Origin of the sequence: Renibacterium salmoninarum ATCC 33209, assembly GCF_000018885.1 — a bacterium.
GTDB lineage: Bacteria > Actinomycetota > Actinomycetes > Actinomycetales > Micrococcaceae > Renibacterium > Renibacterium salmoninarum.
In genome coordinates, this window is the sequence record NC_010168.1 from 226,062 (window position 1) to 456,747 (window position 230,686).

A 230,686-nucleotide genomic window follows, 5' to 3' on the forward strand; every position below is an offset into this window, starting at 1 on the left:
TTCGCGGCGAACTTTGGCTGGCACGCCGGCCACCAGTGAGCGCGGCGGAATCTCAGTACCTTCAAGCACTACGGCACCGCCAGCGATGAGCGAGCCAGCGCCAATAGTTGCCCCATTCATGATGGTGGCGCCCATACCAATGAGCGAATCATCGCCGACCGAGCAACCGTGCACCACGGCGCCGTGCCCCACGCTCACGCCGTCGCCAATAATGGCGGGGAATCCTGGATCTGCGTGCACCACAACGTTGTCCTGCAAATTGGTACCCGCGCCGATGCTGATTTGGCTGGAGTCACCGCGGACTACGGCTCCGTAGAAGGCGCTCGATGCGGTGCCAATCGTCACTTGACCAATGATGCTTGCACTGGGAGCGATGAATACGTCGTCAGCGATCTGCGGCACGCTGCCAGCAAATTCATATACAGGACTCATGGGCTCAGCGTATCGCCCTCGGATGCATTTTCGGCATAGGGATGCCGTTCCAACGCGTTACTCGACTAACCCAAAGCCGAAAATGCAACCGAAGTTATCCACAGAGCTACGGTTGCCTCTTTTGCTCGCGGCGCTGCTGTCGCAAAGTGAACAGATGGTGCAAAAAAACCGGCCGATGATCTTGAGACCAGATGATGATCCCCTGGATGAAAATTTGGCACGGAAGCTGAAATCTCAGGCGAGTTCGGGTCGTTTGGTAAGAATTCGTCGAGCGCGATACGTCGACAAAAGCGATTGGCTTAACAGCAGCCCCGAGGAGCAGCATCTGCTCAAAATGCATTCGATAGATTCTGCGGCGCACCGGAAGCGCCCGGTATTTAGCCAGGAATCCGCGGCTGTTTTGTGGGGAATCCCAGTTGGTGAGCTACCTGGTCGAGTCAGCGTCAACGTGCCGGCGGACAGTGGCCACCGCAGTCGCGGTGACCCGATAGAGCCAGGGAACTGGTTCCTCGATGGGCTCGCCGTCACCGGAAAGTTGCAGACCGCCGTCGAACTCGCTTTGAATTTGCCCATGGCGTGGGGAGTTGCCGCGATGGATCGCGTGCTGAACCCGCAGCAGTTGTCGGGCGAGGACAGGCCTCGCCTAGTAACCAAGGCTGATGTAGATGCCGTAGCCATGCGACTTGTCACCGAAAGTGCGATCCGGCGGGTTCGACGAGTGCTTGATTTTGCTGACCCCAGAGCGGGGTCGGCGGCAGAATCGATCAGTCGAGTCAATATCTACTTGGCGGGCTTTCCCGCGCCGCAGTTACAAACCAGACATGAGGACCAGCACGGCTTGATTGGGTTTAGCGATTTTGCTTGGCGGGAGTTTGGCTTGATTGGCGAATTCGATGGCATGAGCAAATATCGCAATGAAATCTATTTGAAGGGCCAGAGCAGCGCTGATGTGATTCAAGCTGAAAAGCACCGAGAGGAAAGGTTACGCAAAGCTGGCTGGTCAGTGACTCGGTGGATGTGGGACACCGCCGTCTCACCGGGAGCGCTCCGCGATCATCTGCTTCGCGCAGGGCTGCGCCCACTATAACTCCGTTCTGGGATGCATTTTCGGCAGAGGGATGCCGAACAAACTAGTCGGAACGGCATCCCTCTGCCGAAAATGCATCCCAGAACGGAGGGCTAATGAGCATGCGGTCAAAGCTGCTAGGCGAAGACAACAGTTCTGGTGCCATCCAACAACACTCGATGTTCGGTATGCCATTGCACGGCCTGGGCTAGCGTGCGGGCTTCAACCGCCCGGCCCATTCGAGCCAGCCGCTCTGGGGTATGGGCGTGGTCAACCCTGATTACTTCTTGTTCGATGATTGGTCCCTCGTCCAGATCTGCGGTCACATAGTGCGCCGTGGCGCCAATCAACTTGACGCCGCGCGCATGAGCTTGGGCATACGGCCGGGCACCCTTGAAAGAGGGCAGGAACGAGTGGTGAATGTTGATCGCCCGGCCAGCTAGTTCCCGGCACAGCCCATCGGAGAGGATCTGCATGTACGCGGGCCAGCACCACGAGTTCCACATCGTGTTCAGCAACCAAATCTATCAGCGCGCGTTCCGCTTCGGGCTTGTTCTCGGCAGTGACCGGCAAGTGATGGAAGGGCACGCCATGAAACGCCGCCATTTCAGCCAGGTCGGCATGATTGGAGACAATCGCAGGCACCTCGATGGGCAGTTGCCCCGAGCGCTGTTGAAACAGCAGCTCATTGAGGCAATGTGCGTCTTTCGAAGCCAAAATTAACGTTCGGACGGGAGCGCCCACTCGATGCAATTCCCAAGCCATATCGAATCTTTCAGCCACCGGGCTGAGGCTGGCCTTCAACTCGGCAAAAGAGGACGACGTCGTCGCCTCCACGCGCATGAAAAACCTACCGCCAGACTCACCTCGGGCGGCAGCTTCAGTGGTACTCCCGTACTGCTGTGATTCGGTGATATTGCCACCGGCGGCCACCAAGGCCCCGCTGATTGCGTGCACAATACCGGGTTGATCAGCACAGGACAGCGTGAGTGCGTAGCGCGAGGCGTCAGTCATCTCCTCAGGCTACTGGTTGATCTCGCGGATCTTTGACTTCGGTTTCGTTTTTGACGCTTGCGGATTCGCTACGAGTTGCCGGTTCCTTGAGTAGCCGGATTGCAGCCAAGGCGGCGGCCCGCCCGGCTCGGGTAGCGCCTAAAGTTGAGGCAGAGGCCCCGTAGCCAACGAGAAGCAGTCTCGGTACCTTGGTCACTTTGACGCCGTCCATCGTGATTCCACCGCCTGGCTCGCGGAGTTTCAAGGGCGCCAAATGATCGAGCGAGGCGCGGAACCCGGTGGCCCAGAGCACCACATCAATCGGCTCCGAAGTTCCGTCCGAAAAGACAGCCGAATTCTCGGTCAGCTGCGAAAGCGGGCCGCGAGAAACTAGCACCCCGGCGTCGATGCCGTCCTGGTACATCTTGGTCATCGGCAAGCCGGTCACGCCCACCACGCTGATCGGTGGCAAGCCCGCGCTGGTCCGTTCGTTCACAGCGCGCTCGACGTCGCGGCCCCAGTCCGGGTTCTTGTCTAAGCAGCGGAATTCTGGCGGGCGACGAGTTGACCAAAAAGTCTTTGCGCCGGCGTCGGCCAATTGCAGCAGAAACTGTGCCGCTGAGGTCCCCGCTCCCACTACTAGGACGCGCAGGCCAGTGAAGTCTTCGGCGGCGTGGAAGTCATGAGTGTGTAGCTGTTGGCCTTTGAAATCATCGGTGCCCGGGTAGTAGGGCCAATAGGGTTTATCCCAGGTGCCGGTGCCGGTGATAACGATCGCGGATTCGAAGCTACCCACGTCGGTTTCGACGATTAACGGACGGTCCTGGCCAGCTTCTGATCTGATCGCGGTGACTCGAGTTGGCCGGCGAACTTGAAGCTCGTTTGCGGCCTCAAAGGCGCCGTAATACTCGGAGACGACCTCGGACGCGGGTCTGGAAGTGTCTGGGGCTCCGAGTGGAAAATCTGGTAGGTCGTGAATTCCATGCGCGGCACTAAGGGTTAGCGAGGGCCAGCGGTGCCGCCAGGCACCGCCCGGACCGGAATTTGCATCGAGTACCAGGAAGTCGACTCCGGGACGCAGGCCCCTGCGTTTAAGGTGGAAAGCGGCCGAAAACCCTGCCTGTCCGGCGCCGATCACAATGACTTGGTACATGTTTACTCCAACGGTCGGCACTGACTGGGAATTCCCGGGTTAGCCTAGCTGGATGCAGATCCGCTTTGAGCCCATTGACCTAGCTGCCGCAGCCGAGGACTTGGTCGCCTTTTTGACCGAGAATAGTTGGCCGTTCCATAGCTCGGCTGTTTTGACCGAAGCGACTGTTCGGCAACGGATCGCTGAAGGTTACTACCGCAATGGCGACCGAGAAGTGTTTTGGATTGAGACGCCTCAACGGATCGGGTATTTGGCCTTGGAGGATCTCGAAGACATCGACGACGGCGGCTGTCCAGTGTTTGATCTTCGCCTTGCGGAGGAGTACCGAGGCCAAGGGCTAGCTGAACCAGTGTTGCGGGCATTTACTGAACTGGTTTTCAGCCGCTTTCCTAACCTACGCAGGTTCGAGGGCCAAACTCGCGAAGATAATTTCGCAATGCGAAAAACGTTCATTAAGGCAGGGTTCCTCAAAGAGGCACACTATCGCCAAGGCTGGCCAACAGCTGATGGAGAGTATCTTGCCTCAGTGGGCTACGGAATTCTGCGCAGCGATTTCGAGACCGGCGTGGTAGCCCGCTTCGACTGGGCGGACTAACTGGGCCGACTAATTGAGTGGGCAGGGCGTGCCCGTCATAGTTGCGTGCCGAAGACGGTGTTGAGCTAAGCTGACTAGGTCGCGACTGGCGTAAGGTGGTCAACCACCGGGGAGCGGCGTTGGACGCCTATTTGACGGCGTTCGGCAGAGTGCAGACCATGGATCGAACGCCTGGGACCGGGGTCATGTTCACGGAGGTGTCATAGCTGACATCAACCGGTAGCCTGACCTTGAACCGTCCGTCAATCCTTGCCAGGAGTCGCACATGTCCGTAGACGCTTCCACCACGTCCATCAGTAATCAATCGCTCGCTGAACTTGACCCCGAAATTGCCCAAGTTCTGCAAGACGAGCTAGGCCGCCAGCGTAATACGCTGGAAATGATCGCCTCTGAAAACTTTGCGCCGCTTGCAGTTCTTGAAGCGCAGGGCTCAGTGCTGACCAACAAATACGCTGAAGGCTACCCCGGTCGCCGCTACTATGGCGGCTGCGAATACGTTGACGTCGCGGAAAGCCTCGCCATTGAGCGGGTCAAAAACCTTTTCGGCGCCGAATACGCCAACGTTCAGCCACACTCCGGTGCGCAAGCGAACGCTGCGGCGCTCGCCGCAATGATTAATCCTGGCGACAAGATCCTTGGCCTGTCATTGGCGCACGGTGGCCACCTTACGCACGGGATGAAGCTGAACTTCTCCGGCAGGCTTTACCAAGTCGCTGCTTACCAGGTTGAAGAAGACACCTTTCGTGTCGATATGGACAAGCTGCGCGAGCAAGCCAAAGCGGAAAAACCGCAGGTGATCATCGCTGGTTGGTCAGCGTATCCACGACACCTCGATTTCGAAGCGTTCCGCTCCATTGCGGATGAAGTGGGCGCACTGCTTTGGACTGATATGGCGCACTTTGCCGGCTTGGTTGCAGCTGGCCTGCACCCGTCCCCGGTGCCGTACTCCGACGTCGTCACCTCTACGGTGCACAAGACGCTAGCCGGTCCTCGGTCCGGTGTGATTTTGGCTAAACAAGAATGGGCTAAGAAGCTCAACTCGGCGGTTTTCCCGGGTCAGCAAGGTGGACCGTTGATGCATGTGATCGCGGCGAAAGCCGTGGCTTTCAAGGTTGCGGCCGGAGCCGAATTCCGCGAACGGCAGGAACGGGTCCTCAAAGGGGCCAAGATTCTGGCCGACCGGCTCAACCAAGCCGACGTCGCCGATGCTGGCGTTTCGGTGCTTACTGGCGGCACCGATGTGCACTTGGTTCTGGTGGACCTGCGCAACTCCGAACTCGACGGTCAGCAGGCCGAAGATCTTCTGCACAGTGTGGGAATTACGGTGAATCGCAACGCGGTGCCGTTCGATCCTCGTCCGCCGATGGTTACCTCAGGCCTGCGGATCGGCACCCCGGCGCTAGCAACTCGTGGCTTCGGGGCCGCTGAGTTCACCGAAGTTGCCGAGATCATCGCGGCAGCCTTGAAGGCTGGCGCGTCCGCTAATGTTGAGGCGCTGCGCGCTCGCGTGGACAAGCTGGCCGAAGCATTCCCGTTGTACCCCGGAATTGGAGGCTGAGCATGACTGCGCAAATTTTAGACGGTAAAAAAGCGGCTGCCGAGGTCAAATCCGAGCTAGTTGAGCGAATCGCGGCGCTGGTGGCACGCGGAATCACTCCTGGTCTGGCCACGGTTTTGGTGGGCGACGATGCGCCCAGCCAGTCCTATGTCCGGATGAAACATCAGGACGCTAATGCCTTGGGACTCGCGTCGTTTGAGCGGCATTTGCCCGCCGAGACGAGCCAAGACGAGCTGGATGCGGTTATTGATGAGCTCAACGCGAATCCTGGCGTGCACGGTATTCTGGTGCAAATCCCGCTGCCGAAGCACCTCGATGAACAAGCGGTTTTGGAGCGGATTGACCCAGACAAGGATGCGGATGGCTTGCACCCGGTAAACCTTGGTCGCTTGGTGCTCAATGTCAATGGAGTCATTACTTCACCGCTGCCGTGCACGCCGGTCGGTGCGATCCAACTGATGCTGCGCAACGGCATCGAGCTGGCTGGCAAGCACGTCGTCGTCGTCGGCCGTGGCATCACGGTGGGCCGCGCGCTGGGGCTGTTGCTCACTCGGCGCGAAATCAACGCAACGGTGACCTTGACACACACCGGGACCGTGGATTTGGCTGCGCACTTGCGGCAGGCCGACGTCGTGATCTCAGCGGTGGGGGTGGCTCATATGATCAAGGCTGAGAATCTGAAGCCGGGCGTTGTTGTGCTCGACGTCGGTGTCTCGCGCGAGCGTGACGAGGTCACGGGTAAGTCGAAGCTGCTTGGCGACGTTGCGCCGGACGTGGCCGACGTCGCCAGCTGGATCTCACCAAATCCAGGTGGCGTAGGTCCCATGACCAGGGCGCTTCTGATGAGCAATGTAGTGCAGGCCGCCGAAGCGGTCTCCAGCAGATAACCTGCGTCGAGTGTCGACTTGTGGTCGATTAAAAACCTTATTAACCGACCACAAATCGACACTCGACGAAGTTAAAAGAGCTGTTGCATCTGTCCGTATTCGGCAGCACCTTCTAGCGAGTCGAATTCGCCAGTTTCTAGGATTCGTTTAGCCGCATTTTCGGCAGTTGCGTAGGCAATGCCTGCAATATCGTTGCCCACCGAAACTCGACGCACGCCGGCAGCTTTGAACTCGGCCACGCTGGGGGCGCCCGGGCCGGCAAGCACATTGACCGGGGCATCAATTGCTGCGGTAATCTCAGCTAGTTTTGTCAGATCGTGCAGACCAGGAACAAATAATCCGCTCGCGCCAGCGTCAAGAAATGCCTGCCCGCGCGCAATCACTTGTTCGACGCCGTCCGCGGGCGGGTTGCCGGTGAGGAAAATATCTGTGCGTGCGTTGATGAAAAGCTCGACGCCGGACGCCTCGGCAGCCGCACGTACGACGCCGCTCCGCCGGGCTGCTTCCGCCAGTTCCAAGAGCCCGGATTGAGTGGAATCTTCAAAATTGACTCCGGCTGCGCCAGCATCGATCACGGCGCGAACGTTCTGAGCAAGCTGATCATCTTCGGTTGTGTATCCGGACTCGATGTCCGCGCTCACTGGCACATCAACCGTGTGGACGATGCGAGCGATCGTGGCCAGGGCTAGTTCAAACGGCAGATTATTGCCATCCGGGTAGCCGTGGGACCAGGACACCGCAGAACTGCTCGTCGCCACGGCCTGAGCTCCTGCGCGGACCATAAGTCGTGTAGAGGCTGCGTCCCAGGCATTGGGCAAAATCAGCAGATCGTCGTGGAGAGAACGGAAGGCATGGGTAAGTTCTTGGCTCATGACTCAATTCAGTCAGATTCGCGACGGCAACACAACGCAATTGCGGACACCTTCCGTCGAGTGTCGACTCGTGGCTGCTTTTAGTGGTCAAAAGCCGCCACAAGTCGACACTCGACGGAAGGAACGGGGAAACGGCGAAAGTAGAGAGGTGCCGTAGAACAGACTCAGCCAACTTGCACTTAGTGTATTTGTGTGAGTGAAATTCTCGAAGCACCAATCCAGGAAGTCCCTGTTCAGCAGGAGCAGAACCGCCGTGAGAAAAACAAAACGGCTACTCGCGAAGCGATCGCGCAGGCAGCTGTTGACCTTTTACGGGCAAAAGGTCTGGGTGGATTTACGGTAGAAAATGTTGCCGATGCCGCTGGCATTTCACGAAGGACCTTCTTCAACTATTTCCCTTCGGCAGAAGCGGCCATCGTGTCGAGTACCGAATCGTTTTTGGACCTAGCAATCGAGAAGTTCCGCGAACGTCCACTCGATGAACCCATTCTGGACGCGGCGCAAAATGCGCTCATCGCGCTCGCCGATCCGATGCACTTGGCGACGATCGCTGAAGTTTATAGCCTGACTGGCCAGCACGACGTCGTCGGGCGTCTTCAGCTTGAAATCTGGAATGACTGTACGGATAAGATCATTGACGCCGCCAAGCCAAGGTTTGGCGCGGATACCGACGAGCTCTATGTTCGAGCCCTTGTTGGCTCGGTAATTTCCTGCGGTAAAGCTGCAATGGAAGTTTGGTTTGCCCGGCATGGCGCCACGATCGACGAAACATCACTTCGGGAACTTCGGACCTTGATCATTCAGGCCATCAAACACCTGGGCGAGGGCTTCGCCCGCCCCGAACCGCAACCGCACAACTGACGTTAACACCATCTGAGAAACGGAAAACCTCATGGCACTGCTGCTCTATCGACTCGGAAAATTCTCCGCAAAGCACCGCTGGGCGGTGGTCGCGGTGTGGCTGGTAGTTTTGCTGGGTGCAGGCGGCGCTGCGGCGGCATTCCACGGCCAGATGTCTAATACTTCCAGATTCCTGGTACCGAGACACAGCGGATGCTGGACAAGTTGAAAACCGATTTTCCGTCTTCTGCTGGCGGTAGCGCTGGCATTGTTTTTGAATCAGATAACGGCTTCAACGACGCACAGAAAACCGCGATCAGCGACGCGCTAAAAAACTTGGCCACCAAGAGCTACGTACAAAGTGCAGTGAGCCCGTTCGAGACTCAAGCTAAGTTGGACGGCGCGACCGCCCAGATTGCCGAGGGTCAGAAAAAGCTCGACGACGGCGCGCCACAATTGGCCGCGGGCAAGGCTCAGCTGGCCCAGTTGGAGGCAATTCCACAGAAGCCCGCAGCGCTTGAGACTCAATATCAAGCACTCAAGGCCCAAATTGATGCTGCTGAAGCCGATGCGGCAGCTGGCGAAGCTAAGATCGCTGCGGCAAAACTTCAGGCAGCATCTTCGCAGGGCCTGCGCTTTGTCTCTGAAAATGGCAAAGCAGCTGTTGCCCAGGTTCAGTTCAAAGTCTCGCTGTACAGCCTGGAACCCAGCGACCGGAAAGATGTGCAGAGCATTGTTAACGCGGCTAAGTCCACCGGCGTTCAAATTTACTTCAGCAAGGAAATTACTGAAGATGTGTCGGAACTGTTCGGCCCGGCGGAGATTATCGGCGTCGTGATCGCCTTTATTGTGCTGCTGGTGATGCTGGGTACGTTGATTGCCGCCGGCCTGCCGCTGATTATGGCGGTGATCGGCGTTGGTGTTGGCGGTACCTTTGCGCTGACCGGCGTGATCGAAATGAGTTCGATCTCGCCAATGCTTGCGCTGATGCTCGGCCTGGCGGTAGGCATCGATTATTCGCTCTTCATCGTCAATCGGCACCGGCAACAAATCTTGGCTGGCATGGAAATGCGCGAATCCATCGCCCGAGCCACTGGAACTAGCGGCAAAGCGGTACTTTTCGCTGGCCTAACCGTAGTGATTGCGCTTGCCGCGCTGACGATCTCCGGGCTGCCTTTCCTCGGGGTGCTCGGGTTGGCGGCAGCAGCAACAGTTGCCTTCGCGCTACTCATCGCTTTGACGCTGACGCCAGCAATTCTGTCCCTCCTGGGCCGGCGGATCGTCTCCCGGCGGGCTTGGCGCAAAAACGCCGCACATCCGGGGGAAGCCGATGCTAAGTCGGAGGCCAAATCACACAGTGCTAAAGGTTCTGGCTGGGGCGGATTCGTCACCCGGCACCCCATCGTTACCCTGGCGGCCAGTGTCTTGGCGCTTATTGTGGTGGCTTTACCCGCAGCAAGTCTCCGCTTGGCGTTACCCGACGGCGGCTCCGAACCGGTAGATTCGAGCGCTTTCAAGTCGTACCAGGCAATTGAGAAAAACTTCGGTGCTGGTATGAATGGCCCGATTGTGGTGGTGGGCGAGTTGCCTTCCGGGCTGACCGACGCGCAGGTTCAGCAGGCGCAATATAACGTGGCGGACAAACTCCGTTCCGTGCAAAATGTCGCTGCGGCAGTGCCTGTTGCGCTCAGCAATGATAAGCGAACCGCGGTCTTCCAGGTAATTCCGAAGGATGGCCCAGCTAGCGCCAGCACCGTCCAGGTGGTTCACGATCTGCGTGAAGCTGGTAAGGATATTAAGGCCAGCACTGGCGTGCAGGTTGGTCTAACCGGTCAAACGGCCGCCAACGTTGACGTTTCGGCAAAACTAGGTGGCGCGCTGCCGCTGTACTTGGCCGTCGTCGTCGGCCTTTCACTGATCCTGCTGTTATCGGTGTTTCGCTCGATTGTGGTGCCGTTGCTAGCAACTGGCGGCTTCCTACTCTCGCTGGCGGCAAGCTTCGGCGGCGTGGTGGCGGTTTACCAATGGGGCTGGTTGGGTTCAGTGTTCGATGTACCTCATCCAGCTGCGGTGCTGTCCTTCTTACCGATCATCGTGATCGGGGTACTCTTTGGCCTGGCCATGGACTATCAGGTCTTCATTACCTCTGGCATGCGTGAGGCCTTTGCACACGGTGAAAACGCTAAGCAAGCCGTTCGCACCGGCTTTGGCCACGCAGCCAAGGTAGTAGTGGCCGCGGCAATCATTATGACCAGCGTCTTCGCCGGATTCATCTTCTCGCACCTGACCATGATTCGACCGATGGGCTTTGCGCTCGCCTTCGGCGTGCTGATTGATGCTTTCGTGGTGCGGATGACGATTGTGCCGGCCGCGATGCATTTGCTTGGCAAATCAGCTTGGTGGTTGCCGAAGTGGCTCAACAAGATTCTGCCCGACGTCGATGTAGAAGGCGCGAAAGTTACCGCCCTCCACGAGTCTGCCGAAACAGCCACGGCTGATCCGCGAGATGAGGACCTCGCCGACGCGAAGGTGTAGCCACTTTTCCCAAACGCTGCACCACTGTTGGTCGCTATGAAGCACTCATAGCGACCAAAAGTGGTACAGCGTTTGCTATTAACATCATCGAATATATGTACTACTCTGTTCAGGTGCTCAACGAGGAACTCACACCTGTTTCGATTCAAACCCCCAACGCAAATGCGGTGGTTTCTGCCCATGCCCTGACAAAGACCTACGGAGACTTCACCGCCGTCAACGGCATTTCCTTTGACGTTGCTCCGGGGGAGTCTTTTGGGCTGCTTGGCCCCAACGGTGCTGGAAAATCAACCACAATGCGGATGATCGGTGGCGTCTCGCAGCGGACCTCTGGTGAGCCGACCATCATGGGCTTGGACCCGGAAATGCATGGCCCACAGGTTAGGGTGCATCTAGGCGTGGTGCCGCAGCAAGACAACCTCGATGAAGAGCTTAAGGTCCGCGACAATTTGATTGTTTATGGTCGCTATTTCGGATTGCCGTTGAGCTATTTGAAGCCAAAAGCCGATGAGTTGCTTGAATTCGCGCAGCTCACGGAAAAGGCTTCGGCAAAGGTCGATGACCTTTCTGGCGGCATGAAGCGACGGCTGACGATTGCGCGTTCGCTCATCAACGATCCCAAGATTTTGTTGCTCGATGAGCCGACGACGGGCCTAGACCCGCAGGCAAGACACATCTTGTGGGACCGGCTATTTAGACTCAAAGAGTCCGGCACTACGTTGATCCTAACCACGCACTACATGGACGAAGCCGAACAACTGTGCGACCGACTGATTCTGGTGGACAAGGGTGCCATCATGGCTGAGGGTTCACCGGCGTCCTTGATTCGGGAGTATTCGACGCGTGAGGTGGTTGAACTTCGCTTTGGCTCCGAGCGCAATGCGACCGTTGCCAACGAACTTGCCGGAGTGGGCGAGCGGATTGAAACGCTGCCGGATCGAGTACTGATCTATGCCAACGACGGCGAAAAGGTGATGGAGGCAATCGCTGCCCGTGGCCTGCACCCGCTCACATCGCTGATTCGGCGTTCCTCGCTTGAAGACGTCTTTTTACGCTTGACGGGGAGGAGCCTCATTGACTGAGCCCCAGTTTTCCGAACCTCCCGTGACATCAAAAAGCCGGACCGCTTTGCCTGTTCCGCTGACGCCAGAAGAATCTGCGGCCCGGGGTGAACGATACGGCTCCTGGTACATGGCCGAGCATATGTTCCGGCAGATGCGGAACTGGCGACTTTCGATTGCCGCCTATTCAATTGGCTCGCCGCTGGCTTATTTGTTCGCCATGGGCATTGGCCTGGCGTCGTTGGTCAACTCAAGTACTAACAGTCAGTTTTCCGGGGTGAGTTACCAGACCTTTATTGCGCCAGCTTTGGTTGCTTCCACGGCACTGATTTCCGCCGCCGGCGACTTCATGTTCCCGGTCATGGCTGGGTTCCGATGGCGGCGCACTTACTACGGTCCGCATGCCTCACCACTGGTGCCGGAACAGATTGCGAAGGGTCATATTGTTTCGACCTTTATCCGGATTCTTTTACCCACAGCGGTCTACTACCTGATTGTGGTGCTGTTCCAAGCGGCGCCGAGTCCTTGGGGCTGGTTTTCAGTGCTGACCGCGACGCTGGCATCGATGAGTTTTGGCCTACCGTTGATGGCTTGGGTCGCAACACTCAAGACCGACTCAGGCCAGTTCGCAATGGTACAGCGGTTTATTATCACGCCGTTGTTCTTGTTTTCTGGCACCTTTTCCCGCTCACTCAGTTGCCTTGGTTCTTGCAGTGGATTGGCTGGGTTTCGCCGCTGTGGCACGCGACTGAGCTTGGTCGGGCGCTTAGTTTTGGCTACTCAGAGCCGGCCTGGTTGACTATCGTGCACCTTGCTTATTTGCTGATTTTGGCCAGGCTGGGTTGGGTATTGGCACAGCGAGTTTTCGCCAAGAGGTTGGAATCATGAGCACAGTTTCGGAGACTACTAAGTTGGCTGCGGCTCGGGTGGCCGGTCGCAAGGGCGCCCTAGGCTCCTTGTACTCAGGCAATGCGAGGGCAGTTATTGCTCGCGGTCTATTGGCTACGCGAAGCACCAACTGGCTGGTAATGCTCTCTGGCTTCGTTGAGCCAGTGCTGTTCTTGCTTTCGATGGGTGTTGGTTTGGGCTCGCTCGTGGGCACCGTAACTGGCCCGGCCGGGCAGCCGATCAGTTATGCGGCCTATATTGCGCCCGCACTCTTGGCGACCTCGGCAATGAACGGCGCGGTCTACGATTCCACCTGGAACGTTTTCTTTAAGATGAATTTCGCCAAGCTGTACCAAGGCATGCTGTACACCTCGCTGGGACCGTTGGATGTGGCGCTGGGAGAAATTTTCTTGGCTCTCTTACGCGGCTTTGTCTATGCCACCGGCTTCACTCTCGTGATGGCGGAAATGGGCTTGGTCACCTCGCCGCTGGCACTGCTTATGGTGCCGGCTTCGGTATTTATTGCTTTCGGCTTTGCTAGTTTCGGCATGGGTATTACGAGCTTTATCAAGAGTTTCCAAGGTATGGACTGGATTAACTTTGTCCTGCTGCCAATGTTTTTATTCTCGGCGACGTTTTATCCCTTATCGGTTTATCCGCAGCCGGTTCAGTGGCTTATTCAAGCCATGCCGCTATGGCATGGAGTGGAATTACTCCGCGAGCTCGGTGCTGGCGTGATTGGTTGGGGCACGCTTGGCCATATCACCTACTACCTCGTGATGATTATTTTGGGACTAATCTTGACCACCACCAGGCTGCGCAAACTGTTCCTCAAGTAACTGGTTCCTCAACTAACTGCCGCTTGCTGAGATGATGCGGACAGTAGCTGTCCGCAATGGACTCTGCCGACGTCGTGCGCTAAGGCAAGCTGGATTCATGATTGCTCAATGGGACAACGTGTCGATAGATACTGAAGATTCACACGGTCTGGCGGTTTTTTATGCCGAGATAACTGGCCTACCGATTATTCGCGATGACGATGATTGGGCGGCGATTGGTCATCAGAACGGCATGAAAATCTGTTTCCAAAAAGTGGAGAATCATGTTCCGCCAAACTGGCCCGAAGCGGTGAACGGACAACAGATGCACCTTGAGTTCGAGGTGGCTGATCTCGTCGAGGCAGAGCCGAAAGTCTTGGCTCTTGGTGCGCAACGCGTGGGCGGGTTCGATACCGGTTTCCGGGTCTACCTTGACCCGGCGGGACATCCATTTTGTTTGGTCGATTGAAATGATCGGGCAGTGGAATCTCAGCGCTTTGGATTGCGAAGACCCTCAAGCGCTGGCCAATTTCTACCGTGAGCTGACGGGATTGCCTATCTATGCGGATGATCCGGAATGGGTTGAGCTCGGCATGAAGGGTAGCTATCCGCATTTGGCATTTCAGCGCGTGGAGCGACACGTGCCGCCGAATTGGCCAGCTGCAATCAATGGACAGCAAGCTCATCTGGATATCTTTGTTGCAGATCTGGCTGAAGCGGAGGCTAAAGTGTTGGCCCTGGGCGCAAAGCTTATCGACTGCGACCACCGGATTTACCGGGTCTACCTTGACCCGGCGGGGCATCCACTTTGCTTAGTCGATCAGGGTTAAGCCCAGTTCGTTCAAAAATCTCGTTCAAAAATGCCGTGATATTTGGTCTAAGGTCAAAAGATGGCATCGGTGTGGACTCTGGCAGCACCTGAGGTGGTGGCCAAGCTAGATGAAGGACTCCGGGATTACTTCGATAGTGCTCCCGAGGGCATGATCGGCAAAGGTGTCGGCGTTTTTCGCCGTGTAGGTACGCCGCGGCGTTGGCTTTGGCCTATTTTGTGGTTGCTTAGCAAAGAGGGAATTGTCTTTCCGGTGTGGCAGCAAGATGTCGTCTTCGAGGTGGTCAACCGGCCGAGTGTTGACAGCCATGGCCGGACGGCAATTTTCGCTACTAGAAAATTCAGGTTCGCCAGTGGCGTACGGTAAATGGTGGACGTCATCACGGCTGAACGGGATGGCTCTCTTGTTGACCACTTAGGGAAACACGGCTGGCTTGCTGCCTCGCTGCGGGCCGAGGCTGCCCAGGGTGCGATGCAGTTGAGCAGTGAGCGGATTCGATTTCGCGTTCCTGGTGGTTGGCTGCCAGTGCCGAAAGCTATCGCGCCGTTGGTGCGGATTACCGAGCGATTTGAGCCGGGAACTGGCAAACAGCACGTAAGGATGCGGCTGAGCCAACCGCAGTTAGGCCTCTTGTATGAGTACGACGGCGAGTTCAGTTATTGGCGCGAATCCTTCTAAAGGCGGCTCAAGCTCAGCTGGGCAACGTCAGGATTTCAGCGCCGTCGTCGGTAATCGCAATGGTGTGTTCACTGTGCGCCGTCCGGCAGCCGGTGGCGCTCCGGAGGGTCCAGCCGTCGTCGTCAGTCACCAGCTCAGCGGTATTGGCCATCACCCAGGGTTCCAGTGCGAGCAATAGCCCAGGGCGCAATTTATAACCGCGACCGGGTCGTCCGGAGTTCGAAATGTGCGGGTCTTGATGCATTGTTGAGCCAATGCCGTGCCCGCCGAACTGGATGTTGATGGGGTACCCAGCCTCGGTGAGCACCGAACCGATGGCGTAAGAGAGGTCGCCAATTCGAGCGCCCGGGCCGGCGGCAGCTATCCCGGCGGCTAACGCGCGCTCGGTTGCATCGATCATGGCGATGCTTTCTGCCGGCTGCGTTTTGCCCACAACAAAGCTGATCGCCGAGTCTGCCGCGATGCCATTCAGGACCACGGCAAGGTCAAGCGTCAGCAAATCGCCGTCGGCAAGCGAATAGTCGTAGGGCAAGCCGTGCAAAACAGCATCGTTGACCGCCGTGCAAATGTAATGCCCAAATGGTCCGCGACCGAAAGATGGTGCATAGTCGACGTAGCAGGAGATCGCGCCAGCATCCAGGATCATCTCCTTTGCCCAGCGGTCGATCTCAAGCAAGTTCGTGCCGACTGTGCTGCGTCCCTTGAGCGTATGCAAAATATTGGCCACTAGCTTGCCGGTCGCTTTTGCTCGGATAACTTCGCGGGGGTTGAGGATTTCAATCATTGGGCACCTTTCCTGCGGAACCAATAACTATACCGGCAATATTATCCCGGTACTATAATTGGCGCTATGGTCAGATTGCCGCTCACATCCGAAGAAGTCGAACGCGGCGAACGGCTTGGCGCGCTATTGCGGCGGGCCAAGGGAGCGCGCTCAATGTTAGAGGTCGCTCTCAATGCTGGAGTCTCACCGGAGACGCTTCGAAAAATCGAGACTGGACGGATAGCGACGCCGGCCTTTCCCACCATTGCGGCTCTGGCTAATGTCTTGGGGCTTTCACTCGATATGGTGTGGGCCGAGATCAACCAGCTAGAAGGCGCATTGCGCTAGTCGAGCTGGTGTTCTACGCAGAATATCGCGGCTTGTACTCGCGAAACTAAATCCAGTTTGTTGAATATTCGCGAAACGTGTGTTTTCACGGTGGTCTCGGCAATACCGAGTCGGTTGGCGATTTGCTGATTGGTCCAACCAGCGCCGACGGCGCGCAGCACCTCAAGCTCGCGAGCGGTAAGTTCCGCGAGTCCTGGCGGCGTGCGGATTTCCGCCCGGCTGGATGCCGAGAGCATCTGCTCAATCACAGTCTTGGTCACTTCCGGCGCTAGTACCGAGCCACCTGTTGCCACGGTGATAATTGCCTGCACGATCTCCTCGGCGGAGGCCGATTTGAGCAGGAACCCGGCTGCGCCAGCTCGGAGGCCGCCCAACACATACTCGTCCAAGTCAAAGGTCGTCAAAATTAGGACTCTAGATGTGCCCGCCGTGGCAATCTGCCGGGTGGCGGCGATGCCATCAACACCGGGCATCCTGAATATCCATAAGCACCACGTCCGGGCGTAGCGTCTGACTCATTTGTACGGCACTGGATCCATCTTCGGCCTCACCGACCACGTCGATCGCGCGGTCTTGAGTAAGAATCATCCGAAGTCCCTGCCGAATCGCGGCATGGTCATCAGCGAGTAGCACCGAAAGCACCGAAATAGTGCGGTTCACCGTGGCAACCTAGCCACGAGGTGCCAATTGCCTAACTCGGCACCGGCGGAAAATGATCCGCCTAGCTCATTTGCTCGAACCGCTATGTTTTTCAGACCGTATCCCCTTGGCTCTGCCGCGATGGATTCGGTGTGAGTTACCGGGTTGTCAACCGTCAGCAAGATGCCGTCATTCTTCGAGTAGAGGCTGAGCAGCACAGGTTGGCCAGGAGCATGTTTTCCGGCATGAGTGAGCGCCTCCTGGCTAATCCGATAGAGCGTGCTTGCGGTCGCGGCCGCTAATTCTTGGCTGATTCGGAGGTCTAATTGCGCCGGGTTGCCAGCGGAGGTGCTCGCCACTGCTAACGCTTGAAGTTCAGAATCTAGGTCCATGCCACCAGCGTTGGTTGGTGCATCGAGTTCGTCACCAGCGTGCAAAACGTCGATCATCTGCCGCATATCGGCCAGAGCTTTGAGCGAAGTCTCGCGTGAAGTTCGCAATACAGTGAGCCGGACTTCCGGATCGCTGGTTCTGATGGCAGCTTCGCTTTGTAAGGCGATCGCGGACAGCCTTCCGGCAATGACATCGTGCAGGTCTCTTGCCATCTTCGCTCGCTCGCGACTGACTGAAAGCTGTAAATCAAGCCGGGCAAGGTCCCGCTCTTGTTGCACCATGCGCTCCGCTTGTTGAGCTCTCTGTTGCTCAACTTCTGCGATCTGTTGTTGTTTCCGCACGTTAGCTGCCCACCACATTGGCGTCAGAAATACCACGACGGCTTGAAGCCCGGCAGCTAGCGCGGACTGCCAAGCATTGCCAATCACAGCGGCCGCGGCAACCGAGAGGACGCTCAGCGATATAGCGAAAATTTGGGTGAGTCTGCTCAAAGTCGGCCCGGCGTAGCGAGTTCCGGCGAATATCACCTCGAAAACTAAGAACAATGCCACGATCCCGGCGCCGTCCAAGGCGAGTAGGACTGCACAGGCCAAGCTGATGACAATCATCGAGACGATCTTGGTGCTACGCAGCGCGATGCCACAGCAGTCCAACAACAACAAAAGTGGCCAGAGTTGAACGGCTGGAAAGACATCAATATCACCAACGCCAAACAAATGCAGGCCACTCATTTGAAGCACAACGGCGAGTACCAAGTAAAACAGCGCCATACCGAAATCCTGCCGAGGAATGCCAGCCAAAGTTCCACGCAGCCCTCGTATCATCTTCTGATTCTCCCGTCTGCTGAGGTCCTGGACAAGCGAAAGCCCACCAGTGTCCTCCGAAGGTATGACGGGCTCCTCCTGCAGCTGGCGGATGTGCTTCAGCGCCGGTACCGGAAATCTAGAGATATGAAACATTGGCTCATTCACGCCGCGGTTTTCATACTGGCTCAGGTCGTCTTCATCTTGCTCGGGTTCTCCTGGCCCTGGGAGGTCCTTTCCGGGCGTCAACCAGCTAGCTCGGTCTTTAGCTCGATCGATGGCCAATTGTGGACGGCCAACACTTCTCGGATTTGGACCATCGTTTGGCTCGTGGACACGATCGTGTCACTCGGCAGTCGCGCAGCAGGGCAAAAAGCGACAGCCCAAAAGGAGGTCGAAGAAAAATGAATGCTTTCGACTTCGTCAGGCAAAACCCGATCGTCGCGGTCATTATCGGCTGCGAAATTGGCCTCTGGGTGGTGCTTTTCCTCGGCTTAGCGCTGCGGTATCTCTTGCGACTAAAACGCACCAGCACGGTCATGTTAGCCGCCATCCCGTTGCTCGATGTGGTGCTCTTGATCGCGGTAGCGATCGATATGGCACATGGCGCCCAACTCAGCTGGGTGCATACTGCCGCCGCCTATTATCTGGGCTTCAGCGTTGCTTTTGGACCCGCGCTTGTCCGGTACGTCGATGTTCGATTCGCGCACCGATTTGCGGGCGGGCCTGAGCCAACGCCCAAACCAAAATATGGCAAAGCTAAACAGCAAGCGTTGTGGCAGGAGTGGTATCGGGTGGTGCTGGCCGCCACGATCGCCTCAGCGGTGTCACTAGCGCTCATTGTGTTCTTTGCTGACGCCGAAGCGCAGCAATTGCTCTGGTGGTCGATTGGCCGAATCTGGTTCATCGTTGGCTTGTGGTTCCTCTTCGGACCGATGATCAAGCCAAAACCCGAGCCTAAGCCAGCTTCGGTTTCGCCCGGCGCGGAAGCGGGCTCATCAGCACGGCTTCTTTGAGAGAATGGAGACATGTTCTCCTTGGGATCTCAGCAGACACCTGGTAAACGTCCCGGCCGCTGGGCCGCCGTCGGGCCAATCATCTTGGCCGTAGTTTTCTTGGTTGCCTTAGTGATGGCCGCCAATAACAACACAGTGCTCGGTTGGGTCATTGCGGTCATTGCGCTGGCGTGGCTGATCTTGGCAACTTTGGTGTACGTGGGCGTCTATAAGGCGGCACGCTTTGGTGCGGAGCAAGTCCGTAGAGCGACTTCCAGTATGCAGAAGCAAACTTCCACAGACGACGCCGGCACCCGCCTAGTCGCCGAAAGCGCACCGTCGGACGGTGCCCGGGATATGAAACTGGACCACAGCTTCAAAATCATTCAGGTTCAGGCGCGTGAAATTCAAAAAGTCTTGGCTTTGTCCAATGATGCTGAGACCGGTGCGCAGCGTAAAGAAAAGATCGAACGCGCCTTGGAGACGATCGAAATCACTGCGCACAACGGGCGGGACATGATCAGTGGCGGGCAGGGCAGCAAGCGCGAGGACGGGCCGGAAGAGCCAGTCACTGGCGTCATGCTCTAAGAACTATTGAGCGTACGTCCGGCAAATAGCTCAAACCGGGTAAAGTGGTCCGAGTGAGCAATCCGACATCGAAAAAAGCAGCTGACGCGGTGCGAATCGCCTCGGTAAATGTCAATGGAATTCGCGCCTCTTACCGCAAAGGCATGGCCGATTGGCTTGCCGCCCGGGATGTGGACATCCTCTGTTTACAGGAGGTGCGCGCACCAGATGACGTGGTAGAAGGCTTCCTTGCACAAGACTGGCACCTGCTTCATGCTGAAGCTGCAGACAAAGGCCGAGCCGGGGTCTTGATTGCCTCCCGCAAGGACTCGCTTGAGCCGATTGCTACCAGAACTGGCATCGGCGATGATTACTTTGCTACCACTGGACGCTGGGTTGAAGCCGACTACAAACTCTCCGGCGGCAAACAGCTTACCGTCGTGAGTGCCTACGTGCATTCCGGCGAAGTTAATACGCCCAAACAGGACGATAAATACCGTTTTCTCGACGTGATGTTGACGAGAATGCCGGAGCTGGCCGCACACAGTGACTATGCCCTGATCGTGGGCGACTTGAACGTAGGTCACACCACCTTGGACATTAAGAACTGGAAAGGCAACGTCAAGAACGCTGGCTTCCTACCTGAAGAACGCGCATATTTCGACCGATTTTTCAGCGCAAACGACCTCAAAGACGGTTTGGGTTGGAAAGACGTGCAACGCGAGGTGGCGGGGCAGGTTGAAGGGCCGTATACCTGGTGGTCACAGCGCGGCCAAGCGTTCGACAACAACACCGGCTGGCGGATTGATTACCAGATGGCTACGCCGGAGCTCTTCGCGGCCGCCGGAGACGTCGTGGTAGACCGCGCCGCCAGCTACGACACTCGACGGTCCGATCACGCGCCGCTCGTCGTTGACTACAACATCCGCTAATTCGCGCCCGCGCCTCATTCATTAACAACTGAAAGCCTGACATGCCAGCTACAGCACGTGCCCGTATTCTTTCCGGAATGCAACCATCTGCAGATTCCTTGCACTTGGGAAACTATCTGGGCGCGCTTGTGCAGTGGCGGAAGATGCAGGAAGAATACGACGCGATCTACATGATTGTTGATCTGCACGCAATCACGGTTCCGCAGGATCCGGGTGTGCTTGCCCAGCGGACTAGGGTTACCGCGGCGCAGTATTTGGCTGGTGGCATCGATGTAGAAAAGTGCACGCTTTTTGTGCAGTCTCATGTGCCCGAGCACACCCAATTGGCGTGGGTGCTCAATTGCCTCACTGGGTTTGGCGAGGCCTCCCGGATGACCCAGTTCAAGGACAAGAGCCTTAAGCAGGGCTCTGATACTGCGAGCGTTGGATTGTTCACTTATCCGATCTTGCAAGCTGCCGACATTCTGCTTTACCAGCCAGAAGGCGTGCCAGTTGGTGAAGATCAGCGTCAACACGTAGAGCTCAGCCGAGATTTGGCCAAGCGATTTAACCACCGGTTTGGCGAGACATTCGTGGTCCCGCAAGCTTTCATTCAGAAAGAATCGGCAAAGATCCAAGATTTGCAAAACCCCTCAGCAAAGATGTCCAAATCTGCTGATTCACCCAATGGTTTGATCAATTTGCTCGATGATCCGAAGGTCACCGCGAAGCGAATCAAATCCTCGGTCACCGACGATGGTGCCGAGATTCGTTACGACAAGGAAAATAAGCCGGGCGTTTCGAACTTGCTGTCGATCTATGCCGCGTTGAGCAAGAAGTCGATCGCCCAAGTCGAAGCAGATTTTGACGGCAAAATGTATGGAAATTTGAAAGTCGAACTTGCAGATCTTGTGGTTGCCGAGCTCGGTCCAATACGGGAACGAGCCCAAGAGCTTTTGGCAGACCCGGCCGAATTAGATCGGTTGCTGGCAGTCGGCGCGCAAAAGGCCCGCGAGGTCGCGGCTGTCACGCTAGAGGATGTCTACCGCAAGGTGGGGTTCCTCGCGCCAGTTAGCATCGAAGCGGCGAAATAAGCACCATGGGAATTCGTGAAGTGGCTGCCAGCGAAGACCCCGTGCGGTCGGTTGGTGTAGTGATTGCGCTTCCCGAGCCCTTTGCTGAAGATCTGAAGCGTTGGCGAGCCTCATTCGGCGACCCGTTGGCCGACGTCGTTCCTGCCCACATCACTTTGGTTACCACTACGCCCGCGAGCGATTGGGCTGCTGTGCTGGGGCATGTCCGCGAGGTAGCCGCTGAGCAGCAGGGATTTTTGGTCACCCTGGAAGGCACTGCCGCGTTCCGTCCAGTATCGCCGGTGATCTACCTCAAAGTGGTTCAAGGCTTTGATGAGTGCGTGCAGCTACACGAAGAGCTCCAGGCGGGACCTCTTGCCCGCGAGCTTGAATTCCCTTTCCATCCGCACGTCACTGTGGCCCACGATATTTCCGATCCCGGCATGGACGAGGCCGAGCAACGCCTTAGATCCTATCGGGCAAGTTTTCAGGTCGATAGCATGGGGTTGTATGAACACGACGTCGACGGCGTCTGGCAGCTTCAGGAGGAGTTCAGCTTTGGCGGATCTGAACAGAGTGAAAAGGAAGCCGGTAGCTCAGTCTGAGCAACCGGTACCCACCGATCGGAAAGAACTTGAACGGCGGCTGATCCTGAAACGGATCGATCTGGGCAAGGCAAAACGAAAGGCGCCCGGCGCGCCTGCTCTGCTTCAAGCCAGAGTGCAATTTTGGTTAGCCAAACTGAATTTGCTGCGGCCTATGCGAGCTTTCCAAACATATTCTTTGCGGCATGGTCCACTGCTGGCCGCGGGCTCGGCCTACAACATGTTCTTCTCAGTCGCCGCCATGCTGGTGGCAGGCTTCTCCATTTTGGGCCTGGTGGCGAATGGCAACAAAGCGCTGCAGGACGCCGTGGTTAAGGCGGTGGCGCAGGCAACTCCAGGCCTCATCAAAATCGGCAGCGGCTTGGCCACGCCAGAGGAACTGTTCAAGTCAACTGAGGGGTTCGGCTGGGCACTGGTGATCTCATGAGTTGCTTTGCTGCTCACTTCTTTGGGCTGGATTGGCGGGTTGCGGGAAGGGATTCGTGGCATTTTTGCTACCGGGCCGCTAGAAGCCAACCCCGTCTTACTGAAGCTCAAAGATGCAGCTACCTTACTGGTGCTGGGTATTCTGTTGGTGGCGACCTCAGTAATAAGCGTTGGCGTGGTTACGGCGCTCGACGGCGTGATGGCGGCCTTATCGCTCGATGTTGAGCTGGCGCGTCCAATCACTTACGTTGCGTCTTTTGTGGTGTTGCTACTTTTGGACCTTGCAGTGTGTATGGCGCTTTTCCGATCCGTCTCTGCTATTCAAATGCCCAGAGTGGCGCTTTGGCAGACTGCGCTGATCGCAGCAGTTGGTTCCACTGTGTTGCGGGCGCTTTCGAGCGTTTTACTGGCCAACGTCGCCGGGAAGAATCCGCTGTTAGCCCCGTTTTCGGTAATCTTGGGCTTGTTTGTCTGGTTTTACCTGCTGTCTCAGGTGTATTTGATCGCAGCCGGTTGGGGCACCGTAGCAAAGGCTGACGCCGAGCAACGAGCCAAATAGCCCGTTCCCATCCCCCCCCGTTGAACGCTGCACCACTTTTGGTTGTTATGACGGGCTCATATCGACCAAAAGTGGTGCAGCGTTTCGAGAGGATTTGCTCGAGGGATTTTCCGCCCGGAGGCGTAGGTTAGAGCAGGTTTGAAAGGAAGCTCCATGAACAATGAATTGCCCTACCTGATCAATATTGTGCTCGCGATGGTGCTGTCCTTAGTCATTGGCATCGAACGTGAATACAACCAAAAGCAAGCGGGTGTCCGCACGCATACTTTAGTGGGCCTTGGCTCAGCGTTGTTCATGGTGGTCTCCAAACACGGGTTTTACGACATTCTGGGACAAACAGGTATTGGTCTGGACCCGTCGCGCATTGCGGCGCAAATTGTCTCCGGAGTCGGTTTCCTCGGCGCCGGTCTGATCTTTGTCCGTCGCGATGTGGTGCGAGGGCTGACTACAGCTGCGAGCATTTGGCTGGTGGCCGCCGTCGGAATGGCAGCAGGGGCTGGCATGTTTATCATCGCGCCGGGAGTTGTTTTGGTCTATCTTTTGGTCACCTTGGGGATTAAACCGTTGACCCAGCGGATGCCACATGCCAAAGGAACTAGGCACAGTATTCGCCTGCGGTACCGTGACGGGCACGGCTTGCTGAGGGACATCATTTCTGCGGTGGCCGCGCACGGCATGAAGGTGAGTAATCTTCAGATCCTCAAAAGCGAGCAAATCGAGCTTGACACGGTAGACCGCGTCGAGGATGCTGGCCGCTTTCAAGACATTGTGCTGGAAGTAGACGGGTCACCCAACGCGGTAGACAACTTGTTGATCGCATTGAGTTCGATCGACGGCGTTCGGCAGATTGCCTTGGACCGGGAAGACAGCGAAAGCTAACGAACCTTCCCCGAAACGCTGCACCACTTTTGGGCCTTAAAGCACCCTTGATTAAGGCCCAAAAGTGGTGCAGCGTTTCGAAGGGGGAGCTAGATTTAGTGGGATGGAATACTTCTCGCAACCGCTGAGTCAGATGGAACCTCAAACGCTGTACCGGGTGCTGTGTTTGCGAGTTGCGGTTTTCGTGGTGGAACAGGGTGCTGCCTATCCGGAGTTAGACGGACGCGATGACGAACCTGGTGCGTTGATGTTCTGGGCAATGCATGAGGGCAGTGTGCTGGCGACGCTGAGATTACTTGATGAAGGCTCGCAATTCAGAATTGGTCGAGTCGCCACCGCCCTGACTGCGCGTGGCAAAGGTATTGCCGCAGAACTTATGCAGCGGGCGGTGGCGGTGGAGACGGCGGCCGGCGGAGAAATCGTTTTGGACGCGCAGACTGACAAGCAGGATTGGTATGCAAAATTTGGTTTTGCACCAGCCGGTGAAGTCTTTTACGAGGACAACATTGAACATATCCCGATGGCACGGCCCGGGCGCACTGCCAGTTGACCTACTATCGGATTTCCACCGGTATCAGCGCCAGAATCCCTCGATACTTTTAGCGAGGACCTGCGCCTGCTCGTAACCGGCTTGGGCGGCGGCTGGACGCAGTGACAAATTCATTGCGTTTGTGCCGAACATATGCTCGGATTGACTGTCCGGATATATGGTTTCAACGCCACTGCCACCCACCCGTAACTCTTCGATCTGAGTTGCCAAATGCATGCCCCACTCCACTGGAGTCCGGGACCTGCCGCCAAAGGGCGACAGCACCAGAACTCGTGCGTATCCGGTGGCTAGATCAGCATTCTCAGCATTGGTCCGGTAACCGCCGTCAATAAACCGGGTGTTACCGATTCGGTAGGCGAAACCACCAGCGCAACTTGCCGCGACGGCGTCGGCTAGATCCACGCCACTGTGACTGTCGAACGCTACCGGTTCGCCGGTATCCGCATCAACCGCCGTGATGAGCACCCTTTGTGCCGGCCATTGCTGCTGCGGCAATCGGGCTGCGACCGTAGCGCGCCATCGTGATTGGGTGGGGGCATCGGATGACGCGGCTAATGCAAGCGCAGATGCCCCCATTTGGCGCCGCATATCGGCTACATCGTGCGCAGCCGCTATCACCTCACTAGTCCTGCGCATGTGATCCGGGACCGAGCTGAACACGCCGGGAGGCCCTTGCTCAGGTTTGGCGGCAACTGGCGCGGACTGTTGTGGCGTTGCGGCGGATAAGATACTGGCGAAGAGTTGGCTCGGACTGACGCCGGTAATCTGAGCCGCCGCTGTTGATCCAGCCGAAGTACCGGCAATGAGATCGGCTTCAGTGAGGTCTATTCCGGCGTCAAACAGGCCAGCGATCATACCAATCAGCCACGCATTGCCTGTTGAGCCGCCGCCGAGAACTAATGCTCGCTGACGGTCCGGTTCAGCCGATATTTGCGCTGCTTTGCTGGACGCCGTGGACGTTGATGAGGGAGTAGAAAAAGATGTTGTTTTCATGGGAGTCGCCTTTCGCGATGAGCCTATTCGGCGCTCCCAGTGGCGACTTAGTTCAGCCGCGCGATCGTGGACTGCAGGGGAGCGCCCACTATGGATACTGCGTTCATGGGTCTCACCTCCTGCCGATTGATCACGATCACCGGAAAACTATCACGCGCACACCATAGTGCGCAAGCACAAGGATGTCCCGCCGAGTTCATTGACTCAACGGGACATCCTTGGCGCTAAAAACGAATTAGATCTGACGAGCCAAAATGGCCTGTTTAACCTCTGAGATTGCCTTCGTGACCTGAATGCCGCGTGGGCAAGCCTCCGAGCAGTTGAAGGTGGTTCGGCAGCGCCAAACGCCTTCTTTGTCATTGAGGATCTCTAAACGCATGTCGCCAGCATCATCGCGAGAATCGAAGATGAAGCGGTGCGCGTTGACAATTGCGGCCGGGCCAAAGTACTGACCGTCAGTCCAAAATACGGGGCAGCTCGAGGTGCACGCCGCACACAAGATGCACTTGGTGGTGTCATCGAAGCGCTCGCGGTCCTCAGCAGACTGCAAACGCTCTTTGGTCGGCTCGTGGCCCTTGTTGATCAGGAACGGCATGATCTCGCGGTAAGACTGGAAGAACGGCTCCATGTCCACAATGAGATCTTTTTCCACCGGAAGGCCCTTAATCGGCTCAACCGTAATTGGCTTCTTGGTATCCAGATCTTTCAACAAGGTTTTGCAAGCCAAGCGGTTACGGCCGTTAATGCGCATTGCATCAGAACCGCAGACGCCGTGAGCGCAAGAGCGGCGGAAAGACAGGGTGCCGTCGTGCTCCCATTTGATCTTGTGCAAGGCATCTAGCACGCGGTCGGTGCCGTACATGGTGAGCTTCCACTCGTCCCAGTGCGCTTCTTCGCCGTCGGCGCCGCCAGCTTCCGGATTGTAGCGACGCACCTTGAGCGTAATGTCGAAGGTGGGGATTTTGCCGCCGCCGCCAACACTTGCTGGGAGTTCAATTTTCGACGCCGGCTCCGGTGCGGTTTCAGCGGTTTCAATTGTGCTAGTCATTAGTACTTCCTCACCATTGGCTCATAGCGGGTGAAAATAACCGGCTTAGTATCCAAACGAATGCCGGCGATGTGCTCAGTTTCGGCACCTTCGTCCAGATAAGCCATTGAGTGCTTCATGAATTTCTCGTCGTTGCGATCCGGGAAGTCTTCGCGGGAGTGGCCGCCACGAGATTCTTCGCGGTGTAGTGCCGCGACCGTCATAACTTTGGCCAGTTCGAGCAAGAAGCCCAGTTCAACAGCCTCAAGCAGATCCAGGTTGAATCGCTTGCCTTTGTCTTGAACGGTGATTCGTTGGTATCGCTCTTCGAGCTTTGCAATATCGCTCAATGCCAAGTTCAGCGTGTCTGCTGAACGGAATACCTGCATATTGGCATCCATCGAGTCCTGCAGATCTTTACGGATCAGCGCGACTTTCTCACCGCCGTCGGACGTACGAACGTGATCCAGCATGCCCAAGGTGCAGGCCTCAGGGTCTTCGGGTAGCTCCACAAAATCAGCGCCCTTGGCGTATTCTGCGGCCGAAATACCGGCGCGCTTACCGAAAACGTTGATGTCTAGCAGCGAGTTGGTGCCCAGACGGTTTGATCCGTGCACGGAAACGCAGGCAACCTCACCGGCGGCAAACAGCCCAGGGATCACAGTGTCGTTGTCCTGAAGAACTTCAGCCGAGATGTTGGTGGGAATGCCGCCCATGGCGTAGTGCGCGGTGGGGAAGACAGGCACCGGCTCGGTGAACGGTTCCACACCAAGGTAGGTGCGGGCGAACTCGGTAATGTCGGGGAGCTTGGCTTCGATGTGCGCCGGCTCCAAGTGAGTCAAGTCCAACAACACGTAGTCCTTGTTCGGGCCGCAGCCACGACCCTCGCGGACTTCGTTAGCCATTGATCGGGCAACGATGTCGCGGGGTGCCAAGTCCTTGATGGTTGGCGCATAGCGTTCCATGAACCGCTCGCCCTCGGAGTTACGCAAAATTGCGCCTTCACCACGGGCCGCCTCAGAAAGTAGGATTCCCAGTCCAGCCAAACCGGTCGGATGGAACTGGAAGAACTCCATGTCTTCTAACGGGATGCCGCGGCGGAAAGCGATTGCCATTCCGTCACCGGTCAGAGTGTGTGCGTTCGAGGTGGTCTTGAAGACCTTGCCGGTGCCGCCCGAGGCGAAAACTACGGATTTTGCTTGGAATACGTGTAGCTCGCCACTGGCTAGATCGTAGCTAACCACACCGGAAACACGTTTTTGGCCGGTTTCCTCATCGACTACTGTGAGCAGGTCCAAAACGTAGTACTCGTTGTAGAACTCCACGTTGTGCTTGACGCAGTTTTGATACAACGTCTGCAGAATCATGTGGCCCGTGCGGTCTGCTGCGTAACAGGCGCGGCGGACGGGTGCCTTGCCGTGATCGCGGGTGTGGCCGCCGAAACGGCGTTGGTCGATCCGGCCTTCGGGTGTGCGGTTGAACGGCAGCCCCATTTTTTCCAAGTCGAGCACTGCGTCAATGGCCTCTTTTGCCATGACCTCAGCAGCGTCCTGGTCAACTAGGTAGTCACCGCCTTTGACGGTGTCGAAGGTGTGCCATTCCCAGTTATCCTCTTCGACGTTCGCCAGTGCCGCGCACATACCGCCCTGAGCGGCACCAGTGTGCGAACGCGTCGGATACAACTTGGTCAGCACCGCGGTCCGTGCTCGTTGGCCGGACTCGATAGCTGCACGCATGCCAGCCCCGCCCGCACCGACGATCACTACGTCGTATTTGTGAACCTGCATACTGTGAAACTCCTCTGTGGAACCGTACTTGGTGTGTAAGACCGAGTGAGGCCGAGCGAAAAACTAAGGGCCAAACAGCGAAAGCGATGGCCTACTAAGGTACTGGGCAGAAGCTGCCAGGTAGCGGCAAGCCATCGGAACCAACGACGCAAGGATCAAAGGTGAAAATCACCAGGGTACCCAGGGTAATGATGACGACGGTAGCCACGTAGAGCACGGTCTTCAAGGCAATTCGAGTACCGGTCTTTTCTGCGTAATCGTTGATGATGGTTCGCACGCCGTTAGTGCCGTGCAGCATCGCCAGCCAAAGCATCAGCAGATCCCAGATCTGCCAGAACGGGCTTGCCCATTTACCGGCAACGAAGCCGAAATCAATGGCGTGCACACCTTCGCCGACCATCAGGTTGACGAAGAGGTGACCGAAGATGAGGACGATCAAAATTACGCCGGACAAACGCATGAATAACCAGGCGAACATCTCAAACTTTGAGCCCGAGCCTTTATTCCGGTTGTAATTGATTCCGGACTTTCCCGTGGCCTTTGCGCTACGTGGGGCTTCAATAGCAGTCATATTAGTGACCTCCCCACAGTGGTGGAAGAACAATACTCAATTGGCGAATTAAGAAGGGAACCATGGTGATGACCCAAAGCCCTAAGACGCCCCAAAGCAATTGCCGCTGGTATTTGGGGCCCTTTTTCCAGAAGTCGACCGCGATGATTCGTAAGCCGTTGAAAGCATGGAACACAATGGCGGCGACCAACGCGGCTTCACCCAGGCCCATTAACGGATTCTTGTAGGTGCCGATCACGGCATCGTATGCTTCGGGTGATACCCGTACCAGGGACGTGTCCAACACGTGCACCAGCAGGAAAAAGAAAATCACCACGCCGGTGACTCGGTGCGCCACCCATGACCACATGCCCTCACGGCCGCGGTACAGGGTGCTAGCTGGTTTCGTCGGCACTGAATAAACCTCCTGGTAGTGCAACTGCAGGCAACTATTGCTGAGCGGCGTATCGCGCTCGGACAAGATTCATTCCGCAGCCGCGCTAGTTCAGCTAACTCAAGCCTAAATCTAGGCTTCGCTCACAGCTTACTCAACTTAGGCTTCCCTTCCTTTTTGCAGCAGGTCACAATTACCGTGTCTGAGCCCGTAAAGCAGTGATCTGAGCAACAGAATTACTGCTTTTTCCGGTCAAATTTTTGGATTAGCTGTGCGACTGCCTGGAAATCGAGGGTATTTCCTCCGCGTCCGCTAAAGTGGTCCGCAATGATTTCTTATAATTCGAACCACGACGACGTCGACTTAAACGCGGCGCAACAAGCGGCTTTGGCGTCCTTCCACGCAGTAATACCTGCGGGCGGCGTGGGAACCAGATTGTGGCCGCTCTCGCGCGCTGGCGCGCCCAAGTTTCTGCATGATCTGACTGGTTCTGGCAGTACTTTATTGCGAGCTACTTACGACAGGCTGACCCCGCTTGCGCAGGAGCGAATGATGGTGGTCACCGGTGCGGCGCACAAAGAAGCGGTTTGCGCACAGCTGCCGGAGGTGCCTGACTCCGAGCTAGTGCTTGAAAGCGAACCAAAAGATTCCGCTGCAGCCATTGGCTTAGCGGCAGCGATCTTGCATCGGCGGGATCCGGAAATCATTATGGGATCCTTTGCCGCTGATCATGTGATTAGTCCGGACTCGGTTTTTCAGGCAGCAGTCCAGGAAGCGATTTTGACTGCGGCGACCGGGAAGATCGTCACCATTGGCATAACACCAACGCACGCTTCGACGGGGTTCGGCTATATCCTCACCGGCGAGCCGCTCAACATTCCTGGTGCACCGAACGCGCACGCCGTGGCGGAATTCGTTGAAAAGCCGAATCAGGCGACGGCTGATAAGTACTTGGCCGAAGGCGGATACAACTGGAACGCGGGAATGTTTGTTGCGCCGGTGAAGTTGATGCTCAAGCATTTGGCCGCGAATGAGCCTGAATTACATGCCGGTCTCATTGCAATTGCTGACGCCTGGGACACCCCGGAGCGAGAAGAAGTAACGGGCCGTATTTGGCCCACGTTGCCGAAGATTGCCATTGACTATGCTGTCGCTGAACCTGCCGCAGTCGCAGGCGATGTTGCAGTGGTACCAGCATCCTTTAGATGGGATGACGTGGGTGACTTCGCCGCGATCGGCCGCCTCAACAGCGCTAAAGACGCAGATAACGTCACGGTGCTTGGCGAGGGCGCGCGACGGGTTTTCACTGAAAATGCCTCGGGCGTTGTGGTCACTGACACCAAACGTGTCATCGCACTGATTGGTATTGACGACGTCGTCATCGTGGACACGCCCGACGCACTTTTGGTCACGACGACGGCGCATGCGCAACGTGTTAAAGCTGCGGTCGAGAGCCTCAAGGCTTCCGGCGACGTCGATGTGCTCTGATCAGTCATGCCAGCGAATCAAACTAATCAAGCCAGCATTGAGCAGCTTTGGCTCAGATTCGATGACTTTTCCGAAGCAGAATTCCGCGTTGAGCTAGAAGCGTTGCTGGCGCAGTTGCCGGCTGGCGATCCGCAGATCTCTTTTGCGCGCGGCGGGTTCTTTGATTCGACCGGACATCCGGAGCAAGCGATCCCGCTATATCGTCAAGCGTTAGCTGAAGGGCTCGCTGGAGCACAACGTCGCCAACTGACAGTGCAGTTGGCCAGTTCGTTGCGCAACTTGGGCGAGTTAGACGAGGCTGAAGCGCTGTTACGTGCCGAAGTCGCGAGGCCCCAGAACGAATACACCGCCGCGCTTCAAGGATTCTTAGCGCTGGTACTCAGCTCCCAAGGTAAAGAACGTGAAGCGTTGTCAATATCCCTGTTAGCGCTTGTTCCGCACTTGCCGAGGTATCAACGATCGATGACCAATTATGCGCAGGCGCTGCTCGAAGATTGAGCGCGAATCTCGCCGTATGACGCTCCAGTGAAGGCTAAACGGCGCTAAGTCGTTAGAGTTTCTTTGTGCGTAATTACACTCAAGATGCCGAGCCCACTGAGGCAATCGGGCCGTGGTTGGAGCCGCTACTGGCGGAGCTCACCGAATTTCGTCGCGATTTGCACCAGCATCCTGAACTTTCACGGCAAGAATTTCGCACCACCGACAAGATCGTGGAACGACTAAGCGCTGCCGGGCTGCAGCCGCGTCGGTTGGCTGGTACTGGGGTTATTGTCGACGTCGGCGCTGGACCGGTAGCTACCGCGTTACGCGGCGATATTGACGCGCTTCCGGTGATCGAAGAAACCGGGCTACCTTTTGCCTCGGTCAATCACGGCGTGACTCATGCCTGCGGGCACGACGTGCACACCACCACGATGCTTGGTATCGCCTTGGTGTTGCAAGCCATCCACAGCCAGAAGCCGCTGGGCGGCACCATTCGAATCATTTTCCAGCCGGCCGAAGAAATCATGCCCGGTGGGGCTCTGGACTGTATAGCGCAAGAGGCTCTCACCGGCGTGCCGAGGATCATGGCGCTGCACTGTGACCCGCGCATCGAAGTGGGTAAAATTGGCACCCGAATCGGTGCGATAACTTCGGCCTCAGATACGATTCGGATCGAACTCAGCGGTCGTGGCGGCCATACTTCCCGGCCGCACCTGACCGAGGATCTGGTCTTCGCGTTAGCGCAGATTGCGATCAACGTCCCCGCGGTACTTTCGCGCAGAGTTGATGTGCGTAGTGGGGTTTCAGTGGTCTGGGGACAGATTCAGGCTGGCGCTGCACCGAACGCCATTCCGGCCAACGGGTTCATGTCCGGAACTATGCGCTGCCTTGATCGGGACGCTTGGCATTCCGCTGGCGAGTTGCTCGACGACGTCGTTCAGCAAGTCGCCGCGCCATACGGCGTTGATGTGCACCTGGAACACACGCGTGGCGTGCCGCCGGTAGCCAACTCGGAACATGAAACGGTAATTATCGAAGCCGCAGCCCGCGCTGAACTGGGCGAAGACGCGGTGGTACTCACACCACAATCCATGGGTGGTGAGGATTTCGCCTGGTTCCTCCAGGACATCCCTGGCGCGATGATGAGGTTAGGCACGCACACGCCGGGTGGCGAGGTTTACGATTTGCACCGTGGTGACTACGCCCTCAACGAAGCTGCACTAGCAAATGGCATCCGGGTGCTCGCCGCTACCGCATTGCGCACTATCCGTGACCTGCCCTAACTGGGCTGTCGAATGGGCAGTTAGCTCAGTCAGTGATGACGACTAACTTGCCAGCGGCACTACCAGATTCCATCGCGGTGTGCGCTTCAACGATTTGATCGAATGCGTAAATCTTTCCGATGGGCACCGTTGCAGTTCCGCTGGCAACCGCATCAAGAAATCCCTGCAATACCGCCGGGGAAAGATCCTCAGAGCCGCCACCATATGCGCTGAGTCGCACACCGCGCGGTAGGTACTCAATCGGATAGAAGTCTTTGACTGTCCACTCGTTGGAGAGCATCCCAGTAAAGCAAGCGGTACCCAAAACCTTGACCGAGGCCAGGGTGCCCGGCAGGGTATGCGTGCCAATGAGCTCAAGGGCTGCATCGACGCCGTCGGGCAGTATCTGCCGAACCTGCGCGGCGATCTGGCCATCGTCGATCAATACATGATCTACGCCTAGCGCTCGCAGAGCTTAGGTTTTTGCTTCACTGCGAGTGGTAGACAGTAGGGTCATGTTTTTAAGCTTGGCCAACACTGCGGTCGCCATGCCAATTGAGGAGGTGCCGCCACGAATCAGGATCGATTGCCCAGCTTGGGCGTTCAGGCCAATCGAAAGTGAACCGTTGGCGGTTTGCAGCATTTCGGGAACCGCACCTAATACCGACCAGTCGAGCTCGCTGCGAAAGGCAATCACCTGGCCGGCCGGTACGCAGGTGTATTCGGCGTATCCGCCGTCGAAAGTTCTACCCATTCCGCCCATCATGGTGACAACCTGCTGACCAGGCTCAAATTCTCCGCCAGGGCATTCGGCAACAACGCCAGTCGCTTCGATGCCGAGGACCCTGGGGAACGTGACCCCTTCGGCTAGACCCAATCTGGTATGCAGTTCGGATCGATTAAGCCCAAAGGCTTTTACTCGAATCAATACCTGCCCGGTGGCGGGAACGGGAATCGGCAGGGAACGGATGGTGAGAGCCCCGGGTGCTCCCGGGCCATCGAGGAAAATAGCTTGCATAGTTCCGGTCATTGCATCGACTCGTTTCCAAGGGGGATTCGTTACTGCAACGATCATATGACTGCCAGAGATTCTGGAAAAGGTATCGGATTTTGCAATTAGGTTGTGCACAATCTAATTGTGTACAACAGTAAAAGTATGGGTGAACGGCAAGCCCTCAAATCGCAAGTTTGTTTTGCGCTGTATTCCACTTCCCGATCGTTTACCGCGGCCTACCGCCCCATGTTGGAATCGGTTGGACTGACCTAGCCCGCAATACTTGGTGTTGTTGCTGTTATGGGAACAAGACGGCGCTACCGTGCACGAATTAGGCGAGGCATTGCAGCTGGATTCTGGCACGCTCTCGCCGCTGTTGAAGCGGATGGAGGTGGCAGGACTGATTCGCCGCCGGCGCGCCGTCGATGACGAGCGTCGGGTGGAGGTCGAGCTAACTGACGAAGGCGTCGCGCTCCGCGAACGTGCTGGTGCAGTGCCACACGACCTGGCCGAAAAGGCCGGTATTAGCGCGGAAGAAGTTCAACAACTGTGCTCAATTCTAGCAAAACTCAACACTTCACTCCGCCAGACTGTTTAGCTTTCCCACAGATTTTGACCACTAAATTTCACAAATTAGAAGGAGCATCATGAACATCGTTTACACCGCAGAAGCCCTTGCTACCGGCGATGGCCGCAATGGCCACGGCCGCAGCTCAGACGGCCAGTTGGACGTTACGCTAGCTAGCCCGGTTGAAATGGGTGGCAGCGGCGAAGGTACCAATCCGGAGCAACTCTTTGCTGTTGGATATGCGGGATGTTTCCACTCGGCCCTGCGCGTGGTGGCTCGTCGGTAAAAGGCCGATGTTACTGATTCCACCGTCACGGCAAAGGTTGGCATGGGCGCCAACGGTGAAGGTGGTTACGGCCTGGCAGTGGAGCTCGAAGTGAGCCTGCCCGCAGTAGATGCCGCCACCGCGCAAGCCCTTGTTGAAGCAGCACATCAGGTTTGCCCGTATTCCAACGCCACTCGCGGCAACATCGAGGTCAAGCTCTCACCCGCAGGAGTCGCAGCATGAGCTTGCCGGTCTCAACACGTCAATTTGAACTGGCGTCGCGCCCGAACGGGGTACCGACGCTGGAGAACTTCCGCTTCACCGAGGCAGATTTGCCCGAACTGGCTGACGGCCAGATTCTGGTCAAAAACGTCGCCGTCTCGGTGGACCTCTATATGCGTGGCCGGATGAACGACGTCAAGTCGTATGTGCCGCCATTTCAACTTGATAAGCCGCTGGACGGCGGCGCGGTGGGCGAAGTTATCGCCAGCCGTAGTGACAGCGTTCAGGTGGGCGACGCCGTCGTCCATGACCGGGGCTGGCGCGATTACTTGATTGCCGACGCTGCTCGAGTGCAGAAGATTGACCTTTCCCTTGCGCCGGCGAGCGCGTACTTGGGCGTGCTAGGCATGACCGGTCTGACCGCTTATATTGGCCTGACTAAGATCGCTGAGTCCAAAGCTGGCGACGTGGTTTTCGTCTCCGGTGCGGCCGGAGCTGTTGGCTCGTTGGTGGGGAAAATTGCCAAGCAACTCGGCGCCGCTCGGGTCATTGGTAGCGCAGGCTCTGCCGAGAAGGTTGCCCAGCTGCTTGAGTTGGGCTTTGACGCAGCATTCAACTACAACGACGGTCCGGTCAAGGATCAGCTCAAAGCTGCTTTGGGTGATTTTGACGGCATCGACGTGTATTTCGACAACGTTGGCGGCGAGCATCTTGAAGCGGCAATTTGGCATTTGAACAAGTTTGGTCGAGTTGCCCTTTGCGGTGCGATCAGCCAGTACAACTCCACAGAAGCTCCGGTCGGGCCGCGCAACTTTGCGTTAGCAATCGGCAAAGAGCTCAATTTCCATGGCTTCATTGTGAGCTCGTATGCGAAGTTTGCCGGTGAATACGCCCAGCTTGTTGGCCCTTTGGTTGCGAGCGGGAAGATTCAGTACAAGGAAACCGTTGTCCGAGGTATAGAGAACACGGCACAAGCTTTCATCGACATGCTGGGCGGTGCCAATACTGGAAAGATGGTCATCACCGTTGACTGATGTAACTGCGCCCCAATCCCACGCTGATCAGAGTGCGGATCAAAAGATTCAACTGTCCGTTCTGGATCTAGCCAGTGTGGGGGTGGGGCGTAGCTCTACGCAAGCGCTAGCGGACTCCACCACTTTGGTGCAGGCGGCAGACCGGCTTGGCTACGCACGCTACTGGGTGGCGGAGCACCACAATATGCCGGCGGTCGCTTCGACGAACCCGCCAGTTTTGATGGCGCATCTGGCTGGGGCAAGCGAACGGATCAAACTCGGATCCGGTGGGGTGATGTTGCCTAATCACGCACCGCTGGTGGTAGCCGAGCAATTCGCCTTACTGGAAGCTCTGCACCCGGGGCGGATTGACCTCGGCATCGGCCGGGCACCCGGAACCGACGGAGCCACTGCGCAGGCATTGCGTCGGCATACTGATGCAATGTCGGTGGAGGACTTTCCGCTGCATGTCTTGGAGACGATGGCGATGCTGGGCGATGTGCGGCCAGAACTGATCGAGGCATTGGGCACTCGGAAGCCGCTCGCGGCGACGCCAAACGCGCAGTCGTACCCGGAGGTCTGGCTATTAGGCTCCTCGGGCTACAGCGCCCAGATGGCTGGCATGCTTGGACTCCGGTACAGCTATGCGCATCATTTCGCGCCCGACGCGCTTGCCGCCGTCGAACTTTACCGAAGCTCTTTCAAGCCCTCACCCGCGCTGGAAAAGCCGCACGTGATGATTGCGACGTCTGCTTTGATTGCAGAGTCTGCTGAAAGGGCTGAGTTCCTCGCTGGCCCGAGCCGAGTGCAGGCGCTCGCCTTGCGGACCGGAATGCTGGGGCCGATTGTGACTCCTGAGCAAGCTGCCGAGCGCGTTTTCAGCGAAGCTGAGCTTGCTGCGATGAAACACCTGCCGGCGATTAAAACCGTGGGCACGGTGGAAACGGTGCTTCCAGAGTTGCGCGCCTTGGTTGAGGCAACTGGGGCAGATGAGCTGATGGTCACGGGCTACACGTATAACGTGCAGCACCGAATCGACACCTTGGAAGCGCTCGCCGCCAACTGGTGACGCCCACTACGGATGCATTTTCGGCATAGGGATTCCCTATCAAGGCGTTGTTGGTGCATCCCTATGCCGAAAATGCATCCGTAGAGTGTTAGGGGGGCGAGGCGATTTTGCGACAGTCGATTGATAACAACTTCCCAACGATGCGGCAAGAGTGACGCTGTGGATTTCTTCAGTGATCTATGTCGCACTACGATAAGGTGATGATTGCGCTGGCGGGCTCTTAACTCGATGAGGAGCCTACGGCGCAGCACCACGACGATATCAGTGAAAACAGAGTTGAGGGACATGGTGTGTCACACCATGACGGACGGACACTCATTGAAGCATCCAGTGGAACTCGCATCGTTATCTGCCCTGTGAAAATCAGGATTGTCTGGAGGAACGCTGAACCGTTACCGGTTTCTTGCCGCTTTTATGCGAGCCCCTGCACCGGTTGGGCCGGGATGGTTTCTTTAGCGTAATACACTACTTCGTGTTCTGTCGGTGGGATGTCTCCGATGCTGGTGTGTAGGCGGTCGTTGTTGTACCAATCGATCCAGGCCAAGCTGGCCCATTCAACCTCATCGATGGTTTTCAACGGCCCGTTGCGGAAGGGAGAATCTTCTCGGACGGCTTCAGTCTTGAACAGGCCGATGGTGGACTCGGCCAAGGCGTTATCGTAGGCGTCCCCGACAGAGCCGATTGATGCTGCGATGCCCTCCAGAGTCAGGGTTTCCCCGAAATGCAAGGAAGTGTACTGGGACCCGGCGGCGGAATGATGGATCAGCCCTTCTGCGACCGGATGCCTGGTGCGTGTCCGCTGCCATAAGCCCATCCTGAGTGCTGTGCTCACCAGGGCGGTGTCCTTGATCGTGGAGATGTTCCAGCCCACGATGTACTTGGAGAAACAATCAATGATGAACGCGACATAGACGAAACCTGCCCAGGTGCGCACATAGGTGAAGTCCGCAACCCAGCGCTGATTTGGGCCAGCTGCGGTGAAGCACCGATCCAATAAATCCGGGGCACGGTCATGGTTTCGGTCCGGCACCGTGGTGCGCACACCTTTGCCCCGTACCCGGCCTTTCAAACTCAACAAGCTCATGAGCCGGTTCACCTGCCGGTAAGAGACCTCGAATCCTTTCCGACGCAGCCAAGCCGTCATTTTCCTCCTCCCGTACATTCCCTCCGGTGTCCCTACCGTTCCTAGCAACGCATCCATAACCGAAGCCTCTGCCATGTCCCGGACCGAAGCGGTGGAGACCTTCCAACTACGGTAGGTCCGGGCAGTGACCGTTAAGCCCTGGCCACGCAGGACCTTGCAGATCACCTCGACTGCCCAGCCAAGGAAGCGTTGTTCATCGATGAATCCCCTGATCAATGCTTCGCGGGGGTCGAGTTCCCCCGCGAAGAAAACCGACGCAGCCTTCACAATCTCTAACGACTCACGCAGCTCACGATTCTCACGTTTGAGCGCACGTACCTGCTCCGATTCCGTCGTGGACATCCCTACCCTGGTCCCGGCATCAATTTAGGCCTGCCTCACCCAACGACGTAGGGATTCCTTCCCAACCCCGACTTTGCCGCCCACAGCAGCACAAGCAGCCATCAACGATGGATACTCCTGGAGATGATCCAAAACCAGCCGCACCGACCTGTCCCGAACCTCCCGCGAAAACTTCCGATTCATAACCATCAATACTTCCTTCCAAACTCAAAAGGAAGCGGCATAAAACCGGTAACGGTTCAGTCGAAATCGGCACCGCTGAATGGGCCGATTGGTACAACCACCGAAGGCTCTACCAGTACTGCGGAGACATCCCACCAGTAGAGCTAGAAAACCACTACTACAATCACTACCAGAGCACGGCAGCCGCCGACAGGCTCATCGTCTGAGAAACCCTCCGGACACACCGGGGCGATTCAGACCGCAAGATAGACGGCCTGGTCGGCAGTTTCAGCATCGCGGAAAACATGATTTTGGATCTTTATGACCAAGCGCCCTTCGCAAAGGGGTTGGGCATGACGCCCGCAGTGATTTCGAAGAATGCCGAAGCGAAAGTCACCGAGTTTGACGTGCGCACCCCGTCGGTGACGACGTCGGTCGGCACCCTTTCCGGCGGTAACCAGAAGAAGGTAGTTCTGGCCCGCGAGCTTTCCCGGCCACTGCAACTTTTTATTGCTTCGCAGCCAACTCGCGGCCTCGACGTTGGCTCAATTTAGTTTGTGCATAAAAGGGTCATCGCCGAACGTGATCACGGTACGCCCGTAATGATCGTTTCCACCGAGCTTGACGAGGTTGTGGAACTAGCGGATCGGATTGCGGTGCTCTACCGCGGCAAACTGATCGGCATTGTGCCGGCAAACACCCCACGAGACGTGCTTGGCCTGATGATGGCTGGCGTCTCTGCCGAAGAAGCTCAGCAGCAGGCAACCGAGACTTCAGATGCTCACCATGCCAACGGAGGCGAAGCCGATGTCTGAGACCACAACCGTGCAGACGGAGCCGCAAAAAGACTCCGTTCTGCGCCAAATATTCGCTGGAAATGCCCTGGTATCGGTGCTGTCGATTCTGTTGGCCGTGGTGATCGGCGGCATCTTGATGGCGGTCACCAACCCTAAAGTCAGCGCCGCAGCAGGCTATTTCTTCTCGCGGCCCGGCGACTTGATCTCTGAAGTACTCAAGCCCTATAGCACGCTGATCCAGGGCAGTATTTTCAATTGGGCTGGCGTCGACTTCAACGCAAAAATTTACCCGCTCACCGAAACACTGACGGTAGCAACGCCGCTGATCTGTGCTGGCCTGGGTGTGGCGCTCGCGTTCCGTGCGGGTCTGTTCAACATCGGTGCGCAGGGTCAGATTATCTTGGGTGCCCTCTTCGGCGCTTACGTTGGTTTTAGCTGGCATTTGCCGTGGGGCTTGCACTTGCTCTTGGTGATCGCGGCTGGCCTGGTCGGCGGCGCGGTGTGGGGCGGCGTCGTCGGGCTTTTGAAAGCTAGGACTGGCGCACATGAGGTCATTGTGACCATCATGCTCAACTACATTGCAAACTTCTTGCTGATGTATTTGCTCACGCTGCCAGCGTTCCAACGGCCAGGGTCAACCAACCCGATTTCGCCGTTTTTGGACGAAACCGCATTGTTCCCGTTGTTGCTTGGCCCGCAATTCCGATTGCATGCAGGCTTCATTCTGGCGATTATCGTCACGATTTTCGTTTGGTGGCTGCTCAATCGCTCCACCATCGGTTTCGAGTTTCGCGCCGTCGGTGCCAATCCGAAGGCAGCTAGCACAGCTGGCATTAGTGTCTCGCGTCGCGTCATCCTGGTGATGGCGATTGCCGGTGCGCTTTCCGGACTCGCCGGTATTTCGCAGGTATCTGGTACCGAGAAATACATCTCAGGCGGGGTGGCAGCGTCGATTGGCTTTGATGCGATCACAGTAGCCTTGCTGGGCCGCTCGACGCCGGGGGCACTTTCTTCGCTGGCTTGTTATTTTGGGCTTTCCGGGCCGGTGGTGTGGTGATGCAGGCGCAGACCGGCACACCTATCGACATCGTTTTGGTCATTCAGTCACTCATCGTGCTATTCATCGCGGCCCCGCCGTTAGTTCGTGCGGTATTTGGGATGAACGCTAGAAAGAAGCAACGTAAGAAGCCAGACGAGACTACCTCTGATACCTCGTTGACGAGCGGAGCAAACGTATGAGCGCCGTGACGCAATCACCTCGCAATGACAACCCGGCTAACCCAGATAATTCGGTCAATGCGGGCAAGGATTCGAAGAAGACCATCGATCCAGAGTTGGTGAGCTGGAAGGCCGGAGTTGGCCTTGGCTTGCTGGCATTGGTGGGGCTTGTTCTCTTCGGCTTCATGTCGAATGAGAAGAAGGCCGGCTTCCGCATTACCGAATCGTCCGACGGCGGAGCCTCCGCAGTCGCAGCGGTCACCTTCTTTGCCGCAATAGTTTTGATTCTGGCGCTTGGCGCTTTGGTCTATAGCAAAAGACGAAATAAGTTACCGACCCCGCGTTGGTTCTGGCCGCTTTTCGCCACGTTATTAGTACTTGCCGTCGTCGGCTTGCTTGGCATGGCCAAGGTCGAAGTAATCAGTGTTCCTAGTGGCATCGTTGGTTGGATTGCCGCGATACTTTTGTGTCTGTTGGCGGCGTATGCAATCTGGCTGACTTCGTAAAAACGGCGGACTCCGGCTTGGCTCGGGGCTACTTTTGCCGTCGTCTTCGTCCTGGGGTTCATGGTCTGGATCGTTGGCGGTGGCCGGGATGAGATGCCTTCTATCTCGCTCTCTGGTCTCCTCGGTGGCGCAGTGACACTTGCCGTGCCGCTCGTCTTCGGTTCGCTCTCCGGAGTGTTGAGCGAACGAGTGGGCGTGGTAAATATTGCGATTGAAGGCCAGCTACTGTTCGGTGCTTTCAGCGCAGCGGTGGTCGGCACGATCACCGGCAATCCCTTTGTTGGACTGGTAGCCGCTGCCGTGGCTGGTGCTCTGGTTTCGCTAGTGCTGGCAGTAGTGAGCATCAAATATCTGGTCAATTAGATCATTGTTGGCGTAGTGCTCAACGTGTTGGTCTCTGGGCTGACCAGCTTCCTCTTTTCTACCGTGCTCACGACGGACCCAGATAAATTCAATAAGCCGCCGCGACTTGGGCCAGTGGCCATTCCGTTCCTATCGGATATTCCGGTGATTGGACCGAATTCTTTTCCGCCAGTCGATTGTTGGTTACTTGATGTATATCGCGGTTATCGTGGTCTACGTCGGGCTGTATCACACCAAATGGGGCTTGCGCGTGCGGGCAGTTGATGAGCATCCACAAGCTGCCGATACCGTGGGCATCAACGTCAATCGGACCCGATTTTGGAATGTTTTGCTGGGCGGCGCGGTAGCCGGCGTTGGTGGTTCATTTTTTACCTTGGTGGCCGTTGATTCCTTCAGCAAGGACATGTCTGGCGGTCGCGGTTACATCGCGTTGGCGGCGCTGATCTTTGGCCGCTGGAACCCCATCGGTGCGTTTCTGGCCGCGCTGCTCTTCGGTTTTACCGATAACTTGCAACAGATCATCACCATTATTGGCTCACCCGTTCCGGGCCAGTTCATGGCAATGCTGCCGTACTTGTTGACCATCATTGCGGTGGCTGGTTTGGTGGGCAGATCTAGACCACCGGCAGCCAGCGGCGAACCATACGTGAAAGGCTAGCCGCTGTGAATAGCAGCATCGATTGGCCCGAACTTGCCGCCCAGGCTACTGCCGCGATGCGGCGAGCCTATGTGCCCTATTCGAAGTTCCCGGTGGGTGCGGCAGCACTCACCAAGGACGGTCGAATTGTTGTCGGTTGCAATGTGGAGAACGCCTCCTATGGACTCACCTTGTGCGCCGAGTGCACCTTGGTTGGTGCGCTACAGATGAGCGGTGGCGGCAAGATCGCTGCCTTTTATCGTGTAGACGGCGAGGGCAAAGTGCTGATGCCCTGCGGCCGCTGCCGGCAGCTACTTTACGAACATCGAGGTAGCGATATGCAGCTGATGACGGTGTCCGGAATTAAAACCATGGACCAAGTTTTGCCAGATGCTTTCGGTCCGGAAAATCTATTCAGAATAGCGAGTGAACTCATGACTGAATCCTTTGATGCCGTTGATGTGATCCGCACCAAGCTTGATCACGGAATCTTGAGCCAAGCGCAAATTGCTTGGACTATTGACGCTTACACCCGAGGTGTCATCGCGGAAGAGCAGATGGCCGCTTTGAACATGGCGATCTTGCTCAATGGCATGAACCGGGAAGAAATCGCACAATGGACTGCTGCGATGATCGCCTCCGGCGAGCGAATGGAATTTTCTAGTCTCAGGGCAGTCAACGGCGGCCCGGTTAACGCTCAGGGCAGCAAGCCGACGTCGGACAAGCACTCGACCGGCGGTGTGGGGGACAAGATCACCTTGCCGCTGGCTCCGCTGGTGGCAGTCTTTGGCGTTGCGGTGCCGAAGCTTTCTGGCCGTGGACTTGGTCACACTGGCGGCACTTTGGACAAGCTCGAAGCGATTCCTGGCTGGCGGGCTGCGCTCTCAAATGAGGAGATGATGCAGCAACTTCAAGACGTCGGCGCAGTAATTTGTGCCACAGGTTCTGGCTTGGCGCCGGCTGATAAAAAGATCTATGCCTTGCGTGATGTTACGGGAACCGTTGAGGCTATCCCGCTGATTGCTTCCTCAATCATTGAGTAAGAAGATCGCCGAGGGTACCGGGTCTCTGGTCCTTGACGTCAAAGTCGGTTAGGGTGCATTCATGAAGGATCTGGCTCAGGCGCGCGAATTGGCTAAAACTATGGTGGAGCTGGGCACCGATGCAGGTGTCAAAACAGTGGCGCTGCTCACCGATATGTCGACGCAGCTGGGCCTTACCGCAGGAAATGCAATTGAAGTTGAAGAGTCAGTTGAAGTACTTGCTGGCGGGGGACCGCAGGACGTTATTGAGCTAACAGTTCGGCTTGCCGAAGAGATGTTGAGCGCCGCGGGCCTGCACGGAGCTGACCCAGCGGCAGCGCTAAAAGATGGTCGAGCCATGGACGTTTAGCGGCGGATGATCAAGGCCCAGGGCGGCGATCCGGAGGCAGCCCTTCCGGTAGCCAAAGAGTCTGAGGTGATTTATGCCCCGGCGGACGGCGTCTTGGTTGGCTTGGATGCACTCAGTGTTGGCATTGCGGCCTGGCGGCTTGGTGCTGGCCGGGCGCGAAAAGAATGATGTAGTGCAAGCTGGTGCGGGGGTCCGAATGTATGCCAAGCCGGGGGCTGTGGTTCGCGCTGGTGAACCGCTGATGCCCTTACTGACCGATACTCCAGAGCGATTTGAACGAGCCAAAGAAGCGCTGGCGGACGCTGTGACCATCGCGCCGGAGGGATCGCGGCCGGCAAATCAACTGATCATGGACCGAATCGCCTGAACTCATACCGTGGGGTGACATGCTGCAGCAAGGTTCACCCTTAGGAGCGATAGCTTCTGCAAATGCTGCGTGGGACGATTAATGCAACCTCGCACTAGTACAAGGAGCCGTCCTTCGTGGACTTAATAGAATTGTTCCGCGGTCTCAATGAGATGATCGCGCACTCTGCAAGCCAGTGGTGGATTGTTCCGCTAGTGACGCTGTTCTGTCTGATCGATGGTTTCTTTATCTTTCTGCCTAGCGAGACGGCGATTGTGGCGTTGGCTGCAGTTTCGTTGAGCACGGGGGAGCCGAACGTTTGGCTCTTGATGGCCGGTGGTGCGATCGGTGCGATCATCGGTGACAACATTGCGTATCAGCTGGGCCGAAGAATTGGCACTGCTGGCTTCAAATGGATGCGGCGGCCTAAGGTTGCCAAAGCGTTTGACTGGGCCAGAATGGAGCTGGATAAACGCGGTGCCGTATTGATTCTGACCGCGCGTTACATTCCCGTTGGTCGAGTTGCGGTGAACTTTACCGCTGGAGCCACCCAGTACCCCTGGCGAAAGTTTGCCGCCGTCGACGCTGTTGCTTGTGTGACATGGGCTGCCTACAGCGTAGGTATTGGCACCTTTGCCGGCAGCTGGATCAAGAACAATCACTTGTTGGGTGTTGGAATTGCGATCGTCTTTGCCATCATCATCGGATTCCTCGTCGATCATCTGATGAAGATGTTTCACAAATGGCTTGAAAAGCGTTCGCAAAAACAAGCAGCTAGTGTGGAAAGCGATCTCGTTGCCGAGCCGAGCGAAGCCAACACCAAGGTAAGCAAAACGACGGTCCCCAGCGTCGAACCTGGTTCTAACATTCCATAAGCCAAATTCCAGTAGAGTTGAGCCGTGACTACCGAAGCCCAGATTTCATCAGACGTGCCCTTCGATATCCGTAGCTTGCCGAAAGTCTCGCTACATGATCATTTGGACGGCGGCTTGCGCCCGGCCACGATCATCGAGCTCGCAGCGCAGATCGGCCACACGCTACCTTCAACTGATCCCGCGGCGCTCGGAGCCTGGTTCCGTGAGTCCGCAGATTCCGGATCATTGGTCCGTTACTTAGAGACCTTCGAGCACACGGTTGCCGTGATGCAAACTCGCGAAGGCTTGCAGCGGGTGGCGCGCGAATTCGTCGAGGATCTAGCCGACGACGGCGTGGTCTACGGTGAGGTGCGCTGGGCGCCGGAGCAGCACTTGACTAAGGGGTTGAGCTTGGATGAGGCTGTCGAAGCCGTCCAAGCTGGGATCGAAGAAGGCACCGAAGCGATCGAAGAAGCCGGCGGACACATTCAAGTTGGTCAGCTCATCACCGCAATGCGCCATGCAGACAGAGGTCAAGAAATCGCGGAATTGGCGGTCAAATTCCGCGATCGCGGTGCGGTCGGATTTGATATTGCTGGCGCGGAAGACGGCTTTTTGCCGTCCCGTTTTGCAGACGCTTTCCGCTATCTTGCTGAGCAGAATTTCCCGGCTACGGTGCACGCCGGTGAGGCCGCTGGGCTGGAAAGCATTCAGTCTGCGTTAGTTGATGGCCGTGCTCTTCGGCTTGGGCATGGCGTCCGAATCGCTGAAGACATTGAGGTTGATTTCACCACGGACGAAGCGAACGAAGCCGATCTGGGCATGGTGACGCTCGGGTCGTTGGCCTCCTGGGTTCGGGACCGTGGCATCACGCTGGAACTGTGCCCGTCGTCGAACTTGCAGACCGGTGCTATCGCGGCCTGGGGTAACACTATTGATCAGCACCCCTTTGATTTGCTGTACCAAACCGGCTTCCGGGTCAGCGTGAACACCGATAATCGTTTGATGTCTGGTGTGACCTTGACGAGTGAGCTTGAGCTGCTGGTTGAGACTTTCGACTACGACCTCGACGACTTGCTGGCGATTACTTTGAACGCTGCAGAGGCGGCATTCCTGCCTTTGGAAGAACGCGAAGCTTTAGCCGAATACATCACCGAGGCTTACGCCGGCTTGCGCTAAACCTAGTTATGTCTGCCGATTTCGACCGGCTGGTCTGGACAATTGCTGCCCTACGGGAGCATTGTCCATGGATGCGGCAGCTCAGCCACGAATCCTTGATCGAGTATTTGATCGAGGAGTCCTATGAAGTGGTTGAGGCCATTGAAGCCGGGAAGACGCCAGCGGAGCTGCGTGGCGAACTTGGCGATGTGTTGCTTCAGGTGGTTCTACACGCGCGAATTGCTGAAGAATCAGGCCAGTTTGTCATCGATGATGTGGTGCGCGGCCTCACCGAAAAAATGACGCGGCGTAATGCGCATGTTTTCAAGCCGGATGGGAGTTTGCAGGAGCATTTTCCGGCATCCATCGATGAAATCATCACGAAGTGGAACCAGGCCAAGGCGCTGGAGAATCCGCAGCGAAGTCGCTTTGAAGGCATTCCAGCCTCATTGCCCGCGCTGGCTTTAGCGCAGAAGACGTTGCGTCGGGACAAGGTGGCTAGGTCGCCGTCGCAATTGGCTGAAGAAGAGCTTGGCGAGCAGCTCCTAGAGCTGGTCAGGTCCAATCCGGACGTGGACGCCGAGCGGGCCTTGCGGATGGCGGTTCGCAGATTTCAAGGTGAACACGATGGCTGAACTATTTAGCGCGGCCGACGTGAGCTTCCGGCAAGCTGTTGCGGAGGACGTCGTCGAAATTGTTGCGCTGTTGACTGATGACGCGCTCGGCGTCGGTCGTGAGGGAACGGATCTCGCGCCGTATTACGCGGCATTTGCTGCAATTCAAGCCGACGCTGGGTAACTCTTGCTTGTTGGCGCCCGTGCTGCGGAACTGGTGGCCACTTTTCAGCTGAGTTTTATTCCGGGCATGTCTCGGGGTGGTGCACTCCGGGCGCAGATTGAATCGGTGCGCGTGGCCGAGTCATTGCGCGGTAGTGGTGTCGGCTCTTTGATGATTCAGTGGGCTATCGAAGAGGCCAAGTGTCGCGGTTGTGCGATAGTGCAACTGAGTACGGATAAATCGAGGGTAGACGCGCATCGCTTCTACGAGAAGCTTGGATTTGTCGCTAGCCACGAGGGTATGAAGCTTGTTTTCTAGATTGAGTTCCGCGCGGTTCACCACTTTCTAGTGATTCTGAGTTCTAGTAAAGGCCAGAATCAGCTGAAATGCGGCTAGAAAGTGGTGAACAGTGCTGGTGCGGACGCATCAGTCTGAAAGTAGTTTGTAGATCGTTCGGCGGGCCTCATCGAGCGAGGCAGTTACGGTGCGCAGCTGCTCTTCGGTACCGTCCATCGTAATTTGTTGAACAGCTCCCATGAGCTTGCCAATGCTGAGACGCAAGTCGTGTGCTGCGCCAGTTTCTTCACGAACTTCGGCCCAAACTGCAGCCAGTTCGTCTTTGTGTTCAGCCACGTAGCTGCGGCCTTCTTCGCTGAGCTCAAATTCGGTGCGTCGGCCTTCGCCGATCGATACGATGAGCCCTTCAGCTTGTAGCCCCGAAAGTGCAGGGTATACCGAGCCGGGGCTTGGCCGCCAGGCGCCATCTGAATGCAAGGCGATGGCTTTCATTAGGCCGTAGCCGTTGTAGTTCGAATCGCTCAACCGGGAAAGGATCGCGTTGCGGACGTCGCCTTTTTGTGCGCGTCCGCCGCCAAATGGGCTGGGACCGAATCCTGGACCAAAGCCACGTCCACGACCGCGGTGGGGGCCGCCGCGGTCAGCGCCGCGGTCTTCGCCGAAGCGATCGTCCCGCCGGTTGCGGCGGTCTTCTCGAAAGCCATCCGCACCCATCCGAAGCGGATCGCCATGGTGGCTATGCCGTGTTGAGTCATCGTCATGTTTGAATTCCTTGTTTTTCATGAGTTATATCTTTCTGTAAGTCGCAATGTCGCGATACGTCAAAGATATATCGCTATGTTCGAAACGTCAAGTAATACATACTGGCGAGGCGTTAGGCTTAGTAAGACACCGTCGTCGTCAGTCATTCACTGTGAATTTGAACGCTCAAGGAGCCCCTTCTATGGCCATCATTGACGCCATCCATGCCCGCGAAATTCTGGATTCCCGTGGCAACCCCACGGTCGAGGTCGAGGTAGGGCTCGACGACGGTTCAGTCGGCCGTGCTGCAGTTCCCTCCGGTGCCTCAACCGGTGCATTCGAAGCAGTGGAAAAACGCGATGGTGACAAGGACCGTTACCAAGGCAAAGGCGTCTTGCAGGCCGTTGATGCGGTTATCGACGACCTCGGGCCGGCATTGATCGGAATCGATGCCACCGATCAGCGCCTCAGCGACCAGACCATGATCGATCTAGACGGCACTGCCAACAAGGGCAAGTTGGGCGCTAACGCGATTCTGGGTGTTTCGCTTGCTGTTGCTGCCGCTGCTGCTGATTCAGCGGACTTGCCGCTATACCGCTACTTGGGTGGCCCGAACGCGCACGTGCTGCCGGTGCCGATGATGAACATTGTCAACGGCGGCTCGCACGCCGATTCTGACGTCGACATTCAGGAATTCATGGTGGTGCCGCTTGGTGCCAGCACCTTCTCAGAAGCTCTGTGTTGGGGTGCTGAGGTTTACCACGAGCTCAAAAAAGTGCTCAATGAAAAGGGCCTGTCCACCGGATTGGGTGACGAAGGCGGCTTCGCGCCGAATCTGCCTTCCAACCGTGCGGCACTCGATTTGATCGTCGAAGCCATCAAGCGTGCGGGCTACACCCCGGGGGAAAACATCGCTTTGGCGCTTGATGCTGCCTCCAGCGAGTTCTTTAAGGATGGCGCGTACCAGTTCGAAGGCCAGAGCAAGTCAGCGGCCGAGATGAGCGCTTACTACGCGGAGCTAGTGCGCGATTACCCTTTGGTTTCGCTTGAGGATCCGCTCGATGAAGAGGATTGGGATGGTTGGAAGACCCTCACCGAAGAAATTGGCGACAAGGTTCAGATCGTCGGTGACGACCTTTTCGTAACCAACCCGGAGCGTCTGCAACGCGGTATCGACAGCAAGACCGCCAACTCTCTGCTGGTCAAAGTGAACCAGATCGGCTCACTCACTGAAACGCTCGATGCTGTGTCTCTGGCCCAGCGCAGCGGCTACACCACCGTGATCTCGCACCGTTCAGGCGAAACCGAAGACACCACGATCGCGGATATTGCGGTAGCTACCAACGCTGGTCAGATCAAAACCGGCGCGCCGGCTCGTTCTGACCGGGTGGCCAAGTACAACCAGCTGTTGCGCATCGAGGAAGACTTGGACGACGCAGCGCGCTATGCCGGACGTAGCGCCTTCCCGCGCTTCACAGCCTAATCAACATAGCTTGATCAACGCGAAGTAACACCTGGTTCTGGCTAAGCTGAAGAGAGCTTAGCCAGAACCAGTCAGTTTTAGGAAGGTTTTATCATGGCCACTCGACGGCCCAAAGTGCCGCAGGCATCGCGCCCGAGTAGCAGTGCGCCAGATAGCACCGATTCAGTAGCTAACGGCGAAAGCAACGCCGAACCGCGTCTTTCCAAGGTGACTAAGTCAGCAGCACCCTCAAATAAACCTACGAGCGCCTCGGCCCGTAATGCTGAACGGAATTCGGATGCTGCCAATGCTCCGGTAGCGGCTCGGGCGTTTTCGGGTCGCTTAGTGGCTTTGGTCGCGGTGCTTATTGCCGTTGCGCTTTTGCTGACTCCTTCGCTCAATACTTTTTTGCAGCAGCGAGCAGATATCGCGTCGCTTAAAGCAGATATTGCCGCCAAAGAGAAGCAACAGAAGGACCTTGAGAATCAGCTCACTCGTTGGTCGGACCCGGCCTATGTCAAGCAGCAGGCCCGCGACCGGTTAAATATGATTCAGCCAGGGGAAACTGGATACTGGGTTTATGGCGGCGATCAAGCGCCAGCTACCCCAGACCAACCTGGAACTAGCGCCAATCCGGAGGGTCTGCCCTGGGTGGACGGTCTATGGAAATCGATCATTCGCTCCGCAACCGAGTAGTCTGCACTGAGGCAATCTGCGTCTAGGCAATCTGCACCGAATGAGAAGTTATGAATGACAACACCCCAGTGGGGCGCAACGTGAAGTATGAATCGACTCCAACTCCAGCCGACTTGGACACCCTAAGTTTGCAACTGGGCCGACCGGTGCGAGACGTGGTTTCGATCCCGGCGCGCTGCGTATGTGGCAATCCCTTAGCGGCGGCCACAGCGCCTCGGCTGAGCAACGGAATTCCGTTTCCGACAACGTTTTATCTGACGCACCCAGTGATTACTGCAGCGGTTTCCCGGCTTGAAGCCGACGGTGAAATGAATCGGATGAATGATCGACTGCTTCAGGATGCGAACCTCGCGTTAGCCTACCGTGCTGCGCATGAGGCTTATTTGGTCGCTCGGGACCACATTGGCCAGGCCGCTGAGGTGGGCGAAGTTCCCGAGATCGCCGGTATTTCCGCCGGTGGCATGCCAGAGCGGGTCAAATGTTTACATGTCCTGGTGGGTCATGCGTTGGCTTCCGGTCACGGAGTCAACCCGCTGGGGGATGAAGCGATTGAACTCACCGCGCCCTGGTGGACAGCTGATCGTTGCTATTGTGCTGGCGCTTGGGATGCTGCGGCGGAGATTCCCGAACAAGATCTCAGCCGGCACGTGCGACGGCAAAACCAAGGGTATGCATTGCAGCGAAAACTTGAAGCGGCAGACGAGGAAAAATCATGAGTGTGGTGGCGGCGATTGACTGTGGCACCAACTCCATCCGGCTTCTGATTGCCGAGGTGGTGGACGGCAAACTGCGGGATTTACACCGCGTAATGCGCATCGTCCGACTCGGCGAGGGCGTAGATTCGCGCGGCGAATTTTCCGCGGCTGCGCTGGAGCGGACGTTTGCCGCCGTCGACGAGTATGCCGAACTGATTAGGGCAGCCGGGGTCGATCGAATTCGCTTCGTTGCGACCTCGGCGACTAGGGATGCCCAAAATCGGCAGCTGTTCATCGATGGAGTCCAAGCCCGCTTAGGTGTCCTTCCCGACATCGTACCCGGTACGGAGGAGGCGGCGTTGTCTTTCGCCGGAGCAGCTAGTGTGCTGCCAGAGCTGGGCGAGGAGCCGGTGCTTGTGGTTGATCTTGGCGGCGGAAGTACCGAATTTTTCGTTGGCAATGCTCACGGGGTGCTGGCCGCTCAGAGCGTCGATATGGGTTGCGTCCGATTCACGGAACGTTATTTGCGCTCCGACCCGCCCAGCCCGGTGGAAATTGCCGCGGCACAGCGTGAAGCTGAAAGAATTATCGCTACTGTTGCGGCAGAGGTGCCGCTAGATCAAGTGGTAAAAGTCATTGGCGTGGCCGGCACGGTAACCACCATAATGGCGCATGCGCTGGATCTGCCCAGCTATCAATCGGAAGCAATTGATGGCGCCGAGTTAAGCATCGGCGAAATCCAAGGTGCCGCGGACGCGTTGTTGGCAATGCGCAACGAAGAACGCGCTGCACTTCCCTATATGCATCCGGGTCGAGTCGACGTTATCGGTGCGGGTGCGCTGTTGTGGCGGACGATCTTGGCCGAGATGGCCAGGCTCACAGCTGGGCGAATAAGCCACGCACAAAGCAGCGAACACGATATTCTTGATGGAATTGCGCTGAGCATCCCGTAACAGCGTCCGCCCACAATAGCTCCAGGGAAAGGTTCCCGGACCCGATGGCCAGCATGAAACGAAGGACCGCAGCGCGCGTCGCCTTGGCGATTCTGCTGCCTGTAATCAGTGTGGCCACCATGCTTCCCGCCGCCCTGCCCGCTTCTGCGGATGACATTCGAAATCGCGAATATTGGCTCGATGACTACGGAGTGACTACTGCGTGGCAATCCAGCAAAGGTGCTGGCGTGAAAGTGGCCGTCATAGACAGCGGCGTTGACGGAACTCACCCCGACTTGGCAGGCGCTGTTGTCGGTGGCACTGATGTCTCTGGTGCCGGTTCAGCTGACGGTCTGAAGGGGATCGGTGCCAAACCAGAGCACGGAACATTGGTCGCATCATTGCTTGCTGGTCGCTGGCACGGCGGCAAGCCGGAAGATAGCCCTAAGCCAGACGGAGTTGTTGGCGTAGCGCCGGAAGCGCAATTGTTAGCCGTTTCCACCTGGTTGGGCAGTGCGAACCCGGCGGGGAAGGGCATCGATGAGCAAATTCCGGCGGCGGTGCGCTGGGCTGTTGACGCTGGAGCTCGGGTGATCAATATGTCGCTCAGCAGTAGTTCAGTGGAATGGCCGCAGAGTTGGGATGATGCCTTTCTGTATGCGGAACAACACGACGTCGTGATCGTTGCGGCGGCGGGCAATAATGGCTCTGGTCAAATTCAAGTCGGCGCGCCAGCGACCATCCCAGGTGTACTGACAGTGGCAGGACTAGACCGCACGGGCGCCGTGAGCTTGTCCTCATCCACCGCCGGTATCAGTATTGCGGTTGCCGCTGCGGCCGAGAAGTTAGTCGGCGCACTTCCCGGCAATAATTATGCTGATTGGGACGGCAGCAGTGGCGCGGCCCCGATTGTCTCCGGTATTGCGGCGCTCATTCGGTCCAAGTACCCCGGGATGTCGGCAGCTCAAGTGATCAACCGGATCATCAAGACCGCCAAGCCAAAAGGGGAAGGCCAGCCCAATAACTTGTACGGCTGGGGCGTGGTTGACGCGAATGCTGCGCTGAATGGCGATGTGCCACTTGTGACAGTTAATCCGCTCACGCTCGACGGCGGCACCTTGGAACAATGGATCAAAATCCACCGCCGCGGCGACACTCCGCCGCCGAGTACTAAGCCGCCAGCGCCGCCCACCACAGCCGCGCCGACGCTGCCGGAGGCCGCTACACCAGCCGCCGCACCGCCGTCGCAATTGGACGCTGGATTACCTGCGGCACTGGTGCTTGGATTTGGCGGTTTATTGGTGCTGATAATTATTGGCGCCGTGGTTCATCTGCTGGTTTTGCGACGGAAGTTATTAGCCAAAAGCGGGCCAAGTAATACTTCGTGAATATTTTCACAAAGTGGGTTAGAATGGAACTATGGCTACCACACCAGCACTCCAGGATCGTCCTCGCGTTCTCGTCGTCGGCGGCGGATACGTCGGCCTATACGTCGCATTTAAGCTGCAGAAGAAGATTGCCAATTCCTGTGGCATTGTCACCTTGGTAGATCCACTGCCATACATGACCTACCAGCCGTTCTTGCCTGAAGTGGCTAGCGGCAGCATTGAACCGCGGCATACCGTGGTGTCCTTCCGGAAGCACCTGCCGCAGGCTGAATTCATTCAGGGCAAAGTCACCAAGGTTGATCACGAGAACCGTAAAGCGGTAGTAGAGCCAGCAGATGGTGGCGCAGCCTTCGAAATCCCGTATTTCGACGTCGTGATGGCCGCCGGTGCGATTACTCGGGCCTTCCCGATCAACGGACTTGCTGAGCAGGGTATTGGTCTGAAGACCATCGAAGAAGCTGTTGCGCTGCGTAACCAGTTGGTTGAGCGCATTGAGCTGGCTTCCACCATGACGGATCCGGCTAAGCGCAAGCGTGCCTTGACCTTCGTCGTCGTCGGCGGTGGCTTTGCCGGTGTTGAGACCATTGGTGAACTTGAGGACCTGGCCCGCAACTTGGCCGGCAAAAACTCTAGGATTGACGTCAAGGAACTGCGGTTCGTGCTCGTTGAAGCCATGGGCCGAATCATGCCTGAGGTTACTGAGCAGCAGGCACTTTTGGTTGTTGAGCACTTGCGCTCGCGCAATATCGAGGTGTTGCTGAACACTTCGCTTGCTGATGCAACTGACGGCCACCTGAAGCTGATCAACATGCCAGACAAGTCGGCTGCTGATGAGTTTGAAACCGATACTTTGATCTGGACCGCTGGCGTGCAGGCTAACCCGGCGGCAAAGAACACCGACTTCCCGATTGATGAGCGTGGCCGAGTCAAAGCTGGCGCAGATTTGCGGATCACTGGTGAGTTTGGCGCGATTGAGAACGCCTGGACCGCTGGCGACGTAGCTGCGGTTCCGGATCTGACCGGCGGTGGCGTGGGCGGATTCTGTGTACCTAACGCTCAGCACGCGCTTCGCCAAGCGAAACTCCTGGCGAAGAACCTCTGGGCTTCGCGTTGGGATAAGCCGCTGAAAGATTACAAGCACAAGACGCTGGGCGCAGTCGCCGGTCTGGGTCTTTGGAAGGGTGTTGCCAAGGTTGGTAAAGTCGGCTTCCGCGGACCGATCGCTTGGCTCATGCACCGTGGCTACCACGGTCTCGCAATGCCGACCTTCGAGCGTAAAGTCCGAGTCATCTGGAACTGGATTCTCAGTGTCTTCATGGGCCGTGACATTGCTGAACTGATGGACTTGGAACGGCCACGTGCCGCCTTCCAAGCTTCCGCCACTCCGGCGCCCAGAGCTGCAGCAGCCGCTCCCGCTGCGCCGAAGTCCGAAGAGACTAAGGTCCCTGAACCAGCTAAATAGCCAGTAGCTCCACTAGGTTCGCAACTTATGTCCCCGGCTCAGCGCTAAAGGTGGGACATAAATTTAGAGCGCGCGATCAAGTCGTGGTCCAAAACAAGCAGAGCTTGTTCGGACTCCTGGCTAACTTGAGCTGTGTCAGTGTGTAGTTTTTTGAGTTCGACGGCGTGCTCGGCCTCGCCTATTTGGCCCAAGGCTCGTGCGGCGGCGGCGGCGGCGCGGCCGCGGCACGCACGTGAGGAACTGGGTCGGTCAGAAGCGCCCCGGGAGGGCAGTCAAGAGGATTTCCAGCCCGGGGTGCCACCAAAGCGCTGTAGCCCGATTTCAGGGACCTTGCCCTGCAGCAGGTCTCCCGTGGCATTAATGACAGCTTGATAGCCGTAGCGATGAACGGCTTCCTCGATCAAAATCGCTGGCTGTGTCTTGCGTCCATTTTAGCTAGCCAAATATTGTTAGACTATAGGCTGCGCCCCAGTAGCCCAATCGGCAGAGGCACCAGACTTAAAATCTGTTCAGTGTGGGTTCGAGTCCCACCTGGGGTACCAATTAATGACAATGCAGCGGGTCCATAACCGGACCCGCTGCATTCTCAGACTGGAAGACTAGCTCAAGCTTGACGCTGCTTCGTCAATCAAATCGGAGACTTCTTTCGGCAGTGATGCCAACGATGCGTGACCCGATGCCAGCTCGATGAGTTTGGTGGGGTTCATCCGCTGGGCCATCATCCGCTCGGCGTCCGGGTTGATCATCCGGTCGTCTTCGGAAACCTGGTACCAGGTCGGCTTGTGCTTCCCGGCCGGTTCGGTGACATTGTCACCGAAGGTTGAGGCGAGCGGAGCCTTCTGCGTCACGGCCATAACGCGCGAATCGTCGTCGTTGAGGTCTTGGCAGAAGTTGGTCTGGTACTGATCCTGCGCAATCCCGAGATAACCGTCTGAATCGACGGAGAGACTGCCATCTTCAGCGGTAACCGAAGGCTGTGCTTGGCTGATGCTACCGGGACTTTCGCCGCTGTCCGGCGCGAACGCCGCGATGTAGACCAGGCCGACGACGTTGGGCAGGTTACCGGCTTCCGTAATCACCGCGCCGCCGTAGGAATGGCCAAAAAGTAATACCGGTCCGTCAATTTGCTTCACCATTTGTTGCGTGCGAGCGGCATCATCTGCAAGGGAGGTCAGTGGATTTTCAACGGCATGGATGTTGGTGTAGCCGCGTGCAGTAAGGTCCAAAATGACCTTGCCCCAATGCGCGCCACCGCCCCAGAACCCGTGGACAAGTACGATGGCCGGTTTGCTGATGATGGTCTTCCTCTGTTCAAACGAACTTGAATGCACCCGGGCGATTGCCCTTATTTTCGAGGGTAATCGCCCGGGTGCACTTCAGGGAAGACAAATGTTGTTTACTCCCAGCGCTCTGCCAGCAAACAACTTGCGGGCGCTTAGAGCCCGGTGGTGTCCTTGATCCAAGAGCTGTGCGTGCTTAGCTTAGTTTACCAAGTTTGCGAGTTGATATCGCGGTCTCCGGACGGTCCGCCGGAGCTCGTGCCAACAATCACGCCGTCGACAAACAGCGGGCCACCGGAATCGCCGCTCCAGGAGATTCCCGTGATGGCTTTCAGTAAAATTCCGGGGCCGCCACGCTGATCTTCGTGCGTCCCGACGACCTTGACGTCGGCCGCGTAGAGGTGATCAGCCTTCACGTAATCAGCCCGGCGACCATAGCCGTAAATAGTGCCTTCATCTCCGACTGAGGCCGTGTAGCTGCTGCTAAAGCTGTGGTAAAAGCTCAGTGCGCGTTTTGTCGACAGTTTGACCAAGGCCACGTCGCCCTTTGGCAACTGGTAGAAACTGTCCGAGGTAATAGCTTTGCCTCGGTTCTGCGTGTCGTTGCTGTAGTACACATTCATCGACTCGGCAGAGTCGACGCAGTGCTTTGCGGTCAAGACCCAGGTATCGGAGAGTGCGGTGCCGGTACAGCCGTGGCCGCAGCCGTCGCTGTCTAGGAAAACTAACTGCACAATGCCTTGGTCGTTGGCTTGGGTTCCGCCAATGATGTCTGGAGTCGCGCTACCGGAGCCGACCGGTGCCGCGTTGGCCGGCGCAATCGAGGCACCCAAAAGTAACCCGGCTGCTATTGCCGTCGTGGCAAGAATTTTGAACGGAGTTTTCAAGGAGAGTGAACCGTTACCGGTTTCTTGCCGCTTTTATGCGAGTCCCTGCACCGGTTGGGCCGGGATGGTTTCTTTAGCGTAATACGCTACTTCGTGTTCTGTCGGTGGGATGTCTCCGATGCTGGTGTGTAGGCGGTCGTTGTTGTACCAATCGATCCAGGCCAAGCTGGCCCATTCAACCTCATCGATGGTTTTCAACGGCCCGTTGCGGAAGGGAGAATCTTCTCGGACGGCTTCAGTCTTGAACAGGCCGATGGTGGACTCGGCCAAGGCGTTATCGTAGGCGTCCCCGACAGAGCCGATTGATGCTGCGATGCCCTCCAGAGTCAGGGTTTCCCCGAAATGCAAGGAAGTGTACTGGGACCCGGCGGCGGAATGATGGATCAGCCCTTCTGCGACCGGATGCCTGGTGCGTGTCCGCTGCCATAAGCCCATCCTGAGTGCTGTGCTCACCAGGGCGGTGTCCTTGATCGTGGAGATGTTCCAGCCCACGATGTACTTGGAGAAACAATCAATGATGAACGCGACATAGACGAAACCTGCCCAGGTGCGCACATAGGTGAAGTCCGCAACCCAGCGCTGATTTGGGCCAGCTGCGGTGAAGCACCGATCCAATAAATCCGGGGCACGGTCATGGTTTCGGTCCGGCACCGTGGTGCGCACACCTTTGCCCCGTACCCGGCCTTTCAAACTCAACAAGCTCATGAGCCGGTTCACCTGCCGGTAAGAGACCTCGAATCCTTTCCGACGCAGCCAAGCCGTCATTTTCCTCCTCCCGTACATTCCCTCCGGTGTCCCTACCGTTCCTAGCAACGCATCCATAACCGAAGCCTCTGCCATGTCCCGGACCGAAGCGGTGGAGACCTTCCAACTACGGTAGGTCCGGGCAGTGACCGTTAAGCCCTGGCCACGCAGGACCTTGCAGATCACCTCGACTGCCCAGCCAAGGAAGCGTTGTTCATCGATGAATCCCCTGATCAATGCTTCGCGGGGGTCGAGTTCCCCCGCGAAGAAAACCGACGCAGCCTTCACAATCTCTAACGACTCACGCAGCTCACGATTCTCACGTTTGAGCGCACGTACCTGCTCCGATTCCGTCGTGGACATCCCTACCCTGGTCCCGGCATCAATTTAGGCCTGCCTCACCCAACGACGTAGGGATTCCTTCCCAACCCCGACTTTGCCGCCCACAGCAGCACAAGCAGCCATCAACGATGGATACTCCTGGAGATGATCCAAAACCAGCCGCACCGACCTGTCCCGAACCTCCCGCGAAAACTTCCGATTCATAACCATCAATGCTTCCTTCCAAACTCAAAAGGAAGCGGCATAAAACCGGTAACGGTTCATCGTTTGTGCTTCAAGGGCTGGCGCTGGTCCTTGGCGGAATGTTGCTCAGTAGCATGATGCTAGGCGTAGCAGCACGTGTTCAGCGGGCTGAGCCGCCACAGTTGCAGCTTGCGAATTGGGCCAAGGCGTTGCTGATTTGTTCCGGTGTTGGCGTAGGTCTGGTCGGCATTTTTCCCGAAGACACTATTCCTGGCTTGCATTATCTTGGCGCTGCTTTGTTCTTCGTTGCTGGTTCGGTAGCGCAATTCCTGCTGTGGCAGATTTGGCGTGGTCGAAGCCGTACCGCCTGGCTGTTGCTAGTTTGTGGCATCATCTCAGCGCTAGCGACCGTGATATTTACGGTATTTGATCTCTGGCTTAAAACTTCGGGGTTTGCCGGCGGCTTTTTCGAGCGGCTCATCGTCTACCCGGTGGTGCTGGGTCTATCCGTCATTGGATTTACCGTGGCGAAGGGCATCCGGGCGCAACGGAAGATCCAGTGAGGTCGAGATCAGGTCGAGATCAATTAGCGGCACTCTGAATACGGCGGCGATTCCGGCCAAGCAGTGCAATTGCTGCGCAAATTAATGACAAGACTAAGAGCGTCCAGGAAGCGATGACCGAAGCGCTGGCCCAGGCAACCTGGGCGGCGTCGGGCGCCGAGTTGGCCAACATCGCGTCGATCAAAACATTCGAGACTAACTGCACCACCGCAAACAGTACGGGCGGAGCGCAAAGTGCCCAACGCAGTGAGCGTTTAGCCGTATTGAGGCCGATGAGCAGTAGCCAGCTAAAGCCGAAGATCAGCGGGAATAACGTGCCAGCGGTTTTGTGAACGTATTGGAGCTGGCCAAGCCCGTCAGCGTTCAGTAGCCCTTTGAGCTTCTCCACGTATCCGAGATCAAAACCGAACAGCATCGAATCCGGCATCGCAAGGCCGTCGGTCAGCTGGGTCATTTGATTGAGAGTCAGCAAATGAAAGTACCAAAACATAAATCCCGAAGCGACAACGCCGGCAATAACAATCAGATGACCATTGCTCTTCGCTTTTTGCGGGCTGCGCGGAGCTGAGGGATTTGTTGGCTGGTTGGCTGCCTGCGTAGCGCCGGGGCTCGCTTTGCTGCCGTGTTTCTTCGCGCGCTGTGCAGGTTTTTTGGCCATGCAATACATTCTGGCATCTCTAACTGTGTCAGCTGTGCGCGATGTTAGACCAATCACGAAATATGGGTTCGGCAAGGCCGCTCACCTAGGCTAAATAGTGTTTGGGAATGAGTTGCATAAGGGGACTTACGAATGTTAAAACGAAAAACACTATGTCTAGCTGGGCTGAGCGCAGCCTTGCTGATTGCGTCCGTGGCTTCCTGTGCCAGCCCTGAGGCTGCATCGCCAGACGTAAACACCGGTGCGACTAGTTCAACCGGTATCACTAGCGCGCCTATTGGTCCGAATGCATCGGCTACCGCGTTGCCCTTGGTCAGGGCGGATTCTCGCATCGTCAACAATCCCGCCGAAGCCAAGGCAACGCTAGTCCTGTTCACCGACTACCAATGCCCCTACTGCGCCAAGATGGATACCTTAATCAATAAGGCCAGAGACGAATATTCGGGCCAACTGAAAATAGTGGTGCGCAACTTCCCCTTAGCAATGCACCCGAACGCCCCGATCGCAGCGCGCGCGGTGGAAGCAGCAGCGGAACAGAATGCGTTGACCACGATGGCCGAGGCGGTCTTCAAAGGCCAAACAACTTGGGCCAAGGCCACCGACGGCCAAGCTCAACTACTTGCCAAATACGCACGTGGACTCGGCTTGGACATGACCAAATTCGAGCAAGATTTCACGTCGGCGAAAATTGGCGATCGGGTTGAACGGGACCTACAAGACGCGACTGCGCTGGGGTTGCGCGGTACGCCGTCCGTGGTGCTGAACGGCAAGTTGCTTTCAGTAGATTCGACCGATTACAGCACGCTCAAAACTCCCATAGACCGAGTGCTCGCGGGCTAGGGTGCGGGGTAAATCGAACCGCCGGTTCCCCGACGGGGCGCTTCGAGGAAAGTCTTGCCCCGGGCTAAAGCATCGTTGAATTCGGTGGCGACGTAGCCAAAGCCGACTGCGATAAGTGCTGGCTCAATATCACCATTTCTGGTTAGCCGGTCTTCAAAGCTGAAAGTTGCCCATTAGCCACACTCCAACGGCCTGCCCAGTGCAAAGACTCTCCGTCGCTGGCGCGCAAAACCTCTACCCTAATTCGCAGGTTTGCCGACTCTTGGTGAACGGTCGCGGCTAAGTCCGCAGGCAGATCCAACAAGCTACTAAGCGCCTCTGCGGTGCTCCAATGTGGATGGGCAACGATGGCTGAAGCCAGGGCGGCGTGCAACTGGGACACCGGCGTAATTCGTTCGACGATCGGTAGATAGCTTTCCTTGGTTGCGGTCAGCGCTTCCTCCACTGGTAGCAGCGGCTGTAAGACGTTCCAGAGCAGCTGAGTTTGAAACTGAACAAAGCGGATTTCGCGATCAAAACTCATTGGCTTAGTCGAACCACTTTGGGCCGCTAATGAACCGTCTGCACCATCGAGGCCGAGCTGAATACGACTGCAAGCTTTGCCTTGGTTGCCGCTAATCAGCACTCGTACCGCGGCTGAGGCCGAGCGAAGTATTCCCGTTGCCCAATCTGGATCTAGTTTGCCAAAGATAGATGACATGCCAAGATCTTCGATCTCGGCCCAGGTTGCCTTAATCTCAGCGGGATCTAGCCGGCTGAGCACGGTTTCTACTCTGGCACCAAAACCTTCTAAAGCCTCTTCCGGAGCACTGCTTAACTCGGTGGATGCCGCGGCGGCAACGGCGCAGAGGCGCTCGTCAAAGCTGGACCAGTCTGCCGCGTACCGTCCAAACATCGGAGGCTCATTTCCTTAGTTCAAGATTAAAAAAATAATAACCGGTGGAACTCCCGCAGGGCTATGGGTCAGTTATCTGCTGTTGATAACTAAGCTGGAGTCATGCCACTTCCAGAAAACCTCAGTCCTGACCTTGATGACGCCCAACTAGCCTCCGCCTTGGTTCGAAACGCAGGCCGATTGGCATTGGCAATGCGAGCCGAAGGACTTCAGGGGGAACGGAAGACCTCAGTTTCTGACGTCGTTACCGCGGCGGATAAGGCGGCCGAAAAGTACGTCATGAGTCAGTTGCGGACGGTGCGCCCTGACGATGGCATCTTGGGCGAAGAAGGTGCCAGATATCTCGGTAATAGTGGTCGAACTTGGGTCATTGATCCGGTAGATGGCACCTATAACTTTCTGTCTGGCTCAACCTATTGGTGCTCGGCGATTGCGCTGCAGATCGATGGCGCGGATGCTCTGGATCCTGAGGTTGCGCTCGGGGCGGTTTACCAACCTCAGGAAGAGAAGCTTTGGTTGGGTGGCAAAGACATCCCGGCGACGCTTAACGGTGAACCTTTGCAGCCGCCGTCGCAAGCGGGGTTGGACCAACTCAGCGCCGGAACCTATTTGCACCCAACGTGGCTAGGCCGACCGGAGGCTGCGACGCCGTGGCTCGCTGCGGCAAGCCGGCTAGCGACTTTCCGCCTGCTCGGTTCCGGATCGTGCGATTTATCCCGAGTGGCTCAAGGCGAACTTGGCTGTTGGTTTCAGCATTCGACGGCGTTGTGGGACTGGCTGCCGGGCAAGGCGATTGTGTTGGCGGCTGGCGGCAGTACCGCTGTCGTTCAAGTCAACGGGCTGAATTGGTTTTTGGCCGGTGGCTCAACCGCCGTCGCAGAGCTCGCTGAAGCGCTCGGAGTCCCGGCGAGTTAACGCTCGAATTCTGAGTACCGGTCCAGAATGTCGGTTGGGACACCTAGACTTGAATGATCATGGATATGCTCTTCGACCCGCGTGCGCCGCAAAATTCGTCTGGCCAGGAACCCGCTCGCCCGCAGGCTGATGCGAAAGAGTTGCTGCACGGCCTTAACCCGGAGCAAGAAGCAGCGGTAACACACGCTGGATCGCCGCTGCTGATTGTTGCGGGCGCTGGTTCGGGCAAGACCCGGGTACTCAGTCATCGAATTGCCTATTTGCTGGCAACCGGACGCGCTCATCCCGGGCAAATTCTCGCGATCACTTTTACCAACAAAGCCGCAGCAGAGATGCGGGAGCGAATTGCTGCCCTCATCGGCGATGCCGCAAAGAACATGTGGATCTCCACGTTCCACTCTTCGTGTGTGCGAATTCTGCGTCGTGAAGCTAGCACCGTGGGGCTTAACTCAAGTTTTTCAATCTACGATTCCGCGGACAGCTTGCGCTTAATCACCCTGATCGCTCGCGGACTTGATTTGGATCCGAAGCGGTTTGCCCCAAAGGCGATGCAACACAAGATTTCCGCGCTAAAAAACGAACTTATCGACGATGACGCTTTTGCTGCTACCGCTACTGATCCTTTTGAGCAAGGCGTTGCCGAGGTATACCGGGGCTATACGCAACGGCTACGCCAAGCAAACGCCCTCGATTTTGACGATCTAATCGCCCAGACTGTTTGGCTGTTCCGGGCCTTCCCCGGAGTGGCCGATTATTATCGACGTCGCTTCCGGCACGTCATGGTTGATGAGTATCAGGACACCAACCACGCGCAATATGCATTGGTCAAGGAGATCGTCGGTCCGGCCGAGGGCTCAGGCGACGAACCCGCGGAGCTAACTGTTGTTGGCGACTCCGACCAATCAATTTATGCTTTCCGCGGCGCAGACATTCGAAACATCGTGGAATTCGAAAAAGATTACCCCAATGCGCGAACCATCAAACTTGAGCAGAATTACCGCTCCACGCAAACCATTTTGAGCGCGGCAAATGCCGTGATCGAAAAAAACCCCGATCGCCCGGTGAAGCGGCTTTGGACGGCCGAGGGCGACGGCGAAAAGATCATCGGTTACGTCGCGGAAAATGAGCACGAAGAGGCTCGTTTCATCGCCGAAGAAATTGACAGACTCCAGGATGAAGCAGACTTTCGGCCCGGTGACGTCGCAATTTTTTACCGAACAAACGCGCAGTCTCGCTCCATCGAAGAAATCCTGATGCGGGTTGGTCTGCCGTACCGAGTGGTTGGCGGCACCAGATTCTATGAGCGCAAAGAGATCAAGGATGCGCTGGCGTACTTGCGGGTATTGGTTAATCCGGAGGATGACGTCAATCTGCGCCGCATCTTGAATGAACCCAAACGCGGAATTGGTGATCGAGCCGAGGGAGCGGTTGCGGCGCTCGCAGAGCGGGAGCGTAGCTCGTTTATGGCCGCCCTGCGTCATGCCGAGGACGCGCCAGCAATAGCTACCCGCAGTCTGAATGCGGTGAACGGCTTCGTGAAGCTCATCGATGACCTCACCGAAGTAGCGAGTACCTCGGGTGCGGCAACGGCGCTGGAAGCAGTACTCGAGCAAACTGGCTATTTAGAGACCTTGCGCGCAAGCAGCGACCCGCAAGACGAGTCTCGGGTGGAAAACTTGGCCGAGCTGGTCGCTGTCGTGCGTGAATATGAGCGAGATAAGCCAGAAGGCTCGCTCACCGACTTCCTCGAAGGCGTGGCGCTGGTAGCGGATGCGGATCAGATCCCGGATGCGCCAGGTAGCGACACCGAAGCTGCGGTTGCTGAAGCTCGGCGGCTTGGCGTGGTCACCTTGATGACGTTGCACACCGCGAAGGGCTTGGAATTCCCGGCGGTATTTCTGACCGGTATGGAGCATGGAATCTTCCCACAAGCTCGCTCCGCTACCGATGCAAAGGAACTGGCGGAAGAGCGTCGACTAGCTTATGTGGGGCTAACTCGAGCGCGAAAGCGCCTGTATCTGACGCGCGCCGAAGTGCGAAGCCTCTGGGGTCAGAGCCAATACAACCCGGCAAGCCCGTTCATTGATGAGGTACCCGCGAATCTCATTGAATGGAAGCGCGAGGGGATGTCCAGGGCGATTCCGTCAATCGGCTCCTCCGGCTTTGGTCGTGACCGTTATTCGGGTTCGCACTGGGGTGCTGGCTCAGCGGTCGGTGGCCGCGATGCTGGCCAATTGCCGCCCAGCCTGGCAACTCGCTCGGCAAGGGTTCAGCCGCAAAAGGAAATTCCGCAGCTTTCGGTGGGTGACAAAGTTGAACACACCAGTTTTGGTGCTGGAACAGTTGTGGCGCTGGAAGGATCCGGGGACAAGACCGTGGCTAAAGTCCGTTTTGCTGCCGAAGAGAAGCGGTTGCTCTTGCGCTATGCGCCCTTGACGAAGGCCTAGCCAAGCCGCACAGCATTACTTATGGTGATTGAAATATCCATGTTTCAATCTCTAAAATTCAGTCTTTGCTGACGCGAAATCGAGGTCGCCATGAAATCCGCTTTTCTAGGTACGCTCTGCACGGTCCTTATCGGCGCTAGCTTTCTCGCTGTTGGCGCACCAGCAATTACCGATTCAGTGGCAAAAACTTATTACCTCGACTGCGCGAGCGGCAACGACCAAGCCGATGGGACCGCCGTCGAGAGTCCGTGGAAGTCACTCGCGAAGATTAGTGGGACAACATTCCAGCCCGGCGACGCGATCAAGATCAAAAGTGGCACTTCCTGCGTTGGCACATTGGCGCCGCAAGGCTCAGGAACTGCTGAGGCACCCATCACGATTGACGCATACGGCGCCGGGGCTGCTCCACAGATTCAGGGCGCCGGTGCCTCGCGCGCGATCAAACTTTACAACCAGCAAGGCTGGGAAATTCGCAACCTTGATGTGAGTAATAAGGGCGCCTCGGTGGGCAATCGTCGCGCGGTCTCGGTAGAACTCAAAGACTTTGGCACCGCGAGCCATATTGTGCTGGAGAACCTCAGCATTCACGACGTTAACGGCGACGACACCAAAGACACTGGTGGTAGCGGTGGCATTTACTTCTCGATTACGGGCACCGCGGTGCAGACGGCATTCGAGGACCTTCTGGTCAAGAACAACAGCATCCGTTCGGTAGATCGCGAAGGCATCTTCATGGTGTCTACCTGGAACCGATCCGGGTTTGAAGTGCAAAGCGCGGGCACGTTCTTGCCGTGGGCCAATGTGGTGATCAGTGGCAATCAACTTGCCGATCTTGGCGGCGACGGCATTGTGCCGGGCAACACTACCGGCGCTTTGGTGGAGCACAACAAAGTGGACGGTTTTCAGAAACGATCGGCTGGCTATAACGCCGGTATGTGGACGTATGATTCGGACAATACGGTCTTTCGATACAACGAAGCTACTGGCGGTACGACCACTCGTGACGGAATGGCGTACGACGTAGATCAAGGCACCGACGGCGTGATTTTTCAATACAACTACAGTCATCACAACGCTGGCGGATTCTTGTTACTTTGCAATGCCAACGGAATACTCAAAAATGCAGTAGTTCGCTACAACATCAGCATCGACGATTCCTATCGTGGCGTGGAAAATTGCAGCGGAACCATCGAATCCGCGGCCGTCTATAACAACTCGATCTATATTGGCCCAGGGATCAGCCAGTCGGTGATTCAAGAGAACAACACCACCAAACGTAACGTCAGTTTCCGGAACAACATCGTGGTCAAACGTGGCTCTGGCGCAGCGTCGATCAATCTCGCCAGCGGTGGGTACCAGTTATCAAACAACGACTTTGTCAATGTCAAAAAAGCGCCAGCTGGTGAGGGCATCAGCTCCGAGCCAAAGTTTGTCTCTGAGGCAATGGGCCCTGCTGGCTTCAAGTTGTGTTCTGGTTCGCCGGCGCTTGCCGCGGGCAGCACGATTGCGGATAACGGCGGGCAAGACTACTTCGGCAATTCAATCCCAGAATCCGGCGCACCGAACATCGGTGCTTATGCAGGTGCTGCGGTGAGTTGCCCAGTCGCCAAATAACTCTCATCGGTTGATCAACGCCCTAAGCTTGCGGCAAGCTAAGGGAATGATTCGCAACCAGGCACGCCGCTATGCCGCCGTACTCGGGGTTCTGTCAGTCCTCCTAGCGTGTTCTGGCTGCATCTCAGTCAGCAGCCCGACCCCAGCGCGTCTACCGGGCCGCCGCCGTCGTACCTGGAGCGAATCAAAACAGCGAAGCTCGTCGAACCGACATCGACAGCGGCAAAAACCTTGTCCGACGGCGTGCGAGGCTTCGTGGTCGGCGGCAAAGACATTGCCTGTGTGCTGGCTGGTTCGCGCAATGGCCAGATCAATTCGCCTTTGGAGCCAAATAACTTCACCGACTCGGTCAATCAACCGCAGCCGCTTGTCCCGGTTTTGCAATGCGAGTTGGCAGCGTATCCGGCGCCAAATCCTCAAGATGTTAAAGACAATTGCGGTGGCACCGGGGTGGGCTACTTGGGTGGGGTTGCGTTACTTAAACCCGATCAAGTGAGTTACGGAAGCTGCCGTACCGGGCTAACCGGGATGGAAGCGGGCAGTGACGACAGCAGCAATATCAAGAAAGTCTTAGCCCAATTTCCGGTATTAGATGAGGGGAAAGCGCTGGATTCTCAGGGTTACCGCTGCGTACCGATGGAATCGGGTGTGGCCTGCGCGAACCTCTCGAATGGTGTCGGTTTTTTCATCGCAAAAGACAAATATGAGCTTTTTGGTGCCAAGCAATAAAGAACCGCTCGACTGTGGGGTTACTCACTAAACAGGTACTCTGGAGGCGAGCCACCCGGGTACTGGACTAAAGTTCCCCGTGGGGCATTGGGCTGTTCTCAGTGCCAATGCAGCAATCACCAGATTGAAAAGAAAACTACTTCGACGTAGAAGGACTTAGCCCGTGGACCTGTTTGAATACCAGGCGCGCGACATGTTTGAAGCACACGGCGTTCCCGTGCTTGCAGGCATTGTCGCCAACACCGCAGAAGAAGCCAAGGCCGCAGCCGAGAAAATCGGTGGCGTGACCGTTGTCAAAGCACAGGTAAAGGTGGGCGGCCGCGGTAAGGCCGGTGGTGTTAAAGTCGCCAAGACCGCGGATGAGGCGTTCGAATACGCCGGCAACATCCTCGGGATGGATATCAAGGGCCATACCGTGCACAAAGTCATGATCGCCCAGGGTGCAGATATTGCTGAGGAATACTACTTCTCGGTGCTGCTCGACCGAGCGAACCGCAACTACCTGGCCATGTGCTCGGTTGAAGGCGGCGTGGAGATCGAAGTTCTCGCGGTTGAACGCCCCGAGGCACTTGCACGCATTGCCGTTGACCCCGCTGTGGGCATCGACCAGGCGAAGGCTGAAGAGATCGTCGACGCTGCTGGCTTTGCCGCAGACGTGCTTGATGGCGTGATCGAAACCATCAAGAAGCTTTGGGATGTTTTCCAGAAGGAAGACGCGACTTTGGTCGAGGTCAATCCACTGGTGAAGACCGGCGACGGTCGCATCCTTGCCCTTGACGGCAAGGTCACCCTGGATGCTAACGCTGACTTCCGTCACCCTGATCACGAAGCTCTTGAGGACAAAGACTCGGCCGACCCGCTTGAGGCTAAAGCCAAAGAGAACGACCTCAACTACGTCAAGCTCGACGGCGAAGTTGGCATTATCGGTAATGGTGCAGGTTTGGTGATGTCCACTTTGGACGTCGTCGCTTACGCCGGCGAGAGCCACGGCAACGTGAAGCCAGCCAACTTCCTGGACATCGGTGGTGGAGCTTCCGCCGAGGTGATGGCAGCCGGTCTGGACGTCATTCTCAACGACGCGCAGGTCAAGAGCGTTTTCGTGAACGTCTTCGGCGGCATCACTGCGTGTGACGCAGTCGCAAACGGAATCGTGAAGGCGCTGGAAATCTTGGGCACGTCGGCGAACAAGCCGCTCGTGGTCCGTCTCGACGGTAACAACGTCGAAGAAGGCCGCCGCATTCTGACCGAAGCCAATCACCCGCTGGTGACTCAGGCCGCCACCATGGACGAGGGCGCCGATAAGGCTGCCGAGCTCGCTCACGCTGCGAAGTAAGGACGAGAAAAAATGTCTATTTACCTCAACAAAGACTCCAAGGTCATCGTCCAGGGCATCACCGGCGGCGAAGGCACTAAGCATACGGCCCTGATACTCAAGGCTGGTACCCAGGTAGTTGGCGGCGTGAACGCACGCAAGGCCGGCACCACGGTAAGCCACACGGATGCCGCTGGTAACGCCGTGGAGCTGCCGGTTTTCGGTGGCGTCACCGAGGCAATCGAAAAGACCGGCGCTGATGTGTCAATCATTTTCGTGCCGCCGGCATTCACCAAAGACGCTGTAGTTGAAGCGATTGAAGCTGGCATCGGCCTCGTCGTCATCATTACCGAAGGCGTTCCGGTTCAGGACTCGGCTGAGTTCTGGGCACTGGCTCAGTCTAAGGTCGATGCTGATGGCAAGCAGGTCACCCGGATCATCGGGCCGAACTGCCCTGGCATCATCACCCCTGGCGAGTCCTTGGTTGGCATCACGCCAAACAACATCACCAGCAAGGGCCCGATCGGATTGGTCTCCAAGTCCGGTACCCTGACCTACCAAATGATGTATGAGCTGCGCGACTTGGGCTTCTCTACCGCAATTGGCATTGGTGGTGACCCGGTTATCGGTACCACGCACATCGATGCGCTGGCCGCTTTCGAAGCTGATCCAGAGACCAAAGCGATCGTGATGATCGGTGAAATTGGTGGCGACGCTGAAGAGCGTGCTGCTGACTTCATCAAGGCGAACGTGACCAAGCCGGTTGTTGGCTACGTTGCTGGTTTCACTGCGCCGGAAGGTAAGACCATGGGCCACGCTGGCGCCATCGTCTCCGGCTCAGCCGGTACCGCCCAGGCTAAGAAAGAAGCTCTTGAAGCAGCTGGCGTAAAGGTTGGCAAAACGCCGTCCGAAAGCGCAAAACTGCTGCGCGAGGTTTTCGCAGCGCTCTAAAGTTTGCCGCATTTGCGTTAGGCAGGCTCAAATTCACTAACAGGTTGCACATTGCGCCTGTTAGTGGGTTTGGGCCTGTTTTTTATTTAACTGACAAACTGTCGGTGGGTTCGACTACGATTTTGGTAGAAAAACTTGAGTAAAAACACGCGCCGAGGGGAAACTCAGCATGCTCATCAAGCTTTTACGACAATATGGCAGACCGTATATTCCATACATCATTGCGGTTTTCGTCTTTCAACTCGCTTCGACGATTGCCGCGCTCTACTTGCCCAGCTTGAATGCGCAGATCATTGATCAAGGTGTTGCCAAAGCTGATACTGACTTCATTTGGCGCGTTGGCGGTGTGATGCTGATCGTGGCCTTGGTTCAGGTCATTGCGGCAATAGCTGGCGTCTATTACGGCTCAAAAGCCGCGATGGCGGTCGGTCGAGATTTGCGCCGCGGCGTGTTCCGAAAGGTCACCGCCTTTTCGGCCCAGGAATTAGGTAGCTTTGGTGCCCCGACGTTGATCACTCGCGGCACGAACGATATTCAGCAAGTCCAAATGGTGCTGCTGGTCGGTTTGAACTTCATGGTCACGACGCCGATCATGTGCATTGGCGGCATTATTATGGCGCTTCGTGAAGACCTCAGCTTGTCCTGGTTGGTTTGGGTTTCGGTGCCGTTATTGGTCGTGGTAGTCGGGTATCTTGTCTACTTACTGATGCCGCTGTTCAAATCAATGCAGGCAAAAATCGACAAGATCAACGGGGTACTGCGCGAACAAATCGTGGGTATTCGGGTAGTCCGAGCCTTCGTTCGCGAACCGTACGAGACCAAGCGCTTTGATGCTGCAAACGATGATTTAACGAAGGTCTCGCTGAAGGTTGGCGCAATTTTCGTACTGATGTTCCCACTCATCACCATGATTCTGCACATCGCGACTTCTGCGGTGTTGTGGTTTGGTGGGCAACGTGTTGACGCTGGGCAAATGCAGATCGGTTCCTTGACCGCGTTCCTGCAATACCTTCTGCAGATTCTTACCGCGGTGATGATGGGCACCTTAATGGCGATGATGATTCCGCGTGCCGTGGTCTGTGCCGAGCGCATCGGTGAGGTGCTCGACGTCGAACCGACGATCCATATGGCACCGACGCCTACCGAGCCAGCAGCAAAGCGGGGCGAAGTCGAATACCGCAATGTCAGCTTCAGCTATCCAGGAGCTGAGGCGCCCGTGCTGAAAGACATTTCCTTTACCGCGAGCCCCGGCCAGACAGTGGCGATTATCGGCGCCACCGGGGTAGGGAAGACCACGCTGCTTTCGCTACTGCCCAGGCTTTATAATGTGGCCTCCGGTGAAGTGCTGCTGGACGGCGTTCCTGTTACCGAACTAAGCCGGAAAGCAATTACTTCTCGGGTGTCAATGGTGCCGCAGAAGCCGTACCTGGTCTCAGGCACGATCGAATCGAATCTGCGGTTTGGTAAGCCAAATGCGGACGACGCCGAGCTCTGGGATGCTTTGACCGTTGCGCAGGGTGCGGATTTCGTCCGGGAGAAGAGCAAAGGCTTGGAATCTCGGGTCGCCCAAGGTGGCACGAATGTCTCCGGCGGGCAGCGGCAACGCTTATGCATCGCCCGTACGCTCGTGGCGGAGCCTAAGGTGTACCTTTTCGACGATTCATTCTCTGCGTTGGATGTGGCCACCGATGCACGCCTGCGCAAGGCGCCCAAGGAAAAGACAGCCGATGCCACGGTAATAATTGTGGCGCAGCGCGTCACGACGATCACTGAGGCAGATCAAATCTTGGTTTTGGATGACGGTGCGATCGTTGATCGCGGCACTCATGATGAGCTTTTGGCTTCATCAGAGACTTATCAGGAAATCGTAGCTTCCTACGATCAGCGCGGAGGATGCAGCATGAGCGAGCAACCGAAAGACAAACGAAAGTCGCGACGGCGCGGCAAAGAGGTTGAAGCGCCGCAGGCTTCGGCCGAGACGGCAGTGCTCGAAGACGACGATGATTTTGTCGAAGAAGAATATAAGCCCACCGAGGCTGATGGCGACATGTTTGGTGGCGCTCCGGCCAAAAAAGCCAAAGCATTCTGGCCTTCCGCTAAACGGTTAGTTGGCTTGCTCCGGCACGAGTGGCTTGCGCTGGTGGCAATCTTTGCGGCCGTGGCGATCTCCGTGGTTTTGACCGTAATCGGTCCAAAGATCTTGGGCAAAGCCATGGACGTGATTTTCAATGGCGTGATTGGTACTGGGTTACCGGCCAACCCGACCAAAGAGCAGGTTATTGCCGGGGCCCGAGCGCAAGGCAATAACAATTTCGCGGACATGCTCGCGACTTCGGAGGTGGTGCCCGGGCATGGCATCGACTTCAATGCGTTGTCTTATCTCATTCTGGTTGTACTCTCGATTTATTTCATTGCTTCAGTATTCAACTGGTTCCAGGGCTATCTACTGAACCGGATTGTCATGAAGGCGATTCGGAAACTACGCAGCGATGTTGAAGCGAAGCTCAACAGGCTGCCGCTGAACTACTTTGATACCGGTCAGCGCGGTGACGTGCTTTCCCGGGTGACTAACGACGTCGACAATGTTCAGCAAGGCCTACAGCAAGCATTCTCCCAATTGGTCAGCTCGATTCTGCTGCTGGTTGGATTCACGGTGATGATGTTCTTGGTCTCTTGGCAGCTGGCGTTGATCGCGCTGATTGCCATCCCACTCTCAGGTGTAGTTGCTGGCGTTATTGGTAGCAGAAGCCAGAAACTCTTCGCTGCGCAGTGGAAGACCACTGGAGCGTTTAACGGCCAGATTGAGGAGTCCTTTTCTGGACATACTTTGGTCACGCTCTTCGGTCACGAAGAAGACATGTTGGAACGCTTCGACGAACGCAACGAGGAGCTGTACAAGGCGAGCTTCGGGTAGCCTCAGGCCAGATGACGCTCGGTGATGCAACAGCGTTCATCCAGTACTCGCGTGAGTTCAACCAACCGCTGACCCAAATTGCGGGCATGGCTAACATGCTGCAATCGGGTGTCGCTTCTGCCGAGCGGGTCTTCGAGTTCCTTGATTCGGAAGAGCACGAGCCTGAAGATGCTACGAGCCATCTGCCGGCGAAAACCGACGGGCACGTTGAGTTCCAGGATGTGAGCTTTAGCTACACCGAAGATAAGCCGCTTATTGAGAACCTGTCATTTGCGGCAAAGCCAGGATCTACTGTGGCGATTGTTGGCCCAACCGGCGCGGGCAAGACTACCTTGGTCAATCTCGTGATGCGGTTCTACGAGCTCAATAGTGGCCAAATTACGCTCGACGGCGTGGATATTACCGAACTGAGTCGCGCCGAGTTGCGTTCCAAGGTGGGTATGGTGCTGCAGGATGCTTGGCTGTTTGGCGGCACCATTTATGACAACATCAAGTACGGCAATTTGGATGCTACTGAGGAGCAAGTTATCAGTGCGGCAAAGGCCACTTATGTGGATCGATTTGTTCGGGCGCTTCCTGATGGCTATCAAACGATCTTGGATGATGAGGGAGCGAACGTCAGCACCGGTGAGATGCAGCTCATTACGATTGCCCGGGCATTCGTTACTAACCCGTCGCTGCTGATCCTGGATGAAGCGACCAGCTCCGTTGACACCCGCACCGAAGTTTTGGTGCAAAAAGCGATGGCCGCACTGCGAACTGATCGGACAAGTTTCGTCATTGCGTACCGCCTTTCAACCATCCGGGATGCAGACACGATTCTGTTCATGGAAGCCGGTCGAATCGTAGAACAGGGCAACCATCGAGATTTGCTCGCCGCCCAGGGTGCTTATTACCGGCTCTACCAGTCCCAGTTTGCTGGCGAAACCGATATTGAAGATGAGGAAGCTCAAAGTAAAGCTTCGCTCTAGCTGAGTTTCGCTAGAAATAGCAAGGTGCGCCGAGCGTCAGCTCAGCGCACCTTGCTATTTTTCGTTACGGACTAGCAGCTAAGGTTTCCGCCAGGATCAACGCCAAGAACACCAGCGATGTTCTTGTAGTAATTGATCCGGGCATTACGTGAATCTGCGCCATTTCCGTTGCACTCCAAGCCGCCATTGATTGAACGAATGGTTTCACCGAAGCCGCGATTTTGTACAATCGAGTCGTGGCTGGAGGTACTAGCGCCGCCACTTTGCGTATTCCAGTACCACAGGCCAGTTCCCCAAGCGAGGGTTGGGTTGGTAGCTACCTGATCCGGGTTATTCAACAGATCGAAGCCCAGTGAGTCTCCGGCAGCCTTGTAGTTGTAGTTCCAGCTCAGTTGCAACGATCCGCGACCGTAATACTGATCGCCGCCGGCTGGGCAGCCGTAAGGCTGGCTGCGATCACAGTAGTGCGGGTAGTTAGCGGTGTTCAGTTCGCGGAGGTACTGCAAGCTGCCGGTCTCGTGTTGCACGTTAGCCAGGAACGCAGCGACCTCGCGTTTCTTGGTTGCGTCGTCGCCAGTGGTGGCGAACGCTGGGTACTTCTTTGCGCCGCTCACCAAGCCTTGGTAAGAGTAGGTCGAATTCCGGTTCGGGAAGAGCTGATTGAACTGTGCTTCGGAGATTGGGAACTCAGAGTTCGACGGCGGGTTTCCGCTGGGGTGCACGGTCCACTTTTGGTTGGGGTTTCCGGTGCAATCCCAGATCATCAGCCGGGTACCGTTATCTGATTTCTGACCCTCGGCGTCGAGACAGCGGTTGGCCGCCGGGTTGACGATTTCGCTGGCATTCGAGAAGGCCCATTTTTGGTTGGCGCTATTGGCGCAGTCCCAGAGTTGGACCTTGCCTCCGTTGCTGGTGGACCGATCGACAATGTCTAGGCACTTGCCCAGCATACGAATCGACTGGTCATCTCCGATAGTGATCTGCTGGGCGTTGGTGCCATTGCAGTCATAGATCTGAACAGCAGTACCGTTATCTGATTTGCCAGCGGCTGCATCAATGCATTTGCCGCCGATGCCAGTGATGGTGCCGGTTGTAGCGGCCTGGGCTGCGCCGGGCGCGGCTACCAGGAGAAGGGCTGCGGCCGCGGAAGCCGTCAGCAGGGCGAGAAGTTTTTTCACTGCAGGGTGATCCTTTCGAGCTGTGAACACGAGATCAAATGGGGGGTACCTGAAGTGCGAGCGATTGCAGGAAGAGTCTTTCGCCCGCTGTTATTGATTACAAGGGCTAATGAAAGATTTCCACTGATTACCGCAATTTTTGTGGAAAGTACGTACGTAGCGAATTGCTGCGAAAAATTTGGTTAATGTAAATATGTCCTGACAAAGCTTTGACAGGACATAACTTCTGCGGCAAAGTATGTGATGTGCCACATGAAATCCTGACCATGGGTCGAATCAGCGTTGACATCTACCCCAATGACATCGGGGTAGATCTTGAAGAGGTGTCTAGTTTCGGTAAGTATCTGGGTGGCTCACCCAGCAACGTTGCGGTCGCAGCCGCTAGGCACGGTCGCGCGAGTGCGGTAATCACCGGCACCGGCAATGATCCGTTCGGAAACTATACTGCATCAGCAGCTGAAAAAATTTGGTGTGGCTGACGAATTCGTTTTCACCGATCCCAGCTGGCCTACGCCGGTAACCTTCTGTGCGATCAAACCGCCGGATGATTTCCCGCTCTATTTCTATCGACAACCCACGGCACCAGATCTACAGCTGGAACGTCACAATATTCCGGTAAGCGCAACAAAAGAAGCCCAGATTTTCTGGTTCACCATCACAGGCCTCTGCCAAGAACCCAGCCGAGATTCGCATCTTTACGCGCTCGAAGCACGGCCGAAGTCGGGCCTTGCCGAAGGCCAACACACCATCGTGGACCTAGATTATCGGCCGATGTTTTGGGGTTCAGCGGCCCAAGCGAGGGAGCAAATTGAGCTAATTTTGCCGCAGGTGACCGTGGCTATCGGCAACGCCGAGGAGTGCGCAGTGGCCGTCGGAACGGGCACTCCCGATGAGCAAGCTGACCGGCTGCTCGCCGCGGGCGTGCAGATCGCCGTCGTGAAGCTTGGTGCTAGCGGTGCGTTAGCCAAAACAGCGACCGAAAGAGTTATTTCCGCCCCCCGTTCCGGTGCAGACGCTTAATGGCTTGGGTGCCGGTGACTCTTTTTGTGGCGTGTTTTGTCACGGATTGCTCGCTGGTTGGCCACTGGCGCGAAGCTTAGATTTTGCCAATGCGGCCGGCGCAATTGTCGCCTCCCGGCTCTCTTGTGCGGATGCGATGCCAACGTCAGCAGAAGAGATCGAGCTACTCACTGAGCGCGGTCGTTTCCCGGCGTTAGAAGGGCCCACAAGCAATGACTGATTATCAAGAACTCAGCCGGATTCGTCTAGAAGACCCGGCCGCAGTAGCCCGAGCCGCGGTTAGCCGTCGAAAACATCCTGGCGTCAAAGCCGGGCAACAGAACTTCATTGTGGCGGCAGACCATCCAGCCCGGGGAGCGCTCGCCGTCGGCAGCCAACCCGTCGCAATGGCGGATCGGCGTGAATTATTGGCTCGGTTGCAGACCGCGCTAGCGAATCCCGCGGTGGACGGCGTGTTGGCTTCACCAGATATTTTGGATGACTTGCTGCTACTGGGTGCACTTGAAGGAAAGCTGATCTTTGGCTCGATGAACCGCGGCGGCCTATCCGGTTTGGTCAATGAAATTGACGATCGATTTACCGCACATACCGCGGTCGCGCTGAAGAAGATCGGCGCCAATGGCGGCAAAATGCTCACCCGAATCTGTTTTGATGATCCCAATACCGCCTCGGCGCTGGAAGCTTGCGCGCACGCCGTCGATTCGTTGGCTGAGCAGGAACTCATCGCGATGATCGAGCCGTTTATCTCGGTTCGAAACGCGGACGGAAAGATCAGCAACGATTTGAGTTCGGACGCGGTGATCAAATCGATGGTAATTGCTTCGGGTCTAGGCTCAACCAGCGCCTATAGCTGGCTCAAGATTCCAGTGGTCGCGGAGATGGAACGAGTCGTGGCGGCGACCACGCTGCCAATAGTGTTGCTGGGCGGCGATCCGGATGGCGATCCGGATGATACTTTCGCAAGCTGGCGTGAGGCGCTCGCATTGCCTCAGGTGCAAGGGCTGACAGTTGGCCGAAGTCTGCTCTACCCGCCCGACGGCGACGTCGCGGCCGCCGTCGCAATCGCCGCGTCGCTCTTGCAGCAGACAGGACACTGACCACAGCGCAGGCCCTTGTTGCCTTCCTAGCTAATCAATTCACCGTTGATCGAATCGACGGGCAGGAATATCGGAAACGACTCATTCCGGGCACTTTCGGTATCTTCGGGCACGGCAATGTGGCCGGGGTGGGCCAGGCGTTCAAACAAGCTCAAGTGCATGATCCGACGATGATGCCTTACTACCCGGGACGAAACGAACAAGCCCAAGTGCATCAGGCAGTTGGCTACGCCCGGCACACTCGGCGCCGCGCCACTTTCGCGGTAAGCACTTCGATCGGTCCCGGCTCCACAAATATGGTGACCGGCGCTGCCTTGGCCACCACAAACCGATTGCCAGCCTTGCTGCTACCTTCAGATATTTTTGCCACCAGGGTTGCCGACCCGGTTTTGCAGCAACTCGAGCGGTACGACGCTGGCGACGTCTCGGTAAACGACGCTTTCCGCCCGGTTTCCAAGTACTTTGACCGAGTGTCTCGCCCAGAGCAATTATTTTCCGCCTTACTCAACGGCTTGCGCGTGCTCACCGACCCGGCTGAGACCGGCGCCGTGACCATCAGCTTGCCGCAAGACGTTCAGGCCGAAGCCTTTGATTTTCCCGATGAGTTCCTGGCAGAGCGCGATTGGCGGATCCGTCGGCCTGATGCCGAACGCGAAGATATTGCCGAAGCTGCCCGTCGTATCCGCGCAGCGAAATGTCCCCTCATCATCGCCGGTGGCGGAGTGCTCTAAGCCTTTGCTGATGAGCAATTGGCTGCGCTCGCAGCCGAGACCGGAATCCCGGTAAGCAACACGCAGGCCGGCGTTGGCGTGCTGCCTTGGGATCATCCGCAAGCCCTGGGCGCGATTGGTTCCACTGGCACTACTGCGGCTAATGCAATAGCAGCCCAAGCAGATCTGATTATTGGCATTGATACCCCGTGTGAAGACTTCACCACGGCATCCCGAACTGCTTTTCAGAACCCTGCCGCGCGCTTTATCAACATCAATGTGGTGGCCTTCGACGCCTATAAGCTGGGCACATCGCTGCCAATAGTTGCTGATGCCAGGAAGGCGCTTGCCGCGCTTCGCGGAGCGCTTTCCGGATTCCAGGTTGCTGCCAGGCTGACTGCTGAAATCGGAGCGCAAAAAGCTCGTTGGAACGCCATTTCAGATGCGGCTTTTGCCGAGCATTCTAGCACCGGAAATAGCCAAAATGCAATCATCGGTGCGGTAAATAATTCGCTGGATGCTCGTGATGTACTGGTCTGCGCGGCGGGGTCCTTGCCGGGCGACCTGCATAAACTCTGGCGAGTGCAAGATCCGTTCGGTTACCACGTGGAGTACGCCTACTCGTGCATGGGTTACGAAATTCCTGGTGGTCTGGGTGTGAAGCGAGCGGTGCTTGCCGAGCATGCAGAGGCCGGAACTCCGCTGCGCGACGTCGTCGTGATGGTGGGGGATGGCTCCTATCTGATGATGCACACTGAGCTGGTCACGGCAGTAGCTGAAGGTATCAAGCTCATCGTCGTGCTGATCCAAAATCATGGTTATGCCTCAATCGGCGCGTTGTCCGCCTCGCTTGGTTCGCAAAGATTCTGCACCCAATATCGCGCATTGGAATCGGCGCAGCACAGTTTTGACGACGGCCCTGTGCTGCCGGTCGATTTGGCCGCTAATGCTGCTTCGCTCGGCGTTCGGGTAGTCAAAGCGGCCGACGTCGAAGAGCTTTCCGCTGCACTGGGCGAAGCCAAAGCGCTTCCAGAAGGTAGCGGCCCGATCTTGATTTATCTCGAGTCGGATCCATTATTAGATGGACCAAGCTCGGAGTCCTGGTGGGATGTTCCGGTCGCGTCAACCTCAGAATTGGCGAGTAAGCAGGAGGCGTACCGGACGTACATTGAGCACAAGACTAAGCAAAGACCGCTTCTGGGCGATCCGGAGCAGTCTTCATGAGCAATCAGCTCGCCATTCCCGAAACTCTGCACCACATTTCGGGCTTAAAACCGCAGAATAAGGCCGAAATGTGGTGCAGCGTTTCAGGGGTTGGGAAGATGGGATGGATATGAAGGAGAACAAGTTGATCATTGGAACTGCGCCAGATTCTTGGGGCGTCTGGTTTGCCGACGATTCGAAACAAACGCCCTGGCCACGTTTTCTCGACGAAGTGGCCGAGTCCGGCTACAAATGGATCGAACTAGGCCCGTACGGTTACCTGCCTACCGATCCCGCCAGGCTTGCCGAGGAGCTTGCAGAACGCGATCTGAAAATCACCGCCGGCACAGTATTTACCGCATTCCACCGTGGTGCCCGTGAGGGTGAAGCCGCCTGGGAATCAGCACGAAGAGTTGCCGAACTCACGGCCGCAATGGGCGGTGAAAACATCGTGGTGATTCCGGCGATGTGGCGCGACGATGTCACTGGCGAGGCCGTCGAAAGCGGCGAGCTCTCGAGCTCGCAGTGGCAAGACCTCTTTGCCGGGCACAACGAACTTGGCAGAGTTCTGCGCTCGGACTACGGCCTGCAACAACAATTCCACTCGCATGCTGATTCGCATGTCTGTGCCCAGCCAGACATTGAACACTTTTTGCAAAACACCGACGCTGATCTGGTTACTTTGTGCTTAGATACTGGGCACGCAGAGTATGGTGGCGCATCCAGTCTGGCATTGATCAATAAATATCCGGAGCGAATCGGCTATTTACATCTCAAACAGATCGATCCGTAGATCCTAGCGACCGTTCGCGAGCAAAACCTCACCTGGGCCGCAGCGAATTTGGCTGGTGTGATGACTGAGCCACCCTCGGGGCTGCCAGATCTTTCCGCCGTGATCGACGCTGTCGAACGCCTTGACCGGCCGATCTTCGGCGTAGTGGAACAAGATATGTACCCCTGCGATTTCGCGAAGCCAATGCCCATTGCGAAGCGCACCAAAGACTATTTACTCTCGTGTGGTTCTCGCACGCGGATTGTTTGAGAGGACTTGTGAGCTTGAACGTAGCGGTCATTGGAGCTGGCCGAATGGGCGCGGATCATGTTCGCCGCTTACACGAGAGCATCAATAACGCCACGGTTGCCGCCGTCGTCGATATTGATCTGGACCGAGCTAAAGCAGCTACTGAAGGTACTGGTGCCTTGGCCGTCGCCAGCCTCGCTGAGGCTTTCGCCGTCGAAGGTGTCAATGCGGTTTTGATTGCCACGCCCGGCTTCTTGCACGAGGAGGCGCTGTACCAAGCCCTGCAGCGCGACGTGCCGATCCTATGTGAAAAGCCGATGACGCCGGATGCTGCCTCCGCTTGGCGGGTGGTGCAGGCCGAGGTTGCTCTGGGTCGTCAACGAATCCAAGTGGGCTTCATGCGTCAGTTCGACGCTGGCTACCAATCGCTCAAATCTGAAATCGAGGCTGGCGCAGCTGGCAGCCTGTTGATGTTGCATTGCGCGAATCGTAATGCCTCAACGCTGGCAGATTTCACCGAGCCAATGCTGATCAATGACTCGGTAGTGCACGAGTTCGACGCAATTCGATTCTTTACCGGCGAGGAAATAACGTCGGTCCAGGTCCAGGTCCAGGTCCAGGTCCAGGTCCAGGTCCAGGTCCAGCGCGGTAAGCGCTCCTCGCTTGCCCCTGAGGGAATCAGCGACCCGCAACACGTGCTGATCGAGACCGAATCAGGAATCCTGGCCGATGTGGAAATCTTCGTCAATGCTCGTTACGGCTATGAAGTGGCCACTCAAGCGGTTTTCGAAAACGGCGTGCGCAGTATTGGTGCTGGCGAAGTCACGCCAAGCTTCATCGAACGATTTGCTGCCGCTTACGATGCCGAAGTGCAGGCTTGGGTTGACGCTGCGTTGCACGGTGAAATCGGCGGGCCGTCCGCTTGGGATGGCTACGCCACTGCCGCTTGTTGCGAAGCGGGAGTGGCGGCCCAGCGCTCGGGGCAGCGGACCGCCGTCGTACTGGCAGCGAAGCCGGAGCTCTATCGCTGAGTTGTCGGACCGCGATCCGCAGTCCACCCCCACTTCGGATGCCGTACCAGCTAGTCGGCACGGCATCCGAATGCTGAAAATGCATCCGAAGTGGGGGTGGAGTCGCTAGCAACCGTTAGGAGCCGAACGGCAGTCTGGGATCTAGTTCTTGAGTGGCCCAGCTGGAACGCAGCCAGCCATGATGGGGGTCGTCGCTGATAAGCCACTCGCGCTTTGCCCCTGGACCCGCCATTACGTTTAGGTAGTACAGGTCATAACCGGGTGCCGCCATCGCTGGTCCATGCCAGCCGTAAGGAACCAGGACGACGTCGCCGCTGCGCACTTCGGCGGTAACGTCGATCGGCCGTTCGTCTGAGGCATAGACTCGCTGATAGCCGATGGCGTCCGTCCCGGCGGGCGCACCCGGGGTTGGCTGAGATTCAAAGTAGTAGATTTCCTCCAGCGAGCTTTCGCCGGCCTTTTCCTCATCGTGTTTATGGGGCGGATAAGAGGACCAGTTTCCAGCGGGGGTGAGTACTTCACAAACAATGAAGCGGTCCGCGCTCAGCGTCGCTGGCGTGCCAAAATTATGAACTTGGCGGGAGCAATTGCCGGCGCCTCGCAGTTCAACCGGGATGTCCTCGGCAGCGAGGTATGCGGCGGGAAAGGTTTCAGTTGCGGGCGCGCTCGCAATGGCAACTCGGCCGCCGTCATCGCTGCTGATGGTAAGCGTGGTCCAGATTCCGGCATAGACCACGTCAGTGCGTCCCGCGAAGACCGAATCTCGGCCAGTCAGATCGAACTTTTGCACGCCGTCGCCGCCCGCTAGCTGAACGGTAAACGAGCCGGCTAGCTGGATGACCAATCGCTCTTCCGATGCGCCAGGAATCTGTACCGCATCGCCAGCGGTCAACGTGGCTACTTTGAGCCCGGTGTGTTGCCAGCCGGGCGCTTTGGTTTGTGAGTCAAAGCCGCCCAGCGAGATGTCCCATTCGCCTTGCTGTGCGCTTCCCTTGGGGGATACCCATTCAGTCATGCCGCAGTCACCTTTGCACCAGGGTTAGTTCAAAACTGTATGAATCTGCTCGGTAGACGTGCCGACCAGTTTCGATCGTTCGGCCAGTGTCATCGACGGCGGTGCGCTCCATGGTCACTAGCGCTGCACCGGGATCAGTGCCCAGCTGAGTTGCCTGATACTTATTGGCTATCGTGGCGCCGATGCGTTGATGGGCAAGCGAAAAATTAATACCGGCTTCGCGTAGCAGCGCGTAAAGTCCGTTCGCTTTCAAAGCGGCTTCATCGAGATCGGCGACGTCGTCGCGCACCCAGTTTTCCATGAGCGCTAACGGCTTGCGCCCTACTTTGCGGAGCCTACTGAAGTGAAATACCTTCGCTTCTGCGGCTAGTTCCAATTTTTCTCGGATCGGTGCGGCGGCTTCGATATGAGCAAAGCCCAGCACTTGAGTGCTAGGTTTTCCACCGTCACGAATCAAATCATCGTAGAGGCTGGAAAGCTCAAGGGGCCTACGCACTTGGCGGGATACCACTTGGGTGCCTACGCCGCGTTTGCGCACCAAAAGTCCAGCTCGAACCAACTCATCCATTGCCTTACGCATCGTAGGGCGGGATAGTTTTAGCTGCGCGGCGAGTTCAATCTCGTTATCGATTCGGCTGCCCGGCGGAAGCTTTCCGGCGTGTACTTCAGCTTCAATTCCTTGGACCACTTGATGGTAGAGCGGTACTGGCGAGGATCTGTCGATCGGGATGTTCAGTGGCACAGTAAGCTCCTCATCAGTTCAGCTGATCAGAGCCTAACAAGAAGTAGTCCTATTGTCAGGACAAGGTGACAAGCGGGTGCTAAGCAGAGCACGGTTCATCTCTGGCAGTTGAGCTGCACAGATTCAGTATTTTTCCCGGTTTCCATAGTGGGTTGCTCTACCTGTAGAAAGACATCAACAGTGCTCGCTTTGTCTGGGCTGACTAGCACTGCAGATTTAGGGAAGTAACGCTGAACTGCTGCCGCGGCTGCCAGATTGTCTTTTGAGACAGCAATCAGGATTTGCGGTTTTTCTGCAAACTTTGCGGGCACCTTTCCTCGCGTTTGGTTCGCAGTCTTATTACCAATAATGCCAATGGTTAGACCCTCAGTTTTGAGTTGTGAATCGCTCCGGTGTGTCCGGAGGGTTTCTCAGACGATGAGCCTGTCGGCGGCTGCCGTGCTCTGGTAGTGATTGTAGTAGTGGTTTTCTAGCTCTACTGGTGGGATGTCTCCGCAGTACTGGTAGAGCCTTCGGTGGTTGTACCAATCTGCCCATTCAGCGGTGCCGATTTCGACTTCTTCTAGAGTCCGCCAGGGCTTGCCGGGTTTGATCAGCTCGGTCTTATAAAGCCCGTTGATGGTTTCCGCCAAGGCGTTGTCGTAACTATCACCCACAGAACCGATCGAGGGGCGGATACCGGCCTGGGCCAGGCGTTCGGTGAAGGCCAAGGAGGCGTATTGAGCCCCGGCATCGTGATGATGAATCACCCCGGAAATCTCAGCCCCGGCCCGTTCACGACTCCAGATTGCCTGATTAACTGCGTTGAGCACTAGCACGGTGTTCATAGAAGCACTCGCTGACCAGCCCAGGATCCTCCGAGAGTAAGCATCGATCACGAAGGCAACATAGACCCACCCGGACCAGGTCGAAACATAGGTGAAATCAGCTACCCATAGCCGATCCGGTGCCGTTGGTGTGAAATCACGGCGGACCAAGTCCTTCGCTCGGGCCGCCTTCGAGTCTTTGATCGTGGTGCGTTTGACCTTGCCACGGACCGCACCCTGTATGCCAAGTAACCCCATGAGCCGTTCTACCGTGCACCTGGCCACCGGCACACCTTCACGGTTCATCGCCAACCAGACTTTCCTGGTGCCGTGCACCCCGTAATTAGCGGCATACACCTTCTGGATCACGGGCTTGAGCACCTCATCACGTTGTTCTCGGTGAGATCGTGTTTTATCCACCCATTCGTAGTACGTGGACGGGGTGGTCTTCACCCCGTCCCAGTAAGCACCTGGCAGATCGACTCGACACCCCACCGCAATCCATTATTCTCGCGGTGACCGGCATGGTCCTTGATGTATTTCACGATCAGTGTTGTGGCGGTCGAGTTCGACCGCGAAAAAAGCTGAAGCACTCCGAAGGATCGCGTTCGCCCGTTTCAGCTCAGCGTTCTCACGCCGTAACCGTTTCAGCTCGGCCGATTCCGTGCTCGTTGTTCCAGTTCTAGTACCAACATCGATCTCGGCTTGCCGGACCCATTTACGCACCGTTTCCGGCACACCCACACCCAAAAGCTGGGCAACTTTTTGCATCGCCGCCCACTCCGAAGACGCACCCTCCATCTCCGCACGATCCTTCAACTCCTGCGGATACCGTGTCGTAGTTTTCCCTGCCATGTCCTGATCCTCTCAAACAAGAAAGTCTCCGGACACACCGGGGCGATTCACCGTAGGAGAAGCCCAAGTAATTGATCCTTGAATCGCCACCAACGCTTCGCAGTACATCGAGGTCCTTCACGACATTATTTAGTGCCGACATTCGAAATGAAATCATCACCGCTGATGCCGAAACCTTTGCCCGTGTTGTTATAGCAAGCCTGGGTGTTCCGTTCGGCTGCCTTGGTCAGCTCTGCCGAACTGAGCAGATCGCTGCCTTGATGTTGTGCATCGAGGAATTTATCGGAGGCACACTGAATGGCCGGTGCCGATGAGCCAACACCACGCGGATCGAAGCCGATCAAGTCGTAGTTGCCCAGTAGCTTTGCCTGGTTGAAATAGACGCCGATGCCGTTGGCCAAGCTCATACCGGGGAATCCGGGGCCACCGGGGTCCATGAAGAGATTTTGCTTCTTCGCGTTCCCGCCTGGCAGGTGCACGCGCAACATAGCTACCGCAATGGTCGTGCCAGCAGGTTTGCTGTAATCCAGCGGCACAATCGCGTAACCACAGGTAAAGGCGGCGCCGGTGAAGTAGTCCCCTGTGCCGTAATCCTGGCAAGATTCCCAGTTGATTTTCTGGCTGTAGTAGCTCTCTAAGCCTTGCGGCACTACGCCGCTGCTGGCGCAACCGGCCACCGGGGCACCAATTTTGTATGTGCCACTACCAGTTCCGAAGTTGTTAGCTACGCTCTTTGAGATGCCTTGCCCGGCAGGGTTGCTGGAGTTGTAGATGGCCGGATCCGCCGGATCTAGTGGTCCGGGAACCCCTGGTGGCAGATCTGCTGGGTTTGCTGCCGGAGCGGTGGTTGTTGTCACCGGCGGCGCTTGTTTCTTGACTACCGGCGGTGCAGTTTCACCGGGAACCGTCACGGGCTGAGGCGTACCCAGACCAGGTACTGGTCCCGGTGCCGGATTTTGCGTCGAGGACGAAATCAACGGAGCGTGGATTGTGCTTGCGTTGGCAGGATCTGCATTTGCCGTAGCCATGGTGCCAGTCAAACTGACCAGGCCCGTGCTTACCGCGATAGTCGCGGCTAAGCCGATTCTCACTGTTTTCTTCATGAATATCCAGTCTGGGAGAGTGCAATGTCATGGACCTGCCGACATGGAAGGACCAGGCAGAGCGGAGATGAGTGGTTGCGATCTCAAACAGCATTTGACATTGCACATCAGTTGGTAAAGGTTGCGTGTAAAGCGAATGCTTCGCTCAATAGTAGTCAAGATTCCCAAAAATGAGACATAGAACACTTTTTATGGCTTTTGAACTGGTCTCGCGAGTTCTTGGCCTGCGGCGGTAATTCACCTAGTGAGTTCACAGCTTTTCTCAAGGATGAGTAAGAGGAGTAAAAATGGCGCGGCACAGCGGCCCAGGCGATACGTTGGCGCAAGACCCGAAGCTTCCGCCGGTCGCGGTTGCCGAGGCACAACTTGAGCGCGAAGACCGAAGATGGACACCTGCGAAGATCGCGCTCTGGGTGCTTATCGCCTTGCTGGGCGGCGTGGCTTGGGTGGTGATCGCCTTCGTTCGCGGCGAAACAGTCAATGCCATTTGGTTTGTTTTCGCTGCGGTATGCACCTATCTTCATCGCCTACCGTTTTTACTCGAAATACATCGAAAAATATCTGCTTCGGCCCAATGACCGCAGGGCGACGCCTGCCGAATACAAGGCCGACGGAAAAGACTACGCCGCAACGGACCGGCGAATTCTCTTTGGTCATCACTTTGCCGCGATCGCTGGCGCTGGGGCTTTGGCCGGGCCGGTGCTTGCCGCGCAAATGGGCTTCTTGCCCGGCACCTTGTGGATTATTGTCGGCGTCGTCGCGGCCGGCGCGGTGCAGGACTATTTGGTGATGTTCTTCTCGATGCGCCGTGGCGGCCGGTCGCTGGGCCAAATGGCGCGGGACGAGCTCGGCGTTATCGGCGGTACCGCGGCCCTGGTCGCCACGATCGTGATCATGGTGATCATCGTCGCGATTCTGGCACTCGTGGTGGTCAATGCGCTGGCAGAAAGCCCCTGGGGCGTCTTCTCAGTATCGATGACTATTCCGATCGCGCTCTTCATGGGCTGCTACTTACGCTTCATCAGGCCCGGCAAAGTCACCGAAGTTTCGATCATCGGATTTATCTTGCTAATGCTCGCCATTATTGGCGGCGGCTGGGTCAGCCATAGCGAATGGGGCGCTGCGTTTTTCCACCTGGACAAGGTGACCATCGCGTGGGGCATCATCATTTACGGCTTTATTGCGGCGATTCTGCCGGTATGGCTTCTGCTGGCGCCACGAGACTATCTCTCCACCTTTATGAAGGTTGGCGTGATCGTGATGCTCGCGTTGGCAATCATTGTGGTGCGGCCAGAAATTAAAGTGCCAGCGTTCAGCGAATTTGCTGGCCGAGACAACGGCTCAGTCTTTACCGGATCGATCTTCCCCTTCCTTTTCGTCACAATAGCCTGCGGCGCGTTATCGGGCTTTCACGCCCTGATCTCCTCCGGAACAACACCCAAGTTGAGTGAAAAGGAGCGCCAAACTCGTTTCATTGGCTACGGCGGTATGTTGATGGAGGCATTTGTCGCGATTATGGCATTGGTGGCCGCACTATCTATTGATCGCGGCATCTATTTTGCGATGAACTCCTCGGTAGCGGCGACCGGCGGGACTATTGAAGGCGCTGTTGCCTTTGTGAATTCGCTTGGTCTCTCCGGCGTCAACCTCACGCCAGACATGCTGGCGCAGACCGCGCAAAACGTTGGCGAGCAATCGATAGTTTCCCGCACCGGTGGAGCGCCGACCCTCGCAGTGGGCCTCGCGCAAATCATGCATCAATTCGTCGGCGGCCAAGCCTTTATGAGCTTCTGGTACCACTTCGCCATCATGTTTGAGGCGCTCTTCATTCTCACCGCCGTTGATGCCGGAACCAGAGTTTCTAGATTCATGCTCCAGGACGCCTTTGGCAACTTCATTCCGAAGCTCAAGGACACTTCGTGGCGGCCCGGTGCTTGGTTGACGACGGCGATCATGGTCGCAGCCTGGGGCGCGGTGCTACTGATGGGGGTCACCGATCCGCTCGGTGGCATCAATACCCTGTTCCCACTCTTCGGCATCCCCAATCAACTGCTAGCGGCCATTGCGCTCGCGGTATGTCTGGTAATTGTGGCCCGGGCCGGTCGCTGGAAGTATCTCTGGATTGTCGCGCTGCCGCTCGCTTTTGCCGCCGTGGTGACCATTACCGCGTCGTACCAAAAGATCTTTTCTTCAGTTCCCGGCGTGGGCTACTTTGCGCAGAACGCCGCCTTCTCAAAGGCTTTGGCTGATGGTAAGACCTCGTTTGGCACGGCAAAATCGGTGCCGGCTATGGAAGCGGTGGTGCGTAACAGCATGATCCAAGGAGTGCTCTCGGTAATCTTCGTGGTGCTGTCGATTATTGTGATCGCGGTAGCGATTTGGGTGACACTCCGAATCGCTCGTAGCGGCAAGATCTCGAATTTCGAAGACCCAGAGACGCCGTCGCGAATTTTTGCACCAGCCGGACTCTTCGTCTCCAAAGCGGAAAAAGACATCCAGGCCCAATGGGACGCGCTGCCTGAGGCTGAGCGGCCGGTCAGGGCTGGTCATTGAGATGGCGAGGTGCTGACATGAGCTGTTTGAAAACGGCCTGGTCTTCTCTGCGCTGGTATGTCAAAGGGCTAATGGGCGAGGACGCTTACGAGAAATACTGCGCCCACCAAGAAGCGGTGCACCCGGGCGGCGAAATGATGACCGTACGCGAGTTTTGGCGGGATAAAACTGACCGTCAGGATGCTAACCCACAAGGCCGCTGCTGCTGACGTCCTTTCAGCATCCCCAGGGTCACAGACGAACTACTGCAGGTGCTGAATTACCGCGAGCGGGCCGACGGTCTGCCCGCCGTCGACGGGCAAAGTTACTCCGGTAATCCAGGACGCATCCGCAGAAGCTAGGAAAGCGACCGCCGAGGCAATATCTTCGGGTTCGCCAACCCGGCCAATAGGGCACAGCGGGGCGAGACGATCCGCACCGCCTTCTTGGTTGTCCCAGACTCGGGTGCGGACAGTTCCCGGCGCCACGACGTTGACTCGGACGCCGTCGACACCCAAGGTCACGGCGAGATTTTTGGCTAGGATCACCAGGCCTGCCTTTGCGCTTGAATAAGCCATGCCGCCAAACGCTACCAGTGCATTTACCGAGCTGATGAGCACAATAGCTCCGCGGCTGGCTATCAAATGCGGGGTGCACGCGCGGATGATTCGCACAGGGCCACGTAAATTCAGGCCCACGATGCCGTCCCAGTACGCTTCGTCCATCGGATCATCATTTGGCAGCTCACCGCCAGCAACCGATGCCAGCACATCAATCTTGCCGAATTGCTTGACCACCGCATCGATAGCGCCGTCAACCGACGCTGGATCAAGCACATTGCAGTTCAGCGCTAGGGCCCGATCGCCAAACTCTGCAGCCAATGCATTTGCGGCCGCTGGATCGAAATCCAGAATCGCTACTTGAGCACCTTCATCAATGAAACGGCGGACCGTCGCCTGGCCAATTCCGTGTGCCCCGCCGGTGACCACAACTACTTTGTTTGAGAATCGCATGAGTCGAACTTACCTCTTCAGCGCCGCATCCGAATACGGTGTCAAAGTTGGTTCAAGCCGGAGGTGTTGTGCTGCGCCGAGCAGCGATTTCGGCAATGAAGGAAAGCACCGGATCAGCGTTGGCGGTTTGGACCAAAATGGTCACGAATCTGCCAACGGGTTCCCTATCGCTTTTCCCAGCGGAAGTTTTTCATCCCGTAGTAGGCAAATAACCCGGTCCACACCAGAAGGACCACAACTGACGGTAGCCAATCGTTCCAAGCAGGTGCACTGACCCAAGCTTGGCTGACCAAAGTTGATAGTGCGCCACCGGGCGTTAATAGCTGAACGGTATGCAAATCCGGGTTGGGGAACGCCAGGGTCCAGATGGCGGTGCCCAGAAAGATAATAAAGAACGGCATGACCGTGATTTGGGCCGCTGCCGCAGAGGGGGTGTAAACCGCAGTTAAACAATCCACAGGCAGCGCAGATGGCCAACACCAGTACGACGGCGACCAGCAGCAAAGCCGGTTGGCTGGGCAGCTCCGCACCGCGAATGAAGAATGCCGCAAGAATAACCGCGAGCTGGACGAGCACTAGCACCACACTGGGGATCAGCATGCCGGCATAGATCGCGCCGTTCGAGGCCTCGCCACTGCGCAGCCGTTTCAAGAAAAGTTCCTCGCGACGAGTTGCAATCGTGGTTGTAGCGGTCAAATAAACCCCCATCACGCCAATAAGGGTGAGCATAAGCAGTACCTGCATCACAGGGCTGTCCGGTCCCGGACCAGTGATGACGTAAAAGGCGCCAAAGACTAACGGAATGAAGAGTGCGCCACTGAGTACGGTCTTGTTGCGAAAGGTGATTTTTGCTTCTGCTGACGCAATGGAAAGCGCTCGAGATATTTGGCTGACCTTTCGAGCGTCCTGAGTTGGGGCGATGCTCATGCGGAAACCTAAATCGAATTGTGGGTTGATTTGTTGGGGCCATTGCCACTGGAAATCCGGCGAAAGACCTCATCTAATGAAGCTTCAGAGGCTTTCAGCCGTTGTAAAACGATGCCATTGGCGCTGGCCCAAGACAGCACGCTGAGGAGCTCGGATTGCAGGCCTGACGTGCGTATTTCCACCCGCTGGCCGGATGATTCTGGCGTGATAACAGCCTGATTGGGCAAGCCAAGGAGCGAGGCGTCCGAACCTACGGAGAAGCTGATCGATGCCGGTTCTACCGCCAGTACTGCCGCTACCGAACCGGTCAAAGCGATTTCGCCGTCATGCATTATCGCTAGCCGCTCAGCGTACTGGGTGACCTCTTCGAGATAGTGCGTAGTCAGAAATACCGTGGTTCCATTGCGGTGCAAAGCACTGACTACGTCCCAGGTGCGTTGCCGGGATTCTGGATCAAGGCCGGTGGTTGGTTCATCGAGGAAGAGCACTTCGGGCTGGTTCGCCGTCGCCAACGCCAGATCGAGCCTTCGGCGCTGGCCGCCTGAAAGTTGTTTGACCCGCGCTGACGCTTTATCAGCGCTTCGAGCGCTTCGAGTGCATCGGTGGCTGCTGCTTTTCTCGTTGCGGCGGCCCCGCGGGCTGAGGAGGACTGTTTGAGCCACATTTCCACCGTTTCACGCACGGTCAGATCGTCGGCGAAACCGGCCTCCTGCAGCATGATGCCTAGTCTGGGTCGAATCGAAGCTTTCTGCGTAAACGGGTTGCCGCCCAGGACGCTTACCGAACCACCGCTTGCTGGCCGGTGACCCTCTAGCGTTTCCATCGTGGTGGTTTTACCAGCGCCATTGGTTCCGAGTAGCGCGAAGAACTCACCATTGCGAATTGTTAGGTCAATGCCATGCACGGCCTCAAAGCTTCCGTAAGCGCAGCGCAAGCCTTGAGCTGAGATCGCGATCTCGTCGTCCGGAAAATTGTTCATACTCCCATCTTGGGCGGTGCCAGGTGGGGCGAGTAGGGGCGTAGCGTCACCTTGCGCTAAGCATTCTGCCCAAGATAGGCGTGACTTTTGTCATGGCTCTACGATGATCCCATGAGCTCACCATTGCCCAGTCAGGGGATCGAGGTCGCCAGCGAACGCGGCGTCTTAATAACTTGGTGGTACACCGTGGCCTCAATTGTTGTGGTGCTAGTCATAAGCTACGGAACAGTACCGGCTGCGATTCTTGCTCAGGGCGATGACTTCAATGCACTCAATATTAGTTACCTTGTGGTGTCAGGTTTAGTGCTGGCAGCGTCCTTGCGCTACTGCTGGCTGCTGAAACCAGGATTGGGTTCAGGGCTGCCCGCGGTGCGCTATACGGTGATGTTATTGGTTCCGGCGGCATTCGCTGGTCCCACCGATCCCTTCCTCCTTTTACCGGCATGGTGGGCTGGTTGCTTTGTGGCGGCATTACTGCCGCGCCGACGGTTCTTAGCGCTGATTGCCGTGGCGATCTTTCTTGTACTGGTATTTCTTGCCTCGGCAGCGTTGGCCGGAATTGATCTGACGCAGCGAGCGTATTTGAATTTTCAGGGCTTCCTCTTCTACTTCTGGATGATGGGCGTCATGGTCCCTGCGGTACTCCTCGGAGGCCTGTGGTGGTGGCGCATTGTCGTCCAGCTCAACCACAATAGGAAAGCGTTTGGCGAGCTTTCCGTAGCGAAGGAACGCCTTCGCTACGCGGCAGACTTACACGATATTCAGGGGCATCATTTGCAGGTCATCGCCTTGAAAACCGAACTTGCTGAGCGAGTGATGGATCGCGATCCGGAAACGGCCAAACAACAGATTCATGAGGCTCAAATTTTGGCTCGAACCGCGTTGGAGGATACGCGTGCTTTGGTTCGTGGCTACCGCCAAGTCGCCTTCACAACTGAGCTGAAGAACGCGGCTGAAGTTTTTGAGGCCGCCGCTATTTCAGCTAGCGTGCAGGATCATGGCGTCGAGCTAAACAGCGATCAAGGCTCCTTGTTCGGCTCCGTTATGCGGGAGGCAACAACAAATATTTTGCGGCACGCGAATGCGGCTCAGGTGGGAATCGAACTTCGAGCTGACTCGGAGTCGCTCTGGTTGTCAATCAGCAACGACGGCGTTGAACCAACTACCAGTCAACCCACCCGCGTGAGGACTGCTGGCACTGGGCTGGCAGCGCTCGCCGAGCGCTTGGAGTCTGCCGGTGGCGCACTCGAATTTAGCCAAGACGGTGCAACCTTTGTGGTCAACGCGCGCATTCCGGAGGCATTGTGAAAAAATCCGCCTTATCCTCGCCGATGACGAACAGCTGATTCGCGGTGCTCTCGTCGCCCTGTTAGGGCTTGAGGAGGATCTGGACGTCGTTGCTTCTGCCGATAACGGTACCGACGCCGTCGCGCTTGCGCAGGAGTATCTTCCGGATGTGTGCGTATTGGATTTGGAAATGCCACCGACAGATGGGATTTATGCTGCCGAACAGATTCTGCGTACGGTCAATTTTCGGGTCATCATCGTCACAAGACATGCCCGGCCCGGGGTGCTGCGCCGGGCTTTGGCCAGCAAAGTCTCCGTGTTTGTACCCAAATCGACGCCGGCTGAGAAGCTGGCTTCGGTGATCCGAGACGTAGCTGCGGGCAAACGCTATGTGGATCCTGAAATCGCGGCCACTGCCCTCAATGCTGAAAGCTGCCCGCTAACTTCTCGGGAGCTTGATGTCCTTCGGCTGAGTCGGGCCGGTGAGACGGTGCAGTCGATGGCAAAAACCCTTCATTTGGCCCCGGGTACCGTGCGAAACTATGTTTCATCCGCGATGGCGCGACTTGGGGTGCAGACGCGCTTTGAAGCTGCTCGGATCGCTTGGGAGCAGGGCTGGATCTAGACCGGGAACACCAAAAGCGTGCTGCTTGCCGTGGCGATGAGCTTGCCGGCCTGGTCTCGAATCTCGCCCTCAGCAAAAGCCGCGCTGCTGCCTGGTTTGGTAACGCGTCCGACGGCGATCAACTCACCAGTGTGCGCCAAGACCGGACGTAAATAATTGATCTTGATTTCCAGCGACGTGTAGCTCTGACCGGCCGGCAAAGTGGTTTGAACGGCGCAGCCACACACCGAGTCGAGCAAGGTGCAGACCAGCCCGCCATGGACGGTGCCGATGGGGTTGTACTGTGATTCGTCAGGCGTGCAGGCGAAGGTGACTAAACCAGTTTCGGCCGAGACCGCGGTCATGTTCATCAGGCCGGATATTGGCGGCGGCGGAATTTTTCCATCAATCATGGCTTGCATGTACGCCAAACCACTCATTGTTTTGGCAAGTTCTGCGCCGACCAATGGGTCCGACCAGGTGACAGTCTTACTCCGCGACGAATCGGCTTCTATTGCGTTCACAAGGGTCCTCCCAGATAATTTTTCGACGGTGCTGGCTAACATGCGGCTTCGGTATCCAGCACGAAGAACTGCATTTGTTCTAACGGCTCAAGAAGTTCGATCCTATCGAGCAGAACGCGCGGAGTCACCCAGAGACAGTCTGCGATTTCCTCAGTTGAGCGAGACCACCTTTTTTGCTCCAATAGGGCGCTGAACGGAATAAGCCGCCGCGCGGTTTCCGCACGAACCGAGAGCTCTTCCGAAGCCGATTGGCAACTGGTATAGCCGCGTTCAATGTGGATAAGTTCATGCGTCAATGAGCATCGTCGCTCAACTTGCAATAAGTGCTTGTCTAACCAAACGGTATCCACTCCATTGGTTACGGCGCTCTTTTCAGCCAAATCGACCCAAAGCAGAGTTACCTGCGGCATTGATCGCAACATTCGCCATGGATCGAACATGTCATGAGCTTAGAAGCGCGGGCCGACAGTATCGGTCTCAGACTGCTCGACTAGCAAGATTTTAGTTCAGTGCTTGTGCTGTTCTTGGCTGCCTTCGCCCGGAGACTCGAACTTTCGCTTCATAACCTTGCCGTGATTTTTGCTCGAATCTGCTGCGAGACCCAATTTGTCCGGATCGACCGAGCTAGCTTGGGCCTCGGCGCTGGCTGCTCGGATGATGGCCAGAATTGCGTCGGTCATCTTTGGCGAGATGAGGTCCAGATTTTCAGGTAATCGCGAAGCTAGCTCTGAGCCCGAATCGGTCACATTGAGGCCGAGACTAATCGCATACGCGAGGATGATGCGTTTCACAGGCAGATGCAAAGCTGCGGACAGCGCACGGAAGGTGTCGGTGTTCTTCGGCCAGCTTTTCGGACCAGAGTTGGCCAGATCGTTGAGGTACTGAAATTTTACTGAAAATCCAGCTGCCTCAGCGCGGGCGGAAAGATCGCGATAGGAAAAACCCGAACGGAGCCTTCCAGCTCTGATGAGTTCACCAATTGACTGGATCTGGGTCGATCCGTCGTCAGATTTTGCGCCCGAAGCCAACTTTTCCAGCCTTCCTTAAATGAGAGGGACACGAAAAGCTTATCCAACCGTCTATCAAATGCATCTATCAAATGTGCAAAACATGTTGTATTTAATACGATCACTGGGCTTTTTCGTCACAAAGCGTCTACCAAGTGTATCTGAAGATGACCCTTTGTAATTGACTTATATAAATTCACTAGGGGACACTTGGTCACGAATCACGTATCAATCTGTTCTCGACTCGTCTCGATTTGATGGCCGAAAGGTGAGGTATGCAGCTCAAAAGCGCCAACACCCTGCGCGCGCTGATGGGTCAAGAGGATATTTCACTCGGAGCCCTCGCGTTGCGGGCTCGCTGCTCAAAAGGCTTCATATCGCATCTACTGGCGGGCCGGCGCTCGTCCTGCACTCCGGCTTTGGGCGTGCGCATTGCCAACGCGCTCAATGTTCCGGTGCGGGTGCTTTTTGATATTACGCAAGATGTCCAAGTGCATCAGCGGATCCAGCCAGTGATCAAGTCCCGAAGCAAGCCGTGAGAGTATGTCCTCATGAGCGAAGTCCAGGGAGAGAACTCAACGGAAGCGGTCAGCGAAGGGGTGCTTTCGGCGCCCGAATCGGACGAGCCTGAAAATTCGACGACGACGGCGGCCCGCCCGCGTACTGCGATCCAAGACTTAGTCGACGAGCCGGCCAAGGTAATGCGCATCAGGACAATGGTTCGAGAGCTCCTTGAAGAGGTAAAAAGCGCGCCGCTTGACGAAGCAGCGCGAAGTCGGCTTGCTGAGATCCACGAGCGTTCAATCAAAGAATTAGAAGATGGGCTTTCGCCGGACTTGGTTCAAGAGCTACATCGAATTAACTTGCCCTTCAAGGAAGATGTCACACCAAGTGATTCCGAACTTCGGATTTCCCAGGCCCAACTTGTGGGCTGGATCGAAGGGTTGTTTCACGGCATTCAGACTGCATTGGCCGCACAACAGATGGCTAATCAGCAAACTGCAGCGCAGCTTCAATTGCGGCAACTTCCACCCGGAACTGTCATCGCGCCAGGCGTGATCATCGGCGAAAATGGTGAGCCTCAGCGAGCTCCAGTAACGCAGCGCCCTGCCGGACAGCCTAACGACAACGTGCCCTCGCCAGGGCAGTACCTGTAGCGAATTCCCGGTGGCCCTCTTTGAACGCTTCCGAACGGCAAAGCGCGACGACGCCGAACTCGGCCAAGGCGTTTGGCGCCGAGCACACGATAGATTCCGTCGCGGCCTAGACCGGTTTCATCAGATGCTCGAAGGAGTTCAAGACGAGCAGCTTCATGAAGAGTTGGCTCCGATTGCCAATGAGTTGGCAGACCTGTTGCCGCGAGTCCGTTCGCTGTGCCGGCGTGCACATACCGCCTCGCCGAGTGACGGGCTAAACATTCCAGCCGGCAGTTTTGCTGCTATTCATCGAGAGCTAACCCGAGCTGGAAATGCGTTGGCAACCGCAGCCGAGGCAGTGGCGATGGTTCGGCTAGAAGAATTAGCGCCGGATGCCGTTGTGCGTCGTGCTGCACAAGTAGTTGAGCACGTGATTGCGGCCGAGGCTCTGATGCCCACCGACAATTCATGAAGGCGGGCATCAGCAGCTGTTATTTAGCGGAAAAAGCTACCTGGTCCAGCCCCCAGTACCAATTGTTGCTGCCGGTATAGCGAAAGCGAATCTGCGCTGTTGTCGCGTTGGCTGGCACCTTGGCTGTGAAGCTCAACTTGCCGTTTGAATTCTTATTCAAGGTGGCAAGCGTGACCGGGGCTGCGCCGTCGAACGAGATCAGCACCTCGCCTTTCTGGCTTCCGTCTTGCTGGTAGTAGCTTTGGAAGCTGATCGTTGCCTCATTCGTCCCCACAACGTTGTACTGCGGAGTTATCAGCGTGGAGTCAAAGGGGCCGGAGTCGTGAGTCTTGTTATCCCACTCGTCGGAATCTGCGACCGCAATGACATCCCGACCGCGCATAAAGTTTTCCCGGCCTTGACCGCGTTCTGCTGCAGACCAGAATTCCTGCGTGGTGAAGGCCCAACCTTGCCATTCCGTCGTACCGCCCTTGGGTATCTTAGAATTGTCGATTGACCAACCAGCCGGGGGAGTGTGCATGAATCCCAGTCCGGTAATCTCTTCATCCACAGAAGGCTTCAACGCGGACCGGAGCGCATCGAAGTCATCAGGTATTACCGAGCCAAGCGGAATCCCATCAAGACCCCAAGCCGGATCGACTTTTACGCCAGCAATCGTGAGCGCTGTCACAGCAGGATCAACAAATTTGAGATTGTTTGCAGTAGATCCGGCTTTGATTCCCGGTCCCTGTGCGATCACAAACGTAGAACGCTCCGGTACTGAGTTCCCACTGTGCCCGCCGCTCGGTTTGTGGCCGTGGTCGGTAGTAATCATGATGGTCCAGTTTTCTTGTGCACGGGTGGGCCGAGCTGCGACCGCATCAAGCAATTGACCAACATAGGCGTCGACGTTCAAGATGGACTGGCTGTACTGAGCGCTATCGGCGCCATGCTCATGGCCAGCCCCGTCTACCTGGGCGAAATAGACGAAGGACGCGTCCGGATTCTGGTTCTTTAGGTAGGCGGCGGACCCATAGGCCAGTTCTTTGTCATTAACTTCGTCGCTGGCGTTGTGATCCTGAGGATTCAGCTTCACATCGATTTTGTCCGAAATTATCGGACCGTTTTCTCCTCAAGTGAGGATCGGCGTCCAGTCGGCAGCGGCAAAAGTAGAGATCGTCGGATCGACCTGTTTCATCCGAGTGAGGTAATCCGGGTACTGCGTGTAGTTCTTACCGGAAAAACTGTTGTCCTGCACGCCGTGCTTATCAGGCCAAACGCCGGTCAAGATACTCGACCAACCGGGGCCGGAGGAGGTTTCACCCAGCCTATCAACGCCGGAGGAGGTGGGCTGCGAGTAGAGCAAGCTTTCCCCCGTTACGCCATTTGCCATTAGCGTGCTGATATTTGGCGCCTTTGCCGAGATTGCTTTGCTGAGCAGTGTGCCGTCCAGGCCGATGAGCAAGCTTTTGTTCAGTCGCGAACCGTTGGGCCCGGTTAGCGCATTGAGAGAGGCCGACGTCGTCTGCTCACTTGCTGCTTCGGTCATCGGTGCCGCCTGAGAAATACTGGGAAGCGAAATTGTTGTCAATACAGATATTACTATCGCGGTTCCTAGAGCCCAAGGTCTTTTTGAGTGGGTTTCAATGATGAACATTTTCTCTCATCTCCTTAATTTATGCCTAAATGTGCCTGATAACAGTCTGACCTTCTCGGAATCATGACCTGGTTTCAAGGGCTCTCAAGAGGTTTTCGCGAGCTGTTCATCTTTACGTCGCAATTTGTTGTATATACAGATTCAATAACCCTGATCTGAGTTATCCCAGCTGGATACTTTATCCCGCTGAATCGTCTGACTGAGAGGGACAAAGCGGGCTATCCCACACATAGATCTAGTTCAGCGGGATGGGACTGCGAGCAGCCTGCAAGCTTGTTAAAGCAAAGATGCTCCTAGCCAGCATTTTGCGGGCTAGGAGCATCTTTGAGTGGAGCTTCCTATCAGAATCGAACTGATGACCTTTTCATTACGAGTGAAACGCTCTGCCGACTGAGCTAAGGAAGCATGTGTGTTTTGGCTTTAGCCTCAACAACACAAATAACAACTCTAAATGAGTGACCAGCCAGCGTCAAAACGTTTCTCGGCTGTTCATCCAGCTTTCGCTCAGCATTCAGCGCGCGGTTCTGGATTCCCGGCATGCTGAAGGGAGCAACACAGTGGTTGGTTGGATGCCACATAGCCTCTGACCCGATGAAGGAGTCGCCAAACGTGACGCTCGAAAGTGTGAAGTCTTTGCAGCCAAGTCCAGTGCGAGAGCTTAAGCTTGCGATCTTGGATATGGCCGGTACTACCGTCGCCGACGACGGACTAGTTGAGTAGGCATTTAGTCGCGCGGTGGCCTCGGAGGGAATCGACCCCGGTGGTGACCGATTCAACAGCATGCTTGGGTACGTGCGTGACACGATGGGGATTTCGAAGATCACCGTTTTCATGCATCTTGAATCGCTCCGGTGTGTCCGGAGGGTTTCTCAGACGATGAGCCTGTCGGCGGCTGCCGTGCTCTGGTAGTGATATGTAGTAGTGGTTTTCTAGCTCTACTGGTGGGATGTCTCCGCAGTACTGGTAGAGCCTTCGGTGGTTGTACCAATCGGCCCATTCAGCGGTGCCGATTTCGACTTCTTCTAGAGTCCGCCAGGGCTTGCCGGGTTTGATCAGCTCGGTCTTATAAAGCCCGTTGATGGTTTCCGCCAAGGCGTTGTCGTAACTATCACCCACAGAACCGATCGAGGGGCGGATACCGGCCTGGGCCAGGCGTTAGGTGAAGGCCAAGGAGGCGTATTGAGCCCCGGCATCGTGATGATGAATCACCCCGGAAATCTCAGCCCCGGCCCGTTCACGACTCCAGATTGCCTGATTAACTGCGTTGAGCACTAGCACGGTGTTCATAGAAGCACTCGCTGACCAGCCCAGGATCCTCCGAGAGTAAGCATCGATCACGAAGGCAACATAGACCCACCCGGACCAGGTCGAAACATAGGTGAAATCATCTACCCATAGCCGATCCGGTGCCGTTGGTGTGAAATCACGGCGGACCAAGTCCTTCGCTCGGGCCGCCTTCGAGTCTTTGATCGTGGTGCGTTTGACCTTGCCACGGACCGCACCCTGTATGCCAAGTAACCCCATGAGCCGTTCTACCGTGCACCTGGCCACCGGCACACCTTCACGGTTCATCGCCAACCAGACTTTCCTGGTGCCGTGCACCCCGTAATTAGCGGCATACACCTTCTGGATCACGGGCTTGAGCACCTCATCACGTTGTTCTCGGTGAGATCGTGTTTTATCCACCCATTCGTAGTACGTGGACGGGGTGGTCTTCACCCCGTCCCAGTAAGCACCTGGCAGATCGACTCGACACCCCACCGCAATCCATTATTCTCGCGGTGACCGGCATGGTCCTTGATGTATTTCACGATCAGTGTTGTGGCGGTCGAGTTCGACCGCGAAAAAAGCTGAAGCACTCCGAAGGATCGCGTTCGCCCGTTTCAGCTCAGCGTTCTCACGCCGTAACCGTTTCAGCTCGGCCGATTCCGTGCTCGTTGTTCCAGTTCTAGTACCAACATCGATCTCGGCTTGCCGGACCCATTTACGCACCGTTTCCGGCACACCCACACCCAAAAGCTGGGCAACTTTTTGCATCGCCGCCCACTCCGAAGACGCACCCTCCATCTCCGCACGATCCTTCAACTCCTGCGGATACCGTGTCGTAGTTTTCCCTGCCATGTCCTGATCCTCTCAAACAAGAAAGTCTCCGGACACACCGGGGCGATTCACTTCAAAGCGGACGACCTGAAGATCGTGGACAAGTCTTTGGTTCCTGGACCGCCATTTGCTATCGCTGGTGCGTTGCCCGCAGACCTAAAGAAGACCTTGACGGACAAGATCTCCAAGGTCACGGTCAAAGACATTACCGATGCTGGAATCGCCTCCAAATCCGCCTTCGATAAGTTCTTCGGCGACGGAAACGCTCCGGTAGACGATGCCTACTACAACGACTTGCGCGACTTCTGCCGCAAGCTCCCCGAAGTAAAGACCTGCGCGGGAATCTAATTCTTCCGCCAAGAGCGGGGTGGCCGAGTTTCGGCTACCCCGCTCACCAGCATTAACCAGGAGTTTCTATGGCGAATTCGCCAGCAAACATTCATGACGAGGCGATTTCCGTCGCCCAGCTGAGCAAATCCTTTGGTGAGCTCCAAGCTTTGCACGATGTAAATCTGTCTATACCGGCAGGTCAAATTGTTGTTTTGCTAGGACTCTCTGGCTCGGGTAAATCGACGCTGCTTCGGCATTTGAATCAACTTGAGTTGCCCAGCAACGGCGAGGTTCGAGTGCTTGGTGAACGCGTTGATCAACTGCGCGGCAAGTCGCTGCGCCAGCTGCGTTCAAGGGTTGGGGTGATTTTTCAGCAGTTTGAATTGGTGCCATCGCTGAGCGTGATGGAAAACGTGCTGACCGGTGCTTTGGCGCGAATGGCCGGACCGCGACTTGGACTGATCAGCTACCCCAAATCATTGCGAGCGAAAGCCCTTGATCATTTGGAACGCGTCGGCTTGGGTGCGAAGGCGTTCCAACGAGCTGACACCCTTTCTGGTGGACAGCAACAGCGTGTAGCGATTGCGCGCGCACTCATGCAGGATCCGGAGATCTTGCTTGCGGATGAGCCCGTGGTCTCGCTGGATCCGGAGTCCTCGCAACAGGTGATGAACCTCATCCGCGAAATTGGCATGGAGCGCAAGCTTACTGTGGTTTGCAGCCTGCACCAAGTCGAATTAGCGCTCTCTTGGGGAGACCGAATTATTGGCCTGCGCGCTGGCTCGGTAGTACTAGACACGCCAACCGAGGGGCTCGGCAAAGAGCAGGTGATGGAGATTTACGGCCAGGTGGCCACCTCTACCGCGGAAATCAGAGCAGTTCAAGAAGAGCTAGCCGAGGCGGCTGAGCAGCTATCTGCTGGTGCGGCAGCCGCGGCTTCGCAGCGAAAGATCAACGACTGAGATGGCTACTGGACTGAGTGCACCACCGAGTAACAGCAAAACAGTATTGCCGGCAGGAAGCGAACGCCGGTTATTGCCACGGCCTTCCGCTCGCTCGCTGGGTGTCGCAGCAGTGCTCTTGGCGCTGTTTCTAGGCGTCGTCGCGGTTTCCTCCCTTGGGCTTTCTGGGCCCCGGATCGTTTCCAGCCTGGACAAAATTGGCAAATTCTTAGCGCGCTCGGTGCCCATGGATTTCTCCGAGCCGCTCGTACTAGCTCAGCTAACGCTACAAACCTTGTCCGTGGTGATCTGCGGAACGCTTTTAGCCACCATTATTTCCATTCCAATCGCGTACTTTGCGGCCCGTAACACCAGCCCCCACCCGGCACTGCGCTGGCTTGCTCGCGGCATGACGGTCCTCGCTAGGTCCATCCCTGAGTTGGTCTTGCTCATTATCGTGATCACCTTGGTTGCTGGCGGGCCGGTCTGGCCGTCCATTGTGGCGATCGGCCTGCACTCAGTTGGCATGATCGGAAAGCTTTTCGCCGATGCCATAGAGCAGATCGACGAAGGTCCGAGGATCGCTATTAGAGCTGCTGGCGGCGGCAAATTGCAGGAATTTGTCTCCGGAGTATTGCTGCAAGTGTTGCCTTCTTGGGTGGCGACCGTGCTGCATCGCAATGACATCAACCTTCGCGCTTCAGCCATTTTGGGCATCGTCGGGATGCCCGGTTTGGGATACGAACTCAAGGCATCAATAGATCGTTTGGACTACCAAAGGATGCTCGCCGCCGCGCTCATATTGTTTGCGCTGTGCGTGGTGATGGAGATTATTGCGACAGTTTTGTGTTCGATGATCTTGGGACGCGCTTCGGCCGGAAAATCACTCGGGTCGCGGCTTTCTCGGAAGTTGGTCACGACGACGGCGAACGGTGACGGCTCGTTGGCCACCATTGCTCTGCCTAGCCCGGCAAAGCGAAGGACTAGCGCGCCGTGGACGAGCCGTCGAATTCAGGTCAATCTGATTGGCTGGCTGATCCTTGCCGTCTTGATTTGGGCGGTTTTGTACGCGAATATCAACTGGCCCGACGTGGTCAATGCGGTAGTGAACTTGCCGCAGCGTTTCTCGACTTTGTTTCCGTTGTCCTTTGGCGATACTCCTGCGCCGAAGATGATGAGCTTGCTTTGGGAGACGTTCTATATCGCGCTGGCCGGGACGTTGATTGCGGTGCTGTTCTCTGTTCCCTTCGGTTCGTTTGCGGCTCGCAACATTGCCGCTAATGGTGCCGTACACAAAACTTTCCGGTTGGTACTGCTGGCCATCCGAGACATTCCAGAATTACTGCTGGCAATCATCTTGATCTTGGCCACCGGATTTGGCCCGATCGCGGGCGCTTTCGCCTTGGGCCTTGGCGGGATTGGGCTCTTAGGTAAACTCCTGGCCGATTCCTTCGAAGAAGTGGACTCCGGGCCGGAAACGGCGCTCAAAGCCACGGGTGCGCGTCGAGGGCAGATTTACGCTGCAGCGACGTTCCCGCAAGCTACGCCAGCATTTGTTGGGCACATTTTTTACATGCTTGATTCGAATGTTCGGGCCGCAACGGTACTTGGTGTGGTCGGAGGTGGCGGAGTCGGCTTTGTGATGTTTGAGGCGACTAGTCGCAGCCAGTACAACGTGGTTTTCACTATTGCGCTAATGATTCTGGCAATTGTGCTGGTTATTGAAGGCGTCTCAATGTGGGTTCGGAAAGCTTTGAAGTCCTAGTTGCTTGCTCAACTATTGATTCAACACTGCAACCCGTCCTGTGGCGTCTTCCCATCCACAAAATAGCCGTCAACTGCGTTTTGAATGCAGGAATTGGACCGTCCATACGCGGTGTGACCGTCGCCGTCCCAGGTCACCAAAACGCCAGCGGCTAGTTGTTTCCGCAGCGCCTGTGCCCACGGGTAGGGCGTTGCGGGATCGCGAGTGGTGCCAATGACTACAATTGGGCCGGTTCCTTGTGCGGAAATCGGATGCGGTTTGGCTACAGACTGATACGGCCAGTTCTTGCAGGTCAATCCCGAGTAGCCCAAGTACTTTCCGAAAGTTGGCGATGCGGTTTGTAAAGCCAGCGACTCGGCGCGCAACGCTGAGATATCGGTGTCCATTTGATAATCGAGGCAATTGATTGCGGTGAAGGCAAAAGCGGTGTTGGAGCTGTACTTGCCGGTGTTTGGATCACGATCGGCCGCATAGTCGGCAAGGTCCATCATGCCGTTGGGGTCACCATTGGCGGCGTCGGTCAACCTAGCTTGTAAGACGCTCCACAGATCAGTCGAATACATAGCTAGTGATAACGCAGAACTAAAGCCGCTGCCAGTGAGCAACCTGCCGTCTTTGGTCTTTTGCGGAGTTTTCTCATACTGCGCGTTGAGATCCCGCACTTGCTGAACTATTTGTTCGGGGCTGCCGCGGAAAGGGCATCCTTTAGCTTGCGCGCAATTCTCAGCCCAAGAGTTGATAGCGGCCTCGAACGCCTTTGCCTGGCCCATACCCAATGTCTCAATTGTCAGCGTGGGGTCTAGCGCGCCGTCGAGCACAAACTTGCCCACTTTGGCCGGGAACAGCTCCGTGTAAGTGGCGCCAAGCTTAGTTCCGTAGGAGAAACCCAAGTAATCAAGCTTCGCCGAGTTCACTACTGCACGGAGAATATCGAGATCCTTCGCCGAGGAGATCGTATCTACAAAACCGAGCACCGCACCGGTATTTTGCTTGCATTGCGCAATGTCATTGATGTTTTGCTTTTCAAAAGCGGCAACGCCGGCGTCGGTTTGTAAGTCATGGTCGGTTTGGCGTTCTTTGTCTTGGTCTGCATCGCTGATGCACGTTACGGGCGCCGATCGTTTCACGCCGCGTGGGTCAAAGCCGACCATGTTGTAGGCCGAACGTAGCTTCGCCGAGAACAGTGAGCTGCTCTGCGAAACCATGTCGTAGCCAGAGCCGCCGGGGCCCCCCGGATTTACCAAGATCGAGCCGATCGCGTTACCAGTTGCCGGAAGTTTCACCGCGGCAAGCTCAAGGGAGTCTCCCTGCGGATTGGCATAATCCACTGGCACTTTGACCTTGGTGCACTGCATGTTCTTTTCGCAGCTGGTCCACGTCAGTTGCTGGGTGTAAAAACTCTTCAAGTTATCCGGCGCGTCCGCAACAACTGAGGGGTCCTGGCTTTGTTGACTGCTCGGTGCTGGGAACACCGGTGTGCAGGCGCTAAGCGTCAGCGACCCAGCGAGCAGTACGACGGCGGCCCGCAGCAAAGTCTGGTAGCGGCTTTGTCGGGACGGGCGGACATTTCGCATGAAGGCTCCTTGCAGCGGACGGCGTTACAACAAACTTACCGTCATCGCTTCAATCGCCAAGAGTGGGGCCACGTTACTACCCACAATTCGCCGTCGAACCTCGCTGATGGATTCGATGCGTGCCAGCGAGACTTCGGCGCTTGAACGGCTGGCAAAATCAGCCAATTCAGATCGCATTCCGGCGTTGACTAGCTCGTGATCCGCCGCTTGATTGCTGGAAATCTGAATCAACATGACGTCGCGGTAAAAAGAAAGCAAATCTGTTAATGCGCGGTCCAAGGTGTCCGTGATTGACCGTTTTGATCGACGTTTTTGATCTTCTTCGAGTTGGCGCACTTGTGCGCGCATTGACGGCGGCAAAGTACCGGTTTCCGGCGCGCCCAGCGATCGCAACAGTGCTTCTTTGTCCACGGCATCGCGTTGTTCGTTGGAAGAGGCGGCTTCCGCTGTGGCCAACTCGACTAAGGATCCAGCGGCCCGGACTGCCTCTGAAACGCCGCGTAGCCCAAGCGGTAACCGGACGGTCGCTTCGCGACGGCCGCGGGCACCTTCGTCCTGAGCCAGACGCCGCGCAATGCCAACATGGCTTTGCGCGGCCCGCGCGCAAGCCAAAGCTAATGTTGGCTCGATTCCGTCGCGAGATACTAAGAGCTCGGCCACGTCCTGCACCGGAGGCACTCGCAACGTGACCAACCGGCAACGCGAACGAATAGTAACTAAGACATCTGCCGGGCTGGGCGTGCATAAGATCCACAACGTGCGCGGCGGCGGCTCCTCGATCGCCTTGAGCAAGACGTTGGTGGTGCGTTCAGCCATCCGGTCTGCATCGCCGATGATGATAATCCGCCATCGTGCAGATGCGGGCCGGTCTTGTGCTTTGGTGACCAATTCTCGAGCTTCATCGATGCTGATCGTGGTCTTTTCCGTCTCCACAAAGGTGACGTCGGAATGAGTTCCGGCCAGCACTGTGTGGCACGCATGGCAGCTGCCACAGCCACGTTCCGCGGGGTCGACTTGCTCGCAGATCAACGTTGCAGCAAATGCTTTGGCGGCGTTTGACCGACCAGAACCAGGCGGGCCGGTAAACAACCAGGCATGGACTGGAATCTCTTCAAGGGCTGCTTTGCGCAACTGTGCCACAACGGTCTGTTGCCCCTGTAAGTCGTCCCAGACGCTCATAAGAGTTCCTTGGCTCGTTGCAGGATTGCCTGCTGAAGCTCGTCGATGCTGAGCCGCGCATTGAGGATGAGGTATTGCTTTGGCCGAGCGGATGCTAAATTCAAAAAGGCTTGCCGAATGCGGTCATGAAAATTATCTGGTTCGGACTCTAAACGATCTGGCCTTGCCCCTGCTCGACGGTTGCGACCTTCGTTCGCGGCGACGTCGAGAAGGATCGTCAATTCTGGCAGCAGGCCCGCAGTTGCCCATTCATTAACCTTGCGTACCTCGTCTTCACCCAAGTCGCGACCGGCGCCCTGGTACGCAATGGACGAGTCGATATATCGATCAGTGATAACGACTTTTCCTTCGGCAAGAGCTGGCCGAATAACTTGTTCGGCGTGTGCGGCGCGTGCAGCGGCAAACAGCAAAGCTTCAGTACGGGCGTCTATCTGGCCTTGACCATGGTCTAAGACTAGGGAGCGAAGTTTTTCTCCTACCGGTGTACCGCCCGGTTCACGAGTCAGCACTACTTGGCGACCTAAATCCTTAAGCGCAGCGGCAAGTAACCGTGCTTGGGTGGACTTTCCAGCGCCATCGCCACCTTCGAACGCGATGAAGAAGCCAGAACGCTTGGCCGCGGACTGATCGGGTGCGACGCTGTTGGCCGGGAGGTTGCTCACAGGTCAAGCCTATCGAGGATCACCGACAGCTTTGATTCGGCCAACTGATTCTTCGGTCAGGTGGCGTCAAAGGTAGGTGATCAGCCGGAGGTTTGCGCAGTGGATCCCAGATATCCGGCCGGTAAAAGGGGACATACTTGATGAATTACTTAGTAACGAGCGTCATGCCGTAGGCGCTCAGTGCCGGATTTACTGGCTGGTAGTAGGCGACGTTGGGCTTGCCAACCTTTTCGCCACAAACAGCCGGCTTACCCGGTCCTTGTGAGTAGCCCTGGCCGCCCGAGGTCAAACCCTGAGCCTGAGTTCCGGACAGGATGGCGCCACCCGAGTCGCCGCCTTCAACGCAAGCGTTGTATTGGACCAGGCCGTTGACCCGATCGGTACCGCCGTCTTCGCGGCTGTAGTTTACGCTGACGTTTTTGGCCTTGATAGTGCCACAGGTCCACTGTGTGGTTCGGCCTGACTTACAGGACGTGCCGCCAACGGCTGACTCGGTTGAACCGGTGACGTTGACGTAGGTGCCATTCTGTCGATCGACCTGAGCCTGCAGCGAGATTGCTGCCGTATTGGTGCGAATCAGGCCGTAGTCGGTACCCGGGAAGTTTGACTTCTCATGGGTACCCAGGATGGTGGTTCCTTTAGCTTCGATAGGCCGCAGCGTCGGCTTAGCACCGATCTTGGTAGTGCAGTGCCCGGCCGTCACATCGAAGGAAGCCCCCCCGGTCTTGTCCACGGCAGCGAAGCCCAGCGAGCAGACCTGCCAGTAGCCCGGTTTGCCATCAACAGGCAAGCCGTACTCTTGACCGCCATAAGCATTTGTGGTTCCAGCCAATACCGTTGTGGTCGCCGCAGTTTCCGTGAGCTTCACCGCGCTGCCGTACTGAGTCAACGCTTGGCTGACTGCGGCTGGCGTATTTGCCGGAAGTTCAACATCGACGGTATTGCTGCTGGGATTAACGCCCCAGCTGCTACCGGCCACTTCGGAGAGCAACGGCGAAAGTGCCGTCCGGAGCTGTTCGGACTGAGCTGCCGACCGGCTCATCTGCACAACCTTTTCGGCGCCATTGCCAAAGGCTGTTAATGCAGCCGTCGGATTGGTAATCCCGACGGTGAGTTTTCCGGTTGCCTGGTCGATAAATGCGCCCGAGCCAGTTGCGCCCAGTACGCCGTCGAGACGTTCTGCAGCCAACGAAAGGGCCGGTTGCTTGACCACTCGATCAGCAGCGTCATTGCTGCTCAAACCAGTGGATTCAAGGTATTTCACCGCTGCTTCAGTCGCTGATTCTGGGTGAAGGTTTGCGGGGGTAGTTGCCGGGGCAGCGGTAGCTGCGCCAGCGACGGCGCTAACCAGCAAACCTGTAGCAGCCAAGCTGCTCAAGCAGGCACGCAGAGTTGTTTTCGCCATTTTCATTCGGGGCTCCTTTGATATTTTCCATATTGCGGGGGTCCTGAAATCTCCGTACTTTTGTCGGAGATTCCTGCAACCCTAAGTTCCCTGAACGTCACCTGTGAATACTGCCAGGTGATTTGCTAGCTATTTCCCAGTTATCCTCCAGCTTTAGTAACCAGTACTTCGCATTTGGCGTCATGTGCTGGTAACACGACTGGCTTACACTCAAGGCGTGAGCTCATCGGAACCCCGCCAAAACAGCGATTCAACAGATCCCCTCTGCAAAAAGCGGGTCTTGACTCCGGAAACCGTTGTCGTTTCGGCCGGCAGACCTCAGCGTGAACACGATGCCGCAGTCAATCCGCCAATCGTGCTTTCTTCGACCTTTCACGGCACCGGCGAAGTCCATGATGGCGATCGTGCCTACGGCAGATATTCCAATCCCAGTTGGGATCCTTTTCAAGATGCGCTGGCGCAACTTGAAGGCTCAGAATTACCGGGACTATTGTTTTCTTCCGGATTGGCGGCGGCTGCCGCTGCACTTGATCTGGTGCGGCCCGGTGGAGTGTTAGTTATGCCGCGGCACGCTTACCAAGGTGTGCTTGTGATGGCTGCTGAGCTCGCGGAGCGGGGTCAATTTGAGCTTCGCCTGGTGGATGTTGCCGAAACCAACGCGGTGATTGACGACCTTTCTGGAGTTGATCTTCTTTGGCTAGAAAGCCCCACTAATCCATTATTGGAAGTGGCCGAAATTGCGAAATTAGTTCAGGCGGCGAAAGCTGCGAACCAGGCGGCGATAGTGGTGGTGGACAACACTTTTGCCACCCCACTGCTGCAGCAACCGCTCAACTTGGGCGCCGACGTCGTCCTTCACTCGGTGACCAAGTATTTAGCCGGCCATTCCGACGTGGTGCTGGGCGCACTTGTCACGGGAAATGAGAAGTTGCGCTCGCAGCTCTTGCACTATCGGTCGATTCAGGGTGGCATTGCTGGCCCGTTCGAATCCTGGCTGGCGTTGCGCGGCTTGCGGACGCTCTCGGTGCGAATTTAACGCTCACAAGCTACTGCGGCAATTTTGGCAGAACGGCTCTGTTCGCACGCTGCCGTGACCGCGGTTCGGTATCCGGGTTTGAGCACAGATCCCGGTCATGAGCGGGCAAAGGCGCAGATGAGCGGATTCGGCTCAATTTTGTGTTTCGAACTTGTTGGCGGGGTGGCTGCTGCCAATGTGGTGGCTTCCGCCGTGGAGCTTTGGACGCCAGCTACCTCGCTGGGTGGCGCCGAGTCGCTTTTGGAGCGCCGACGTCGGCACGCCAACGAGCCAAAGACGGTACCGGAAAGCATGTTACGGCTGAGCGTGGGCATTGAGAACGCAGAGGATCTTTGGGCAGACCTGTGTCAAGCCTTGGATTCCGCACAAAACCGATAGGCTGAAGAAGTGAAAATCGCTGGAACTGTTGCCTACTGGATTATGTTGCTTGCCGGGCTCGTGGGCCTTGGCATTCAAGTATGGGCTCTGATTGATTGCCTGATTGCGCGGCCAGCGGACTTTGAACGCGCTGGCAAACGGAGCAAAAGCTTTTGGCTAGCGATTACCGGCATTTCGGTGCTTGTTGGAGTTCTCTATACCGTCGGCGCCGGGTTTAGTTTTGCGTTGTTGCTTATGCTCGCGGCTTGCGTTGGTGCGGGCACCTATCTTGCGGATGTGCGGCCGGCCGTGCGCCAGATGCGCGGTGGCGTAAGCCAGGGCGGCTCTTACCAGCCCTGGTAGCCTCGGGCTACTCCGGTGCTACCGCGGACCAGGCAATGCTGAGCTCACCCAATCGCCATCGGGTAGCACTATCTAGCACCGGCCAGCCCGCGTTAAGGATCGATTGACAGCTAGCGATCCAGCGCTGTTTTGCACCGAATGGTGCCAAAGCCGAGTGCGCAGCCCAAGATTGGTCTAACTCGCTCAAGAATCGGTGGATCTTTTCGCCAGGAATATTATGGTGAATCGGAGCTTTAGGTAGCCTCTCGGCAACTTCCGACGGCACGCTAAAGGAGCCGAACCGCTGCGCGATGGTCAAGGAAATTGGCCCGGATTTATCAGGGGCAACCCAGGCCGAACGCCTGCCGATTTCGTCACAAGTACCGTCGACGAAAATCCCAGTCGTACTCAATCGCTGGCTGACTGCGTGCCAGATCCCTTCGACGTCGAACTCTTCGTATTGTCGCAGCACGTTGAACGCCCTGATCATGACGGGACTTCGTGGCGTCGGGATCTCAAAGCCGCCCAATAAGAAGCTCAGATTTCGGTTACCGAGTTCGCGTGCAAGTGCTTGGCCGCGGCTGACCCGGTCCGGTTCAATCTCAATACCGACCAGCTCTAGGTCAGGCTGGATTTTAGCCAGCCGAGTATAAAGTTCGACGGCGGTGGTTGGCGTGGCGCCGTACCCCAAATCCACTACCAGCGGCTGGGGATCAGTGCGTAGTCGCCAGGCCTGTGGTCCGGCTAGCCAACGGTCCACGCGACGTAGCCGGTTGGGATTGGTAGTTCCTCGAGTCACATTACCCACCGGTTTTACCGCGCTCGAGCGCGCGATCTGTAATCTCTTAGCGCGTTCCACCACGGCTCTTAATGTACCCGCTTCACTAGCTTCAGATTGGATAGACTTCTAGACATGACTTATACGCTGATTTTGCTGCGCCACGGCCATAGCGAATGGAACGCCAAGAATCTCTTCACCGGTTGGGTCGACGTCGATTTGAACGACCAAGGCCGAGCTGAGGCAGTGCGCGGCGGCCAGCTGCTGGTGGAAAACGATTTGCTACCTGACGTTTTGTATACGTCACGGCAAAAACGTGCCATCAATACCGCCAATTTGACCCTGGCCGAAGCCGATCGTGGCTGGATTGATGTCAAGCGTTCTTGGCGGCTGAATGAGCGCCATTACGGTGCTCTGCAGGGCAAAGATAAAGCTCAAACGCTCGCGGAATTCGGCGAGGCCCAGTTTATGGAATGGCGCCGCAGCTACGATGTTCCGCCGCCGCCGCTGCCTGATGACTCCGAGTTCTCCCAGGTGGGGGATCCACGTTACGCCGATCTAGGGGACGCCATTCCGCGCACGGAATGCCTCAAAGATGTTTTGGAGCGACTGCTGTCGTACTGGGAATCCGATATCAAAGCGGATCTGTGCGCCGGGAAGACGGTCCTGGTGACCGCGCACGGTAATTCGTTGCGCTCGTTGGTCAAACACCTTGACGGGATTTCCGACGAGGCCATTGCTGGCCTGAATATCCCTACCGGTATCCCGTTAGTTTACGAACTGGACGAGAACTTCGCACCGATTACTGCCGGTGGCCGCTATCTTGACCCGGCTGCTGCTGCTGCGATTCAAGCAGTAGCGAATCAAGGCAAAAAATAACCCGTTGAACACCGCGAGTGTCGACTTGTGGTTGCTTAGAACTGCGCTAAGCAACCACAAGTCGACACTCGACGACGTTGTGTGGCGGTTGTGTGGATTTAGGCGTGGGCCTCAGGCTGCCACTGGCCGGTGACCAAATAAGAAACCTTACGAGCAACAGATACGCCATGATCGCCGAAGCGTTCAAAGTAGCGGCTCGCCAAAGTGACGTCCACCGTGGTGGCGGCGGATTCATTCCAGTCTGCTGCTGCAATAGCCTTGAAAACGCTGCTGTGCAGTTCATCAATCCGAGCGTTTGACGCCGCGATCTCAGTGACCAGCTCTAAGTTGCGGGTTTCCAGCAACTCACCCAACTGCTTAGAGATCTTAATATCTAGCGCCGCTAGCTCGTCGAACGTCACGGTCAGCGAAGCCGGAATTACTTTGGCGGGAAAACGCAAGCGAGCCAACTGAGCAATATGCCGGGCTAGATCTCCCATCCGTTCCAGAGATGCGCTCATTCGGAGCGAGCCAACAATCATCCGCAAATCGGAAGCTACCGGCCCCTGCAGCGCCAAGATGTCGATCGCTCGCTCATCAAGGTCGTTCTGCAAGAAATCGATTCGGGCGTCGGCGGCAATCACTTCCTGCGCGAGTTCGACGTCGGCGCCGGTAAATGCCTGGTTCGCCTTTTCAATGGCATCGGTAACGAGAGCTGAAATCTCAATAAGCTCTTCGCCAACCTGATGCAGCTCGGCTTGGAATACTTTGCGCACGAAGCGTCCTTTCCCCTCAGTGAATACGCGGGTGTGCCAGAGAGCTCATTTTCGGAGATCTCTGGAATCAGAATAAAGCTCTTGGTGGCCACAACCCTGCCGCCAAGCTTTCCAGCCGTCAGTGAATTCCCGGTCACGAGAAAGTGAACGTTGGTTGAACCCAGGCGAGTCAGTGCCAATCCGGCCAATTCTAAGCCCAGGCTGAGCATAAGCTAGTCCTGTGGACCCCCTGCTCATCGGAGTTGTCTCCGGACTGATCGGCCTGCTGATGGGCGCCTTTGGCGTGCTCGCATTCACGCTCAGCGACCGGCAACGCAAGGTCATCGAGACCTCGGATGAGCCGAACCTACCCACCGGTGCCGCTGAAGTATTGGCCGTCGTCGGGCGCGCTTTTGTTGTTGTCGACGATATCGACGGCGTAGTCCGGGCCAGCCCGGGAGCCTATGCTTTCGGTTTAGTTCGTGGCCACACCGTGGTGCATCGGGAACTATTGGAGATGACAGCCCGGGTACGGCGCGGCGGGGTTATTGAAGAACACGAACTTGAGCTGCAACGCGGGCCGCTTGGCGAGGGAACTCTGATCGTTCAGGTCCGCATCGCGCCCTTGGGTGAAGATTATGTGCTGTTGCTTGCCGACGACCGAACTGAGATCGCACGGACCGAAGCCATCCGAAACGACTTCGTCGCCAACGTCTCGCACGAGCTGAAGACTCCTGTTGGCGCCATCTCGCTGCTAGCTGAGGCTTTGGAAGCGTCGCCGGATGATGAAGAAGCCGTGCGCAGATTCGCGCAACGGATGCATAAAGAGTCGTTGCGACTTGCCGCTCTGGTGCAAGACATTATTGAGCTCTCCCGATTGCAAGGTGCAGATATTGTCCAGCAAGGTCACGAGGTGGACCTCAACGCGGTGATTCTGGAGGCAGTGGATCGGTCGAAGCTGCAGGCGGAAGCGAAGCATATTGAGTTAGTTCTGGGTGGCTCCGCAGCACAGCCAGTCTTTGGTGACGCGGATCTATTGGTCACGGCTTTTCGGAACTTGATCGATAACGCAGTGCGCTACTCGCCAGAACGAACCACAGTAGGCATTGGGCTACGCCGCTCGGAGGGTTTGCTCAGCGTTTCGGTTTCAGACCAAGGCGACGGTATTTCGCCTGAAGAACAAGAACGCATCTTTGAACGTTTTTATCGAGTCGATGCGGCTCGATCTAGGCAGACCGGTGGCACCGGTCTGGGTTTGAGCATTGTCAAACACGTTATTTCCAACCACGGTGGCGAAGTCACGGTGTGGTCCCAAAAAGGTAAGGGTTCAACATTCACGGTACGTTTGCCGGAGATGGAAAGCTCGCAGACCCATAGCAGCCCAAACAGCGCAGGCATTGCTGATGCGCCGCGTTTGGCAACAACGTAAGGAGTGACTGCGTGAGCAGGATTTTAATCGTCGAGGATGAAGAGTCCTTTTCCGACCCTCTGTCCTACTTGCTTGCCAAAGAGGGCTTCGAGGTCGAGGTCGTAGACAATGGAATTGACGCGATAACCGAGTTCGATCGCGTCGGGGCCGATCTAGTGCTGTTGGATCTTCAGCTTCCTGGCCAGTCTGGAACTGAGGTCTGTAGACAACTTCGCGCACGCTCTTCGGCGCCGGTCATCATGCTGACCGCTAAAGATTCCGAGATCGACAAAGTCGTCGGCCTAGAGCTTGGTGCCGACGACTACGTCACCAAGCCATACTCGTCGCGCGAGCTGGTGGCACGGGTGCGCGCTGTGCTTCGTCGGCAGGGCGAGCCGGAAGAATTAATGACCACTACGGTGCAGGCCGGACCGGTGCGAATGGACATCGAACGGCACGTGGTGAGCGTCAACGGCGAGCAAGTTTCACTGCCGCTCAAGGAATTTGAATTACTTGAAATGCTCTTGCGCAACTCTGGTCGAGTCCTCACCCGAGGCCAATTGATAGATCGCGTCTGGGGTTCCGATTACGTCGGCGATACTAAGACCTTGGACGTGCACGTGAAGCGTTTGCGCTCGAAAATTGAGCCGGATCCCTCTTCGCCACGCTACTTAGTAACCGTACGTGGCCTGGGCTACAAATTCGAGCCCAGAGTCCTGAAACCTTAAACAAAGAACGACGGCGGTCGCTCACCTTTCGGTGAGCGACCGCCGTCGTTCTTTAAGGTTGGAAAGTGCCTAGTGGCTCGGTGAAGCAGTCGCGCTTTCGCTCGATTTTGGTTCTAGGGGCAGCAGCTTAGGAATGTACTTTACGTACTCCTTGAGGGTGCCATCCAAAACTGGCACCTTCGCGTCTTCGCTGGCAGGGCCCTTGCTGCCGTTCTGGCTAACCGTTACCGTCTCTAGCCCGCCAGCCGGCTCGCTGACCGCGCTGAGGATCGAGGCCTCGGTGCTCTCGTTGAGGTAGTAAGGCTCATTTGGCTTGACCGTGACTTGAGTTTGCGCGCCATCAGCGCCGCGGAAGGTTACTTCAATCGGTGCGTTAGAGGTGTTGAAAACGGCGCCGAGTACCCTGCCCGGCTTATCCGTGCTGCCGCTCGTGACGATGAGAATGTCGCGAAACTCAACGTTGCCAATATTGAGCTGGATTCCGTCGGAAGGTGAGTAGACATGGGTAGTCTGTTGCGGCGCTATGTAGCCGCAGGCGGAGGCACCAAGCAAAGTTGCGCCCAAGATGGCGACCGCACCCAGCCGGCGGGAAAGGCTCAGACCCCGATTACTCGCAGCGAGTTTCACGTACATTCTCCTCATATCAATGGCAGTTGCCGGTCCATGCCAGGACACAGCTACGGCTCAGGAAGCTTCCCAACTATAGCCTATCCGGAAATAGCGTCCGGCTCGACTCGGCAGCCGCGCAGGATCGTCTCGAAGCACCCCCGCCCCTCGGGATGCATCTTTTGGCTGCCGCGTCAAGAGGTAGTGAGCACTCATTTCTATGCGCGAGCTGGCCCTGACCTGCGAGAACATCCCGATCTCGCCGCGCCGTCGCGACCATTTCGTGATAAACTGGGATGCGGGAAAGGGAGAATCCACATGGTTTTTGAGATCGGCGAGACAGTAGTTTACCCACACCACGGTGCAGCCAAGATCGAGGAGATCAAAATGCGCACCATCAAGGGTGAAGAGAAGATGTATCTCAAGCTCAAAGTGGCCCAGGGTGACCTGACCATTGAAGTACCTGCGGAAAACGTTGATTTGGTGGGCGTCCGCGATGTAGTGGGCAAAGAAGGTTTGGAGCACGTTTTCGACGTGTTGCGGGCTGAGTTCACCGAAGAACCGACCAACTGGTCGCGCCGGTACAAGGCAAATCTAGAGAAGCTGGCATCCGGCGACGTCATTAAGGTTGCCGAGGTCGTTCGCGATCTTTGGCGCCGTGATCACGATCGGGGCCTGTCAGCTGGAGAGAAGCGGATGCTCGCTAAAGCGCGGCAGATTCTGATCTCTGAGCTTGCTCTGGCAGAGAAAACTGACGAAGAAAAAGCAGCCACAGTGCTGGACGAGGTTTTGGCGTCCTAGCCTTCGAGGTTCTTTGTGGAAAAGCCCCGGCCCCGATGACCGGGGCTTTTTTGCGCCCAGTTCCCAGTGGTTAACGCCGACTGTTTGAGCCGGTTGACTCGGTTGCTGGCGCGGATTGCCGCCTGACTCGGTCCCGCTGAGTCCCACAACTCCGTGGGAAGAACTATTTTGTCCCACTGAACTTGCCGTCTCAGTGGGACCCAGCCGATAGGGCTCCGGGATACGCTGGGTAGATGAATTATCGGGACGAAATACGCGTCGCAGTTATTGTGGTGGCCGCTGGCTCGGGGGAGCGACTTGGCCAGGGACAACCCAAAGCACAAGCCGCTCTGGGCTCAGAGCCGCTTTTGGTGCACGCGCTGCGCGGAGTGTTAGCTGCTCACGTTGCAGAATTTCTTTGCGTGGTGGTGCCGCGGGGAGATGTTGAGCTGCGAGCAGTCTGTGCTCGGATCGACCCGAGTATCCGCACGGTCGACGGCGGATCGACTCGTTCGGACTCAGTGAGCAATGCGCTCGCGGTCCTTCCGGCGAATATCGACGCCGTTCTAGTACACGATGCGGCGCGTCCGCTCACGCCGGAGGAAGTATTTCACCGGGTGCGAAATGCCCTTGAAGCTGGTGCTCAAGCGGTTATTCCGGCGCTAGCGGTAGTCGACACCATCAAGACGGCGCAGCCCTCAACTGAACGAGAGATCGCACCGGAGCAAGTCCATACGACGCCGCAGCGCGATGTGCTGCGAGCCGTCCAGACTCCGCAAGGCTTCGACCTGGCCACGTTACGTGCAGCCCACGAAGCAGCTTCAATGTTTAACGACGCGCAAGCAGCAGCAATTACCGATGACGCAATGCTGGTTGAATCGCAGGGAGTGCCAGTCTATATAGTGCGCGGTTCGGAGCTGAGCTTGAAAATCACCACCCCGATCGACTTATTGATTGCTGAAGCCATGCTTGAGGGGCCGGCAGCGCCTCGTTGGGTGGAGGGCTGATGATTATTCCGCGAACCGGCATTGGTGTAGACGTTCATGCTTACGGGGAAGCGACCGAAGAACTGTGGTTGGCTGGGCTGTTTTGGCCAGGCGAGCGCGGGCTCTCTGGCCATTCCGACGGCGACCCGGTTTCGCACGCTGCCGCGGACGCATTGTTTTCAGCGGCCGGAGTCGGCGATTTAGGCACGCATTTTGGCGCCGATCGTCCGGAGTATGCCGGAGCTTCCGGCGTAATTCTGCTTGCCGAAGCTGCCAGGATCATTCGCGACGCCGGGTTCGAAATTGGCAATATTGCGGTTCAGTTTGTTGCAAATAAGCCAAAATTCAGTCCGCGTCGAGCTGAAGCGGAGGCGGTCTTGAGCGAAGCAGCAGGGGCCCCGGTTTCGGTCTCTGCCACGACGTCGGACGCCTTGGGATTCACTGGCCGAGGCGAGGGCATCACCGCAATTGCGACCGCTCTTGTCTACCTCAAACCCGGTTCCGCAGCCTGACTTTGAACTTATGTCCCAGCACAGGGCTTAGACCGGGGACATAAGTTTTATCCGGGCACGGGTTAGCCCGTGGAGAACACTTTTCTGCCGATGCTCGGCTAGCCTTGAGGGGTGACTCTGCGCTTTTATGACACCGCAACAGCTGAAGTACGCGACTTCGCGCCCCTTGTCGAGGGCAAAGCATCGCTGTACTACTGTGGTGCCACTGTGCAGAGCGAGCCGCATATTGGGCATCTTCGCTCCGCCTTAGTCTTTGACCAACTAACGCGCTGGCTACAGTTCCGTGGCTTTCAAACTACGGTGGTGCGTAATGTCACCGATATTGACGACAAGATCCTGGCCAAAGCTGCAGAAGCGGGCGAGGAGTGGTGGGCGCGCGCGTATAAATACGAGCAGCAGTTCAATGCGGCTTATGACAAGCTAGGCATCACTCGTCCTGATTACGAGCCGCGCGCTACCGGAAACATCTCCGAAATGCACTCGTTGATTCAGGACTTGATTGACCGCGGACACGCCTACCCAGCGCCGGATGGCTCGGGAGATGTTTACTTCGATGTTCGGTCTTGGGGTAAATACGGTTCACTAACGCACCAGAACATTGACGATATGCAGGCCGCCGCAGATGCGGACCCGCGCGGCAAAAAAGACGCTCGCGATTTTGCGCTCTGGAAGGGCCGCAAGCCTGAAGAGCCGACGACGGCGTCTTGGCCCAGCCCGTGGGGCGCCGGTCGGCCGGGCTGGCATCTAGAGTGCTCGGCGATGGTGGGCAAGTATCTTGGCGACGCTTTCGATATTCATGGCGGTGGTTTGGACCTGCGATTCCCCCATCACGAAAACGAGATGGCGCAGTCTCAAGCAGCGGGTAGACCTTTTGCAAATTTTTGGATGCACAACGGGCTGGTCGCTTATCAGGGCGAAAAAATGTCAAAGTCCATTGGCAACGTCATTGGCCCCGGGGAGCTGTTCGCGCAGGCCTCGCCGCGCGTGGTCCGGTATTACTTGGGCCAAGCGCATTATCGATCGGTGCTGGACTACAGCCCAGAATCACTCGAAGAGGCGGCCGCCGCGTTGGCTCGGATTGACGGGTTCCTTGTGAATGCGGGCGCAAATGTTCAACGAGTCGAGGTTGAAGACTCTGGTCATATGTACCTTCCACCGGCCGCTAAGCAGGGTTTCGGCTGGTTCGCCTACGCGCCACTTAGTGACACTCCAGCCGCCTTCGTTGAGGCTATGGACGATGACCTCAACGTGCCCAAAGCACTCGCAGTTCTCCATGAGACAGTTCGGGCCGGAAATTCAGCGATTGCAAGTTCTGACCTGGTCGAACTGCAAAAGAAATTTGAAGCAGTGCTGGCGATGTTGGATGTGCTGGGTCTCAGCTCAATTGCCACCGACCAAGCCGCAGACAATGGATCTACGCATGCGTTAGAAACCCTGGTCCAAACCAGACTGCAAGAACGGCAGCAAGCACGTACTGAAAAGAACTGGGCCCGCTCGGATGAAATCCGGGATGAACTGGCTGAAGCAGGAATCAAAATTGAAGACTCATCCAATGGTGCCACCTGGTCCATTGAACGAAAGCAACAGAGGTAGAGCAATGGCTGGAAATCCCCGTGCCGCAAAAGGTAAAAAGGGCCCGTCCAAAGGAACCGGTGGCTTAGGCCGCAAGGCGCTAGAGGGCAAGGGTCCCACGCCTAAGGCTGAAGATCGCCCGTATCACAAGGCATTTCGATCAAAGGAGCTCTCCGAGCGCTCGGCAGCTAAGCGTCCCGGTAGTTCAAGCCCAAGCCTGCAGCGCACGCAGCGTCGCGGCAGGCCCAGTGAAGAAATGGTTACCGGCCGCAACTCGGTCGTGGAAGCTTTGCGCGCTGGTATACCGGCGAAAGCGCTCTATATCGCGGTGCGCATCGAAGTTGACGATCGAGTCAAAGAAGTTCTTAAACTCGCCTCGGAACGTGGCATTCCGTTGATGGAAACGCACAAGCCTGAGCTGGACCGGATGACCGATGACGCCGTCCATCAAGGGTTAGCACTTCAGATTCCACCCTACGATTACCCGGATGCAATCGACATTGCACAAGAAACTGTCGATAAGTTCAAAAAGGGCTACATCAAAAATTCGCCGCTGATCGTAGCGCTGGACGGCATCACTGATCCGCGTAACCTCGGTGCAATTATTCGTAGTGTCTCGGCATTTGCTGGCCAAGCGGTTATCGTGCCAGAACGCCGCAGCGTTGGCCTTACCGCTTCAGCCTGGAAGACCAGCGCTGGTGCTGCAGTCCGCGTCCCGGTCGCTCGGGCCGGAAACCTCAACCGGGCGCTCGAGTCCTTCAAAGGCATGGGCTACTTTGTCTTAGGTCTCGATGGCGATGGCGATGTTTCATTGCCGGCGCTCGCGGTTGCCAAGGAACCAGTCTGCATTGTGGTCGGTTCGGAAGGTAAAGGCTTGTCTCGATTGGTTCGGGAAAACTGCGACCAGATTGTGTCAATCCCGATTGACTCCGCAATGGAATCGCTCAACGCTTCGATGGCAGTTGGCATCACGCTGTACGAGATTGCCAGACAACGCTCGGGCGGTAGTGCGGAGCAAGGGAATCCAAGCGTCTAAACCATGACAGATATTGTTACCGCCACCGTGCTCGGTGCCGCGGCTTCTCGGCCGTTTCCGCTGGGACTTAGCGCTCCGCTGCAAGGTGACCCATCCGACGTCGTCAATGTCGCGGTCTGGGCGCCGGACTTTGCGGAGCTAGTGCTGTATTTCGCGGCACCTGGGCAGCCTTGGCGGGCTATGACGCTGCCGGAATTTTCCGATGGCGTGCACCACGGAGTGGTCGAGGGGATGCCGATTGGCTCTCGGTATGGATTTGCCGCAGGCGACGTTGAGCCGGAAGCTACCCAGTTATTGCTTGACCCCTACGCTCGGACGATTGACAGCTCTGCTCGCCTTCTGGGTGTTCGGATGGCCGCAAGCTTTGATTGGGGTAATGACGTTTCGCCTCGAACTCCATGGCGAGACAGTGTGATTTATGAAGCTCATATCAAGGGTTTAACGCAGCTGCACCCGGATATCCCGGCGGAGATTCGCGGCAGTTACGCTGGCCTGGCGCACCCGGCAATGATTCGACATTTGCGCGGGTTGGGTGTGAGCGCGGTGGAGCTGTTGCCAATACATGCGCACGCCGACGAACAACATTTGCGTGACTTGGGCTTACCCAATTACTGGGGTTACAACACGATTGGTTATTTTGCTCCGCAGGCGAGTTATGCCTCCGCTGCGGCACAAGCAGCGGGTCCGCAAGCAGTTCAAGACGAGTTTAAAGGCATGGTCAAGCTGCTACATGCCGCGGGTATCGAAGTAATTCTTGACGTGGTCTATAACCACACCGCCGAAGGTAAACACGATGAACCTGCGTTGAGTTGGCGAGGTTTGGCAGAAAACCGCTACTACCGCTTTGACTGTGATCCAAGCTCAGGCGCCGAATATCTGGATACCACCGGTTGCGGGAATACCTTGGATTTCTCCGAGCCGAAGGTTATTCAAATGGCCTTGGATTCGTTGCGTTACTGGGTAGAGGAATTCCATATTGATGGCTTCAGATTTGATCTAGCGGTGACGCTGGTCCGTGATGGCGCGAATTCATTCAGCCCTCAACACCCGTTCCTCCTCGCTGCCACCACATCGCAGGCGCTAGCCGGCGTCAAACTTATTTCTGAACCTTGGGACGTGGGTTATGACGGCTGGCATACTGGTCAATTCCCGGTGGGATGGGCGGATTGGAACGATCACTTCCGAGACTCGGTGCGGGATTTCTGGATTGCAGATCAAGGCTCAATAGCTAACGGTGGTAGCGGCGGCGGCTTGGCCCGGTTAGCTGACGCATTGTCCGGCTCGACTAGATTATTCGCTGCATCAGGGCGCAGCCAGCTGGCCTCAATCAACCTGGTTACCGCGCACGATGGCTTCACCCTTGCCGATCTCAGTGCTTATAACGGCAAGCATAATGAAGCCAATGGGGAAGAAAACCGCGACGGCAGTGACAACAATCGATCCTGGAATCACGGTGTTGAAGGCCCTAGCGAGCAGAGCGACATCCGAGCCGCGCGGGCACAGACCTCGCGGAATGTGATGGCCACTTTGCTGCTTTCGCTGGGCGTGCCGATGATTACGGCGGGCGACGAAATGGGGCGCAGCCAGGGCGGTAACAACAACGCGTATTGCCAAGACAACGAAATCTCTTGGGTCGACTGGTCCGCCGTCGATCGTGAGATGCTCTCTGCCACCCGACGGATGATTCGGTTGCTCAAGGACTATCTCTCCGCCCAGCCTTCCACCTACCCAGCGCGCGACGAATCGTCCTTTCTGCACTGGTTTGACGTGACGGGGCAGCCGCTCGGCCCAGAGCAGTGGCAAGACGGTTCGCAACGCGTCTTGCAAATGTTGTTGGGCTCGCCAGACGGACTAACCGACGGGTTGGTGGTGTTCAACGCCACGGCGGATGAGGTTTCAGTGACATTGCCCGAAGCCGAGGGGCGAAGTTTTGAACTTCGATTCAGTACCTCAGCGAACTACGCAAAGCAGCAAGGCACCGTCATCACGGGTGGTTCTCAGCTGGCGCATTCGGCCAACACGATCACGATCTACAAAGCCTGAACCCGGAGCAGCACTCGTACAGGATGTTTCGGGAATGATCTGGCAGGATGTTCTCGTGGAAAGGTACCTAACGTGACAACGCAGCCCCCCGAGCCCCAGGCCAAATAAGCCCATGACCCCGAAGCAAGCGCAGCGCGCTCAAACGACCCAGCGCAAAAAGCTTGCCGGTTTGGTGGCCGGTCTCATCGCCCTGCTCCTAGTGGTGGGCGGTATTTTTCTTTTCAATAAACTGACCGGGCACGACGACGGCGCTGCAGCCGCGTCTAGCTCGACCAAAAACTCGGCAAAAGCTTCGACAAGTGCTAAAAGCTCAACTAAGCCAACAGCCGCCTCAAACGCCGCAGCGAACAACCCTTCGAAACTCCCCGCAGTAAAAGCCTCTGCACTTCCGCAAGAAGCACAGCAGACGTTAGCTCTCATCGCGAAGGGCGGCCCCTACCCGTATGACCGGGATGGCATCAACTTCGGAAATTTCGAAGGCGTATTGCCGAAGAAATCCAGCGGTTACTACAAGGAATACACGGTGAAAACACCGGGCTCGTCAGATCGTGGTGCCCGACGGGTAATTGTCGGTGACGGTGGGGAAAAGTACTACACGGATGACCACTACGCGAGCTTTTCGTTCATTCAGGAGAACCAATGACAACGCCAAGCCGCTTTGAAATTCCAGCTGCCGAAAGCAAAGAAGGTGTTTTAGATGCCTTTGCTCGCGCGCTAAATTTCCCGAAACACTTTGGCCACAACTTTGATGCCTTAGCAGATTGCCTTCGGGATTTTGCAGATGCCGCAACGGTGCCGGTAACGCTGGTTTGGCACGTTGACCCCACGTTCAAAGCGACCCGTGCGCATCGGATCGTCCTGGAAATTTTGGCTGAGGTGGCGGAAGCGTCAAAACAAGATTCACCCAAATCTACCCTGACTTTTATTGAGCAGAATTCTTCGGTTGAGGATTATACACAGCAGGATTAACGCCGCTTGGAGGTCGCGTTCAGCTCTCTGTCATCTGGTCTTGTCACGATGTGCTGGTCAAGCGTTCAAGACGCACAGTGAATCGCCCCGGTGTGTCCGGAGACTTTCTTGTTTGAGAGGATCAGGACATGGCAGGGAAAACTACGACACGGTATCCGCAGGAGTTGAAGGATCGTGCGGAGATGGAGGGTGCGTCTTCGGAGTGGGCGGCGATGCAAAAAGTTGCCCAGCTTTTGGGTGTGGGTGTGCCGGAAACGGTGCGTAAATGGGTCCGGCAAGCCGAGATCGATGTTGGTACTAGAACTGGAACAACGAGCACGGAATCGGCCGAGCTGAAACGGTTACGGCGTGAGAACGCTGAGCTGAAACGGGCGAACGCGATCCTTCGGAGCGCTTCAGCTTTTGTCGCGGTCGAACTCGACCGCCACAACACTGATCGTGAAATACATCAAGGACCATGCCGGTCACCGCGAGAATAATGGATTGCGGTGGGGTGTCGAGTCGATCTGCCAGGTGCTTACTGGGACGGGGTGAAGACCACCCCGTCCACGTACTACGAATGGGTGGATAAAACACGATCTCACCGAGAACAACGTGATGAGGTGCTCAAGCCCGTGATCCAGAAGGTGTATGCCGCTAATTACGGGGTGCACGGCACCAGGAAAGTCTGGTTGGCGATGAACCGTGAAGGTGTGCCGGTGGCCAGGTGCACGGTAGAACGGCTCATGGGGTTACTTGGCATACAGGGTGCGGTCCGTGGCAAGGTCAAACGCACCACGATCAAAGACTCGAAGGCGGCCCGAGCGAAGGACTTGGTCCGCCGTGATTTCACACCAACGGCACCGGATCGGCTATGGGTAGATGATTTCACCTATGTTTCGACCTGGTCCGGGTGGGTCTATGTTGCCTTCGTGATCGATGCTTACTCTCGGAGGATCCTGGGCTGGTCAGCGAGTGCTTCTATGAACACCGTGCTAGTGCTCAACGCAGTTAATCAGGCAATCTGGAGTCGTGAACGGGCCGGGGCTGAGATTTCCGGGGTGATTCATCATCACGATGCCGGGGCTCAATACGCCTCCTTGGCCTTCACCTAACGCCTGGCCCAGGCCGGTATCCGCCCCTCGATCGGTTCTGTGGGTGATAGTTACGACAACGCCTTGGCGGAAACCATCAACGGGCTTTATAAGACCGAGCTGATCAAACCCGGCAAGCCCTGGCGGACTCTAGAAGAAGTCGAAATCGGCACTGCTGAATGGGTCGATTGGTACAACCACCGAAGGCTCTACCAGTACTGCGGAGACATCCCACCAGTAGAGCTAGAAAACCACTACTACAATCACTACCAGAGCACGGCAGCCGCCGACAGGCTCATCGTCTGAGAAACCCTCCGGACACACCGGAGCGGTTCATCCTTTTCGTCGCTCATCCGGTTCCAGTTGATTGGGCGCAGCGGCGCCTCGGGATTCTTAGCAAAGTGCGGCGGAGTGACTGAAGCAGCCAAAGCGGTCATGGTGGCTCTTTTCTTAGGTTGAGGCGATTTCAAGCGGTGTGCAAGCCCAGTTGGCGTTGCCAAAAAATCTCAAGTCCGGTGTTGACAGCGGCAATATCGGACGGTGTGCCCAAGAGCTCGAATCGGTAGAGCAACGGCACAGCGCATTTGGCTGCGATCACTGCGCCAGCTAGGCAATATGCAGCACCGAAGTTCGTGTTCCCTGCCGCGATGACTCCGCGTAACAGCTTGCGGTTTTGCGGCACGTTCAAAAAACTAACCACTTGTTTTGGCACTGCCCCGCATGGTTCGCCGCCACCGTAAGTGGGCACGGTCAAAATATAGGGTTCGACGGCGTAGAGCGCTGCCTCTGATCGAGGTCGGAGCGGAATGCGATCTGCGGGAGTTTCCAACTTCTCCACAAACCGTCGAGTATTTTCAGAAACGCTGGAAAAGTAGACGAGCCGGCTCATTGCCCTCCTTGAAACTTCAGGAATTACAAGATGATGTGTTCAATATGCTGATTGAGTACTATATCTAGTAGAGCAGAGCGATGCTTGTTAATCATTAGACACGCCGAAGAAATAAATTAAGGTGTGCAGAAAACTTTGAAGGGCAAGTAGGACGCCAGAACTGAGGTCAGTTCTGGCGTCCTACTTGCTTGCTATTTGCTGATCGGCGGTTTTAGCCCGGCAGCTCAGGCGTTGACAATAAGTCCCAGCTCGGCATGGCTGGCGAGTGCTGGATGCTCTGGCAGGACGCGAACCGTGTCGCCGAAGCTGCCGGAGCGATCAATAACGACGTCGCCAGTGAACAAATATCGTCCCTCGCCTAAGTCTTCTGATGGTTGCAAAGCCACCGAGGTGGTGTTGTTCAGCTCATCGGTGTCCAGGGCGCGGCCATAGGCGACTTCAACTCGCACGTCGGAGCTGGAGAGGTTTGCCAATGCAACGTAAGCGCGGATTGAAAGCGAATCGCCAATTTGCGGGTCCTCGCTGACGCCCACAGAGTCAACATGTTCAACAACTAGCTGCGGCCAAGCTGCGGTGACCTTGTCTCGCCAAGCGGCGAGGTCGCGCGCCTGAGCAAAATGATCAGCTGCCGCGGCACGACCAGCTAGCGCGGCAGGCTGGTACAGCTTATGGACGTAGTCAGCAAGCATTCTTTCGGCCGAGACAGCCGGGCCAAGCGTAGCGAGCGTGTGTTTGATCATCGCAAGCCAGTGCGTTGGTAATTCTGAAGGGGAGCCGTCTGAAGGGCCGGCAGCGCCAGCAGATTCTGATTGTCCCGGATCGCCATAAAATCGCGGCGCTACCTGAGTTTCCAACAGTTCGTACAGCGCAGATGCTTCAATATCGTCGCATTCTTCAGCGGTTGCGCCGTTGTTCGCCGTCGGAATTGCCCAGCCGTTTTCGCCATCGTACATTTCATCCCACCAGCCATCTAGCACTGACAGGTTCAAGCCGCCATTAATGGCCGACTTCATCCCGGAAGTGCCGCAAGCTTCAAGCGGTCGGAGCGGATTATTAAGCCAAACATCACAGCCTGGAAAGAGCGTCCGGGCCATCGCGATGTCGTAATTGGGCAAGAAGACAATCCGGTGCCGAACTTCCGGGTCATCAGTAAATCTCACCAAGTCTTGGATCATCTTTTTGCCAGCGTCATCTGCTGGATGCGATTTGCCGGCAATAACCAGCTGAATCGGATGCTTCTCGTTGAGCAACAAAGCCTTAAGCCGGGCGGGGTCCAGCAGCATCAGGGTGAGGCGTTTGTAGGTGGGCACTCTGCGGGCGAAGCCAATGGTGAGTACGTCCGGATCAAGTACCGAATCGGTCCAGGCCAGCTCAGCATCAGCCGCACCACGTTTCTTCCACGAGGAGCGCAACCTGCGTCGGACGTCGTCAATCAAAGCTGCGCGCAGTTCGCGTCGTAGCGTCCAGACATCCTGATCGGACACTTCGTAGACTCGTGACCAGTCCGGCTGGTCCAAGACGCTTCCGCCAAAACGCTCAACCGCGAGGGCGCTGATTTTGGGGTCAACCCATGTTGGCACGTGTACCCCATTAGTGACCGAGGAAATCGGTACCTCTGCGTGATCAAATCCCGGCCATAAGCCAGAGAACATCTCGCGGGAAACCACACCGTGCAGTTTTACGACGCCATTAGCGCGTTGGGCAAGTCGCAAGCCCATCACCGCCATGTTGAACACTGCCGGATCGCCATCTCGGTAGTTTTCCGAGCCCAGGTCAAGAATCTTCTCGGTTGGCACTCCGGGTGCTAGACCAGAATCGAAGAATTGCTGAATTTGGCTCTTTTGGAATCGGTCAATTCCGGCCGGGACCGGGGTGTGCCTGGTAAAAACCGTCGAGGCGCGGCCCGCTGCCAGTGCTTCATCCCAGCTGAGACCTTCGGTCTCGGCAAGTTCGCGAATACGCTCGATGCCAAGAAAACCTGCGTGACCTTCATTGGCGTGGAAGACTTCCGGCGCGGAGCTGCCGGTCAAACGTTGATACACGCGGAGCGCTTTTACCCCGCCCATGCCCAGCAGTAGTTCTTGTTGTAGCCGGTGATCGCCACCGCCGCCATACAGCCGATCGGTAATCAGCCGGGCGGCATCGTCGTTGCCGGGCACGTTCGAGTCCAAGAGCAATAATGGCACCCGGCCGACGTCGGCTCGCCAGATCCAGGCGTGCAATTCGCGTCCGCCGGGTAAGGGGAGCGAGATCTGCGCCGGCCGGCCGTCGTCCTCGCGAAGTAGGCTCAAGGGCAAGCCATCGGGATCTAAGACCGGGTAGGTTTCCTGTTGCCAGGCGTCTCGGGAGAGTGACTGCTTGAAGTAGCCGGCTTGATAGAGCAGACCGACGCCGATCAACGGCACGCCAAGATCTGAGGATGCCTTCAAATGGTCGCCCGCCAGGATGCCGAGACCGCCCGAGTACTTCCGTGATACCGAACTCAGGTGAGAAGTAGGCGATTCGCGCTGGCGCCTCATCCCCCAAGCCTTGGTACCAGCGTGGCTCTTCCAAATAGCGCTGTAGATCTTCGGCCGCGCGGCGCACTCTTTCGACGACGTCCAAGTTCTCGGCTAGTGCCTGGAGTTGTTCGCGGCTGACTGAGCCGAGGAAAGTGACCGGGTCAAAGGCACTTTCGGCCCAAATCTGCGGATTGAGCGAAGCGAAAAGTTTGCGAGTTGGCAAGTGCCAGGACCAGCGCAGGTTGCTGGCGAGCTTCGCCAGCGGCGCGATCGATTCAGGCAGGACGGTGCGGACAGTAAATCTGCGGATAGCCTTCACCTTTTCCAAGGTAGCGGAGATCGCAGGCGGTTGGAACTGGTTTGAGTGACCATTCGGTATATGACGCGTAAACGCTTGCTCAATTTTGTCGAGTTGCAAATTTGACGCAATGGCAGCGTAAACCGTGGAGTTGTTGCTAGGCTCTGGACCGGGGCACATCGAAGGTGATGGGAGTACTTCTTGTTAAGAACCAAACCCCGGGGCGTAACATCAGTGAGCCGCCGGGCGTTTATGGGCGTTGCTCTGGGCGCGGCCTTCTTATTGCCAGCGCTGAGCGGATGCAGCACCGATTCAAGTACCACCCTGCGGATTGCTTATAAACAGTGGGGTTCCGGCGAGGTGATGGAGACTTTTCTGGCGAAGGTGAGTGAACAGTTTCGCCAAGAACACCCGGACATCGCGATCAAGCTGATGCCCCGTGTTGCTGGGGATAACGATTACTTCACCAAAAATGAGTTGATGATGTCGAGTGAGACCACCGCACCCGATCTGGTCTACGAAGATACCTTCATTGTGAAATCTGATGTGGCGGCAGGCTATTTGCGCCCGATCAATGCCAAGCTGCCGGGCTGGCCCGTCTGGTCCGAATTTTATGATTCAGCAAAATCCGCAGTGACCGAAGCTGATGGCAAAGTTTATGGAGTGCCGATTGGCACCGACACTCGAGCACTTTGGTACAACTCCGAATTGTTTGCACAAGCCGGCTTGCCGGTGCCCTGGCAACCGAATGACTGGACAGAGTTACTTCGCGATCTCGCGACACTGCAGAAGGCACTTCCCGGCGTCACGCCGTTCAATATCTTCTCCGGTAAAGCGTTGGGTGAAGCGTCCTCGATGCAGGGTTTTGAAATGCTGCTTTACGGCACTGAAGACACCCTTTACGACGCGAAAGAAGCCAAGTGGGTGATTGGTAGCCGAGGCTTTGTCGATAGCTTGGAATTTATTCGTGGTGTTTTCCACGATGGCATGGCCCCGCCGTTGAGCAAAGCGCTCAACCCGAATTTAAGCGACACGATCTACAACGACTGGTTGCCGCAACGCAAATTAGCAGTCAATCTCGACGGCGGGTGGTTGGGGCTCTACTGGACAAAATGATGCCGCAGCGCCATGGCCAGAATGGTCAACCGTGATGAAGCAGGCCAAGATGCCGACTCAACACGGCCAAGGGCAGGGTTACACAACAATGTCTGGTGGTTGGACCTGGGCGTTTCCAGCGCGCTCCAAAAAATTTGATTTGGCTTGGGAGTACCTGCAATCCATTATGAGCAAAGAGAACGCAGCCGCTTACAACATTGCAGATAACGGGATTGCGGTCCGCAAAGATGTGGCTCAAGATGCGTCGTATCGCTCCTATAGCCCGACGGTGGAATTCTTCACCTCGCTGGTCGAAGGGGCCACCTTCCGGCCAGCGCTGGCAGCCTATCCAGAAATCTCGGCATCGATTCAGGCCGCAATGGAAAAGGTGATGATTGGCAGCGCCTCGCCTCAAGACGCGGCCAAGGCTTACGACGAGCAAATCACCGCAATTGTTGGTGCCAGCAACGTCACGGGTAGGAACGCTCGGTGAGCGCGCCGACCATCGGCGGAGCCGCCTCCGCCACAAGTGAAAAGTCGATTGGAGGCCGTCGGCGCAACTGGTTGCGCGCGCTGCCGCTGCTACCAGCGGTTTTGCTCCTGCTGGCGTTTTTGGCCGGGCCAGTCATTTACAGCGTGTATTTAGCATTCACCAATAAGGCCCTACGCGGCGAGGGATCTGCAAGTACCGAATTCGTGGGCTTGGCCAATTTTTCGCAGGCATTTAGCTCAGGGCAATTTTGGCATTCAGTGTTCTTGACGCTCATTTTTACCCTGGTCTCCGCGGTGATCGGCCAGAATATCTTGGGAATGTTGCTGGCGCTCTTGACGCGCTCGGCAAACAAAATTGTTACTACGCTGACCAGTGCGATCATCATCGCGGCTTGGATTCTGCCCGAGATTGTGGCGGGTTACCTCTGGTACACCTTCCTGGGCGAGAAGGGCTCGCTCAACGGAATGCTGGGCTTCTTCGGGTTGCCAGCCCAAGATCTCTTGATTAGCTTTCCCATTCTGGCGGTGGCTTTTGCCAATATCTGGCGTGGCACGGCGTTTAGCATGCTCATCTATCGTGCCGCGCTCAGCCAGGTATCGCCAGATGTTGATGAATCAGCGCAATTGGACGGCGCCGGAGCTTGGCGACGATTTTTCGCAATTACGCTGCCAATAATTCGGCGATCGGTCCTCACGAACCTGATGTTAATTACCTTGCAGACGTTGTCGGTATTTGGTCTGATCTACATCATGACTGCTGGCGGGCCTGCTGGTGCCAGCCAAACGTTACCGCTCTTTATGTACGAGCAGGCCTTTAGCTTTGGCCAGCTAGGTTACGGCACCGCAATTGCCTTGTTGCTATTGCTGATAGGGGCGATAGCCTCGCTGATCTACTTGCGGATGTTGCCGAAGGAGGACAAATCATGAGCAGGATCGATGCGGCAACGCCCACTGGAACAGATCTCCTGTCAAAGGCATCCCGAGTGCGCAAACCTTTTAGCGCGAACAAATGGCTGACCAGTGTGGTGCTGCTAATAATTGCTGGCTTCTTCTGCGTTCCGCTACTTTGGGTGATCTTTGCATCCTTGAATCCCAGCGCGTCGTTGGCTGTGAAATGGCCAAAGTCGCCCAGCTTGGCCAACTTCGACGCCATCATGAATAGCAAGAAAACCTTTCGCCTTATTTTGAACTCACTTATTTTGTGCGGCGGCGCTACCATCCTCACCGTGCTGTTTTCTGCGCTCGCGGCCTATCCGCTTTCGCGTTATCAATCGCGAGCTAGACGGCCATTTCTGCTGGTCATTATTTTTGCTACCTCGTTGCCGATCACCGCAATCATGGTTCCGGTCTATGCACTGTTTGTTCAGGTCAACCTGATTGATTCGATGTTTGGCGCGATTGTGTTTTTAGCGGCTTCTTCGCTGCCCTACGGAATCTTTTTGATGAAGAATTTCATGGATGGCGCGCCCAAGGATATCGAAGAAAGCGCGTGGACGGAAGGCGCCTCCACCTTGCAGGCGCTCCGTCTGATCGTGATGCCGCTGATTCGGCCCGGAACTGCGGTAGTGACGATTTTTACCTTTGTTGGCATGTGGGGCAACTTCTTTGTTCCGTTCATGTTGCTCCTTTCACCGGATAACTTGCCCGCTTCGGTGAGCTTTTACACCTTCTCGGCGCAATACGGCCAAGTCGCTTACGGCCAATTGGCAGCGTTCTCCTTGGTGTACTCGCTGCCCGTAGTGATTCTGTATCTCTTCATGGGTCGTAGGTTAGGCACCGGATTTACTGCTGCTGGCGGTATTAAAGGTTGAACATCTGAGGTAGTGCGAGCAACAGTTTCGGAACGCCATCGCAATCCGCGCGCACAACCACTAGCGTTTTGAGTGTGACTATTGACCAGCCAGCAATCCGAGCGAAAACTTTCCCGGCGGCGAAACAGGCTGTCAAAACCGTGCCGCTAGCTAGGTCAAAGACCTTTACTGCGAGCGGTTATGGCCGCATTCCGATTAGTGCCGTGCACCCCGTAGTTGACGGCGGTGACGTCGCGGCCAAATCGGTTCCGGGCGCGGATATTCAGATCTCAGCAACGGTCTTTCGCGAAGGGCACGACCTGATTGGCGTCGAAGCGGTGCTTTTTGACCCTAAAGGCAAAGAACGTCAACGCCATCGGCTTAGTCCGGAAGTAAATGATCGCTGGTACGGCACCCCTAGCCCGCAGAAAGCCGGTCTTTGGAGCTTTAGGATCGAAGCCTTCGCGGATCTTTACGCCACCTGGGCGCACCATGCCGAACTCAAAATTGCGGCCGACGTCGACGTCGAACTGATGCTGGCTGAAGGCGCCGCGCTACTTCCTGACGCGACGTCCAACCTCGGTCGATCCAGCCGCGAGCGTCAAGCATTCACCACGGCCGCCAACACTCTTGCCGATCAAAACTTGGCAGTACCGGTGCGGTTGGCTGCTGGACTGAGTCCGGAAATTCGTGCAGCTGTAGGTCGATTCCCCTCAAGGATTTACGCACGGAGAGCCCAGATTACCCGGTGCTTGTGGAGCGTGACGCGGCCGGACGTGGTGCCTGGTACGAGTTCTTTCCCCGCTCAGAAGGCGCGAGTCGGCATCCTGAAACCGGTGAGTGGACCAGCGGACACTTCCGCACTGCCGCGCACAGCCTCGATCGCGTCGCCGCAATGGAATTTGACGTTATTTACCTTCCGCCAATTCATCCGATCGGCGTCGTCAACCGAAAAGGGCCGAACAACACTCTGGTTGCTTCGGCGACAGATCCAGGCTCGCCTTGGGCGATTGGCTCCAAGGACGGCGGTCATGACGCAATCCATCCAGACCTTGGCACTTTTGCGGATTTTGATGCGTTCGTGGCCAAAGCACATGATCTTGGCCTAGAAGTAGCCCTTGACCTGGCATTGCAAGCGGCACCAGATCACCCTTGGACCATTGAGCATCCGGAATGGTTAACCACCCGAATTGACGGCAGTATTGCGTATGCGGAGAACCAGCCTAAAAAGTATCAGGATATTTACCCGCTGAACTTTGATAATGATCCGGATGGGCTCGCGCAGGAAATTCTGCGCATCGTGTTGTTATGGATTGGGCACGGCGTACAAATTTTCCGGGTGGATAACCCACATACCAAGCCACTTTGGTTTTGGCATTGGCTGATTAGCAAAGTGAATAAAAAACATCCGGACGTCGTTTTCTTAGCTGAAGCGTTTACCCGTCCGGCCATCATGCACGCGCTGGTTAAGGCCGGATTCCAGCAGTCCTATAGCTACTTCACCTGGCGGAACACCAAAGAAGAAATTCTGGCCTACTTACAGGAAGTCAGCCAGGAGACCGCGGCCTTTTATCGGCCCAATTTCTTTGTCAATACCCCAGATATTTTGACCGAATATTTACAGTACGGGGGCCCGGCGGCGTTCAAAATTCGGGCGGCACTGGCTGCCATGTCGAGCCCGCCCTGGGGTGTCTACGCGGGCTATGAGCTGTATGAGCACGTTGCTCGCCCGGGCTCCGAAGAATACCTTGACAACGAAAAATTTGAATACAAGGCTCGAGACTTTTCGGCCGCAGAAAAAACTGGCCGATCATTGGCGCCGTTCATGACCAAGTTGAATCAAATTCGTCGGGCGCATCCGGCCCTTTTGGACTTAGGTAATCTCAAGGTGCACGCCACTTCTGATCCCGCTACAGTAGCGTTCAGCAAAACGAAAACCTACCTAGAATCTGGGTCCGCCTCTGGTGCAGCCGCGAGCGTGAAAGACACCATCATCGTAGTAATCAATGTCGATCCGCACAGTGTGCGCGAAGGGGTAGTTTACTTAGATCTCGAGGCCTTAGAGCTCGACGGGTTTGCCCCAGACGGCACGTTTACGGTGGAAGAACTCATCACCGGTCAAATGTGGCAGTGGGGCAGCGAGAATTATGTTCGGTTGGACGCCCACGTGGAACCAGCCCATATCCTGCATGTAAGGCGGTCTTGATGAGTATTGCCCCCGGTCACTTCAGCATGATCCGCACTGGTACCGCAAAGCGGTGTTTTACGAAGTGCTGGTGCGTGCTTTTAACGACAATAACGGTGATGGATCAGGAGATTTTTCTGGCCTGATCGAGCGCCTGGACTACTTGCAGTGGTTGGGCGTTGACTGCCTTTGGCTGCCGCCGTTCTTTCAGTCTCCGCTTAAAGACGGTGGCTACGATATCTCGGACTATTACCAAGTTCTCGATGAATTCGGTACCTTGTCAGACTTCCAGCGACTTGTCGCAGAGGCCCACGCTCGCGGCGTGCGAGTAATTATCGACTTGCCGCTAAATCACACCTCAGACCAGCACGCATGGTTCCAAGCCTCGCGGGAAGATCCGGAAGGCCCTTACGGCGATTTTTTCGTCTGGAGCGATACCGACGAGAAGTACCAAGATGCGCGGATCATTTTTATCGATACCGAAGAGTCCAATTGGACTTTTGATCCGATCCGTCGGCAGTTCTTCTGGCATCGATTTTTTAGCCATCAGCCGGATCTGAACTTTGAGAACCCAAAGGTTGTTGAAGCGATTTTCGACGTCGTACGTTTTTGGTTAGACCAGGGCATCGATGGCTTCCGGGCGGATGCCATTCCCTACCTCTTCGAAGAGGAGGGGACCAATTGCGAAAACCTGCCCGGTACGCACGACTTCTTGCGCGATTTGCGCGCCATGGTGGACAAAGAATACCCGGGCCGAGTGATTATCGCGGAAGCGAATCAGCCGCCGGAAGAGGTTGTGGAGTACTTTGGCTCCCAAGAAGCCCCAGAGTGCCATATGGCATTCCACTTTCCGATCATGCCGCGGCTTTTTTATGCTTTGCGTGACCAGAAAGCTGCGCCAATCATCGAGACGATGCGGGACACGCCAGCAATCCCCGAGGGGGCGCAATGGGGTACTTTTTTGCGCAACCACGATGAACTTACGCTTGAAATGGTGAGTCCTTCCGAGCGTGAGGCGATGTTGGGCTGGTATGCACCAGATTCGCGAATGCGCGCCAATGTGGGCATTCGACGCAGGCTTGCGCCGCTGCTGGATAACTCGAGGGCCGAGCTGGAACTCATCAACGCTTTGCTGTTGTCGCTGCCGGGTAGCCCCTTTCTCTGACTATGGCGACGAAATCGGCATGGGCGAGAACATTTGGCTGCTGGATCGAGACGCAGTTCGTACTCCGATGCAGCGGACCCCGGATCGGAATGCTGGATTCTCAAATGCGGATCCGGGCAAACTCTACCTACCGGTAGTTCAATCGCTGGTCTACCACTTCAACCAAGTCAATGTGGAAGCTCAGCAAGCGCATTCGGCATCGCTGCTCAACTGGACACGGCAAATCCTCAGCGTCCGTAAAGCACACCTCGCCTTTGGTCTTGGCGGCTATCAAAACGTCGAAGCAAGTTCGGACTCAATTTTGGCCTTCTTGCGGGAACTTCCGGAAGGAAAAGTCGAAGGTGAACTTGCCGAGAGCATGCTGTGCGTCTTTAACCTTTCGCAGCACCCCGTCGCGACCCAAGTTCGATTGCCACAGTACGCCGGCCGCGGCTTACGCGATGTCTTTGGCGGCAAGGTATTTCCCACTATTGGCGACGACGGTCTGCTCACACTGACCTTGGGCAGTCACGACTTCTTTTGGTTGCGATTTCGCTCGGCAAATTCCAATCTTTCTTCACCATTGACCCAACCGATGCCGCTGGTTGCACCAGCGTCTGGGAACCAAGAGAGGTCCATGCCCTAATGGCCAACCCTGCCCCGACGATTCCCGATCTGCTGCGAGACTGGCTGCCTCCCCGGCGTTGGTATCCGGTGAAGAACAGTTCGGTTGAGTCCGGAACATCCGGCGAATCGAACGGGGCAGGACTGTATCGAGTTGGTGGATTTCGACTCACCCCACCCGCGGATGCCAAGAATTCCGGCGTCGGCAGCCTTGAAGTGCACTTAGTCTCAGTGCGGACATCCCCGTCGACCGAGCGCGAAGGCACAGAGCCAGAAGGCACAGTCACTGTTCTGCAAATCCCGTTGCGTTGCCGGACCGAAGCTCTGGCCGGCGCGGAAACCTCATTGATTGGAATTACGCAGCACCCCGAGCTTGGCGAATGTTGGGTTTATGACGGAGTTTACGATCCAGTGTTTCTCGCGGCCTGGCTGGATCTTTTGCATCTACAAAGTACAACCGAAGATGGTGCGCTGAGCTCGTATTCTTCCGCGCAGTTCAGATCCGTCCATGAACTTGGCAAAACAACTCGAATTCGGGTGATCAGTTCGGAGCAGTCAAATAGTTCCGTGGTGATCAACAATCGAGTGTTGCCCTTGATCTTGAAGTTTTTCCGCGTGTTAAACAGCGGTATCAATCCGGATATAGAGGTTGGTCAAGCGCTCACGGAGGCGGGCTGCTTAGACACTCCTGCCTTGCACGGCTGGGTCCAAGGCAGCTGGGATTCTGCGCCACGCACCGGTCAAAGAGTAGTGGGCAGTTTATGTGTGCTGCACGAATTGGTGCCAAAAGCACAGGATGGTTGGGATCTGGCCGTTGCCAGCGCAAAGGCCAGCAGTAACAGCCCGGGCAAGCCGGCCTTTACCGTTGAAGCTGAACAACTTGGCCTGGTCACGGCGCGACTACATGCCACGATGCGTTCGGCTTTGGGGCGCACCTCGCTTCATGCTCAAGCTCGGGGCGAATTTTTGGCTGAGCTCGAAGCTCGGATTCGGTGGGCTTGGTCGCAAGCTGGCCCAGCTGTCGGTCCCTTCCAGCACCTAGTTGGCAAGGTCTTGGACGGTCTAGTAAATGTCGAAGGTCCGTTGGAGTTACAACGAATTCATGGCGACCTCCATCTGGGACAGGTGATTAGAACCTTGGCAGATGGCCAGCCGGCGAAGTGGTTTGTGCTGGATTTTGAAGGCGAGCCACTGCGAGCCGTGGCTGAACGATCCCGACCAGATGTGCCGCTCCGCGACGTCGTCGGACTTTTGCGTTCAATCGATTACGCCTCAGCAACTGCCAATGGCGAACCAGAGAATTCAGCTTGGGCGGAGCAGACTAGTGCCGCATTTATCCGCGGATACGAGTCGTTGGACGCGGACGGCAATCGAATCAGCACTACCTCACCGCTCTTTCTGGCATTGTGCCTAGATAAAGCGTTATACGAGGTGGTTTACGAACTTCGAAACCGCCCGGACTGGCTTCAAGTACCGGTTGCAGCGGTGCGGAGATTATTGAGCTCACTGGAAACCGACGAAGGCGAGACAGCCATGAATTCCGCGAACGCCGCCGAACCGCACCAGCCGATCTCAGTGAGCGAAGAACTGCTCCGGCGAGTCTCAGCAGGAAATTATCATGCGCCACACGAGGTTCTTGGTGTGCACCTCGACGAACAGGGCTGGGTGACAATTCGCACGCTGCGCGACCTGGTCCAAGCTGTTGCGGTAGTGACCAGTTCTGGCACCGTGGAGATGCAGCACGAATATGACGGAATCTGGGTTGCCGTGCTTCAGCCCGAACAGCCCGGCCATGCCCCTGACTACCGGATTTCGGCAAGCTACGCTGATGGAAACGTCGAAACTTTTGATGACCCGTACCGCTTTTTGCCAACACTTGGCGACGTCGACCTTCACCTGATTGGCGAAGGCAGGCACGAGGAATTGTGGGCTGCTCTGGGCTCTCACCCGCGGAGCTATCCTTCGCAACTTGGTGCGGTGAATGGCGTAAGTTTCGCGGTCTGGGCGCCAAACGCCCAAGCCGTGCGCGTGAAAGCGGATTTCAATAACTGGGATGGCCGGGGCTACGCGATGCGATCCTTAGGTTCCTCAGGGGTATGGGAAATTTTCATTCCAGATGCCAAACCGGGTAACAGCTATAAATTCGAAATACTCTCGCGTGCAGGCACTTGGCAAGACAAAGCGGATCCGATGGCATTTGGCACCGAAGTTCCGCCTTTGACGGCGTCAAAAGTCGTCGAATCCAACTACAAGTTCACTGATACCGAGTGGATGGCGCAGCGCAGCAACGTTGATCCGCATAATTCACCGATGAGTGTTTATGAGGTGCATCTGGGTTCTTGGCGGCCGGGGTTGAGCTATCTAGAGCTATCGCGAGAATTGGTCGAATATGCGCAGTGGATGGGATTCACGCACGTCGAGTTCATGCCGGTTGCCGAACATCCCTTTGGCGGCTCCTGGGGCTATCAAGTTACTTCGTATTTTGCCCCAACCTCCCGGTTTGGTGATCCAAAGGAGTTCAAGCACTTAGTTGATGCGCTGCACGGCGCTGGCATTGGCGTCATCGTAGATTGGGTGCCAGCGCACTTCCCCAAAGATGAATGGGCGTTGGCAAAATTCGATGGCGAACCGCTTTATGAACATTCGGACCCGCAGCTGGGCGAGCATCCGGACTGGGGCACTCTGATTTTCGATTTCGGCCGCTCTGAGGTGCGGAACTTCTTGACCGCAAATGCCTTGTTCTGGTTTGAAGAATTCCATGTCGATGGGTTACGTGTGGATGCCGTCGCTTCGATGCTTTACCTTGATTACTCACGTGAAGCCGGTGAATGGAAGCCCAATCGCCTCGGTGGGCGGGAGAATTTAGAGGCAATTTCTTTCCTGCAAGAAGTCAACGCCACCGCGTACAAACGTTCTGGCGGGGTAGTGATGATCGCGGAAGAATCTACTGCATTCCCCGGCGTTACGGCACCAACGGATCAGAACGGTCTAGGGTTCGGTCTGAAATGGAATATGGGTTGGATGCATGATTCTCTTGCCTACATTGCTGAAGATCCGATCAACCGGAAGTGGCATCACGGAACGGCGACCTTTTCTTTGGTCTACGCCTTCACCGAGAATTTCTTGCTACCAATAAGTCACGATGAAGTGGTGCATGGCAAGGGTTCCATGCTGCGAAAGATGCCGGGGGACCGCTGGCAACAACTGGCCAACCTGTGGGCTTTCCTTGCTTGGCAGTGGGCGCATCCGGGCAAACAGCTAATTTTCATGGGCACCGAGTTCGGCCAAGAAGCTGAGTGGAGCGAACAGCACGGACTGGATTGGTGGCTGGCGGACATGGCACCGCAGCGCGGTGTGCAACTTCTGGTGCGCCAGCTCAACGAGGTTTATCGCTTGGCGCCCGCGCGTTGGCAGCAGGACAATTCCCATAGCGGATTTGAATGGATTAACGCGACGGACGCAGATCGCAATGTTATTTCCTTCATTCGTCGGGACCTGCAGGGCAATCCGCTAGTTTGCGTGGTGAATTTCTCCGGAGCTCCGCACCATGACTACCGACTTGGGCTGCCTTCTGCTGGGCAGTGGCGCGAATTGTTGAACACCGATGCTGAAGAGTACGGGGGATCCGGCGTCGGCCGTGTTGAGCCTGCCGCCATTGGGCACGCTGTACTTAGCTCCGAATTTGGCCCCGGCCGAATAACCCCAGGTCATACGTCCGTTTCGGATAGCAAGACGACATTTAGATAGCCAGAAGCGTGGTCATCTGGCTATCTAAATGTCGTCTTGCTATCGCAAACGGTGGGCATTGCGCCGGGTACCGGCTGCAACTACGCGACTAAGGCCTATAACCAAGGTTGGCTTGCCGAACAAGGCCTGCAAATTAGCGCTGCTTTGCCGCCGTTGCCGATGCCAAGTCGCTGAAAAATTCCCGGATGTCTGCCACCAGCTGCGTAGGTTCCTCCAGCGCAGCGAAATGCCCGCCGCTTTCAGTCACATCGGTCCAGCGAACGATGGTGTTGCTTCGTTCGGCTGCGCTTCGAATACCAACGTCGTGCGCAAACTGAATGGCGGCAGTAGGAACCTGCGAATTGGTTTGCTCGGCACCCCAGCCGTTCGCGGAGGCATAGCCAACATAAGCAGCAGATCCGGCAGATCGGGTGAACCAGTACAGCGAGACATTCGCAAGCAACCAGTCCATGCCAAGTACGACGTCGGGCAATGCCTCAGCTGGCTGGGTCCAGGCATGCAGTTTGTCTACTATCCAGGCAAGTTGCCCAACGGGGGAGTCGGTCAAGGCTGAGCCGAGCAAACCGGGGCGCGTGGACTGAATGGCGATGTAGCCGGCTTCACGCTGCATGAACTCGTTAATGCGAGCCATTCGATCTTGGTCTAATGGCGACATCTCGGCAGCGACTTCGCCGGAAGGGAAGCCTAGCGCCCCGTTGACGTGGACGCCGATCACCCGGTCGGGAGCTGCTCGGCCTACTTCCGGAGCGATTGCTGCGCCAAGGTCGCCTCCTTGAACCGCGAATCTCTCATACTCAAGCCGACTCATCAGTTCGAGCCAGGCTGCGGCGATTCGGGAGCTGGGCCACGGTCCGCTAGTAAGTGGCGTGGAAAAGCCGAATCCTGGAATCGAGGGAATCACCACGTGAAACGCATCGCTCGCCTTGCCACCGAAGGCGGTGGGATTGGTGAGTGGGCCGATGAGATCGAGAAATTCTAAAAATGAGCCAGGCCAGCCGTGTGTAAGTAGTAGGGGCGTAGCGCTGGGTTCTTTTGACCTGACATGAACAAAGTGAATGCTTTGGCCGTCAATCTCAGTCAGGAAATTGTTAAAGGAGTTGATCTTAGTTTCCGTGGCCCGCCAGTCATGGGTAGTCCAGGCGCTAACCAGATCACCAAGGTATTTGGTGGGGACGCCGGTCGCCCAGTCATCTCCGGGCAGCGGTGCCGGCAATCGTGTTGCGAGTAATCGACGATTCAAGTCATCGAGTTCTGCCTGATCTACTTTGGCGTTGAAAGGTTCAATGTTGGTCATGGGTTTAGTTTGTCCTCAGCTCCGGCCACTTTCTGTCCTAATGAGAAGATTTCTTCGAGATCGAGCCTTAGCGGCACAAACTCGCAGGCAAAAAGTACCTCAGCGCGCTGAGGCGAGGAGCAATTGGCCAGAATCCTTGATATCTAGGGGATCTTGGTTGGACTAACCAGCTGGGTTTGTCATCACCCGATCCTGGTGGTATAGTTTTATCCCGCGCCAAGTTAACGAAAACAGTCGATAGATTGAACATTCGAAGGGCGCAAAACCTTACGATTTGGAGCTTTTGCAGTTCGCGTCGTGAGCTTGAAACTCAGTCAAAAATCACGGTGAAAACACGGATTTGACACTGAGAATCAGGAAGAGTAGGCTAGAAAATTTTCTCCGGTGGCCAGTAGAATGGCTTCGGAAGCAGTCTGTTGTTTGAGAACTCAATAGTGTGTTTTGTTTTTTGTTGATACCAAAGTTGTTTTGTTTTTTGGTATTTGCTCATGGGTGCCACACCCCGTGTGGTGGCTTGTGGGTTGATGCTGGGAAAGAGTTTTTTTGTAATGAATTTTACGGAGAGTTTGATTCTGGCTCAGGATGAACGCTGGCGGCGTGCTTAACACATGCAAGTCGAACGATGAAGCGGTGCTTGCGCCGTGGATTAGTGGCGAACGGGTGAGTAATACGTGAGTAACCTGCCCTTGACTTCGGGATAAGCCTGGGAAACTGGGTCTAATACTGGATACGACCTATCACCGCATGGTGTGTAGGTGGAAAGTTTTTTGCGGTTTTGGATGGACTCGCGGCCTATCAGCTTGTTGGTGAGGTAATAGCTAACCAAGGCGACGACGGGTAGCCGGCCTGAGAGGGTGACCGGCCACACTGGGACTGAGACACGGCCCAGACTCCTACGGGAGGCAGCAGTGGGGAATATTGCACAATGGGCGAAAGCCTGATGCAGCGACGCCGCGTGAGGGATGACGGCCTTCGGGTTGTAAACCTCTTTCAGTAGGGAACAAGACATCATTTTTGTGGTGTTGAGGGTACTTGCAGAAGAAGCACCGGCTAACTACGTGCCAGCAGCCGCGGTAATACGTAGGGTGCAAGCGTTATCCGGAATTATTGGGCGTAAAGAGCTCGTAGGCGGTTTGTCGCGTCTGCCGTGAAAGTCCGGGGCTCAACTCCGGATCTGCGGTGGGTACGGGCAGACTAGAGTGATGTAGGGGAGACTGGAATTCCTGGTGTAGCGGTGGAATGCGCAGATATCAGGAGGAACACCGATGGCGAAGGCAGGTCTCTGGGCATTAACTGACGCTGAGGAGCGAAAGCATGGGGAGCGAACAGGATTAGATACCCTGGTAGTCCATGCCGTAAACGTTGGGCACTAGGTGTGGGGGACATTCCACGTTCTCCGCGCCGTAGCTAACGCATTAAGTGCCCCGCCTGGGGAGTACGGCCGCAAGGCTAAAACTCAAAGAAATTGACGGGGGCCCGCACAAGCGGCGGAGCATGCGGATTAATTCGATGCAACGCGAAGAACCTTACCAAGGCTTGACATGGATTAGAAAAGTGCAGAAATGTACTCCCCCTTTTGGGTTGGTTCACAGGTGGTGCATGGTTGTCGTCAGCTCGTGTCGTGAGATGTTGGGTTAAGTCCCGCAACGAGCGCAACCCTCGTTCTATGTTGCCAGCACGTTATGGTGGGGACTCATAGGAGACTGCCGGGGTCAACTCGGAGGAAGGTGGGGATGACGTCAAATCATCATGCCCCTTATGTCTTGGGCTTCACGCATGCTACAATGGCCGGTACAAAGGGTTGCGATACTGTGAGGTGGAGCTAATCCCAAAAAGCCGGTCTCAGTTCGGATTGGGGTCTGCAACTCGACCCCATGAAGTCGGAGTCGCTAGTAATCGCAGATCAGCAACGCTGCGGTGAATACGTTCCCGGGCCTTGTACACACCGCCCGTCAAGTCACGAAAGTTGGTAACACCCGAAGCCGGTGGCCTAACCCTTTTGGGAGGGAACCGTCGAAGGTGGGACTGGCGATTGGGACTAAGTCGTAACAAGGTAGCCGTACCGGAAGGTGCGGCTGGATCACCTCCTTTCTAAGGAGCACCAAACACTTGATCAGTTTCCGCATGGTTTCTGGTGTGAGTGTGAGGAGTTAAATCCCATTGCGAGAACATTCGTTTCTCGGTGGGTGCTCAAGGGTGGAATATCAACAAATTTATGCTGAAGTGCTGGTTTTCTGGTGCGGAGGTGTTGTCGCTGGTTCTGTTCTCGGATTGTTGGTTGAGTACGCTGTTTCCTTCGGGGAGTGGTTGGAAAGATTCGATGGTTTGGGAGGTTCTGGTGGGTACAAAACACACTGTTGGGTCCTGAGATAACAGGCGCTCTGCTGATTCTGGTACTGACTTTTGGTTGGTGTTGGAGGTCGGTGGGGTGTGTTTGTTGTTTCTGGTTTCCCTTCTTACTAATCAATCCTTTTCCGTTTGTTCGGTGGGTTGTGTGTGGGAGTGGGTGTTGTTGTTTGAGAACTGTATAGTGGACGCGAGCATCTTAAGAACAAAGCAATTTGTTTAAGAGCAATTTTTTCATCACATCTTTTGGTGTGGTGAGAGTTTTAGCTCTGGTTTTTGTGGTTCAAGTTTTTAAGGGCACACGGTGAATGCCTTGGCATTAGGAGCCGAAGAAGGACGTAGGAATCTGCGATAAGCCTCGGGGAGTTGATAACCGAACACTGATCCGAGGATGTCCGAATGGGGAAACCCCGCTGCCTGTTATGGGTAGTGACCCACATCTGAACACATAGGGTGTGTGGAGGGAACGTGGGGAAGTGAAACATCTCAGTACCCACAGGAAGAGAAAACAATAGTGATTCCGTAAGTAGTGGCGAGCGAACGCGGAACAGGCTAAACCGTTCATGTGTGATACCCGGTAGGGGTTGCATGGTCGGGGTTGTGGGACGTACTGTTCCAGTTCTACCGGACTGGTGAGGTGAGAGTGTGAACATAGGTGAACGGTCTTGAAAGGCCGGCCAGAGAGGGTGTAAGCCCCGTAACTGAAATGTTTACACCGCCTGGGACGTATCCCAAGTAGCACGGGGCCCGAGAAATCCCGTGCGAATCTGTCAGGACCACCTGATAAGCCTAAATACTCCCTAATGACCGATAGCGGACAAGTACCGTGAGGGAAAGGTGAAAAGTACCCCGGGAGGGGAGTGAAATAGTACCTGAAACCGTGTGCTTACAATCCGTCGGAGCAGTCATGTGATTTATCACGAGTAACTGTGACGGCGTGCCTTTTGAAGAATGAGCCTGCGAGTTAGTGCTCAGTGGCGAGGTTAACCCGTGAGGGGCAGCCGTAGCGAAAGCGAGTCTGAATAGGGCGAATGAGTCGCTGGGTCTAGACCCGAAGCGGAGTGATCTACCCATGGCCAGGTTGAAGCGACGGTAAGACGTCGTGGAGGACCGAACCCACTTCAGTTGAAAATGGAGGGGATGAGCTGTGGGTAGGGGTGAAAGGCCAATCAAACTCCGTGATAGCTGGTTCTCCCCGAAATGCATTTAGGTGCAGCGTTGCGTGTTTCTTACTGGAGGTAGAGCTACTGGATGGCCGATGGGCCCTACAAGGTTACTGACGTCAGCCAAACTCCGAATGCCGGTAAGTGAGAGCGCAGCAGTGAGACTGTGGGGGATAAGCTTCATAGTCGAGAGGGAAACAGCCCAGACCACCAACTAAGGTCCCTAAGCGTGTGCTAAGTGGGAAAGGATGTGGGATTGCTTAGACAACCAGGAGGTTGGCTTAGAAGCAGCCACCCTTGAAAGAGTGCGTAATAGCTCACTGGTCAAGTGATTCCGCGCCGACAATGTAGCGGGGCTCAAGTACACCGCCGAAGTTGTGGATTTCATATTATTGGTAAGCCTTCGTGGTTCAGCCGTATGGAGTGGTAGGGGAGCGTCGTGTGGGCAGTGAAGTCGCGGTGTAAACCAGCGGTGGAGCCTACACGAGTGAGAATGCAGGCATGAGTAGCGAAAGACGGGTGAGAAACCCGTCCGCCGAATGATCAAGGGTTCCAGGGTCAAGCTAATCTGCCCTGGGTAAGTCGGGACCTAAGGCGAGGCCGACAGGCGTAGTCGATGGACAACGGGTTGATATTCCCGTACCGGCGAAGAACCGCCCATACTGAGCAGGTGATACTAACCGCCAGAAGCATGATCGATCACCCTTGTGGTGTGAGGTTTTTTGTGGATCGCGGGACCTTATCCTGGGAGGTAAGCGTATTAACAGGTGTGACGCAGGAAGGTAGCTGAGCCGGGCGATGGTTGTCCCGGTCTAAGCAGGTAGGCCGTTCCCTAGGCAAATCCGGGGAACATTAAGGCTGAGACGTGATGGGACCCCCTTACGGGGGAATTCAGTGATCCTATGCTGCCAAGAAAAGCATCGACGCGAGGTTCCAGCCGCCCGTACCCCAAACCGACACAGGTGATCAGGTAGAGAATACTAAGGCGATCGAGAGAATTATGGTTAAGGAACTCGGCAAAATGCCCCCGTAACTTCGGGAGAAGGGGGGCCCCGACCGTGACACACACTTGCTGTGTAGAGCGGGCAAGGGCCGCAGAGACCAGGGGGAAGCGACTGTTTACTAAAAACACAGGTCCGTGCGAAGTCGCAAGACGATGTATACGGACTGACTCCTGCCCGGTGCTGGAAGGTTAAGAGGACCGGTTAGCTCTTCGGAGCGAAGCTGAGAATTTAAGCCCCAGTAAACGGCGGTGGTAACTATAACCATCCTAAGGTAGCGAAATTCCTTGTCGGGTAAGTTCCGACCTGCACGAATGGAGTAACGACTTCCCCGCTGTCTCAACCATAAACTCGGCGAAATTGCACTACGAGTAAAGATGCTCGTTACGCGCAGCAGGACGGAAAGACCCCGAGACCTTTACTATAGTTTGGTATTGGTGTTCTAAGTGGTTTGTGTAGGATAGGTGGGAGACTTTGAAGCCCGGACGCCAGTTCGGGTGGAGTCATCGTTGAAATACCACTCTGGCCACTTGGGACTCCTAACTTCGGCCCGTAATCCGGGTCAGGGACAGTGCCTGATGGGTAGTTTAACTGGGGCGGTTGCCTCCTAAAGAGTAACGGAGGCGCCCAAAGGTTCCCTCAGCCTGGTTGGCAATCAGGTGTCGAGTGTAAGTGCACAAGGGAGCTTGACTGTGAGAGCGACAGCTCGAGCAGGGACGAAAGTCGGGACTAGTGATCCGGCGGTACATTGTGGAATGGCCGTCGCTCAACGGATAAAAGGTACCTCGGGGATAACAGGCTGATCTTGCCCAAGAGTCCATATCGACGGCATGGTTTGGCACCTCGATGTCGGCTCGTCGCATCCTGGGGCTGGAGTAGGTCCCAAGGGTTGGGCTGTTCGCCCATTAAAGCGGTACGCGAGCTGGGTTTAGAACGTCGTGAGACAGTTCGGTCCCTATCCGCTGCGCGCGCAGGAAATTTGAGAAGAGCTGTCCTTAGTACGAGAGGACCGGGACGGACGAACCTCTGGTGTGTCAGTTGTACTGCCAAGTGCATCGCTGATTAGCTACGTTCGGAAGGGATAACCGCTGAAAGCATCTAAGCGGGAAGCCCACTTCAAGATGAGATTTCCATACACTTTATGTGTGAGAGGCCCCCAGCCAGACCACTGGGTTGATAGGCCGGACGTGGAAGCAAGGACTAACGACTTGTGAAGCTGACCGGTACTAATAGGCCAACAACTTACAACCACACCTCACCGATAAACCCACCCTTCAAAAGGGGTTTATCACCAAAGGTAAGTGTAAAAACCTGCATGCACGCGTCCACTCTACGGTTCCCAACCAACAAACCCACACCTAAAAAGGGTAGCAACGGTTCGTTGACACGGAAACCACATAACTACATACACGCAACACCAAACACTTCACACCACCACACCCCACAACAGGGTGCGGACCGGTAAAAAAGAGTTACGGCGGCCATAGCGTGGGGGAAACGCCCGGACCCATCTCGAACCCGGAAGCTAAGACCCACAGCGCCCATGGTACTGCACTCGCGAGGGTGTGGGAGAGTAGGACACCGCCGGACAACCAGTAAGAATAAAGGTCCCACAACGACGTGGGACCTTTATTAATTTAACAAGCTTTTTGTGACTTCAGTGACCAACCCAACAAAGCATGAGGCTGATCTTATGGAAAGACTTTTCTCACACACAACCGAGAACCGGGGCAGTTCGCTTTCCTCGCTGTAGTGCCGATTCTGTTTATCCTGGCGGCAACGGTGGCGAATCGACATCTTCGGCGACTCACGCCTTGGGTAATTGTGGTAGCCATTGCCTACGCGGTGCCACTCGGCGTCTGGTTGCTGCGCCCAGACCCGGCGTCTGGCTTGTCAAAAGACATTCATCCGGCGTTAGCGGGTGTCTTGATCGCTGCCGCGCTGGGCTACGCTGCCGCGGGCCACTTCATCAGACGACGGAAATTGGTCATTGTCTGGAGTTCGAATAGTCGATAGTGTCAGGCCATGTCTGAACTAGCCGATGCGGTGGATTCCGTTGCCAGCGAGAGCAGCTTTTCTGGCGTAGTTCACGTCTCGCATGGTGCAAACGTAGAATTCTCTGCTGCCTACGGATTCGCCGAGCGGGCCCATTCGATACCAAATATGCTGTCTGAATCGCCCCGGTGTGTCCGGAGACTTTCTTGTTTGAGAGGATCAGGACATGGCAGGGAAAACTACGACACGGTATCCGCAGGAGTTGAAGGATCATACGGTGCGCATGGTGGCGGAGATGGAGGGTGCATCTTCGGAGTGGGCGGCGATGCAAAAAGTTGCCCAGCTTTTGGGTGTGGGTGTGCCGGAAACGGTGCGTAAATGGGTCCGGCAAGCCGAGATCGATGTTGGTACTAGAACTGGAACAACGAGCACGGAATCGGCCGAGCTGAAACGGTTACGGCGTGAGAACGCTGAGCTGAAACGGGCGAACGCGATCCTTCGGAGTGCTTCAGCTTTTTTCGCGGTCGAACTCGACCGCCACAACACTGATCGTGAAATACATCAAGGACCATGCCGGTCACCGCGAGAATAATGGATTGCGGTGGGGTGTCGAGTCGATCTGCCAGGTGCTTACTGGGACGGGGTGAAGACCACCCCGTCCACGTACTACGAATGGGTGGATAAAACACGATCTCACCGAGAACAACGTGATGAGGTGCTCAAGCCCGTGATCCAGAAGGTGTATGCCGCTAATTACGGGGTTTACGGCACCAGGAAAGTCTGGTTGGCGATGAACCGTGAAGGTGTGCCGGTGGCCAGGTGCACGGTAGAACGGCTCATGGGGTTACTTGGCATACAGGGTGTGGTCCGTGGCAAGGTCAAACGCACCACGATCAAAGACTCGAAGGCGGCCCGAGCGAAGGACTTGGTCCGCCGTGATTTCACACCAACGGCACCGGATCGGCTATGGGTAGATGATTTCACCTATGTTTCGACCTGGTCCGGGTGGGTCTATGTTGCCTTCGTGATCGATGCCTACTCTCGGAGGATCCTGGGCTGGTCAGCGAGTGCTTCTATGAACACCGTGCTAGTGCTCAACGCAGTTAATCAGGCAATCTGGAGTCGTGAACGGGCCGGGGCTGAGATTTCCGGGGTGATTCATCATCACGATGCCGGGGCTCAATACGCCTCCTTGGCCTTCACCGAACGCCTGGCCCAGGCCGGTATCCGCCCCTCGATCGGTTCTGTGGGTGATAGTTACGACAACGCCTTGGCGGAAACCATCAACGGGCTTTATAAGACCGAGCTGATCAAACCCGGCAAGCCCTGGCGGACTCTAGAAGAAGTCGAAATCGGCACCGCTGAATGGGCCGATTGGTACAACCACCGAAGGCTCTACCAGTACTGCGGAGACATCCCACCAGTAGAGCTAGAAAACCACTACTACAATCACTACCAGAGCACGGCAGCCGCCGACAGGCTCATCGTCTGAGAAACCCTCCGGACACACCGGGGCGATTCAGATTACCAGATTTGGCATTGCAAGTGGCACAAAAGGGCTGACTGCCTTAGCGGTCGCTTCACTGATCGATGAAGGCTTGCTGGACTTTGACGCGAAGGCGCGAACCTTCCTCCGCACCGATCTGCCCCTTATCGATGAGGATGTCACGATCAGACAGCTGCTCGCGCATCGTTCCGGCATCGGTGATTATTTCGCAGAAGCTTCCAACCATCCAATAACTGACTATGTCTTGCCGATTGCGGTCAACCGGTTGTTGAATACCGAGGACTTTTTGTTGGTCCTTGGTGGGTTTCCGCAATCCCACAGGCCAGGGGAGAAGTTTGAATATTGCAATAGTTGGTTCGTGGTTCTTGCCCTGATCGCTGAACGGATCGCTGGAGCGCCTTTCTCAGATCTGGTCTCGGAGCGGGTGTGTAAACCTGCGGGTATGAGTGCTACAGAGTTCTTGCGATCTGATGCCCTTCCAGGTGATGCCGCCATCGGCTATTTTTCGTCGAATGCCAATGATCTGCAAAGCAATGTCTTTAATCTTCCGCTTCGCGGTACCGGTGACGGAGGAATCTATTCAACGGCGGCGGATTTTGCAGCCTTCTGGCCCGCGCTATTTGCTGGCCAAATTGCGCCCGAGCCCTTGGCCGAGGATTTGGTTCGTCCGCAAAGCTCCTTGGCCTCCCCGCCGCTGGAATATGGCCTTGGCTTTTGGCGCCGGCCCGCAGACGGCGTCGTGATGCTGGAAGGCTACGACGCCGGCGTCTCATTTAGAAGTTGGCACCAGCGCGAGACTGCCCCGGACCGTCACGGTACTTTCGAATACTTCGGAGGGAGTATTGCCGGTAGCGAAGGTCATCGCCGCACTTAGCTGATTTAGTGAACCAGCTCCTCCCACACACCATTGCTAGTTAACCTGTCCGATAGATGAAATCAGATAGCATTGGCGAAGATTGAGTCGAGCAGATTTGATTGGAGAAGCCTGGGAGGCATCGATCGTGATAGCGCTGCTGCTTGCCTCAGTTTTAGCCCTGCTGTTGAGCTTGTTCCTCGCACCGCTTTTCGCGCGATTACTAGTGAAGAGGAACTACGGCCAGTTCATCCGTGAGTATGGACCGGAATCGCACCATACTAAACGTGGAACCCCGAATATGGGTGGTGTAGTAATTATTGGATCAGTGGTGGTCGCTTACCTCGCCACCCATAGCATCACGATGATATTCGGGGCTTCGACAGGACCTTCGCCCTCAGGGCTGTTATTGCTGATGGTTACTGTCGGTATGGGGGGTGGGGTTCCTTGATGACTATACTTAAAGATATCTAAAGAACGAAGTCTTGGTCTTAATGCGCGCGCGAAGATCATTGGTCAAACAGCAGTCGGTGTATTGTTCGCCGTTCTTGCGCTTAATTTTCCGGACGAAAATGGGAGAACTCCCGCCTCCACCGCGATCTCTTTTTTCGAGATACCCCAGCCAACTTAGCTTTTGCGGGCCCACTGATCGGCGTCATTTTATTTGCCATTTGGGCCAGTTTAATCATCACGTCAACCTCCAACAGTGTTAACGTGACGGATGGCCTCGACGGTTTAGCGACGGGTGCTTCGATTGTTGTCTTCGGTGCGTACACGTTGATAAGTATTTGGCAGTTCAACCGAGGTTGTGCCATGCCGGGCGTCTCGGACACCCTTTGTTATGGGGTGCGCGATCCTTTGGACCTTGCGCTGATTGCTGGAGCGTTCTGTGGTTCCCTCGTTGGATTCCTATGGTGGAATGCGTACCCCGCGAAAATCATCATGGGCGATACGGGCTCTCTTGCGCTCGGCGGTGCGATGGCAAGCTTCGCAATCCTTTCGCACACGGAAATTCTGCTGGTCATTTTGGCTGGCTTGTTTGTCATCGTCACGCTATCCGTCGTTATCCAAGTCGGGTACTTTAAGATTTCCGGCGGAAAACGGGTGTTCAAGATGACCCCGTTGCACCACCATTTCGAGTTAAAAGGTTGGAAAGAAAACACTATTGTGATCCGTTTTTGGATACTTTTCGGGACTTTTTGCCGCCTTCGGACTCGGAATTTTCTACGCTGAGTGGGGCTCGCTTCTTTAGTTGATTCGACTAATACCGCCGTCGGCTAGTGATCTTCAAAGCAAGCTACGTCATCTTCTGCTTCGAGGTACCGGTGACGGCAGCTTCAATTAGGCGCTGAAAGTGTTTCCAGACTGCCCGAACGGTCACTGTACTTTCGAATACTTCGGAGGGAGTGTGGTTGGTAGCGAAGGTCATCGCCGCACTAGGATGAATTCATGTCTGAATTTCGACGCCATGTTGCAGCAACTTCGATCAGCGCTTCCGGCTTCTTGCCTGAGTACAGCGGCCGAGGACTTACAAGATCATTCGGTAGACCAAGGTCCGGTCGTTGATTTTCAACTACCGCTTGCTGTGGTCTGGGCTGAATCTGTTGAGCAGGTGCAAATGGTAGTACGTCTGGCGGCAGAGCATCGTGTCCCGCTGGTTACTCGGGGCGCTGGCACAGGGGTCTCTGGCGGTGCTCACGCTTCGACTGGATCAGTGGTGCTTAGCGTGGTTCGGATGAACCGGATCCTGGAAATCCACCCAGAAGATGAGATAGCCATCGTGGAACCAGGCGTGATTAATGCCGATCTCAATGCCGCCGTGGAGCCTTTCGGCCTGATGTAAGCGCCCGATCCGGCGAGCTATCGAATGTCTACTCTCGGCGGTAACGTCGCAACGAACGCCGGCGGGCTTCGTTGCGCAAAGTATGGCGTTACCCGAGACTCGGTGCTAGCGCTTGAAGTGGTGCTCGCCGACGGCAGCCTGATCCATACTGGGCACCGGACCTTTAAAGGGGCAGCTGGCTATGACCTCGCTAGCTTGTTCGTCGGTTCAGAGGGCACGCTAGGCGTCGTAGTGGGCATTACGGTTCGGCTGAAGTATTTATCGGTGCAGAGCCAAACCTTGGCGGTATTTTTCGAAGACTTCACCACCGCGGCGGCGGGTGTCCTTGCTGTGGGACGGCTTCGGGTTCAACCCGCAATTATGGAGCTCCTTGATGGTGCGTCTATGGAAGACATCGACGCCAGGCAGCAGTCCACGCTGCGAAGCCGGGGCGGAGCGCTATTGCTTATTCAGACTGACGGCTTCGGTGCCGATGCAGAGTCAGCAGCGATAATTGCCGCGATGAAGCCGCTGGGTGGTCGGGTTTACGCGGAGGATCCCAGCGAAGCGCAAAGGCTGCTGGATTTGCGTCGACATTCCCGAGGAATGGATGCCGATCTTGACACCAGAGTAGGCGAGGACGTCGCTGTGCCGAGGTCGCGATTGGTCGATTATGTCGCTGCAACCGAAGAGCTGGCACAGCGCAACAACGTCAACGTCCGGGTAGTTGCCCATGCGGGTGATGGGAATTTACATCCAACTTTTTGGATTGAGCGCAGCACGCAAGATGGCATTAAACGACTCAACCAGGCGCTCGACGAGTCAGTGGAACTTGCCTTGGCTATGGGTGGCACCATCACCGGAGAACACGGAATTGGCCAGTTCAAATTGCATTGGCTGGGACTCGAAATAAAGCCCGAGGTTCGGTCTTTGCAGCACCAAATCAAAGCGTTGTTTGACCCGCTGGGAATTCTCAATCCCGGTAAAGCCGTGTAGCATAAGGGAAATTTGAATCACGTCGCCTTGATGCGGCGTGTCGGATGCCGATGATGGGGGTCGCGGCGGTATACGGGAGTTCGGCAATCAGTTAAAAACATCAATTAGACGGCTACTTTTCTGCATCGTGCTCGGCTGCTTTGCGCTGCTTGGCGTTGCCGGAATGGCTCGGGAGCAAAGCCCCACGCCGCCGCCAGTTCAGTCTAGTTCGCCACCACTAGAGCAAGATCAGAGCCCTTCCAGCAAGCCGACCGCGGTTAAGAGTGACACTGGTGCCCCGTCAAAAACTCCCACACCGGCATCTGTTGCAGAGCAGATCGTCCCCGTACAGCAACCGGAGAAGCGATATCCGGATCCGACGGTTCCGATCACCCAGCCAGAGCTGACGGTGCCAGCTACTGAGCTCGAGCCCAGCCCAAGCGAGTCTGCTACCACCGAGTCCAGCACTGCTACCAGCTCCAGCCCGACGTCGGCCTCGCCCTCGAGCCCGGTCCGCACTAACAGCGCCAGCCCAAGCACTGCAGTTCCAGCTAATGCGAGCAGCTCGGACAGTGGCCCCGGCATGCTCACAGTGTTTTTGGTCCTCGCCGCAGTGGTAGTGATCGCGGGTGGCGCAATTGCGATATTCGCGCTTAATCGACCGCGATCAACTCACCGCTAGCAAAAGCTTAGGTCTAAGGCTCCTCAGGTGCGTCGTCCATGCCGCCGCCTTCAAGGATTTTCATCGTCTGAGTATCTGCGGTGATGATCAGAGCCGCTTCATCACGACGATGCCGCAAGACGCCGTCAATATACTGCTGGACCGCCTCTGCGAGCGGCACATTGCGATCCTGTTTTTCCGACATGTACCAGCGATGTTCTAGCACCTCGTGCACTACTTCTGCTGGCTCCAACTTGCCGCCGAGCTCACGCGGAATTGAGCGCACAATCGGCTCGAATACATGGCTCACCCAAGAGTGCGCGCTGATCTCTTCATCAAGGTCCGGGTTGTTATCCGCACGATAAGAATCCATATCATTGAGGCGACGAATTCGGGCACCAACTCGCCACCTTTCGCCGAGCTCGAAAGACTCTTTCTCGGTTAGCTCGGCCCAGAGCCGGCGGTAAGCATCCATGATTAGCTCGCTAGTGGCGACGGCGTCGACTTCGCTATCGATCAGGCCGCCTTCAAGGAGGTCCATCAGCTCACCGGCGATATTTACTCGAGCTATCTCTAAATCGTATTCGCGCTTTCCGCTGGACAGGTCTGGGTAAAGCTCGCCAGTCTCGGCATCTACCAAGTACGCCGCAAAAGCGCCCGCGTCGCGGCGGAACAACGTATTGGATAGCGATACGTCGCCCCAGTAGAAGCCGATCAGGTGCAAGCGAACTAATAGCAGTCCTTGTGCGTCTATTAGACGAGTCAGGGTGTCTCTGCGCAGCATCTGGGAGAAGAGGGCACGGTAAGGTAGCGAGAACTTCAAATGCCGGGTGACCAGCACTGGATCGAGCGGATCGCCATTGATTGTGGTTCGACCAGTAATCACTGCTACTGGCTCCACGCAAGGAACGTCTAGGCGGCGCAGCTTGCGCAGCATGTGATATTCGTGCCTGGCGACGTGTTCGCTGGTCTCTTTGACCGCGATAACGGAGCCGCCCAAATGCGCAAACCGCACCACGTGTCGAGAAATGCCTCGGGGAGAGCGGCAAGGTTCTCATTGGGTCAGTCTTCCAACCGAATATGCCAAGGCAAGTCTAAAAGTTCGGGATCAGAAGCTGCCGCTGTGATGTTGAGCGAGCCAAGAACCGAAGCTGGTGGCGTAGTTTGTTGGCCGGCGTCGCGGGGAAGTTTCCCGAGTTGGTCGAAGTCCGTCGGTTCGTCGCGCCACTGTGCGCCGGTCGAGGGATCGTTGGAAGCAGGCATACGCCAATTCTCTCGTTAAAGCCAGAGGCTCCGCACCCCCACCCTGCTCTAGAGCAATCGGGGAGCACGGAGCCTCTGGGCTGATGTTTTTGTTAGTCGCCTAAGCGCAAGCCGGAGGTGCTGTCGAATAGGTGGACGTGACCCTGTTCGGGGCGAACGTGGATGGTGTCGCCCTTCAGCGGTGGGCGGCGGCCGTCAACGCGGGCAACCATGTCGTAGTCCTTGCCATCTAAGGTGGTGTGTCCATAGATGTAGGCGTCGGCGCCGAGCTCTTCGACGACGTCGACCTCAACCGGCAAGCCTTCGCCATTGGGGTCGGTCTCAAGATCTTCTGGCCGCACGCCAAGCGTGACCGTGTTTCCAGCAGCTGCTTCAAGAACATCGCGCGGAACCGGGTAAACCACGCCACCGAACTTCACGCCGCCGTCAACAACCGGCAGTTCGAGCAAGTTCATTGCTGGTGAGCCGATGAAGCCAGCTACGAAGACGTTCTTTGGCGTGTCATACAAATTGCGCGGGGTGTCTACTTGCTGCAGTACGCCATCCTTAAGCACCGCAACACGATCACCCATGGTCATGGCCTCAACCTGGTCGTGCGTTACGTACACCGTGGTGACACCGAGACGACGAGTTAGCGAGGCGATCTGGGTACGGGTCTGCACGCGCAATTTGGCGTCCAAGTTAGATAGCGGCTCATCCATCAGGAATACCTGGGGGTTACGCACAATGGCGCGGCCCATCGCGACGCGCTGGCGCTGACCGCCGGAAAGCGCTTTCGGCTTGCGATCGAGGTAAGCCTCGAGGTCAAGCAATTTAGCAGCCTCTAGTACGCGCTTGGCTCGCTCATCCTTGTGTACGCCGGCAATCTTGAGTGCGAAGCCCATATTCTCAGCCACGCTCATGTGCGGGTAGAGCGCGTAGTTTTGGAAAACCATCGCGATGTCTCGGTCTTTCGGCGGCACATCGGTGACATCCCGATCGCCGATCAAGATTCGGCCAGCATTGACGTCTTCAAGACCTGCGAGCATGCGCAGCGAGGTAGATTTTCCGCAACCGGAGGGGCCGACCAAAACGAGAAATTCGCCATCAGCGATTTCAATATTGAGCTTGTCGACAGCTGGCTTATCAGTGCCCGGGTACAAACGCGTAGCGTTGTCAAAAGTAACTGTTGCCACAGTTCAGAGTCCCTTCATCGGCAGGTACGTGCCGAACGATCCGTAGTGAAAGTGAGTTATTCAATTGTCGATGTGCCGAGCATCACAGTCCGGCAATCACTTCTACTATTCCACACGCGTCAAGAGCAAAGCGTCACAATCGTGCGCGGAGCGCTTCTGAACGCAATTGAAAGACAGTTTGGAGTAGCGCGGCAGTCTCTTGTACCGAGGAGATTCGAAATTTGGCGGCTGACTCGCCGGGGCCTACTTTGACGCCGACGTCGGCCCCGCGCAAGACTCGAAATCCGTTCTCATCAGTGCGATCATCGCCAGCAAATATCACGCCTGTGGCCGAGCTAACTTCGCGGAGCAGCTCGATACCTTGACCCTTGTCGACTTTGAGCACTGCCGCTTCGAGCACCCGTTTGCCTTCATGTAGGTGCAGTCCCAGAGGGCGTAAAGCCGTGATGGCTTCGCGCACTGCAGAGCGGGCGGTGCCGTCTTCCGCTTGCCTGGTGTGTAGCACCGATCCGGCAGGTTTAGTTTCGACCGTGGTGCCGGGATATTTGGCGCTGACCATGTTGAGTACCGCAATAGTTTCTTGAACGAGTTTGGCTTGGCTGTCATCCAGCCGTAGCGGTTCAGCGTCCGGACCAAACCAAGTTTCGGCGCCATGGCTGCCGATGAGCAAGGTATTGCCGGCCGGCTGTGCCACCGATCGCAGCGAATCTAATGCCCTACCAGAAATAAATGCGGTGGTCGTTTGTGTAAGTGTGGCAAGAGCGGAGAAGGCGACGGCGCTTTCTGGGCTGGCGCGGGCATCCTCAGCCCGAGGCACTAAAGGTGCCATGGTGCCGTCAAAATCCATTGCGATGAGTAGCGTTTCAGTTTGGCAAAGCTCGTGGAGAGCCAGCTTGAGTTCGGCGCTAATGGGCGAAAGGGTCAAAGCCCTGACCTCAGTTTGTCCAAGAACTCCTGAGACCATCGCTCAACGTCATGGTCCAGAATCTGCCGCCGCATGAGACGCATCCGTCGCCCGGCTTCTGACCGGCTGAGGTTGATCGCCGTCATAATCGAGTCTTTGAGCCCGTCAATATCATGCGGATTAATCAGGATCGCTTGCCGCAATTGATCGGCGGCTCCGGTGAATTCGCTTAGGACGAGCGCTCCGGTGTTGTCTGTTCGGGTTGCGACATACTCTTTGGCCACCAAATTCATGCCATCACGTAATGCAGTGACTAGCATGACGTCGGCAGCGAGATAGAGCGCAACCATCTCCGGCAGTGGATAGCTGTGGTGGAGGTAGCGCACTGCCGTATTTTGAATTGTGTCATAGGTGCCGTTGATTCTGCCGACGGCGCCCTCAACATCCTCGCGAAGCAAGCGATAGCTTTCTACCCGCTCGCGACTGGGACTGGCGACTTGAATAAGGGTGGCGTCTTCCACCGTGAGTCGACCGTCGGCGAGAAGTTCACCAAACGCTTTAAGTCGATGTTGGATTCCTTTGGTGTAATCCAGTCGATCCACGCCCAGCAGAATCGTCTTAGGATTACCCAAATCACGTCGGATTTGCGCCGCACGTTCCTGGACTTCGAGTTTCGCCGCCAGCGCGGAGATTTGTGCCATATCGATGGAGATGGGAAAGGCTTCGGCCCTGGCGGTATGTTCACCAACCTGTACCTGATTTTGACGCACGGTGGCGTTCACGAAGCGTCGAACACAGCGTAAGAAGTTGCTAGCGTCGTTATTGCGCTGAAACCCGATCAGGTCAGCGCCAAGCAGACCTTCAAGAATGGTCCGGCGCCAGGGAAGTTGTGCATAAATCTCCAGCGGTGGAAAGGGAATATGGTTGAAAAAACCTATTCTCAAATCCGGGCGGAGTTCGCGAAGGTACTTCGGCACCAGCTGGAGCTGGTAGTCCTGAACCCAGACGGTGGCGCCGGGAGCAGCTGAATGGGCAACCATGTCCGCGAACCGCTGGTTGACGGTCCGATATGACTCCCACCAAGTACGGTGAAATTCCGGTGGTGCAATGACGTCGTGGTAGAGCGGCCATAGCGTGGCGTTGGCGAAGCCTTCGTAATAAAGCTCAATTTCCTCGTGGCTCAATTCCACCGGAATCAAATGCATTCCGTCATGGGCGAAGGCCTCAAGTTCTTCACCCGCTGCACCATGCCAGCCCACCCAGGCGCCATCGGACTTCGCCATAATCGGTACGAGCGCAGTAACTAGCCCGCCCGGTGAGCGGCGCCAATCATCACTACCGTCTTCAGTTTGTATCCGGTCTACTGGCAATCTATTCGAAACGACAATGAAGTCGAATTCGCCGCCTTTTTTGACCTTGTTCTTTGCTTTGTTGCTGATCGGTTTGGTTCGTTCCGTCGCTGGCACTGGTTGCTCCCTGCGCTGTTTGTCCCACCGCTAGCTTAGCTACCGAGGCGGCGAAGTGCTTCAAGATGAAGTAATCCTTGGCCAGTTCGGTGCGAATCGGGCGGGAAGATATGCTTCTTCAGGCTGGGTGGCTCCTGTGGGTTTGCCGAATCCCAGCTTCCGATGAAGCATGGATTCGGCACTTCCTCTAAAATAGAGAAGTTGACAATTCACGGTAATAAGCCGCGCATAGACACGAGGAACGATGAGTCCAGAGAATCACCCGAAGATAAGCAAGGCTGAGCGAACTGCGGCTGCGCGTGAACAAGCACGATTGATCCGCGAAGCTGAAGCTAAAAAGCAGAAGCGCAATAGCTGGTTGATTCGTGGCGGCGTTCTGGTGGCCGCTATCGCTGTGATCGCGGTTGTGGCGCTAATTGTGGTAACCACAATGCGAAACAATGCACCAATTCCCAGCAGCGGCGCCGTGCCAGCGAACATGAACACCTATGGCGGATTCAGTGTTGGCAAAGACCTGAAGCCAATCGCGCCGACCAACTCGGCCAGCACCGTTGATGCTGATTCAGTCTCACCGAAGCCGACGCCGCAGGTAACGCCCACTCCGGAGCTCGGCAATGTGGGTATTGCTGCCGCGGCCTCAGGCCAGCCAGTAAGCGTAGTAATCTATCTCGATTTCCTTTGCCTGTTCTGCAAGACCTTTGAGACGAGCAACGGTGATGCGCTCAAGCAGCTAGCCAAGGACGGAAAGATCAGCCTTGAATACCGTCCAACGGGGTTGCTTGATCAAAACAGCACCACGAACTACTCTTCACGAGCGGCTGCTGCTTCGGCTGCGGTAGCAAACACTGCGCCGGATAAGTACCTTGATTTCTTCGCGAAACTGTATGAGAATCAACCCGCTGAAGGCGGCGCTGGCCTGAGTAACGATCAGCTCAAGCAGTACGCCAAAGATCTGGGCGTAAACATTGATACGGCGGTGGAGGATAAAACTTACCGTCCGTACGTGAGTTATGCGACGGCTCTTTCGCTTGCCAAGGGTGGCGTGACTGGTACGCCAACCGCTTACATCGATGGTCAAGTCTTCAAGTCTCAGACGCAAGATTTCTCTGATTTCAAGACCACGCTGCAGACCGCCATCGACGCCAAGAAGTAAAGACCGCAAGCGCAGTACGCAAATCGTTGGGGGAACGATGGAAGACCAGAACACACCGAAAATGTCTCAAGGCGGAGCGGACGGCTGCGGCGCGCGAGCAGGCGCGGCTGGTCCGTGAAGCCGAGGTCAGACGGCGTAAACGCAATGGTTGGTTGATTCGTGGCGGTGTTCTTGTCGCGAGTGTTGCGGTGCTTGCTGTTGTGGCGCTGATTGTTCTGACCACAATGCGAAATAACGCGCCGATCGCTGATCGAGGACCAGTGCCGGCCAGCAGCAATGCCTTTGGCGGCATGGTTTTCGCTAAAGATAATGCCTTGGTGAAACCTACCTCGGCACTCACCGAGGTGGACAAGAACGCGTTACCTGCGGCGCCGACGTCGAAACCAACGGCCGCAATTGACCCAGATAAGATCGGCATCGCAGCTGCTCCGGTGGGGCAGCCCATCCAAGTCGTGGCGTATGTCGATTTCATCTGCGAATACTGCAAGGCGTTCGAGTCAGCGAATGCCTCTGTGCTGAAGAAGTTCCAGGATCAGGGCAACATCACCTTGGAGTACCGGCCCGCTGGTTTGCTCGACGGTGCCTCGACGACGAATTACTCCTCACGCTCGGCGGCGGCCGCTGCTTGTGTTGCCGATTCTGCGCCAGAGAAGTATTTCGATTTCTTCACCTCGCTTTACAAGAATCAGCCGGCCGAAAGCGGGCCCGGCCTGAGCAACGATCAACTTAAGAAATACGCCAAGGATGTGGGAGCCGACATTGGCTCCTGCTTAGATGCTGGAACGTATCGCCCCTTGGTGCAATACATGACTAGCCAGGCCTTAGCGCACGGCATTTCATCGACTCCGACGGTGTTTGTAGACGGAAAACCTTACAACTCCAAAGTCCAGGGGTTTGCCGATTTTGAGCCGTTTGTGCAGAGTGTGATTGACGCTAAGAAGTAGCCGATTCCTTAACTTCATGCGAGCTGGGCTAAGATTGGTGCGGCGGTTTCAGTAGTGGCCGCACACCCGCCTCCTTAGCTCAGCTGGCCAGAGCACCTGTCTTGTAAACAGGGGGTCACCGGTTCGAATCCGGTAGGAGGCTCAGTAAAAATCCCCGCTGTTCCAGGCCCTAGTGGCCCGAAACAGCGGGGATTTTGTTGTCTCCAGTGAAACTTTCCCGGCTCCGAAAAAATTCATCGACCAGCATAAAAAATGGTCCCGCACCCGGGGAAGGGTGCGGGACCGATCCGCATCAACGCTCGTCGCCAGGGACATTGTCAATAGCCGGGGTCAGAATGTCTATCCCAGTTTATCCCATTTGTTGTATAAATTGAAGACTCGCCGGTGTTGTTAGCGGTTTGAATTTCGCTTGAGCCAGCCAAAGGCTGCCGTTGCGAGGAATAATATAACGCCGACCACGGCGAGCCAGAAAAGCCCTTTGATGAGGAAGCCTAGGACAACCAGGCCAATCCAGACGACCAAGATGATAAGAATGATTTGCAACATTGCAATAGTTTATCGGGTTCGGGTTCGGGTTCGGGCTGGTCTCGATCAGAAAAATCGTCAGCAGCCTATTCACGGGCGTCGAAGCAGAATACTCTGGCAGAGTTAGTAATTATTGGGTAACGCGATGGTTGTTCAGGAGAATAGTGGACGGTATTAATCCGAGCGAATGGCGTCCTCAGCCTCAGGCGAGATTGGAGTCGGTTCCTAAAAAATCTCCGACGCCGTGGCTAGTGCTCGGTGGGATGGTTTTAGTATCTGCTTTGGGCTTTGGCCGGGGTTTTGCTGGTTTCTTGCTGATCCTTGCGATTCTGACTTTTGTGCTCGCGCTTGGTGCCTTTATCGCCGGAAGCGGCCGCTGGATCTGGCTCGCGAATAGAGCGCAGGCGGGTTTTGCTGCAGGCGGCGCATTGCTCGTGCTGATCATTTCCCTCACTGTTGCCGCAATCACGGTGCCCTCTGCGCATGAAGCAGCAGCGTTACCTCCAGCCAGCGTCTCATCATCAAGCTCCACAAGCTCAACCTCACCGCCAGCAAGTTCTGCTCGTCCGTCAACAACGCCGTCTGCCGCAATAACCTCCGCCGAGCCGGTTCCGCTAGTTCAGCCGCCAGTTACTCCGGCGCCGGCTATCCAACCGCCGGTGCAGCCAGTCCCCGTCCAACCTGTGCCGCCGCCGGTTCAGCAACCTGTGCCGCAACAGCCAGCTAGCGTCTATTACCCGAATTGTGACACGGCCAGAGCAGCGGGGGTTGCACCGTTACATCGAGGAGATGCGGGTTATCGTCCCGAACTCGATCGTGACAACGACGGCATCGCCTGCGAGCCGAAACCCAAGGGCAAAAAGTAGCGAGTATCGGTCTCAGCTGGGATTGATCTCGGCCAGGCTTCTGTTTGCAGTTTTAGGTCCAAAGAGCACGATTGAAGAGCAAGCGATCAGCAACGCTGCGGCGACAATTGAAAATGCTGCCGGCGGTCCCCAATTATCCAGCACCGGCAACAAGACAAAAGGCAAAGCGGCAGTGCTGAGCCGAGAGACTGAATACCCCCAGCCGACGGCCGTGACACGAGCCTCGGTGGGAAATATTTCGGCTTGATAGATGTGGTAAACGTTTGAGAACACGTTGTTTGCTAACACGATCAGGAAGCCAAAGGCGATGATCAGTGTTGAGCTCGGGCCCAGCGCGAAACCTAGGCCCGATAATGCCATCGCTGCCATTGAACCTATGAGCAGAACTCGGCGACTGAACGCTTGAATAAGCGGTGTGGAAATCAAAGACCCGGTGGGGTAACCCAATAACGCCAGCGCAGTGAACAGCAACGAATTTTGCGTAGTCTCGCCATGACTGAGTAAGACCAAGGTGGAAAGCACGCTGAAGCCGTAGTAACCGAATGTTTGGAAGAGGTGAAAGGTGGAAAGCATCGCCAAGCGCTTGGCATACATCGGCTTGCGAAGTTGCTGCCAGCGGGCAGAAAGCGAACCCTTCTTCGCGGCCGAGGACACTACGCGATGATCGATGCGAATCGGATCGACGCGGACTTCTGCACCCTCTGCAAATGCTGTCAAAGCAATCTTGGCTTCATCCCAGCGTCCCATTGCGGCCAACCAGCGTGGCGATTCGATCAGGCTGCCTTTGACAAAAAGTGCGAGTAGCCCGCCAAGGCCGCCTAGAACCAATAGCCAGCGCCAGCCGTTGTCGCCTAGGTTCTGCGGACTTGTAAGTCCTAGAGCCAAGAACCCTACGAAGGGGACTGCAAGAAACGAAATCGTATAGGCCCAACTTGCCAGCCAGCCCCGGTGTAATTTCGGCAGGATCTCCTGTAGGTATGAATCAGCAACCGGATACGGTGCCCCCAGGCCGATGCCAGCGATGGCTCGAATGACTACCAAGATCCAAAAAGAGGGCGAAAGGCTGCGACGATCGACCAAATCGAGTACCAAAGCAGGTTAAAAATAAAAGCCTTTTTGCGTCCGATCCGGTCGGCAATTCCGCCAATCACGGCAGATCCTACGAACATGCCGATAAAAGTCCCGGCAAGAAGCGCGCTCAGTTCCGCTTTTTCGCTAATGATGAAGCTTGTCTTCATGCATTGGCTGATTGTGCTGCTCAAGAAAATGCCATAAAGATCGAAAAACAAACCAATCCCGATGGCAATGACGACGCGCCAGTGCGTCCGCCCTACGGGCATCCGTTCAAGCTGCTCTTCGATGGTGCTTCCTTGAAGAGCGGAATCATGGGCAAAGTTCGACTCTGAATTTGCCAATTATCACTCCATTCAAACAATCGCTGCGGGCAAGTGAAGCGATCTTCGAAATCCAGATTGCTATTACCTTGTCCGTCACGCGTCGGTTCCGCAGAAAAATCTACCCGCTCCTGGACGATTGAGCTCCATCTGAGTGAATTATCTTCATAACTGTTTTTCGCATCGTCTTGGCTGAATATCACTATTAAGTGGCAAGTTACCTCCTATCCGCCGCGAGTAATTTCTCATAAAATTGACCAGTGACTTTGCCACTAATCTCAGAATCCGCGGCGGAAGCCACTGCCCAATCACCTGTACCTGCCCGGGTAAAGGCAACGAAGTCAACGGCGGGAAGAGCGCTGCGTAGCTATCTTCGGCCACGCTGGAAAGGCATTGCTGGTGCCGCCGGGCTTTTCAGCGGACACCAGCTGGGCGAAGCCATGGTGCCGGTATTGATCGGCCTGGTGGTAGACCACGCGATTCGGGTCGGTGCCGGTTCTGATCTTCTGGCTGGCCGTCGTCGGGCTGGTATTCCTTTTCCTTTCACTGAGTTATCGGTTCGGTGCCCGGCGCAGCATCATCAATAAGCAAGGCATCGCGCACGATCTTCGGATCCAATTACTAAGCCGCGAACTTCAAGGCAAGAACCGCGGCACTCATAAGACCGCGGGTGAGTTGCTCAGTATTGCTAGCTCGGACACTCATCGGGTTGGTGATTTTGCTGGCACGGTGTCTTTTGGCATGGCCGCAATAGCAATTATTGTCTTTGCAGCCTGGCGGTTGTTCACTACTTCATGGTTGCTCGCGTTGGTGGTGTTGCTCGGGGCGCCACTGCTGCTGGCTCTGGTGAGTCTGCTGTCCCGAAAGTTCGAGGGCCACAGCGCGCAAGAGCAAGAAGCAGCTGCGGTAACAGCCTCGCTAGCTACCGATTATCTTAAAGGTCTGCGCACGCTTAAAGCGCTGGGAGCGGTGCAAAACGCGTCAGTGCGCTATCAAGATCAGTCCCAAATAGCCAAATCATATGCGGTTCGAGCTGCGGGCAGTCTTTCAGTCCTTAGCGGCCTCACCGTTTTCATCAACGGGATATATCTTGCCGCGATCGCTTTGATCGGCGGGAACCTGGCTATTGCCGGACAGATGAGCATCGGTGACTTGGTTGCCGGGCTGGGACTGGCCCAGTTACTTCTTGGGCCGTTGCAGGCATTATCGAGCACCGGAAGTCTGGCTGGGCAAGCACGAGCCTCGGCAGCGAGGATCAGTGCGGTGCTCGATGCGAAAGTGCCCGCACAGCCCCAGCGCGGAGCGAAACAGCGACACCATAGTAGCGAGATCATTGGCTTGGTCGGCGTATCTGTGGCAACGCCAACGGCATCAACGGACTTTGTCGAGTCACTTCGGCACGAATTCGGTTCGGCAATTCTCATTGACGCGCATCACACCGTGTTGTTCAACGGCACGCTGAGGCAGAACGTTGCCCTTGCAGCTGGCGCGAAAGACCACGTGGCAGCCGCTATTGCCGCTGCTGCGCTCGCCGATGTCATCGAGTCGCTTCCTGAAGGTTTGGACTCTGGGATAGGCGACGACGGTCAATGGCTCTCTGGCGGCCAGCGACAGCGAGTTGACTTGGCTCGTGCGCTCGCAGCGAACCCCGAAATATTAGTTTTGCAGGACCCAACCTCAGCCGTCGATTCAGTGACCGAAGCGGATATAGCGCAGGGAATTAAGACCATGCGTTCGGGGCAGACCACAGTACTCATGACAGATAGTCCCGCATTATTGGCGGTATGTGACCGGGTGATTCGACTATGAGCGAGCTACAGCAAGTCAACGGCGTTATGGCCCAATCAGACCTGCTTCCGCGGGCTTCGGCGCGCAGCGCTTTTGGTGAATTGCTTCGCTGAGCTAGACCTTGGACGGGCAGCGGCATAGTTGCCGGCGGGGCGCTGTTATTCGCTTCAGCCTCGGCGCTTGCGGTACCACTCGGAGTCGGTTTGATTGTCGACGTCGTCACCGGTGTGAGACCGAAAGAATATTTCTTCTGGGCAATCGCCGCCTTAGTTCTCGCCGCCGCACTGGGCGGAGTCTGTACCTGGCTCGGTGGGAAATTCATGGCGAAATTCAGTGAAAACGCGCTGGCGCAGCTTCGCCAGAAAGTGTTGGCGCATGCGCTCAGAATTCCGCTGGGTCGAATTGAGAAGGCCGGCGCCGGTGATTTGATTTCCCGGGTCAGCACCGACGTCGAGCGGGTATCGATCGCTGCCCAAGGCGGACTGGCACAGTTTGTCTCCGCGGGGCTATCGATTACTTTGACGGCGCTGGGACTTGCCACCTTGGATTATCGATTCGCACTAGCTGGTCTGTGTGCGGTGCCAATTCAAGCGTGGACGCTATGGCGATACTTGCGTAAGTCTGCGCCGATCTATACCGAGCAACGCCTCGCCGAAGGTGAGCGTGCCCAAGAAATTGTGCAAAGCCACCACGGCCGCAGCACCATTGAAACCTTTGGGGTGGTGGCGCAGTTCATGTCGCGAGTGTCGGCAAGCTCGCAGCGCACCGTCAGCTTGGAGCGCTCGGCGACGCGAGTTCTCACGATCTTCTTTGGCAGGCTTAACTTTGCCGAACTCATTGGTCTCGGAGCGATTCTGGCAACTGGTTTCTTCCTTGTCAGTAGCAATCAGGTGAGCCTTGGAGCTCGCGCGGCGGCAGCGTTGTTCTTTTCGCAGCTCTTCAACCCGATCAACGTTGTGCTTGGCCTGTTCGACGTCGTCCAGCAAGCCGGTTCCGCGTTGACTAGGTTGGTAGGGGTCCTGCAGGTAGCTGTGCCCACTCAGCCAGGTTTAGCAGCGAACTCAACGGATCCGTCCGCAGCCGCGACAATTTCGGTTCAACAGCTGACCGTGAGTGACCGGGCCGGGCATCCGGTGCTACATCAAGTAAGCCTTGAAGTGGCAGCTGGCGAGCATGTTGCGATCGTTGGCAGCAGCGGCGCGGGCAAAAGCACCTTGGGCTCGGCCATCAACGGAGATCGCGAAACGGATTCTGGCAGGATTCTGCTGCGCGGCATTCCGCTGGCAAATCTGGGTGAGGCGCAATTGCGGCTTTCAGTCGCCTCCGTCAGTCAAAAGACGTATGTTTTTTCGGGCACATTGGCAGATGATTTGCGATTAGCTAAGCCCACGGCAACTGACGCGGACTTGTTAGGCGCCCTGCAAACGGTTGGTGCGCAAGATTGGGTGTTGGCACTGCCAGAAGGTCTAGCGACGAGCGTAGGGTCGGGCGGGCGGCAGCTCAATGCCGCCCAAGAACAGCAACTTGCGCTGCCTCGCTTAGCGCTGGTTGGCCCTGGTGTGGTTATTTTGGATGAAGCCACAGCCGAAGATACCGCAAACTCACGCGACCTAGAACGGGCTGCAGCCAAGGTGATTCAAGGTAAGACGGCAATTCTCATTGCCCATCGATTATCGCAAGCCGCTACTGCGGATCGGGTGGTGATGATGTCTGAGGGGCGGATCGTTGAGGTGGGTACGCACGAGGAGCTGTTGGCCGCTGGCGGCAGGTACTGCACCTTGTGGCATGCCTGGGCGGCATCTACTCAGGAATCGGCGTAGCCTAATGGCATGAACAGCCAAGAGATCCACGAACACATTTCAACTCTCGTAGAGCGCGAGCAAGAGCTGCGCCGTGTTGCACCTTCTGAGGGTGAGTCCACCGAGCGGGCTTCCGAATTGAAGAGCATTGAAGTTCAACTAGATCAGTGCTGGGATTTATTACGTCAACGCCGGGCCCGGATCGATGCGGGCGAAAACCCCAACGAGGCAAGCCTACGTTCGGTCTCAGGAGTAGAGGGCTACCGGCAGTAGATTCCTGCTGCGAGCAAAAGTGCATCGGCCTACAAGAATCCGACGTTTACGTATTGCAAATTATTTATCGAGATTTTCTGCAGCGGAACGCACTAACGATTCATCGGTGATGAAGTAACGATTCGGATCGCCTTGGTCGGCTGAGCCCAAGGCAACAGCCGACGCCGGTACTGACGGACCGCTGATTTTGGCGGATAGATGCACTGCATCTATCCGTGCGCGGCCAATCAATACCGGTATATCTTCGGGCCGAACACCGCCGCCAGCCATGATTTCAACCTCCGTATTCAGCGATTTCATTTGTTTCAGCACAGCAAGCCCATCAATTGCTCGATGCGCCTGGCCCGAGCTGAGCACGCGATGCACGTTCAAACCAGCAAGCGTTTTCAGAGCAGCTATCGGATCAGCCACATGATCGATGGCCCGGTGAAAAGTAATGACGGTGTCTGCGGATTGATCGAGAACCGCAGCGATGAGCCTGCTGGTTGCGGGTACGTCGATCGTCCCATCTCGCCGCAAAGCCCCCAGCACTACGCCAGCAACGCCTTGGCGGGCAAGCATCCGCGCCTCGCGCTCGGCGGTTGCGAGCTCGGATTCGTCATAGTGGAAGTCGCCGGGCCGGGGCCGGAGCGAAACGTTTACCGGCAGCGTTCCGGCTTCCATGCAGGCGTCCACTAATCCGGCTGAAGGAGTCAGCCCGCCGAGCTCTAGCCCACTGCACAATTCAACCCGATTCGCTCCTCCTGCCTGCGCAGCTGCGGCACCGGACGCGGAGGCAATGGCGATTTCGAGCTGTACTGCTCGGATTGGTTGCACAGGGACCTGCGCCGTCATTGAATAGAAACCGCTTGGATTGACATGGTGCATTGAACATCTGGATTGATGTCAGTTGCTATGTGGCGCCTTATTGTGTTGGCAACGCGGGAAATGACTTCCGGTGTTCGGCGATCAACACTCACGCCGACCCGAGCAATAATTCGTAGGCCATCATTCTTTTTTCCACGGCAACGGTTCGTACTGGCGGTGCGTCTTTACCACTGACAAAGGCAACTAATTGATCGGCGGCCGAGCTGAGCACGCTTTGTGGTGGGTACAGCTCAGTAATGCCGTCTACGCCCGGGACAACTTCATTGAGGGCGTCAATCAGTGCTGTCGAGCTGGGTAGAGGCTGTTCCTCGTTCACTGATCACCATCCTCATCCATCTGCTGAATATCGACTATTGCAATGTCGATTCCACTAATCACGAATTGCGTGTGCATTTCCAAAGCAGTTCGAACCTTTTTGCGCAGTTGACCAGCTAAGCCCTGTAGCGGCTGTCCCCAAAGTGCAGTGACCCGGATATCTACCCTAATCTCTGCGTTCGGATCGGTCACATCGCCTTCAAGTCTGCAGCGACCAATCATTGCGTTTTCAAGCTGATCTCCGGCTGCGCGAATCAAAGAGATTATCGCGCCTTCAGTCTGGCTCAGTTCATCAGATTCTTCGGATTCAACAGTAGGCGGCGCTTCAAGCGGGATTTCCCGGCCAGAACGCGCGTCCAAAGCGATATTGCTAAAGATGGATCCAAGCCAGTCGGTGTCGGCGTCCGAGCGCTCCGTTGAATCGAAGTCGACGAGTTCGGAGGTTAGCGAATTAAGCTGTTCCAACGCTCGGAGCGCATTTTGGCACTCAGCACAGGAATCGATGTACGGATTGGCCGGACTTTTGCCAGCCGCTAAATAGTCGCTGAGTTCATCGAGGGAGTGGCCGCAACTGAGGATATCGGTTGTTTTGCTCATCGCCATTCCTCCATTTCCTTCATTAGGGTAGCTCTTGCTCGGGCCAATTGCCCGCGGACCGCCGTCGTGCTCATGCTGAGCTGATCGGCTATTTCTTCGTAGCTGTTCTCACCAATTTCCCGTAGCGTCCAACATCGTCGTTGCGCTTCGGGAAGCCGCCCCAAGGCTTCGGACAGTGCGCTCATTTGAGAACCAGCTAGTGCTTTACGTTCTGGTGACTCAGCCGCCGACGCTGCAACGTCGGCGTCGTCCAGATCGGTATTGTCCTTCCGTTTACGGATCAGATCAATACTTTTATGGCTGACTATGCGCATCAACCAGCTTTTGACCTTTGCCGGTTCGGCCAAGGTATCCAATGTTTTCCAAACGACGACGAGTGCTTCCTGGACTACGTCCTCGGCTTCCGCATTCGAATTCAGCAGGCGAGAGGCATAGGACCGCATCAATATTGCGTAGCGACGAGCCAGTGTTTCAAAGGCAGGTACGTCTCCATCTAGCGCCCGTTCGACCAAAAAGCGTCACTCGCCGTGCTGATCTTCGGCACAATTCTCGCTTTCATCTGGTTTTCGCCCACCTTACCCTTTCCGATAGCCCCCGATAACTAACCAAGACAATGGGCTGGTGTTGGTGTCTTTCACAACACCACCCCATTGCGCAAAGGACTAGTCCTTCTTCTTGAAGCCGTCCAACAACTTCTCGCCTGCCGCTTTGAGGTTCGCGCCAGCGTCTGCTGCGAAGTCTTTGACGTTCTCAACAGCATCCTTGGCGCCAGCTTCAGCCTGATCAGCTTTGCCTTCTGCCTTGAGCTCGTTGTTGTCAGTAACGTTTCCTACAGCTTCTTTGGCGTTTCCGGCCAAGTCCTGCAGTTTGTTTTCTGCTTTATCTTCGATTCCCATTGTTTTCTCCTTATTATTTGAGGTTGATCGGACCTATTGAACCCGATGCTGGGGCGACCATCCGGTACGAACACCGGTACTGATCGAAATCAAAAGGGGCATTTTCTTGCCGAGCAAACTGTCCAAGCCATTGGCTAGGAACTCCACCGAATCAGCAAGCTCTCGAGGCGAAGCACCTTTACGTGCTTGGATCGACACCTTCAACCCGGAGGGATCTGCTTTCTTGCGAGTCTTCCACGCGCTCACTGAGGTACTGAGTACCCATGGATCGTTAGCAAGTGCGTCCTTCAAACTGCTAGCTGCAATATCGTTATGTAGTGTCAGATTACCTTCGGATCCGGTCTGGCGGTCCAAAATTCCGGTCCGACCGCCGCCTTGCGAGCCAATCCAAGAAATAAGCAGGATGACTAGGATCAGCGTTGTGGCAAGTAGTGCGATCCAGATCCAGCTCAATTCTAGTCCAGCTAGCTGGATTTGGGTGGCTTGGAGCTGATCAGAGATGAAGGTTCCCGCAGTTTTAGTCCAATCGAGCCAGAGCTCTTTGGCTTTTGGTAAGATCCCAGTCAGCAGCGTGGCGATGCCTGCGGCGATCAGCACGATGGCGATCAAAAAGATTATGGTGCGGTTGAGTCCGCGACGGGTGGCGTTCATGCTCCAACAGCTCCTTGTGGATTGATAGTCACCTTGGCCGTGAAGCTCTTTGCCAATTTCCAGGACGCAATTTCGGCATCGAGCTGCGTTTGTACAGCTTCGCTATTGACCGGAACCCCTGAGGTCGGTCGAATATCCATCGTGGCTTTGCGGCCATGGACTGAGGCGAATACTTGCTGCGGTTGCACGCTTGCCGCGGTGCTTGCAGTTCGGGCCAAGGCCTCAGCAACAACCGAGTCGTCAACTACTACAGCGGCGCGATCACTTTCAAATACTCGACGAGCTTTGCGGCCACTACCTGAGGCAATGATCAATACGAGTAGCCCGATGATTGCTAAGCCTGCGCCTGCGGCGATCAAACCGGCAGGTAGCGTTTGATTGGGTAGCTCCGCTACCCAGCTCGCGATGACATCTGGACTAGCCAACAAAGCGTTCCGATTCAGTAGCTGAAAGACAATCTCAGTGCCTTGCCACAGCAGAACCAGTATCAAAACAATCGCAAAGATCACCGAGCTGGTGGCTCTTGAGCGATGAGTTTCGCGGCGAACAATTCGACGGGTCGAGGGGGCTGGTGTGTTCAAAATCGTTGAATTCGCTGATTGAGCGCTCATTGGATTGCAGCCTTCCCTTCGATAATCGTGCTAGTTAGATCGATGTCGATGCGGCTGACCAAAGATCCGGTCAACTCTTCTGCCCGACTACCCAGTTCCCGTCGAGCAATTTCGGTCCGGCGGGAAATGTCGCCGCCACCGACGTTGAGGATCGAGGCGTCTTTGGCGATTGCGGCCAAAGAGGGTACCGCGATCGGCACACTGACCGCGACGGCGAGCTTGCCGGCGTCGTCAGTGGCATTGGCTTTCACCTGATAGGTCTTGAGGCCAAAAGCATCAGCCGCAACCGCCGCCAGCACCCGATTCAGTGCCGTCCGGGTGATCCGGGTGAAGCCGGCTTGACTTGCTCGGGACGTGTCGGCGGCCGGGCTCATGAGGAGGTCCACTTGCCCGTGAGTGCGTCGATTACGCCGAGAAAATCAAGTTTTCCTTCAGCTGCGCGGCCGAGGATTGCGCCAAATGCCATGAAGATCAGCATCAAGATGAATCCCCAAAAGCCCCAAGCAAGAGCTGCTGCTAGGAAGGCGCCTACTGCGATTCCAGTTACTGTGCTGCTCATTCGACTCGGCTCCCTGAAGTGATGTTCTTCGCGGTTTCGGTGTTCTTTGGCTCTTCCTTGGTCTGGGAATCGTCCTTGTGGTCGGAAGCGATATGAATGTCGCTGACCGTAATGTTTACTTCGACGACATCTAGGCCAACGAGCTTCTCAACTGCTGAGTAAACTGCTGAACGAACCTCGTCGGCGACGGCCTTAAGCGGCTTCGGGTACTCGACCACCATGGTGATATCTACGGCTACCTGCTTTTCGCCAACTTCAACCGAGATGCCTTGGGTGAGGTCGGTATTTCCGACGGCGTCGCGGATTGCGCCGATAGCGCGGGCTGCGCCGCCGCCCAGAGCGTAAACGCCAGAGACTTCGCGGGTAGCAATGCCGACAACTTTGGCAACTACCGAATCTTCAATGGTGGTCTTGCCTGCATTGTCGTTACCATTTTGGCTGACAACGTTCTTAGCGTCTTTGGCTTCGTGTTGGGCGGCTGGCTTTACCGAGGTGGGTTGAGTGCTCATGTCGTTCTCCTTCGTGATGTTCGCTTGCTTTCATGAGTAAGTCGTTAGCGGCTCATGAAATGTCACGCAAAAGATTTTGTGAACTGCATCACATGTCGAAATGACCTTTCGCGATGGTTCCTGTGTGGTTCGTTCAGCAGCTCTCGATAGACTGGTGCAGCACCAAGAAATATCCTGCAACAGGGTGAAAGCGAGGGGTAGGTGCAAGCTGGCGGCAGCCAAAAAGGCAATCAAGACGGCCGTGAGCCGCGCCCGGTATCCAAACCTATTCCGGCTGTCGAACAGTCGAGGCAAAACCTGGCGGCTAAACGAGGGCTACGTCGACTTGTCCGCGGCGAGGCGCCGCCTACTGCACCGATGAGCATCGTTGATCGACTTGCCGGTAGCCCCTATGCAAACCCGATGATTCAGGTTGGTGGCGTTGACAACTCCGCCCGCCGTGCCATTGATTTCAGCCTGCTGCTTGCCGAAACGATGTTTCGCTTTGGCGCTGGAGCGCTCGAAGTAGAGACAAGCATTATTGCGGTTACCGCAGCTTTTGGGCTAAGGAATGTTGAAGTTGACATCACCAACCAGTCCATCAACATCAATCACGCACCAAAAAAATACCCCGCCGATTACTTTGCTCCGAGTAGTTAGGTCATGGACCAATAACTTTGCTGGCCTAGCCGGAGTCTATCAACTAGTCACCGAGATCGTTTCCGGTGAAGTCACGCGCGAGCAGGCCGACCAGCGTCTGAAAGGGATTCTGCATCAGCCCAAGCCATATCCGCGCTGGATGGTGACCCTGGCTAGTGGAGTCTTCGCGGCATGCGTCGTCGGCGTTATCGGTGGTGGCATCTGGGCCGCCTTAATTGCGCTCGGCTCATCATTGCTGGTGAGTCTGTTGAATCGAAAACTTTCCCGTTGGCGCGTGCCAGACTTCTTCGCCACCGCAACAAGTTCCTTTCTCATTACCGCGATTGCTTTGGCCTTTGCTGTCTTCCATGCGCCAATTTCGCCCGGAGCAATTGTTACCGGCGGCATTTTGTTGCTCTTGCCTTCTGGCCGGCTGGTTTCAGCAGTCCAAGACGCGATTAACGGCTTTCCAGTTACCGCAGCTGGACGATTTCTTTCCGTGTTCCTTACCTTTGGCGCAATTGTCTCGGGAATCGCGGTGGCTTCAGTTTTTGGCGCGCTGTTTACCGATCAACGGCAGAATCTTTTACAGAGCTCGGATTTAGTGCCGCCGCCGTTAGCTCTGATCCTGATTCTGGTCTTGTTCGCCACGGTATTGATTGGGATAGCAGAACAGGCCCTAGCTAAGTTGTTGCTTCCTACCGCGGTTACCGGGCTGATCGGCTACTTAGTCTTGTATTTCAGCATGCAGCATGCAGCATGCAGCATGCAGCTTGTCATAGGTCCACGATTGGCGCCAGCAATCGCTGCCGTTGCGGTCGGCATCGTGGCGCGACTAATCGCGTTACGGCTTGGTGCGCCGCAACTAGTAGTTGCCGTGCCTTCGATTTTGTTCTTGCTCACCGGGCTGTCTATGTTCCGGGCGATGTTTGCTCTGACCGTTGCCACTGAGTCTTCGCTTGACGGTGTGGTGGGGCTCTTCAACGCATTAGTTGTCATTTTGGGCGTTGCCGCTGGCATGGTCCTTGGCGACAATTCGGCAAGGCCACTTAAGCGCGGCAACGTTTCAGCCGAAGCTAGGCGAAACCGTCGGCGCTAGGTAGGTTATTTGAGCAGCTTCGACATCCGGCGATCTGCCAATAGCTTTCCGCCGGTCTGGCAACGTGGACAGTATTGAAGGGTTCGGTCAGCGAAGGCAACTTCTCGCACCGTGTCACCACATTCCGGACAGTCTTGGCCGGTGCGGGCATGCACACGCATTCCTGATCGTTTGGTGTCTTTAAGGTCGGATGCAGGTCTTCCGCTCGCGGCCTCCACTGCTTCACGGAGAATTGACTTTATTGACTGATAAAGCGCTGCCATCTGGTCCTCAGTGAGCGAATTGCTGGCCGCGAAAGGCGACAACCGTGCTAAGTGCAATATCTCATCGCTATAAGCGTTGCCAATGCCCGCGATCATTTTCTGATCTCGCAGTACGTCTTTGATCTGAGCCCGTTTGGGCGCCAAGATCGCTTTCAGCACCTCAAGGGTGAACTCATCGGATAAGGGATCCGGGCCCAGGGTGATGATCCCCGGGACTTCGTCTTGGCTACGAACCAGATAGATTGCCAAACTTTTGCGGGTGCCGGCTTCCGTCAAATCAATCTTTGCATCGTTAAATATCATCCGCGCCGTGATGTAGCCGCCCGGTTTGACGGGAGCTGGCTTCTCACCGGCCGACTTTGCCGCATACTTCAACCAACCCGCTTTAGCGAGATGGAAAATCAAATGTATTCCACTAGGATCCGAAGCCGATGCGCCAAACTCGATATCGACAAATTTGCCGTGCCTACGCACTGATTCGACTGCCCGTCGCAGTATTTCTTCGGGTTGGACGCCGGCAGTTTTAAGCGCGGTAAATGAAGCGATTTGCAACGATTCGAGCAGCTGGCCACGAAGCACACTGCTCAGATAAGTACTCAGCCCTACAAGTTCTGGTAATTCCGGCATGTGACCATTCTGCCGCGAAGGGCCGACAAAATCTCTAGCCTTTAGATCTTCCCGATGGGTTCCTTCTTCTCAGCTTGGAACCGATCTTCACTGCGGCCACAGGCCCAATAACCGGAAATCGATACTTGGTTACGTTCCAAACCACGTTGTTTAAAGAGCACATCACGCAAAGCCTTAACGTATTCGCGCTCGCCGTGCACGAAGGCGTGCACTGTGCCTTCTGGCCATACGGACGTCGAAACGGCTTCGATAAGTTTCGAACTAGTACCGGCGGCGGCGCCGTCGCGCAGGATCCACTGGACTTCGAGGCCGGATGGTGCTGAGACTTTTTGCACATCCGCTTGACTGCCTACTTCGATGAAGGCGAGTCCTTGCGCGGACTCTGGAAGTGACTCAATTCCGGCCGCGATCGCCGGCAACGCCGACTCGTCACCTGCGAAAAGGTGCCAATCAGCTTCGGGATTCGGCGCGTAGCCGCCCCCGGGGCCGGAGATGATGAGCCGATCACCTGGTTGTGCGGTTGCTGCCAACGGCCCGGCAAGACCTTCGTCGCCGTGCACAACAAAATCGATCGCAAGCTGTGCTTGCTCCTGGTCCACCCAGCGAATCGTGTAGGTTCTGGTGACTGGCCATTGCTCTCGTGGGAGCGACTCACGTAGTGCAAATACATCTACCGGTTCGGGGTACTCAACGCCAGCTTGCAAGAAATGGATCTTGACGTACTGATCAGTGCTGAGATTCGGTTGAAAATCAGCGAAGCCGGCGCCGCCCGCGATCACCCGCACCATGTGCTCACTGAGCTTTTCGGTGCGGATTACGGTCAAATTGGTTTGCGGGCGAGGCTTGGCAGCTGGCGCAACAGTCATAATGGCTCCTTAGGTTTGCCTAAGTAGCCTAACGCACTTGCCAATCGATCGGCGTCGAACCTTGTTTAGCGAGTAGTTCATTCACTCGGCTGAAAGGCCGAGACCCAAAGAAGCCTCGAGAGGCGGAAAGCGGGCTGGGGTGCGATGAGGCTACGGTTGGCGCTCCTTCAAGCAGTGGTGTCAGGTTCCGGGCGTCATTGCCCCACAGCAGCGCAACTAGCGGTTGATGGCTGCCGTCGGCGGTTCGTCTGGCAACTATTGCTTTGATAGCTTCTTCGGTGATTTCTTCCCAGCCTTTTTTGCGGTGCGAAGCGGGCGTGCCGGGCCGCACACTGAGTACCCGATTCAGCAGCAGCAAGCCCTGGCCAGCCCAGCTACTGAGATCACCATGTTCAGCCGGGGCGATGCCAAGGTCTTCGCGTAGTTCTTTGTAGATGTTGCTCAAACTGCGGGGGATGGGGCGAACGTCACGTTCGACGGCGAAGGAGAGGCCAATTGGGTGGCCGAACGTCGGGTACGGGTCTTGTCCTACGACGAGCACTTTGACCTCGGCCAGCGACTGTTCGAACGCACGCAGTACATTCTTTGGTGCGGGCAAGAAACCTGGGCCGCCATCGTTCTTCTGTGCAGTTTCTAATTCACTACGGAGGAATTCCCCCATCGCCTTGAGCTGTGCCTCAACTGGGGCCAAGGCGATCGCCCAGTCCGGGCTAAGGCTGCTTAACGGGTCGGAGGCGAGAATTTTGAGGGCTTCGCGATTACTGAGGTTCAACGGCACAAAATTCATTGTTCCAGATTCGTTGTTCCCGGCGCGATCCCTCAGCGGTAGCGTCACGACCATGAGTGCGGAATTGGAACTCGGTGATTTCATTGCCAAGTTCACACCGGAAATGCAGAATTTTATTCGAAGTTGCCGGGCAAAAATGCAGAACCGATTCCCGGACGCGGTTCAACTGGTTTATGATAACTACAACTTTCTCGTGATCGCCTTTGGGCCAACGTCGAAAGCATCCGAGGCAATTTTCTCACTCGCCAGCTACGCTCGCGGGGTGAATCTTTGTTTTGGCCAGCGAGCGTCGGAGCTACCCGATCCCACCTCAATCCTGCGTGGAAGTGGCTCGCAAACTCACACAGTAGCTTTGATATCAGCCAATGATCTTGACCGCGAGGATGTCTCAGCGCTCATTTGTGCGGCTCTGAACCTCGCGTCAAAGCCGATGGCGGCTTCCGAAGGGGCGGAATTGTGCATCAAATCAATCTCAGCCAAGCAGTGTCCGCGCCGCTGACCCGATGGAATTTTGAGCATGGCGTACCTGACCGAATGACAACCATGTGATTCGCCACTATCATGGAACAAGAGCAATGTGCTGGACAAAGGAGATAGGGGAGTGTCGTGGCTGAAGCGATGTCGCTCACGCTTGAAGAACTCAACGCCGGCATTCACCCTGGAGAAACTGCTTTGGCCGAACGTGACCAGCAGATTCTGGCGCTAGAGCGTCATTGGTGGAAGTACGCTGGCGCCAAAGAGCAAGCAGTTCGCGAGCTCTTCGACTTGTCCTCAACGCACTACTATCAGATCCTCAACGCATTGATCGATACCGAGGACGCGCTTGCTTATGACCCCATGCTGGTCAAGAGATTGCGTAGACTACGTACAACGCGCCAACGCGCCAGGACGGCACGCCGCCTGGGAAACTGACGGTTCAGTAGTGACCGTCGATGACGGCCATAGCACCGAAGGACGCCCCACGTAGATGAGCAATTACCCGCGCGATGAATTCGATAACATCCCGGAATCCTCCTCGAGGCAGGGCGTGCACCGCACCGCAATGGCTGCGCCGCGCCGCAGTCTCTGGCCGATCCTCGTGTTTGCCGTTGTGGCCTTAGTCGTTGGCGGCGTCGCGTTTTTTGCGATCTCCAGGCTGCCTGGAAGTCCGGCAGATGCTCAGGGTGGCGACAAGTCCAGTAGCGCTTCAGCAAGCTCGCAGACGTCGTCGTCACCAAGCTCTGCAGCGCCGACTACGCCACCGGCTACGGCGTCGAGCACTCCTCCAACTTCTACCCCGCCGCCTCCGCCGCCCGTTGACAAAACTCAACCAGTCAACGTTTATAACGCCACTTTGACTGCCGGGCTCGGCGCCAGAGTAAGTCAGCAAGTTCGAAACGATGGCTGGACTGTGGGGGCTACGACGAATTGGCAGGGCCCGGCCCAGCCGAGCTCGGTCATTTTCTACAACGGCGCCGCGCAGAAGCCGAATGCTGATGAACTTGGCAAGTTGCTAGGCATCACTCGCTTGGTGGACACGGCAGATCTCGGCATCCCCCTAGCGGTAGTTCTTGGTCCTGGCGCTCAGTAATTCGGGTCACGTCTGCATAACGTTCTGCTGAATTAACGGGATGAAGCCGCCAGAGAAGAGTGATCTTCGTTACAGTGGTGAGCCAAGGTCCGTACAACGTCGTGCGGACCCGTTCCAGAGCGAATTACAGTGAAAAACGAACAAAGGAAACACCATGGCGCAAGGAACCGTTAAGTGGTTCAACGCTGAAAAGGGCTTCGGCTTCATCACGGTTGACGGCGATGGGGGCGACGTCTTCGTGCATTGGGCTGCAATCGAAATGGACGGCTACCGTTCTCTCGAAGAAGGCCAGCGAGTCGAGTTCGATATCGGTCAAGGCCAAAAGGGCGCGCAGGCGGAAAAGGTCCGCGGAGCCTAAACCACCAGTTTGACTGGTTGTGCAGAGGGGGGGGTCACCAATTGGTGGACCCCCCTCTGTCTTGGCGATGAAATTCGCGCTGGCCTCAGGCGGCTAGTGGTATACCTTTGGCATCCGTGCGGAAGTTATCGGAACTAACCAGGATGAGAATTCCTTCGATAATGCCCCAGATCACGGAAACGAAGGATAGGAAGCCCAGCGACAACACGGTGATGACTAATTGCGCTACCGCTTTGCCGGTGTAGCCAAGATAGAAATTGTGCACACCGAAGGCGCCTAGAAAGATGCCCAGTAGCCCGGCAAGTGCTTTGCTTTTGGCCGGGGGCCCGCATAACCGGGTGTTGGTTGCCCGAGATTGGGTGATGCACCGTCTTCGACCTTATCGCTCGGGCTGAATTGGTTTTGGCTCATGAAAATCACTCCTTCTTCTCAACAACATTCCGCCGGAGAAATCTAGCTTCCGCAACGGATCCTGCGTTTCCTAAAACGCTAGTGAAGAAGCGGCGCCAACTCTAGGAATTCCGGTGTAAATGGGGGATATATCGGGGAATTCCCTGAGTGCTTCGGCCAGGTTGGCATTTCGCGGTAAGCCAAAGGCAGACCGTGGTGGGCCCCTCTGCTTGCACTCTCACCCTTCGAGTGCTAATTATTGAGTTAGCACTCTCCCGTTCTGACTGCTAAATGCAGTTGTCGTGGGCGAGTTGGTTGGGCCGGTGAGGCGCTTCGCGCAATGTACCGAATTCATTGTTCGCAGTGGCCGTCCGTCGCGGGCATCGAGACCTGACCACGTTCCGACATGATTGTCCCGAAAGGACTGAAGCCTCCATGGCCAAGATCATTGCATTCGATGAAGAGGCGCGCCGCGGTCTCGAGCGGGGTTTGAACATCCTCGCCGACGCCGTCAAGGTCACCCTCGGCCCGCGTGGCCGTAACGTCGTGCTCGAAAAGAAGTGGGGCGCTCCCACGATCACCAACGATGGTGTATCCATCGCCAAGGAGATCGAGCTAGAGGACCCCTATGAGAAGATCGGCGCTGAGCTGGTCAAGGAAGTTGCCAAGAAGACTGATGAAGTCGCTGGCGACGGAACCACCACCGCTACGGTGCTGGCCCAGGCACTCGTTCGCGAAGGCTTGCGCAACGTCGCAGCTGGCGCGGACCCGCTAAGCCTCAAGCGCGGCATCGAGAAGGCCGTTGCTGCGGTTACCGAGCAGCTGCTGGCTTCCGCTAAGGAAGTTGAGACCAAAGAAGAGATCGCGGCAACCGCATCGATCTCGGCTGCTGACACCCAGATCGGTGCACTTATCGCCGAAGCTCTGGACAAAGTTGGTAAAGAAGGTGTCATCACGGTCGAGGAATCCAATACCTTCGGCCTGGAGCTTGAGCTAACCGAAGGCATGCGCTTCGACAAGGGCTACATCTCGCAGTACTTCGTCACCGACGCTGAGCGTCAGGAGACGGTACTCGAAGATCCCTACATCTTGATCGTCAGCTCGAAGATTTCCAACGTCAAAGACATGGTCGGAATCTTGGAGAAGGTCATGCAGTCCAGCAAGTCGTTGCTGATCATTGCAGAAGACGTCGAGACCGAAGCTTTGGCGACTTTGATCGTCAACAAGGTCCGTGGCCTGTTCAAGTCGGTTGCCGTCAAGGCTCCCGGCTTTGGCGATCGCCGCAAGGCTCAGTTGGCAGATATTGCCATCTTGACCGGTGGCCAGGTCATCTCGGAAGAGGTCGGCTTGAGCTTGGAAAACGCAACCGTGGATCTGCTTGGCCAGGCTCGCAAGGTTGTTGTTACCAAGGACGAGACCACCATCGTTGAAGGCGCGGGCGACGCTGAGCAGATCGCTGGCCGCGTTGCTCAGATTCGCGCAGAGATCGAGAACACCGATTCTGACTACGACCGCGAGAAGCTGCAGGAACGTCTGGCCAAGCTGGCCGGCGGCGTTGCAGTAATCAAGGCCGGTTCTGCTACTGAGGTCGAGCTCAAAGAGCGCAAGCACCGCATTGAAGACGCAGTCCGTAACGCAAAGGCTGCTGTCGAAGAAGGCATCGTCCCCGGCGGTGGCGTGGCGCTGATCCAGGCTGGCGTAAAAGCGTTCGAAACCTTGCAACTCGAAGGTGACGAAGCTACCGGCGCGAACATCGTCAAGGTTGCTATCGATGCTCCGCTCAAGCAGATCGCGATCAACGCTGGCCTTGAGCCCGGCGTCGTCGTTGACAAGGTTCGCGGTCTGCCCGTTGGACACGGCCTCAACGCTGCTACCGGCGTATACGAGGACCTGTTGGCCGCTGGCGTCAACGACCCGGTAAAGGTTACTCGCTCTGCTCTGCAGAACGCGGCCTCCATTGCTGGCTTGTTCCTCACCACGGAAGTTGTGGTTGCAGATAAGCCGCAGAAGAATGTTCCGGCAGCGCCGGGCGGAGACGAAATGGGCGGTATGGGCGGGTTCTAATCCGTCCTAGCGCTAAAATCTCTTAGTTCGAAAACTGCGTCCCGCTGAGTCTTTAGATTCAGCGGGACGCAGTTTTTTCTACCCAGTTAGTTTGCCAGTTCGGTGGGACATAATTCCCGGGAGCGAGTGTTGTTTTCGCCCGCGATCCGGCGTGCCAGCGCGTGCAGCGCTTTGGCCAAACTAAGCCGGAGTCGCTTGTTTGGTCGCGGGGCGACCGGAAAATGCTCGACGACGGGTGCGTCGGGAAGCGCGGACTGTGCACGCTCTCGACTGTGGTCCAGAGCTTGGAACGGCATGAACATGCGGGTACTCCTTTCAGATTGTTAGGAAGTTTTTGGTGCGGGTCCAGTTGAGGAGCGCACAATGAGCTCGGTCTCTAGCAGTATTTGCCGGTTAGGGAGCTCTTGATCGATTAAAAGTTCACCGGTAAGCCGCCCCCGCTCGAAGGCGGGTTGGCGAACCGTGGTCAGACCCGCGGCGGCCGCAGCAGGAATGTCGTCGAAGCCCGTGAGCGAAATGTCTTTACCTGCTTGTAAGCCGCGAACGTTCATTGCCTCGAGCACGCCCAATGCCTGTACGTCAGAGAGGCAAACGATCGCAGTGGGGCGGTCATGCCGATCTAAAATCAATTCGCCCGCGAGGCGGCCCGCGTCGCTGTTGTTCGGTGCACTGTTAAAGACTCGAATGGTAGCCTCGGGCATGGACTCAGTGAGCCCTCTATAACGGCCGAAATCGTTCAACTGGGTTATTTCGCCGCCATCTGCCCACTGGCAGTTTTGCTGATCGCCACCTCGGAGATTAGTTACCACCACCACGTTGCGGTGCCCGAGCCGCTCGAGGTGTTTCCCAAGACTGCGGCCTGCTGCCTGTTCGTCAATTGACACCCAACTTGTGTTGGGTCCCGAATCCGCATCTTCGTAAACGATGGGAACGTTGCGGCTCTTTGCAACTGCTAAAGCAGCGTCTCCGGGGGAGAGGCAGAACGAGGCTACGGCATCAACTGAGGCTCGTTCCAGTGCCGATATTTGCGTCCCTTCTTCGATGGCAGGAATCAGCAACACGCCATATCCTTTTGCCTCACAGGCCGTGGTCAATCCGGCAAGGTAAGTAACTGCATACGGATCAGAAAAGGCATAGGAGAGTTTCTTGGTGAGCACCACTCCCACGGTCCAAGATTTCCCACTGCGCAAGGTCCGGGCGGCGGCATCTGGCCCGGCGTAGCCAAGCTCAGCTGCGGCGTCGAAAATCCGAGTGCGCAAGTCGCTAGAAAGCTGATCTGGCTTGTTGTATGCGTTGGATACGGTGGAGACGCTCACGCCCACTTTTTCCGCCACAGTCTTGAGGTTCGCCATGATCTATTGCACTTTCTGTATCGATCTAGTAAATCGTTCTACTAAAACGATACAGACGGATGCGGGATTTGCCAATACCCTCATTTTGAAACAATCGCCGACGGGTTAGATATTCTTCCCCACTCCAAGTTCAGACCGGGTGGGGACGGCTGGTCGTACCCACAAATTCCGCTGGCTAAATGGGCAGAAATTTCCGAGGGGTTTGTCGTTTCGCTGAAGCCTGCTTTGATCTGGAAGGATAAAGGCTATGACAATCACCGCAGCCGCAGACGGCTCCGCTCTTAACAATCCTGGCCCAGCCGGTTGGGCTTGGTACATTGACGAGCAGACCTGGCGTGCCGGTGGCTGGCCACACGGAACCAATAACCAGGGCGAATTGATGGCGGTGCTGGATCTGTTTCGTGCCACAGCACATCTGCCAGCAGAGCCATTACATATTCTCTGCGATAGCCAGTACGTGATTAATTGTGTGACTAAATGGATGCCCGGCTGGAAGCGGAAGGGCTGGCGTAAGGCAGACGGAAAACCCGTATTGAATGTTGAAATGCTTAAGGAGATTGACGCGGCCCTGGTCAGGCGCACGTATCAATTCGAATGGGTCAAGGGCCATGCCGGCCACGATTTGAACGAAGCAGCCGACTCGAAGGCTCGGGCAGCCTCAACTGCCTATCAGAATGGGGCGCCGCCAAACTCTGGTCCAGGGTTTCCATGCCAAACGATCCCCGCAGAATCGTCGAGCTCCCCAGTGGTGATTGTCGAGGAGCCGGATCTTTTCTCAATACTCGATGATGAGCCGGTTGAACCAGACGCTACGACGCTCCTGCAAGGCTACGATGCCGAATTATTCGGGGCGGATATCAGCCGAGCTGCGGTGCTGCTAGCTGATGAGTTCGAAGAGGTAGGTGTCAATGGCCGAATTTGGGACCGTTTCGCCAGTACGCCGGACGAGGCCACTGCACCACGTCGGTTAGAGGCAGCGAGTGCTTCGATTGAGGGCGATATTGCCGTGATGATTTACCGACTTGATATTCAGGGGTCTCCGGCCGTACAAAGCTCATTATGGCTGCGTAGAACGGGGCAGTGGCGCTTACGATTGCGTCAAACTACCCTCGAGACATAGAGCCCGGATAGCAGCTATTCGCCGGGGAGCGGTTCAGCGTACGGCAGCTGTACGGTCATGGTGGCGCCGCCGCCTTCGGTCTTGCTAAACCGTACCTGCCCTTGATGCGATGAAACGATGGCTGCAACAATGGCCAAGCCCAATCCGGAGCCGCCTGTGTCACGATTTCTCGATGACTCTGCTCGGTAGAAGCGTTCAAAGATTCGCGGCGCGGTAGCTTCGTCAATGCTAGGTCCGTGATCGCGGATCTGCAGGGTGGAATACCGGTTTCCGGGCTGAATCGAGACGCCAATGGCAACTTCTAGCGGGCTGACTTCGGGGGTGTATCGCAGGGCATTCGCCATCAGATTGGCTATGACTTGGCGTAGCCGTGCCTCATCGCCAACTACCGGTGCGTTGGCCGCTGGTCCGCTGTCAAGCCCAATCACCGTGACCTTTCGTTTCGATGAGCTAGCGCGGGCATCGACGGCGGCGTCATTGCCCAAGATGAGCAAGTCAATAGGTTTTTTCTGCAGTGGACGTTGCTCATCGATGCGGGCCAGCACCAAGAGATCCTCCACTAGTGCACCCATCCGTTTTGCTTCGCTTTCGATCCGGCCCATTGCGGTGGCAACGTCTTCATCACCTTGCAAAGCGCCGTGCCGGTAGAGCTCGGAGAAACCTCGAATTGTCACCAGCGGGGTGCGAAGCTCGTGCGAAGCGTCCGCAACAAAGCGGCGCATTCGTCCCTCAGATGCTTTTCTGGCGTCAAAAGCTGCTTCGATATGCTCCAGCATGGTGTTAAGCGACACCGAAAGTCGGCCAACTTCGGTCGCCGGGTTTTGAATCTTCACACGTTGCGAGAGGTCTCCCGCTGCAATTGCTGCAGCCGTGCGTTCAACTCGGACTAGCGGGCGGAATGACCTGCTGACCGCCCAAAAGGCAATCAGAGTACCTAACGCTACCGCGCTGAGTCCTACGGCGATCAGCACCATGGATAGTCGATCAACCGAGGCGTCGAGATTGTCGTAGGTCATCGCAATCTCGATGTAGCAGGTGGCTGTGCTGGATTGATTTTCGCTCACTGGCGAGCTGATCACTACGGGCGCAACGATTACCGCTCGCCAGTTGGTCGAATTGTTCTCTGATGGCGCATCAAACGGCTTAGCATTCATAGCCAAAGCTTCGGGGAGCGTTGGTGAGGGCAAAACCGGTTTAATTTTTCCGGGCACGGATTCGGAGATGACCTTGCCATCTTTGTCCAGCATTCGGAAGTACGTGCTGGGCGGTCGACTTCTTTCATCGTTAGGACTGAAGCCAGCACCGAAGATCGTGGATTGGACGATACCCAGCTGGTAGTCCATCTGATCTATCAAAAAGCCACGAAGCAACACGTAGGTAGTGGAGCCTAAAGTAATCAGCGATACAGCCAGCAGGGCGCTAATAATCGCGACAAGTTGAGTGCGCAGCGATGCGCGCCGCCAGAGTTTCAGCAAGACAGTCCTTGGCTAGTCAGCTATCTTTTCTCGGCAGTACGAAGCACGTAACCCACGCCGCGCTTAGTCTGAATGAGCGCCGGGGCATCCGGGTCAGTATCAACCTTGCGCCGCAAATACGAGATGTACGACTCCACGATCGAGGCGTCGCCGTTGAAATCGTACTCCCAAACGTGGTCCAGGATTTGCGCCTTCGATAGCACGCGATTCGGGTTGAGCATGAGGTAACGCAAGAGTTTGAACTCGGTAGGGGAGAGCTCAATCGAGGTGCCGGAGCGGCGAACCTCGTGTGCATCGTCGTCGAGTTCTAAATCATCAACGCGGATAACAGCGTCGTCATCGTCCATTGGCTGCGTGCGTCGCAACACCGCGCGAATCCGAGCGACAACTTCGTCCAAGCTGAACGGCTTGGTGACGTAGTCATCGCCGCCAACGGTCAGCCCGGTAACTTTGTCTTTTGTGTCATCACGAGCAGTGAGGAACAGTACCGGGAAGTGTCTGCCAGCAGCGCGAAGCCTGCGGGTGACAGTAAATCCGTCCATATCCGGCAGCATGACATCTAGCACGGCAAGATCCGGATTGTGCTCTTCAGCGGCGGTTAACGCCTCGCGACCATTGCCTGCGGCGACGACATCAAAGCCAGCGAACCGCAACGAAGTGGAAAGCAGTTCGCGAATATTCGGTTCATCATCGACGACGAGGAGTCGTGCTTCAGGTCCATTCTTTTTCACAATTCCCATGATCCTCCCAATTTCTGGGAGTTAGCTGGACGTTTGGTGTGCGTTGATTGAGGCAATCCTGCGGATTCTATTTCGCTTTGCTGTCTTTCTCCTCCGGAGTTTCTGGCAAATCCTTGGCATCGAGGATTCGGTAGGCATAGCCTTTTTCAGCCAGAAAACGTTGCCGTTTTGCGGCAAAATCCTGATCAATGGTGTCTCTGGCAACCAGTGTGTAGAACCTCGCAGACCGGCCGTCAGCCTTTGGCCGCAAAAGCCGGCCTAAGCGTTGTGCTTCTTCTTGCCGGGAGCCATAACGAACCGGAGACTTGAATCGCTACCGAGGCCTCGGGTAAGTCAATAGAGAAATTCGCCACCTTTGACACCACCAAAGTGTGTACTTCACCTGCTCGGAAGGCGTCAAAAAGTCGCTGTCGTTCTTTGACGCTCGTTTCGCCCTTGATAACCGGGGCGTTGATTCGTTCGCCAATCTCGTCTAGCTGATCGATGTACTGTCCAATCACCAGGAGCTGTTCATTCTTGTGCGCGGCAACTAGTTCTTCGACGACGTCGATTTTGCTCAGGGAAGTAGCGCAAAGCCGGTACTTATCGGCGTCCTCGGCCATCGCGTAGGCCATGCGCTCGTCCTTGGGCAGGTCCACCCGGACCTCGACGCAATCAGCTGGCGCAATGTACCCCTGCGCTTCAATGTCTTTCCAAGGCGCGTCATATCGTTTAGGGCCAATGAGTGAGAAAACTTCGCCTTCTCGGCCATCTTCGCGGACCAGCTTCGCGGTCAGGCCCAATCGCCGTCGGGCCTGTAGACCTGCGGTCATTCGGAATATCGGTGCGGGCAGCAAATGTACTTCGTCATAGACAATCAGGCCCCAATCATTTGCATCTAGCAATTCCAAATGTGGGTAAAGGCCACCGCGACGCATCGTGAGCACCTGGTAGGTGGCGATGGTGACCGGGCGGACTTCCTTCATTGCGCCGGAATACTCACCTATTTCGCCTTCAGCCAGCGAGGTGCGTTTGAGAAGTTCCTGCTTCCACTGCCGTGCCGAAACGGTATTTGTCACCAAGATCAGGGTTGTGGTTCCGCTGGTCGCCATCGCGGCCGCCCCAACCAGCGTCTTTCCAGCGCCACAAGGCAAAACTACGACGCCGGAACCGCCGGCCCAGAAATTCTCTACCGCGAGTTTTTGGTACGGCCGCAGCGCCCAACCGTCTTCCGCCAACGCAATCGGATGTGGAGTTCCATTGACATAGCCGGCCAAATCCTCCGCTGGCCAGCCGATCTTAAGCAGTAACTGCTTCAAGGCACCGCGCTGTGAGGCGTGCACCACGACCGTCATCGGGTCAATGCGCGGCCCTAGTAGATCACCGATTTTCTTCGCTCGAATGACCTCTTCCAAAATAGGAAAGTCGTCCGTTCGCATGACCAGGCCGTGTAACTGGATCTTTTTCCAGCCGGAGCCTGCCGTAACGACTCATCGTCTCTTCAATATCGATGAGCAGCGAATGCGGAACCGGGAAGCGCGAATATTTGAGCAAGGTGTCTAAAGACAACCTCAGCATCTAGCCCGGCGGCCCTGGCATTCCAAAGGCCCAAGGGTGTGAGGCGATAAGTGTGAACATGCTCCGGTGCGCGCTCCAACTCGGCAAATGCGGCGATGGCATGCCGAGCCTCGGTGGCGTCGGGGTGATCGATTTCGAGGAGCACCATTTTATCACTCTGGACTATCAGCGGCCCCGAGGCACTGTCAGTCATTAATTTCCGCCCTGCTTGCTGTTCTTGGGTTTGCTGTTTGAGGCCGTTCCGGCACTATGTCCACATCAACAATTCGGTGTACAGACATGATCCGTTCGGTTTCCCGATCTGAGTCGAATACTCGAACTCTGCCGTTCGCCACCGACAGTGGAACAAGCTGTAGCCGTTCGGGATTCCCAGTGGTATCAACCACGGTCATTGACACTGGTCGGTGAAGCCGAATCGCCTCGCGCAGAGTCTCGATACTCAGTTGCGGGACTATCGCAGAACTAGCGGGCACACCGGCCGGTTTGGCGCGTAGCACTGAGAGCTGAAAATCCAGATCGGGAGCGGCAACCACCGGTATTTCCGCGGGCGGAATACTGCGTGCTGCTTGTGCTCGGCTTACCGCGGTAGGACTGTCCACTACTGGCGAGTGCCCAGCATGACGGAGTGCCTTCGCCAGCTCGGCGGGCGTTGACGGACTGCCGAGTACGCCGGGAGCCAGCTGCTGAAGATTTAGTGCTGCCAGCGACGAGTCGTGCAATCACGCCAACAGCAAAGTTTCATCAGCCGCGCTGACCACGCTTGACACAGAGGCCACCCGCAGCAGCCCGTGCCTGGCCGCGGTGTCTCGAATCAAGTATTCCAGCGGTTGCGGAAGCTCAGTGCTGCTGTGCTGGCGCAAAAAGGTCAGAATCTGCTCAGGACCGCGGCCAGCATCTAGCGCATTGCGGATGCTCGCTGCTGAAAACCTGAAGGTCACGGTCGGCCCGTGCCCTTCTCGTTCGGCCAGTAAGGTCAGTTCATCGGCCAAAGAAGGTTCAAGGAATCCGGGCGCAATCGCGGTCAAATCGGCTTGCAAAAGCACAGTGCTTACCGGTTTCGGGGAGGCCCGCGCCAAAAGCGCTTCCGCCGCGGCACCATCTTGCAATAATTGCGCACCAAAATCGGTGAGCGCTCCGGAGCCAGTAATACCCATGAGCTCTGCTTCAGCCAGTACTCCCGGCGCTAGCCGCCCCATCCGGCGCCAAAGTCGAGGGCGATGCCAGCGTGCGCAGGCTGCTAAAGCTTCAGCGTCGGCCACTTCGGCACCGAGCTGAGTCATGAGTGAAATTAATACTCTGCGCAGGGCAGGCATCTCTGCGCGTCGACTTTCAGCGGCCAGCGGATTGATTGAGCCAGCACCCCCTGGAACGGGCTGACCTATCAGAGAAGGGGCGCGGTCAAGATTGAGCCAAGCTTCAGCGAGCTGCCGCCATTGCTCTTGCCGGGGACTGCGACCCCAAGGCTTCGCCGCATTCCACTGCGCCGAGATCAACCAATGTGAGGTGTCGGCATCCAGCACGATCAGGCCGGCTGCAGCCATGATTTCCAAAAGGAATGACCCGTTCAGGGGGCACATCTAAAAGGCTGCTGAGTGGTTTCAGCGCGCGCACGCCGACTCCGCCGCTGCGCAAAGTGGGAATCCCCTCAGTCTGGATTGCCTGCGCTAGTAGATTCACCTCGCGGAGCAACTCAGCCACCGCACCCAAGGCCGCGTTGTCCCGTCGAGCGACACTAATTGACCGGGCCGAGATCGGCGGCGGCGTGACTTCGAGCGCCGCGAAAACTTTGCCCGCACGCAAGGCTAAACCTGCCTCGCGAGGCAGCTCAACGTGTTCGTTATCTAGCGGAACCAGAATCCCGTGTTCCAACAAGAAATCGATCGGACCAATGGCGGCGGAAGCTGTTGTACCGCACCCACGGGACCGAGGCAGCGCGCCCAGCGGGCCGGCGTCGAACTTTGCCAAAAGCGCAGACGTGCCTTCTGGAGCTTGCTTCAACAAAGCCTGCTACCAGGCAGCTTGGCCGAATCGGTTAGCCAAAGCCTGAACGGGATCTCCGGCCAGGCCAAGTCCAGTTGCGGTATTTTGCATCCAGTCGTGCGCGGGTCCGCTCAATTCGAGGTAACTGCGACCAAGCCCAGCCGGATGCGCGCCGATAACTTCATACAATCCGCTTACCGGCAGAAAACCATCGGCGCCCTTGTACATCAGCGCGAGCAGGTTCAAGCGCTTGAGAAGTTTCTCAGCGACGGACTTAGTCGCACCGACGAGCTTTTTGGCCATAGCCGAGTCAATTGGTCCGCCGTGAACCAGCGCAGCTTCGACGATTTGGAGGTTTGGGGTATCTAAAATATCTAGTGCTCGATGCACGCTGATTCGCGCACAGGCGCGGGCAGCCAGCGCAGCGAAATCTGGAACCGGCGGCGAAATGAGGTCCGGCCTGGCAGCGAAAAGTTCACGCAACGAAGCGTCGCTGCGCAACGGCAGCTCCAAGCTCAGAGCGCGAATAGAGGACATCCTGCTAACGCTACCGGCAATCTGTCTGCGCTTATAGCCTTCGCCGGCGACGGATTGACCGGAGAACGGCCAAGAGCATCAGAATGAATGAAGCAGGTAAGGCGAACATGACGAGCCAATTGAGGCCGTTCCAGGTTTGGTTGCCGGTCAAACGGAGAGTAACCAGAAGAGCGAGTGCGCCGAGCCCAGCCACGGCTAGTACGACGGCGAGCACCGTGACTAGGTTCCACCAAGCCGAACTTTTTGCTGGCTCGCTGTTCTGTGCTGTCGCCTCGCGTTGCCTCATGCTTTAACGCTAGCAGCGGACACTGGCCTCTGGTACTAGCTCAGGTCCAGCGAGCAGGTAATCTATAGGGAAGTAGACCACCATGCCCGTGAGTTGTCGCGCCCTTTATGGCCCAGCGCGCGGGCATTCGACCAATTGAGTAAGAGGTAGCGACGTGCCCACCGGCAAGGTGAAATGGTTCGACAACGACAAAGGCTTTGGATTCTTAACTTCTGACGAAGGTCAAGAAGTCTTTTTGCATGCCAATGCGCTCCCCGCTGGCGTGAAAGAAATCAAAGTTGGCACCCGGATGGAGTTTGGTGTCGCAGACGGCAAGAAGGGTGCGCAGGCCTTGAGCGTGCGAATCCTGGATACTCCGCCGTCCGTGGCGAAAGCGACGCGCAAATCAGCCGGAGATATGGCCGTAATTGTCGAAGACCTCATCAAGCTGCTGGAGAACACCGCCAACGGCTTACAAAAAGGTAAGTACCCGGACAATCTAGTGCGGCTAAAGTCGCTGCAGTGCTCCGCGTAGTTGCCGGAGACCTGGACGGGCAGTGATTCCGATGGCAACCAGACCTGCAGCGGGACGGGCAGTAAAGTCAGAGAAATTTGGCGTACCGGTGTGGCGGGTAGGCAAGCCTGACGCTGTGCTTGCCGCCGAAGTTCAGGTTGCCCGCGACGCTTTGCTCAGTATCGCTAAGTCCGAGCACATCGGCGCTCATATTGCTGCGCGAAGCGAGGGCGAGCGGGTGACGACGCAACTTTTCGAGTGCAAGTTGCCTGGATACGCTGGTTGGCAGTGGTTCGCGGTGCTGGCTCGGGTACCACGTTCTAAGCATGCGACGGTTTCCGAGGTGGGGTTAGTAGCATCTGTCGACTCTGTTATTGCGCCAGAATGGTTGCCTTGGTCTGAACGAGTTCGTCCTGAAGATGAGCAGCTAGACGAGTCTGAAGCCGTAACCGAAGGTATCGACGAACCAGAAGCTTAGATTTGTCCCATACCGCTGGGCTAGCTCAGTGGGAGAACATAGTTATGTCCCGCTGAATCGGTTGATTCAGCGGGACATAATTTTTAGATCAGCTGTGCTCAATCACGTAATCGATGCACCGAGTCAAGGCGCTGACGTCGTCGGGCTCAATGGCCACAAATGTCGCAATGCGCAGCTGGTTTCGTCCCAGCTTTCGGTACGGCTCGACGTCGACCACGCCGTTAGCGCGCAACGTCTTGGCGATTGCTGCGGCATCAATCGAGTCGTCGAAATCAATCGTCGCTATGACATTGGAGCGTTCCTCCGGCTTAGCGACGAACGGTGTGGCAAAGCTAGCGCTCTCAGCCCAGCTGTAGATTCGTCCGGCCGAGTCTGCGGTCCTACCGGTAGCGAAATTCAGCCCACCGTTCTCGTTTAGCCAGCGAACTTGCGCGGCCAATGTCACCAGGGTGCTGAGCGATGGTGTGTTGTAAGTCTGGTTGAGGCGAGAGTTATCCACGGCAGTCTTCAAATTCAAGAAATCCGGCACCCCGCGATCGCTCGCGGCAATTTTTTCCACCCGTTCCAGCGCCGCTGGCGAAAAAAGCCCAAGCCATAGTCCGCCATCGGAGGCGAAGTTCTTTTGCGGCGCAAAATAGTAGACATCGCTTTGCGAAACGTCGACGTCGAGCCCGCCGGCAGCCGAGGTAGCGTCGATGACAACTAAGCTGCTCGGCTCCGCACCCGAGACACGCTGGACCGGAGCAAAAACGCCGGTCGACGTCTCATTGTGCGGCCAGGCGTAAACATCCACGCCAGCCTCCGCAACGGCCTGCGGACGAGTTCCCGGGGCAGAGCTAATGATCGAGGAAGCATCCAAGAACGGCGCCTTAATTAGTTGCTGAAGCGAATTTTGAGCCGAATTCACCGAAGCTCAGGTGCTGCGCCTTGCGCTCGACTAGGCCGAAACTGGCAACGTCCCAGAAGGCTGTGGAGCCACCAACTCCGAGCACCACCTCATAGCCAGCTGGCCATAGCCAGCTGGCGCGGAAAAAAGTGCGGCGAGTCCTTCTCGCACTTCGCCCACGAGGTTCTTCACCGGGGCCTGCCGGTGCGAGGTACCTAAAAGGTCTTGTGCTGCGCTCAGCGCATCAAGCTGCGCTGAGCGGACTTTAGAGGGGCCGGCACCAAAACGTCCGTCCGCCGGCAAAAGCTCATGAGGAATGGTCAAACTTGCTTGAGCTGTAGTGTTTTCAGTCACGGGAAACTCCAGAAATAGACGCGGCGAGTTCGGCGTTGAACAGACGATTGCCTACATTCTGCCGTAGCGCGGAAGGCACACCTAAACCGCTGGGGTAACACTTCGACGATTGGGGCGCAGCCTTCGGAACGCTGCGGATTTCCAGCCGGTCCGTTGGCAGGATAAGTTAGAGTCAGGTTTCTGCGGATTTACCGGAGATCAACGTTCTTTGGATCAGGATCCACCCCCAATATTTGCCCGCCGCGGTGAGGAGCGTTTTTCACGTGACTGACTTGATTGACACCACAGAAATGTATCTAAAAGCGATTCTTGAGCTTGAAGAGGAACATATTGTTCCGCTCCGAGCTCGGATCGCGGAGCGCTTGCACCATTCTGGGCCGACGGTCTCCCAGACTATTGCTCGGATGGAACGCGATGGCTTGGTGCTCGTATCTGGCGATCGGCACCTGGAATTCACCGATTTAGGCCGCTCTAAGGCCACCGCGGTGATGCGTAAGCATCGGTTGGCTGAGCGTCTACTCTCAGACATCATCAAGCTCGACTGGCCCTTTGTTCACGAAGAGGCTTGTCGTTGGGAGCATGTGATGAGCGAGCAGGTCGAAGAGCGAATCTTTGAACTGCTGGGACATCCGGACGAGTCGCCATACGGCAATCCGATTCCAGGTTTAGAACCGTTCGGCGGCCATAAGGCGCTCGAATTAACCGATGGCGTGATCAATATGGTCGAAGCCATGGCTAAGTACTCAGCTGAATCAAAAGTTGTCATTAGGCGCCTCTCTGAACGAATTCAGATTGACCCAGAGTTGTTGGGCCAATTGGAAGAAGCTGGTTTGCTTCCGGGCACTGCCGTGACGTTGGAGCAGGTTGGCGATTACATTTCGGTCCGGGTCGCCGGCATCGAAGGCGCACTGGAATTACCGGTTGAAGTTGCGATTCACATTTTCGTCTCGATCAGTTAGTTAGATAACAAAACTGTCACGAATCGGCTTCATGTCGTATAGTCGAACACTGACGTCGAAACCAATGCGTTACCCGGATCAGCACTGAGCCTTGCCTCTGATCGCCGGGATTCGAACCTTTTAGGCAAGGACGGGGGAACCATTTTTGACCGGTCCGCAACCGGTCTTGGGGTTAAGTCTTGAGATTTTAATGCTGCTCTAGGAAGCCGCATTTTTTCGAAAGCCGGGTCGCTCTCCGATCCGAATCCGACAGCTAACCTCGCAGGTGCTTGAGAGAGGAATCTATATCCGTGAGCAATCACGAGCTCCGGCCTCGTGGTCGACGGAGCGCAGCAGTAGCTGCGGTCGATCCAGCGCCATCTTCAGTACTTTCCGTCGAGCTTGAGTCGGTAGTGACTCGCCCGACGGCGGACGAGCTGCCAATGCGGCCTAGGGATGCCGCTAGGCGTGCCCGCGAAATCTCTGCCGTTTCGGTAACTTCCGCCACTGAGGTCCCGAATAGCGACTCTTGGGCTTCTGTGCTTTCCGCGCCAGTTCAAGAAAAGAACTATTCAAGTCGGGCTGCTGCGTCCAGAGGGCGACGCCGGGTGGCCGCGGCGAAGCCCAAGAAATCTGTTCTTCGGTCGGCGAAAGCGGCCCAACGCGGTGGGATGGTTCTGGCTGCTGCTGGTTTGGCGCTCGCCGTTGTTGTGCCATCTGCCGCGAATTCACTGACGGCTAACGCTCCGCAAGCGGGCGCTGCGCCGAGTGCTTTCGGCCCAGTCTCCGCCGATGCCAATGCGGTGGTCACGTTTAGCAATTCGACCACCACTAGCGTCGCGGACCCAGACGGTAAGCTGCATCAAGCGCTTTCCGCGTCAGCAAGTAAAGTCGCCGCAACCGCATCCAAAGGTATGTTGTCCAGCCCATTGGACTCGCTATTGATGACTTCGCCTTTTGGCTATCGCGTCAATCCAGTAACCGGAGCTGCGGGTGAATTGCACACCGGCCAGGACTATGCGGCGTCCTGCGGAAGTAAGGTGTATGCCGCGGCCGGCGGCACCGTGACCTTCGCGGGATGGCATCAGCTTGGTGGCGGCAATCGGATTGTGATTGATCACGGAAACGGTCTCTCCACCGCTTATCTGCACAATACGACTCTGCAAGTAAAAGTGGGCCAGAAAGTAAGCCGCGGAGATCTCGTTGCGCTCAGTGGCACCACAGGAAACTCAACTGGTTGCCACGTGCACTTTGAAGTCATGGTTGACGATAAAACTGTTGATCCACTCGGCTGGATCTGAGCTAGCTCCCAGCTTCCGTAATCACCATCAGCTGGAGTAATAATATAACGTCACAAAGTCATCCCCAGGTATGAAGTTTTCGTGATCTTAATGTGACATTGGCCGAAATCTGCTGTAGCGTCTTATCTGCAACGGTGTTTCGAGAAGCCGATGTTCTTGGGTAGATTGCTTAGCTCTGCCACTACCCAAGGTCCGTTCGCTACATTCGTCTGGCAGGGACGGGGGAACCAAATGCGGGCTTTTTAGAGAAGTCCTTGGGGTGAAGTCGCAGATCTCTTTGAGAGAGAAGTGGCCGGGTGACTCCCATCCGAATCCGACAGCTTACCTCGCAGGCATTGGGAGAGGTCAAACGTGTCGTCAAAGACGTCAAATGGTCGCCACCGCGCGGCCAACGTCAGTGTTAACCCGCTGAATGCTATTTCAAAAGCCGTTGCATCAAACGCCGGAAATTTCGGGCGCCAGGCCGCTGTAGTGGTCGTTGCAACTGGTTTGGTGACCAGTATTGGTCTACCGGCTCAGACCGCCGAAGCTGGCCGAGTTAGCCCTGAAGCATCAGACAGCATCAAGATTGCGGCTCAGACCGTGACAGCCTCTAAAGATGCCAACATTACTTTCGGACAGCCAAGCACGAGCTCCGCAGCTAAGCCTGCGTTGAAGATCGCGGCTCAGTCCAACACCGCTGCTGTTAGCAATACTGCACAGGCAAAAGCTCCTGCTGAGCCCGCTGCTGAAGTTCCGGCAATCTCTGGCGGCCTCGCTGGCGTTGCTGCTGCAGCTTACGGCGGCATTGGCGTCAACTATGTTTGGGGCGGCACCAGCAAGGCTGGTTGGGATTGCTCAGGGTTTACCGGATGGGCCTTCGCTCAGGCTGGCATCTCTCTTCCCCGCACCAATCAGTGGCTTTCACCGCTGTTAGTTCAGACTTCCACTCCGCAGCCCGGCGATCTCGTCGTGCAGAACGGTGGCTCACACGTCGCAATCTACGTCGGAAACGGCATGGAGATCGGCGCGCTCAACCCCTCGCAAGGAACTCAGCTAACCACCGTCTCCGCGGTTGGCTCGGCTACGTACTACACGATGCGCTAGGTCGGCATCGATAGCGCGGGCTCGATGGCTCGCGCGAAAAAATATCATATCGACCCGCATTGAATCGTACTGAAGACTGAACACATCGAAAGAGGACAACCTAAATGGGCAATCGAGTAGGAATCGCGCGACACCGCGCTCAGGTCGCGAAGACCAGCTCAATCGCCGTGATCGCTAAAGCGGTCAGCGAAAACGCAGGTGGCGTTGGCCGCCAGGCAGCCGTCATCGCCGCTGCTTCTGGTCTGGTGTTGACTACCGGTCTCGCTGCGAATGCTGCCGAGCCGACTGCTACCCAGCGTGATTCTTCCGCTGCCAGCCAAAATGTTGCCTCAGCTCCGACCGTAACGGCCTCAGCTACGGTGAAAATCGCTTTTGAAAGCCCCTCAGTATCCTCTGCGCCGGCCGTCGTCAAGGCTAAGCCGGTTGTCAAGGTTCAGAGCAACACGGCAGCGACTCCGGTTGCGAACACCGCAGCGAAGACTGTTGCTGCTAAGGCTGACGCGAACGTGCAGGCTGCTGAAACCACCCCTCCGGTTGGTGGCAGCGGCGCTGACGCGCTCATCATCTCCGCAGCTTTCGCTCAGCTGGGCGTCAACCAGGACTGCACCGCACTGGCTTCTAATTCGCTCGCAGCAGCTGGCACCTACTTCCATGGCCGGCCGGCCGGCTACTTGTCCCTTGGTCGCACGGTTAGCCAGGCTGAAGCGCAGCCCGGCGATCTGGTGTACTACGCCAACGGCGGCACCGGGATGGCACACATTGCTGTCTATGCAGGAAACGGCCAAGCCGTGCATGGTGGATGGCTTGGTAACAAGACGGTTCTCGCCTCGGTCAACGTTGGCAGCGGCCCGGTCTTCATCGCTATCGGTCACTAATTTTCAGCTTCACCTGGTAGAGCCCCGCACCAAATATGGTGCGGGGCTCTACTCTTTTAAATTTCAAGTAATTAAACTTCCTGGATTCCGGTTTTTCGATGCTGCCCATGCGGATCTACAAAGTAGACACTCGGTGAATTTTTCCCGACACGTAGTCGCCAAGCCGCTGTGGATTCGCAGATTTGCCAACCTTCCGCCTAGGCTAGTCATAAGTTCACGACCCGGAGCAGCGGCAGGGCAGCCGGCTTTGCCGAGACGACTCCGAGTCAGCCTGAAGAGGAACGCAAATGCGAACCCTGGTTCTGAATGCTGGATACGAACCGCTGGCGGTGGTCACCTTCCGTCGGGCGCTGATCCTTGTCCTGGCCGGAAAAGCCTCTGTTCTTGCAGAAGGCGATGATCCAGTCGTTGGGCCGCAGGAAATCCTCAGTAGGCCATCGGTGATCTTACTTAACCGCTATATTCGTTTGCCTTATGACCGAGAATCTCCAGTGAGTCGGCGGGGTGTGCTACGCCGGGATGAGCACCACTGTGCATACTGTGGCAAGTCGGGGAGCACTATCGACCACATACAGCCCAGATCTCGCGGTGGTGCTGACAGCTGGGAAAATCTAGTGGCATGTTGCCTGCGTTGCAACAATTTGAAAGGCGACCACACGCCGTCGGAAATGGGCTGGCATCTTCGCGTTTCGCCTAAGCCGCCGCGCGGATGGCATTGGCAAATCCGCGAGCTGGAAAAGCCGACCCCCGACTGGGATGCGTTCCTGAGTGAATCCGCTGCGTGATCAGCTAACCGTCGTCGTACTTGCCGGTGGAAAAGGCGAACGGTTAGGTGGTGTGCTCAAAGCCGGGCTGAAGTACCAAGGCATTTCCTTGCTTCAATATCTGCTGCAAAGCGTGAGCTCGGAGCTATCAGGCTCAGTGGCACAAGCCCCAACAGTGGTGGTTGGCGACAGCGTTCGATTGCAGCCTCTTGTTGAAGCGATGCCATCGGCATGCGCGATTCATTGGGTCAGCTAGAGCCCGCCGTTCAGTGGCCCAGTTGCCGGTCTGCAATCGGCTGTGCAGGTACTCGATAGCGAATGGACCTTACTGTTGGCGTGCTATATGCCAGGGGCCAGCCAAGGTGTTCATGCATTGCGGCTGGCCTGGGAGCGGCAAGAATTCGGAACTGACGGGGCAATTTTGGTTGATTCGGCAGGCTTCCGTCAGCCGCTACTCGGTTGCTACCGCACTGAAGCGCTACGACTTGCGCTGCTGAGCTTCAACGCGCAAACATCAACGGGCAAAGGCCCCAGCCTGCGCAAAGTCATTGCTAGGCTGAATCTGGCCGAAGTGCTGGCCCCCGCGGGTTCTGTGGCAGATATCGACGATTGGGTTGATGCGCAGGTATGGGGCATTGAGAAAGGGATGGCATGAATCAGGACGAGTTGCTGGAAGCTTGGTGCGCTGAGCTCCTAGCAAGGTTTGAAATTACCGGAACCCCTGTCGAGGTAAATGCGATCCTGAGTTTGGCTGGAAAAGCTGCGCACACAGTGGTGCGTCCGGCAGCACCGCTGACTACCTTTATTGCTGGCTACGTTGCCGGACTGGCTGCTGGTAGCGGCCAAGCCAGCGATGCAGTAGCGATTCGTTCCGCAGTCTCGGCGGCGCAAGCCAGCATTGCAGAGCGCGCTGAAAAGCAAGAACAGCACCCGGAACTCGATGCCTGAGGTGCATCGGATAAGACACTCTTGGGCGCAGGCCCGGTCGGCTGCTTTCGACGCCGGAACCTCGCTGCCTGACGAAACGATTTCCTTGAGTCCGGCTGCAGTTGGCCGCAAGCTGGCAGCGCCGATTTTTGCCCAGCAGGATATTCCGTACTTTGCCTCTTCCGCAATGGACGGCTGGGCGGTTAGCGGCTCTGGGCCTTGGATCTTTGCTGAGCCTGGGCAGCGGTTGCATCCTGGACAGGCCAGCGCCATCCTTACCGGCGGTATTGTGCCAGCGGGAGCAAGGGCTGTACTGCGTAGCGAAAGCGGCGAAGAGGCAGTTGACGACGAAGGTCTGCCAGTGCTGCGGTTGAGCGGAGATGCGAAACCTGGTGAGCCGCGGGCAGCCCAACACATCAGGCAGCATGGCCAAGAGGCGGCCGAAGGCGAGCTACTCCTCAAACCCGGATTAATTTTGAATCCCGCTCAAATCGCGGTGATCGCTTTGGCCGGTTTGGACCGGATAACTGTCGCCGGACGGCCAACGGTGCAGCTACTTTTTACCGGCGATGAAGTGGTCGATGCCGGAATTCCGTTGCCCGGGAAAGTACGGGACGTCTTCGCGCCGCAACTTGCCGCAGTGTTCACTGCGGGGAAGGCGCGGGTGCTAGGGCAGGCCAGAATTCAAGACGATCTTGAGCAAACGGTTACCTCGATCGAGGCGAGTAACGCCGAGCTGGTGATTACTACCGGTGGAACTGGTTTTTCTGCCGCAGATCACGTCCGTCGGGCTCTAGTTCGGCTCGACGCCGAACTTATTGTCGACGGCATTGCCATGCGGCCGGGCGGCACCAGCTTGCTGGCCAGACTAACCGATGGTCGGTTTCTTATTGGTTTGCCTGGCAATCCCTTAGCCGCCTTTATGGGGTATTTCACCTTGGCCACGCCGCTGCTCGCCGCGCTTTCCGGTGAGAAGCTCCCCTCGACAAAAGAGGTTGCCTCCGGTTCTGCTCAGGAAGCATTCACGCACGGTACCCGGCTGATGCCTTACCGGGACCTGTTTGGATTAGCGTCGCCGGTTGGTAAAAGCGATTCCGCAATGCTGCGGGGCTTAGCCGAGGCGGCCGGGGTGCTTATCGTGCCGCCGCATGGCCTGAAGCTGGGCGAAAAGGTTGAATCTTTCGAGCTTCCTTGGTCTTAGAAGTTGCACTTTACCGGGCTACTAACCGGATAATCACGGATTTCGACGTCGGAGTCCCGCTGGTGTCTGCGGTTGATTCAAGCGGCACCAAGACATTCGTTTCGGGGTAGTAGGCGGCGGCGCAGCCCACCGGCGTCGAATAGGAGACCAGCCGGAATTCGTTGGCTCGCCGCTCAGTCAGCACACCCGATTGTGGATCGGTCCACTCTGAGATGAGGTCCACAAGGTCGCCGTCGGCAAAGCCTAACGTCAGCAGGTCAGCTTCGTTGATGAAGACGACTCGGCGCCCGCCATGGATCCCGCGGTAACGGTCGTCCTTGCCGTAGATTGTGGTGTTGTACTGATCATGAGAGCGCAAGGTTTGCAAGAGTAATCGACCAGCTGGAATGTGCGGATACTCAAGTTCGTTTGCGGTAAAAACCGCTTTGCCGCTTGGTGTGTTGAACGTGCGGCCATCTCGTGGCCCGTGCGGTAAGACGAAGCCGCCTGGTCGGGCTACTTTCGTTTCGAAGTCGGTGAAACCAGGAACCACTGCGGTAATTTGTTCGCGAATTCGCGTGTAATCACCGCTCAACTGTGCCCAATCGGCGGCAGGGGTATTGGCTACGCTGGAACCGTCGTCGGCGGTGAAGACTTTCTGTGCCAAGGCGGCAATAATAGCGACTTCAGAACGCAGCTGATCGGAGGCCGGTGAAAGCCTGCCATGTGAGGCATGAACCGCGCTCATGGAATCCTCCACCGTGACCTTTTGATCGCCAGTGGATTACCGGTCTCGTTCGGTTCGGCCAAGCGTCGGCAAAATCAGTGCTCGTTGCCCAGTCACCACATGAGAGCGATTGAGCTTGGTGGAAACCTGCACAGTCAGGGCGGTGGAGCGCAGCGCGGCTTCGGTCCGCTCAGTATCTGGCGCAGCCCGGACGAAATTTCCCCCCATGCCCATGAATAATCTGACTTTGCCTTGTTCCATGGCGTGAATTGCTGCCACAGTGTCGAAACCGTGTTTCCGTGGCGATTCGAAGCTGAATTCGGCGTCGAGCGCATCATGGAAGCTTTCCGGCATCTTTTCGAAAATGCCCATGGTTCGGTCACCCTGCACATTTGAATGCCCGCGCACCGGGCAAACACCGGCGCCTGTTTTGCCAGTATTGCCCTGGAGCAAAAGTAGATTGACTACATCTCGCAAAGTGGACACGGAGTGCTTGTGCTGGGTCAAGCCCATCGCCCAGCAAACAATGGTGCGGTCCGAGGCAACTAAATCAGCGGCGAGCGCGCGAATTTTTGCTTCAGATAACCCTGTAGCTTCGAGTACCGGTTGCCAATCAAACGCCGTTACGGTTGCGGAATAATCAGCAAAACCAGTGGTGTATTGCGCAATGAACTCATGATCAACAACGCCGTCTTGAGTCTGGGCGGCTTCCAAAACGCACTTGCCCAGCGCCTGAAACAGAGCTTGGTCACCACCCAACCGGATTTGCAAAAACTCATCGGCAATTTGGGTGCCATCACCGATCACCCCGCGCACGGTTTGCGGGTTTTTGAAACGCAGCAGTCCGGCTTCTGGCAGCGGGTTGATTGCCACAATTCGAGCGCCGTTTTGTTTCGCTTTTTCCAGCGCGGAGAGCATCCGAGGATGATTCGTACCAGGATTCTGACCAGCAACCAAGATCAGTTTGGCCTGGTGAATGTCCTCGAGCGAAACTGATCCCTTGCCAATGCCGATCGTTTGCCCTAGGGCAAATCCTGACGACTCATGACACATATTCGAGCAGTCTGGCAGGTTATTGCTGCCCAGCCCGCGCCCTAGGATTTGGTAGAGGAACGCAGCCTCGTTACTGGTTCGGCCCGAGGTATAGAACACCGCCTCCTCGGGCGAGGCCATCGCGCGCAGCTCGTCCTTGATGAGCTCGAAGGCTGCACTCCATTCGATTGGCCGATAGGGCCGTTGTTCATCCGGCAGATCGACGTCCTCGAGCAGCATCGGATGAGTCAAACGGCCCTGTTGGCCCAACCAATAATCATCCTGCTCGAGCAAGCTCGCAATCGAATTTTTGGCAAAGAACTCCGGTGAAACGCGGCGTTTAGTGGCTTCTTCGGCAACCGCTTTGGCACCATTTTCGCAGAACTCGGCCAAGTGTCTTTTATCCGCCTCTGGCCAGGCGCAGCCGGGGCAATCAAAGCCGTCTTTTTTGGTTCAACCGCAATAAAGTTCTGGCGGTGCGGGTTGGCCCCATTTGGGCTAGTGCCACTTCAATTGAATGCACTACGCCGGGAATGCCAGCCGCTTTAGTCTTGGCCTGACCAACCGTCAGTTCAGCTTCATCGATGCCCTCGCGGGGAGCGTTGCGGATTGCGGAGGAATAGGCTAAACCCATGAGCAGGCTGACGCAGCGGGTGCGGATCACGAAGCTGACATCTGACGGAGGTGTACACCGCTGTGAAGACGTGTTGGCCGGTGAAGAGCCATTAGAAATTCGAATCGGTGACGAACCATTCAGCGTCACGATGCGCACACCAGGCGCAGTTTTTGACCTAGTAGCTGGTTTCTTGGTCTCCGAAGGAGTCATCGGAAACCAAGATGAACTCATATCGCTTCGATTTTGTGCGGGCGAAGATGAAGAGGGCAGACAAACGTTTAACGTTGTCAAGGCTCAGTTGCGTCCCGATGTAGTACTGCCAGATCTACACCGGCATGTTTACACGACTAGTTCTTGCGGAATTTGTGGAACAGCTTCGATCGATGCGGTTCGGAAGTCATCGCGCTTCGCGACTGCGACGGATTCCTTCCAGATTGATCTGGAACTGCTGCTGGCCTTGCCTGACCGGCTTCGTGAAAAGCAGCAGTTATTCGACAAAACTGGTGGCGTGCACGCGGCAGGACTGTTTGACGCTCCTGGCGAACTTTTGTGCTTGCGCGAAGATGTTGGCCGGCACAACGCGGGGGACAAAGTTGTTGGTTGGGCCTTGCGTGAGGGCTTGTTGCCGTTGCGGCAAACTGTGCTGCAGGTTTCGGGTCGAGCCTCTTTCGAGCTAGTACAGAAAGCCGCCATGGCAGGAATTCCGATGCTCGCAGCCGTCAGCGCGCCTTCAGTCCTTGGCCGTTGAGCTCGCTGAGGAGAGCGGGATCGCCTTGATTGGGCTCAGCCGAGGCAAGTCTCTCAACGTTTATTCCGGATTGGAAAAAATTGCGCTGGAGCGGAACTAGTTCTTGGCAGCCGTCGTTGGCCCGACTAGACTCTTTAAGTCAAAACTCCTGACAAACCTGTTAAAACCCTGTATATCCAAGGAGCACTTGTGCACGACGATCGTCGACTGACCGAAGTACGTCTGGATCGATTTGTCCGTGAACGACTCACCCCGGCGCTATATCGTCGTTCAGTGCCGCTGACGGTGACGGGCTGGGATGTTCCGAATGAGCCAGTTCCCTTCGATGAAGCGGTTGGCCAAATATTCAGTCCGGTCAACGACGGTGATGCCTGGGGTGCCGCTTGGAGTACTAAATGGCTTCGAATCACCGGCGAGGTGCCTGAAGACTTCGGTGGCGCGGGGCTAAAGGCTGAGGTCGCCGTCGAACTTGGCTACAACAATGACATGCCAGGTTTCCAGTGCGAAGGTATTGCCTGGCGCCCGGACGGCAGCATTGCCAAAGCGCTCTCGCCGCGAAACAAATACGTTCCCCTCGGACTTCTGGGCGTTAGCCCGGGCGAAAACATCGATTTTTATGTTGAAGCTGCTGCGAACCCCAATGTGGCTGGGGACTGGACGTTCAGCCCAACTTCGCTTGGCGACAAAGCGACCTCCGGGGACGAGCTACGCTACCGAATCGGGCGAATCTCGCTCGCCGAGCTGGATGAGCAAGTTTGGGAGCTCAGCCAAGACATTTGGACGCTGAGTGGCTTGATGCATGAGCTGCCCACCGAGTTGCCGCGCCGGTATGAAATCTTGCGTGCACTAGAAAATATGTTGGATGTGCTTGATCCCGACGACGTCGCCGGCACTGCCGCGGCGGGCCGGGCGGCGCTGGCCAAGGTGTTGGCGCAGCCTGCTTATGCTTCGGCGCATCAGATTGTGGCAACCGGGCATGCCCATATCGACTCGGCTTGGCTCTGGCCGGTCCGCGAAACCATCCGCAAATGCGCTCGTACATTCTCCAATGTCGTAGCACTCATGGATGAGCACCCAGAGTTCGTCTTTTCCTGTTCTTCGGCACAACAGTTGCAGTGGATCAAGGATTTCTATCCAGAGCTGTTCGAACGGATCAAAGTCAAAGTTGCCGCGCGGCAGTTCGTACCAGTCGGTGGCATGTGGGTTGAGTCAGACACTAATATGCCAGGCTCCGAGGCAATGGCTCGGCAATTCATCGAAGGTAAGAGCTTCTTCCGCCAAGAATTCGACGTGGACTGTAAAGAAGCCTGGTTGCCAGACTCCTTCGGCTATTCGGGTGCGCTACCGCAGATCGTCCGAGCAGCAGGAATCGACTGGTTCCTGACGCAAAAGATTTCCTGGAATCAAATCAACATCATGCCGCACCACACTTTTCAGTGGGAAGGCATCGATGGCACTCGAGTCTTCACGCACTTCCCGCCGGTAGATACTTACAATAGCGAGCTCAGCGGCCGTGAGTTGGCGCATGCGCAGAGCAACTACCGGGAAAAGGGACGCAGCAACGTCTCACTGGTCCCGTTCGGTTGGGGCGATGGTGGCGGCGGACCAACCCGCGAAATGATCGCGGCAGCTCAACGCACCGCAGATTTGGAAGGCTCGCCGGCAGTCCGGATAGGTGCTGCGAAGGGCTTCTTCGAACAAGCTCAAGCTGAGTATCCCGCACCGCCCGTGTGGCTAGGCGAGATGTACCTCGAATTGCACCGTGGCACCTACACGAGCCAGGCCAACACTAAAAAAGGCAACCGACGTAGCGAGCATTTACTCCGAGAGGCCGAACTATGGGCGGCGACCGCCACTGTTCGGACCGGTGCCGAGTATCCAGCTGCAGAGCTCAAACGGCTTTGGCGGTTGGTGCTTTTGCAGCAGTTCCACGACATTTTGCCGGGGAGCTCCATTGCTTGGGTGCATCAAGATGCTGAGCGCAACTACGCGGCAATTTCGGTTGCCTTGGAAGAAATTATCGCCAGTTCGCTGCAAACCTTAGTAGGGGAGGGCAACGTCGATTTCTCCTTCAATGCGGCTCCCCACGAACGCTCGGGCGTGCCCGCGCTCGCGGCTGCAGCTCCGGTGCGCGGTGAATCTCCGGTGCAGGTCACCGAGCTTGATGGCGGTTATGTGTTAGATAACGGCATCATCCGCGCTGTGATCGACAGAAACGGCCAGATCAGCTCGCTGATGGACTTCGCAACCGGACGGGAAGCGATCGCACCAGGAGGCAAGGGTAATAAGCTCGAGCTGCATCGGGATACGCCAAACGCCTGGGATGGGTGGGACATTGACGAGTTTTATCGACGCAATGTTACCGAATGTACCGAGGCGCGATCGGTCACGTTGGAGAGCGGCGGCTGGGACGCCGTCGTGGTGATTGAACGTCTGGTTGGTTCCTCCCCGCTCACCCAACGAATTATTCTGGCCGCGGATTCGCCGTCGCTAACCATCACGAATCAGATTGACTGGCAAGAGAGCGAGAAGCTGCTCAAGCTCGGGTTTGACCTTGATGTCCGAGCCGACCGGAGTGCATCCGAAACGCAGTTTGGCCATATCTTCCGGCCCACGCATACAAACACCTCTTGGGAGACCGCCAAGTTTGAAATTTGTGCACATCGTTGGATTCATGTGGCGGAACCGGGGTACGGTGTTGCGCTGGCCAACGGCTCGACATATGGGCACGACGTGACCCGGAAAGTGCGGGATTCCGACGGCGGCACGACGACGGCTGCGCGGCTCTCGCTTTTGCGAGCGCCAAAGTTTCCGGACCCGACCGCAGATCGCGGCGAGCACGAGTTGGTTGTGTCGATCCGGCCCGGGGCGTCGATTGCCGATGCCGTCGAAGAGGGGTACCGAACGAATTTGGCTCCGCGAGTTGTGCAAGGCGCAGAACCGGTCGAGGGGCTTTTCTCCGTGTTCAACGCGGCCCTAACCATTGAAGCGGTGAAACTGGCCGAGGACGGTTCTGGTGACGTAATCGTGCGACTTTACGAAGCCCTTGGCGAGCTCTCCACTGGTCTGATTCGGGCGAATTTCCCGGTGAAGTCCGTCTTGATGACCGACTTGTTGGAAGAGTCGATCGAGGTGCCAACTGGTGTTGTGCTTGGCGAAGACTCGGCAGAACTCACCTTGCGACCATTCCAGCTGGTGACGCTGCGCTTCGAACGCTAATTTACTTCGACCGCTCGATCGGCAGGCGATCGATTGGGCTACAGGGGCGGATTAAGCGTACGGAAACCCTCTTGCTTATGATAGGCAAACTGTGGATACGGCGGATTTGTTGCGCTGATCGCGTTGAGGCGCTCAACCTGATCAGCCGCTAAGCGCCAGCCAGTGGCGCCAAGGTTATCTCGTAGCTGATTGGCGTTTCTGGCGCCAATCAGCACCGAGGAAATTGTTGGTTTGCCGAGTATCCAGTTCAAGGCAATTTGAGGCACCGACTTACCGGTTTCAGCGGCGATTTCCAAGAGCACATCAACTGTGTTGAATAAAATGTCTTGGTTCACCGGCGGGCCAAATTTAGCGGTGGCCGGTAGCCGACTGTCGCTTGGTACTGGAGTATCACGGCGAATCTTGCCGGTTAGCCGTCCCCAACCGAGAGGGCTCCAAACGATGGCTCCGACGCCTTCGGAAGCTGCCAGTGGCATGAGGTCCCATTCATAGTCTCGGCCAACCAGAGAGTAGTAGACCTGGTGCGAGACGTATCGGTCCCAACCATGCTGTTCAGCGGAGTCGAGTGACTTCATCAATTGCCAACTGGGGTAATTAGAGACGCCGATATAACGGATTTTTCCCGCGTCAATGAGCCGATTCAACGCGGAGATGGTTTCCTCAGTGGGAGTCGATGCGTCGTATCCGTGCAGCTGGAATAGGTCGATGTAATCTGTGCCCAGGCGGCCCAGTGCCGCGTCTACCGAGGCAATGAGTCGACGGCGGGACGTTCCCCAGTCCAGTGCACCGTTCCCGGTAGGTAAAGCTGCTTTGGTAGCAATAAGTAGCTTGTCGCGCCGCCCCTTGATTGCTTGGCCTAGGATCTCCTCCGAAGCACCATCGGAGTAGACATCCGCGCTGTCGAAGAGGTCGACGCCTGCATCGAGGCAGATATCGACGATTTCGCGCGCCTGGGCGACGTCATTCGCGCCCCAGGCACTGAATAGATCACCGATGCCGCCAAATGTGCCGGCACCGAAGCCGAGTTCGGAGACTCTGAGGCCGGAATTGCCTAGCTGGTGATATTCCATTGTGCTCCTTAATGGGTAAATCGTTCCGTTAGGTAAGCAAAGCATGAACTAAAGGGGATTGCAATACCGTTAGGATCATTCAATGAGCGGAAAGAGGCCCGGTGGGCGAACGTCGAGAGTGCGCACATCCGTGTTGAAAGCAGCAGGAGATGTGCTGGCTGAATCAGGAATCGATGGACTCAACCTGGGCGAACTTGCCTTGCGCGCTGGCGTCGGGAAAACCACGGTGTATCGACGGTGGGGCACCGTGCCAGCGGTTATCGCAGATTTGCTGATTGAGATGGCTGAATCGTCATTGCCACGGGTTGAGACCGGATCTTTGGCAGGAGATCTGAACGCGAGCGCAATGTTGGTTTTTCGCACTCTGAGCGATGTGAGGCAAGGTCGGCTGTTCGAAGCATTGATTGCGGCAGGAATCTACGATCCAGTCACAAAGGAGGCCTTAGGTGCGTTTTACCGCACACGGATTGATGAGTGGGCACCATGTGTTGAGGCGGCAAAAGCCCGGGGTGAGATCAGTGCCGGCACCGATTCGACTGCGGTGATTAGTGCTGTCTCGGCACCGTTGTACTACTCGATAATTACCACAACCGAGCCTCTTACCGAGGAGCTGGCATTACGAGCCTCCGCAGCAGCCTATGCAGCCGCGAAAGCAGGGATTTTTGTTAGTTGAACGCATTGCGCCGCAACTAGTTGTTGCGCAGAACTCGTTGCAGGAACTGCCGGGTTCTGGGTTCTTGCGGATCCGTCAGCACCTCGGACGCTGATCCGCGTTCCACTACTACGCCGCCGTCCATAAACACCACTTCATCGGCTGTTTTTCGGGCGAAGGCTAGTTCGTGGGTCACGAGAACCATCGTCCAACCCTCACTGGCCAATTCCTGGATTACGGTGAGGACGTCGCCAACTAATTCGGGGTCCAAAGCAGAAGTTGGCTCGTCAAAGAGCAGCAGCTGTGGTTTGAGCGCCAAAGCTCGGACAATGCCCACACGCTGTTGCTGGCCGCCGGAGAGCTCAAACGGATACGCATCCCTTTTCTCCGAGAGGCCAACCCGGGCTAAGAGCGATTCGGCCTCGGCGATGGCTTCGGCCCGCGGGCGCTTCTGCACCTGGACAGGGCCTTCGATAATGTTCTGCAACACCGTTTTGTGTGGGAAGAGGTTGTAGTGCTGAAATACCATCGCAGAACGATCCCGTAATGCGGCGGTCTGGCGTTTGGTGACCGGAGCGGAAAAATCGACCGAAACGTCGCCGATTCTCACCGTGCCTCCGTCCGGGGTTTCCAAGCCATTCAGCGATCGCAGGACCGTAGTTTTGCCAGAGCCTGAGGGGCCGATCAGTGCAACAACGGAGCCAAGTTTTATGCTCAGGTCAATTCCCTTGAGCACCTCATTTGAGCCAAATGCTTTGCGTAACCCAGCGACGGCGAGTACTTCGTTCTTTGACTGCTTTGGGCAGTTCAATGGGCGACATAGCGATCCAACCTCTTTGCAAGTTGCGATTGGATGGTGGATAAGACCAGGCAAATCACCCAGTAAACCAAAGCAGCCTCAAGATAGAGCACCATGAAATCTCGGCTCACCGCGGCAATTTTCTGTGATTCCTTGAACAGTTCGGTCACCAAGATCAAAGAAGCGAGCGAAGTGTCTTTGATGAGCGAAATGAAAGTATTGGAAAGTGGTGGCAACGAGACTCGCGCGGCCTGCGGCAAGATAATCCGGAACAGCGATTGGCCGCGAGACATGCCGATCATATGACCCGCTTCCCACTGACCCTTTGGCACGGATAGGATTGCGGCCCGAATCACCTCGGCAGCATAGCCACCCACGTTGAGCGAAAGTGCAATGATCGCGCTCGGCCAAGGGTCAAGCTTCACCCCGATGCTTGGCAAACCGTAGAAGATCACAAACAGTTGAACCAGCAGCGGCGTGCCACGGATCACCGAGATGTAAAAACGGCCGATGCCGGCAAGGACCAGATTGCGGCTGATTCGTAATAAGGCCACCGCGAGAGCCAGCACCAGACCGATCGCGAAGGAAGCTAGCGCCAACGGGATGGTCGCGGTCACGGCGCCAAGCAATATTGGGCCGAGAGAACTCCAAATGAGGTCCCAATTCATGGTTCAGCCTAACTCGGGTGTAGTCCGTTGTGGCATAGGCACTATTTGGAAACGTCAGTGACGAAGTACTTCTCAGAAATCTTGCTGAGTGATCCATCTGCCGATAGCTCCGACAACGCCTTATTGATGGCTTCGGTCAGCGCACTGGCGCCCTTAGGTTGAACCGTTACCGGTTTCTTGCCGCTTTTATGCGAGTCCCTGCACCGGTTGGGCCGGGATGGTTTCTTTAGCGTAATACGCTACTTCGTGTTCTGTCGGTGGGATGTCTCCGATGCTGGTGTGTAGGCGGTCGTTGTTGTACCAATCGATCCAGGCCAAGCTGGCCCATTCAACCTCATCGATGGTTTTCAACGGCCCGTTGCGGAAGGGAGAATCTTCTCGGACGGCTTCAGTCTTGAACAGGCCGATGGTGGACTCGGCCAAGGCGTTATCGTAGGCGTCCCCGACAGAGCCGATTGATGCTGCGATGCCCTCCAGAGTCAGGGTTTCCCCGAAATGCAAGGAAGTGTACTGGGACCCGGCGGCGGAATGATGGATCAGCCCTTCTGCGACCGGATGCCTGGTGCGTGTCCGCTGCCATAAGCCCATCCTGAGTGCTGTGCTCACCAGGGCGATTCAGTCGCGATGATGAGCGGTAGTCGACGACCAGCCTTGTCACTGAGGGGGCCAACAATTAGCTGGCCTGCGGCGAAGCCTATGGTGGTTGCGGTGAGCGTAAGTTGGATAGCTGCAGCACTGACGTGCAAATCTTCCTGCAAAATAGGGAAAGCCGTCAGGTAAAGATCGAGGGTGAAAGGGGCCAAGGCAGTCAGCAGGCCTAAGATCACGATATAGACAAGTTTCTGGCGTTTACTCAGGGCATCACCGGGATGCGTCAGGGTGCTCAGGTGGGGTTCCTTCGACGAATTCAAACACTTCAGACACAGCTGACGAGCTTCTCTACCCATCGTAAGTGTTCATCTGCGGAATACAGTTTGACGGTCGAATGGTAATTTTGACGAATAGACAGGCCACAGCCATGGAGGCAGTACCGATGAGCAGTCCACGACCCAGTGCCCCGGGTACGTCCAACGATGATTCCTTGCTCGGCAATGCCCGGACGCTATTTCGCCTTGCACCGCGACAGCTAAACGACGAATTTAGTCTTGCCAAAGAAGAACTTAAGGGCAAAGCCCGATTACTGGGCTTCGGAGCAGCACTCTTTGCCGTTGCGCTAGTGGTACTTGGGTTGCTGGTGATTGCCCTAGTGGTTGCGGCAATTATGGGCTTGGCCACCGTATTGCCAGCTTGGCTCGCGGCGCTGATTGTGGCCGCTTTCTTTATCCTTCTGATCGCTATAGCAGTACTTTTGGGCCTCAAGAAAGTCAAAAAAGCCTTTCCGGTATTGCCTGAGGAGGCAATACGCGGACTCAAGCACGACGTCGGAATCTTGCGTCAAGGTGCTGGCTTTGATCCGCAGACCTTGCTAAAACCAGAACTGAGTAAAGAAGAAAAAGAACAGCTCAAAGCGGAGAAAGAAGCGAAGGCAGCTGAAGCTAAGGCTGAGCGGGAAGCTAAGGCGGCGGAGGCCGATCCAGTGCCCTCTGAAGCTGAGCTGCGAACCAGGATTGCTGCTCGTCGTGAGCATCTCTTGCGGGTTCGTGAAGGTCTCATTGAGCAGGCTGACGTCAAAAAGCAGGCAAAGATACTTCTTGACGATCCGGATTCGGTGGTCGGCAAAGCCCGAGATCGTTGGGTACCGTGGAGTATTGCTGCCGTGTCCACCACCACTTTCTTCGTTCTACTGCGAAAGTTGATCAAAAGGTAGGCTGCATACCGCCCGGGAAACTCCGGATAAGGGTTTCCAAGGGTAAACAGGTGTAAGCGACAATTCGGTCGCGACGGATGTGAGGAAAGGGGCGTGCATGAGACTGATCGGCGCTGGCTCACGCCCTGGGCAGCCGATCGTGGACCATGACCGCATTTTCACGATTCCGAACCTGCTAACTGTGGTCCGCTTTCTCGGTGTGCCGCTGTTTGTCTGGTTGGTACTAGCCAAAGAGGAATACGGCTGGGGCGTACTGGTACTGGCGGTGATGGGTAGCACTGATTGGGTTGATGGTTACATTGCGCGTCGGTTCGATCAGACGTCCAAACTTGGCCGAATTCTAGATCCCGTCGCAGATCGAATTGCCTTAATTACGGTTGCCATCACTTTGGTGATTGCGGAAGTTGCCCCGTGGTGGTTGCTTGCCATCATGGTCATCCCGGACGCCGTGCTGACTACTACCTCACTTCTTTTCTTCCGCTGGCATCCAGATTTGCCGGTGAGCATCATTGGCAAACTTCGCACGGCTGCGCTGCTATTGGGCACTCCGATGCTGTTGCTCGCCAAAGCACTTGGGGATGAGCCGAATGCTTTGACCTACATCGCCTGGACATTTTTGGTGCTGGGCATCATCGGCCACCTGATTGCGGCATATAACTATTTCTGGGCCATCGTCCGGAAGCATCGCGAGTTACACTTTCCACTCGAGGTGCCAGAGGCCATGACTCCGGAGGCCATGGATAAGCCGGACGGCGAAACCCGATGATGTGGCTCGCTGTCGCCTGTGCGGTTGCTGGGGCGTTCTTTCTGGCTTTCGGAGCGCAGCGCCAAGGTAGTGCGGTTCAAACAAACACTGGCGGTCTAGCGCTCGGCGGCAATGGTTTCATGCGTCTGCTGCGCAATCCTCGATGGGTCTTTGGCCTCCTGTTGCTTGGTGCAGGCATGGTGCTCAACGTAGTTGCGCTAAGTATGGGAAACCTGACCGTAATCCAGCCGATCGGCGCTATTGCCTTGGTGATCACCACGGTGGTGAACTCCAGAGACCAGGGGATCCGGCTCAACCGTGCCACGATTGTCGCGATTAGCTCCTGCGTCGCGGGCAGCGCAATCTTTGTCTTGCTCGCGGTCAATGTGGTCGCCGAAAACACCCACGTAAGTGAAACGGAAGAACTGGCGGTTGCGCTGCTTCTGGTGCTCGTTGTGGTGATCTTTGGTGGTGCGGTGCTGTTATGGCGGCGCCGGTTGAAAGCGTTTTTCTACATCATTGGCGCGGGCGTGCTTTTCGGCTTTGTCGCGGTGCTGACTCGAATAATTTCAAAACAGCTTTTAGACCCCAATGGCCTTTTCCTCCTCAATATCCAGTGGTATTCGATTATTGCTATTGCGGCAGCTGGCGGACTTGGCTCGTGGTTTGTCCAGAGCGCGTATGCCTCTGGTCCGCCGGACTTGGCGATTGCTGGCCTTACCGTGGTGGATCCTTTGGTGGGCATCGCCATCGGAATCATCATTTTGAATGAACTTCGACCGAATGTGCCTGCCGTGGTGGCGATTGCCATGGGTGTGGCCGCTTTGCTTGCTATCGTGGGAGTCATTGCTCTTTCGCGTCATCATCCAGATGTGGTCAAACGCAAACGGGATGCGAGAGAAGCGGCTAAACGGTCGCAGCGCAAGTAACGTATGACGGCGATCCTGCCGAAAGACGTTTGCCGTCTCGCCGCGCAGGCAAGAAGGACCCTAGGTAAACCAAGCACTGAGCTTTTCAAGATTGGACTACTGTGACCCCGACTCGTGAAGACGCCGAGCCACGCAAGCCTCTAGTAATTTTGATAGCTGCCGAGACCTATCCGCCGACGATGAACGGCGCTGCTCAGTTCTGTTACCGGTTGGCGAAGGGGATGGGCGCGCGTGGACATGCAATGCATGTGCTGGCCCCTCAGCCAGTAGCTGGTGCCAGTTACACCGAGGTTCGCAGCGAAGCCCAAGTGCACCGGCTACGCTCACACGCGATGTTTACTAACCCAGATTTCCGGATTTGCTTTCCGTGGGAGATCAAGCGGGAGATTTCCCAGCTTTTTGATCGGATCAAGCCAGATGTAGTGCACATTCAGTGTCACTACATGATTGGTAAGGCGACCATGGAAGAGTGCGTTCGGCGCGGTATACGGGTAATTTCTACCAACCACTTTATGCCGGAGAACCTCAACCCGTTCCTGCCATTCCCAGAATGGTTCTTGAAAATCGTGGCGCGAAATTCTTGGCGAGACATGGGCAAGATTATGGGCAAAGGCGCGGTTGTTACCACGCCGACCCAGCTGGCCGCAGACGCGATGCGCGAGCTTGCGAAATTGGACAAAGTTCTTCCGGTCTCTAATGGTATTGATTCAGCCGCTTATGTGCTCAAGGCTGGCGAAGAGATCTCCCCCCCTGACTACCGGACGGTGCTTTTCGCTGGGCGTTTGGCCGAGGAAAAGCACGTTGACGTTCTGATCAGGGCAATAGGGAAGTTACCGGCAGATCTCAACGCTCATTTGGAAATCGTTGGTGGCGGAGAGGTGCGGCCGGCACTTGAGGAACTTGTCGCCAAACTTGGGCTAAGCGACCGGGTTCAATTTCTTGGCTTGATTTCCGATGAGGAACTTCGTGAAGCGTATATTCGGGCTTCGGTCTTCGCGATGCCCGGAACCGCAGAATTGCAGTCTTTGGTTTCCTTGGAGGCAGCAAGCGCCTCCACGCCATTGGTTTTGGCCGATGCGATGGCTTTGCCGCACTTGATCGACGGCGAGAAAAATGGCTTTCTGTTCCGTCCAGGCGACAGCGACGATCTTGCTGCCAAGATTCGCGCGATTCTGGAACTTCCGAAAGCTGAGAGCGAAGCGATGGGTGCAGCGAGCAAAGCGGTAGCCGAGCGGCATAGCTTAGCTACCACGCTGGAGATCTTCGAGGATCTCTACTACAGCGCTAGCTATGAAGACATTGCAAGCCGGATCGGTCATTGAGCCAGAATCCTCTAAGATAGCAAGGTCGGGTTTTTGCAGGAAGGTCTGTAGAAACCACACGGGGCTGTAGCTCAGCTGGTTAGAGCAGAGGACTCATAATCCTTTGGTCCAGGGTTCAAGTCCCTGCAGCCCTACCAAGAAAAGCCGCAGGTCGGAAGCACGAATCGAGATATTCAATACTTCCGACCTGCGGCTTTTTGATGCCTTCTTTCGGGGCGTTAGCTCAGAAGTGAGATGCTTTACGGATTGAAGTGAATACGGTAAGTTACTGATGAGTAACATGTTTCTCGTGCCGAGCTCTCTCTGAAGGATGACGATGTCCAAGATCGCTGTTGATGTTAACAATCTGCCCTACGCCGACGGCGACTTCTACTCGTTTGAGCAGCTGCTCTCCGACGCGGAGCGGGAAAAGTTACAAGAAGTGCGGGACTTCTTGGCCAAAGAGGTCAAGCCAATCGCTATTGATCACTGGAATCGTACCGAATTCCCGATGGATTTGATTCCGAAGATCAGCGAGCTCGATGTGATGAGCCCGGTTCGTCGACAGGGATACAGCAGCCTTTTCGCCGGAATCCTCCACGCCGAGTTCACTCGTGCCGACACCTCGATCGCCACTTTTATGGGTGTGCACGACGGCTTGTTTACAGGGTCCGTAGAATTATTGGCTTCCGAAGAGCAGAAGGCCCTCTGGCTCCCGGACATCTATTCGATGAAAAAGATCGGCGCATTCGGGCTAACAGAACCGTTGGGCGGTTCTTATGTTGCTGGGGGCACCAGAACTACTGCCAAGCGCGAAGGTGATAATTGGGTTCTCAACGGTGCTAAGCGCTGGATCGGTAACGCAACATTCTCTGATTGGGTTGTCATTTACGCCCGCGATGTGGATGACAACCAGGTCAAGGCGTTCATGGTGGACACCGCGACCCCAGGCTACAAAGCCACCAAAATTGAGAACAAGATCTCGCTGCGTTCTGTGCAGAACGCAGACATCACGCTAGAAAACCTCGTGATTTCGAATGATTTCAAACTTGAGCACGGAAACTCCTTCCGGGATACCAATAAGGTGCTTAAGGTGACTCGACTTGCGGTTGCCTGGCAGGCGGTTGGCCAGCAGATGGCCGCGTTCGACGTCGCCCGCCGCTACGCAGTGGAGCGCGTTCAGTTCGGTCGTCCCTTGGCTTCTTTTCAGCTCATTCAAGACCAGCTGGTTCAGATTCTAGGTAATACGGTCGCCTCGATGGGCATGATGGTTCGCTTGTCTCAACTCGAAGACTTAGGTCAAGCCAAAGATGAGCAGTCTGCGTTGGCCAAAGCATTCACCTCAGCGCGGATGCGTGAGTCCGTAGCTATCGGCCGCAGCATCTTGGGTGGAAATGGCATTGTCACCGACTATGAGATGGCAAAGATCTTCTCGGATGCCGAGGCGATTTACTCGTACGAAGGCACCTACGAAATCAACTCGCTGGTCACCGCACGCGCAATCACCGGCATCTCCGCGATCGTCTAGGTTTAGTTCCTTAGGCTTCAGTTCTTCAGCGGCAGCAGGATCGATGGTCTTCGATCCTGGATGAAAAGCAATGGATTGAGATAGTTTTCCTCCCGCCGGACGCCCCAGTGCAGTGATACTGTGGGCGGCCGGTGCCCAGGTTGAACGGTCGCAATTATTTGGCCGCGATCGATGTGCTCGCCTAGCTTTACCGTTGCCAAGACTGGCTCAAAGCTGCTTCGTAGGCCATTTCCGTGATCGATCGTGAGTACATTACGGTCTACCAGCCAGCCCAAAAAGCTCACGATGCCTGCTGCTGGAGAGCGAACTTCTTGGCCTTCGAAAGCGGCTAGATCCACACCCAGATGGCCTGATAACCAGGGTTTTGCTGGTGGATCGAATGCTCTAGTTACCGCGGGCTCAGGTGTCAGCGGCCAAAGCCAGCTGGTCGACTTAGCTGAGTCGGCGGCGATCGATGCCGGGCATAAGCCAATGATGGTGACGATAGCGGCGAGGGAAATTGTAAGAGGTCTTAAACTTCGCATCTCTTCACTGTCCGCTGTCGTTGCGCTCGCCTCAAGGAGAGGGTAAGTGGATGTGTGGAAAATGCATTTACTGCTGGCTGTGGTGGAGGAGTGCTCAACGGCATCGCCTCGAACCAGTGCGTCGCCCCTGTGCTGTACACTAAATACTGCAGCGCGCGTAATATGCGCTGACTACGCGTGTCCAATTCCCTCGCATTTAGTCGTGAGTCAATCACGGTCCAAAGGCAGGGCTGCGCTTCTTTCGGTCCTTTGAATGTATCTCGAGCAGGTTTGCTTCCAGCAAGTTTGTTTTGAGCAGGTTTGAAGGAAAGAGCGCAGATCTGGCACCAGGCATAACCGTAAATAATCAAACACTTAAGGAGCGTCGGCATGCCCGTCGTAACCATGCGCCAGCTGCTCAACAGCGGCGTACATTTCGGTCACCAGACCCGTCGTTGGAACCCGAAGATGAAGCGATTCATCTTGACGGAGCGCAACGGCATCTACATCATTGACTTGCAGCAGTCGCTGTCTTACATCGACCGTGCCTACGAGTTCGTCAAGGCAACCGTCGCCCATGGTGGCACCGTGTTGTTCGTTGGCACCAAGAAGCAGGCTCAGGAAGCAATTGCTGAGCAGTCAACTCGCGTTGGCCAGCCCTACGTTAACCACCGCTGGCTCGGTGGCATGCTCACCAACTTCCAGACGGTAGCTAAGCGAATCCAGCGCATGAAGGAACTCGAAGAGATCAACTTCGAAGACGTTGCTTCTTCGGGTCACACCAAAAAAGAGCTTTTGCTGCTCAAGCGTGAGCTGACCAAGCTCGAAGGTAACCTCGGCGGTATCCGGAACCTGAACAAGGTCCCGTCCACTATCTGGATCGTAGACACCAAAAAAGAGCACCTCGCCATTGACGAGGCCAAGAAGCTCAATATCCCGGTTGTTGCAATCTTGGACACCAACTGCGATCCGGACGAAGTTGATTTCCCGATCCCGGGCAATGACGACGCGATCCGCTCCGTTAACTTGCTTACTCGGGTCATTGCTGACGCTGTTGCAGAGGGCCTGATTGCTCGCAACGCAAAGGCAACCGGTTCCGCAGAAGGCACTGCGGCTGAGCCGCTCGCCGAATGGGAGCGCGAATTGCTGGAGTCATCCAACACCGAAGCTCCGGTCGCCGAGACCGCTGCTGCTGAAGCTCCGGTCGCTGACGCCGCTATTGAAGCTCCCGTGGCTGAGGAAGCTAAGACCACCGAAGCTGACGACACCAAGTAACTTCCGAACGAAGACGTATGGTGCGGTCACGAGCCGCGCCATACGTTTGAGTCGGGTCAAATTAACGACATAACAGGAGCTCACATGGCGAACTACACCGCCGCTGATATCAAGGCACTCCGCGAGCGCACTGGCGCTGGCATGATGGACGTGAAGAAGGCCCTGGACGAGGCGGATGGCAATGCCGAAAAGGCGCTTGAGCTAATCCGCATCAAGGGCCTCAAGGGTGCTACCAAGCGTGAAGGCCGCTCGACCGCAGAAGGCTTGGTTGCCGCTACTGTCGAAAACGGCGTTGGCGTCATGGTTGAGGTCAATTGCGAAACTGACTTCGTGGCCAAGTCCGGTCCGTTCATTGAATTTGCTAACAAGGCCTTGGCTGCCGCTGTTGCTTCTGGTGCAGCCGACGTCGACGCGCTACTTGCTGCTGAAGTTGATGGCAAGCCGTTGTCCGAGCTCGTTATCGAAGCTGGCGCGCTGTTGGGTGAAAAGGTGGCAATCCGCCGCCTGGCACGCGTTACTGGCGCCGTCGTCGATGCTTACTTGCACAAGACTTCCAAGGATTTGCCCGCCCAGGTTGGCGTGCTGTTCGCGGTTGACGGCGAAGGCGAAGCGGCTACCACCGCGGCGCACGACGTCGCAGTGCACATTGCTGCTTACACGCCGAACTACTTGCTCCGCGAAGATGTTCCGGCCGATCTGGTCGATAGCGAACGCCGTATTGCAGATGAGACCGCTCGTGCTGAAGGCAAGCCTGAAGCTGCTTTGCCTAAGATCGTTGAAGGCCGTTTGACTGGCTTCTTCAAGGAGAACGTGCTGCTCGACCAGCCGTTCGCCAAAGACCAGAAGCAGAGTGTTGCTCAGGTCTTGGACGCCGCAAGTGCCAAGGCTGTTGGGTTCGCTCGCTTCCGCGTCGGAGCCTAATTCGCTAGGTTTCACCAGTTTTATTAAGTTTCACCAGTAGTACCGAAAGGCCCGTGTTGGGGACATCCTCAACACGGGCCTTTTTGTATGGCCAAAATTTGGATGGCCAAAATGCTTCAGCCGAACTGTCATTTCCGCCAGTATGTCCCGCTGAGTAGCAACCTCAGCGGGACATACTCAGTTCTTCCCGCTGAAACCATCAGCCCGGCGGGACAAAGTTTATTCAACGAGCTGGTTGACAATGCATCCGGTCGGTGGTTGAATTTTTGTTATCAAGCTATTGGTTGATCAATTAAATAGTTGATAACTAGTAGTTGATAAGCGAGTACTCGAATAATGATTGTGAGATTGGTTGGTGACCATGATGGACTCTGATGAGGAACAGCTGGACCGGGCCTTTGCGGCTTTGGGGGACCCGGTTCGCCGCCAAATCATTGCCCGGTTGTCAATATCTGACGCAACGGTCAAGGAGCTAGCCGCACCTTTTAAGATCTCTCTTCAAGCGATATCAAAGCACTTGCAGATTCTTGAAGCGGCCTCATTGATCAGTAGCGGTAAGGACGCACAACGGCGGCCCCGTCATTTGCTCAAGGCCAATCTGGCGCAGCTTACCGATTGGATCAACGCTTACAGTTCATCGGCCGAAGAAAAATTCCAGCGGCTCGAGGGCCTTTTGGCCAAAGACCCCATCGACGGGGTTTCATCCGATAAGGAGAATTTAGCATGGTTACGGAGAGCAGACTAGAGATTGTTGCCGAATCTGGGGGACAGAACATCACCCTGGTTCGTGAGATTTACGCTTCGGTGCAGCGGGTTTTTGCCGCCCATTTGGACCCTGAAATGGTTGCTCAATGGCTTGGTCCACGTCGGCTGGAAATGAAAATCAGCGAGTGGCAAGCCGTCAGCGGCGGCAAATACGCGTACTTGCATATTGCTGAAGACGGAACCGAATACGGCTTCCGAGGGATGTTTCACACCGTAATTGAAGATCAGTAAATCATTCAGACCTTTGAATACTTGGGCTTCCCCGGCCAAGTCTCCCTCGAATCGATGGTGTCCGAGGACTTGGGGAACAATCGCTGCCGGATCTTAAGCACTTCAACCTACCCATCCAATGATGTGCGGGAGCAAATGCTGCAAAGTGGCATGGAGACCGGCCTCAGGGAGTCTTATGAGAGGCTTGAAGAGTTGGTGAGCTGAGCTGCCTACAAACAGTAAGATTTAAGCATCCCTACTCATGGCGCCGCTGGTGGATTGAGCGGGGATGTTTGTTATCTGCGTCTGTATTGGCCCCCAGCGGCCCGCGCACGATAACCTAGATCAAGCATTTGCGAACCCCCCCCAGCAGTAAGACATACCGAGGGATGGCCCATGGACAGCACTTCAAACTTCGTCAACGATAATCCCTCAATTCCTCATCTCGTAGCAGAAACCGTCGCAGCCGAAGCCGTCGCAGCAGCGCCCGAGCATCGGCCGGCCGTGAACATTCCGGCAAAGTCGAAGCGACGAGTGCTTTTGAAGCTCTCTGGTGAGGTGTTCGGCGGCGGCCAGGTTGGCCTCAATCCGGCCACCGTACGCGGAATCGCCGAACAAATCGCCGCCACCGTGGACACCGTTGAGGTTGCCGTTGTGGTTGGTGGTGGAAACTTTTTCCGCGGCGCAGAGCTCTCGCAATCTGGAATGGATCGTTCCCGTGCAGACTATATGGGCATGCTCGGCACCGTGATGAACTGCCTGGCGCTGCAGGACTTCTTAGAACAAGCCGGAGTTGAGACTCGCGTGCAGAGCGCTATCACCATGGGTCAGGTCGCCGAAGCGTACATTCCGCGCCGGGCAATCCGACACTTGGAAAAAGGCCGGGTGGTGATTTTCGGTGCCGGAGCCGGCCTGCCTTATTTCTCCACGGACACAGTTGCTGCCCAACGCGCCCTCGAAGTACACGCCGATATCGTTTTGATGGCCAAGAATGGCGTCGACGGCGTCTACACTGCCGATCCCAAGAAAGACCCCAGTGCAAAGAAGCTCGATCATTTGACGTATAACGAGGCTTTGCAACGCGACATTAGAGTTTTGGACCAGACCGCATTCAGCCTGTGCAAGGACAACAACTTGGAGATGCTGGTATTCGGGATGGAAGGCGAAGGCAATGTCAGCCGCGCCATCCGCGGAGAGAGCCTGGGAACCCTGGTAACGCCGTAGTATGAACTCTTGAGAATCCCTTTTGAAAAACTGCAGCACCAGGAGAGACCGTGATCGAAGAAACTCTGCTCGAAGCCGAAGAGAAGATGGACAAGGCCGTAGAAGTGGCCAAGGAAGACTTCAGCGCCGTACGCACCGGCCGGGCCAACCCTGGATTATTCGCCAAGGTCATGGTTGATTACTACGGAGCTCCGACTCCGCTGCAGCAGCTCGCTTCGTTTGCGGTACCTGAAGCTCGCACACTGCTGATCACGCCATTTGATCGCAGCGCCCTGGGCGATATTGAAAAGGCGCTGAGCAATTCCGAGGTTGGGGCGAACCCTTCCAACGATGGCAACGTGATTCGGGTTGTCATGCCAGAACTGACCCAGGAGCGCCGTCGGGAATACGTCAAGATTGTGCGTGGCAAAAGCGAGGATGCCAAGATTTCGATCCGAAACATTCGCCGTAAGGCAAAAGAGTCGCTGGATAAGATCGTCAAAGACGGTGACGCCGGAGAAGATGAAGGCTCGCGGGCTGAAAAGGAACTCGACGGTCTAACCAAAACGCACACCGAGAACATTGACGAGCTGCTCAAGCGCAAAGAAGCCGAACTGCTCGAGGTCTGATGAGCCAAACGCCGGGCGCTGACGACCGGCCCGCCGGGCCCGTCGAACCACGCACAGAAACAGCTTCGGCCTTTCGGCCTCTGCCTAGCCGCCGCACTTTGCGCGCAGCTGAGCGAGAAGCCGAAAAGAAGGTAGCAAAGGGTGCTGTGCATAAAGCTACGCAACGAAACCAGCAGTCGGCATCAATTGACGGCCGACGAGCGCCGATAACTTCGGCGATCCCGGCAGTTCCGGCGCAGGCCCAGATGGTAGTAAAGCAGCCAGCTGCCAAAAAACCAGAAGTGGCTTCAATTCCCAAGCCGTCGGCCCCGGTAGCTGCGTCGGTGTTGCCGATGCCAGAGCAAATTTCTGCGCCCGTGCCGAAAGCTTCTCGAGCGGGCCGGAATCTGCCGGCGGCGATTGGTGTTGGCCTTGGCCTGCTGATCGCCGTCTTAATCGGCTTACTTTTCTATCCGCCCGCATTCATCGTGATGGTGATCCTAGCTTCGGCTTTAGGTGTCGGGGAAGTCAGCCGTGGTCTGTTGCAACGCGGCGTCGAGGTTCCGTTAGTTCCGGTGATGGTCGCCGTCGTCGCAATGCCGATTTCGGCCTACTACGTTGGTGCTGAAGGCTTGCTGTTTGCGCTAGTTGCTTGTTGCCTGGCTTTGATGATCTGGCGTTCGCTCGATTCATCGACTGGCACCGGCCAAAGCATCTTCGCCGGCATCTTGATGATTGCTTGGATTCCGTTCCTGATTTCTTTTGTGCTGCTCGTTTTGAGTGAGCCGGAGGGCCCGGCAACCTTGCTGGCATTCCGTGGCGGATACCCCGGCGTCGGCGCGCTCAAGGTGGCTGTCACGCTACTGCTCGTGGTCTCCAACGACACCTTTGGTTACCTGTTGGGCGCGCTTTTCGGTAAGCACCCCATGGCGCCAAAGATCAGCCCCAAGAAGTCTTGGGAAGGTTTCGCGGGTTCATTAGCCGGCGCCATTTTGATCGGCGTGCTGGCCGCAATTTTCTTGTTACATGAGCAATGGTGGATCGGCATCGTGCTGGCGATCGGTTTAGTTGCTGCGGCCACCACCGGAGATTTGGCCGAGTCCATGGTCAAGCGTGAACTAGGGATGAAAGACATGTCCTCAATCCTGCCCGGACACGGTGGTTTGATGGATCGTTTGGACTCGATACTCTTCGCAGCTCCGGCAGCATTTTTGCTGTACTCGCTGCTTGATTGGTTACAAGGCCTGGGAGTCTAAAATGAATGAGCAAAAGGCAACCGTCGCACAGAGCAGGGCGGAACGAAGAAACGAACGGGGAACCACAGGCGTGACTGAGACAGCGCAGCACCGACCGCAAAGCGCTCCATTCGCGCGCGTTGACCGCAAAGCTTATGGCTACAACGTCAAGCAAGTCGACCAATTTTTAGCCCGCGCAAGAGCAATTTATACCGCCCAGGATTCGGCGGAGAAGGCTTTGACGAGCAATGAAGTGCGAGAGATGACTTTCGACGCCGTTCGCGGTGGTTATGAGGCGCAAGCTGTTGACGCCGCCTTGGACCGGTTAGAAGACGTCTTTGCGCAGCGTGAGCGTGATGCCCTGATCTCCGGTAAAGGCGAAGACGCCTGGTTAGCACAAATTGGCAGGCTCTCCAGCGTGCTCCGCAATCGGCTACACCGCGCGCCGGGCGAACGATTCCGCCGGCCGCGGCGCAATGTTCGTAGCTACGATGTGGGTGACGTTGACGCTTTGTTTGCTGAGCTTTTGGAATATTTTGAGCGCGATAAACCGCTTAGCGTCGACGTCGTCCGTCGGGCAGTTTTTGGTTCAGCGCAGGGTAAAGACGGCTATGAAGAGCAGCAAGTAGACGTGTTCCTTGACCGCGTTGTTGAGCTGATGGCGGCCATCGATTAACTATGGTGCGTGAAGCGATTCTGGTGTGTGAAGTCTAGCCAGAATCGCCGAGGTCGAGGCGCTCAGTCGGTGCGCGCTCAATTTTGAGGCTATGACCATGGTCAAAAATGCGGCCGGAACCGTGACTATTGCTGGTTGACTGAGCAAATCAGTCACCATGCCATTGCTCAGACCAGCCGCTGCAGCGATGGGTGCGCTCAAGTACGCTCCACCACAGAGCAGCGCCCCGACTGCCATTCCAGCTATTGCGCCGACGTCGGTCAGCCCCCGCCACCAAATGCCCAACAAGCGCAATGGGCAAAGCGTTGAGGCGGTAAATGCGAAGACCGCACCGATGCTATCGGCTAGCGCGGTGGAGTCGCTGAGGAGCGCAATTGCTAGTGGTACTAGCGATCCGAGAAGTGCCGCTAGCCGGAATCCGCGTACGCTACCGCCGAACAATTCTTGTGAGACCACTCCGGCTAGCGAAACTAGTAATCCGGACGAGCTGGATAAGAATGCGGCAAAAGCGCCTGCGATAATTAGTGCAGAAAGAAATTGCCCTGCAGGTCCGGGAATCAACTGTGCTGGCAACAACAAGACCGTGGCATCGGCTTTACCGGTGCTGGTCGGTTGCATGCGGCCAAGTACGCCCAAAATTGTTGGCAATAAGTAGAAGGCACCTAGTAGTGGCAGCACAATGAGGGTGGTCCGTCGCGCAGATCGACCGTCAGGGTTGGTATAGAAACGCACCAGGACGTGCGGCAGGCCCAAGGTGCCCAGCAGCAGGCCAATAATGAGTGAAATGGTGTGTAACGGCGTTGAGCCCACGCCGTCGTCTTGGCCCTGGTCAAAAGCCTGCGCGGCAAGCTGCGGGGTAGCCGGATCACCGGCGATGACGATGAGCAAAAATACTGCCGGCACGGCCAGCGCGGTAAATTTGAGCCAGAATTGAAACGCCTGAACAAACGTGATGGAACGCATGCCGCAAGTCATCACCACAATGCAGACGATGGCCACTATCAGCACCGGTCCGAGCCAAGCTGGCAGGCCGGCGGTCATCGAAACAGTTAGCGCGGCCCCCTGAAGTTGCGGCACCAGGTAGAGCCAGCAAACCAGAATGACGCAGTACGAGCTCACCCGGCGCACGATTTTGGATTCAAGCCGGAATTCAGCGAAACCTGGAATTGTTTACGCCCTGGAACGACGCAACGGTGCCGCAACGAATAACAACAACATCAAATAGCCTGCCGTGTAACCGATGGGGAACCACAGTGCATTAGCCCCGGACACCACTATGAGGCCCACCACGCCCAGGTAGCTAGCGGCGGAAAGGTACTCGCCGCCAATAGCTGAAGCATTCCACCAGGGCCGCACAGTTCGTGAAGCCACGTAAAAGTCGCTGGTGGTTCGGGAGATTCGCAGGCCAAAGGCGCCAACCACCACGGTCGCTAAGGCCACTAAAGAGATCGTCACCGTGCTGAGCAGATTCATTGATGGGATACCAGATCTCGAAATGAGTCTTCATTTCGATCTGCGCTGCGTGCGTACAGCCAGGCTGACAGGCAAATCACCGGGTAGATACCCGCCCCTAAAACGATCCAAGGCAACGGAACACCCCATAAAGTGATCGAGTTGAGCGCTGGGTAGCTTGCTAACAGGATCGGGATCGCGCAGAGCAAAAGCAAGAAACCACAGCCGACGACGACGGCTAGCCGAAGTTGGCTGCGAATCAGCGAGTCAACTAGCGCCCGACCTACACCCGATTGTTCTTCTAGTTCCCGGGCGACCGGAAAATCGCCAATTGTTGTGGTGTGGCTACGTCGCGCGGTAACACGGGTCCGGCCAGCAGCCGGTGGTGGCAGCTCAGAGTTCATTGGATTCATCCGCGTGACCTGGGCCGGCTTTCAGCCATTTTGCCGCGTAAACCCGGCAGATGCCGACGGCTGACTGGCAAACTAGCATCGCCAATGCGCACCGAAGCGCTGCCCCGGCTCATTTGAAGCTGCGATACATGTGGCATCGAAATCAAGTAGGACCGATGGATGCGAAGAAAGCCAGCGCTTTGCCATTGCTCTTCGAGCTCGCTGAGCGGAACTCGAATCAAAAAACTCGCGTCGGCGGTGTGTAGCCGTGCATAGTCACCTTGTGCCTGCACATAACGGATTTCAGATTTTCGAATCAATTTGGTGATGCCACCTTGGTCAACCGTGATCAGATCGTCGGTCTGCGCCATTTGCTCGGGGAACTGCAATTGCTCGGTAATTCTGCGCACCGATTCGGCTAGGGGCTCGGTCCGAACCGGCTTGAGTAGATAATCCACTGCGGCCAGCTCGAATGCCTCCACGGCTCGATCCTCGTCTGCCGTGACAAAAACGATCGCCGGTTGCTCAGCGCGGGAGAACTTATTGATCACCTTCGCCAAATCCAGCCCGCTCAGTCCGGGCATGTGAATGTCTAAAAATAGCGCGTCTATTTGATGCGCATCGAGCAGCTGGAGGACTTCAGTGCCGCTGATACTTGAATAGATTGCGCCAATTCGGTCATCTTGGCCGAGTAAATAGGCCAACTCACGCACTGCCGGTTGTTCGTCGTCGGCAACAATTACCGCAAGCTTTCCGGCGCGCTCGCCGCGCTCTGGGGCAGTGAGAGAATCGTCGACGCTGACCATGGACCTCAGCATAGCGTTCGCTCTGCCCGGTGTTCTGGTTGAAACTTGGGCACACGCAGGGTCATCAGAGTTCCAGCCCCTGGGCCGGTATCCACTACGAGTCCGTGATCGTCGCCATACACTTGGCGCAATCGGGCGTCGACATTACGCAGTCCTATGTGGTCGCCGTCGTCGTGACCGGCTAGCACCTCAGCTAGCAGAGCTGGATCCATGCCTACGCCGTCGTATTCGATGGTGATCTGGGCATAAGCTCCGGCATCTTGGGCGGTGAGCTTGATATGCCCGACGCCGCTTTTCGCTTCGATGCCGTGCCGCACGGCATTTTCAACTAGAGGTTGCAGACTCAAAAACGGGATCACCGTGCTAAGCACCTCGGGACCGATTTGCAGACTGACTTGCAGCCGTTCACCAAACCTGGCCCGTTCCAATAACAAGTAGCGATCAATGGATTTCAGCTCCTCAGACACGGTGGTGAAATCGGCATGGCGGCGGAACGAGTAGCGAGTGAAATCTGCGAACTCAATGAGCAGCTCGCGGGCACGCTTCGGATCGGTGATCACATAGGAGGCGATCGCGTTCAGCGAGTTGTAAATAACATGCGGACTGATTTGGGCGCGCAGGGCGCGAACTTCAGCCTCGACTAGTTGCGTGCGTGAAGCAGCAAGTTCCGCAAGCTGAATCTGAGCAGCAACCCAATCTGCCACTTCGTCACTAGCTCGCACCAGACCGGCGGAGGCGCCCGAATTGACGGAACGCCCGGCCATACTGAGCGCAGTCAGCGAGCCCACAACGCGCTCAGCTACCCGGATCGGCACGACGACGGCAGCCACTAGTCCGGCGCTCTCCAAAGCACCTGTGCCGGCAAGTCGATAAACCTGCCGGCGTCCCGAAGCTAAGGTCTTGCGATTCAGCTCACGAATCGGATCTCGCGCACCACCGGAGATCTCAGGCCCGGCCCAGGCGAGCATCCGTTCTGAGTCACTCAGCGCTAGCGCATCACAACCGAGAAGTGCATGCAGATATTTGATCGATTTGCTTGCGCCTAAAGGCTGCAGCCCAGATCGCAAATGGCTGCCGGCCAAAGCGGCCAAGTGCAAGGTATTGTAGCTGGCGTGTTCGGCTTCAGTGCCAAGTTCCCGATGCGAACGGGAAAGCCGGAAGCCTAGATAGCCGATCAAGACGATAATGCAGCACAAAGCCGATCAGGATGACAAGCAGAATCAGCGGCGAGTCCGGCATGCAGCCAAGCGTAGCGCCTAAAAGTGCCGGACTGTTTCACTTCTCGACGCCGAATGCTGCCATTGGGCGCAAGGATTCGACCGTTCGTCGCGGCGCGTGAAGTTGGCCGGCTCTGATGCTGCGCAGGCTCACAACTTTGCGGAAAAGTGAAGTGCCTCACACTTTTATTGTCAAAGGAGACATGATGGATCAACCAACTCCTCCGGCGGACCCAGTGTCCGTGCCGTCAGCCGATTTAGTCGGCATCCAACGGGATGAGCGGTTTCAAAAGTTGCGCCGCAAACATCGAAACTTTGTCTTTCCGATGGCAATTGCTTTTTTGCTCTGGTATTTTCTTTACGTCTTATTGGCCGACTATGCGCACGATTTCATGTCGATCAAGGTGTGGGGCTCAATCAACATTGGCTTGATATTTGGCCTTTTGCAGTTCGTGACGACCTTCGGAATCACCACTTGGTACGTGATGTATTCCAATCGCAAACTCGATCCGGTGGCAACCGAGATCCGTGAGGAAATCGAATCCGGTAAAGGGGATATTTCATGATTGCGTCAATGCAAAACACTTCATGGATCAATATCTTGATCTTCGCCTTGTTTGTGGCTATCACCTTGGTGATCGTCTTCCGGGCTAGCCGGAACAATAAAACGGCTGCAGATTACTATGCGGCTGGCCGTTCATTCACAGGTTCACAAAACGGCACCGCGATTGCGGGCGATTATCTTTCCGCGGCCTCGTTCTTAGGCATCACCGGCGCCATCGCGGTCAACGGCTACGACGGCTTCCTGTACTCGATCGGCTTTCTTGTCGCCTGGCTCGTAGCCTTGCTCTTGGTGGCCGAGCTTTTGCGCAACACCGGAAAATTCACCATGGCTGATGTGCTTTCCTTCCGTTTGAAGCAGCGTCCCGTTCGAATCGCTGCGGCAATTTCCACACTGGCAGTATGTTTTTTCTACCTGCTAGCTCAGATGAACGGTGCCGGTGCGCTGGTGTCGCTTTTGCTTGGCATCGGGGACAAAACTGGCCAGGCCGTGGTCATTACCGTGGTTGGTGCGTTAATGATTTTCTACGTTCTGATCGGCGGTATGAAAGGCACCACTTGGGTACAAATTATCAAGGCGGCGCTGCTTATTGCGGGCGCAGCGGTCATGACGGTATGGGTGCTATCGCTGCACGGCTTCAACCTCTCCGGGCTGATGGACGCTGCATTAGCTAAGGCCGGAGCTGGCGGAGAAGCACTTTTGAGCCCTGGTAAACAGTACGGTGCAACCGCTACCAGTAAGCTCGATTTCGTTTCGCTGGGCTTGGCACTAGTTCTCGGCACCGCGGCGTTACCGCACGTCTTGATGCGCTTTTACACCGTGCCTACCGCGAAAGAAGCCAGGAAATCAGTGGTTTGGTCAATCTGGCTGATCGGTATCTTCTACTTATTCACTTTGGTGCTCGGTTATGGCGCAGCCGCCCTCATCGGCCCGACAGAAATCGCGGCGGCGCCGGGTGGCGTCAACTCGGCCGCACCTTTGCTCGCATTCGCGCTCGGTGGGCCGGTGCTGCTCGGTTTCATTGCCGCCGTCGCCTTCGCTACGATCCTGGCGGTCGTCGCCGGGCTCACCATTACCGCAGCGGCTTCGTTTTCCCACGACATCTATTCTTCGGTGATCAAGAAGGGCAAACCGGCTCCGGGTAGTGAAGTGAAGGTGGCCCGGATCACCGTGGTGGTTATTGGCATCGTCGCGATCATTGGCGGCATCGGTACTAACGGTCAGAACGTGGCCTTCCTGGTGGCGCCTGCTTTTGCGGTAGCGGCAAGTGCCAACCTGCCCACGATATTGTTTTCGCTTTTCTGGAAGCGTTTCACTACCCAAGGAGCCGTCTGGAGTATCTACGGTGGCTTGATTTCAGCGATCTTGTTGATTGTTTTCTCGCCGGTTGTTTCTGGAAATGCCAAAGCGATGTTCCCCGGTGGAAACTTTGCCTGGTTCCCGCTGTCCAATCCCGGCATCATCTCGATTCCATTGGCGTTCTTGCTGGGCTGGCTGGGCACCGTGTTGGACAAGAAAAAAGAAGATCCAGCTAAGCAAGCTGAGATGGAAGTTCGTTGACTTACGGGAGTCGGCGCAGAGAAGGCAACTGATCACTGATGAATTCTTGTCAGTGATGGTGCCCGGAGCTGAAGCCAGGTAGGTCCATGTTCATTTGGTCGTGCGGGATGGAAAATTGCCCGGCGGTGCCAGCGGCCAAACCGGCCGTTGCAATGGCGGAAACCACTAACGCCGAGATAAACATGGAGAGCAGCAACCGGCCCGCAGGCGGTGTCCCTAGATTGTTCGGGGCATCGCTGCGCGGCGTTCCGCGCGAATCAACGTTGCCCTGGGAACTCTTCTCTTGCAGACCTTTTCGAGAAAGTCAGCCTAACGAACCCAGAATTACTAGTTCCAAAACAAAGGTCGCAAGCAGGGTTCCGTCAATGTGTCGTTGCAAAAATTGTGCAAGCAGAGCAACGATATTTAGCACGGTGATTCCGGCAAGAATTCGTACTGCAAGTAGCGGTCGAATTGGCCTTTGGGCTCGAAATGAGCCAATCGCCCACACGGTCAAGGCAATCGCCCACACCGCTACCACGGCCGCTGCGGGCCAGGCGAGAGCGGCGGGCCACGCAGCGGTGGCTGAGGCGATGCCTTGAACTGTGGTTTGAGCCAGCACATTTGAGGCAAGCCCAAAAGTGCATATGGCCGCGCCGAGGCCAGCGAAGGCGGTCAACAGACGGACCGCCGTCGGCATCAACGGCGCGGCCACGTTGCTCATGAGGATACCGCGCTCATGAGACGGCTGCTCGAACGTTTTTGTCTTGCGAAAGGCCAACGCCCAGCAGGATGACCGCACTAGCTAAGGTGCAAGACATTGTCTGCGCCGTTGAGCGCAATGATGTTCAACGAGCTAGTCAAAATAAAGAGCCCGACAATGCCAACCAAAAGGTATACCGCGCCGACGGCGACGTTAACGCCCTTAGCCGCGGTGGTCGAGGACAGCCCGGCCAGCAACAGTGCCGCACCGATAGCAAGGTGAATAACATTATGTAGCGGGTTGACCGCAAAGATGATGAGGTTATTTCCTTTAGTCCCGGCAAAGCCGATGCCAGAAGTGACAAAGAACCCCAAAATGCCTACCAAAAGGTAAACAGCGCCAAATATTGTGGCTAGAAGCCGATTGGGTGACGTTCGCATGTGCAGAGCCTTCCATCAATTGGGCGCCTCCCCAGGGCGTCCGGCGACGTTCAAGAGCATCTTTTGACGCTCCCAAAAGGCATTCGAAACTTCAGCTCTGCTGGATAGCCCCAAGCTCAAAATTGTCTGTGAAAACGGACTATGCGTCGTACGAATTGGAGCTGGGGTCTCGCTCCAACAGCGGCTCTACCCGAAACGGAACCATCTCGTTCATAGCCAATGAGGTATCGGTCCGTTCTACGCCGTCGCAGGCCAAGATCTTGCCATTTATCCGGAAAAGATCCTCCGCACCCTTAGAAACGACTTTTACTAAGAGGTCTGCTTGTCCGGTGAGGCCGTGCGCCTCAATCACTTCCGGTATTTCGGCCAAAGCTATTGCCAGCGCTTCCAGTTTTTGCTGTTGCGCATGGACAGAAATAAACGCGGTCAAGGGGTAACCCAAAGCGGCCGGATTGATTCGGCGTTCGAAGGGTAAGAAGACCTGTTTCTTCTCTAAAGCGGCCATTCGCGCCTGCACGGTATTGCGGGATAGGCCGAGTTTTTGCGCTAGGGCTACAACCGTCCGTAGTGAATCGGTTGCCATCGCCGTAAGCAGTCGAAGATCGGTACTGTCTAAGGGTTGCATAGTGCGCAAGGTTAGCACGCTCTGCCGAGCCAAAATAGAGCATAATGCTCAAGCCTCGGCGAGCCGGTTGTGCTCGATGTATCATGTGAGTATCGTCACAGTACAACCGGTCAAGGATGATCGGTAGGGGAACGCGGCTGGAATCCGGTGGTTTTCCCCACACTTCACCGGCAGCTCATAACAGCTTCCGGCACCGGAATCGACCTAGCGGATCCCGTTCAAGACAAACGGCGGTTCGACGAGGAAAGAGGGCACCTATGTCAGCCGAAGCCCACGCTTCGCCCAGTGATGCCGGCCTGAGCGGTCTTGCCGGCGGTGGAACACCGCCAGACGAGAATTTCATTCAACTGGTCAACGCCAACGGTGAACGGGTAGCAAACCCGGAGTACGACCGTTGGGTTGCCGATGTGACTGATGAGGACTTGGCCTCGCTTTATGAGGACATGATCGTCATTCGAAGGATTGACACTGAAGCCACTGCTTTGCAGCGTCAAGGTGAGTTGGCGCTCTGGGCGCCGTTACTAGGCCAAGAAGCAGCCCAAATTGGCTCTGGACGAGCACTTGAGAAAGACGATTTTGTCTTTCCTAGTTACCGCGAAAACGGTGTCGCTTATGTTCGCGGGATTAACTTGGTCAACTCCTTGCGAATCTGGCGCGGTAACACGCACGGTGGCTGGGACCCCTACGAATTCAATATGGCGACGCCGCAAATCATCATCGGCGCGCAGACCCTGCACGCCACTGGCTATGCAATGGGTGTAGTGAACGACGGTGCAGACTCCGCAGTGATCACGTACTTCGGTGATGGTGCGACAAGTCAGGGCGATGTGAATGAGGCAATGATCTTTGCCGCCTCGTTCCAAGCTCCAGTGGTGTTTTTCTGCCAGAACAACCACTGGGCTATTTCTGAGCCGGTTGGCTTGCAGGCACATAAGGCCATCGCTGACCGGGCCCCGGGATTCGGTATTCCGTCAATGCGAGTGGACGGAAATGATGTGCTCGCGGTATTGGCTGCGACCAGAGTTGCGCTTGATCGAGCCCGCAGTGGCGGCGGACCCAGCTTTATTGAAGCGGTCACGTACCGAATGGGCCCGCACACCACCGCTGATGACCCTACGCGGTATCGCGATGCAAACGAGTTAGAAGACTGGGCAGCAAAAGATCCGATTGCTCGGCTCGCCGCGCTTTTGGACTCAAAAGGCTTGCTTACCGACGAGCTCAAGGCAGGCGTTACGGCCAAGTCTGACGAGGTCGCTAAGGAATTGCGGGCCAACACGATCAATCTGCCGGAACCGGAAGTAATGGACGTTTTCAACAACGTCTACAGCGAACCGAATTCAGCGCTCGAACGGCAAAAAGACCACTATGAGCGTTATTTGACCAGCTTCGGAGCAAACTGATGACTCAAATGACATTTGGCCGTGCAATCAATGCGGGCCTGCGCAAAGCTATGGAGCATGACCCCAAGGTTCTTTTGATGGGGGAGGACATCGGTAAACTCGGCGGCGTTTTCCGCATTACTGATGGACTGCAGAAAGATTTTGGCGCGCATCGGGTGATTGACACTCCGCTTGCCGAGGCAGGCATTATGGGCACCGCCGTCGGACTGGCCTTCCGTGGCTACCGTCCAGTGGTAGAGATTCAATTCGATGGCTTCATCTACCCAGCCTTCGATCAGATCGTTTGCCAGGTAGCTAAGCTGCATTACCGCACCCAAGGCAACGTCAAAATGCCCATCACCATCCGCGTGCCATTTGGTGGCGGTATTGGTTCGCCTGAACATCACTCGGAGTCACCCGAAGCGTACTTCACGCACACTTCTGGGCTGCGTGTGATTAGCGTTTCGAATCCGCAAGATGCGTATACGATGATCCAACAGGCAATCGCCAGCGATGACCCGGTGCTCTATTTTGAACCGAAACGTCGTTACCACTCCAAGGGCGAGGTCGATGAAAGCCTTGATTTAGCTTCGGCTCCGGCAATGGGTAGCGCTCAAATTGTCAATCCGGGTAGTGACGTTACTTTGGTGACTTATGGTCCACTGGTGGCCACAGCTAAGGATGTAGCGTTGGCTGCAGCAGATGAAGGCATTTCGATTGAGGTCATTGATCTTCGCTCGCTTTCGCCGATCGACTTCGCTCCAGTAGAAGCTTCGGTGCGCAAAACTGGCCGGTTAGTGATTACGCATGAGGCTGGCCAGACTGGCAGTCTGGGTGCGGAATTGGCCGCGAGTATCACCGAGCGTTGCTTTAACTACCTTGAAACTGCACCAGTCCGGGTGACAGGGTTCGACGTCCCGTACCCGCCGTCGAAAATGGAAAAACACCACATTCCCGACTTAGATCGGATTTTGGACGGCGTGGACCGCGCACTCGGCAGGCACAATTCGCTCAGCGGCTTGGAAGGTTAGTCAGTAGCCATGATCAAAGTATTCGAACTCCCCGATTTGGGTGAAGGCCTCACCGAATCGGAAATCGTATCGTGGAAGGTCGCGGTAGGAGATGCTGTGACACTCAACCAGGTGATTGCCGAGGTTGAGACCGCAAAAGCAGTAGTCGAGTTGCCTTCACCTTACGAAGGAATCATTTCGCAACTGCACGAACAGCCCGGCACCGTGGTCGATGTGGGTAAACCCATCGTTTCCTTTGAACTGCCAGGCTCCGACGACGCCCCGGCCGACGACGCACCCAAGCGGGTGCCGACGTTGGTTGGTTACGGTGCCGAGCCGGATAAGGGCGGCCGGCCAGCGCGCCGTGCGCGAGCAAACTCTGTTGTGGCACCAGTTGCCGCACCAGAGGCCGAACCCGCACCAGTGGTAGAAGCAGCAGTTGTGCAAGCAGTCGCCCTGGTTGAACGACCGCGCTCAACGCCACCGGTGCGCAAGTTGGCTCGGGATCTAGGTATCGATCTGACTGCGATTCCCGGAACTGGGTTGAATGGTTTGATCACTCGCGAAGACGTGCAGGTTGCCAGCTCGGCGGGTGCAGTTGCGCCAGTTGCCTCCGCGGCATCCGGCACGCTGGCCTCAGCCACACTGCTCAAGGCTCAAGGTGAGCGTGAAGTGCGCACGCCGATCAAGGGAGTGCGGAAGTTCACGGCGGCCGCGATGGTCTCTAGTGCTTTCACCGCACCCCATGTCAATGAATTCCTGACGGTCGATGTCACGCCGACAATGGAACTTTTGGCCAAGCTCAAGGCAAGCCGAGCGTTTGCCGGCCTCAAGCTCACACCGCTGACGATTGTGGCCAAAGCCTTGTGCATTGCCGTCGGACGAAATCCATCGTTAAACTCGCGCTGGGATGAGGCGAACCAAGAGATCGTCACGATGAGCTACGTGAACTTGGGCATCGCGGCGGCAACGCCTCGTGGCCTAACCGTACCGAATATCAAAGATGCTGAAGCTAAGACGTTGGTTGAGGTGGCGCAAGCGCTCGCTGAGTTGACCGATACTGCTCGGGCTGGAAAGACCACGCCGGAAAGTTTGTCTGGTGGCACGATTTCCATTACCAATATTGGTGTCTTTGGCATCGATGCGGGTACGCCGATCTTGAACCCGGGCGAAGCGGGCATCTTGGCTATCGGCTCGGTACGCAAGCAACCCTGGGCCTACCAGGATGAAGTTGCTTTGCGCCAGGTGATGACGCTCAGTTTGTCCTTTGACCACCG

204 protein-coding genes, 4 tRNA genes, 3 rRNA genes, 36 pseudogenes and 3 riboswitches (2 of these 250 only partly in view) are annotated in these 230,686 nt (G+C 56.3%); of the genes and pseudogenes, 149 read left to right on the plus strand and 98 right to left on the minus strand.

Going from position 1 to position 230,686, the window contains the following annotated elements:
• Positions 1-432: the 5' portion of a gamma carbonic anhydrase family protein gene (locus RSAL33209_RS01105; RefSeq protein WP_012243730.1), read on the minus strand. It extends 87 nt beyond the left edge of the window; 432 of the gene's 519 nt are visible here — the first part of the coding sequence; the start codon lies at positions 430-432; the stop codon falls past the left edge of the window.
• Between the two features lie 214 nt (positions 433-646).
• On the opposite strand from RSAL33209_RS01105, the gene RSAL33209_RS15765 reads away from it, so the two are divergent.
• Complete coding sequence (locus tag RSAL33209_RS15765) at positions 647-1,519, plus strand: hypothetical protein (protein WP_145962027.1); 873 nt, start codon at positions 647-649, stop codon at positions 1,517-1,519.
• A gap of 116 nt (positions 1,520-1,635) precedes the next feature.
• Here RSAL33209_RS15765 and purU read toward each other — a convergent pair.
• Positions 1,636-2,512: pseudogene (purU, locus tag RSAL33209_RS01115) on the minus strand (formyltetrahydrofolate deformylase).
• A 4-nt stretch (positions 2,513-2,516) separates the two neighbouring features.
• Positions 2,517-3,644: an NAD(P)-binding domain-containing protein gene (locus RSAL33209_RS01120; RefSeq protein ID WP_041684276.1), complete on the minus strand. Its 1,128-nt coding sequence runs from the start codon at positions 3,642-3,644 to the stop codon at positions 2,517-2,519.
• 52 nt (positions 3,645-3,696) lie between these two features.
• Here RSAL33209_RS01120 and RSAL33209_RS01125 point away from each other — a divergent pair, with 52 nt between their 5' ends.
• The 3 genes from RSAL33209_RS01125 to RSAL33209_RS01135 all read left to right on the plus strand — a co-directional run bounded on the left by RSAL33209_RS01125 (position 3,697) and on the right by RSAL33209_RS01135 (position 6,684).
• The gene (locus RSAL33209_RS01125; protein ID WP_012243734.1) at positions 3,697-4,239 is read left to right on the plus strand and encodes a GNAT family N-acetyltransferase; all 543 of its coding nucleotides are present in this window, start codon (positions 3,697-3,699) and stop codon (positions 4,237-4,239) included.
• Positions 4,240-4,310: 71 nt separating this feature from the next.
• Positions 4,311-4,423: riboswitch (ZMP/ZTP riboswitch) on the plus strand.
• Between the two features lie 81 nt (positions 4,424-4,504).
• Entirely contained in the window at positions 4,505-5,797 is a 1,293-nt protein-coding gene (glyA, locus tag RSAL33209_RS01130; protein WP_012243735.1) for a serine hydroxymethyltransferase, read from the plus strand.
• Between the two features lie 2 nt (positions 5,798-5,799).
• Positions 5,800-6,684 carry a bifunctional methylenetetrahydrofolate dehydrogenase/methenyltetrahydrofolate cyclohydrolase gene (locus RSAL33209_RS01135; RefSeq protein ID WP_012243736.1) on the plus strand — a complete coding sequence of 295 codons (885 nt, stop codon included), beginning with the start codon at positions 5,800-5,802 and terminating at the stop codon, positions 6,682-6,684.
• Positions 6,685-6,755: 71 nt separating this feature from the next.
• Here the strand turns inward: RSAL33209_RS01135 and RSAL33209_RS01140 are convergent, their stop codons facing one another.
• Positions 6,756-7,556: an isocitrate lyase/PEP mutase family protein gene (locus tag RSAL33209_RS01140; protein WP_012243737.1), complete on the minus strand. Its 801-nt coding sequence runs from the start codon at positions 7,554-7,556 to the stop codon at positions 6,756-6,758.
• A 192-nt stretch (positions 7,557-7,748) separates the two neighbouring features.
• Here RSAL33209_RS01140 and RSAL33209_RS01145 point away from each other — a divergent pair, with 192 nt between their 5' ends.
• The 8 genes and pseudogenes from RSAL33209_RS01145 (at position 7,749) to RSAL33209_RS18435 (ending at position 15,206) form a co-directional block, all read left to right on the plus strand.
• On the plus strand, positions 7,749-8,417 hold the full coding sequence (locus RSAL33209_RS01145) for a TetR family transcriptional regulator (RefSeq protein WP_012243738.1): 669 nt from the start codon (positions 7,749-7,751) through the stop codon (positions 8,415-8,417).
• A 31-nt stretch (positions 8,418-8,448) separates the two neighbouring features.
• Positions 8,449-10,931: pseudogene (locus RSAL33209_RS01150) on the plus strand (MMPL family transporter).
• A gap of 95 nt (positions 10,932-11,026) precedes the next feature.
• Positions 11,027-12,013, plus strand: a complete 987-nt coding sequence (locus RSAL33209_RS01155) for an ABC transporter ATP-binding protein (protein WP_012243741.1) — start codon at positions 11,027-11,029, stop codon at positions 12,011-12,013.
• A complete protein-coding gene (locus RSAL33209_RS01160) occupies positions 12,006-12,791 on the plus strand; it encodes an ABC transporter permease (protein ID WP_012243742.1) in 786 nt (261 codons plus the stop codon). The genes RSAL33209_RS01155 and RSAL33209_RS01160 overlap by 8 nt, the downstream gene beginning before the upstream one ends.
• A gap of 85 nt (positions 12,792-12,876) precedes the next feature.
• Positions 12,877-13,719, plus strand: coding sequence for an ABC transporter permease (locus RSAL33209_RS01165; RefSeq protein WP_041684278.1), 843 nt, complete (start codon positions 12,877-12,879; stop codon positions 13,717-13,719).
• 97 nt (positions 13,720-13,816) lie between these two features.
• On the plus strand, positions 13,817-14,167 hold the full coding sequence (locus RSAL33209_RS01170) for a VOC family protein (protein ID WP_041684279.1): 351 nt from the start codon (positions 13,817-13,819) through the stop codon (positions 14,165-14,167).
• A gap of 1 nt (position 14,168) precedes the next feature.
• Positions 14,169-14,528 (plus strand): VOC family protein, encoded by a 360-nt coding sequence (locus RSAL33209_RS01175; protein ID WP_012243745.1) that lies wholly within the window; start codon positions 14,169-14,171, stop codon positions 14,526-14,528.
• A 60-nt stretch (positions 14,529-14,588) separates the two neighbouring features.
• Positions 14,589-15,206, plus strand: a pseudogene (locus RSAL33209_RS18435) (DUF4166 domain-containing protein).
• Between the two features lie 13 nt (positions 15,207-15,219).
• Here the strand turns inward: RSAL33209_RS18435 and map are convergent.
• Complete coding sequence (gene map / locus RSAL33209_RS01190) at positions 15,220-15,990, minus strand: type I methionyl aminopeptidase (protein WP_041684280.1); 771 nt, start codon at positions 15,988-15,990, stop codon at positions 15,220-15,222.
• Positions 15,991-16,056: 66 nt separating this feature from the next.
• Between map and RSAL33209_RS01195 the strand changes: the two genes are divergently transcribed.
• Positions 16,057-16,317: a helix-turn-helix domain-containing protein gene (locus tag RSAL33209_RS01195; protein ID WP_012243749.1), complete on the plus strand. Its 261-nt coding sequence runs from the start codon at positions 16,057-16,059 to the stop codon at positions 16,315-16,317.
• On the opposite strand, the gene RSAL33209_RS01200 is transcribed toward RSAL33209_RS01195, so the two are convergent.
• The 3 genes from RSAL33209_RS01200 to RSAL33209_RS15770 are packed head-to-tail and all read right to left on the minus strand — an operon-like array spanning position 16,314 to position 18,173.
• Complete coding sequence (locus RSAL33209_RS01200) at positions 16,314-16,790, minus strand: LuxR C-terminal-related transcriptional regulator (protein ID WP_012243750.1); 477 nt, start codon at positions 16,788-16,790, stop codon at positions 16,314-16,316. The genes RSAL33209_RS01195 and RSAL33209_RS01200 overlap by 4 nt on opposite strands.
• A complete protein-coding gene (locus RSAL33209_RS19470) occupies positions 16,777-16,977 on the minus strand; it encodes a response regulator (RefSeq protein WP_012243751.1) in 201 nt (66 codons plus the stop codon). Before RSAL33209_RS19470 ends, RSAL33209_RS01200 begins: the two co-directional genes overlap by 14 nt.
• The gene (locus RSAL33209_RS15770; protein ID WP_158539280.1) at positions 16,974-18,173 is read right to left on the minus strand and encodes a sensor histidine kinase; all 1,200 of its coding nucleotides are present in this window, start codon (positions 18,171-18,173) and stop codon (positions 16,974-16,976) included. Before RSAL33209_RS15770 ends, RSAL33209_RS19470 begins: the two co-directional genes overlap by 4 nt.
• Positions 18,174-18,299: 126 nt before the next feature.
• On the opposite strand from RSAL33209_RS15770, the gene RSAL33209_RS01210 reads away from it, so the two are divergent.
• The 10 genes from RSAL33209_RS01210 to RSAL33209_RS01250 all read left to right on the plus strand — a co-directional run bounded on the left by RSAL33209_RS01210 (position 18,300) and on the right by RSAL33209_RS01250 (position 24,717).
• On the plus strand, positions 18,300-18,560 hold the full coding sequence (locus tag RSAL33209_RS01210; RefSeq protein WP_114597553.1) for a hypothetical protein: 261 nt from the start codon (positions 18,300-18,302) through the stop codon (positions 18,558-18,560).
• Positions 18,557-19,168, plus strand: coding sequence for a hypothetical protein (locus RSAL33209_RS01215; protein ID WP_012243754.1), 612 nt, complete (start codon positions 18,557-18,559; stop codon positions 19,166-19,168). Before RSAL33209_RS01210 ends, RSAL33209_RS01215 begins: the two co-directional genes overlap by 4 nt.
• 12 nt (positions 19,169-19,180) lie before the next feature.
• On the plus strand, positions 19,181-19,735 hold the full coding sequence (locus tag RSAL33209_RS01220) for a hypothetical protein (protein WP_012243755.1): 555 nt from the start codon (positions 19,181-19,183) through the stop codon (positions 19,733-19,735).
• Positions 19,736-19,779: 44 nt separating this feature from the next.
• Positions 19,780-20,646, plus strand: a complete 867-nt coding sequence (locus tag RSAL33209_RS01225; RefSeq protein ID WP_012243756.1) for an exodeoxyribonuclease III — start codon at positions 19,780-19,782, stop codon at positions 20,644-20,646.
• Between the two features lie 41 nt (positions 20,647-20,687).
• Positions 20,688-21,719, plus strand: coding sequence for a tryptophan--tRNA ligase (trpS, locus tag RSAL33209_RS01230; protein WP_012243757.1), 1,032 nt, complete (start codon positions 20,688-20,690; stop codon positions 21,717-21,719).
• A 5-nt stretch (positions 21,720-21,724) separates the two neighbouring features.
• Complete coding sequence (locus RSAL33209_RS01235; RefSeq protein ID WP_012243758.1) at positions 21,725-22,303, plus strand: 2'-5' RNA ligase family protein; 579 nt, start codon at positions 21,725-21,727, stop codon at positions 22,301-22,303.
• The gene (locus RSAL33209_RS15775) at positions 22,275-22,730 is read left to right on the plus strand and encodes a YihY/virulence factor BrkB family protein (RefSeq protein WP_049758756.1); all 456 of its coding nucleotides are present in this window, start codon (positions 22,275-22,277) and stop codon (positions 22,728-22,730) included. Before RSAL33209_RS01235 ends, RSAL33209_RS15775 begins: the two co-directional genes overlap by 29 nt.
• 6 nt (positions 22,731-22,736) lie before the next feature.
• Positions 22,737-23,288, plus strand: a complete 552-nt coding sequence (locus tag RSAL33209_RS15780; protein WP_012243760.1) for a YhjD/YihY/BrkB family envelope integrity protein — start codon at positions 22,737-22,739, stop codon at positions 23,286-23,288.
• A gap of 153 nt (positions 23,289-23,441) precedes the next feature.
• Positions 23,442-24,167, plus strand: a complete 726-nt coding sequence (locus tag RSAL33209_RS01245; RefSeq protein ID WP_041684282.1) for an MgtC/SapB family protein — start codon at positions 23,442-23,444, stop codon at positions 24,165-24,167.
• Positions 24,168-24,300: 133 nt separating this feature from the next.
• Positions 24,301-24,717: a GNAT family N-acetyltransferase gene (locus RSAL33209_RS01250; RefSeq protein ID WP_233496565.1), complete on the plus strand. Its 417-nt coding sequence runs from the start codon at positions 24,301-24,303 to the stop codon at positions 24,715-24,717.
• Between the two features lie 24 nt (positions 24,718-24,741).
• Here RSAL33209_RS01250 and RSAL33209_RS01255 read toward each other — a convergent pair whose 3' ends face one another.
• From RSAL33209_RS01255 to sdhC, 5 genes are all read right to left on the minus strand, one after another.
• A complete protein-coding gene (locus RSAL33209_RS01255; protein WP_012243763.1) occupies positions 24,742-25,710 on the minus strand; it encodes a patatin-like phospholipase family protein in 969 nt (322 codons plus the stop codon).
• 235 nt (positions 25,711-25,945) lie between these two features.
• Positions 25,946-26,758, minus strand: coding sequence for a succinate dehydrogenase iron-sulfur subunit (locus RSAL33209_RS01260; protein WP_012243764.1), 813 nt, complete (start codon positions 26,756-26,758; stop codon positions 25,946-25,948).
• A complete protein-coding gene (gene sdhA / locus RSAL33209_RS01265; RefSeq protein WP_012243765.1) occupies positions 26,758-28,524 on the minus strand; it encodes a succinate dehydrogenase flavoprotein subunit in 1,767 nt (588 codons plus the stop codon). Before sdhA ends, RSAL33209_RS01260 begins: the two co-directional genes overlap by 1 nt.
• 94 nt (positions 28,525-28,618) lie before the next feature.
• Positions 28,619-29,095: a succinate dehydrogenase hydrophobic membrane anchor subunit gene (locus RSAL33209_RS01270; RefSeq protein ID WP_012243766.1), complete on the minus strand. Its 477-nt coding sequence runs from the start codon at positions 29,093-29,095 to the stop codon at positions 28,619-28,621.
• 1 nt (position 29,096) lies between these two features.
• Positions 29,097-29,489 carry a succinate dehydrogenase, cytochrome b556 subunit gene (gene sdhC / locus RSAL33209_RS01275; protein ID WP_080503854.1) on the minus strand — a complete coding sequence of 131 codons (393 nt, stop codon included), beginning with the start codon at positions 29,487-29,489 and terminating at the stop codon, positions 29,097-29,099.
• A 306-nt stretch (positions 29,490-29,795) separates the two neighbouring features.
• Between sdhC and RSAL33209_RS01280 the strand changes: the two genes are divergently transcribed.
• The 3 genes from RSAL33209_RS01280 to RSAL33209_RS01290 all read left to right on the plus strand — a co-directional run bounded on the left by RSAL33209_RS01280 (position 29,796) and on the right by RSAL33209_RS01290 (position 32,722).
• Positions 29,796-30,956 carry a mannose-1-phosphate guanylyltransferase gene (locus RSAL33209_RS01280; RefSeq protein ID WP_012243768.1) on the plus strand — a complete coding sequence of 387 codons (1,161 nt, stop codon included), beginning with the start codon at positions 29,796-29,798 and terminating at the stop codon, positions 30,954-30,956.
• A 6-nt stretch (positions 30,957-30,962) separates the two neighbouring features.
• Positions 30,963-31,454 carry a tetratricopeptide repeat protein gene (locus tag RSAL33209_RS01285; RefSeq protein WP_012243769.1) on the plus strand — a complete coding sequence of 164 codons (492 nt, stop codon included), beginning with the start codon at positions 30,963-30,965 and terminating at the stop codon, positions 31,452-31,454.
• A 65-nt stretch (positions 31,455-31,519) separates the two neighbouring features.
• Positions 31,520-32,722, plus strand: coding sequence for an amidohydrolase (locus RSAL33209_RS01290; protein WP_012243770.1), 1,203 nt, complete (start codon positions 31,520-31,522; stop codon positions 32,720-32,722).
• 25 nt (positions 32,723-32,747) lie between these two features.
• Here the strand turns inward: RSAL33209_RS01290 and RSAL33209_RS18440 are convergent, their stop codons facing one another.
• Complete coding sequence (locus RSAL33209_RS18440) at positions 32,748-33,173, minus strand: zinc-binding dehydrogenase (RefSeq protein ID WP_267895936.1); 426 nt, start codon at positions 33,171-33,173, stop codon at positions 32,748-32,750.
• Positions 33,174-33,176: 3 nt separating this feature from the next.
• Positions 33,177-33,719, minus strand: a complete 543-nt coding sequence (locus RSAL33209_RS18445) for an alcohol dehydrogenase catalytic domain-containing protein (protein WP_244862349.1) — start codon at positions 33,717-33,719, stop codon at positions 33,177-33,179.
• A 268-nt stretch (positions 33,720-33,987) separates the two neighbouring features.
• Here RSAL33209_RS18445 and RSAL33209_RS01300 point away from each other — a divergent pair, with 268 nt between their 5' ends.
• From RSAL33209_RS01300 to RSAL33209_RS01315, 4 genes and pseudogenes are all read left to right on the plus strand, one after another.
• A complete protein-coding gene (locus RSAL33209_RS01300) occupies positions 33,988-34,293 on the plus strand; it encodes a MarR family winged helix-turn-helix transcriptional regulator (RefSeq protein WP_325050087.1) in 306 nt (101 codons plus the stop codon).
• 49 nt (positions 34,294-34,342) lie between these two features.
• Positions 34,343-34,771 (plus strand): annotated as a pseudogene (locus RSAL33209_RS01305) (organic hydroperoxide resistance protein).
• Entirely contained in the window at positions 34,768-35,784 is a 1,017-nt protein-coding gene (locus tag RSAL33209_RS01310) for an NADP-dependent oxidoreductase (protein WP_012243776.1), read from the plus strand. Before RSAL33209_RS01305 ends, RSAL33209_RS01310 begins: the two are co-directional and overlap by 4 nt.
• A complete protein-coding gene (locus RSAL33209_RS01315; protein ID WP_012243777.1) occupies positions 35,777-36,832 on the plus strand; it encodes an LLM class flavin-dependent oxidoreductase in 1,056 nt (351 codons plus the stop codon). The genes RSAL33209_RS01310 and RSAL33209_RS01315 overlap by 8 nt, the downstream gene beginning before the upstream one ends.
• 412 nt (positions 36,833-37,244) lie before the next feature.
• Here the strand turns inward: RSAL33209_RS01315 and RSAL33209_RS01320 are convergent, their stop codons facing one another.
• A complete protein-coding gene (locus tag RSAL33209_RS01320; RefSeq protein WP_012243778.1) occupies positions 37,245-38,318 on the minus strand; it encodes an IS3 family transposase in 1,074 nt (357 codons plus the stop codon).
• A 419-nt stretch (positions 38,319-38,737) separates the two neighbouring features.
• Between RSAL33209_RS01320 and RSAL33209_RS17365 the strand changes: the two are divergent.
• From RSAL33209_RS17365 to RSAL33209_RS19910, 10 genes and pseudogenes are all read left to right on the plus strand, one after another.
• A pseudogene (locus RSAL33209_RS17365) lies at positions 38,738-39,295 on the plus strand (heme ABC transporter ATP-binding protein); the annotation flags it as partial.
• Positions 39,267-40,516: pseudogene (locus RSAL33209_RS01340) on the plus strand (ABC transporter permease). The pseudogenes RSAL33209_RS17365 and RSAL33209_RS01340, both read left to right, overlap by 29 nt.
• A pseudogene (locus RSAL33209_RS16785) lies at positions 40,513-42,022 on the plus strand (ABC transporter permease). Before RSAL33209_RS01340 ends, RSAL33209_RS16785 begins: the two co-directional pseudogenes overlap by 4 nt.
• Before the next feature lie 5 nt (positions 42,023-42,027).
• Positions 42,028-42,402 (plus strand): annotated as a pseudogene (locus RSAL33209_RS16790) (cytidine deaminase); the annotation flags it as partial.
• A gap of 33 nt (positions 42,403-42,435) precedes the next feature.
• Positions 42,436-43,760: pseudogene (locus RSAL33209_RS01350) on the plus strand (thymidine phosphorylase).
• A 116-nt stretch (positions 43,761-43,876) separates the two neighbouring features.
• Positions 43,877-44,614: a DedA family protein gene (locus RSAL33209_RS01355; RefSeq protein ID WP_012243790.1), complete on the plus strand. Its 738-nt coding sequence runs from the start codon at positions 43,877-43,879 to the stop codon at positions 44,612-44,614.
• Between the two features lie 24 nt (positions 44,615-44,638).
• Positions 44,639-45,772, plus strand: coding sequence for an adenosine deaminase (locus tag RSAL33209_RS01360; protein ID WP_012243791.1), 1,134 nt, complete (start codon positions 44,639-44,641; stop codon positions 45,770-45,772).
• Positions 45,773-45,780: 8 nt separating this feature from the next.
• Positions 45,781-46,386, plus strand: a complete 606-nt coding sequence (locus RSAL33209_RS01365) for a MazG nucleotide pyrophosphohydrolase domain-containing protein (RefSeq protein ID WP_012243792.1) — start codon at positions 45,781-45,783, stop codon at positions 46,384-46,386.
• Positions 46,379-46,549, plus strand: coding sequence for a hypothetical protein (locus RSAL33209_RS19905; protein WP_411740981.1), 171 nt, complete (start codon positions 46,379-46,381; stop codon positions 46,547-46,549). The genes RSAL33209_RS01365 and RSAL33209_RS19905 overlap by 8 nt, the downstream gene beginning before the upstream one ends.
• Before the next feature lie 3 nt (positions 46,550-46,552).
• Complete coding sequence (locus RSAL33209_RS19910; protein WP_012243794.1) at positions 46,553-46,846, plus strand: GNAT family N-acetyltransferase; 294 nt, start codon at positions 46,553-46,555, stop codon at positions 46,844-46,846.
• 108 nt (positions 46,847-46,954) lie between these two features.
• On the opposite strand, the gene RSAL33209_RS01375 is transcribed toward RSAL33209_RS19910, so the two are convergent.
• On the minus strand, positions 46,955-47,608 hold the full coding sequence (locus RSAL33209_RS01375) for a PadR family transcriptional regulator (protein ID WP_012243795.1): 654 nt from the start codon (positions 47,606-47,608) through the stop codon (positions 46,955-46,957).
• Between the two features lie 160 nt (positions 47,609-47,768).
• Here RSAL33209_RS01375 and eno point away from each other — a divergent pair, with 160 nt between their 5' ends.
• The 7 genes from eno (at position 47,769) to RSAL33209_RS01410 (ending at position 54,743) form a co-directional block, all read left to right on the plus strand.
• Positions 47,769-49,049 carry a phosphopyruvate hydratase gene (eno, locus tag RSAL33209_RS01380; RefSeq protein ID WP_041684285.1) on the plus strand — a complete coding sequence of 427 codons (1,281 nt, stop codon included), beginning with the start codon at positions 47,769-47,771 and terminating at the stop codon, positions 49,047-49,049.
• 93 nt (positions 49,050-49,142) lie between these two features.
• Positions 49,143-49,724: an FtsB family cell division protein gene (locus RSAL33209_RS01385; RefSeq protein WP_012243797.1), complete on the plus strand. Its 582-nt coding sequence runs from the start codon at positions 49,143-49,145 to the stop codon at positions 49,722-49,724.
• Between the two features lie 50 nt (positions 49,725-49,774).
• A complete protein-coding gene (locus RSAL33209_RS17370; RefSeq protein WP_012243798.1) occupies positions 49,775-50,440 on the plus strand; it encodes a DUF501 domain-containing protein in 666 nt (221 codons plus the stop codon).
• Entirely contained in the window at positions 50,437-51,372 is a 936-nt protein-coding gene (locus tag RSAL33209_RS17375) for a Ppx/GppA phosphatase family protein (RefSeq protein ID WP_012243799.1), read from the plus strand. Before RSAL33209_RS17370 ends, RSAL33209_RS17375 begins: the two co-directional genes overlap by 4 nt.
• A 44-nt stretch (positions 51,373-51,416) precedes the next feature.
• Positions 51,417-52,739, plus strand: a complete 1,323-nt coding sequence (locus RSAL33209_RS01400) for a S8 family serine peptidase (protein WP_012243800.1) — start codon at positions 51,417-51,419, stop codon at positions 52,737-52,739.
• 31 nt (positions 52,740-52,770) lie between these two features.
• Positions 52,771-54,201, plus strand: a complete 1,431-nt coding sequence (locus RSAL33209_RS01405; protein ID WP_012243801.1) for an NAD(P)/FAD-dependent oxidoreductase — start codon at positions 52,771-52,773, stop codon at positions 54,199-54,201.
• Positions 54,202-54,666: 465 nt separating this feature from the next.
• A tRNA-Leu gene (locus RSAL33209_RS01410) sits at positions 54,667-54,743 on the plus strand.
• A gap of 57 nt (positions 54,744-54,800) precedes the next feature.
• On the opposite strand, the gene RSAL33209_RS01415 is transcribed toward RSAL33209_RS01410, so the two are convergent.
• From RSAL33209_RS01415 to RSAL33209_RS01425, 3 genes are all read right to left on the minus strand, one after another.
• A complete protein-coding gene (locus tag RSAL33209_RS01415) occupies positions 54,801-55,532 on the minus strand; it encodes an alpha/beta hydrolase (RefSeq protein ID WP_012243804.1) in 732 nt (243 codons plus the stop codon).
• A gap of 155 nt (positions 55,533-55,687) precedes the next feature.
• The gene (locus RSAL33209_RS01420; RefSeq protein ID WP_012243805.1) at positions 55,688-56,368 is read right to left on the minus strand and encodes a S1 family peptidase; all 681 of its coding nucleotides are present in this window, start codon (positions 56,366-56,368) and stop codon (positions 55,688-55,690) included.
• A gap of 33 nt (positions 56,369-56,401) precedes the next feature.
• Positions 56,402-57,475, minus strand: a complete 1,074-nt coding sequence (locus tag RSAL33209_RS01425; RefSeq protein WP_012243806.1) for an IS3 family transposase — start codon at positions 57,473-57,475, stop codon at positions 56,402-56,404.
• A gap of 248 nt (positions 57,476-57,723) precedes the next feature.
• Between RSAL33209_RS01425 and RSAL33209_RS01435 the strand changes: the two genes are divergently transcribed.
• Positions 57,724-58,200, plus strand: coding sequence for a DUF998 domain-containing protein (locus RSAL33209_RS01435; RefSeq protein WP_158539281.1), 477 nt, complete (start codon positions 57,724-57,726; stop codon positions 58,198-58,200).
• A 19-nt stretch (positions 58,201-58,219) separates the two neighbouring features.
• Here RSAL33209_RS01435 and RSAL33209_RS01440 read toward each other — a convergent pair whose 3' ends face one another.
• A complete protein-coding gene (locus tag RSAL33209_RS01440) occupies positions 58,220-58,858 on the minus strand; it encodes a hypothetical protein (RefSeq protein ID WP_041684287.1) in 639 nt (212 codons plus the stop codon).
• Between the two features lie 132 nt (positions 58,859-58,990).
• Here RSAL33209_RS01440 and RSAL33209_RS01445 point away from each other — a divergent pair, with 132 nt between their 5' ends.
• Positions 58,991-59,698, plus strand: a complete 708-nt coding sequence (locus RSAL33209_RS01445; protein WP_012243809.1) for a DsbA family protein — start codon at positions 58,991-58,993, stop codon at positions 59,696-59,698.
• A gap of 142 nt (positions 59,699-59,840) precedes the next feature.
• Here the strand turns inward: RSAL33209_RS01445 and RSAL33209_RS01450 are convergent, their stop codons facing one another.
• Positions 59,841-60,593, minus strand: a complete 753-nt coding sequence (locus tag RSAL33209_RS01450; RefSeq protein ID WP_012243810.1) for a hypothetical protein — start codon at positions 60,591-60,593, stop codon at positions 59,841-59,843.
• Between the two features lie 102 nt (positions 60,594-60,695).
• Here RSAL33209_RS01450 and RSAL33209_RS01455 point away from each other — a divergent pair, with 102 nt between their 5' ends.
• The 8 genes and pseudogenes from RSAL33209_RS01455 (at position 60,696) to RSAL33209_RS01490 (ending at position 72,446) form a co-directional block, all read left to right on the plus strand.
• A complete protein-coding gene (locus tag RSAL33209_RS01455) occupies positions 60,696-61,508 on the plus strand; it encodes an inositol monophosphatase family protein (RefSeq protein ID WP_012243811.1) in 813 nt (270 codons plus the stop codon).
• A gap of 59 nt (positions 61,509-61,567) precedes the next feature.
• A complete protein-coding gene (pcrA, locus tag RSAL33209_RS01460; RefSeq protein ID WP_041684971.1) occupies positions 61,568-63,955 on the plus strand; it encodes a DNA helicase PcrA in 2,388 nt (795 codons plus the stop codon).
• Positions 63,956-64,045: 90 nt separating this feature from the next.
• Complete coding sequence (locus RSAL33209_RS01465; protein WP_012243813.1) at positions 64,046-65,569, plus strand: right-handed parallel beta-helix repeat-containing protein; 1,524 nt, start codon at positions 64,046-64,048, stop codon at positions 65,567-65,569.
• A gap of 108 nt (positions 65,570-65,677) precedes the next feature.
• Entirely contained in the window at positions 65,678-66,298 is a 621-nt protein-coding gene (locus RSAL33209_RS01470) for a hypothetical protein (RefSeq protein WP_012243814.1), read from the plus strand.
• Positions 66,299-66,461: 163 nt separating this feature from the next.
• Entirely contained in the window at positions 66,462-67,631 is a 1,170-nt protein-coding gene (gene sucC, locus RSAL33209_RS01475; RefSeq protein WP_012243815.1) for an ADP-forming succinate--CoA ligase subunit beta, read from the plus strand.
• 12 nt (positions 67,632-67,643) lie between these two features.
• Complete coding sequence (sucD, locus tag RSAL33209_RS01480) at positions 67,644-68,561, plus strand: succinate--CoA ligase subunit alpha (RefSeq protein ID WP_012243816.1); 918 nt, start codon at positions 67,644-67,646, stop codon at positions 68,559-68,561.
• A gap of 169 nt (positions 68,562-68,730) precedes the next feature.
• A pseudogene (locus RSAL33209_RS01485) lies at positions 68,731-70,437 on the plus strand (ABC transporter ATP-binding protein); the annotation flags it as partial.
• 24 nt (positions 70,438-70,461) lie between these two features.
• Positions 70,462-72,446, plus strand: a pseudogene (locus RSAL33209_RS01490) (ABC transporter ATP-binding protein).
• Positions 72,447-72,517: 71 nt separating this feature from the next.
• Here RSAL33209_RS01490 and RSAL33209_RS01495 read toward each other — a convergent pair.
• The gene (locus RSAL33209_RS01495) at positions 72,518-73,624 is read right to left on the minus strand and encodes a glycoside hydrolase family 19 protein (protein ID WP_041684974.1); all 1,107 of its coding nucleotides are present in this window, start codon (positions 73,622-73,624) and stop codon (positions 72,518-72,520) included.
• A gap of 245 nt (positions 73,625-73,869) precedes the next feature.
• Between RSAL33209_RS01495 and iolC the strand changes: the two are divergent.
• The 5 genes and pseudogenes from iolC (at position 73,870) to RSAL33209_RS01520 (ending at position 79,706) form a co-directional block, all read left to right on the plus strand.
• A pseudogene (gene iolC, locus RSAL33209_RS01500) lies at positions 73,870-74,864 on the plus strand (5-dehydro-2-deoxygluconokinase).
• Positions 74,857-75,741 carry a Cgl0159 family (beta/alpha)8-fold protein gene (locus tag RSAL33209_RS01505; protein ID WP_012243823.1) on the plus strand — a complete coding sequence of 295 codons (885 nt, stop codon included), beginning with the start codon at positions 74,857-74,859 and terminating at the stop codon, positions 75,739-75,741. Before iolC ends, RSAL33209_RS01505 begins: the two are co-directional and overlap by 8 nt.
• Positions 75,738-77,675 (plus strand): annotated as a pseudogene (gene iolD / locus RSAL33209_RS01510) (3D-(3,5/4)-trihydroxycyclohexane-1,2-dione acylhydrolase (decyclizing)). The gene RSAL33209_RS01505 and the pseudogene iolD overlap by 4 nt, the downstream one beginning before the upstream one ends.
• A gap of 109 nt (positions 77,676-77,784) precedes the next feature.
• Positions 77,785-78,696 (plus strand): annotated as a pseudogene (locus RSAL33209_RS01515) (sugar phosphate isomerase/epimerase family protein).
• A gap of 14 nt (positions 78,697-78,710) precedes the next feature.
• On the plus strand, positions 78,711-79,706 hold the full coding sequence (locus RSAL33209_RS01520) for a Gfo/Idh/MocA family protein (RefSeq protein WP_012243828.1): 996 nt from the start codon (positions 78,711-78,713) through the stop codon (positions 79,704-79,706).
• Positions 79,707-79,821: 115 nt separating this feature from the next.
• Here RSAL33209_RS01520 and iolB read toward each other — a convergent pair whose 3' ends face one another.
• From iolB to RSAL33209_RS01550, 4 genes and pseudogenes are all read right to left on the minus strand, one after another.
• Positions 79,822-80,721: a 5-deoxy-glucuronate isomerase gene (gene iolB / locus RSAL33209_RS01525; protein WP_012243829.1), complete on the minus strand. Its 900-nt coding sequence runs from the start codon at positions 80,719-80,721 to the stop codon at positions 79,822-79,824.
• A 7-nt stretch (positions 80,722-80,728) separates the two neighbouring features.
• Positions 80,729-81,463 (minus strand): GntR family transcriptional regulator, encoded by a 735-nt coding sequence (locus RSAL33209_RS01530; RefSeq protein WP_012243830.1) that lies wholly within the window; start codon positions 81,461-81,463, stop codon positions 80,729-80,731.
• A 410-nt stretch (positions 81,464-81,873) separates the two neighbouring features.
• Positions 81,874-83,124 (minus strand): annotated as a pseudogene (locus tag RSAL33209_RS01540) (IS3 family transposase).
• A 125-nt stretch (positions 83,125-83,249) separates the two neighbouring features.
• Entirely contained in the window at positions 83,250-84,227 is a 978-nt protein-coding gene (locus tag RSAL33209_RS01550; protein WP_012243835.1) for a hypothetical protein, read from the minus strand.
• 287 nt (positions 84,228-84,514) lie between these two features.
• Between RSAL33209_RS01550 and RSAL33209_RS01555 the strand changes: the two are divergent.
• Positions 84,515-86,780: pseudogene (locus tag RSAL33209_RS01555) on the plus strand (carbon starvation CstA family protein).
• Between the two features lie 17 nt (positions 86,781-86,797).
• Complete coding sequence (locus RSAL33209_RS01560; protein WP_041684292.1) at positions 86,798-86,989, plus strand: YbdD/YjiX family protein; 192 nt, start codon at positions 86,798-86,800, stop codon at positions 86,987-86,989.
• 33 nt (positions 86,990-87,022) lie between these two features.
• On the opposite strand, the gene RSAL33209_RS01565 is transcribed toward RSAL33209_RS01560, so the two are convergent.
• The 4 genes and pseudogenes from RSAL33209_RS01565 to RSAL33209_RS18455 form a co-directional block, all read right to left on the minus strand.
• Entirely contained in the window at positions 87,023-87,772 is a 750-nt protein-coding gene (locus RSAL33209_RS01565) for an SDR family NAD(P)-dependent oxidoreductase (RefSeq protein ID WP_012243839.1), read from the minus strand.
• A gap of 141 nt (positions 87,773-87,913) precedes the next feature.
• Positions 87,914-88,699 (minus strand): ABC transporter permease, encoded by a 786-nt coding sequence (locus RSAL33209_RS01570; RefSeq protein WP_012243840.1) that lies wholly within the window; start codon positions 88,697-88,699, stop codon positions 87,914-87,916.
• 8 nt (positions 88,700-88,707) lie between these two features.
• Complete coding sequence (locus tag RSAL33209_RS18450; protein WP_233494300.1) at positions 88,708-89,211, minus strand: AAA family ATPase; 504 nt, start codon at positions 89,209-89,211, stop codon at positions 88,708-88,710.
• A 9-nt stretch (positions 89,212-89,220) separates the two neighbouring features.
• A pseudogene (locus RSAL33209_RS18455) lies at positions 89,221-89,678 on the minus strand (ATP-binding cassette domain-containing protein); the annotation flags it as partial.
• 111 nt (positions 89,679-89,789) lie between these two features.
• Here RSAL33209_RS18455 and RSAL33209_RS01580 point away from each other — a divergent pair.
• Both RSAL33209_RS01580 and RSAL33209_RS01585 read left to right on the plus strand, forming a co-directional pair.
• The gene (locus tag RSAL33209_RS01580; RefSeq protein WP_049758758.1) at positions 89,790-90,986 is read left to right on the plus strand and encodes a sensor histidine kinase; all 1,197 of its coding nucleotides are present in this window, start codon (positions 89,790-89,792) and stop codon (positions 90,984-90,986) included.
• Positions 90,987-90,990: 4 nt separating this feature from the next.
• Positions 90,991-91,590, plus strand: coding sequence for a response regulator transcription factor (locus RSAL33209_RS01585; protein WP_041684980.1), 600 nt, complete (start codon positions 90,991-90,993; stop codon positions 91,588-91,590).
• Here the strand turns inward: RSAL33209_RS01585 and RSAL33209_RS01590 are convergent.
• The 3 genes from RSAL33209_RS01590 to RSAL33209_RS01600 form a co-directional block, all read right to left on the minus strand.
• Positions 91,587-92,093: a PaaI family thioesterase gene (locus RSAL33209_RS01590; protein ID WP_041684981.1), complete on the minus strand. Its 507-nt coding sequence runs from the start codon at positions 92,091-92,093 to the stop codon at positions 91,587-91,589. The two genes, RSAL33209_RS01585 and RSAL33209_RS01590, sit on opposite strands and share 4 nt — an antisense overlap.
• A 35-nt stretch (positions 92,094-92,128) precedes the next feature.
• Positions 92,129-92,533, minus strand: a complete 405-nt coding sequence (locus tag RSAL33209_RS01595; protein WP_012243845.1) for a hypothetical protein — start codon at positions 92,531-92,533, stop codon at positions 92,129-92,131.
• A gap of 66 nt (positions 92,534-92,599) precedes the next feature.
• Positions 92,600-93,121, minus strand: a complete 522-nt coding sequence (locus RSAL33209_RS01600; RefSeq protein WP_012243846.1) for a hypothetical protein — start codon at positions 93,119-93,121, stop codon at positions 92,600-92,602.
• A 254-nt stretch (positions 93,122-93,375) separates the two neighbouring features.
• Between RSAL33209_RS01600 and RSAL33209_RS01605 the strand changes: the two genes are divergently transcribed.
• From RSAL33209_RS01605 to RSAL33209_RS01615, 3 genes are read left to right on the plus strand one after another with little or no spacing between them, the layout of a single operon-like run.
• Complete coding sequence (locus tag RSAL33209_RS01605) at positions 93,376-93,639, plus strand: helix-turn-helix domain-containing protein (protein ID WP_041684293.1); 264 nt, start codon at positions 93,376-93,378, stop codon at positions 93,637-93,639.
• A 12-nt stretch (positions 93,640-93,651) separates the two neighbouring features.
• A complete protein-coding gene (locus tag RSAL33209_RS01610) occupies positions 93,652-94,257 on the plus strand; it encodes a bacterial proteasome activator family protein (RefSeq protein ID WP_012243849.1) in 606 nt (201 codons plus the stop codon).
• Between the two features lie 10 nt (positions 94,258-94,267).
• Complete coding sequence (locus tag RSAL33209_RS01615; protein ID WP_012243850.1) at positions 94,268-94,708, plus strand: hypothetical protein; 441 nt, start codon at positions 94,268-94,270, stop codon at positions 94,706-94,708.
• 19 nt (positions 94,709-94,727) lie between these two features.
• Here the strand turns inward: RSAL33209_RS01615 and RSAL33209_RS01620 are convergent, their stop codons facing one another.
• The 4 genes and pseudogenes from RSAL33209_RS01620 to RSAL33209_RS16800 form a co-directional block, all read right to left on the minus strand.
• Positions 94,728-95,783, minus strand: coding sequence for an alkaline phosphatase family protein (locus tag RSAL33209_RS01620; protein WP_012243851.1), 1,056 nt, complete (start codon positions 95,781-95,783; stop codon positions 94,728-94,730).
• A gap of 36 nt (positions 95,784-95,819) precedes the next feature.
• Complete coding sequence (locus RSAL33209_RS15785; protein WP_049758759.1) at positions 95,820-96,236, minus strand: alkaline phosphatase family protein; 417 nt, start codon at positions 96,234-96,236, stop codon at positions 95,820-95,822.
• Between the two features lie 437 nt (positions 96,237-96,673).
• A tRNA-Thr gene (locus RSAL33209_RS01625) sits at positions 96,674-96,749 on the minus strand.
• A gap of 501 nt (positions 96,750-97,250) precedes the next feature.
• Positions 97,251-98,465 (minus strand): annotated as a pseudogene (locus RSAL33209_RS16800) (IS3 family transposase); the annotation flags it as partial.
• Positions 98,466-98,540: 75 nt separating this feature from the next.
• Between RSAL33209_RS16800 and RSAL33209_RS01640 the strand changes: the two are divergent.
• The 3 genes from RSAL33209_RS01640 (at position 98,541) to phnE (ending at position 101,480) form a co-directional block, all read left to right on the plus strand.
• Positions 98,541-98,792 carry a hypothetical protein gene (locus RSAL33209_RS01640; protein WP_041684294.1) on the plus strand — a complete coding sequence of 84 codons (252 nt, stop codon included), beginning with the start codon at positions 98,541-98,543 and terminating at the stop codon, positions 98,790-98,792.
• 68 nt (positions 98,793-98,860) lie between these two features.
• A complete protein-coding gene (phnC, locus tag RSAL33209_RS01645) occupies positions 98,861-99,736 on the plus strand; it encodes a phosphonate ABC transporter ATP-binding protein (RefSeq protein ID WP_012243855.1) in 876 nt (291 codons plus the stop codon).
• Between the two features lies 1 nt (position 99,737).
• Positions 99,738-101,480 (plus strand): phosphonate ABC transporter, permease protein PhnE, encoded by a 1,743-nt coding sequence (gene phnE, locus RSAL33209_RS01650; RefSeq protein WP_012243856.1) that lies wholly within the window; start codon positions 99,738-99,740, stop codon positions 101,478-101,480.
• A 20-nt stretch (positions 101,481-101,500) separates the two neighbouring features.
• On the opposite strand, the gene RSAL33209_RS01655 is transcribed toward phnE, so the two are convergent.
• The 4 genes from RSAL33209_RS01655 to RSAL33209_RS01670 form a co-directional block, all read right to left on the minus strand.
• Positions 101,501-103,054, minus strand: a complete 1,554-nt coding sequence (locus RSAL33209_RS01655; RefSeq protein ID WP_012243857.1) for an alpha/beta hydrolase — start codon at positions 103,052-103,054, stop codon at positions 101,501-101,503.
• 24 nt (positions 103,055-103,078) lie between these two features.
• Entirely contained in the window at positions 103,079-104,233 is a 1,155-nt protein-coding gene (locus RSAL33209_RS01660) for a DNA polymerase III subunit delta' (RefSeq protein WP_012243858.1), read from the minus strand.
• Positions 104,230-104,895 (minus strand): dTMP kinase, encoded by a 666-nt coding sequence (gene tmk / locus RSAL33209_RS01665; protein WP_012243859.1) that lies wholly within the window; start codon positions 104,893-104,895, stop codon positions 104,230-104,232. The genes RSAL33209_RS01660 and tmk overlap by 4 nt, the downstream gene beginning before the upstream one ends.
• 145 nt (positions 104,896-105,040) lie before the next feature.
• Complete coding sequence (locus RSAL33209_RS01670; RefSeq protein ID WP_012243860.1) at positions 105,041-106,306, minus strand: S1 family peptidase; 1,266 nt, start codon at positions 106,304-106,306, stop codon at positions 105,041-105,043.
• 274 nt (positions 106,307-106,580) lie between these two features.
• Between RSAL33209_RS01670 and RSAL33209_RS01675 the strand changes: the two are divergent.
• Together RSAL33209_RS01675 and RSAL33209_RS01680 are read left to right on the plus strand one after the other, a co-directional pair.
• A pseudogene (locus tag RSAL33209_RS01675) lies at positions 106,581-107,714 on the plus strand (trans-sulfuration enzyme family protein).
• A gap of 9 nt (positions 107,715-107,723) precedes the next feature.
• Entirely contained in the window at positions 107,724-108,056 is a 333-nt protein-coding gene (locus RSAL33209_RS01680) for a DUF2516 family protein (protein ID WP_012243863.1), read from the plus strand.
• Between the two features lie 7 nt (positions 108,057-108,063).
• Here the strand turns inward: RSAL33209_RS01680 and RSAL33209_RS01685 are convergent, their stop codons facing one another.
• The gene (locus RSAL33209_RS01685; RefSeq protein WP_012243864.1) at positions 108,064-108,897 is read right to left on the minus strand and encodes a class I SAM-dependent methyltransferase; all 834 of its coding nucleotides are present in this window, start codon (positions 108,895-108,897) and stop codon (positions 108,064-108,066) included.
• Between the two features lie 51 nt (positions 108,898-108,948).
• Between RSAL33209_RS01685 and RSAL33209_RS01690 the strand changes: the two genes are divergently transcribed.
• Positions 108,949-109,692 (plus strand): phosphoglyceromutase, encoded by a 744-nt coding sequence (locus RSAL33209_RS01690; protein WP_041684295.1) that lies wholly within the window; start codon positions 108,949-108,951, stop codon positions 109,690-109,692.
• Between the two features lie 98 nt (positions 109,693-109,790).
• Here RSAL33209_RS01690 and phoU read toward each other — a convergent pair whose 3' ends face one another.
• On the minus strand, positions 109,791-110,447 hold the full coding sequence (gene phoU, locus RSAL33209_RS01695) for a phosphate signaling complex protein PhoU (RefSeq protein ID WP_012243866.1): 657 nt from the start codon (positions 110,445-110,447) through the stop codon (positions 109,791-109,793).
• Positions 110,448-110,667: 220 nt separating this feature from the next.
• Here phoU and RSAL33209_RS01700 point away from each other — a divergent pair, with 220 nt between their 5' ends.
• Together RSAL33209_RS01700 and RSAL33209_RS01705 are read left to right on the plus strand one after the other, a co-directional pair.
• Complete coding sequence (locus RSAL33209_RS01700; protein ID WP_012243867.1) at positions 110,668-111,855, plus strand: sensor histidine kinase; 1,188 nt, start codon at positions 110,668-110,670, stop codon at positions 111,853-111,855.
• Between the two features lie 11 nt (positions 111,856-111,866).
• A complete protein-coding gene (locus RSAL33209_RS01705; protein ID WP_012243868.1) occupies positions 111,867-112,562 on the plus strand; it encodes a response regulator transcription factor in 696 nt (231 codons plus the stop codon).
• Between the two features lie 69 nt (positions 112,563-112,631).
• Here the strand turns inward: RSAL33209_RS01705 and RSAL33209_RS01710 are convergent, their stop codons facing one another.
• Entirely contained in the window at positions 112,632-113,189 is a 558-nt protein-coding gene (locus tag RSAL33209_RS01710; protein ID WP_145962028.1) for a hypothetical protein, read from the minus strand.
• A 297-nt stretch (positions 113,190-113,486) separates the two neighbouring features.
• On the opposite strand from RSAL33209_RS01710, the gene RSAL33209_RS01715 reads away from it, so the two are divergent.
• The 9 genes and pseudogenes from RSAL33209_RS01715 (at position 113,487) to RSAL33209_RS01760 (ending at position 122,445) form a co-directional block, all read left to right on the plus strand.
• Entirely contained in the window at positions 113,487-113,969 is a 483-nt protein-coding gene (locus RSAL33209_RS01715; RefSeq protein WP_041684297.1) for a CarD family transcriptional regulator, read from the plus strand.
• A 233-nt stretch (positions 113,970-114,202) separates the two neighbouring features.
• On the plus strand, positions 114,203-114,955 hold the full coding sequence (gene ispD, locus RSAL33209_RS01720) for a 2-C-methyl-D-erythritol 4-phosphate cytidylyltransferase (RefSeq protein WP_012243870.1): 753 nt from the start codon (positions 114,203-114,205) through the stop codon (positions 114,953-114,955).
• Complete coding sequence (gene ispF, locus RSAL33209_RS01725; protein WP_041684298.1) at positions 114,955-115,446, plus strand: 2-C-methyl-D-erythritol 2,4-cyclodiphosphate synthase; 492 nt, start codon at positions 114,955-114,957, stop codon at positions 115,444-115,446. The genes ispD and ispF overlap by 1 nt, the downstream gene beginning before the upstream one ends.
• A 111-nt stretch (positions 115,447-115,557) precedes the next feature.
• Entirely contained in the window at positions 115,558-117,039 is a 1,482-nt protein-coding gene (gene cysS, locus RSAL33209_RS01730; RefSeq protein ID WP_012243872.1) for a cysteine--tRNA ligase, read from the plus strand.
• A 4-nt stretch (positions 117,040-117,043) separates the two neighbouring features.
• Entirely contained in the window at positions 117,044-118,054 is a 1,011-nt protein-coding gene (gene rlmB, locus RSAL33209_RS01735) for a 23S rRNA (guanosine(2251)-2'-O)-methyltransferase RlmB (protein WP_012243873.1), read from the plus strand.
• Positions 118,055-118,057: 3 nt separating this feature from the next.
• Positions 118,058-120,097: a glycogen debranching protein GlgX gene (glgX, locus tag RSAL33209_RS01740; protein ID WP_012243874.1), complete on the plus strand. Its 2,040-nt coding sequence runs from the start codon at positions 118,058-118,060 to the stop codon at positions 120,095-120,097.
• Positions 120,098-120,209: 112 nt separating this feature from the next.
• The gene (locus tag RSAL33209_RS01745) at positions 120,210-120,740 is read left to right on the plus strand and encodes a guanyl-specific ribonuclease (protein WP_012243875.1); all 531 of its coding nucleotides are present in this window, start codon (positions 120,210-120,212) and stop codon (positions 120,738-120,740) included.
• Positions 120,737-121,066: a barstar family protein gene (locus RSAL33209_RS15790; RefSeq protein ID WP_012243876.1), complete on the plus strand. Its 330-nt coding sequence runs from the start codon at positions 120,737-120,739 to the stop codon at positions 121,064-121,066. The genes RSAL33209_RS01745 and RSAL33209_RS15790 overlap by 4 nt, the downstream gene beginning before the upstream one ends.
• A 128-nt stretch (positions 121,067-121,194) precedes the next feature.
• A pseudogene (locus RSAL33209_RS01760) lies at positions 121,195-122,445 on the plus strand (IS3 family transposase).
• Between the two features lie 160 nt (positions 122,446-122,605).
• On the opposite strand, the gene nrdI reads toward RSAL33209_RS01760, so the two are convergent.
• Entirely contained in the window at positions 122,606-123,028 is a 423-nt protein-coding gene (gene nrdI / locus RSAL33209_RS01765) for a class Ib ribonucleoside-diphosphate reductase assembly flavoprotein NrdI (protein WP_012243879.1), read from the minus strand.
• A gap of 224 nt (positions 123,029-123,252) precedes the next feature.
• Positions 123,253-125,848 (minus strand): annotated as a pseudogene (gene glgP / locus RSAL33209_RS01770) (alpha-glucan family phosphorylase).
• A 180-nt stretch (positions 125,849-126,028) separates the two neighbouring features.
• Between glgP and RSAL33209_RS17960 the strand changes: the two are divergent.
• The 7 genes and pseudogenes from RSAL33209_RS17960 (at position 126,029) to glgB (ending at position 136,904) form a co-directional block, all read left to right on the plus strand.
• Positions 126,029-126,943 (plus strand): extracellular solute-binding protein, encoded by a 915-nt coding sequence (locus RSAL33209_RS17960; RefSeq protein ID WP_012243881.1) that lies wholly within the window; start codon positions 126,029-126,031, stop codon positions 126,941-126,943.
• A gap of 49 nt (positions 126,944-126,992) precedes the next feature.
• Entirely contained in the window at positions 126,993-127,415 is a 423-nt protein-coding gene (locus RSAL33209_RS17965) for a type 2 periplasmic-binding domain-containing protein (RefSeq protein ID WP_199533189.1), read from the plus strand.
• Complete coding sequence (locus RSAL33209_RS01780; RefSeq protein WP_012243883.1) at positions 127,412-128,341, plus strand: carbohydrate ABC transporter permease; 930 nt, start codon at positions 127,412-127,414, stop codon at positions 128,339-128,341. Before RSAL33209_RS17965 ends, RSAL33209_RS01780 begins: the two co-directional genes overlap by 4 nt.
• Positions 128,338-129,225, plus strand: a complete 888-nt coding sequence (locus RSAL33209_RS01785) for a carbohydrate ABC transporter permease (RefSeq protein WP_012243884.1) — start codon at positions 128,338-128,340, stop codon at positions 129,223-129,225. Before RSAL33209_RS01780 ends, RSAL33209_RS01785 begins: the two co-directional genes overlap by 4 nt.
• Positions 129,226-129,365: 140 nt before the next feature.
• A pseudogene (locus RSAL33209_RS01790) lies at positions 129,366-131,410 on the plus strand (alpha-1,4-glucan--maltose-1-phosphate maltosyltransferase).
• 19 nt (positions 131,411-131,429) lie between these two features.
• Positions 131,430-133,179, plus strand: a pseudogene (gene treS / locus RSAL33209_RS01795) (maltose alpha-D-glucosyltransferase); the annotation flags it as partial.
• Complete coding sequence (glgB, locus tag RSAL33209_RS01800) at positions 133,179-136,904, plus strand: 1,4-alpha-glucan branching protein GlgB (RefSeq protein ID WP_012243888.1); 3,726 nt, start codon at positions 133,179-133,181, stop codon at positions 136,902-136,904. The pseudogene treS and the gene glgB, both read left to right, overlap by 1 nt.
• 133 nt (positions 136,905-137,037) lie before the next feature.
• On the opposite strand, the gene RSAL33209_RS01805 is transcribed toward glgB, so the two are convergent.
• Entirely contained in the window at positions 137,038-138,198 is a 1,161-nt protein-coding gene (locus RSAL33209_RS01805; RefSeq protein WP_012243889.1) for an epoxide hydrolase family protein, read from the minus strand.
• Between the two features lie 554 nt (positions 138,199-138,752).
• Between RSAL33209_RS01805 and RSAL33209_RS01810 the strand changes: the two genes are divergently transcribed.
• From RSAL33209_RS01810 to RSAL33209_RS01850, 8 genes and pseudogenes are all read left to right on the plus strand, one after another.
• A 16S ribosomal RNA gene (locus RSAL33209_RS01810) occupies positions 138,753-140,289 on the plus strand.
• Between the two features lie 536 nt (positions 140,290-140,825).
• Positions 140,826-143,959: ribosomal RNA gene (locus RSAL33209_RS01815) — 23S ribosomal RNA — on the plus strand.
• Positions 143,960-144,181: 222 nt separating this feature from the next.
• A 5S ribosomal RNA gene (rrf, locus tag RSAL33209_RS01820) occupies positions 144,182-144,298 on the plus strand.
• Together the 16S, 23S and 5S rRNA genes form the textbook arrangement of a ribosomal RNA operon.
• Before the next feature lie 162 nt (positions 144,299-144,460).
• Complete coding sequence (locus tag RSAL33209_RS01825; RefSeq protein WP_049758765.1) at positions 144,461-144,724, plus strand: hypothetical protein; 264 nt, start codon at positions 144,461-144,463, stop codon at positions 144,722-144,724.
• Between the two features lie 205 nt (positions 144,725-144,929).
• Positions 144,930-146,195, plus strand: a pseudogene (locus tag RSAL33209_RS16810) (IS3 family transposase).
• Between the two features lie 46 nt (positions 146,196-146,241).
• On the plus strand, positions 146,242-147,084 hold the full coding sequence (locus RSAL33209_RS16815) for a serine hydrolase domain-containing protein (protein WP_267895937.1): 843 nt from the start codon (positions 146,242-146,244) through the stop codon (positions 147,082-147,084).
• 127 nt (positions 147,085-147,211) lie between these two features.
• A pseudogene (mraY, locus tag RSAL33209_RS01845) lies at positions 147,212-148,315 on the plus strand (phospho-N-acetylmuramoyl-pentapeptide-transferase).
• A gap of 189 nt (positions 148,316-148,504) precedes the next feature.
• Positions 148,505-149,881: pseudogene (locus RSAL33209_RS01850) on the plus strand (FAD-binding oxidoreductase).
• Between the two features lie 228 nt (positions 149,882-150,109).
• Here the strand turns inward: RSAL33209_RS01850 and RSAL33209_RS17380 are convergent.
• The 5 genes and pseudogenes from RSAL33209_RS17380 to otsA form a co-directional block, all read right to left on the minus strand.
• Positions 150,110-150,445, minus strand: a complete 336-nt coding sequence (locus RSAL33209_RS17380; protein WP_145962029.1) for a hypothetical protein — start codon at positions 150,443-150,445, stop codon at positions 150,110-150,112.
• 110 nt (positions 150,446-150,555) lie between these two features.
• Positions 150,556-151,784: pseudogene (locus RSAL33209_RS01860) on the minus strand (DUF4032 domain-containing protein).
• Positions 151,785-151,876: 92 nt separating this feature from the next.
• Positions 151,877-152,959, minus strand: coding sequence for an ABC transporter ATP-binding protein (locus RSAL33209_RS01865; protein ID WP_012243899.1), 1,083 nt, complete (start codon positions 152,957-152,959; stop codon positions 151,877-151,879).
• 133 nt (positions 152,960-153,092) lie between these two features.
• A complete protein-coding gene (gene otsB, locus RSAL33209_RS01870) occupies positions 153,093-153,884 on the minus strand; it encodes a trehalose-phosphatase (protein ID WP_012243900.1) in 792 nt (263 codons plus the stop codon).
• The gene (otsA, locus tag RSAL33209_RS01875; protein ID WP_012243901.1) at positions 153,881-155,329 is read right to left on the minus strand and encodes an alpha,alpha-trehalose-phosphate synthase (UDP-forming); all 1,449 of its coding nucleotides are present in this window, start codon (positions 155,327-155,329) and stop codon (positions 153,881-153,883) included. Before otsA ends, otsB begins: the two co-directional genes overlap by 4 nt.
• A 244-nt stretch (positions 155,330-155,573) precedes the next feature.
• On the opposite strand from otsA, the gene RSAL33209_RS01880 reads away from it, so the two are divergent.
• The 3 genes from RSAL33209_RS01880 (at position 155,574) to RSAL33209_RS01890 (ending at position 157,568) form a co-directional block, all read left to right on the plus strand.
• Positions 155,574-156,482 (plus strand): DsbA family protein, encoded by a 909-nt coding sequence (locus RSAL33209_RS01880; protein ID WP_012243903.1) that lies wholly within the window; start codon positions 155,574-155,576, stop codon positions 156,480-156,482.
• A 26-nt stretch (positions 156,483-156,508) separates the two neighbouring features.
• Positions 156,509-157,426 carry a DsbA family protein gene (locus RSAL33209_RS01885; RefSeq protein WP_012243904.1) on the plus strand — a complete coding sequence of 306 codons (918 nt, stop codon included), beginning with the start codon at positions 156,509-156,511 and terminating at the stop codon, positions 157,424-157,426.
• A gap of 68 nt (positions 157,427-157,494) precedes the next feature.
• Positions 157,495-157,568, plus strand: a tRNA-Thr gene (locus RSAL33209_RS01890).
• Positions 157,569-157,816: 248 nt separating this feature from the next.
• Here RSAL33209_RS01890 and RSAL33209_RS17725 read toward each other — a convergent pair.
• Positions 157,817-157,972: a hypothetical protein gene (locus RSAL33209_RS17725; protein ID WP_012243905.1), complete on the minus strand. Its 156-nt coding sequence runs from the start codon at positions 157,970-157,972 to the stop codon at positions 157,817-157,819.
• 242 nt (positions 157,973-158,214) lie between these two features.
• Between RSAL33209_RS17725 and RSAL33209_RS01900 the strand changes: the two genes are divergently transcribed.
• Entirely contained in the window at positions 158,215-158,817 is a 603-nt protein-coding gene (locus RSAL33209_RS01900; RefSeq protein WP_049758769.1) for an excalibur calcium-binding domain-containing protein, read from the plus strand.
• Between the two features lie 12 nt (positions 158,818-158,829).
• Here the strand turns inward: RSAL33209_RS01900 and RSAL33209_RS01905 are convergent, their stop codons facing one another.
• Positions 158,830-159,858 (minus strand): MFS transporter, encoded by a 1,029-nt coding sequence (locus tag RSAL33209_RS01905; protein WP_012243907.1) that lies wholly within the window; start codon positions 159,856-159,858, stop codon positions 158,830-158,832.
• Positions 159,852-160,232 carry an MFS transporter gene (locus tag RSAL33209_RS15815; RefSeq protein WP_012243909.1) on the minus strand — a complete coding sequence of 127 codons (381 nt, stop codon included), beginning with the start codon at positions 160,230-160,232 and terminating at the stop codon, positions 159,852-159,854. Before RSAL33209_RS15815 ends, RSAL33209_RS01905 begins: the two co-directional genes overlap by 7 nt.
• Positions 160,233-160,471: 239 nt before the next feature.
• Between RSAL33209_RS15815 and RSAL33209_RS17385 the strand changes: the two genes are divergently transcribed.
• From RSAL33209_RS17385 to RSAL33209_RS01920, 4 genes are all read left to right on the plus strand, one after another.
• Positions 160,472-160,798 carry a hypothetical protein gene (locus tag RSAL33209_RS17385; RefSeq protein ID WP_012243910.1) on the plus strand — a complete coding sequence of 109 codons (327 nt, stop codon included), beginning with the start codon at positions 160,472-160,474 and terminating at the stop codon, positions 160,796-160,798.
• Positions 160,701-162,020, plus strand: a complete 1,320-nt coding sequence (locus RSAL33209_RS01910) for an ABC transporter transmembrane domain-containing protein (protein ID WP_049758771.1) — start codon at positions 160,701-160,703, stop codon at positions 162,018-162,020. Before RSAL33209_RS17385 ends, RSAL33209_RS01910 begins: the two co-directional genes overlap by 98 nt.
• Positions 162,021-162,154: 134 nt before the next feature.
• Entirely contained in the window at positions 162,155-163,819 is a 1,665-nt protein-coding gene (locus tag RSAL33209_RS01915) for an ABC transporter ATP-binding protein (protein ID WP_267895938.1), read from the plus strand.
• Between the two features lie 9 nt (positions 163,820-163,828).
• Complete coding sequence (locus RSAL33209_RS01920) at positions 163,829-164,071, plus strand: DUF2630 family protein (protein ID WP_012243914.1); 243 nt, start codon at positions 163,829-163,831, stop codon at positions 164,069-164,071.
• 60 nt (positions 164,072-164,131) lie between these two features.
• Here RSAL33209_RS01920 and RSAL33209_RS01925 read toward each other — a convergent pair whose 3' ends face one another.
• From RSAL33209_RS01925 to RSAL33209_RS01970, 10 genes are all read right to left on the minus strand, one after another.
• Positions 164,132-164,905 (minus strand): copper homeostasis protein CutC, encoded by a 774-nt coding sequence (locus RSAL33209_RS01925; protein WP_049759046.1) that lies wholly within the window; start codon positions 164,903-164,905, stop codon positions 164,132-164,134.
• A gap of 121 nt (positions 164,906-165,026) precedes the next feature.
• Positions 165,027-165,254 (minus strand): hypothetical protein, encoded by a 228-nt coding sequence (locus RSAL33209_RS01930; protein WP_012243916.1) that lies wholly within the window; start codon positions 165,252-165,254, stop codon positions 165,027-165,029.
• Positions 165,251-165,850 (minus strand): Asp23/Gls24 family envelope stress response protein, encoded by a 600-nt coding sequence (locus tag RSAL33209_RS01935; protein WP_233494247.1) that lies wholly within the window; start codon positions 165,848-165,850, stop codon positions 165,251-165,253. The genes RSAL33209_RS01930 and RSAL33209_RS01935 overlap by 4 nt, the downstream gene beginning before the upstream one ends.
• A complete protein-coding gene (locus tag RSAL33209_RS01940) occupies positions 165,847-166,362 on the minus strand; it encodes an RNA polymerase sigma factor (protein WP_012243918.1) in 516 nt (171 codons plus the stop codon). Before RSAL33209_RS01940 ends, RSAL33209_RS01935 begins: the two co-directional genes overlap by 4 nt.
• 150 nt (positions 166,363-166,512) lie before the next feature.
• Positions 166,513-166,746: a CsbD family protein gene (locus RSAL33209_RS01945; RefSeq protein WP_012243919.1), complete on the minus strand. Its 234-nt coding sequence runs from the start codon at positions 166,744-166,746 to the stop codon at positions 166,513-166,515.
• 33 nt (positions 166,747-166,779) lie between these two features.
• Positions 166,780-167,397, minus strand: coding sequence for an Asp23/Gls24 family envelope stress response protein (locus tag RSAL33209_RS01950; RefSeq protein WP_012243920.1), 618 nt, complete (start codon positions 167,395-167,397; stop codon positions 166,780-166,782).
• Positions 167,394-168,008 carry a hypothetical protein gene (locus RSAL33209_RS01955; RefSeq protein ID WP_012243921.1) on the minus strand — a complete coding sequence of 205 codons (615 nt, stop codon included), beginning with the start codon at positions 168,006-168,008 and terminating at the stop codon, positions 167,394-167,396. The genes RSAL33209_RS01950 and RSAL33209_RS01955 overlap by 4 nt, the downstream gene beginning before the upstream one ends.
• On the minus strand, positions 168,005-168,382 hold the full coding sequence (locus RSAL33209_RS01960; RefSeq protein ID WP_049758774.1) for a hypothetical protein: 378 nt from the start codon (positions 168,380-168,382) through the stop codon (positions 168,005-168,007). The genes RSAL33209_RS01955 and RSAL33209_RS01960 overlap by 4 nt, the downstream gene beginning before the upstream one ends.
• Entirely contained in the window at positions 168,379-168,567 is a 189-nt protein-coding gene (locus RSAL33209_RS01965; protein ID WP_012243923.1) for a hypothetical protein, read from the minus strand. The genes RSAL33209_RS01960 and RSAL33209_RS01965 overlap by 4 nt, the downstream gene beginning before the upstream one ends.
• The gene (locus RSAL33209_RS01970) at positions 168,564-169,076 is read right to left on the minus strand and encodes an Asp23/Gls24 family envelope stress response protein (RefSeq protein WP_012243924.1); all 513 of its coding nucleotides are present in this window, start codon (positions 169,074-169,076) and stop codon (positions 168,564-168,566) included. Before RSAL33209_RS01970 ends, RSAL33209_RS01965 begins: the two co-directional genes overlap by 4 nt.
• A gap of 474 nt (positions 169,077-169,550) precedes the next feature.
• Here RSAL33209_RS01970 and RSAL33209_RS19915 point away from each other — a divergent pair.
• Positions 169,551-170,184, plus strand: a pseudogene (locus tag RSAL33209_RS19915) (threonine/serine exporter family protein); the annotation flags it as partial.
• Between the two features lie 114 nt (positions 170,185-170,298).
• Positions 170,299-170,793 carry a threonine/serine exporter family protein gene (locus RSAL33209_RS19920; protein WP_411740992.1) on the plus strand — a complete coding sequence of 165 codons (495 nt, stop codon included), beginning with the start codon at positions 170,299-170,301 and terminating at the stop codon, positions 170,791-170,793.
• A 5-nt stretch (positions 170,794-170,798) separates the two neighbouring features.
• On the opposite strand, the gene RSAL33209_RS01980 is transcribed toward RSAL33209_RS19920, so the two are convergent.
• The 3 genes from RSAL33209_RS01980 to RSAL33209_RS01990 are packed head-to-tail and all read right to left on the minus strand — an operon-like array spanning position 170,799 to position 173,336.
• Positions 170,799-171,683 carry an Fpg/Nei family DNA glycosylase gene (locus RSAL33209_RS01980; protein ID WP_012243927.1) on the minus strand — a complete coding sequence of 295 codons (885 nt, stop codon included), beginning with the start codon at positions 171,681-171,683 and terminating at the stop codon, positions 170,799-170,801.
• A gap of 41 nt (positions 171,684-171,724) precedes the next feature.
• Entirely contained in the window at positions 171,725-172,549 is an 825-nt protein-coding gene (locus RSAL33209_RS01985; RefSeq protein WP_012243928.1) for a siderophore-interacting protein, read from the minus strand.
• Between the two features lie 28 nt (positions 172,550-172,577).
• Positions 172,578-173,336, minus strand: a complete 759-nt coding sequence (locus RSAL33209_RS01990) for a uracil-DNA glycosylase (RefSeq protein WP_049759047.1) — start codon at positions 173,334-173,336, stop codon at positions 172,578-172,580.
• A gap of 52 nt (positions 173,337-173,388) precedes the next feature.
• On the opposite strand from RSAL33209_RS01990, the gene RSAL33209_RS01995 reads away from it, so the two are divergent.
• The 4 genes from RSAL33209_RS01995 (at position 173,389) to RSAL33209_RS02010 (ending at position 175,264) form a co-directional block, all read left to right on the plus strand.
• The gene (locus tag RSAL33209_RS01995) at positions 173,389-173,835 is read left to right on the plus strand and encodes a hypothetical protein (RefSeq protein ID WP_041684303.1); all 447 of its coding nucleotides are present in this window, start codon (positions 173,389-173,391) and stop codon (positions 173,833-173,835) included.
• A 119-nt stretch (positions 173,836-173,954) separates the two neighbouring features.
• A complete protein-coding gene (locus RSAL33209_RS02000; protein WP_049759048.1) occupies positions 173,955-174,248 on the plus strand; it encodes a DUF3263 domain-containing protein in 294 nt (97 codons plus the stop codon).
• 55 nt (positions 174,249-174,303) lie between these two features.
• Entirely contained in the window at positions 174,304-174,906 is a 603-nt protein-coding gene (locus RSAL33209_RS02005; RefSeq protein ID WP_012243932.1) for a LytR C-terminal domain-containing protein, read from the plus strand.
• Between the two features lie 154 nt (positions 174,907-175,060).
• Positions 175,061-175,264, plus strand: a complete 204-nt coding sequence (locus tag RSAL33209_RS02010; RefSeq protein ID WP_012243933.1) for a cold-shock protein — start codon at positions 175,061-175,063, stop codon at positions 175,262-175,264.
• 85 nt (positions 175,265-175,349) lie between these two features.
• Here the strand turns inward: RSAL33209_RS02010 and RSAL33209_RS19105 are convergent, their stop codons facing one another.
• Positions 175,350-175,628 carry a TM2 domain-containing protein gene (locus RSAL33209_RS19105; protein WP_049758776.1) on the minus strand — a complete coding sequence of 93 codons (279 nt, stop codon included), beginning with the start codon at positions 175,626-175,628 and terminating at the stop codon, positions 175,350-175,352.
• Positions 175,629-176,089: 461 nt separating this feature from the next.
• On the opposite strand from RSAL33209_RS19105, the gene groL reads away from it, so the two are divergent.
• Positions 176,090-177,718, plus strand: a complete 1,629-nt coding sequence (groL, locus tag RSAL33209_RS02020; RefSeq protein WP_012243936.1) for a chaperonin GroEL — start codon at positions 176,090-176,092, stop codon at positions 177,716-177,718.
• 86 nt (positions 177,719-177,804) lie between these two features.
• Here groL and RSAL33209_RS02025 read toward each other — a convergent pair whose 3' ends face one another.
• Together RSAL33209_RS02025 and RSAL33209_RS02030 are read right to left on the minus strand one after the other, a co-directional pair.
• The gene (locus tag RSAL33209_RS02025; RefSeq protein WP_041684304.1) at positions 177,805-178,020 is read right to left on the minus strand and encodes a hypothetical protein; all 216 of its coding nucleotides are present in this window, start codon (positions 178,018-178,020) and stop codon (positions 177,805-177,807) included.
• A 21-nt stretch (positions 178,021-178,041) separates the two neighbouring features.
• Positions 178,042-179,070, minus strand: coding sequence for a LacI family DNA-binding transcriptional regulator (locus RSAL33209_RS02030; RefSeq protein WP_012243937.1), 1,029 nt, complete (start codon positions 179,068-179,070; stop codon positions 178,042-178,044).
• A 247-nt stretch (positions 179,071-179,317) separates the two neighbouring features.
• Between RSAL33209_RS02030 and RSAL33209_RS02035 the strand changes: the two genes are divergently transcribed.
• Positions 179,318-180,190 (plus strand): ribonuclease HI family protein, encoded by an 873-nt coding sequence (locus RSAL33209_RS02035; RefSeq protein ID WP_012243938.1) that lies wholly within the window; start codon positions 179,318-179,320, stop codon positions 180,188-180,190.
• 14 nt (positions 180,191-180,204) lie between these two features.
• Here the strand turns inward: RSAL33209_RS02035 and RSAL33209_RS02040 are convergent, their stop codons facing one another.
• The 10 genes from RSAL33209_RS02040 to RSAL33209_RS02060 all read right to left on the minus strand — a co-directional run bounded on the left by RSAL33209_RS02040 (position 180,205) and on the right by RSAL33209_RS02060 (position 186,765).
• On the minus strand, positions 180,205-181,665 hold the full coding sequence (locus RSAL33209_RS02040; protein ID WP_012243939.1) for a sensor histidine kinase: 1,461 nt from the start codon (positions 181,663-181,665) through the stop codon (positions 180,205-180,207).
• Positions 181,666-181,685: 20 nt separating this feature from the next.
• Complete coding sequence (locus RSAL33209_RS02045) at positions 181,686-182,405, minus strand: response regulator transcription factor (RefSeq protein WP_012243940.1); 720 nt, start codon at positions 182,403-182,405, stop codon at positions 181,686-181,688.
• 67 nt (positions 182,406-182,472) lie between these two features.
• Complete coding sequence (locus tag RSAL33209_RS19110; protein WP_012243941.1) at positions 182,473-182,655, minus strand: DNA/RNA helicase; 183 nt, start codon at positions 182,653-182,655, stop codon at positions 182,473-182,475.
• On the minus strand, positions 182,639-183,823 hold the full coding sequence (locus tag RSAL33209_RS02050) for a DEAD/DEAH box helicase (RefSeq protein ID WP_012243942.1): 1,185 nt from the start codon (positions 183,821-183,823) through the stop codon (positions 182,639-182,641). The genes RSAL33209_RS19110 and RSAL33209_RS02050 overlap by 17 nt, the downstream gene beginning before the upstream one ends.
• A gap of 62 nt (positions 183,824-183,885) precedes the next feature.
• The gene (locus tag RSAL33209_RS19115) at positions 183,886-184,155 is read right to left on the minus strand and encodes a helicase-associated domain-containing protein (RefSeq protein WP_012243943.1); all 270 of its coding nucleotides are present in this window, start codon (positions 184,153-184,155) and stop codon (positions 183,886-183,888) included.
• Entirely contained in the window at positions 184,148-184,561 is a 414-nt protein-coding gene (locus tag RSAL33209_RS15820) for a WYL domain-containing protein (RefSeq protein WP_012243944.1), read from the minus strand. Before RSAL33209_RS15820 ends, RSAL33209_RS19115 begins: the two co-directional genes overlap by 8 nt.
• A gap of 120 nt (positions 184,562-184,681) precedes the next feature.
• Complete coding sequence (locus RSAL33209_RS18465) at positions 184,682-185,275, minus strand: helicase-associated domain-containing protein (RefSeq protein ID WP_325050138.1); 594 nt, start codon at positions 185,273-185,275, stop codon at positions 184,682-184,684.
• Between the two features lie 103 nt (positions 185,276-185,378).
• Complete coding sequence (locus RSAL33209_RS18470; RefSeq protein ID WP_233494248.1) at positions 185,379-185,960, minus strand: hypothetical protein; 582 nt, start codon at positions 185,958-185,960, stop codon at positions 185,379-185,381.
• A gap of 9 nt (positions 185,961-185,969) precedes the next feature.
• Positions 185,970-186,479, minus strand: coding sequence for a hypothetical protein (locus RSAL33209_RS15835; RefSeq protein ID WP_012243946.1), 510 nt, complete (start codon positions 186,477-186,479; stop codon positions 185,970-185,972).
• Between the two features lie 31 nt (positions 186,480-186,510).
• Positions 186,511-186,765, minus strand: a complete 255-nt coding sequence (locus RSAL33209_RS02060) for a hypothetical protein (RefSeq protein ID WP_012243947.1) — start codon at positions 186,763-186,765, stop codon at positions 186,511-186,513.
• Between the two features lie 154 nt (positions 186,766-186,919).
• Between RSAL33209_RS02060 and RSAL33209_RS02065 the strand changes: the two are divergent.
• Positions 186,920-187,305: pseudogene (locus tag RSAL33209_RS02065) on the plus strand (cold-shock protein).
• A 5-nt stretch (positions 187,306-187,310) separates the two neighbouring features.
• The gene (locus RSAL33209_RS02070; protein WP_114597683.1) at positions 187,311-187,736 is read left to right on the plus strand and encodes a DUF3027 domain-containing protein; all 426 of its coding nucleotides are present in this window, start codon (positions 187,311-187,313) and stop codon (positions 187,734-187,736) included.
• A gap of 88 nt (positions 187,737-187,824) precedes the next feature.
• Here the strand turns inward: RSAL33209_RS02070 and serC are convergent.
• A pseudogene (gene serC, locus RSAL33209_RS02075) lies at positions 187,825-188,976 on the minus strand (phosphoserine transaminase).
• A 263-nt stretch (positions 188,977-189,239) separates the two neighbouring features.
• On the opposite strand from serC, the gene RSAL33209_RS02080 reads away from it, so the two are divergent.
• The 8 genes and pseudogenes from RSAL33209_RS02080 to RSAL33209_RS02120 all read left to right on the plus strand — a co-directional run bounded on the left by RSAL33209_RS02080 (position 189,240) and on the right by RSAL33209_RS02120 (position 196,068).
• Positions 189,240-189,935: an iron-dependent transcriptional repressor DtxR gene (locus RSAL33209_RS02080; protein WP_041684306.1), complete on the plus strand. Its 696-nt coding sequence runs from the start codon at positions 189,240-189,242 to the stop codon at positions 189,933-189,935.
• 92 nt (positions 189,936-190,027) lie between these two features.
• Positions 190,028-190,218, plus strand: a riboswitch (cyclic di-AMP (ydaO/yuaA leader).
• Positions 190,219-190,225: 7 nt separating this feature from the next.
• On the plus strand, positions 190,226-191,215 hold the full coding sequence (locus RSAL33209_RS02085; RefSeq protein ID WP_233494249.1) for a M23 family metallopeptidase: 990 nt from the start codon (positions 190,226-190,228) through the stop codon (positions 191,213-191,215).
• A gap of 187 nt (positions 191,216-191,402) precedes the next feature.
• Positions 191,403-191,564, plus strand: a riboswitch (cyclic di-AMP (ydaO/yuaA leader).
• A gap of 122 nt (positions 191,565-191,686) precedes the next feature.
• Complete coding sequence (locus RSAL33209_RS02090; protein WP_233494250.1) at positions 191,687-192,301, plus strand: C40 family peptidase; 615 nt, start codon at positions 191,687-191,689, stop codon at positions 192,299-192,301.
• Positions 192,302-192,405: 104 nt separating this feature from the next.
• Positions 192,406-193,176 (plus strand): NlpC/P60 family protein, encoded by a 771-nt coding sequence (locus tag RSAL33209_RS02095; protein WP_012243955.1) that lies wholly within the window; start codon positions 192,406-192,408, stop codon positions 193,174-193,176.
• A gap of 287 nt (positions 193,177-193,463) precedes the next feature.
• On the plus strand, positions 193,464-193,961 hold the full coding sequence (locus RSAL33209_RS02100; RefSeq protein WP_012243956.1) for an HNH endonuclease: 498 nt from the start codon (positions 193,464-193,466) through the stop codon (positions 193,959-193,961).
• Positions 193,945-194,595 (plus strand): annotated as a pseudogene (gene mobA, locus RSAL33209_RS19475) (molybdenum cofactor guanylyltransferase). Before RSAL33209_RS02100 ends, mobA begins: the two are co-directional and overlap by 17 nt.
• Entirely contained in the window at positions 194,592-194,888 is a 297-nt protein-coding gene (locus RSAL33209_RS02115) for a DUF6457 domain-containing protein (protein ID WP_012243959.1), read from the plus strand. Before mobA ends, RSAL33209_RS02115 begins: the two are co-directional and overlap by 4 nt.
• Complete coding sequence (locus RSAL33209_RS02120) at positions 194,881-196,068, plus strand: molybdopterin molybdotransferase MoeA (protein ID WP_012243960.1); 1,188 nt, start codon at positions 194,881-194,883, stop codon at positions 196,066-196,068. The genes RSAL33209_RS02115 and RSAL33209_RS02120 overlap by 8 nt, the downstream gene beginning before the upstream one ends.
• 10 nt (positions 196,069-196,078) lie before the next feature.
• On the opposite strand, the pseudogene RSAL33209_RS02125 reads toward RSAL33209_RS02120, so the two are convergent.
• Positions 196,079-198,440 (minus strand): annotated as a pseudogene (locus tag RSAL33209_RS02125) (FdhF/YdeP family oxidoreductase).
• On the opposite strand from RSAL33209_RS02125, the pseudogene fdhD reads away from it, so the two are divergent.
• Positions 198,439-199,270 (plus strand): annotated as a pseudogene (fdhD, locus tag RSAL33209_RS02130) (formate dehydrogenase accessory sulfurtransferase FdhD). The pseudogenes RSAL33209_RS02125 and fdhD overlap by 2 nt on opposite strands.
• Positions 199,271-199,359: 89 nt before the next feature.
• Positions 199,360-202,389, plus strand: a complete 3,030-nt coding sequence (locus RSAL33209_RS02135; protein ID WP_012243966.1) for an alpha-mannosidase — start codon at positions 199,360-199,362, stop codon at positions 202,387-202,389.
• A 38-nt stretch (positions 202,390-202,427) separates the two neighbouring features.
• Here RSAL33209_RS02135 and RSAL33209_RS02140 read toward each other — a convergent pair whose 3' ends face one another.
• Positions 202,428-203,459, minus strand: coding sequence for an aldo/keto reductase (locus RSAL33209_RS02140; protein WP_041684307.1), 1,032 nt, complete (start codon positions 203,457-203,459; stop codon positions 202,428-202,430).
• 82 nt (positions 203,460-203,541) lie between these two features.
• Here RSAL33209_RS02140 and RSAL33209_RS02145 point away from each other — a divergent pair, with 82 nt between their 5' ends.
• Complete coding sequence (locus RSAL33209_RS02145; RefSeq protein WP_012243968.1) at positions 203,542-204,132, plus strand: TetR/AcrR family transcriptional regulator; 591 nt, start codon at positions 203,542-203,544, stop codon at positions 204,130-204,132.
• A gap of 16 nt (positions 204,133-204,148) precedes the next feature.
• On the opposite strand, the gene RSAL33209_RS02150 is transcribed toward RSAL33209_RS02145, so the two are convergent.
• From RSAL33209_RS02150 to RSAL33209_RS02165, 5 genes and pseudogenes are all read right to left on the minus strand, one after another.
• Positions 204,149-204,922, minus strand: a complete 774-nt coding sequence (locus tag RSAL33209_RS02150) for an amino acid ABC transporter ATP-binding protein (protein WP_012243969.1) — start codon at positions 204,920-204,922, stop codon at positions 204,149-204,151.
• A complete protein-coding gene (locus RSAL33209_RS02155) occupies positions 204,919-205,578 on the minus strand; it encodes an amino acid ABC transporter permease (protein ID WP_012243970.1) in 660 nt (219 codons plus the stop codon). The genes RSAL33209_RS02150 and RSAL33209_RS02155 overlap by 4 nt, the downstream gene beginning before the upstream one ends.
• Before the next feature lie 41 nt (positions 205,579-205,619).
• Positions 205,620-205,814 carry a transporter substrate-binding domain-containing protein gene (locus tag RSAL33209_RS19925; protein ID WP_080503856.1) on the minus strand — a complete coding sequence of 65 codons (195 nt, stop codon included), beginning with the start codon at positions 205,812-205,814 and terminating at the stop codon, positions 205,620-205,622.
• Positions 205,765-206,184, minus strand: coding sequence for an integrase core domain-containing protein (locus tag RSAL33209_RS02160; protein ID WP_012243972.1), 420 nt, complete (start codon positions 206,182-206,184; stop codon positions 205,765-205,767). The genes RSAL33209_RS19925 and RSAL33209_RS02160 overlap by 50 nt, the downstream gene beginning before the upstream one ends.
• An 11-nt stretch (positions 206,185-206,195) precedes the next feature.
• Positions 206,196-206,465: pseudogene (locus RSAL33209_RS02165) on the minus strand (MFS transporter); the annotation flags it as partial.
• Between the two features lie 146 nt (positions 206,466-206,611).
• Between RSAL33209_RS02165 and RSAL33209_RS02170 the strand changes: the two are divergent.
• The 6 genes from RSAL33209_RS02170 (at position 206,612) to RSAL33209_RS02195 (ending at position 211,888) form a co-directional block, all read left to right on the plus strand.
• Positions 206,612-207,385 (plus strand): phage holin family protein, encoded by a 774-nt coding sequence (locus tag RSAL33209_RS02170; RefSeq protein WP_080503858.1) that lies wholly within the window; start codon positions 206,612-206,614, stop codon positions 207,383-207,385.
• A gap of 97 nt (positions 207,386-207,482) precedes the next feature.
• A complete protein-coding gene (locus RSAL33209_RS02175) occupies positions 207,483-208,151 on the plus strand; it encodes a CDP-alcohol phosphatidyltransferase family protein (RefSeq protein ID WP_041684310.1) in 669 nt (222 codons plus the stop codon).
• Positions 208,148-209,059 (plus strand): DMT family transporter, encoded by a 912-nt coding sequence (locus RSAL33209_RS02180; RefSeq protein ID WP_012243976.1) that lies wholly within the window; start codon positions 208,148-208,150, stop codon positions 209,057-209,059. The genes RSAL33209_RS02175 and RSAL33209_RS02180 overlap by 4 nt, the downstream gene beginning before the upstream one ends.
• A 101-nt stretch (positions 209,060-209,160) precedes the next feature.
• On the plus strand, positions 209,161-210,381 hold the full coding sequence (locus RSAL33209_RS02185) for a glycosyltransferase (protein WP_012243977.1): 1,221 nt from the start codon (positions 209,161-209,163) through the stop codon (positions 210,379-210,381).
• A 60-nt stretch (positions 210,382-210,441) separates the two neighbouring features.
• Positions 210,442-210,518: transfer RNA gene (locus tag RSAL33209_RS02190), tRNA-Ile, on the plus strand.
• Positions 210,519-210,697: 179 nt separating this feature from the next.
• Entirely contained in the window at positions 210,698-211,888 is a 1,191-nt protein-coding gene (locus tag RSAL33209_RS02195; protein WP_041684311.1) for an acyl-CoA dehydrogenase family protein, read from the plus strand.
• 17 nt (positions 211,889-211,905) lie between these two features.
• Here the strand turns inward: RSAL33209_RS02195 and RSAL33209_RS02200 are convergent, their stop codons facing one another.
• On the minus strand, positions 211,906-212,412 hold the full coding sequence (locus RSAL33209_RS02200; RefSeq protein ID WP_012243979.1) for a M23 family metallopeptidase: 507 nt from the start codon (positions 212,410-212,412) through the stop codon (positions 211,906-211,908).
• A gap of 369 nt (positions 212,413-212,781) precedes the next feature.
• On the opposite strand from RSAL33209_RS02200, the gene rpsB reads away from it, so the two are divergent.
• From rpsB to RSAL33209_RS02245, 8 genes are all read left to right on the plus strand, one after another.
• A complete protein-coding gene (gene rpsB / locus RSAL33209_RS02205) occupies positions 212,782-213,666 on the plus strand; it encodes a 30S ribosomal protein S2 (protein WP_012243980.1) in 885 nt (294 codons plus the stop codon).
• 84 nt (positions 213,667-213,750) lie between these two features.
• Positions 213,751-214,587: a translation elongation factor Ts gene (tsf, locus tag RSAL33209_RS02210; RefSeq protein WP_012243981.1), complete on the plus strand. Its 837-nt coding sequence runs from the start codon at positions 213,751-213,753 to the stop codon at positions 214,585-214,587.
• Between the two features lie 364 nt (positions 214,588-214,951).
• Positions 214,952-215,332, plus strand: coding sequence for an ArsR/SmtB family transcription factor (locus RSAL33209_RS02220; RefSeq protein ID WP_041684314.1), 381 nt, complete (start codon positions 214,952-214,954; stop codon positions 215,330-215,332).
• Positions 215,311-215,583 (plus strand): SRPBCC domain-containing protein, encoded by a 273-nt coding sequence (locus RSAL33209_RS15840; RefSeq protein ID WP_012243983.1) that lies wholly within the window; start codon positions 215,311-215,313, stop codon positions 215,581-215,583. Before RSAL33209_RS02220 ends, RSAL33209_RS15840 begins: the two co-directional genes overlap by 22 nt.
• 375 nt (positions 215,584-215,958) lie before the next feature.
• Positions 215,959-216,786 (plus strand): UMP kinase, encoded by an 828-nt coding sequence (gene pyrH / locus RSAL33209_RS02230; RefSeq protein ID WP_012243984.1) that lies wholly within the window; start codon positions 215,959-215,961, stop codon positions 216,784-216,786.
• 50 nt (positions 216,787-216,836) lie between these two features.
• Positions 216,837-217,394 (plus strand): ribosome recycling factor, encoded by a 558-nt coding sequence (frr, locus tag RSAL33209_RS02235; RefSeq protein WP_012243985.1) that lies wholly within the window; start codon positions 216,837-216,839, stop codon positions 217,392-217,394.
• A gap of 332 nt (positions 217,395-217,726) precedes the next feature.
• Positions 217,727-218,629 (plus strand): phosphatidate cytidylyltransferase, encoded by a 903-nt coding sequence (locus RSAL33209_RS02240; protein ID WP_114597684.1) that lies wholly within the window; start codon positions 217,727-217,729, stop codon positions 218,627-218,629.
• Positions 218,630-218,699: 70 nt separating this feature from the next.
• Positions 218,700-219,284, plus strand: coding sequence for a DivIVA domain-containing protein (locus RSAL33209_RS02245; RefSeq protein WP_041685029.1), 585 nt, complete (start codon positions 218,700-218,702; stop codon positions 219,282-219,284).
• On the opposite strand, the pseudogene RSAL33209_RS02250 reads toward RSAL33209_RS02245, so the two are convergent.
• From RSAL33209_RS02250 to RSAL33209_RS02265, 4 genes and pseudogenes are all read right to left on the minus strand, one after another.
• A pseudogene (locus tag RSAL33209_RS02250) lies at positions 219,285-220,757 on the minus strand (sodium/solute symporter).
• Positions 220,754-221,149 carry a DUF485 domain-containing protein gene (locus RSAL33209_RS02255; RefSeq protein ID WP_012243990.1) on the minus strand — a complete coding sequence of 132 codons (396 nt, stop codon included), beginning with the start codon at positions 221,147-221,149 and terminating at the stop codon, positions 220,754-220,756. The pseudogene RSAL33209_RS02250 and the gene RSAL33209_RS02255 overlap by 4 nt, the downstream one beginning before the upstream one ends.
• On the minus strand, positions 221,146-221,934 hold the full coding sequence (locus RSAL33209_RS02260; RefSeq protein ID WP_049759050.1) for a LytR/AlgR family response regulator transcription factor: 789 nt from the start codon (positions 221,932-221,934) through the stop codon (positions 221,146-221,148). The genes RSAL33209_RS02255 and RSAL33209_RS02260 overlap by 4 nt, the downstream gene beginning before the upstream one ends.
• 5 nt (positions 221,935-221,939) lie before the next feature.
• Positions 221,940-223,112 (minus strand): sensor histidine kinase, encoded by a 1,173-nt coding sequence (locus tag RSAL33209_RS02265; RefSeq protein ID WP_233496568.1) that lies wholly within the window; start codon positions 223,110-223,112, stop codon positions 221,940-221,942.
• 245 nt (positions 223,113-223,357) lie between these two features.
• Between RSAL33209_RS02265 and RSAL33209_RS02270 the strand changes: the two genes are divergently transcribed.
• Positions 223,358-223,717 (plus strand): DUF485 domain-containing protein, encoded by a 360-nt coding sequence (locus tag RSAL33209_RS02270; protein WP_114597686.1) that lies wholly within the window; start codon positions 223,358-223,360, stop codon positions 223,715-223,717.
• Positions 223,714-225,273: a solute symporter family protein gene (locus RSAL33209_RS02275; protein ID WP_012243994.1), complete on the plus strand. Its 1,560-nt coding sequence runs from the start codon at positions 223,714-223,716 to the stop codon at positions 225,271-225,273. The genes RSAL33209_RS02270 and RSAL33209_RS02275 overlap by 4 nt, the downstream gene beginning before the upstream one ends.
• A 304-nt stretch (positions 225,274-225,577) precedes the next feature.
• On the opposite strand, the gene RSAL33209_RS02280 is transcribed toward RSAL33209_RS02275, so the two are convergent.
• The 3 genes and pseudogenes from RSAL33209_RS02280 to RSAL33209_RS02290 all read right to left on the minus strand — a co-directional run bounded on the left by RSAL33209_RS02280 (position 225,578) and on the right by RSAL33209_RS02290 (position 227,020).
• Positions 225,578-225,976, minus strand: a complete 399-nt coding sequence (locus RSAL33209_RS02280; protein ID WP_041684316.1) for a hypothetical protein — start codon at positions 225,974-225,976, stop codon at positions 225,578-225,580.
• Positions 225,977-225,989: 13 nt separating this feature from the next.
• Positions 225,990-226,395 (minus strand): annotated as a pseudogene (locus RSAL33209_RS02285) (DUF4383 domain-containing protein).
• Positions 226,396-226,534: 139 nt separating this feature from the next.
• Entirely contained in the window at positions 226,535-227,020 is a 486-nt protein-coding gene (locus tag RSAL33209_RS02290; protein WP_041684317.1) for an Lrp/AsnC family transcriptional regulator, read from the minus strand.
• Positions 227,021-227,277: 257 nt separating this feature from the next.
• Between RSAL33209_RS02290 and pdhA the strand changes: the two genes are divergently transcribed.
• The 3 genes in view from pdhA to RSAL33209_RS02305 are tightly spaced (at most 9 nt apart) and all read left to right on the plus strand, a layout consistent with a single transcriptional unit that may run on beyond the window.
• The gene (pdhA, locus tag RSAL33209_RS02295; RefSeq protein ID WP_114597560.1) at positions 227,278-228,420 is read left to right on the plus strand and encodes a pyruvate dehydrogenase (acetyl-transferring) E1 component subunit alpha; all 1,143 of its coding nucleotides are present in this window, start codon (positions 227,278-227,280) and stop codon (positions 228,418-228,420) included.
• The gene (locus tag RSAL33209_RS02300) at positions 228,420-229,430 is read left to right on the plus strand and encodes an alpha-ketoacid dehydrogenase subunit beta (protein ID WP_012244000.1); all 1,011 of its coding nucleotides are present in this window, start codon (positions 228,420-228,422) and stop codon (positions 229,428-229,430) included. The genes pdhA and RSAL33209_RS02300 overlap by 1 nt, the downstream gene beginning before the upstream one ends.
• Positions 229,431-229,439: 9 nt before the next feature.
• Positions 229,440-230,686, plus strand: the 5' portion of a protein-coding gene (locus RSAL33209_RS02305; protein ID WP_012244001.1) for a dihydrolipoamide acetyltransferase family protein. It continues 88 nt past the right edge of the window; 1,247 of the gene's 1,335 nt are visible here — the first part of the coding sequence; its start codon is at positions 229,440-229,442; its stop codon lies beyond the right edge, outside the window.

Coding starts and splice junctions, on each gene's coding strand:
- RSAL33209_RS01120 (WP_041684276.1), bottom strand. CDS start 3,644: ATGTACCAAGTCATTGTGATCGGCGCCGGACAGGCAGGGTTTTCGGCC.
- RSAL33209_RS01125 (WP_012243734.1), top strand. CDS start 3,697: ATGCAGATCCGCTTTGAGCCCATTGACCTAGCTGCCGCAGCCGAGGAC.
- glyA (WP_012243735.1), top strand. CDS start 4,505: ATGTCCGTAGACGCTTCCACCACGTCCATCAGTAATCAATCGCTCGCT.
- RSAL33209_RS01135 (WP_012243736.1), top strand. CDS start 5,800: ATGACTGCGCAAATTTTAGACGGTAAAAAAGCGGCTGCCGAGGTCAAA.
- RSAL33209_RS01140 (WP_012243737.1), bottom strand. CDS start 7,556: ATGAGCCAAGAACTTACCCATGCCTTCCGTTCTCTCCACGACGATCTG.
- RSAL33209_RS01155 (WP_012243741.1), top strand. CDS start 11,027: ATGTACTACTCTGTTCAGGTGCTCAACGAGGAACTCACACCTGTTTCG.
- RSAL33209_RS01165 (WP_041684278.1), top strand. CDS start 12,877: ATGAGCACAGTTTCGGAGACTACTAAGTTGGCTGCGGCTCGGGTGGCC.
- RSAL33209_RS01170 (WP_041684279.1), top strand. CDS start 13,817: ATGATTGCTCAATGGGACAACGTGTCGATAGATACTGAAGATTCACAC.
- RSAL33209_RS01175 (WP_012243745.1), top strand. CDS start 14,169: ATGATCGGGCAGTGGAATCTCAGCGCTTTGGATTGCGAAGACCCTCAA.
- map (WP_041684280.1), bottom strand. CDS start 15,990: ATGATTGAAATCCTCAACCCCCGCGAAGTTATCCGAGCAAAAGCGACC.
- RSAL33209_RS01195 (WP_012243749.1), top strand. CDS start 16,057: ATGGTCAGATTGCCGCTCACATCCGAAGAAGTCGAACGCGGCGAACGG.
- RSAL33209_RS01200 (WP_012243750.1), bottom strand. CDS start 16,790: ATGCCCGGTGTTGATGGCATCGCCGCCACCCGGCAGATTGCCACGGCG.
- RSAL33209_RS15770 (WP_158539280.1), bottom strand. CDS start 18,173: ATGATACGAGGGCTGCGTGGAACTTTGGCTGGCATTCCTCGGCAGGAT.
- RSAL33209_RS01210 (WP_114597553.1), top strand. CDS start 18,300: ATGAAACATTGGCTCATTCACGCCGCGGTTTTCATACTGGCTCAGGTC.
- RSAL33209_RS01215 (WP_012243754.1), top strand. CDS start 18,557: ATGAATGCTTTCGACTTCGTCAGGCAAAACCCGATCGTCGCGGTCATT.
- RSAL33209_RS01220 (WP_012243755.1), top strand. CDS start 19,181: ATGTTCTCCTTGGGATCTCAGCAGACACCTGGTAAACGTCCCGGCCGC.
- trpS (WP_012243757.1), top strand. CDS start 20,688: ATGCCAGCTACAGCACGTGCCCGTATTCTTTCCGGAATGCAACCATCT.
- RSAL33209_RS01235 (WP_012243758.1), top strand. CDS start 21,725: ATGGGAATTCGTGAAGTGGCTGCCAGCGAAGACCCCGTGCGGTCGGTT.
- RSAL33209_RS01245 (WP_041684282.1), top strand. CDS start 23,442: ATGAACAATGAATTGCCCTACCTGATCAATATTGTGCTCGCGATGGTG.
- RSAL33209_RS01250 (WP_233496565.1), top strand. CDS start 24,301: ATGGAACCTCAAACGCTGTACCGGGTGCTGTGTTTGCGAGTTGCGGTT.
- RSAL33209_RS01255 (WP_012243763.1), bottom strand. CDS start 25,710: ATGAAAACAACATCTTTTTCTACTCCCTCATCAACGTCCACGGCGTCC.
- RSAL33209_RS01260 (WP_012243764.1), bottom strand. CDS start 26,758: ATGACTAGCACAATTGAAACCGCTGAAACCGCACCGGAGCCGGCGTCG.
- sdhA (WP_012243765.1), bottom strand. CDS start 28,524: ATGCAGGTTCACAAATACGACGTAGTGATCGTCGGTGCGGGCGGGGCT.
- RSAL33209_RS01270 (WP_012243766.1), bottom strand. CDS start 29,095: ATGACTGCTATTGAAGCCCCACGTAGCGCAAAGGCCACGGGAAAGTCC.
- RSAL33209_RS01280 (WP_012243768.1), top strand. CDS start 29,796: ATGATTTCTTATAATTCGAACCACGACGACGTCGACTTAAACGCGGCG.
- RSAL33209_RS01285 (WP_012243769.1), top strand. CDS start 30,963: ATGCCAGCGAATCAAACTAATCAAGCCAGCATTGAGCAGCTTTGGCTC.
- RSAL33209_RS18445 (WP_244862349.1), bottom strand. CDS start 33,719: ATGCAAGCTATTTTCCTCGATGGCCCGGGAGCACCCGGGGCTCTCACC.
- RSAL33209_RS01310 (WP_012243776.1), top strand. CDS start 34,768: ATGAGCTTGCCGGTCTCAACACGTCAATTTGAACTGGCGTCGCGCCCG.
- RSAL33209_RS01320 (WP_012243778.1), bottom strand. CDS start 38,318: ATGTCCACGACGGAATCGGAGCAGGTACGTGCGCTCAAACGTGAGAAT.
- RSAL33209_RS01365 (WP_012243792.1), top strand. CDS start 45,781: ATGTCTGCCGATTTCGACCGGCTGGTCTGGACAATTGCTGCCCTACGG.
- RSAL33209_RS19905 (WP_411740981.1), top strand. CDS start 46,379: ATGGCTGAACTATTTAGCGCGGCCGACGTGAGCTTCCGGCAAGCTGTT.
- RSAL33209_RS01375 (WP_012243795.1), bottom strand. CDS start 47,608: ATGAAAAACAAGGAATTCAAACATGACGATGACTCAACACGGCATAGC.
- eno (WP_041684285.1), top strand. CDS start 47,769: ATGGCCATCATTGACGCCATCCATGCCCGCGAAATTCTGGATTCCCGT.
- RSAL33209_RS01385 (WP_012243797.1), top strand. CDS start 49,143: ATGGCCACTCGACGGCCCAAAGTGCCGCAGGCATCGCGCCCGAGTAGC.
- RSAL33209_RS17370 (WP_012243798.1), top strand. CDS start 49,775: ATGAATGACAACACCCCAGTGGGGCGCAACGTGAAGTATGAATCGACT.
- RSAL33209_RS17375 (WP_012243799.1), top strand. CDS start 50,437: ATGAGTGTGGTGGCGGCGATTGACTGTGGCACCAACTCCATCCGGCTT.
- RSAL33209_RS01400 (WP_012243800.1), top strand. CDS start 51,417: ATGGCCAGCATGAAACGAAGGACCGCAGCGCGCGTCGCCTTGGCGATT.
- RSAL33209_RS01405 (WP_012243801.1), top strand. CDS start 52,771: ATGGCTACCACACCAGCACTCCAGGATCGTCCTCGCGTTCTCGTCGTC.
- RSAL33209_RS01425 (WP_012243806.1), bottom strand. CDS start 57,475: ATGTCCACGACGGAATCGGAGCAGGTACGTGCGCTCAAACGTGAGAAT.
- RSAL33209_RS01440 (WP_041684287.1), bottom strand. CDS start 58,858: ATGGCCAAAAAACCTGCACAGCGCGCGAAGAAACACGGCAGCAAAGCG.
- RSAL33209_RS01445 (WP_012243809.1), top strand. CDS start 58,991: ATGTTAAAACGAAAAACACTATGTCTAGCTGGGCTGAGCGCAGCCTTG.
- RSAL33209_RS01450 (WP_012243810.1), bottom strand. CDS start 60,593: ATGTTTGGACGGTACGCGGCAGACTGGTCCAGCTTTGACGAGCGCCTC.
- RSAL33209_RS01455 (WP_012243811.1), top strand. CDS start 60,696: ATGCCACTTCCAGAAAACCTCAGTCCTGACCTTGATGACGCCCAACTA.
- pcrA (WP_041684971.1), top strand. CDS start 61,568: ATGGATATGCTCTTCGACCCGCGTGCGCCGCAAAATTCGTCTGGCCAG.
- RSAL33209_RS01465 (WP_012243813.1), top strand. CDS start 64,046: ATGAAATCCGCTTTTCTAGGTACGCTCTGCACGGTCCTTATCGGCGCT.
- sucD (WP_012243816.1), top strand. CDS start 67,644: ATGTCTATTTACCTCAACAAAGACTCCAAGGTCATCGTCCAGGGCATC.
- RSAL33209_RS01505 (WP_012243823.1), top strand. CDS start 74,857: ATGACTGATTATCAAGAACTCAGCCGGATTCGTCTAGAAGACCCGGCC.
- iolB (WP_012243829.1), bottom strand. CDS start 80,721: ATGACTGAATGGGTATCCCCCAAGGGAAGCGCACAGCAAGGCGAATGG.
- RSAL33209_RS01550 (WP_012243835.1), bottom strand. CDS start 84,227: ATGAAGAAAACAGTGAGAATCGGCTTAGCCGCGACTATCGCGGTAAGC.
- RSAL33209_RS01560 (WP_041684292.1), top strand. CDS start 86,798: ATGAGCTGTTTGAAAACGGCCTGGTCTTCTCTGCGCTGGTATGTCAAA.
- RSAL33209_RS01565 (WP_012243839.1), bottom strand. CDS start 87,772: ATGCGATTCTCAAACAAAGTAGTTGTGGTCACCGGCGGGGCACACGGA.
- RSAL33209_RS01570 (WP_012243840.1), bottom strand. CDS start 88,699: ATGAGCATCGCCCCAACTCAGGACGCTCGAAAGGTCAGCCAAATATCT.
- RSAL33209_RS01580 (WP_049758758.1), top strand. CDS start 89,790: ATGAGCTCACCATTGCCCAGTCAGGGGATCGAGGTCGCCAGCGAACGC.
- RSAL33209_RS01595 (WP_012243845.1), bottom strand. CDS start 92,533: ATGTTCGATCCATGGCGAATGTTGCGATCAATGCCGCAGGTAACTCTG.
- RSAL33209_RS01605 (WP_041684293.1), top strand. CDS start 93,376: ATGCAGCTCAAAAGCGCCAACACCCTGCGCGCGCTGATGGGTCAAGAG.
- RSAL33209_RS01610 (WP_012243849.1), top strand. CDS start 93,652: ATGAGCGAAGTCCAGGGAGAGAACTCAACGGAAGCGGTCAGCGAAGGG.
- RSAL33209_RS15785 (WP_049758759.1), bottom strand. CDS start 96,236: ATGACCGAAGCAGCAAGTGAGCAGACGACGTCGGCCTCTCTCAATGCG.
- phnC (WP_012243855.1), top strand. CDS start 98,861: ATGGCGAATTCGCCAGCAAACATTCATGACGAGGCGATTTCCGTCGCC.
- phnE (WP_012243856.1), top strand. CDS start 99,738: ATGGCTACTGGACTGAGTGCACCACCGAGTAACAGCAAAACAGTATTG.
- RSAL33209_RS01655 (WP_012243857.1), bottom strand. CDS start 103,054: ATGCGAAATGTCCGCCCGTCCCGACAAAGCCGCTACCAGACTTTGCTG.
- RSAL33209_RS01660 (WP_012243858.1), bottom strand. CDS start 104,233: ATGAGCGTCTGGGACGACTTACAGGGGCAACAGACCGTTGTGGCACAG.
- RSAL33209_RS01670 (WP_012243860.1), bottom strand. CDS start 106,306: ATGAAAATGGCGAAAACAACTCTGCGTGCCTGCTTGAGCAGCTTGGCT.
- RSAL33209_RS01690 (WP_041684295.1), top strand. CDS start 108,949: ATGACTTATACGCTGATTTTGCTGCGCCACGGCCATAGCGAATGGAAC.
- RSAL33209_RS01715 (WP_041684297.1), top strand. CDS start 113,487: ATGGTTTTTGAGATCGGCGAGACAGTAGTTTACCCACACCACGGTGCA.
- ispD (WP_012243870.1), top strand. CDS start 114,203: ATGAATTATCGGGACGAAATACGCGTCGCAGTTATTGTGGTGGCCGCT.
- ispF (WP_041684298.1), top strand. CDS start 114,955: ATGATTATTCCGCGAACCGGCATTGGTGTAGACGTTCATGCTTACGGG.
- rlmB (WP_012243873.1), top strand. CDS start 117,044: ATGGCTGGAAATCCCCGTGCCGCAAAAGGTAAAAAGGGCCCGTCCAAA.
- glgX (WP_012243874.1), top strand. CDS start 118,058: ATGACAGATATTGTTACCGCCACCGTGCTCGGTGCCGCGGCTTCTCGG.
- RSAL33209_RS01745 (WP_012243875.1), top strand. CDS start 120,210: ATGACCCCGAAGCAAGCGCAGCGCGCTCAAACGACCCAGCGCAAAAAG.
- RSAL33209_RS15790 (WP_012243876.1), top strand. CDS start 120,737: ATGACAACGCCAAGCCGCTTTGAAATTCCAGCTGCCGAAAGCAAAGAA.
- nrdI (WP_012243879.1), bottom strand. CDS start 123,028: ATGAGCCGGCTCGTCTACTTTTCCAGCGTTTCTGAAAATACTCGACGG.
- RSAL33209_RS17965 (WP_199533189.1), top strand. CDS start 126,993: ATGCCGACTCAACACGGCCAAGGGCAGGGTTACACAACAATGTCTGGT.
- RSAL33209_RS01785 (WP_012243884.1), top strand. CDS start 128,338: ATGAGCAGGATCGATGCGGCAACGCCCACTGGAACAGATCTCCTGTCA.
- glgB (WP_012243888.1), top strand. CDS start 133,179: ATGGCCAACCCTGCCCCGACGATTCCCGATCTGCTGCGAGACTGGCTG.
- RSAL33209_RS01805 (WP_012243889.1), bottom strand. CDS start 138,198: ATGACCAACATTGAACCTTTCAACGCCAAAGTAGATCAGGCAGAACTC.
- RSAL33209_RS17380 (WP_145962029.1), bottom strand. CDS start 150,445: ATGCCGGGGCCACTGTCCGAGCTGCTCGCATTAGCTGGAACTGCAGTG.
- RSAL33209_RS01880 (WP_012243903.1), top strand. CDS start 155,574: ATGAGTCCAGAGAATCACCCGAAGATAAGCAAGGCTGAGCGAACTGCG.
- RSAL33209_RS17725 (WP_012243905.1), bottom strand. CDS start 157,972: ATGTTGCAAATCATTCTTATCATCTTGGTCGTCTGGATTGGCCTGGTT.
- RSAL33209_RS01900 (WP_049758769.1), top strand. CDS start 158,215: ATGGTTTTAGTATCTGCTTTGGGCTTTGGCCGGGGTTTTGCTGGTTTC.
- RSAL33209_RS01920 (WP_012243914.1), top strand. CDS start 163,829: ATGAACAGCCAAGAGATCCACGAACACATTTCAACTCTCGTAGAGCGC.
- RSAL33209_RS01925 (WP_049759046.1), bottom strand. CDS start 164,905: ATGACGGCGCAGGTCCCTGTGCAACCAATCCGAGCAGTACAGCTCGAA.
- RSAL33209_RS01935 (WP_233494247.1), bottom strand. CDS start 165,850: ATGAGCAAAACAACCGATATCCTCAGTTGCGGCCACTCCCTCGATGAA.
- RSAL33209_RS01945 (WP_012243919.1), bottom strand. CDS start 166,746: ATGGGAATCGAAGATAAAGCAGAAAACAAACTGCAGGACTTGGCCGGA.
- RSAL33209_RS01950 (WP_012243920.1), bottom strand. CDS start 167,397: ATGAACGCCACCCGTCGCGGACTCAACCGCACCATAATCTTTTTGATC.
- RSAL33209_RS01955 (WP_012243921.1), bottom strand. CDS start 168,008: ATGAGCGCTCAATCAGCGAATTCAACGATTTTGAACACACCAGCCCCC.
- RSAL33209_RS01960 (WP_049758774.1), bottom strand. CDS start 168,382: ATGAGCCCGGCCGCCGACACGTCCCGAGCAAGTCAAGCCGGCTTCACC.
- RSAL33209_RS01965 (WP_012243923.1), bottom strand. CDS start 168,567: ATGAGCAGCACAGTAACTGGAATCGCAGTAGGCGCCTTCCTAGCAGCA.
- RSAL33209_RS01970 (WP_012243924.1), bottom strand. CDS start 169,076: ATGAGCACTCAACCCACCTCGGTAAAGCCAGCCGCCCAACACGAAGCC.
- RSAL33209_RS01980 (WP_012243927.1), bottom strand. CDS start 171,683: ATGCCGGAATTACCAGAACTTGTAGGGCTGAGTACTTATCTGAGCAGT.
- RSAL33209_RS01985 (WP_012243928.1), bottom strand. CDS start 172,549: ATGACTGTTGCGCCAGCTGCCAAGCCTCGCCCGCAAACCAATTTGACC.
- RSAL33209_RS01990 (WP_049759047.1), bottom strand. CDS start 173,336: ATGAATTTTGTGCCGTTGAACCTCAGTAATCGCGAAGCCCTCAAAATT.
- RSAL33209_RS01995 (WP_041684303.1), top strand. CDS start 173,389: ATGAGTGCGGAATTGGAACTCGGTGATTTCATTGCCAAGTTCACACCG.
- RSAL33209_RS02000 (WP_049759048.1), top strand. CDS start 173,955: ATGTCGCTCACGCTTGAAGAACTCAACGCCGGCATTCACCCTGGAGAA.
- RSAL33209_RS02005 (WP_012243932.1), top strand. CDS start 174,304: ATGAGCAATTACCCGCGCGATGAATTCGATAACATCCCGGAATCCTCC.
- RSAL33209_RS02010 (WP_012243933.1), top strand. CDS start 175,061: ATGGCGCAAGGAACCGTTAAGTGGTTCAACGCTGAAAAGGGCTTCGGC.
- groL (WP_012243936.1), top strand. CDS start 176,090: ATGGCCAAGATCATTGCATTCGATGAAGAGGCGCGCCGCGGTCTCGAG.
- RSAL33209_RS02025 (WP_041684304.1), bottom strand. CDS start 178,020: ATGTTCATGCCGTTCCAAGCTCTGGACCACAGTCGAGAGCGTGCACAG.
- RSAL33209_RS02030 (WP_012243937.1), bottom strand. CDS start 179,070: ATGGCGAACCTCAAGACTGTGGCGGAAAAAGTGGGCGTGAGCGTCTCC.
- RSAL33209_RS02035 (WP_012243938.1), top strand. CDS start 179,318: ATGACAATCACCGCAGCCGCAGACGGCTCCGCTCTTAACAATCCTGGC.
- RSAL33209_RS02045 (WP_012243940.1), bottom strand. CDS start 182,405: ATGGGAATTGTGAAAAAGAATGGACCTGAAGCACGACTCCTCGTCGTC.
- RSAL33209_RS02050 (WP_012243942.1), bottom strand. CDS start 183,823: ATGCGAACGGACGACTTTCCTATTTTGGAAGAGGTCATTCGAGCGAAG.
- RSAL33209_RS19115 (WP_012243943.1), bottom strand. CDS start 184,155: ATGACTGACAGTGCCTCGGGGCCGCTGATAGTCCAGAGTGATAAAATG.
- RSAL33209_RS18465 (WP_325050138.1), bottom strand. CDS start 185,275: ATGCCTGCCCTGCGCAGAGTATTAATTTCACTCATGACTCAGCTCGGT.
- RSAL33209_RS15835 (WP_012243946.1), bottom strand. CDS start 186,479: ATGTCCTCTATTCGCGCTCTGAGCTTGGAGCTGCCGTTGCGCAGCGAC.
- RSAL33209_RS02060 (WP_012243947.1), bottom strand. CDS start 186,765: ATGAGGCAACGCGAGGCGACAGCACAGAACAGCGAGCCAGCAAAAAGT.
- RSAL33209_RS02070 (WP_114597683.1), top strand. CDS start 187,311: ATGGCAACCAGACCTGCAGCGGGACGGGCAGTAAAGTCAGAGAAATTT.
- RSAL33209_RS02095 (WP_012243955.1), top strand. CDS start 192,406: ATGGGCAATCGAGTAGGAATCGCGCGACACCGCGCTCAGGTCGCGAAG.
- RSAL33209_RS02100 (WP_012243956.1), top strand. CDS start 193,464: ATGCGAACCCTGGTTCTGAATGCTGGATACGAACCGCTGGCGGTGGTC.
- RSAL33209_RS02115 (WP_012243959.1), top strand. CDS start 194,592: ATGAATCAGGACGAGTTGCTGGAAGCTTGGTGCGCTGAGCTCCTAGCA.
- RSAL33209_RS02120 (WP_012243960.1), top strand. CDS start 194,881: ATGCCTGAGGTGCATCGGATAAGACACTCTTGGGCGCAGGCCCGGTCG.
- RSAL33209_RS02140 (WP_041684307.1), bottom strand. CDS start 203,459: ATGGAATATCACCAGCTAGGCAATTCCGGCCTCAGAGTCTCCGAACTC.
- RSAL33209_RS02145 (WP_012243968.1), top strand. CDS start 203,542: ATGAGCGGAAAGAGGCCCGGTGGGCGAACGTCGAGAGTGCGCACATCC.
- RSAL33209_RS02155 (WP_012243970.1), bottom strand. CDS start 205,578: ATGAATTGGGACCTCATTTGGAGTTCTCTCGGCCCAATATTGCTTGGC.
- RSAL33209_RS02170 (WP_080503858.1), top strand. CDS start 206,612: ATGAGCAGTCCACGACCCAGTGCCCCGGGTACGTCCAACGATGATTCC.
- RSAL33209_RS02175 (WP_041684310.1), top strand. CDS start 207,483: ATGAGACTGATCGGCGCTGGCTCACGCCCTGGGCAGCCGATCGTGGAC.
- RSAL33209_RS02180 (WP_012243976.1), top strand. CDS start 208,148: ATGATGTGGCTCGCTGTCGCCTGTGCGGTTGCTGGGGCGTTCTTTCTG.
- RSAL33209_RS02195 (WP_041684311.1), top strand. CDS start 210,698: ATGTCCAAGATCGCTGTTGATGTTAACAATCTGCCCTACGCCGACGGC.
- RSAL33209_RS02200 (WP_012243979.1), bottom strand. CDS start 212,412: ATGCGAAGTTTAAGACCTCTTACAATTTCCCTCGCCGCTATCGTCACC.
- rpsB (WP_012243980.1), top strand. CDS start 212,782: ATGCCCGTCGTAACCATGCGCCAGCTGCTCAACAGCGGCGTACATTTC.
- tsf (WP_012243981.1), top strand. CDS start 213,751: ATGGCGAACTACACCGCCGCTGATATCAAGGCACTCCGCGAGCGCACT.
- RSAL33209_RS02220 (WP_041684314.1), top strand. CDS start 214,952: ATGGACTCTGATGAGGAACAGCTGGACCGGGCCTTTGCGGCTTTGGGG.
- RSAL33209_RS15840 (WP_012243983.1), top strand. CDS start 215,311: ATGGTTACGGAGAGCAGACTAGAGATTGTTGCCGAATCTGGGGGACAG.
- pyrH (WP_012243984.1), top strand. CDS start 215,959: ATGGACAGCACTTCAAACTTCGTCAACGATAATCCCTCAATTCCTCAT.
- RSAL33209_RS02240 (WP_114597684.1), top strand. CDS start 217,727: ATGCCAGAGCAAATTTCTGCGCCCGTGCCGAAAGCTTCTCGAGCGGGC.
- RSAL33209_RS02255 (WP_012243990.1), bottom strand. CDS start 221,149: ATGAATCCAATGAACTCTGAGCTGCCACCACCGGCTGCTGGCCGGACC.
- RSAL33209_RS02260 (WP_049759050.1), bottom strand. CDS start 221,934: ATGGTCAGCGTCGACGATTCTCTCACTGCCCCAGAGCGCGGCGAGCGC.
- RSAL33209_RS02270 (WP_114597686.1), top strand. CDS start 223,358: ATGGATCAACCAACTCCTCCGGCGGACCCAGTGTCCGTGCCGTCAGCC.
- RSAL33209_RS02275 (WP_012243994.1), top strand. CDS start 223,714: ATGATTGCGTCAATGCAAAACACTTCATGGATCAATATCTTGATCTTC.
- RSAL33209_RS02280 (WP_041684316.1), bottom strand. CDS start 225,976: ATGAGCAACGTGGCCGCGCCGTTGATGCCGACGGCGGTCCGTCTGTTG.
- RSAL33209_RS02290 (WP_041684317.1), bottom strand. CDS start 227,020: ATGCAACCCTTAGACAGTACCGATCTTCGACTGCTTACGGCGATGGCA.
- pdhA (WP_114597560.1), top strand. CDS start 227,278: ATGTCAGCCGAAGCCCACGCTTCGCCCAGTGATGCCGGCCTGAGCGGT.
- RSAL33209_RS02300 (WP_012244000.1), top strand. CDS start 228,420: ATGACTCAAATGACATTTGGCCGTGCAATCAATGCGGGCCTGCGCAAA.